General features: G+C 28.4%; 193 protein-coding genes and 14 tRNA genes (2 of these 207 cut by a window edge). 130 read left to right on the top strand and 77 right to left on the bottom strand.

Annotated features, from left to right (window positions below):
- The 4 genes from QIA46_RS02555 to trxB form a co-directional block, all read left to right on the top strand.
- Positions 1-4,487, top strand: partial view of a SpiroCoCo family coiled-coil protein gene (locus tag QIA46_RS02555; RefSeq protein ID WP_317268323.1) — the 3' portion only. Its footprint begins 2,014 nt before the window's first position; only the last 4,487 of its 6,501 coding nucleotides appear in the window; the start codon falls outside the window, past its left edge; it ends in the stop codon at positions 4,485-4,487.
- Between the two features lie 11 nt (positions 4,488-4,498).
- Positions 4,499-6,070 (top strand): phenylalanine--tRNA ligase subunit alpha, encoded by a 1,572-nt coding sequence (pheS, locus tag QIA46_RS02560; RefSeq protein ID WP_317268324.1) that lies wholly within the window; start codon positions 4,499-4,501, stop codon positions 6,068-6,070.
- Positions 6,048-7,742: a phenylalanine--tRNA ligase subunit beta gene (pheT, locus tag QIA46_RS02565; RefSeq protein WP_317268325.1), complete on the top strand. Its 1,695-nt coding sequence runs from the start codon at positions 6,048-6,050 to the stop codon at positions 7,740-7,742. Before pheS ends, pheT begins: the two co-directional genes overlap by 23 nt.
- 76 nt (positions 7,743-7,818) lie before the next feature.
- The gene (gene trxB, locus QIA46_RS02570) at positions 7,819-8,799 is read left to right on the top strand and encodes a thioredoxin-disulfide reductase (RefSeq protein WP_317268326.1); all 981 of its coding nucleotides are present in this window, start codon (positions 7,819-7,821) and stop codon (positions 8,797-8,799) included.
- Positions 8,800-8,856: 57 nt separating this feature from the next.
- Here the strand turns inward: trxB and rlmB are convergent, their stop codons facing one another.
- The 4 genes from rlmB to grpE are packed head-to-tail and all read right to left on the bottom strand — an operon-like array spanning position 8,857 to position 13,187.
- Positions 8,857-9,597: a 23S rRNA (guanosine(2251)-2'-O)-methyltransferase RlmB gene (gene rlmB, locus QIA46_RS02575; protein ID WP_317268327.1), complete on the bottom strand. Its 741-nt coding sequence runs from the start codon at positions 9,595-9,597 to the stop codon at positions 8,857-8,859.
- 1 nt (position 9,598) lies between these two features.
- Positions 9,599-10,693 carry a molecular chaperone DnaJ gene (gene dnaJ / locus QIA46_RS02580; RefSeq protein ID WP_317268328.1) on the bottom strand — a complete coding sequence of 365 codons (1,095 nt, stop codon included), beginning with the start codon at positions 10,691-10,693 and terminating at the stop codon, positions 9,599-9,601.
- A complete protein-coding gene (dnaK, locus tag QIA46_RS02585) occupies positions 10,693-12,600 on the bottom strand; it encodes a molecular chaperone DnaK (RefSeq protein ID WP_317268329.1) in 1,908 nt (635 codons plus the stop codon). The genes dnaJ and dnaK overlap by 1 nt, the downstream gene beginning before the upstream one ends.
- Before the next feature lie 23 nt (positions 12,601-12,623).
- Positions 12,624-13,187: a nucleotide exchange factor GrpE gene (grpE, locus tag QIA46_RS02590; protein WP_317268330.1), complete on the bottom strand. Its 564-nt coding sequence runs from the start codon at positions 13,185-13,187 to the stop codon at positions 12,624-12,626.
- A 371-nt stretch (positions 13,188-13,558) separates the two neighbouring features.
- Between grpE and nadE the strand changes: the two genes are divergently transcribed.
- Complete coding sequence (gene nadE, locus QIA46_RS02595; RefSeq protein WP_317268331.1) at positions 13,559-15,097, top strand: NAD(+) synthase; 1,539 nt, start codon at positions 13,559-13,561, stop codon at positions 15,095-15,097.
- A gap of 426 nt (positions 15,098-15,523) precedes the next feature.
- Here nadE and QIA46_RS02600 read toward each other — a convergent pair whose 3' ends face one another.
- Positions 15,524-15,946, bottom strand: coding sequence for a hypothetical protein (locus QIA46_RS02600; RefSeq protein WP_317268332.1), 423 nt, complete (start codon positions 15,944-15,946; stop codon positions 15,524-15,526).
- A 103-nt stretch (positions 15,947-16,049) separates the two neighbouring features.
- Here QIA46_RS02600 and QIA46_RS02605 point away from each other — a divergent pair, with 103 nt between their 5' ends.
- Both QIA46_RS02605 and QIA46_RS02610 read left to right on the top strand, forming a co-directional pair.
- Complete coding sequence (locus QIA46_RS02605; protein ID WP_317268333.1) at positions 16,050-17,870, top strand: hypothetical protein; 1,821 nt, start codon at positions 16,050-16,052, stop codon at positions 17,868-17,870.
- Entirely contained in the window at positions 17,863-18,651 is a 789-nt protein-coding gene (locus tag QIA46_RS02610; RefSeq protein ID WP_317268334.1) for a type III pantothenate kinase, read from the top strand. The genes QIA46_RS02605 and QIA46_RS02610 overlap by 8 nt, the downstream gene beginning before the upstream one ends.
- 19 nt (positions 18,652-18,670) lie before the next feature.
- On the opposite strand, the gene QIA46_RS02615 is transcribed toward QIA46_RS02610, so the two are convergent.
- The 4 genes from QIA46_RS02615 to QIA46_RS02630 form a co-directional block, all read right to left on the bottom strand.
- Positions 18,671-19,618 carry an aldo/keto reductase gene (locus tag QIA46_RS02615; RefSeq protein ID WP_014023745.1) on the bottom strand — a complete coding sequence of 316 codons (948 nt, stop codon included), beginning with the start codon at positions 19,616-19,618 and terminating at the stop codon, positions 18,671-18,673.
- An 88-nt stretch (positions 19,619-19,706) separates the two neighbouring features.
- Positions 19,707-20,516 carry a TIGR02757 family protein gene (locus QIA46_RS02620; RefSeq protein WP_317268335.1) on the bottom strand — a complete coding sequence of 270 codons (810 nt, stop codon included), beginning with the start codon at positions 20,514-20,516 and terminating at the stop codon, positions 19,707-19,709.
- A complete protein-coding gene (locus QIA46_RS02625; RefSeq protein ID WP_317268336.1) occupies positions 20,500-21,114 on the bottom strand; it encodes a glucosaminidase domain-containing protein in 615 nt (204 codons plus the stop codon). Before QIA46_RS02625 ends, QIA46_RS02620 begins: the two co-directional genes overlap by 17 nt.
- Positions 21,115-21,116: 2 nt before the next feature.
- On the bottom strand, positions 21,117-22,418 hold the full coding sequence (locus QIA46_RS02630) for a hypothetical protein (RefSeq protein WP_317268337.1): 1,302 nt from the start codon (positions 22,416-22,418) through the stop codon (positions 21,117-21,119).
- Positions 22,419-22,612: 194 nt separating this feature from the next.
- On the opposite strand from QIA46_RS02630, the gene QIA46_RS02635 reads away from it, so the two are divergent.
- Genes QIA46_RS02635 through QIA46_RS02650 form a run of 4 tightly spaced genes read left to right on the top strand, consistent with a single transcriptional unit; the run spans position 22,613 to position 27,730 of the window.
- Positions 22,613-23,371 carry an MBL fold metallo-hydrolase gene (locus QIA46_RS02635; protein WP_317268338.1) on the top strand — a complete coding sequence of 253 codons (759 nt, stop codon included), beginning with the start codon at positions 22,613-22,615 and terminating at the stop codon, positions 23,369-23,371.
- A 20-nt stretch (positions 23,372-23,391) separates the two neighbouring features.
- Positions 23,392-24,159 (top strand): exodeoxyribonuclease III, encoded by a 768-nt coding sequence (gene xth, locus QIA46_RS02640; protein ID WP_317268339.1) that lies wholly within the window; start codon positions 23,392-23,394, stop codon positions 24,157-24,159.
- Between the two features lie 15 nt (positions 24,160-24,174).
- A complete protein-coding gene (locus QIA46_RS02645; RefSeq protein ID WP_317268340.1) occupies positions 24,175-24,948 on the top strand; it encodes a hypothetical protein in 774 nt (257 codons plus the stop codon).
- Positions 24,929-27,730, top strand: a complete 2,802-nt coding sequence (locus QIA46_RS02650; RefSeq protein WP_317268341.1) for a M16 family metallopeptidase — start codon at positions 24,929-24,931, stop codon at positions 27,728-27,730. Before QIA46_RS02645 ends, QIA46_RS02650 begins: the two co-directional genes overlap by 20 nt.
- A gap of 163 nt (positions 27,731-27,893) precedes the next feature.
- On the opposite strand, the gene QIA46_RS02655 is transcribed toward QIA46_RS02650, so the two are convergent.
- The 6 genes from QIA46_RS02655 to fusA (QIA46_RS02680) form a co-directional block, all read right to left on the bottom strand.
- Positions 27,894-27,966, bottom strand: a tRNA-Lys gene (locus QIA46_RS02655).
- Positions 27,967-28,074: 108 nt separating this feature from the next.
- Positions 28,075-28,147, bottom strand: a tRNA-Lys gene (locus QIA46_RS02660).
- A gap of 48 nt (positions 28,148-28,195) precedes the next feature.
- Positions 28,196-28,840, bottom strand: a complete 645-nt coding sequence (locus tag QIA46_RS02665; RefSeq protein WP_317268342.1) for a tetratricopeptide repeat protein — start codon at positions 28,838-28,840, stop codon at positions 28,196-28,198.
- A complete protein-coding gene (locus tag QIA46_RS02670) occupies positions 28,837-29,193 on the bottom strand; it encodes a bactofilin family protein (protein WP_317268343.1) in 357 nt (118 codons plus the stop codon). The genes QIA46_RS02665 and QIA46_RS02670 overlap by 4 nt, the downstream gene beginning before the upstream one ends.
- Positions 29,194-29,258: 65 nt before the next feature.
- The gene (locus QIA46_RS02675; RefSeq protein ID WP_317268344.1) at positions 29,259-29,957 is read right to left on the bottom strand and encodes a Bax inhibitor-1/YccA family protein; all 699 of its coding nucleotides are present in this window, start codon (positions 29,955-29,957) and stop codon (positions 29,259-29,261) included.
- A gap of 23 nt (positions 29,958-29,980) precedes the next feature.
- On the bottom strand, positions 29,981-32,062 hold the full coding sequence (fusA, locus tag QIA46_RS02680) for an elongation factor G (RefSeq protein WP_317268345.1): 2,082 nt from the start codon (positions 32,060-32,062) through the stop codon (positions 29,981-29,983).
- 306 nt (positions 32,063-32,368) lie between these two features.
- Between fusA (QIA46_RS02680) and QIA46_RS02685 the strand changes: the two genes are divergently transcribed.
- The 5 genes from QIA46_RS02685 to QIA46_RS02705 all read left to right on the top strand — a co-directional run bounded on the left by QIA46_RS02685 (position 32,369) and on the right by QIA46_RS02705 (position 36,920).
- The gene (locus tag QIA46_RS02685) at positions 32,369-32,596 is read left to right on the top strand and encodes a KTSC domain-containing protein (RefSeq protein ID WP_014023757.1); all 228 of its coding nucleotides are present in this window, start codon (positions 32,369-32,371) and stop codon (positions 32,594-32,596) included.
- 238 nt (positions 32,597-32,834) lie between these two features.
- Entirely contained in the window at positions 32,835-33,362 is a 528-nt protein-coding gene (locus tag QIA46_RS02690) for a tetratricopeptide repeat protein (protein WP_317268346.1), read from the top strand.
- Positions 33,363-33,483: 121 nt separating this feature from the next.
- Entirely contained in the window at positions 33,484-34,134 is a 651-nt protein-coding gene (locus QIA46_RS02695) for a hypothetical protein (RefSeq protein ID WP_301341679.1), read from the top strand.
- A 197-nt stretch (positions 34,135-34,331) separates the two neighbouring features.
- On the top strand, positions 34,332-35,552 hold the full coding sequence (locus QIA46_RS02700; RefSeq protein ID WP_317268347.1) for a ribose-phosphate pyrophosphokinase: 1,221 nt from the start codon (positions 34,332-34,334) through the stop codon (positions 35,550-35,552).
- A 3-nt stretch (positions 35,553-35,555) separates the two neighbouring features.
- A complete protein-coding gene (locus QIA46_RS02705; RefSeq protein ID WP_317268348.1) occupies positions 35,556-36,920 on the top strand; it encodes an FGGY-family carbohydrate kinase in 1,365 nt (454 codons plus the stop codon).
- Here QIA46_RS02705 and QIA46_RS02710 read toward each other — a convergent pair.
- Genes QIA46_RS02710 through QIA46_RS02735 form a run of 6 tightly spaced genes read right to left on the bottom strand, consistent with a single transcriptional unit; the run spans position 36,903 to position 42,223 of the window.
- The gene (locus QIA46_RS02710; RefSeq protein WP_317268349.1) at positions 36,903-37,721 is read right to left on the bottom strand and encodes an SPOR domain-containing protein; all 819 of its coding nucleotides are present in this window, start codon (positions 37,719-37,721) and stop codon (positions 36,903-36,905) included. The genes QIA46_RS02705 and QIA46_RS02710 overlap by 18 nt on opposite strands.
- Positions 37,705-38,322 (bottom strand): dephospho-CoA kinase, encoded by a 618-nt coding sequence (gene coaE, locus QIA46_RS02715; RefSeq protein ID WP_317268350.1) that lies wholly within the window; start codon positions 38,320-38,322, stop codon positions 37,705-37,707. Before coaE ends, QIA46_RS02710 begins: the two co-directional genes overlap by 17 nt.
- Positions 38,304-41,030 carry a DNA polymerase I gene (polA, locus tag QIA46_RS02720; protein WP_317268351.1) on the bottom strand — a complete coding sequence of 909 codons (2,727 nt, stop codon included), beginning with the start codon at positions 41,028-41,030 and terminating at the stop codon, positions 38,304-38,306. The genes coaE and polA overlap by 19 nt, the downstream gene beginning before the upstream one ends.
- A complete protein-coding gene (locus QIA46_RS02725; RefSeq protein ID WP_301341685.1) occupies positions 41,027-41,425 on the bottom strand; it encodes a hypothetical protein in 399 nt (132 codons plus the stop codon). The genes polA and QIA46_RS02725 overlap by 4 nt, the downstream gene beginning before the upstream one ends.
- On the bottom strand, positions 41,415-41,834 hold the full coding sequence (locus QIA46_RS02730) for a flagellar export chaperone FliS (protein WP_301341686.1): 420 nt from the start codon (positions 41,832-41,834) through the stop codon (positions 41,415-41,417). The genes QIA46_RS02725 and QIA46_RS02730 overlap by 11 nt, the downstream gene beginning before the upstream one ends.
- An 8-nt stretch (positions 41,835-41,842) precedes the next feature.
- The gene (locus tag QIA46_RS02735) at positions 41,843-42,223 is read right to left on the bottom strand and encodes a response regulator (protein WP_014023767.1); all 381 of its coding nucleotides are present in this window, start codon (positions 42,221-42,223) and stop codon (positions 41,843-41,845) included.
- A 242-nt stretch (positions 42,224-42,465) separates the two neighbouring features.
- On the opposite strand from QIA46_RS02735, the gene ligA reads away from it, so the two are divergent.
- The gene (gene ligA, locus QIA46_RS02740; RefSeq protein WP_317268352.1) at positions 42,466-44,448 is read left to right on the top strand and encodes an NAD-dependent DNA ligase LigA; all 1,983 of its coding nucleotides are present in this window, start codon (positions 42,466-42,468) and stop codon (positions 44,446-44,448) included.
- A 19-nt stretch (positions 44,449-44,467) separates the two neighbouring features.
- Here the strand turns inward: ligA and QIA46_RS02745 are convergent, their stop codons facing one another.
- Complete coding sequence (locus tag QIA46_RS02745; protein WP_317268353.1) at positions 44,468-45,958, bottom strand: hypothetical protein; 1,491 nt, start codon at positions 45,956-45,958, stop codon at positions 44,468-44,470.
- Positions 45,959-46,242: 284 nt separating this feature from the next.
- Here QIA46_RS02745 and QIA46_RS02750 point away from each other — a divergent pair, with 284 nt between their 5' ends.
- The 6 genes from QIA46_RS02750 (at position 46,243) to crr (ending at position 52,132) form a co-directional block, all read left to right on the top strand.
- Positions 46,243-48,105 carry a hypothetical protein gene (locus QIA46_RS02750; protein WP_317268354.1) on the top strand — a complete coding sequence of 621 codons (1,863 nt, stop codon included), beginning with the start codon at positions 46,243-46,245 and terminating at the stop codon, positions 48,103-48,105.
- On the top strand, positions 48,092-48,559 hold the full coding sequence (locus QIA46_RS02755; protein WP_317268355.1) for a hypothetical protein: 468 nt from the start codon (positions 48,092-48,094) through the stop codon (positions 48,557-48,559). The genes QIA46_RS02750 and QIA46_RS02755 overlap by 14 nt, the downstream gene beginning before the upstream one ends.
- Positions 48,552-49,421, top strand: a complete 870-nt coding sequence (locus QIA46_RS02760) for a xanthine dehydrogenase family protein subunit M (protein WP_317268356.1) — start codon at positions 48,552-48,554, stop codon at positions 49,419-49,421. The genes QIA46_RS02755 and QIA46_RS02760 overlap by 8 nt, the downstream gene beginning before the upstream one ends.
- 136 nt (positions 49,422-49,557) lie before the next feature.
- Positions 49,558-49,818 (top strand): HPr family phosphocarrier protein, encoded by a 261-nt coding sequence (locus QIA46_RS02765; protein ID WP_014023773.1) that lies wholly within the window; start codon positions 49,558-49,560, stop codon positions 49,816-49,818.
- A gap of 20 nt (positions 49,819-49,838) precedes the next feature.
- Complete coding sequence (gene ptsP / locus QIA46_RS02770) at positions 49,839-51,560, top strand: phosphoenolpyruvate--protein phosphotransferase (protein WP_317268357.1); 1,722 nt, start codon at positions 49,839-49,841, stop codon at positions 51,558-51,560.
- Positions 51,561-51,562: 2 nt separating this feature from the next.
- Positions 51,563-52,132 carry a PTS glucose transporter subunit IIA gene (crr, locus tag QIA46_RS02775; protein ID WP_301341693.1) on the top strand — a complete coding sequence of 190 codons (570 nt, stop codon included), beginning with the start codon at positions 51,563-51,565 and terminating at the stop codon, positions 52,130-52,132.
- 36 nt (positions 52,133-52,168) lie between these two features.
- Here crr and htpG read toward each other — a convergent pair whose 3' ends face one another.
- Positions 52,169-54,019 carry a molecular chaperone HtpG gene (gene htpG / locus QIA46_RS02780; RefSeq protein WP_317268358.1) on the bottom strand — a complete coding sequence of 617 codons (1,851 nt, stop codon included), beginning with the start codon at positions 54,017-54,019 and terminating at the stop codon, positions 52,169-52,171.
- A 112-nt stretch (positions 54,020-54,131) separates the two neighbouring features.
- On the opposite strand from htpG, the gene gnd reads away from it, so the two are divergent.
- Entirely contained in the window at positions 54,132-55,526 is a 1,395-nt protein-coding gene (gnd, locus tag QIA46_RS02785) for a decarboxylating NADP(+)-dependent phosphogluconate dehydrogenase (protein ID WP_317268359.1), read from the top strand.
- A gap of 24 nt (positions 55,527-55,550) precedes the next feature.
- On the opposite strand, the gene QIA46_RS02790 is transcribed toward gnd, so the two are convergent.
- From QIA46_RS02790 to QIA46_RS02800, 3 genes are all read right to left on the bottom strand, one after another.
- Positions 55,551-56,093, bottom strand: a complete 543-nt coding sequence (locus QIA46_RS02790) for a DUF3996 domain-containing protein (protein WP_317268360.1) — start codon at positions 56,091-56,093, stop codon at positions 55,551-55,553.
- 155 nt (positions 56,094-56,248) lie between these two features.
- The gene (locus tag QIA46_RS02795) at positions 56,249-56,773 is read right to left on the bottom strand and encodes a DUF3996 domain-containing protein (protein WP_317268361.1); all 525 of its coding nucleotides are present in this window, start codon (positions 56,771-56,773) and stop codon (positions 56,249-56,251) included.
- An 82-nt stretch (positions 56,774-56,855) separates the two neighbouring features.
- A complete protein-coding gene (locus QIA46_RS02800) occupies positions 56,856-57,458 on the bottom strand; it encodes a BAPKO_0422 family outer member beta-barrel protein (protein WP_301341698.1) in 603 nt (200 codons plus the stop codon).
- 208 nt (positions 57,459-57,666) lie between these two features.
- On the opposite strand from QIA46_RS02800, the gene QIA46_RS02805 reads away from it, so the two are divergent.
- Genes QIA46_RS02805 through QIA46_RS02830 form a run of 6 tightly spaced genes read left to right on the top strand, consistent with a single transcriptional unit; the run spans position 57,667 to position 64,106 of the window.
- The gene (locus tag QIA46_RS02805) at positions 57,667-58,206 is read left to right on the top strand and encodes a chemotaxis protein CheW (protein ID WP_301341699.1); all 540 of its coding nucleotides are present in this window, start codon (positions 57,667-57,669) and stop codon (positions 58,204-58,206) included.
- 12 nt (positions 58,207-58,218) lie between these two features.
- Positions 58,219-58,530 (top strand): STAS domain-containing protein, encoded by a 312-nt coding sequence (locus QIA46_RS02810; protein WP_231014209.1) that lies wholly within the window; start codon positions 58,219-58,221, stop codon positions 58,528-58,530.
- Between the two features lie 15 nt (positions 58,531-58,545).
- Positions 58,546-60,699: a chemotaxis protein CheA gene (locus QIA46_RS02815; RefSeq protein WP_317268362.1), complete on the top strand. Its 2,154-nt coding sequence runs from the start codon at positions 58,546-58,548 to the stop codon at positions 60,697-60,699.
- Between the two features lie 57 nt (positions 60,700-60,756).
- Positions 60,757-61,914 (top strand): CheB methylesterase domain-containing protein, encoded by a 1,158-nt coding sequence (locus tag QIA46_RS02820; protein ID WP_317268363.1) that lies wholly within the window; start codon positions 60,757-60,759, stop codon positions 61,912-61,914.
- A 2-nt stretch (positions 61,915-61,916) separates the two neighbouring features.
- Positions 61,917-63,692 carry a BB0569 family chemotaxis protein gene (locus tag QIA46_RS02825; RefSeq protein WP_014023785.1) on the top strand — a complete coding sequence of 592 codons (1,776 nt, stop codon included), beginning with the start codon at positions 61,917-61,919 and terminating at the stop codon, positions 63,690-63,692.
- Positions 63,693-63,731: 39 nt separating this feature from the next.
- Positions 63,732-64,106, top strand: a complete 375-nt coding sequence (locus QIA46_RS02830) for a response regulator (protein WP_002557158.1) — start codon at positions 63,732-63,734, stop codon at positions 64,104-64,106.
- A gap of 196 nt (positions 64,107-64,302) precedes the next feature.
- Here QIA46_RS02830 and QIA46_RS02835 read toward each other — a convergent pair.
- Positions 64,303-64,386 (bottom strand) — tRNA-Leu (locus tag QIA46_RS02835).
- Positions 64,387-64,394: 8 nt separating this feature from the next.
- Positions 64,395-65,084: a UMP kinase gene (gene pyrH, locus QIA46_RS02840; RefSeq protein ID WP_317268364.1), complete on the bottom strand. Its 690-nt coding sequence runs from the start codon at positions 65,082-65,084 to the stop codon at positions 64,395-64,397.
- Positions 65,085-65,284: 200 nt separating this feature from the next.
- Here pyrH and QIA46_RS02845 point away from each other — a divergent pair, with 200 nt between their 5' ends.
- The 4 genes from QIA46_RS02845 to pyrG all read left to right on the top strand — a co-directional run bounded on the left by QIA46_RS02845 (position 65,285) and on the right by pyrG (position 69,878).
- Positions 65,285-66,361, top strand: a complete 1,077-nt coding sequence (locus QIA46_RS02845; RefSeq protein ID WP_301341704.1) for a glycosyltransferase family 2 protein — start codon at positions 65,285-65,287, stop codon at positions 66,359-66,361.
- 63 nt (positions 66,362-66,424) lie between these two features.
- Positions 66,425-67,231: an ATP-binding cassette domain-containing protein gene (locus tag QIA46_RS02850; protein ID WP_317268365.1), complete on the top strand. Its 807-nt coding sequence runs from the start codon at positions 66,425-66,427 to the stop codon at positions 67,229-67,231.
- A gap of 6 nt (positions 67,232-67,237) precedes the next feature.
- Positions 67,238-68,089 carry a hypothetical protein gene (locus QIA46_RS02855; RefSeq protein WP_317268366.1) on the top strand — a complete coding sequence of 284 codons (852 nt, stop codon included), beginning with the start codon at positions 67,238-67,240 and terminating at the stop codon, positions 68,087-68,089.
- A gap of 187 nt (positions 68,090-68,276) precedes the next feature.
- Positions 68,277-69,878 (top strand): glutamine hydrolyzing CTP synthase, encoded by a 1,602-nt coding sequence (pyrG, locus tag QIA46_RS02860; RefSeq protein ID WP_317268367.1) that lies wholly within the window; start codon positions 68,277-68,279, stop codon positions 69,876-69,878.
- A 16-nt stretch (positions 69,879-69,894) separates the two neighbouring features.
- Here pyrG and QIA46_RS02865 read toward each other — a convergent pair whose 3' ends face one another.
- Positions 69,895-70,419 carry a DUF1761 domain-containing protein gene (locus tag QIA46_RS02865; protein WP_317268368.1) on the bottom strand — a complete coding sequence of 175 codons (525 nt, stop codon included), beginning with the start codon at positions 70,417-70,419 and terminating at the stop codon, positions 69,895-69,897.
- Between the two features lie 140 nt (positions 70,420-70,559).
- Here QIA46_RS02865 and QIA46_RS02870 point away from each other — a divergent pair, with 140 nt between their 5' ends.
- The 5 genes from QIA46_RS02870 (at position 70,560) to recG (ending at position 78,808) form a co-directional block, all read left to right on the top strand.
- Complete coding sequence (locus tag QIA46_RS02870) at positions 70,560-71,147, top strand: hypothetical protein (protein WP_231011738.1); 588 nt, start codon at positions 70,560-70,562, stop codon at positions 71,145-71,147.
- Positions 71,148-71,389: 242 nt separating this feature from the next.
- Positions 71,390-72,559 carry a methyl-accepting chemotaxis protein gene (locus QIA46_RS02875; RefSeq protein ID WP_317268369.1) on the top strand — a complete coding sequence of 390 codons (1,170 nt, stop codon included), beginning with the start codon at positions 71,390-71,392 and terminating at the stop codon, positions 72,557-72,559.
- A gap of 103 nt (positions 72,560-72,662) precedes the next feature.
- Positions 72,663-76,148, top strand: a complete 3,486-nt coding sequence (dnaE, locus tag QIA46_RS02880) for a DNA polymerase III subunit alpha (protein ID WP_317268370.1) — start codon at positions 72,663-72,665, stop codon at positions 76,146-76,148.
- A gap of 11 nt (positions 76,149-76,159) precedes the next feature.
- Positions 76,160-76,738, top strand: coding sequence for a YggT family protein (locus tag QIA46_RS02885; protein WP_014023795.1), 579 nt, complete (start codon positions 76,160-76,162; stop codon positions 76,736-76,738).
- Positions 76,739-76,747: 9 nt separating this feature from the next.
- On the top strand, positions 76,748-78,808 hold the full coding sequence (gene recG / locus QIA46_RS02890; RefSeq protein ID WP_317268371.1) for an ATP-dependent DNA helicase RecG: 2,061 nt from the start codon (positions 76,748-76,750) through the stop codon (positions 78,806-78,808).
- Here the strand turns inward: recG and QIA46_RS02895 are convergent.
- Entirely contained in the window at positions 78,805-79,593 is a 789-nt protein-coding gene (locus QIA46_RS02895; RefSeq protein ID WP_317260340.1) for a M15 family metallopeptidase, read from the bottom strand. The genes recG and QIA46_RS02895 overlap by 4 nt on opposite strands.
- Positions 79,594-79,717: 124 nt before the next feature.
- Between QIA46_RS02895 and QIA46_RS02900 the strand changes: the two genes are divergently transcribed.
- The 3 genes from QIA46_RS02900 (at position 79,718) to murD (ending at position 83,955) form a co-directional block, all read left to right on the top strand.
- The gene (locus tag QIA46_RS02900; RefSeq protein WP_316256278.1) at positions 79,718-81,067 is read left to right on the top strand and encodes an MATE family efflux transporter; all 1,350 of its coding nucleotides are present in this window, start codon (positions 79,718-79,720) and stop codon (positions 81,065-81,067) included.
- Positions 81,068-81,234: 167 nt separating this feature from the next.
- Positions 81,235-82,581, top strand: coding sequence for an MATE family efflux transporter (locus QIA46_RS02905; RefSeq protein ID WP_316256279.1), 1,347 nt, complete (start codon positions 81,235-81,237; stop codon positions 82,579-82,581).
- An 18-nt stretch (positions 82,582-82,599) separates the two neighbouring features.
- Entirely contained in the window at positions 82,600-83,955 is a 1,356-nt protein-coding gene (murD, locus tag QIA46_RS02910; protein ID WP_317268372.1) for a UDP-N-acetylmuramoyl-L-alanine--D-glutamate ligase, read from the top strand.
- Here the strand turns inward: murD and QIA46_RS02915 are convergent.
- Complete coding sequence (locus QIA46_RS02915) at positions 83,952-84,995, bottom strand: lipid II:glycine glycyltransferase FemX (RefSeq protein WP_317268373.1); 1,044 nt, start codon at positions 84,993-84,995, stop codon at positions 83,952-83,954. The genes murD and QIA46_RS02915 overlap by 4 nt on opposite strands.
- A 9-nt stretch (positions 84,996-85,004) precedes the next feature.
- On the bottom strand, positions 85,005-87,209 hold the full coding sequence (gene metG / locus QIA46_RS02920; RefSeq protein ID WP_317268374.1) for a methionine--tRNA ligase: 2,205 nt from the start codon (positions 87,207-87,209) through the stop codon (positions 85,005-85,007).
- 157 nt (positions 87,210-87,366) lie between these two features.
- Here metG and QIA46_RS02925 point away from each other — a divergent pair, with 157 nt between their 5' ends.
- Complete coding sequence (locus QIA46_RS02925) at positions 87,367-88,161, top strand: 5'-methylthioadenosine/adenosylhomocysteine nucleosidase (protein WP_317268375.1); 795 nt, start codon at positions 87,367-87,369, stop codon at positions 88,159-88,161.
- A 106-nt stretch (positions 88,162-88,267) separates the two neighbouring features.
- Entirely contained in the window at positions 88,268-89,305 is a 1,038-nt protein-coding gene (gene pta / locus QIA46_RS02930) for a phosphate acetyltransferase (protein ID WP_317268376.1), read from the top strand.
- On the opposite strand, the gene rsmA is transcribed toward pta, so the two are convergent.
- Complete coding sequence (rsmA, locus tag QIA46_RS02935; protein ID WP_317268377.1) at positions 89,288-90,133, bottom strand: 16S rRNA (adenine(1518)-N(6)/adenine(1519)-N(6))-dimethyltransferase RsmA; 846 nt, start codon at positions 90,131-90,133, stop codon at positions 89,288-89,290. The two genes, pta and rsmA, sit on opposite strands and share 18 nt — an antisense overlap.
- Before the next feature lie 26 nt (positions 90,134-90,159).
- Complete coding sequence (locus tag QIA46_RS02940; RefSeq protein ID WP_317268378.1) at positions 90,160-91,419, bottom strand: ComEC/Rec2 family competence protein; 1,260 nt, start codon at positions 91,417-91,419, stop codon at positions 90,160-90,162.
- A 115-nt stretch (positions 91,420-91,534) separates the two neighbouring features.
- On the opposite strand from QIA46_RS02940, the gene QIA46_RS02945 reads away from it, so the two are divergent.
- Positions 91,535-92,248 (top strand): CPBP family intramembrane glutamic endopeptidase, encoded by a 714-nt coding sequence (locus QIA46_RS02945; protein ID WP_317268379.1) that lies wholly within the window; start codon positions 91,535-91,537, stop codon positions 92,246-92,248.
- Positions 92,249-92,273: 25 nt separating this feature from the next.
- Positions 92,274-94,211, top strand: coding sequence for an AMP-binding protein (locus tag QIA46_RS02950; protein WP_317268380.1), 1,938 nt, complete (start codon positions 92,274-92,276; stop codon positions 94,209-94,211).
- Between the two features lie 28 nt (positions 94,212-94,239).
- Here the strand turns inward: QIA46_RS02950 and argS are convergent, their stop codons facing one another.
- The 3 genes from argS to QIA46_RS02965 are packed head-to-tail and all read right to left on the bottom strand — an operon-like array spanning position 94,240 to position 98,785.
- Positions 94,240-95,997, bottom strand: coding sequence for an arginine--tRNA ligase (argS, locus tag QIA46_RS02955; RefSeq protein WP_317268381.1), 1,758 nt, complete (start codon positions 95,995-95,997; stop codon positions 94,240-94,242).
- The gene (locus QIA46_RS02960; RefSeq protein ID WP_301341725.1) at positions 95,990-96,616 is read right to left on the bottom strand and encodes a hypothetical protein; all 627 of its coding nucleotides are present in this window, start codon (positions 96,614-96,616) and stop codon (positions 95,990-95,992) included. Before QIA46_RS02960 ends, argS begins: the two co-directional genes overlap by 8 nt.
- A gap of 21 nt (positions 96,617-96,637) precedes the next feature.
- A complete protein-coding gene (locus tag QIA46_RS02965) occupies positions 96,638-98,785 on the bottom strand; it encodes a methyl-accepting chemotaxis protein (protein WP_317260352.1) in 2,148 nt (715 codons plus the stop codon).
- Between the two features lie 267 nt (positions 98,786-99,052).
- On the opposite strand from QIA46_RS02965, the gene QIA46_RS02970 reads away from it, so the two are divergent.
- Entirely contained in the window at positions 99,053-101,260 is a 2,208-nt protein-coding gene (locus tag QIA46_RS02970; RefSeq protein ID WP_317268382.1) for a methyl-accepting chemotaxis protein, read from the top strand.
- A 9-nt stretch (positions 101,261-101,269) separates the two neighbouring features.
- On the opposite strand, the gene murB is transcribed toward QIA46_RS02970, so the two are convergent.
- Positions 101,270-102,178, bottom strand: coding sequence for a UDP-N-acetylmuramate dehydrogenase (murB, locus tag QIA46_RS02975; protein WP_317268383.1), 909 nt, complete (start codon positions 102,176-102,178; stop codon positions 101,270-101,272).
- Between the two features lie 51 nt (positions 102,179-102,229).
- Between murB and QIA46_RS02980 the strand changes: the two genes are divergently transcribed.
- Genes QIA46_RS02980 through QIA46_RS02995 form a run of 4 tightly spaced genes read left to right on the top strand, consistent with a single transcriptional unit; the run spans position 102,230 to position 107,263 of the window.
- A complete protein-coding gene (locus QIA46_RS02980; protein ID WP_317268384.1) occupies positions 102,230-103,672 on the top strand; it encodes a cysteine--tRNA ligase in 1,443 nt (480 codons plus the stop codon).
- 3 nt (positions 103,673-103,675) lie between these two features.
- The gene (locus QIA46_RS02985) at positions 103,676-105,235 is read left to right on the top strand and encodes an IPT/TIG domain-containing protein (RefSeq protein WP_317268385.1); all 1,560 of its coding nucleotides are present in this window, start codon (positions 103,676-103,678) and stop codon (positions 105,233-105,235) included.
- Positions 105,232-106,485, top strand: a complete 1,254-nt coding sequence (gene glyA / locus QIA46_RS02990; RefSeq protein ID WP_317268386.1) for a serine hydroxymethyltransferase — start codon at positions 105,232-105,234, stop codon at positions 106,483-106,485. The genes QIA46_RS02985 and glyA overlap by 4 nt, the downstream gene beginning before the upstream one ends.
- 25 nt (positions 106,486-106,510) lie before the next feature.
- Positions 106,511-107,263, top strand: a complete 753-nt coding sequence (locus QIA46_RS02995) for a J domain-containing protein (protein WP_317268387.1) — start codon at positions 106,511-106,513, stop codon at positions 107,261-107,263.
- A gap of 58 nt (positions 107,264-107,321) precedes the next feature.
- Here the strand turns inward: QIA46_RS02995 and QIA46_RS03000 are convergent, their stop codons facing one another.
- Both QIA46_RS03000 and QIA46_RS03005 read right to left on the bottom strand, forming a co-directional pair.
- The gene (locus QIA46_RS03000) at positions 107,322-109,178 is read right to left on the bottom strand and encodes an integrin-binding adhesin P66 (protein ID WP_317268388.1); all 1,857 of its coding nucleotides are present in this window, start codon (positions 109,176-109,178) and stop codon (positions 107,322-107,324) included.
- Between the two features lie 247 nt (positions 109,179-109,425).
- Complete coding sequence (locus tag QIA46_RS03005; protein WP_317268389.1) at positions 109,426-110,928, bottom strand: lactate permease LctP family transporter; 1,503 nt, start codon at positions 110,926-110,928, stop codon at positions 109,426-109,428.
- 70 nt (positions 110,929-110,998) lie between these two features.
- Here QIA46_RS03005 and QIA46_RS03010 point away from each other — a divergent pair, with 70 nt between their 5' ends.
- The 13 genes from QIA46_RS03010 (at position 110,999) to QIA46_RS03070 (ending at position 122,668) form a co-directional block, all read left to right on the top strand.
- Positions 110,999-112,216 carry a D-alanyl-D-alanine carboxypeptidase family protein gene (locus QIA46_RS03010; RefSeq protein ID WP_317268390.1) on the top strand — a complete coding sequence of 406 codons (1,218 nt, stop codon included), beginning with the start codon at positions 110,999-111,001 and terminating at the stop codon, positions 112,214-112,216.
- Positions 112,217-112,220: 4 nt separating this feature from the next.
- Positions 112,221-112,712 carry a chemoreceptor glutamine deamidase CheD gene (gene cheD / locus QIA46_RS03015; protein ID WP_231011786.1) on the top strand — a complete coding sequence of 164 codons (492 nt, stop codon included), beginning with the start codon at positions 112,221-112,223 and terminating at the stop codon, positions 112,710-112,712.
- Between the two features lie 2 nt (positions 112,713-112,714).
- Entirely contained in the window at positions 112,715-114,691 is a 1,977-nt protein-coding gene (locus tag QIA46_RS03020; RefSeq protein ID WP_317268391.1) for an ATP-dependent helicase, read from the top strand.
- Positions 114,692-114,808: 117 nt separating this feature from the next.
- The gene (gene pepD / locus QIA46_RS03025) at positions 114,809-116,239 is read left to right on the top strand and encodes a beta-Ala-His dipeptidase (protein WP_317268392.1); all 1,431 of its coding nucleotides are present in this window, start codon (positions 114,809-114,811) and stop codon (positions 116,237-116,239) included.
- Positions 116,240-116,371: 132 nt separating this feature from the next.
- Positions 116,372-116,444 (top strand) — tRNA-His (locus tag QIA46_RS03030).
- A gap of 24 nt (positions 116,445-116,468) precedes the next feature.
- A tRNA-Arg gene (locus QIA46_RS03035) sits at positions 116,469-116,542 on the top strand.
- A gap of 79 nt (positions 116,543-116,621) precedes the next feature.
- A tRNA-Leu gene (locus QIA46_RS03040) sits at positions 116,622-116,702 on the top strand.
- A gap of 5 nt (positions 116,703-116,707) precedes the next feature.
- Positions 116,708-116,779, top strand: a tRNA-Gly gene (locus tag QIA46_RS03045).
- Positions 116,780-116,819: 40 nt separating this feature from the next.
- Positions 116,820-118,184, top strand: a complete 1,365-nt coding sequence (gene tig, locus QIA46_RS03050) for a trigger factor (protein ID WP_317268393.1) — start codon at positions 116,820-116,822, stop codon at positions 118,182-118,184.
- 14 nt (positions 118,185-118,198) lie between these two features.
- A complete protein-coding gene (gene clpP, locus QIA46_RS03055; protein ID WP_317268394.1) occupies positions 118,199-118,783 on the top strand; it encodes an ATP-dependent Clp endopeptidase proteolytic subunit ClpP in 585 nt (194 codons plus the stop codon).
- A gap of 23 nt (positions 118,784-118,806) precedes the next feature.
- The gene (gene clpX / locus QIA46_RS03060) at positions 118,807-120,099 is read left to right on the top strand and encodes an ATP-dependent protease ATP-binding subunit ClpX (RefSeq protein WP_317268395.1); all 1,293 of its coding nucleotides are present in this window, start codon (positions 118,807-118,809) and stop codon (positions 120,097-120,099) included.
- Positions 120,086-122,476: an endopeptidase La gene (lon, locus tag QIA46_RS03065; protein ID WP_317268565.1), complete on the top strand. Its 2,391-nt coding sequence runs from the start codon at positions 120,086-120,088 to the stop codon at positions 122,474-122,476. Before clpX ends, lon begins: the two co-directional genes overlap by 14 nt.
- 39 nt (positions 122,477-122,515) lie before the next feature.
- Positions 122,516-122,668 carry a hypothetical protein gene (locus QIA46_RS03070; protein WP_146626823.1) on the top strand — a complete coding sequence of 51 codons (153 nt, stop codon included), beginning with the start codon at positions 122,516-122,518 and terminating at the stop codon, positions 122,666-122,668.
- 62 nt (positions 122,669-122,730) lie between these two features.
- On the opposite strand, the gene rpsD is transcribed toward QIA46_RS03070, so the two are convergent.
- The 3 genes from rpsD to QIA46_RS03085 form a co-directional block, all read right to left on the bottom strand.
- On the bottom strand, positions 122,731-123,357 hold the full coding sequence (gene rpsD, locus QIA46_RS03075) for a 30S ribosomal protein S4 (RefSeq protein WP_231011797.1): 627 nt from the start codon (positions 123,355-123,357) through the stop codon (positions 122,731-122,733).
- A gap of 28 nt (positions 123,358-123,385) precedes the next feature.
- A tRNA-Met gene (locus QIA46_RS03080) sits at positions 123,386-123,458 on the bottom strand.
- 81 nt (positions 123,459-123,539) lie between these two features.
- On the bottom strand, positions 123,540-124,907 hold the full coding sequence (locus QIA46_RS03085; RefSeq protein WP_317268396.1) for a cation diffusion facilitator family transporter: 1,368 nt from the start codon (positions 124,905-124,907) through the stop codon (positions 123,540-123,542).
- A gap of 121 nt (positions 124,908-125,028) precedes the next feature.
- Between QIA46_RS03085 and QIA46_RS03090 the strand changes: the two genes are divergently transcribed.
- Positions 125,029-125,397, top strand: coding sequence for a hypothetical protein (locus QIA46_RS03090; protein ID WP_317260365.1), 369 nt, complete (start codon positions 125,029-125,031; stop codon positions 125,395-125,397).
- Positions 125,398-125,419: 22 nt separating this feature from the next.
- Here QIA46_RS03090 and cdd read toward each other — a convergent pair whose 3' ends face one another.
- Positions 125,420-125,857: a cytidine deaminase gene (gene cdd / locus QIA46_RS03095; RefSeq protein ID WP_014023833.1), complete on the bottom strand. Its 438-nt coding sequence runs from the start codon at positions 125,855-125,857 to the stop codon at positions 125,420-125,422.
- A gap of 116 nt (positions 125,858-125,973) precedes the next feature.
- Between cdd and QIA46_RS03100 the strand changes: the two genes are divergently transcribed.
- Positions 125,974-126,936 (top strand): DHH family phosphoesterase, encoded by a 963-nt coding sequence (locus QIA46_RS03100; RefSeq protein WP_317268397.1) that lies wholly within the window; start codon positions 125,974-125,976, stop codon positions 126,934-126,936.
- On the opposite strand, the gene QIA46_RS03105 is transcribed toward QIA46_RS03100, so the two are convergent.
- A complete protein-coding gene (locus QIA46_RS03105; protein WP_317268398.1) occupies positions 126,914-128,509 on the bottom strand; it encodes a glycoside hydrolase family 3 protein in 1,596 nt (531 codons plus the stop codon). The two genes, QIA46_RS03100 and QIA46_RS03105, sit on opposite strands and share 23 nt — an antisense overlap.
- 209 nt (positions 128,510-128,718) lie before the next feature.
- Here QIA46_RS03105 and QIA46_RS03110 point away from each other — a divergent pair.
- Together QIA46_RS03110 and QIA46_RS03115 are read left to right on the top strand one after the other, a co-directional pair.
- Positions 128,719-128,792, top strand: a tRNA-Met gene (locus QIA46_RS03110).
- Between the two features lie 13 nt (positions 128,793-128,805).
- Positions 128,806-129,354 carry a DJ-1 family glyoxalase III gene (locus tag QIA46_RS03115; protein ID WP_317268399.1) on the top strand — a complete coding sequence of 183 codons (549 nt, stop codon included), beginning with the start codon at positions 128,806-128,808 and terminating at the stop codon, positions 129,352-129,354.
- A 69-nt stretch (positions 129,355-129,423) separates the two neighbouring features.
- Here QIA46_RS03115 and QIA46_RS03120 read toward each other — a convergent pair whose 3' ends face one another.
- Both QIA46_RS03120 and mfd read right to left on the bottom strand, forming a co-directional pair.
- Positions 129,424-130,644, bottom strand: a complete 1,221-nt coding sequence (locus QIA46_RS03120; protein WP_317268400.1) for an acetate kinase — start codon at positions 130,642-130,644, stop codon at positions 129,424-129,426.
- A gap of 25 nt (positions 130,645-130,669) precedes the next feature.
- Positions 130,670-134,044, bottom strand: a complete 3,375-nt coding sequence (mfd, locus tag QIA46_RS03125; protein WP_317268401.1) for a transcription-repair coupling factor — start codon at positions 134,042-134,044, stop codon at positions 130,670-130,672.
- A gap of 96 nt (positions 134,045-134,140) precedes the next feature.
- On the opposite strand from mfd, the gene QIA46_RS03130 reads away from it, so the two are divergent.
- The 3 genes from QIA46_RS03130 (at position 134,141) to QIA46_RS03140 (ending at position 137,273) form a co-directional block, all read left to right on the top strand.
- On the top strand, positions 134,141-135,103 hold the full coding sequence (locus QIA46_RS03130) for a hypothetical protein (RefSeq protein WP_231011804.1): 963 nt from the start codon (positions 134,141-134,143) through the stop codon (positions 135,101-135,103).
- Positions 135,063-137,159, top strand: coding sequence for a LysM peptidoglycan-binding domain-containing protein (locus QIA46_RS03135; protein WP_317268402.1), 2,097 nt, complete (start codon positions 135,063-135,065; stop codon positions 137,157-137,159). The genes QIA46_RS03130 and QIA46_RS03135 overlap by 41 nt, the downstream gene beginning before the upstream one ends.
- Before the next feature lie 42 nt (positions 137,160-137,201).
- Positions 137,202-137,273 (top strand) — tRNA-Asn (locus tag QIA46_RS03140).
- Here QIA46_RS03140 and rnmV read toward each other — a convergent pair.
- Together rnmV and QIA46_RS03150 are read right to left on the bottom strand one after the other, a co-directional pair.
- The gene (gene rnmV, locus QIA46_RS03145; protein WP_317268403.1) at positions 137,255-137,800 is read right to left on the bottom strand and encodes a ribonuclease M5; all 546 of its coding nucleotides are present in this window, start codon (positions 137,798-137,800) and stop codon (positions 137,255-137,257) included. The genes QIA46_RS03140 and rnmV overlap by 19 nt on opposite strands.
- A gap of 2 nt (positions 137,801-137,802) precedes the next feature.
- Positions 137,803-139,074, bottom strand: coding sequence for a M18 family aminopeptidase (locus QIA46_RS03150; RefSeq protein WP_317268404.1), 1,272 nt, complete (start codon positions 139,072-139,074; stop codon positions 137,803-137,805).
- 80 nt (positions 139,075-139,154) lie between these two features.
- Between QIA46_RS03150 and QIA46_RS03155 the strand changes: the two genes are divergently transcribed.
- Entirely contained in the window at positions 139,155-139,880 is a 726-nt protein-coding gene (locus QIA46_RS03155; protein WP_316256318.1) for a hypothetical protein, read from the top strand.
- 20 nt (positions 139,881-139,900) lie between these two features.
- Here the strand turns inward: QIA46_RS03155 and QIA46_RS03160 are convergent, their stop codons facing one another.
- Positions 139,901-141,769, bottom strand: coding sequence for a fructose-specific PTS transporter subunit EIIC (locus QIA46_RS03160; RefSeq protein WP_317268405.1), 1,869 nt, complete (start codon positions 141,767-141,769; stop codon positions 139,901-139,903).
- A 90-nt stretch (positions 141,770-141,859) separates the two neighbouring features.
- Here QIA46_RS03160 and pfkB point away from each other — a divergent pair, with 90 nt between their 5' ends.
- Positions 141,860-142,783: a 1-phosphofructokinase gene (pfkB, locus tag QIA46_RS03165; protein ID WP_317268406.1), complete on the top strand. Its 924-nt coding sequence runs from the start codon at positions 141,860-141,862 to the stop codon at positions 142,781-142,783.
- A gap of 74 nt (positions 142,784-142,857) precedes the next feature.
- On the opposite strand, the gene QIA46_RS03170 is transcribed toward pfkB, so the two are convergent.
- The 6 genes from QIA46_RS03170 to QIA46_RS03195 form a co-directional block, all read right to left on the bottom strand.
- Positions 142,858-143,178: a hypothetical protein gene (locus tag QIA46_RS03170; RefSeq protein ID WP_301341759.1), complete on the bottom strand. Its 321-nt coding sequence runs from the start codon at positions 143,176-143,178 to the stop codon at positions 142,858-142,860.
- A gap of 152 nt (positions 143,179-143,330) precedes the next feature.
- Positions 143,331-143,404 (bottom strand) — tRNA-Asp (locus QIA46_RS03175).
- Positions 143,405-143,441: 37 nt separating this feature from the next.
- Positions 143,442-145,277: an exodeoxyribonuclease V subunit alpha gene (gene recD / locus QIA46_RS03180; RefSeq protein WP_317268407.1), complete on the bottom strand. Its 1,836-nt coding sequence runs from the start codon at positions 145,275-145,277 to the stop codon at positions 143,442-143,444.
- Positions 145,274-148,789: an exodeoxyribonuclease V subunit beta gene (gene recB / locus QIA46_RS03185; RefSeq protein WP_317268408.1), complete on the bottom strand. Its 3,516-nt coding sequence runs from the start codon at positions 148,787-148,789 to the stop codon at positions 145,274-145,276. Before recB ends, recD begins: the two co-directional genes overlap by 4 nt.
- Positions 148,790-148,794: 5 nt before the next feature.
- A complete protein-coding gene (locus tag QIA46_RS03190; RefSeq protein ID WP_317268409.1) occupies positions 148,795-152,034 on the bottom strand; it encodes a PD-(D/E)XK nuclease family protein in 3,240 nt (1,079 codons plus the stop codon).
- Positions 152,035-152,041: 7 nt separating this feature from the next.
- A complete protein-coding gene (locus QIA46_RS03195) occupies positions 152,042-153,487 on the bottom strand; it encodes a nicotinate phosphoribosyltransferase (RefSeq protein WP_317268410.1) in 1,446 nt (481 codons plus the stop codon).
- 127 nt (positions 153,488-153,614) lie between these two features.
- Here QIA46_RS03195 and zwf point away from each other — a divergent pair, with 127 nt between their 5' ends.
- From zwf to QIA46_RS03210, 3 genes are all read left to right on the top strand, one after another.
- Complete coding sequence (zwf, locus tag QIA46_RS03200) at positions 153,615-155,051, top strand: glucose-6-phosphate dehydrogenase (protein WP_316256325.1); 1,437 nt, start codon at positions 153,615-153,617, stop codon at positions 155,049-155,051.
- Positions 155,052-155,367: 316 nt separating this feature from the next.
- Entirely contained in the window at positions 155,368-156,747 is a 1,380-nt protein-coding gene (locus QIA46_RS03205) for a Na+/H+ antiporter NhaC family protein (RefSeq protein WP_317268411.1), read from the top strand.
- A gap of 67 nt (positions 156,748-156,814) precedes the next feature.
- Positions 156,815-158,170: a Na+/H+ antiporter NhaC family protein gene (locus tag QIA46_RS03210; protein WP_317268566.1), complete on the top strand. Its 1,356-nt coding sequence runs from the start codon at positions 156,815-156,817 to the stop codon at positions 158,168-158,170.
- 45 nt (positions 158,171-158,215) lie between these two features.
- Here the strand turns inward: QIA46_RS03210 and QIA46_RS03215 are convergent, their stop codons facing one another.
- The 5 genes from QIA46_RS03215 to ylqF all read right to left on the bottom strand — a co-directional run bounded on the left by QIA46_RS03215 (position 158,216) and on the right by ylqF (position 162,845).
- Entirely contained in the window at positions 158,216-159,262 is a 1,047-nt protein-coding gene (locus QIA46_RS03215) for an ABC transporter substrate-binding protein (RefSeq protein WP_317268412.1), read from the bottom strand.
- Positions 159,263-159,280: 18 nt separating this feature from the next.
- Positions 159,281-160,072, bottom strand: a complete 792-nt coding sequence (locus QIA46_RS03220; RefSeq protein WP_008882167.1) for an ABC transporter permease — start codon at positions 160,070-160,072, stop codon at positions 159,281-159,283.
- A 3-nt stretch (positions 160,073-160,075) separates the two neighbouring features.
- Positions 160,076-160,879 carry an ABC transporter permease gene (locus QIA46_RS03225; protein ID WP_317268413.1) on the bottom strand — a complete coding sequence of 268 codons (804 nt, stop codon included), beginning with the start codon at positions 160,877-160,879 and terminating at the stop codon, positions 160,076-160,078.
- A gap of 5 nt (positions 160,880-160,884) precedes the next feature.
- Complete coding sequence (locus QIA46_RS03230; RefSeq protein WP_301341769.1) at positions 160,885-161,928, bottom strand: ABC transporter ATP-binding protein; 1,044 nt, start codon at positions 161,926-161,928, stop codon at positions 160,885-160,887.
- A 77-nt stretch (positions 161,929-162,005) separates the two neighbouring features.
- A complete protein-coding gene (ylqF, locus tag QIA46_RS03235) occupies positions 162,006-162,845 on the bottom strand; it encodes a ribosome biogenesis GTPase YlqF (protein WP_301341770.1) in 840 nt (279 codons plus the stop codon).
- Between the two features lie 162 nt (positions 162,846-163,007).
- On the opposite strand from ylqF, the gene QIA46_RS03240 reads away from it, so the two are divergent.
- Both QIA46_RS03240 and QIA46_RS03245 read left to right on the top strand, forming a co-directional pair.
- Complete coding sequence (locus QIA46_RS03240) at positions 163,008-163,706, top strand: N-acetylmannosamine-6-phosphate 2-epimerase (protein WP_317268414.1); 699 nt, start codon at positions 163,008-163,010, stop codon at positions 163,704-163,706.
- Positions 163,707-163,752: 46 nt separating this feature from the next.
- A complete protein-coding gene (locus tag QIA46_RS03245; protein WP_301341772.1) occupies positions 163,753-165,297 on the top strand; it encodes a maltose/glucose-specific PTS transporter subunit IIC in 1,545 nt (514 codons plus the stop codon).
- A 28-nt stretch (positions 165,298-165,325) separates the two neighbouring features.
- On the opposite strand, the gene QIA46_RS03250 is transcribed toward QIA46_RS03245, so the two are convergent.
- From QIA46_RS03250 to QIA46_RS03260, 3 genes are all read right to left on the bottom strand, one after another.
- Complete coding sequence (locus QIA46_RS03250) at positions 165,326-166,309, bottom strand: alpha/beta hydrolase (RefSeq protein ID WP_317268415.1); 984 nt, start codon at positions 166,307-166,309, stop codon at positions 165,326-165,328.
- Positions 166,306-166,836, bottom strand: a complete 531-nt coding sequence (gene bosR / locus QIA46_RS03255) for an oxidative stress transcriptional regulator BosR (protein WP_014023862.1) — start codon at positions 166,834-166,836, stop codon at positions 166,306-166,308. The genes QIA46_RS03250 and bosR overlap by 4 nt, the downstream gene beginning before the upstream one ends.
- Before the next feature lie 109 nt (positions 166,837-166,945).
- Positions 166,946-168,634 carry a histidine kinase gene (locus QIA46_RS03260; protein ID WP_317268416.1) on the bottom strand — a complete coding sequence of 563 codons (1,689 nt, stop codon included), beginning with the start codon at positions 168,632-168,634 and terminating at the stop codon, positions 166,946-166,948.
- Between the two features lie 191 nt (positions 168,635-168,825).
- Between QIA46_RS03260 and groL the strand changes: the two genes are divergently transcribed.
- The 6 genes from groL (at position 168,826) to QIA46_RS03290 (ending at position 175,027) form a co-directional block, all read left to right on the top strand.
- Complete coding sequence (groL, locus tag QIA46_RS03265) at positions 168,826-170,463, top strand: chaperonin GroEL (protein ID WP_316256334.1); 1,638 nt, start codon at positions 168,826-168,828, stop codon at positions 170,461-170,463.
- A 63-nt stretch (positions 170,464-170,526) separates the two neighbouring features.
- Positions 170,527-170,823: a hypothetical protein gene (locus tag QIA46_RS03270; protein WP_317260389.1), complete on the top strand. Its 297-nt coding sequence runs from the start codon at positions 170,527-170,529 to the stop codon at positions 170,821-170,823.
- Positions 170,816-171,154, top strand: a complete 339-nt coding sequence (gene yajC, locus QIA46_RS03275) for a preprotein translocase subunit YajC (RefSeq protein ID WP_094248965.1) — start codon at positions 170,816-170,818, stop codon at positions 171,152-171,154. The genes QIA46_RS03270 and yajC overlap by 8 nt, the downstream gene beginning before the upstream one ends.
- Positions 171,155-171,215: 61 nt before the next feature.
- Positions 171,216-172,976 carry a protein translocase subunit SecD gene (gene secD / locus QIA46_RS03280; protein ID WP_317268417.1) on the top strand — a complete coding sequence of 587 codons (1,761 nt, stop codon included), beginning with the start codon at positions 171,216-171,218 and terminating at the stop codon, positions 172,974-172,976.
- Positions 172,960-173,859, top strand: a complete 900-nt coding sequence (gene secF, locus QIA46_RS03285; RefSeq protein ID WP_317268418.1) for a protein translocase subunit SecF — start codon at positions 172,960-172,962, stop codon at positions 173,857-173,859. The genes secD and secF overlap by 17 nt, the downstream gene beginning before the upstream one ends.
- 25 nt (positions 173,860-173,884) lie before the next feature.
- A complete protein-coding gene (locus tag QIA46_RS03290; protein ID WP_301341779.1) occupies positions 173,885-175,027 on the top strand; it encodes a hypothetical protein in 1,143 nt (380 codons plus the stop codon).
- On the opposite strand, the gene QIA46_RS03295 is transcribed toward QIA46_RS03290, so the two are convergent.
- The gene (locus QIA46_RS03295; RefSeq protein ID WP_317268419.1) at positions 175,024-175,854 is read right to left on the bottom strand and encodes a DnaJ domain-containing protein; all 831 of its coding nucleotides are present in this window, start codon (positions 175,852-175,854) and stop codon (positions 175,024-175,026) included. The genes QIA46_RS03290 and QIA46_RS03295 overlap by 4 nt on opposite strands.
- 107 nt (positions 175,855-175,961) lie before the next feature.
- Between QIA46_RS03295 and psgB the strand changes: the two genes are divergently transcribed.
- Positions 175,962-177,095, top strand: a complete 1,134-nt coding sequence (psgB, locus tag QIA46_RS03300; protein ID WP_317268420.1) for a HemN-related non-iron pseudo-SAM protein PsgB — start codon at positions 175,962-175,964, stop codon at positions 177,093-177,095.
- Here the strand turns inward: psgB and rpiA are convergent.
- Positions 177,082-177,768 (bottom strand): ribose 5-phosphate isomerase A, encoded by a 687-nt coding sequence (gene rpiA / locus QIA46_RS03305; protein WP_317260395.1) that lies wholly within the window; start codon positions 177,766-177,768, stop codon positions 177,082-177,084. The genes psgB and rpiA overlap by 14 nt on opposite strands.
- Positions 177,769-177,913: 145 nt before the next feature.
- Here rpiA and gpmA point away from each other — a divergent pair, with 145 nt between their 5' ends.
- Positions 177,914-178,660: a 2,3-diphosphoglycerate-dependent phosphoglycerate mutase gene (gpmA, locus tag QIA46_RS03310; protein WP_317268421.1), complete on the top strand. Its 747-nt coding sequence runs from the start codon at positions 177,914-177,916 to the stop codon at positions 178,658-178,660.
- Between the two features lie 68 nt (positions 178,661-178,728).
- Here gpmA and lysS read toward each other — a convergent pair whose 3' ends face one another.
- The gene (gene lysS / locus QIA46_RS03315) at positions 178,729-180,294 is read right to left on the bottom strand and encodes a lysine--tRNA ligase (RefSeq protein ID WP_317268422.1); all 1,566 of its coding nucleotides are present in this window, start codon (positions 180,292-180,294) and stop codon (positions 178,729-178,731) included.
- An 82-nt stretch (positions 180,295-180,376) separates the two neighbouring features.
- Complete coding sequence (gene era / locus QIA46_RS03320) at positions 180,377-181,249, bottom strand: GTPase Era (protein WP_301341785.1); 873 nt, start codon at positions 181,247-181,249, stop codon at positions 180,377-180,379.
- A gap of 104 nt (positions 181,250-181,353) precedes the next feature.
- Here era and QIA46_RS03325 point away from each other — a divergent pair, with 104 nt between their 5' ends.
- Genes QIA46_RS03325 through QIA46_RS03335 form a run of 3 tightly spaced genes read left to right on the top strand, consistent with a single transcriptional unit; the run spans position 181,354 to position 182,599 of the window.
- Positions 181,354-181,710: a hypothetical protein gene (locus QIA46_RS03325; protein WP_317268423.1), complete on the top strand. Its 357-nt coding sequence runs from the start codon at positions 181,354-181,356 to the stop codon at positions 181,708-181,710.
- 9 nt (positions 181,711-181,719) lie between these two features.
- Positions 181,720-182,130: a hypothetical protein gene (locus QIA46_RS03330; RefSeq protein WP_301341787.1), complete on the top strand. Its 411-nt coding sequence runs from the start codon at positions 181,720-181,722 to the stop codon at positions 182,128-182,130.
- Between the two features lie 19 nt (positions 182,131-182,149).
- A complete protein-coding gene (locus QIA46_RS03335; RefSeq protein WP_317268424.1) occupies positions 182,150-182,599 on the top strand; it encodes a DUF192 domain-containing protein in 450 nt (149 codons plus the stop codon).
- An 8-nt stretch (positions 182,600-182,607) separates the two neighbouring features.
- On the opposite strand, the gene QIA46_RS03340 is transcribed toward QIA46_RS03335, so the two are convergent.
- On the bottom strand, positions 182,608-183,279 hold the full coding sequence (locus tag QIA46_RS03340) for a hypothetical protein (RefSeq protein WP_317268567.1): 672 nt from the start codon (positions 183,277-183,279) through the stop codon (positions 182,608-182,610).
- A 57-nt stretch (positions 183,280-183,336) separates the two neighbouring features.
- On the opposite strand from QIA46_RS03340, the gene QIA46_RS03345 reads away from it, so the two are divergent.
- From QIA46_RS03345 to QIA46_RS03380, 8 genes are all read left to right on the top strand, one after another.
- Entirely contained in the window at positions 183,337-184,296 is a 960-nt protein-coding gene (locus QIA46_RS03345; RefSeq protein WP_317268425.1) for a glycosyltransferase family protein, read from the top strand.
- Positions 184,289-185,287 (top strand): N-acetylmuramoyl-L-alanine amidase, encoded by a 999-nt coding sequence (locus QIA46_RS03350; protein WP_317268568.1) that lies wholly within the window; start codon positions 184,289-184,291, stop codon positions 185,285-185,287. Before QIA46_RS03345 ends, QIA46_RS03350 begins: the two co-directional genes overlap by 8 nt.
- Positions 185,277-185,828, top strand: coding sequence for a flagellar filament outsheath protein (locus tag QIA46_RS03355; RefSeq protein WP_317260400.1), 552 nt, complete (start codon positions 185,277-185,279; stop codon positions 185,826-185,828). Before QIA46_RS03350 ends, QIA46_RS03355 begins: the two co-directional genes overlap by 11 nt.
- 78 nt (positions 185,829-185,906) lie before the next feature.
- Positions 185,907-186,932 carry a flagellar filament outer layer protein FlaA gene (gene flaA, locus QIA46_RS03360; RefSeq protein WP_317260401.1) on the top strand — a complete coding sequence of 342 codons (1,026 nt, stop codon included), beginning with the start codon at positions 185,907-185,909 and terminating at the stop codon, positions 186,930-186,932.
- Between the two features lie 74 nt (positions 186,933-187,006).
- Positions 187,007-189,601, top strand: a complete 2,595-nt coding sequence (locus QIA46_RS03365) for a chemotaxis protein CheA (protein WP_317268426.1) — start codon at positions 187,007-187,009, stop codon at positions 189,599-189,601.
- A 7-nt stretch (positions 189,602-189,608) separates the two neighbouring features.
- Positions 189,609-191,009: a CheR family methyltransferase gene (locus tag QIA46_RS03370; RefSeq protein ID WP_317268427.1), complete on the top strand. Its 1,401-nt coding sequence runs from the start codon at positions 189,609-189,611 to the stop codon at positions 191,007-191,009.
- Between the two features lie 11 nt (positions 191,010-191,020).
- Positions 191,021-191,506, top strand: a complete 486-nt coding sequence (locus QIA46_RS03375) for a chemotaxis protein CheX (RefSeq protein WP_014023886.1) — start codon at positions 191,021-191,023, stop codon at positions 191,504-191,506.
- Between the two features lie 39 nt (positions 191,507-191,545).
- Positions 191,546-191,986: a response regulator gene (locus QIA46_RS03380; protein ID WP_002557259.1), complete on the top strand. Its 441-nt coding sequence runs from the start codon at positions 191,546-191,548 to the stop codon at positions 191,984-191,986.
- A gap of 41 nt (positions 191,987-192,027) precedes the next feature.
- Here QIA46_RS03380 and QIA46_RS03385 read toward each other — a convergent pair whose 3' ends face one another.
- Genes QIA46_RS03385 through QIA46_RS03400 form a run of 4 tightly spaced genes read right to left on the bottom strand, consistent with a single transcriptional unit; the run spans position 192,028 to position 195,102 of the window.
- The gene (locus tag QIA46_RS03385) at positions 192,028-192,543 is read right to left on the bottom strand and encodes a hypothetical protein (protein WP_317268428.1); all 516 of its coding nucleotides are present in this window, start codon (positions 192,541-192,543) and stop codon (positions 192,028-192,030) included.
- On the bottom strand, positions 192,540-193,586 hold the full coding sequence (locus QIA46_RS03390) for a hypothetical protein (RefSeq protein ID WP_317268429.1): 1,047 nt from the start codon (positions 193,584-193,586) through the stop codon (positions 192,540-192,542). Before QIA46_RS03390 ends, QIA46_RS03385 begins: the two co-directional genes overlap by 4 nt.
- Positions 193,580-194,443, bottom strand: coding sequence for a hypothetical protein (locus tag QIA46_RS03395; RefSeq protein WP_317268430.1), 864 nt, complete (start codon positions 194,441-194,443; stop codon positions 193,580-193,582). The genes QIA46_RS03390 and QIA46_RS03395 overlap by 7 nt, the downstream gene beginning before the upstream one ends.
- Positions 194,440-195,102 (bottom strand): HAD family hydrolase, encoded by a 663-nt coding sequence (locus QIA46_RS03400; protein WP_316256353.1) that lies wholly within the window; start codon positions 195,100-195,102, stop codon positions 194,440-194,442. The genes QIA46_RS03395 and QIA46_RS03400 overlap by 4 nt, the downstream gene beginning before the upstream one ends.
- 256 nt (positions 195,103-195,358) lie before the next feature.
- On the opposite strand from QIA46_RS03400, the gene QIA46_RS03405 reads away from it, so the two are divergent.
- The 5 genes from QIA46_RS03405 to QIA46_RS03425 all read left to right on the top strand — a co-directional run bounded on the left by QIA46_RS03405 (position 195,359) and on the right by QIA46_RS03425 (position 203,361).
- Positions 195,359-196,969 carry an ABC transporter ATP-binding protein gene (locus tag QIA46_RS03405; protein WP_317268431.1) on the top strand — a complete coding sequence of 537 codons (1,611 nt, stop codon included), beginning with the start codon at positions 195,359-195,361 and terminating at the stop codon, positions 196,967-196,969.
- Positions 196,970-198,121 (top strand): ABC transporter permease, encoded by a 1,152-nt coding sequence (locus QIA46_RS03410; protein ID WP_317268432.1) that lies wholly within the window; start codon positions 196,970-196,972, stop codon positions 198,119-198,121. It begins immediately after the preceding gene.
- On the top strand, positions 198,093-199,019 hold the full coding sequence (locus tag QIA46_RS03415; RefSeq protein ID WP_316256356.1) for an ABC transporter permease: 927 nt from the start codon (positions 198,093-198,095) through the stop codon (positions 199,017-199,019). Before QIA46_RS03410 ends, QIA46_RS03415 begins: the two co-directional genes overlap by 29 nt.
- A 154-nt stretch (positions 199,020-199,173) precedes the next feature.
- Entirely contained in the window at positions 199,174-201,429 is a 2,256-nt protein-coding gene (locus QIA46_RS03420) for a methyl-accepting chemotaxis protein (protein WP_317268433.1), read from the top strand.
- Between the two features lie 30 nt (positions 201,430-201,459).
- Complete coding sequence (locus QIA46_RS03425) at positions 201,460-203,361, top strand: methyl-accepting chemotaxis protein (protein WP_317268434.1); 1,902 nt, start codon at positions 201,460-201,462, stop codon at positions 203,359-203,361.
- Between the two features lie 44 nt (positions 203,362-203,405).
- Here QIA46_RS03425 and mnmA read toward each other — a convergent pair whose 3' ends face one another.
- A complete protein-coding gene (gene mnmA, locus QIA46_RS03430; protein ID WP_317268435.1) occupies positions 203,406-204,473 on the bottom strand; it encodes a tRNA 2-thiouridine(34) synthase MnmA in 1,068 nt (355 codons plus the stop codon).
- Between the two features lie 92 nt (positions 204,474-204,565).
- Between mnmA and QIA46_RS03435 the strand changes: the two genes are divergently transcribed.
- The 6 genes from QIA46_RS03435 to mvk are packed head-to-tail and all read left to right on the top strand — an operon-like array spanning position 204,566 to position 210,848.
- Positions 204,566-205,789 (top strand): hydroxymethylglutaryl-CoA synthase, encoded by a 1,224-nt coding sequence (locus QIA46_RS03435; protein ID WP_317268436.1) that lies wholly within the window; start codon positions 204,566-204,568, stop codon positions 205,787-205,789.
- The gene (gene fni, locus QIA46_RS03440) at positions 205,773-206,837 is read left to right on the top strand and encodes a type 2 isopentenyl-diphosphate Delta-isomerase (RefSeq protein ID WP_317268569.1); all 1,065 of its coding nucleotides are present in this window, start codon (positions 205,773-205,775) and stop codon (positions 206,835-206,837) included. The genes QIA46_RS03435 and fni overlap by 17 nt, the downstream gene beginning before the upstream one ends.
- Entirely contained in the window at positions 206,827-208,095 is a 1,269-nt protein-coding gene (locus tag QIA46_RS03445) for a hydroxymethylglutaryl-CoA reductase, degradative (RefSeq protein WP_317268570.1), read from the top strand. The genes fni and QIA46_RS03445 overlap by 11 nt, the downstream gene beginning before the upstream one ends.
- The gene (mvaD, locus tag QIA46_RS03450; protein WP_317268437.1) at positions 208,079-209,017 is read left to right on the top strand and encodes a diphosphomevalonate decarboxylase; all 939 of its coding nucleotides are present in this window, start codon (positions 208,079-208,081) and stop codon (positions 209,015-209,017) included. Before QIA46_RS03445 ends, mvaD begins: the two co-directional genes overlap by 17 nt.
- Positions 209,008-209,961, top strand: a complete 954-nt coding sequence (locus QIA46_RS03455) for a GHMP family kinase ATP-binding protein (RefSeq protein ID WP_317268438.1) — start codon at positions 209,008-209,010, stop codon at positions 209,959-209,961. Before mvaD ends, QIA46_RS03455 begins: the two co-directional genes overlap by 10 nt.
- On the top strand, positions 209,955-210,848 hold the full coding sequence (gene mvk, locus QIA46_RS03460) for a mevalonate kinase (protein ID WP_317268439.1): 894 nt from the start codon (positions 209,955-209,957) through the stop codon (positions 210,846-210,848). Before QIA46_RS03455 ends, mvk begins: the two co-directional genes overlap by 7 nt.
- A gap of 8 nt (positions 210,849-210,856) precedes the next feature.
- Here the strand turns inward: mvk and QIA46_RS03465 are convergent.
- Together QIA46_RS03465 and QIA46_RS03470 are read right to left on the bottom strand one after the other, a co-directional pair.
- Positions 210,857-210,930, bottom strand: a tRNA-Val gene (locus QIA46_RS03465).
- 43 nt (positions 210,931-210,973) lie between these two features.
- On the bottom strand, positions 210,974-211,441 hold the full coding sequence (locus QIA46_RS03470; RefSeq protein WP_316256364.1) for a BB0689 family surface lipoprotein: 468 nt from the start codon (positions 211,439-211,441) through the stop codon (positions 210,974-210,976).
- A gap of 84 nt (positions 211,442-211,525) precedes the next feature.
- Here QIA46_RS03470 and QIA46_RS03475 point away from each other — a divergent pair, with 84 nt between their 5' ends.
- From QIA46_RS03475 to rnc, 14 genes are all read left to right on the top strand, one after another.
- Positions 211,526-212,062 (top strand): Dps family protein, encoded by a 537-nt coding sequence (locus QIA46_RS03475; RefSeq protein WP_317268440.1) that lies wholly within the window; start codon positions 211,526-211,528, stop codon positions 212,060-212,062.
- A gap of 73 nt (positions 212,063-212,135) precedes the next feature.
- Positions 212,136-214,145: an elongation factor G gene (gene fusA, locus QIA46_RS03480; RefSeq protein ID WP_317268441.1), complete on the top strand. Its 2,010-nt coding sequence runs from the start codon at positions 212,136-212,138 to the stop codon at positions 214,143-214,145.
- A gap of 277 nt (positions 214,146-214,422) precedes the next feature.
- Positions 214,423-215,631, top strand: coding sequence for a host adaptation transcriptional regulator BadR (gene badR / locus QIA46_RS03485; protein ID WP_317268442.1), 1,209 nt, complete (start codon positions 214,423-214,425; stop codon positions 215,629-215,631).
- Between the two features lie 62 nt (positions 215,632-215,693).
- Positions 215,694-217,028, top strand: coding sequence for a signal recognition particle protein (ffh, locus tag QIA46_RS03490; protein WP_317268443.1), 1,335 nt, complete (start codon positions 215,694-215,696; stop codon positions 217,026-217,028).
- 12 nt (positions 217,029-217,040) lie between these two features.
- A complete protein-coding gene (gene rpsP / locus QIA46_RS03495) occupies positions 217,041-217,301 on the top strand; it encodes a 30S ribosomal protein S16 (protein WP_317268444.1) in 261 nt (86 codons plus the stop codon).
- Positions 217,302-217,550 carry a KH domain-containing protein gene (locus tag QIA46_RS03500; RefSeq protein WP_002557283.1) on the top strand — a complete coding sequence of 83 codons (249 nt, stop codon included), beginning with the start codon at positions 217,302-217,304 and terminating at the stop codon, positions 217,548-217,550.
- A gap of 3 nt (positions 217,551-217,553) precedes the next feature.
- Positions 217,554-218,054 carry a ribosome maturation factor RimM gene (gene rimM / locus QIA46_RS03505; protein ID WP_317268445.1) on the top strand — a complete coding sequence of 167 codons (501 nt, stop codon included), beginning with the start codon at positions 217,554-217,556 and terminating at the stop codon, positions 218,052-218,054.
- Positions 218,051-218,770, top strand: coding sequence for a tRNA (guanosine(37)-N1)-methyltransferase TrmD (trmD, locus tag QIA46_RS03510; RefSeq protein ID WP_317268446.1), 720 nt, complete (start codon positions 218,051-218,053; stop codon positions 218,768-218,770). Before rimM ends, trmD begins: the two co-directional genes overlap by 4 nt.
- Positions 218,748-219,113: a 50S ribosomal protein L19 gene (gene rplS / locus QIA46_RS03515; RefSeq protein WP_317268447.1), complete on the top strand. Its 366-nt coding sequence runs from the start codon at positions 218,748-218,750 to the stop codon at positions 219,111-219,113. Before trmD ends, rplS begins: the two co-directional genes overlap by 23 nt.
- Before the next feature lie 370 nt (positions 219,114-219,483).
- The gene (locus QIA46_RS03520; protein WP_317268448.1) at positions 219,484-220,023 is read left to right on the top strand and encodes a hypothetical protein; all 540 of its coding nucleotides are present in this window, start codon (positions 219,484-219,486) and stop codon (positions 220,021-220,023) included.
- A 1-nt stretch (position 220,024) separates the two neighbouring features.
- Entirely contained in the window at positions 220,025-220,516 is a 492-nt protein-coding gene (gene coaD, locus QIA46_RS03525; protein ID WP_316256372.1) for a pantetheine-phosphate adenylyltransferase, read from the top strand.
- 63 nt (positions 220,517-220,579) lie between these two features.
- On the top strand, positions 220,580-220,762 hold the full coding sequence (gene rpmF, locus QIA46_RS03530) for a 50S ribosomal protein L32 (protein WP_002557290.1): 183 nt from the start codon (positions 220,580-220,582) through the stop codon (positions 220,760-220,762).
- 23 nt (positions 220,763-220,785) lie between these two features.
- On the top strand, positions 220,786-221,028 hold the full coding sequence (acpP, locus tag QIA46_RS03535; RefSeq protein ID WP_317268449.1) for an acyl carrier protein: 243 nt from the start codon (positions 220,786-220,788) through the stop codon (positions 221,026-221,028).
- Complete coding sequence (gene rnc, locus QIA46_RS03540; protein ID WP_317268450.1) at positions 221,028-221,765, top strand: ribonuclease III; 738 nt, start codon at positions 221,028-221,030, stop codon at positions 221,763-221,765. The genes acpP and rnc overlap by 1 nt, the downstream gene beginning before the upstream one ends.
- On the opposite strand, the gene QIA46_RS03545 is transcribed toward rnc, so the two are convergent.
- Positions 221,736-222,968 (bottom strand): CCA tRNA nucleotidyltransferase, encoded by a 1,233-nt coding sequence (locus QIA46_RS03545; protein ID WP_317268451.1) that lies wholly within the window; start codon positions 222,966-222,968, stop codon positions 221,736-221,738. The genes rnc and QIA46_RS03545 overlap by 30 nt on opposite strands.
- A gap of 113 nt (positions 222,969-223,081) precedes the next feature.
- Here QIA46_RS03545 and QIA46_RS03550 point away from each other — a divergent pair, with 113 nt between their 5' ends.
- The 8 genes from QIA46_RS03550 to QIA46_RS03585 all read left to right on the top strand — a co-directional run.
- On the top strand, positions 223,082-224,851 hold the full coding sequence (locus QIA46_RS03550) for a hypothetical protein (RefSeq protein WP_317268452.1): 1,770 nt from the start codon (positions 223,082-223,084) through the stop codon (positions 224,849-224,851).
- Positions 224,852-224,856: 5 nt separating this feature from the next.
- Positions 224,857-225,180, top strand: a complete 324-nt coding sequence (locus QIA46_RS03555; protein ID WP_317268453.1) for a hypothetical protein — start codon at positions 224,857-224,859, stop codon at positions 225,178-225,180.
- Positions 225,181-225,267: 87 nt separating this feature from the next.
- Positions 225,268-225,341 (top strand) — tRNA-Thr (locus tag QIA46_RS03560).
- A gap of 4 nt (positions 225,342-225,345) precedes the next feature.
- A tRNA-Tyr gene (locus tag QIA46_RS03565) sits at positions 225,346-225,427 on the top strand.
- Positions 225,428-225,634: 207 nt separating this feature from the next.
- Positions 225,635-226,666 carry an endolytic transglycosylase MltG gene (gene mltG, locus QIA46_RS03570; RefSeq protein WP_317268454.1) on the top strand — a complete coding sequence of 344 codons (1,032 nt, stop codon included), beginning with the start codon at positions 225,635-225,637 and terminating at the stop codon, positions 226,664-226,666.
- Between the two features lie 5 nt (positions 226,667-226,671).
- Complete coding sequence (gene dnaG / locus QIA46_RS03575) at positions 226,672-228,453, top strand: DNA primase (protein ID WP_317268455.1); 1,782 nt, start codon at positions 226,672-226,674, stop codon at positions 228,451-228,453.
- A gap of 3 nt (positions 228,454-228,456) precedes the next feature.
- Complete coding sequence (gene rpoD, locus QIA46_RS03580) at positions 228,457-230,352, top strand: RNA polymerase sigma factor RpoD (RefSeq protein WP_317268456.1); 1,896 nt, start codon at positions 228,457-228,459, stop codon at positions 230,350-230,352.
- Between the two features lie 11 nt (positions 230,353-230,363).
- Positions 230,364-230,686 carry the 5' portion of a zinc ribbon domain-containing protein gene (locus QIA46_RS03585; protein ID WP_317268457.1) on the top strand. It continues 436 nt past the right edge of the window, so only the first 323 of its 759 coding nucleotides appear in the window; the start codon lies at positions 230,364-230,366; its stop codon lies beyond the right edge, outside the window.

The following is a 230,686-nucleotide window of genomic DNA, read 5'->3' on the forward strand; positions in this document are numbered from 1 at the left end:
TTTCGGATCATATTCAAAAAAAAGCTATTGATATGCATGGCAGTTGGAAAGATGAGCTTATTGCTTTAAATAAATCTTTGCTTGATATTAAGATTTCTAGTGAAGAGCTACTTTCATCTGCTACTTTAAAAATAGAAAATTTAGAAAAAGATGTTAACGATAGAATGGAATATGTTTTATTAAAAACAGGCGATATTGAGAGTTTGGTAATAGAAAAATACAAAGAATTAAAAGATATGTCATATTCACAAAGTGATGAGGCTATATTGGGAATTAAAGAATTTATTGATAGGCAAACAGAAATAATTAAAGATAAAAGTGTATTTATGCTTGAAGATTTGAGCAAAAAATTTGATGATAAGAATAATTTTGTTATAAGCAAGATTGAAGAATGTGATTATAAATTAAAAGATTTCAAAATTGAATCAGAAGATATTTTAAATAATTTTAAATCTGATCTTAATGAATTTGTTGAGTCAAAACTACAAATTGTCTCTAATATAAAATCGGACAATCAAAAGCAAATTGATGATTTTTTAGATAGAATTTCTAAGGATATTTTAAACAAGAAGGATTCAATTAACAATGAAGTAGATAGCAAGCTTAGTGATTGGCAAAGTAAATTAAACGAAATAACTGTTAAAATTGAAAATTTGTTGTCTTCAGGTAAAGTTGATCTGGATTTAATAGACTCTGAGGTGACTACAAAAATTAAAGAGCTTAAATTTTCTATAGAAAGTCTTGAGAGTTATTATCTTGAGAAAATAGATGAGTTTAGAAATCAAGGAGCTATATATTCTGATGAGCTTTTGCAAGACATAATGAACCATTTTAATAAAGAGACTAGAGAACTTGAAGAGAATTTATCAAAGAAATTTGCCTCAGTTTTAAATAATTCAGAAGAATTTGTTAAAGAGGTTGACAGTTTGTTGCAGGATAAAAGAACCGATATTGCTTCTTTTCAGGCCAATATAGATATTACTCTTGATTCTCTTAGTGTGAAGTTTAATGATATAAACAAAGAAATTAATGGAAAATATAATGAGGTGATATCTAATTATAGGGGGTATTCAGAAAATATTTCTAGTAAACTTGAAAATGAAATAATGCATGAGATTGAAAATCTAAATAGAAGATTGACAGATAGAATAGATAGTCTTGGCAAAGGCATGGATGAAAATCTTCAAAAACTTAAGGAATCTTTTGATGTATCAAAATATCAAGTTGAAAAATTTGAATTGAAAGTTAAAGATTTAACGGATGATGGAGAGGCAAAAATTAACGATCTTGTTAAAGAGATTGAACAGTATTATAAATCTAGATTAGAAGAAGCAATTGATTATAGAAGAACGATTGATAGTGATATTATGCAAGCAAAAGAGAGATTTGGAGAGATAACAAATGAGCTTAAAAATAATATTGAGAGTAAAGCCGAGTTTTTAAACGATCTTTATAAGGAAAGGTTTAAACTTATTGAGAGTAATTTTGAAGAGAGATATTCTACATTTTTAATTGAAAGCGAGGGGGCTATTTCAAAAATTAGAGATGAAATCTATAAAACACTTACAAGCAATGATGAAAATTTGCAAATTAAGATTTCTGAAATGGATCATAATTTTGAGATAATAGAGCAAAGATCAAAAGATATTTTAGATTTTGAAAAAGAATTGCAAGATAAAATTAAAGATTGTTACGGTGTTATAAATTCTCAATTTGGAGATATTAAGGCAAGCTTTGAAGAGAATATAAAGAATCATTTTGAGGTTTGTATGAAAAAGGTAAACACTTTAATTGATGATGACATTGTAAAGTATGAAAATGAAATTCACAAGAGAATTGATTCTTTAAAATCGATTGAAAATACTTTTGATAGCATAGAGAAGAATTTGAATGATAAAGTGAGTGGATGTATTGATAAAATAGCCAATGATTTTAATCTTAAGTATATTGAACTTGAAGAAAGGTGTAATGAAGGGCAATTAAATTTAGAGGATAAAATTGACAACAAAATTAAAGCCATTGATAATTTAGCTTTAAGTCAATATGATGGACTTGAGAAAAAGTATGCTGATATGTACGATGAGTTTTCAGAGAAATTAAATTCTTATATTGCAACTTTAAGTGAAGACTTTAAGAGTTCAAATAAAGAGATGATCTATGAACTAGAATCTCAACTGAAAAATCTTAAAAACCTTGAATCTGATTTAAATAATGTTGAAAAGGATGTTATTAGATTAAAAGAAGAGTCTTATCACAATGTTTCATCGCACCTTAAACTATTAGAAGAAGACTTTTTTAAAGATTTGAAAATTAGAGGCGAAGAGCTTAAATATTCTTTGGAAAACTTTATTGCCTCATATAATGATAAAATTCAAAATTTGGAATATGATTTGTCTAAAAATTTGGAAAACAAAACAGAACTTATTCAAAATTTCCACTTAGATATTGAACAAAAAATGAAAGATGATAAAGAAAATTTTTATTTGGATTTTACCAAAGAATTTTCTTCTAAGAAAAAAGATATGCAGAGTGAGATAGCTTTAATGGAAACCAATATTACCGGGAAAGTAGATGAATTTGTTGATTTTGTAAACAATAAGCAAAGTATTATTGATTCTTGGTTTTTAAATATTAAAGATGATGTAAAAAATTGGCAAGAAAAATCTTATAGCACAATAGAGAAGAGAATAAATCTTGCTGAACTTGGAATTAAATCATTTGAGAATGATATTTTTAATGTAAAGATTGGTTTAGAATCTTTTAAAGATGGTTTTGAAACTAAGGCCGAAGAGATTTTTAGCAGTTTGCAAAACGAGGCTAAAAAAATTGAACAATCAGTTCAAATTGATTTTAAAAATATTGGTGAGTCATTAAATCTTAAAGTTTTAGATCTTGAAAAATTTGTTGATTTTAAAGTAGAAAAGATAGACGAAAAGGTTAATAAGAAAACCGAAGATATCTTAATTCAAGCAGAAGTGAAATTTTTAACTCAGCAAAAGGATCTTGAAGATAAAATTTTTGAGCTTAATCAGAAATTAGAGCATGAATTTACAACTTTGTCTTCTAATCTTGATAAATCAAGGCGTGAAATGGTTGATGTAATTTCTAGTGATAAAGAAAGCTTTGAAGGACAAATTGAATTAATTAATAAAAATATTTCAGAATTTTCTGAAAAAATTAGTTTATATAGAAGTAATATTGAGACATCAATTGAGAATGAATATAATTCCTTTTCTAAATCTATAAAATCAGAATTCGGTTTACTTGAGGATGAACTTAAAAAAAGTTTAAAACATTCAACATTAGAGATTGAAACCATAAAAAATGGCTTACAGGAACAAATTGATAAATTTGAGGTTGAATTTAAGAAAAATCATAAAGAATTGTTGAAAGGAGTTGATACCAATATTTTAGAACTTGAATCTAAAATATTAAATTATGATATTCAATTTAACAAATTTGTTAGTGAGATTAAAGACAATTTAGTTGAATATAAATCTGATTTAAGAGCAGAATTTGAAGATAGTTATGATAAAATAAATTTTCAAATTGAAAATCAAATTGAGAATTTTAAAAAATTGGATGCCGAGCTTGAAAAAAATAACTTGATATTTTTGGAGGCTTATTCTCTTAAGGACAAGTTGGAAAAATTATGGGAAACTTTAAAAAATGAGATAAATCTTGCTCAGGAGTATAAAAATAATTTTGAAAACGTTAATAAAGAATTTTATAATATTCAAAAAGAAACATTGGGTATTATTGAAACTTTTAATGAGTTAAAGTTAGAACAAGAATCAATTAAATCTATTAAGAATGATTTTAATAAATTTTTTGAATTTTACTCTTCATTTGATAGTAGATATAAGAGTTTAATTGAATCTTATGATGAAGTGCAAATTTATAAAGCTAAAATAAAAGAGATTGCGGAGGAGCAGAGAACTATTCTTGATAATTATGAAAGAATTAGCAATAAAGAGAGTATATTAAAGAGTACTATAGAATCTGTTGATAAAAATTTTGATTTGATAAATGAAGTGGAAAAAAGATTTAATACTTTAAGCAAAGAAAGTGCTAAGTTTCAAGACAATCTCAAGGATATGGAAAATATTGTTTCAAATCTCTTATTAAACAAAGGGTTGTCTGAAGAAGTGTTGATTAATGCTCAAAATTTAAAGGAAATGTTGTTAGATATTGAAAATAGGTTAAAAAATACTTTGACTATGAGAGAGAAGGTGGTGAAATCTGAGACAAGGTTGGAGAATTTAAATACTGCAGCAGAAGAGAGAATAAAAACCCTTGGTATTCTTGTCAAAACCGATTCTAAATATCAAGATAATGTTGGTCTTAATAATGAAACTGTTAGAAATTCTGTAATAAAATTAATGAGGCAGGGATGGAGTGCTGAAGAAATTTCTAGAGCTACCAAATTGTCTATTGGGGAAGTTGAGCTTATTTTAGAGCTTGGTATAAGCAATAAAGGTGATTAAAGGTTATATTTATGAAGGCGGATTTAAATTTAATAAAAACATTGCATCCTCTTGAGATGAAAGTAATTGCAAACAATAAAGAAGGGGATGATATTTCTGCTTCAATTATTATTGAAAAGTTGGGGTTTAATGAAGGTCAGGCAAATAAAACAATTGAATGGTTAAATTCTAAAGGAATTATTGAAGAGATTTATAGAAAATTAAATGTATTTTATAAAGCAACAGAAAAGGGTCTTTGCGCTTTAAGAGATGGATTTGTTGAGGAAAAAATAATAAATCTAGTATCTCAAAAGGAAGTTTTGGCTTCAAATTTAGCCTTAGAGCTTGATATTGATATTAAAGAAGTGAGAAAAGCTTTTGGTAATTTATTAAAAGAGGGTATTCTTTCTCTTAATTTAAACAAACAGATTGTTATAAATTGTTTAGACGGAATAGAGGCCAATTATCAAAAAATACGTGTTTTATTGGAAAGAGCAAAAAGTAGCGATCTTCTTAGAGAAAGTTTGACAACCGAAGATCTTTTATTAATATCAAATTTTGCTAAGAAAAAAGGAGCAGATTCTGTATTTTTTAAAATAATAGAAAAACTCGATTTAAAATTTAGATTATCTAGTTTTGGATTGGAAGTTAAAAATTTTTTAATGAAAAGTAAATTAATTGGGGATGAAATTACAAAGCTTACTCCTGAAATTTTAAAAAATAAAACATATGAGAATAAAAAATTTAGAGCTTACAATATTCATGTTCCATCAGCTAAAACTTTTATTGGGCGTGCTAATTCTTATTTAGATTATATTTCTAAAATTAAAGACAAATTAGTAGGGCTTGGTTTTCAAGAGTTTGATGGGCCTTTAGTAGAAACAGAATTTTTTAACAACGATGCTCTTTTTATGCCCCAATTTCATCCTTCTCGTGATATTAAGGATGTTTATTACATTTCAGATCCTAGTATGCAAGAATCTTTACCCGAACCTTATTTTTCTAATGTAAAATTAGCCCACGAAACAGGATATGCAACAGGTTCAAGGGGTTGGAGGTATAGTTTTAGCGAAGATCTTTCTAAGAGATTGGTTTTAAGAACCCATGGTACTGTTCTTTCTGCAAAACAATTAATTAATGCCAAAAGTCCAAGTAGATATTTTGGAGTTATTAGATGTTTTAGGTATGATCAGGTAGATGCAACTCACGGAGTAGATTTTTATCAAACTGAGGGGATTGTTATTGAAGATGGTGTTAACATTAAAACTTTGCTGGGCCTTCTTGAAATTTTTGCCAAAGAGCTTGCGGGTGCTACAGAAGTTAAATATGTTCCCGCATATTTTCCCTTTACTGAACCTTCTATTGAAATACATGTAAAACATCCTGTTCTTGGTTGGTTTGAACTTGGAGGAAGTGGAATTTTTAGGCCAGAAGTTACAAGACCTTTGGGCATTGATATACCTGTTATTGCTTGGGGGATTGGAATAGATAGAATGGCTTTAATGCACTTAGGTCTAAATGATTTGAGAGATCTATTTACTTATGATATTGGTGATGTTATTTTAAGACGAGGAAAGATAGATGCCAAAGGTAGAAATTTATAAAAATCTTTTTTTAGATAAAATAGGAAAAAATTTTACAAATTTAGAGATTTCAGAATTACTTGAACCGTTTAAAGCGGAATTTGATGGGTTTGATGAAAGTTCGGGGAAAATCAAAATAGAATTTAATGATACAAATAGGCCAGATTTGTGGTCTTATTTAGGGCTTGCTCGTCAGATAAGAACGTATTTTTTTGAAGAAATGCCCTATTATGATTTTTTTTCAAAAAGGGAAGACTTTAAAAAGTTTTATGGTGAAATTTTGGTGGATGGCGAAATATCTCAAATCAGGCCTTTTATTTTTGGATTTTTAGCAAAAGGCTTGATTGTTGATGATAGAATGCTTGAGACATTAATTCAATTTCAAGAAAAACTTTGTCAAAATTATGGACAAAAGAGAAGAAGAATTGCAATGGGGATGTATAATTCTAATTTTATTAAATTCCCAATAAGTTATGTTGCTTCATCTCCTAATCATAAATTTGTTCCTTTAGGAATGGATTGTGAGCTATCTCTTTTAGAAATAAATGAAAAGCATCCCAAAGGATTGGAATATTCACATATTATTAAAAATTTTGATAAATATCCGTTATTATTAGATGATGATAATAATGTAGTCTCTTATCCTCCAATAATTAATTCTAACAATATTGGATCTTTAAAGGTTGGTGATACTGATTTATTTGTTGAGGTTACGGGAATTGATTTTGAAGCAACTTTGTTAGCGTTATCCATAGCAGCCTGTGATTTTTATGATATGGGTTTTGAAATTTTGCCAGTAAAAACTGTGTTTAGAGAGCCTTTTGTTTTAGATTTTAAAGAATTAGTATGTCCTTATTATTTTCAAGAAGAAGTGGAGTTTGATGTTAAAAACATTAATAGACTGCTTGGAAGTAATTTAACATTAGAGCGTATTTGCCTTAATTTAAAAAAAATGGGAGTAAATTCTTATTCTAGAGATTTGAAAAACTATATTATTCCACCTTTTTATAGAAATGACTTTCTTCATGAGGTTGATGTAATTGAAGATGTAATGATAGGGGAAGGTCTTTTAAGTTTTAATCCAGAGCTTCCTAAGGCTTTTGCAGTGGGAAGGCTTAGTCCTTTGGAAGAGTTTTCAAGAAATGTTAGAAATTTAATGGTGGGTATGGGATTTCAAGAGATGATTTATAATTATATGGGCTCTAAGAAAGATTTTATTGACAGAATGAATATTAATGATCAAAATTTTTTAAAAGTATCTAATCCAATCACAGAAAATTATGAATATGTTAGAGCATCAATAATTCCCAATTTATTAAAATCAGAAAGCGTTAGTTCTAATTTTCCTTATCCACATAAAATTTTTGAAATTGGCAAGGTAGCTTTAAAGAATTTGGATACTATTGAAGGAACAAGTACTTTTACGAATTTAGCTTTTTTAATGTCTGGCAAGGAAATTTCTTTTAATGAAATTAATTCAATTGTTGCAACGCTTTTTTATTATTTAAATATTGAGATTAATTTAATAGAATCAAAAACCGCTTTTTATATTAATGGTAGGGGAGCAGATATTTTGATTGGAGGCTTTAATATAGGTAATTTTGGCGAAATTTCACCTTATGTTTTAAATAATTTTGGCATTTTTATTCCATGTTCTGTTTTTGAGGTTAATATTAGTAAACTTATGAGTTGATCTTAAGTGTTGAATATTAGTTTTAGCAACGTTAAGATTAATATTCAAATTTTTAAGAGAGGCTTGAATTTTAGATATGTTAGAATTTGAAACTATTGATGTAAATCTGCCCAAAAAGGAGAATTTATCTCAAAAAGAGGTAGAAACTATTGAAGATGTAATAATTGTAGGATCTGGCCCGGCTGGACTAACGGCTGGGATTTATTCTGTTATGAGCAATTATAAGACTGCTATTTTAGAAGGTCCTGAACCTGGGGGACAGCTTACCACAACCACAGAAGTTTATAATTATCCTGGCTTTAAAAATGGAATAAGTGGTAGAGATTTGATGTTAAATATGAGAGAGCAAGCAGTAAATCTTGGAGCTAAAGCTTTTCTTGAAACTGTTTTTTCTATAAAAAGGGAGAATAATATTTTCTATCTTTATACAGAAAATTATATTTATAAAAGTAAGGCTGTTATTATTGCCGTGGGATCAAAACCCAAAAAACTTGAAACTCTTAAAAATTCGGATGTATTTTGGAATAAGGGTATTTCGGTTTGTGCTATTTGTGATGGACATCTTTTTAAAGGGAAAAGGGTTGCAGTAATTGGTGGAGGTAACACCGCCCTTTCAGAATCAATTTATTTAAGCAAATTGGTGGACAAGGTGTATCTTATTGTAAGAAAAGACAATCTTAGAGCTATTGCTATGTTAAGAGATAGTGTTGCGAAGTTGCCTAATATTGAGATTTTGTATAATTCAGAGGCCATAGAAGTAGATGGTAAATCTTCTGTTTCTTCAGTTAAGATTTTTGATAAAAAAAGTAATGTTTTTTATGAATTGGAAGTTAGTGCTGTATTTATGGCTGTTGGTTATAAGCCAAATACAGAATTTTTAAAGGGATTTTTGAATTTGGATGAAGAAGGATTTATTGTTACTAAAGATGTTGTTAAAACAAGTGTTGATGGTGTTTTTTCTTGTGGAGACGTTAGTAATAAAGTTTATGCTCAAGCCATTACCGCTGCTGCTGAAGGGTTTATTGCATCTGTTGAGTTGGGAAATTTTTTAAAATAGTTTTTATTAAGATGTTTTTGAGGTTTTTTAAGTGAAGTTTTTATTTAGTTTAATGCTTTAGAGCAGATTTAATTGCCTTTTAATTTCAAAGATTAAAATTCCTGTAGATACAGAAACATTAAGTGAGTCTATTTTTCCGCTAGTTGGGATTCTTATTAAAAAATCTGAATTTTCTTTTATTAGTTTGTGTACACCCTTTCCTTCATTTCCTAAAATAAGTGCAATTTTTTTGTCGTTTATTTTGATTTTGTTTATATCTTGTCCTTTAATATCACCGGTGTATATCCAAAAGCCAGAGTTTTTTAAAAGATTTATTGTGTTGTTTATGTTTGTCACTGTTATTTTTTTTACATATTGACTTGCACCAGAGCTGGTGCGCAAAACTGTCGAATTGTCTTTTGCGCTACGTTTTTGAGTAGTAATTACAAGATCTATACTAAACTGTTCTGCTGTTCTAAGGATTGCTCCAAAGTTTTGGGGATCTTCTACCTCATCTAGAAGTAAAATGAAAGCATTTTCTTTTTTTTTAAATGTTTCTAGTAAGTTTTCGAAATTTTTGGTTTGTGTTTTTGCATTTTTATTTTTTTCAGGTTTTAATTTTAATGCAAATCCCCTGTGGTATTTGTTTTTAAGAATTTTTTCAAGTTCATTTATACTTATTCTTATTATTTTTATATTTTGTCTTTTAGCCAGCTTTTCAATTTCCATAGTTTTTGAACTTTTTTTTGATATATAAAGTTCAAATCCTTTATTATTTTTTATGCTTTCAATTATTGAATTGGCATGAGTTATATACATATTATACTTTGAGTAAATTTATTTCATCACCATCTTTTAATTCTTTACTTAAGTTTTCAAAAAGTTTAATAGCATTAGAATTTAAATTTTTAGGTGTTTTTATTTTAGTGATTAATATTAAATTTCCAAATTTTTCTGTTTGAAGAATTGGCATTCCTGCGTTTTTAATTAAAATTTGTTCTTCATTGTCTATTCCTTTTGGAATTTGTATTTTAATCTCTTTTGAAGCGATTGTTTTTATTTTTACTTCTTTTCCAAGGGCTGCTTGAGTAAAGCTTATTGGAAGCATTGCATAAAGATCTTTACCATTTCTTTTAAATATTTTATGAGATCTTATCAATATTTTTACATAAAGATCGCCGTATTCTTGATTGTCCGGATTAACATTTCCCTTGCCTTTCATTTTTATTTGTTGGTTATTATCAATGCCTGGGGGAATGTTTAATTGAATAGTTTCTTGTTTTGCAAGGCCCCCTTTTCCCTTACAAGATTTACAAGGGTTTGATATTATTTTGCCCTCTCCGTAACATTTAGAACATGTTGTTGTAACTCTGAAAAATCCTCCGCCTTGTACCACTCTTCCGCTGCCGTTACACATGTTGCATATTGAAGGACTTGTGCCTTTTTCGGATTTTTTCCCTAAACAAGAATCGCAAAGCATTTGTCTTGTTATGTTTATATTATTTTTGTACCCAAAGTATGCATTTTCAAGAGATATTTCTATATTATATCCTAAGTCTTCACCTTTTGCATGTTTTCTATTTCTTTCTTGCCCTTTGTTTCCAGTGAAAAATGAATCAAAAATATCGCCAAAATCTTCAAAGATGTCTGAAAATCCACTAAATCCTCCTGAAAATCCTTCAAATCCTCCTCCTTCAAAAGCAGAATGTCCAAATCTGTCGTATTTAGCTTTTTTATTGTCATCTATTAAAACTTCGTAAGCTTGAGTGGCTTCTTTAAAGATAGAGGCAGCCTCTTCATTCCCTTGATTTCTGTCTGGGTGATATTTAATTGCTATTTTTCTATATGCTTTTTTTATCTCATCTTTTGAGGCTCCTTTTGAGAGCCCCAAAATTTCATAATAATCTTTTTTCACTATTTTTTATCCTCGTCAACAACTTCGTAATCAGCCTCTTTACCCTCTTCGCTTGTATTACTTTGGTGGTCATTTTCTTGTTGGCTGCTTGCATTTTGCTGGGAAGAATCTTTATACATCATCTCAGCTATTTTGTAAGAAGCTTTTTGAAGTTCTTCTGTTCTAGATTTTATAAGTGAAATGTCTTCTTTTTCAAGACTTTCTTTTAATTCTTTTATTTTACTTTCAATAGCTTCTTTGTCTTCGCTTGAAATTTTTTCAGAATATTCTTTTAATGATTTTTCTGTTTGATAAATTAAAGAATTAGCTTTATTTTTTGCTTCAATATTTTCTTTTAATTTTTTATCTTCTTCCGCATGAGCTTCTGCATCTTTTACCATTCGATCTATTTCTGATTCAGATAGCCCTGATGATGATTCAATTCTAATTTTTTGTTCTTTTCCTGTTCCCATATCTTTTGCAGACACATGCACTATTCCATTAGCATCAATGTCAAAGCTAACTTCAATTTGAGGCACCCCTCTTGGCGCTGCTGGTATTCCATCAAGTATAAAATTACCAAGTATTCTGTTTTGTGCTGCCATTTCACGCTCACCTTGAAGGACTTTAATATCAACAGAGGTTTGATTGTCTGCAGCTGTTGAGAATACTTGACTTTTTTTTGTAGGAATTGTGGTGTTTCTTTCAATAAGTTTAGTCATAACACCACCTAGTGTTTCTATTCCTAGTGAGAGTGGAGTAACGTCAAGGAGTACCATGTCTTTAGTTTCTCCTGTTAAAATACCACCCTGAATAGCAGCCCCAATTGCTACAGCTTCATCTGGATTTACTCCTTTGTTAGGGTCTTGTCCAAATATATCTTTTACAATTTTTTGAATAGCAGGAATTCTTGTTGATCCCCCTACAAGTATTACTTCATTGATATCAGAAGCTTTAAGCCCCGCATCTTTAATAGCTTTAAGGCATGGTTCTTTTGTTTTTTGAACTAAATGGTCTACCATTTGTTCGAATTTTGCTCTTGTTAGAGTATGTTGCAAGTGTTTTGGACCATTTGCATCTGCTGTAATAAATGGAAGATTTATTGAAGCTTCTTGAGCGCCTGAGAGTTCTATTTTGGCCTTTTCGGCTGCCTCTTTGAGTCTTTGAAGAGCCATTTTGTCGTTTGACAAATCAATAGCGCTTTCTTTTTTGAATTCTGAAATTAAATGTTTTATTATCTCATCGTCGAAATTGTCACCACCAAGATGTGTGTCTCCGTTGGTTGACTTTACTTCAAAAACACCATCTCCGAGTTCCAATATTGAAATGTCAAATGTTCCTCCACCAAGATCGTAAACAGCAACGATTTCTTCGTGTTTTTTTTCAATTCCATAAGCAAGAGCAGCAGCAGTTGGCTCGTTAACAATTCTTTTTACTTCAAGACCCGCTATTTTACCAGCATCTTTTGTAGCTTGTCTTTGAGCATCATTAAAGTAAGCAGGAACTGTAATAACAGCCTCTGTAACTTTTTCACCTAAGTAAGCCTCTGCTGTTTCTTTCATTTTTGTAAGAGTTGCTGCTGAGATCTCAGGTGGAGACATTTGCTTTTTTATATTGGAAATGTTTACTCGCGCATCGCCATTTAGTCCTTTTTCTATTTTATAAGGAACCATTTTTATTTCGCTTGTAACCTCTTCAAATCTTCTTCCCATAAATCTTTTAATAGAATAAATTGTGTTTTCAGGGTTTGTAACCATTTGATTTTTTGCAACTTGCCCCACAAGTCTTTCGCCTTTATTTGTGTAAGCAACAATAGATGGAGTAGTTCTTCCCCCTTCTGAATTTTGTATTACAACTGGTTTTCCATGCTCCATTATAGCTACGCATGAGTTTGTTGTTCCTAGGTCAATACCTATTATTTTGCCCATATTATAAACCTCCTTTTTTCTAATTAATTTTTACTTTGAGCAACTTTAACTTTTGCTGTTCTTAATATTCTGTCGTTGTAGCAATATCCTTTTTGGTATACTTCTACTATTTCTGGATTTTTAAGGCCTTCTTTCTCTTCAATGCTTATTGCTTCATGACGACTTGGATCAAAATTTTCGCCATTTTCTCCAAATTTTTTTAAATTATATTTTTTATCAAAGATTGACAGTATTTCATTTTCAATCATACTGATTCCTGTTAATAAGTTATCAAAATCTTTGGATTTTTTTGAAGAGTTAATAGCTCGTTCTAAGTTATCAAGAAAATTAACCACATCTTTCATTATGGTTTCATTTGCAAATTTAACAAAATTGTCTTTTTCTTTTTCTAATCTTTTTCTGAAGTTTTCAAATTCTGCTTGTTTTCTTAAATACAAATCTTTAAGATTGGAGATTTCATTTTCAAGCTCAGTAATTTTTTTATCAGAATTTACTAAATTTAAGTTTTCTTTTTTTTGAGATTTTGTATTTTTGTTATCTTGTTTGTTGGGTTTTTCAGATTCGCTTTTATTTTCTTTTTTTTCCATTTTTCCTCCTTTGATAAAGCATTTTATCTTTAAAAAAAATATTTTACAAATTTTTTTATTTCTTAAAATTTAATAAAATTGATTCATTTTGATCATTTGCAAGATGTATATTTTTCTTAAGCTTTCAGTAATAGTGTTGTATTGATACATATTGTTATTTGATTAAATGATCGTGTGTATTTTTTTGTCAAAATAAAAAATTTTATTTATAAAAATATTTTTGGTAACATTTTTTTGATTTTTGTTTGTTTTTAGTACTTATATAGGCATCCTTAATATTAAGGCATTGTTAAAATGTGGGTGAGTATTGGTTTTTAGAGGTTATTAATTTTTTTATTGTAATTTAATTTATTATTGCTTATCATTTACCTATGAAAATAAGTATTGCTCAAACAAAATACAGAGCTTTAGATTTTAATAAATGTATTACTGATTTTAAAGCTAATTATGATGAAGCCTTGCTAAAAGGATCAGACGTTTTAGTTTTTCCTTCTATGTTTTTAGGCAAGACTAATTATGGTGATTTGTTTGTGCATTCTAAATATTCTCAAAATATATATAAGTTTATTGAATTTATGAAAGAACAGGTTAATGATAACACTTTAATTGTTTTTGGTCATAGTGTTTATAAGGGTGGCAAATTTGTAGATATTGTTTCTGTCATTAGCAATCATAAAGTTATTCTAACTGTGTCGCAAGGTAATTCGCCTGAGTTTTTTAGTTATAAGGACAATTTATTTGCTGTATTAAATTTTGAGGATGATTTGTTGTTTGAAGAATTAATTCCCAAATTTGGAGAGGATTTAAAAAAGGCTCAGTATTTAATAATACCGTCCAAATCTTATTTCACTAAGGAAAAGAATAATTTTAGGTTAAAATTCTTTGAAAGAGTTGCTATTGAGAATAATCTGGATGTTGTTTATTCAAATTTTTATGGGGTTGAAGATTCTGCAGTTTATGATGGGCGTAGCTTTTTTATTAATAGTTTTGGCAAGATAAAACAAGCCAAAGGATTTGAATTTGATTTTATATCTAATGATACATTTCAAAATTTAAAATTTGATACATGTAATGAGCTATTTGAAAAAATTATTTTGGCAATATCTCTTGTTTTAAGAGAATATGTTTCTTTTTCGGGATTTTTTAAAGTTCATTTGGGAGTATCTGGAGGGATTGATTCTGCTCTTGTTGCTTGTCTTGCATGTTTTGCTTTGGGCGCTGAGAATGTTGTTGGAATTTCTATGCCTAGTAAATTTTCATCAGCAAATTCTATTTCTGATGCTAAAGAGCTTTCTAGAAAATTAGGTTTTAAATTGATTGAAATGCCAATAAAAGATTTATTTGAGGTAAGCAGTAAATTTTTTGAAGGGTATTTTAATGTTAAAGGTGTTACGGGAGAAAATTTACAAGCTCGCTTAAGGGGGCTTTTATTAATGTCTTATAGTAATTCTCAAAATTCTTTGCTTTTAAATACCGGTAACAAAAGCGAGATTGCAGTTGGTTATTGTACTCTTTATGGGGATACTTGCGGAGGACTTGCTTTGATTGGAGATCTTTTTAAGACGGAGGTTTATGATCTTGTAAAGTACATCAATGCAAAGCTTGATCAATGTATTATTCCTGTTAATATTATTTTAAAGGAACCTTCGGCTGAGTTAAGGTTTGATCAAAAAGATAGTGATTCTCTTCCAAAATATGAAGTTCTTGATGTTATTTTAAATAGATATTTGATTGACAATGAATCTGTGGATTCAATTTATCTTAATTTTGAAAAAGATATAGTTGATAAAGTCTTAAATCTTTATTTTAAAAATGAATACAAAAGAAGGCAGGGAGCCCCTATAGTTAAAATTTCTAAAAAAACTTTTGGTTTTGAGCTTTCAATGCCTATTTTAAATAATATGATTTGAAATTGTGATTGGGGCTTGATTTTTTCAATTTTTGTTTTTTTAAATTTTATTAATAATATTTTTTACTGGGAAAAATTGGAAAATGGCTTTTTAAGTTTAAATTGAATTTTTGTACCTTTAAATCTATTTAATAGGCATAGCTTGCCATAGTACAGATCTGTTTTTTTATTGCTTGCTTAGTGTACTAATATTATTAATTTTTATGTTATTATAGCCCAAATAACCCAAATTCTTTTTAAGTATTAAAGGCAATAAAGTGACCATTGGATACCTTAGATTCAATGTATAGCTAGAACCTGGCAATTATAAAAGATGATACTTGAAAGATTTTTTATTTATTATGACAACAAATCAGCAATAGACATTTTAAGAAAAGACGCAAATAAAAAAATTAATAAGCAAGATATAGAAAGAATTTGAAAATTATTATTTATGTTTTGCGGTTTTGTTATTATTAGATTCAATGTCGAGTGTTTTGATTAGCTTGTTTAAGGTCCAGCTTGAAAATTTTATGTAAAGCATTTTAATTGGATTTTTTGTATTTTTTTTTAGCACTTTTAACGATTCTATATTCATTAAAGCTATTATTTCTTTTAGTGTTTTTGGCAAATTATTGAAAATTTTGGAACCGACTTTATGTCCTTCTAGAATAAAATTTTGAAGAGTTATTTGATCTTTTTTTTGTAGGCGTCTCATATATAGCTTCAAAATACGCTCTTGAGATTTCATAATTTCTGAATTAATTTGTTCTTGTTTTTTAGTAATTTTTTTATTGTTTTCAATAATAGGTTTTTTAGGTAAAGATTTGTAAGGGTTTGTTCCTGGAATATAATTTTTAGGAATTTTCATATATTTTACTCCTATTTAACTAGCTAACCTATAATTTTATTATTTTTTTTGTTTTTATGCAATCAATATTGATATTTTGATTTTTTATGATTAGAATCATCATATGAAGGAGTTTTTAAGGGCAGGAGCTTTTAATTTATTGCTTGGTGCTTTAATATTGTTTGTTGTTATTTTTTTACAATTTAGGAATTTAAACTTAAATATATCTTTTTTAAAAGATATAAAATTAGAAGTAAATAATAAGGTTGAAAATAGTGAATATATTTTAAATGATATTGTTGTTAATGTTAGGGGACTTAGGATATTTTTGTCTAAGCTTAATCCACTTGTTGTTTTAGAAACAGGTTTGAATCTTTTGCCCATCTCTTATAAGGTGCAAGACACGGGTATTTATGTTTATTTTGAGAATAATATTTTTCTCGGATTTTTGCTTGACTCAGAAAATAATTTTAGCATTGAATCAAATCTCTCTAAGAGCTTTCTGTTAAGTTATGAAGTTGAAGATCATTATGAAGTTTTATTAGACAAATCTAATATTTCAATAAGACAAGGGGATAATTTTGAATATAAAATCTTTTTAGGAGAAAATGTAAAAATAAGAGAAAAAGATATTTTGATTTCTCCTCAAGCAGCATTTAGAATTGGCAATGCTGTTTATATTGATTCATCAAATAAAAATATTCCAAATTCCACTGTGGAGAGCAATCGAAGCAATAAAATTAATGTATTAGATTATTCTATTATGCAGTCAAAAATTAAAGAGGTGGATAATAAAATTTTTAATGATGCTTTAAACAATTTTAGACAAAGTGCTTATGATTCTTGGAACAATCCTGTTAATTTTAATGTTTCAAAGGGAGGATGGCTTAAATACGGTGATTATAGCTTTGATGAAAATTTAATGGTTTGTTTTTTGGCAGAATCTTTAATCAGAGGGGATCACGAATCAATATTTGTAAAATTAGATTCTTTATTAGCTAAAAATGAAAATAAGTTAACCTATTTAAGTTTAAATTATTTTGCTAATTCGGATCAATTTGATAAATTTTTTTCTTATTTATCAAGAAATAAAACTTTTATTGACTCTCTTGAAGAAGGCAGGCTTATGGTTTATTTAAAGGAGGATCCTCGTCTTTTGGAAAAAATTTTTTTATCAGAAAACGGTTCCAAATTAAATCGTGCTTTAAATCTTCTCAAAGATCCTAAAAAAATATTAAGTTCTAATTTTAATTTTAGCCAAGCCTACAACATTCTCTCTAATTATCTTACTTTTCTTAAGATTAGAAGTGACGATTCGTTTTATTTAAGTTTTAAAAAGGAACTTTATAAATTTGTATTTACTTTATTTGGTGTTACAGATGAAGGAAAGGTATATATATTAAATAATATTAATTCGGCTGATGTTGTTGAGTATGCATTAAAGATTTCCGGGGTTCTTAAAAGAATAGCATCTTATTTAAAAGATAATTTAATATTAAAGCTTTCATTTAATGCGATTTATTATTCTTTAATAAGTGATTATGCCAAAGCAATTCCTTATGAAAGCTGTTATTCAGATATTATTAATAATCAATATATGCCCCAATTTATCTTTATTTTTGATCATGGATTTATCAGGTGGATATATGTTGCTTCTAGGATTTTAAATAGTGAAATTACTGATGCCAAGGTTGCAATTGATTTTGATCAAGAACTTAATTATTCGAGTTATATATTTTTTGGAAATATTTTAAATCCGACTTTGGTTAGATTTAGAGAAATTGATTGGTTTACAGATTATAAGTTTTACGTATATTCTGATGGCTGGAAGTATTATCCTTTGAGCAAAGTTTTGGTTATTAAAGCAACACCTAAGAAAAAGAAGACTTTTAGTCTTTTATTAAGATTTGACAAAATTGTAAAAAGAATAAATATTTATGAATAAGTCTTTATTATCAGAATTGATAATTGATATTGGAAATACTAGCATTGCTTTTGCCTTATTTAAAGATAATCAAGTTAATTTATTTATTAAAATGAAAACAAATCTTATGTTAAGGTATGATGAGGCTTATAGCTTTTTTGAAGAAAATTTTGATTTTAATGTAAATCAAGTTTTTATAAGCAGTGTTGTACCTATTCTTAACGGAATATTTGAAAACGTCATTTTTTCTTTTTTTAAGATAAAGCCCTTGTTTATTAATTTTGATTTAAATTATGATTTGACATTTAATCCTTACAAAAGCGATAAATTTTTGCTAGGTTCAGATGTTTTTGCCAATCTTGTTGCAGCCATTGAAAATTATTCATTTGAAAATGTTTTGGTAGCAGATCTTGGAACAGCTTGTACCATTTTTGCTGTTAGTAGGCAAGATGGAATACTTGGTGGTCTTATAAATTCTGGCCCTTTGGTAAATTTAAATTCTTTAATAGACAATGCCTATCTTCTCAAGAAATTTCCCATTAGCACCCCAAATAATCTTTTAGAGAGAGCTACATCTGGGAGTGTAAACAGCGGTTTGTTTTATCAATATAAGTATTTAATAGAAGGTGTTTATCATGATATTAAAAAGATGTATAAAAAAGAATTTAAGTTAATAATTACTGGGGGTAATGCTAACTTAATTTTGCAATTAATTGAGATAGAGTTTATTTTTAATATTTATTTAACCGTAGAAGGTGTTAGAATTTTAGGAAATTCTATTGACTTTAAGTTTGTTAATTGAATTATTTGTTTTTAAAGTTTTAAATTTTTTTGTTAAATAAATTTGGGAAGTTTTTTGTTTGGTGATTAAAATTATCTAGAATTGATGTAATCTCTTCATATACTTTATCATTAATTTCTGCTTTAAATGAATTTAAGTTTGATTCTACATGATTTTCCTTGCTGAAACCCACTATAAATCCACTTAATTTTGTTTTTTTAAGCCATGAATATGTTAATTCTAAAATTGTTAAGTTATTTATCTTTGCTATCTCTTCAAGTTTATTTATGGTTTTTAAAGTAAAGGGCCAAATTTCTTTTTTGAAAAGTATAAGTTTTTCTGTTCTAATATCATTAAATTTGTTTTTGTCTTTTATATTAGCTTTAGATAAAAGTCCTTGAGCAATTGTTGAATATGATATGGTTGCAATATTGTTGTTTTCACAGTAAGGAATTACATCTTTTTCTTTATTTCTAAATAAGGGGTTGTATCCTATTTGGTTTACGTCAATTTTGCAAACTTTTTTTATGCTTTCCATGTGTGATATTTCAAAATTACTTACACCCACATATTTTATTTTTTCTTTTGCTCTCATTTCTTCAAGAAATGATGCGATTGGTCTTAGGTCAAAATCGGTTTTAGGCCAGTGTATATAGTAAATATCTATATAATCAGTTTTTAAATTTTCAAGACTTTCATTAAAGTTCTTTATATATTCTGAAATTTCCATTGGATAGCATTTACTTGCAATTAAAATATTTTCTCTTATTGTTGGATCTTTTTCTATTATTTCACCAATTATTTTTTCTGAAATTCCATTTCCATAAGCTCTTGCGGTATCAATATTTCTGAGTCCGTGTTTATATGCTTTTTTTAATATATTTTTAGCGGTTTCTTTTTCGACTTGTTTAAAATATCCTCCTCCAAATTGCCAAGATCCCAAAATTAGCTTACTATAAGTATTTATCTTTTCCTTAAGATTATTCATAGATTCTCCTTTTTATTTTATGATAAATTGATATTTTTATTTTAATGACTTAAGTATGTCTTATTTTAAATGTTTTATAAATAAAATTTTATAGTTTGTTAATATTTTTTAGTAATTTGTCTTTATTAAAATCTCTATTTATTCCAAATCTGGTTAAAGAGAAGTCGTATTTTACAGGATCTTCTTTATTTTCTTTTGAAAAATAACTTGTAATTTTTATTGCTTTTTTAAGATTTACGTTTTTTATTTCTTTGATTTTAAATAGTTTTGAGGCAATATTTGTCATATGGGTGTCCATTGGCACTATAAGATCATTAGGATTGAATTTATTCCAAATGCCCAAATCAACGTCATCTTTACGTATCATCCATCTTAAGAATAAAAAAAGTCTTTTACAAGAACTTCCCTTTGAAGGCTTTGGAAGCAGCATCCCGAATTCTCTTCCATTTATTTTTTCCATATGCTTTATTAATTCATCTATGCTGAGTAGAAAATTTTGGGTTTTATAATAAATACTGTAAAGAAGATTTTCAACTGTGTGGTGCTGCTCTTTTATTATCTTAAGGGTGCACAACAGCCTTACAATGTCTTCTCCTTTGAAAAATCTATAAACAAATCCTTTAAATATTTCTTTTAAGTCTTTTTCATTTGCCAACCTAAGGGCATTAGAAGGTGATTTGCCAAGTGGTTTGAGTATTGTCTCGATTGCTTCTAAAATTTTTTCTACTCTTCCAAGTGACAATGAGGAGCTAATTAGGCCTACAAGTTCAATGTCTTCTTTTTCTTTATACCTATATAAAAATTCTAAAGGATCAGGATGTATAAATTTTTTTTTATTATATTTTGAATATATTTTTTCTAGAAAATCATATAATGAGCTTTTAGCTTTTATTTGCATTATTATATTCTAAAAGTTCTAATAATATTTTTTTAAGTTTTTTATCGTAAAATTGGTCTTTTGCCCATTTGCCAGTCAAATCATATATTGTTGGAGCAGATCCTCTTTTAACAAGGTAAAATCTAGGATCAACCATATTTGATTTGATATTTTGTTTTGATGCATAAGCTTTTAAATGTTGAATATGAGCTTTAATTCCTTCTGTAATATTGGAAAAGGAGTTTCCTTTTGTAAGGTTATTAGTAGCGCCTATTCCTGAAAAATTGTGTTGCTCTTTTGAAACTATTCCATTAAATTTTAGGGCTCCTGTTTCTAGTAGCATTTGAGCATATGCAATATCATAATTAACCCCTTCAATCAAAGATTCGTCTATATAGGTTTTAGCAATAGTATTTACATAGTTTTTGTCAAGGTCTGGATTCATTTCTAGAGTATATTTTACAAGATCTTCCAGTTGAGTTTTTCCTCTACTTATTAAAAAGGGAATATATTTTTCTGTTTGTATTTCAGTACTTATTTCGATTACTTCTTCATTACTATGAGCTTTATTTGCTAAAAAGATGCTGAGCATTGCAAATAGCAAGAATTTTTTTATCATTATTATTTTTCCTCTTCAATAAATTTATTAATTTCATTGACAATAGAATTAAATCTTGATAACATTGATTTTTTGTTTTTTAAAAAATTAAAACTTTTTAAATAGTTTCTGCTAAAAATAAGATCAGAAATTTCTGCAATATTGCTTATGTCTGTTAGCTTTATAGAGTTTGTATTAGCAATTTTTGTGTGGAGGTTCTTTTCATTTTCTTTTTCTTTTAAAATTAGTTGTAAGTTTTTTAAATTTCTTATTGTTTGCGGTTTTCCTCCTATATTGATATATTTTGTTACGTTTGTGTTTTTTGCAAGGATAAAATTGGCAATATTTGCTTGATTTCCTAGTGTAATTAACGTTAGTTTATTAAGGTTGATTTTTGAATTTAAAAATTTTAAATTTTGACTTGATTTTACTAGTTCAATAATGTTTTGAATATCATTTTCAGTAGATGCAATATCAGCTTTTTCATTAAGGACATTGGCAGGTTCAATTAAATAACTAATGCTTTTATTGACTACATAGCTAAATATACTTTTATGGCTATTTTTAATAAAATCGTAGCTTTTCATGTGTTTATATTTTGGTGAATATAAATAAACAATTTTTCCTTTCTTGACAAGTCCACTAACTAGGGATTTGAACATTGAATCGTGAGAATAATAAGGAAGTATAAGCAAAACAGAATCGTATAGTTTTTGGTTATTACTAATAAATGCTTTTTTATATATGTTGTTCTGTTTTGGTAAATAATTCATTTCATTTATGAAAAAAGGATTAAATTCGTACAAAAGAAATGGATTTTGCTTTTTAAGACCCAATGTTGAGCTTACAGGGTACCAAATCGATAAGTTTAAATTATTTTTGTGATCTTTAATTCTTGCAAATCCGATTTGATAGCTATTGTTTTCATCTTTGGGATAATTTATAAAAAGTGCTAAGTATGAAAAAATAGTTGCAATAATAACAGTTAAAATAGCAGGCATTACAAGTATTGTTTTTAGCAAAATTGAAAGAAAGATTCCTTTTGATTGTTTTATAGACCTGTTGTCTCTATTTCTTCTTCTGCTATTTACTATTGTTTTTATGTTTTTAAAGAAGGTGATTAGCATAAAGATTAAGAATATACTGCCAATATATAACATTAACGGTCTGATTTCTGTAAAGTATAAAGTTATTACAAAAAATGTGCCTGGGAATATTATGAAATAGTCTTCATAAGTAAATTCTTTTTTAAAATTGAATAAATTTACTATTAAAAATATGCTAAAACTGGTTAAGAAAATGAGTTCATAAATTTGCGTATCCATAAAAATAATTTTTCCTTAAATAATTATAAGCATAAAAGCAATTTTTCCAAAATAGTTTACAGAATTGATTATTACATAGTGTTAATCTAATTTTAAATTTAAGAAGGGGTATTTAATTAATAGAATTTATTTTTGTTTAATATAAAATGTTGTGTTAAAATAGATTATGTTTTACAGGCGAAAGGTAGTAACATATGGTTGGAACCTTTTTGGGAACTGGTGCTTCAAGTGGCGTTCCTATGTTAAATTGTAACTGTAGAGTCTGTACTTCGAGTTTTAGCAAAAATAAAAGATTGAGAAGTTCTTTTTTTCTTGAGGCTTCTGGCATCAAATTGTTGATTGATACAGGTCCTGATATTAGACAACAACTTTTAAGAGAGAATATAGATAAGCTTGATTTAGTGCTTTACACCCACGAACATTATGATCATGTTATGGGTTTTGATGATATTAAGTTTTATACACGAACTGCCCCTTTAAACATTTATGCCAGAGATACTGCCATGATCCACATAATGAATGCTTTCCCACACAATTTTACATCCAAGCCTTCTTTAAGCGGGAAAGCCGACATTATTCCTAATGTAGTTAAGGATTTTAAGCCTATTGTTTTTAAAGGTCTAAAGATAGTACCAATTCCTTTGATTCATGGAGAAATAATTAGTTTAGGTTATAGGATAGACAATTTGGCGTATCTTACTGATGTTAAATTTATTCCTGAAGTGTCTTATGATTATTTAAAAAATTTAGATCTACTTATAATAGATGCTATGAGGATTAAGCCTCATCCGGCTCATTTAAATTTTTCAGAGGCCATTCGTGAGATTAAAAAAATCAATCCCAAAATTTCTTATTTTACGCATATTTCACACGATATAATGCATGAAGAATTTGATTATTTAGAAAAAGACAATATTTATTTAGCTTATGATGGATTAAAGATTTTTATTTGATTTAAATTTAAAGAGGATTTATGAAATTAATTTCATGGAATGTAAATGGAATTAGAGCTGTTTTAAAGAAAGGTTTTCTTGAGTTTGTCAAGGAATATACTCCAGATATTTTGTGTGTTCAAGAAACTAAAGCCTTAAGAGAACAGCTGCCAAAGGATTTAATTCTTGAAAATTATTATTCTTATTTTTCAAAGTCAAAAATTAAAGGTTATAGTGGTGTTTGTATTTACTCTAAAGTTAAGCCTATTGCTGTAAATTTACTTGGAAAAGAAATTTTTGATAATGAAGGTAGGGGGCTTGTAGCATACTATGATGATTTTGTGTTAATCAATGGTTATTTCCCCAATTCTCAAGCTTTAAGAAGAAGACTTGTTTATAAACTTGATTTTTTATCTTATGTTGAAAATCTTATAGATTCTCTTGTGGATGGTGGAAAAAATGTAGTAATTTGTGGTGATTTTAATATTGCTCACACTCAGATTGACCTTGTAAGTCCTGATTCTAATAGAGACTCTCCCGGATATTATATTGAAGAAACTACTTGGCTAGATAGCTTTTTAAACAAAGGATATGTGGATACATTTAGGATATTTAATAAGGAGCCCGGTTATTATACTTGGTGGAGCTATAGAACAAGAGCTAGGGAGAGAAATATGGGTTGGAGAATTGATTATTTTGTTGTTAATGAATTTTTTAAGAGAAATGTTAAAAAATCTCTAATTTTAGACGAAGTAATGGGAAGCGATCATTGTCCTGTTTTTTTAGAGTTGTCTGATGTAGTTAGCTAAAGGGAGGAAACTAGATTGAAAAAAAACATTGCAATTTTTTATTTAATATTTAGTGTTAATTTTAGTTTTGGCATTGATTTAAATGATTTTGATTTTTATCGCAGCCTTGAAAAGGAAGAATTAATATTTTTAATTAATTTATTAAAGAGAGAGCAACTTGTTTTAGCAAATAGTTGTGCTTTAGAGTATATTGACTTAGCTTATAAGGCGCTAAAAGAAAAAAACATAAATTTGTTATTAAAAAATGACAAAAAATTAGCAGTAGATAGCAACAAGCATTTAAGACAATCTAAGAAATATAATAATGCAAGGCTTATCTTTAAGGCCGCAAAAGATTTAAATACTTTGGTTCATATTAGTAGGGATGGGCTTTTAAAAACTTTAGATGGTAGAAGCGTAAGTGTTAATAAGGATAATAAATTTATTATTTTAGATTCTTTTTTGAATAACGATTTTTATGATGATGTTCCAAGCGAATATACCACTATTGAAATTTATAATAAAAGCATTTTAATGCCTAATTTAAATAAATTTCTTCTAGATAAGCGCTTAAATCCTTTTATTTATCTTGAAGATTTTAATAAAAACGTTTACTTAAATGATATTCCAAAATTAAGCAAAGAAGAGTTGTTGTTTTTATTTTATGAACTATTTCCAGTTTCTAAGCTAAAGAGCTTAAAAGATTGGAATGATTTTGGATTTTCATCTATTTTAAAAGTATTGAATAAAATTTATTCTGAAAAAATAAATTCGATAAGGGGAAGTGCAAATGAATTATCAAAAAATTAAAAGTTATTGTAAATTTACAAGTGCTTTTCTATTTTTTTTGTTTTCTTGTGTTTCTAATGACATAAAGTTAGATCAAAGCTTAGTAAAAGGAAAGCTTGTTAATGGGTTAAGGTATTATATTTATAAAAATCAAACCCCAAAGAGTGCCGTTAATATAGGGATTGTTTTTAATGTGGGTTCTCTTAATGAAGAAGATAATGAGCGAGGAATAGCACACTATCTTGAGCATATGGCTTTTAATGGTACAAAAGATTATCCAGGGAATTCAATAGTTGATGTTCTTAAAAAATTTGGAATGCAATTTGGTGCTGACATTAATGCTGCTACTAGTTTTGATTTCACTTATTATAGACTTGATTTGTCAGATGGTAATAATAAAGATGAAATTGATGAATCTATAAATATTTTGAGAAACTGGGCTTTTCAAATCAGTTTCATGGAAGAAGAAATAGATTTGGAACGAAATATTATTATTGAGGAAAAAAAGCTTGGCGAGACTTATCCTAGTAGAATTTATGAAAAAATGTATAAGTTTTTGACAAGCGGGAGTCTTTATGAATTTAGAAATCCTATTGGACTTGAAGAGCAAATTTTGTCTTTTAAGTCAGAGGATTTTAAAAAATTTTATGGAAAATGGTATAGGCCAGAACTTGCAAGTGTTATTGTGGTGGGAGATATTGATCCTATAGAAATTGAAGAGAAAATAAAGAAGCAATTTATTTCTTGGGAAAATCCAACCGATAAAATTAAAAAAGTAAAAATAAATTTAGATGTAGAGCTTAAAGATAAGTTTTTACTTTTAGAAGATTTGGAAGTAGGAGAGCCCAATTTAATGTTCTTTAAAAAGGAAATTATTAACTTTATAAAGACCAAAGATGACGTTTTAAATGATATTAAAAGGTCTTTATTGTCTGCTCTTTTCGAAAATAGATTTTCTGAATTAAAGGCTGCTGGGGTAAAGCATTATAAAAATGTTTCAAATAAAGAGTTTTTTTCATTTAAGTCAGATAACAATACTATTATTGCAAGATCGATTTCTTTAAACTTTAATCCAGATCATTTGAACGAAGGAATACAAGACTTTTTTTATGAGCTTGAAAGGATAAAAAAATTTGGATTTACCCAAGGTGAGTTTGAAAAAGTTAGATCTCAATTTTTAAAATCTTTAGAATTAAGGAAAAAGAATATAAATAAAACAAATTCATGGTCTATTTTTCAAGATTTGATAGAAATTGCTATTAATGGTTCTAGTAAATTTGATATGAATGAATATTGCGATCTTTCTGTTCAATATCTGGAAAAAATTGATTTAAAGACAATAAATAATCTTGTAGAAAGAGAGTTTGATGTAAAAAATTGTGCAATTTTTTATTCTTACCGTGGAGGAGTACATCCCGTTTTGACTTTTGAAGATATTGACAATCTTCAAAAGATAGCTTTAAAAGGAGAATTAAAGTCTTATGAGAATTCTTCAATTGAAGGTAAATTTTTTGAGAAGTCTTTAGATGATAAAGATATTATTAGAGAAAATGAGTTTGAAAATGAAGTTTCATCATTTGTTCTTGAAAATGGGGTTGAAGTTTATTTTAAATATAATGATCAAAAAAAGGGTGTAATTGATTTTAGTGCAAGTTCTTGGGGAGGTTTGCTCAATGAGGATTTAAAACTTATTCCCGTTTTAGCTTTTGTGCCTAAAATAGTATCTGGTTCGGGATACGGCGATTATTCTGCATTACAGATTGAAAAATATTTATCAGATAAAGCTGTTTCTTTAAATGTTGGTGTTCGAGCCCAAGAATCATATATTGCTGGAAGTTCAGATAAAAAAGATCTTGAAACTCTTTTTCAGCTTATATATTTTACTTTCAAGGAACCCAAAATAGATGATGTTTTTTTGCAAAATGCTATTAATAACATAAAAGCATTAATAAAGAGCAATGAAAATAGCTCTAATTATCATTTTAAAAAAGCTATTGGTAAATTTTTAAACAATAATGATCCTAGATTTGAAGATATAAAAGATAGTGATTTACAGTATCTTACAAAAGAAAATATTTTATCTTTTTATAAGAAAAGGTTTACCTATGCAAATAATTTTAAGTTTGTATTTGCTGGAGACTCAGATATTCAGACAATAAAGGCTTATTCAAGGAAATATTTAGGTAATCTTAACTTTAAAGAAATAAACGAGTATAAAGATTTAGAGTACTCTTACAGTAAAAATTTCAATAAAATAGTTGTAAGGAAAGGAAAAAATACAACTGGATTTGCTTATGTGGTTTATCCTTTTAAATTTAATTATTTGGCAGAAACCTCGTTAAATTTAAATGCTTTAGCAGATCTTTTAACAGATGGCCTTATAAAAAATATTAGAGAAAAAATGTCTAGTGTTTATGCAATTCAAGCCTCTTTTGATTCCAATTTAAGGAAAAATATGGATTCCGATGGTATTTTATCTATTTTTTTTACTACCGAGCCTAAGGAGCTTGACAATGTTTTAAATTCTATTAATCGCTATATGATCGAAAGGCAAAAAATAGATTTTAATGATAAAGATTTTTCTTATGTTAAGAGGAATTATATTAAAAATACAAAAATAAATTCAGAGAAAAATGATTATTGGATTTCAAATATATTGTCGTCATTATCCTGGTATGGAGTATTTAAAAATAATTTTGGTGTTAAGTTTATAGAGGCAAACTTAAACAAAGATTTAATAAATGAATTTTTTAAGAAAATTAATCTTGATGAAAGAGCAGAGATATTATTAATACCTGAATAGTTTGTGTTTGATTAAAAAACATTCTTGTTTTCTGGGGTTTATTAGAAAGCGAGAATGTTTTTTTAATCCATTATTTATTAGTAAGACATCCTCTAGGGGAATCGAACCCCTCTTGCCAGGATGAAAACCTGGAGTCCTAACCGATAGACGAAGAGGACAAAAGTGAGCTCAGTAGGACTCGAACCTACGACAAACGCCTTAAAAGGGCGCTGCTCTACCACCTGAGCTATGAGCCCAAAAGTCATTTTATGACCATTGAAAGTAATAATATATTTATTTTCCAATAATGTCAAGTTAAATTGGCATAAAATTAATAATTTATACCAAAAATGTATTTAACAATTTGAGCTGCACAGGACTTGAACCTGTAACCAGCGGATTAAGAGTCCGATGCTCTACCACTTGAGCTAGCAGCCCAGTTTATTAATTTGCTAACAATAAGAATAAGTTTTTATAAATTGAATGTCAAGGTTTGTTGTTGCTTTTTTTTAATTCTTCTAGTAAATTTTTTGCTTCTAGGTTATTAGGAGAGATTGTAAGAAGTTTAATTAGCGCTTCTTCTGCTAATATTTTATTTTTTGCATTTATTCTTGATCTTGCTAATTTAATCAATATATTTTGGTTATTGGGAAAAAATCGCAATGCATGTTCGTATGCAAAATCGGCTTCATTGTATCTTTTTAGCTCATAGAAAGAATCTGCAATCAAATTATAAACTTTTATTATTCTTGCTCCCTTAGAATCAAGGCTAATGTATTCTTGAAAATATTTTAATGCATTTTCATAATTTTTTTGAAAAAAATAAGCTTCTCCTAGTGCTTGAATAATTCTTATGTCATATTTTTTAATACCAAGCCCAATAATTGCCTCTTTTTCAGCTCTTTTGTATTCTCCTATGGCTATTAAGCTCCATATTAATATTGTTCTAGCATCTAAGTTGTTAGGATTTAATCGAATTTCTTCTAACGTGTTTAAAATAGCATCTTTAAATTTTCCTTCTTTATATAGAAGAAGAGAGTCTTCTTTTTCTTTAGACTGCGATTGTCCAAATAATAAGCTTGAATTGGATAACAGAATTAAAGTTATTTGCAATAGAAAAAAAAATTTCATTCTTCTAAATCCTCCATTTCACAATTCCCTTTAAATATTGCTCCAGAATCAATAAAAAGTTCTTTGGTTTTAATGTTTCCTATTAACTTGCCGGTTTTGTAAATTTTAATTGTTTTTAAAGCCTCAATATTTCCTTTTATTTTGCCATGATTTAGTAAATGTTGGCATTTTATGTCAGCTTCAACATCAGCTTTTTCTCTTAGATAGATTGAGTTTGATGAATTTATTAAGCCTTTGAGTTTTCCTTCTATTATTATTGGCTTATTGCTTTCAATATATCCCTCAAACTCAAAATTTTTTTTAATTACATTTTTAGTACTACTTTCTTCGAATTCTAAGCTATCTATGCTCATTGAACCCTCTAAAAATGAATGCTTTTACCTTAAAGCATTCATTTTTGATTGAATTTTTTATGATTTTAGTCGTTTCTTCTTTGTCCCAAAAATCTTAAAAGATATAAGAATAAATTTATAAAATCCAAATAAAGTTTAAGTGAGGCCACAACTGCCAATCTGTTTTTTATTTCGGTGTCGTCTTGCAGCATGTTATCCATTTTAGAAATATTTTGAACATCATAAGCTGTTAGACCCGTAAATATGATTACACCCAAAATAGATATAAGGAAATTAAGTCCTGAGCTTCTAAAAAACATATTAACAAGAGATGCAATAATGATTCCCCATAAGCCCATTATTAGATAGCTTCCCATTTTTGTTAAATCTGTTGTTGTAGTGTATCCGTAAACAGACATTCCAAGAAATGTTCCAGCAGTAATTCCGAATGTGAATACTATTGATCCTTGTGTATAAATCATAAATATAGAAGATAATGTTACTCCTGTTAGTGCTGAGTAGAGCAAGAAAAGAGCTGTTGCAGTATTGCTTGATATTTTATTAAGAGCACCACTTATTGTATATACAAGTCCAAATTGTATAAGTATTATAGCCATAAATGACATTGGATTTAATAATATTATTGCTTTGATTGTTTGATTTTCTGAGGTTGCATATGCAAACATTGCTGAGATTAAAAGTCCAATTGCCATAAGCCCGAAAACTTTGGCTAAAAACTTGTTTTTTATTAGTATTTCTTGTTTTTCTTGTGTTAAATCGATCATAATAAAGCCTCCTTATTATTTTATTAAGATTTGTTTTGATCGTTAAATTTTTTGCGAAGTTCATCAAATATGGTGCTAGGAACTTTTCCATACTTTAAGAATTCCATTGAGAATTCTGCTTTTCCTTGGGTAGAGGATCTAAGGACTGTTGAAAATCCAAACATTTCGCTTAAAGGCACTTCGGCCTCAACTTTTGAAAAATTTCCATCTTCTAGCGAACCTGTTATTATTCCTCTTCTTTGGTTTAAAAGTCCAAACATATTGCCTTGGAATTCGGTGGGTCCTTCAAGGGTAACTTTCATTATTGGTTCAAGGATTGTGGGCTTTGCTTTTTCATAAGCCTCTCTAAAAGCACCAATTGCTGCTAATTGGAATGCAATATCAGATGAATCAACAATGTGATATTGGCCATCATTGATTGTAATTTTTATGTCAACTATTGGAAAGCCAATGAGTGTTCCCTTTTCCATTGCTTTTTGGAATCCTTTGTCACATGATGGGATATATTCTGTTGGAATTACTCCCCCTTTTATTAGATTAACAAATTCGTATGTTTCTCCTTCTTTGTTAAGAGGTTCCATAAACCCCGCAACTCGTCCAAATTGTCCAGCTCCTCCAGATTGCTTTTTGTGAGTATAGTTAAATTCAGCTTTTCTTGTAATCGTTTCTCTATAGGCTACTTGTGGCATTCCGGTTTCAACTTCTGCCTTGAACTCTCTTTTCATTCTTTCAATGTAAACTTCTAGATGTAGTTCTCCCATGCCTTGAATTATTGTTTCGTTTGATTCAATGTCAACATAAGTTTTAAATGTTGGATCTTCTTTTGTGAATCTTCCAAGGGCTTTAGCCATATTATCAGCAGATTTTTTGTCCTTCGGTTTTACAGAAAGAGAAATTACTGGATCTGGAATAAACATTGATGTCATTGAATAGTTGATAGATGGATCACAAAACGTATCGCCTGATGCACATTCTATTCCAAATAAAGCAACAATGTCACCACTTCCTCCAAATTCAATGTCTTCTGTATTATTAGCGTGCATTCTGATAAGTCTTCCGACTTTGAATTTTTTAGAAGTTCTTGAGTTGATAAGTTCTTGTCCTTTTTTTAAAATTCCTTGATAGATTCTTACATAGGTTAACTGTCCGTATTGTCCGTCTTCAAGTTTAAATGCAAGAGCAACAGTTGGGAGGTCGTTATCAATTTTAAGATCGATTTCTTTTTCATTATTATTAAGGTCAAGAGCGGTGTTTTTTATATCATGAGGGGATGGCAAAAATCTGGTTACAGCATCCAAGAGCAATTGTACTCCTTTGTTTTTATAGGCAGATCCCATAAATACAGGGCACAATTTTAAAGCCAATGTTCCTGTTCTAGTTGCATTGTATATTATTTCGGTAGGAACATCTTTTCCTTCCATGTGCAATTCCATAAGTTCATCATTAAAGTCGGCAAGAGTGTCAAGCATTATTTCTCGTTTACTTTTTGCTTCTTCTAAGAGATCTAAGGGTATTTCTTTTTCTATTATTTCTGTTCCATCTTTTCCTTCAAAATAGTAGGCTTTCATTAATATAAGGTCTATAACTCCAATATGTTTGTCTTCTAATCCAATTGGGATTTGCATTAAAACGGAGTTTAAGTCAAGTTTTGACTTAAGTTGATCTTTTACATTGTAGGGATTTGCTCCGGTTTTATCACACTTGTTTACAAATGCAAGGCGCGGCACGCTATATCTTTTAAGTTGTCGATCAACAGTTATTGATTGTGATTGAACTCCTGCAACAGAATCAAGAACTAATATTGCTCCGTCAAGCACTCTAAGAGATCTTTCAACTTCAATTGTAAAATCTACGTGTCCGGGTGTATCAATAATATTTATTGGAAAATCTTTCCATTCAACGTGAGTTGCAGCTGATGCTATTGTGATTCCTCTTTCTCTTTCAAGTTCCATTGAGTCCATTGTTGCACCAACTCCATCTTTGCCCTTTACTTCGTGAATTGCATGAATTTTATTACAATAAAAAAGAATGCGTTCTGTAAGAGTAGTTTTCCCTGAGTCGATGTGTGCGCTGATACCTATGTTTCGTAATTTATTGTAGTCCATTAGACTTTGTTCCTCCTGATGATATGTGAATAGAAGATTAACTATCTTAGTAATTTTACAAAATTTTTTTTTAAAAATCTATCTTATATCGTTTTATATTATTAGATTCTTTGGAAGTTTAAACTATTTTGCATGATATTTGGCAGTTTGCTTGATTAAATTTGTATTAATGTATATCCTTATATTAGGGAATATATCATTTAGTAGATTTTGATTTTATTGATTAAAACTTTTTATTTTTTATTTAGTGAATTAACTCTTACTTTATTATTATACTCCTAAGATAATTATTTGGAGGAATTTGAGTTGGAAACTTTAACAATATCTAATGAATTGAGTAAAATATCACAGGTAGGTTATGATTCTTCTGTGTCTGAGCTTTCTGTGTTTTTTAAGGATGGAAGAGCTTATAAGTATTTTAAGATTGAACCAAGACATTTTAGTGCAATATCTAAACTTGTTGAGGACAGAAGATCAGTTGGTAAATATTTAACAGAAAATGTATTTAACAAATATGACCAAGAAAAGCTTTAATTTGTTTTTTAGATAGTATTAAAAGCCCTTTTGCTTTTAAAGCAAGAGGGCTTATTTATGTTTATGACTAGCTGTTAGAGTGATAAATTTTGTTTTATAATCATCAAGACGGCTTATTTAATTTTAAGATTCAACAGCATTTAAGTTTTATATTTTGATGATTATTAGATTTAATGTTTTTGCTGCTTTGAATAATTTAAATGGTATAAATAGTATTAAGGATTCAAGTAAGTTTTTTATGTATAAATTATTGTTTATTAGTGCTTTTGTTTTGTCTTGTAGCTCTATTTTTAAGGAATATCAAAACATATCAGATGAATATTATAAGCTTGCTAAATTAAATGAAGAGCTTGGTAATGATGAGACTTCCGTTTTGCTTTATGAAAAATCTATTAAATTTAATATTAATTCTGGTGATGATTCAAGTTACAATTTTATTTTAGCTTGCATTAATTTGAAAAAATATGCAGAGGCTGAGCTGAAACTTAATTCTATTATAAAAGAAGATCCAGAGAATATTTTGTTAATTAATCTTAAGGGATATTTGCTATTTAAGAAAAATGATTTGGACAATGCTTTGATTAATTATTTGAAAACTTTAGAATTTGCACCCGCAAATAAAGAGGCCCTATTTAATATTTTTTACATTTATCATTTAAAGAGCGACAAAAAAAATGCAAAAAAATATATCTCGAAATATAAAGAGCTAAATCATCCTATACCAAGTGGTGTGGAAGAAATAGTGTCTTCTGTTCTTAAGAGTTAATTTTTTAGTTTTTATGTTTACTTTTTACTTTGTGGTAATCTTTATGGTAATTATTATATAATAAGGTATGTAATATAAACCCTGTTTTATTTTTCATAAATTTTTGTAGGAGAGTTTGTATATGATTAGGCTTAAAGTTTTAATTTTGTGTTTTTTTGGGATTATTGTGGTAAATGGTTTTACAGAAACTAATTTTGAATTCAATTTTGGTGGTGGGGTTGCTTTTCCCGTTAGTCCCTTTTCAAGCTTTTACAATGAGGCTTTAGAGATTAATGCAAAACTTAAGCAAAATTTGCCTTCAAATTTATCCCCAATTGAAAAAGAAGAGATAGTTCAAAATTTTTCCGATTTAGCTAATATTGCTAAAGCTGGAATAAAATATGGAACTTACGCGCAATTTGGTGCTAAATTTGATGATTTTGTTTCTATTGGATTTGAACTTTTGTTTGACATGAATCTTCTTAAAGCAATAAAGCGTTCAGATGGAACTGCAAATGAAAATTTCTCGTTTATTATGGCGATAACACCGAGATTTTATACAAAATTAGATTTTTTTGTTTTAGCTTTAGCGTTTTTCACAGGTCCTAAGATTAATATAGCAACTTCTTCTGCAGATTCTGTTTTGGCAGAACTGGGAACAATGGGTTGGGATATTGGTGCTAGACTTTCATTCTCTTTTTTAATTCTTGAAGGTTACTATGTTTGGAATATTAAAAATCCTAAATTTTCTGATTTCAAGTTTGGAATAGGTTTTGAATTTGGAATTGTGTAGTTTATTTAATTTTGTTTTTAGGATTATGTATAATATTTGGGTTTCTTATTAATAAGATTTTTCGATTTTTTTATTATTAAGGCTAAAATATTTAAATAACCTTGCTTTAAAAAATTTTAGTTGTTTTTGTGTGTGTAAGTTTTATTAATTGTCAAATTAAGATTGTTGAGATTTTAAAAAAAAGAACGAGGAGCTTGGTGAATTTACTTAAAAAAAAATCAATAGGAATTATTGCTTGTCCTGGGGGTAGGGTTTTTGCTAGTAAAATAATAGAAGAGCTTGACAGAATATTTATAAATATTGAAAATGAGATTGTAGATAGTATATGCCAAGATTCTAAAGCCTTAAAGGAAGAAATTTTTAAGATTGAAAAAGTTTTATCTCCTTTTTTAGAGGGGCTAAGTTTATCTACTCTTAAAAGCAAAGAGCCTTTAGAAATTCCTGTAAAATTTGTTAAATTTGCTAATGGTGAATTTAAAACTGAAATTTTAAAGACAATCAGAAATAAGGATATTTTTATTATTCAAGATGTTGCTAATGCTTATGAAGTTGAGATAAGCAGTAATGAAAAAATAATTATGACAGTTAATGATCATATAATGAATTTAATGACAACAATAGATGCTTGTATGCAGGCTAAAGCCAATTCTGTTAGTGTTATTATTCCGTCTTATCCCTATTCAAGGCAAGATAAAAAGCATTCAAGAGAATGTTTAACAGCAAGTCTTATTGGAAGATTTTTAGAAGAGTTGGGCATTAGACATATTTTAACCTTGGATATTCACTCAAAGGCCATTGAAAATGTATTTAGGAAAGTTTATTTTGAAAATTTAAATGTTTCTTATGAAATCTTTAATTCTCTTAAGGATTTAATAGACATTAGAGATTCTAATTTAGTCATTGTTTCCCCCGATACAGGTGCTGTAAGTAGAAATAAATTTTTTGCATCAAGTCTTAAGAGTCCTCTTGCTTTACTTTATAAGGAGAGAGATTATTCAAGAGTTTCAAATGATGTTGTTGATTCAAATATTTCTGTAACTAAGCTTTTAGGAGATGTTGAAGGTAAGAATGTTTTTATGAGCGATGATATGTTAGCTACTGGGGGTACTCTCATTAAGGCAATGAAATTGCTTAAAAGCATGGGTGCTAAAAAGATTATATGTGGGATTAGTTTGCCGTTTTTCAATGGAGATGCTATTAAATATTTTGATAAAGCTTATGAGGAAGGATATTTTTATAAAATAATTGGAACGAATGCCGTTTGCCATAATGATGAATTAATAAATAAACCTTGGTATCATGAGGCTAATGTTGCGCCTCTTTTTGCAGAGGCAATATTTGCAATTTATAATAAAGTTGGTTTGCAAAAAATTCTTGATAGAAAGGATGATATTCAGAAATTGATTACCAAGGGTTAATTTATGAATGCTCTTAGTATTGATATTGGTACTAGTGTTTTAAAGGCAGCGTTAGTTAGTTCTGAAAGTGGAGTTTTAAGTTATATTGATATTAGTTATTCAGATTATTTTGAGGTTGATTTCGAAAATTTTGACTTTAATATATGGCTTTTTTCTTTTAAGAAAGCCATATCCAATTTTCAGCCTAATAAAATAGATTGCATTTCTGTTAGTGGTATTTCACCATGTTTGATTGCTTTGAATTCAAATTTAATTCCTTTAGAAGTTTTGCATTGGAATTCTCTTAAAATTAAGCCTTATTTTAAGGGAAAATCTGTATTTTTGCCCTACGTACTTAGTACGGTTGAAAGAGGAACATATCCTAAAATAAGCTATTTTGTTTCTTGTTTTGAGTATTTTATTTATTTGCTTACAGGAAAGCTTTTTACAAGTTTTCCAAGCATAGAGTATATTCCTTTTATTTGGGATGATATAGAGATAAAAAAATATGGGCTTGATAAGAACAAATTTCCTCCATTCATAAAAATGGGAGAAAATGTTGGTGTTGTAACCTACAAAGCAGGAATTGAATTTGGGCTAAATAGAGGAATTAGTGTAATTAATGCTGGAGCAGATTATTTGAATGTTTTGGTGGGAAGCGGTGCTTTTAAGGAAGGAATTGTGTCAAATAGAATGGGTACAAGCGAGGGGTTTAATTTTGTTTCAAGCACATATTTACCAGAATTTTCTTTAGAATATCCTTATTTTTTAGAAGGGTTTTTTATTATTGGGAGAATTGTTCCTTTTGGATATTTGATTCAATTGTTAAAAGACAGTTTTTATAAGAAAAGCTTAACTTTTGAGTCTCTCTTAAAAAAGATTGTTAAAAGTGCCACTTTAAATAATGTATACTTTTATCCAAGCAAAATTAAACTTTTTAATGATTTGTTTATTTTAGATCCTTGTCTTTGCAAAGATTTAGGTAAAGGAATTTTTGGTAGTATTAAAAATCCGCTGGAGATTGGTTTATCAATGCTTGAATTTGTATGTTTTGCTTTTTATAATAGATTGGTAGAGCTAAAAGACCGTAAAAAAGAAATTTTGAGTATTTTTGTTAGTGGATCTAATTCTGATAATTTGCTTTTAAATCAAATAAAAGCAAATATTCTTGGCAAAGATTTAAAGATTTTTGATTTTAAGCATTCAGAGATTATTGGGGGAGCAATTCAAGCATTCTATTCTTTAAGAGAATTTAGCAGCTTAAATGATTCTTTTTTAAAGCTTACAAAGATTAAGCATGTTGTTTCGCCTATTATTGAGGTTCATGAAGAATATTTAGAAAAATATCAAAAATATATTAATAATTATAGTCTATTTGTTAACGGGTAATATATAAGTTTCTTTAAATTCGCCTATTCCCGCTATTTTTTTAAAGTCTGCTTTTGCTTCTGATTTTGTTTTATAAGGACCAGATCTTACTCTGTAAATATCTTTATTATCTACTGTTGCAGAATATATTTTAGCAACTATATTATATTTGAGTAATTTTTGAATATAGTTGTCTGCATTGATTGGATCTGAGAGTGATACAAATTGTATGTAATATTCTGTATTAGGATCATATATGTTATCAATATTTAAAGTTTTTTGGGCTATGGATTGAGATTTTTCAATAGGTTTTGATTTCTGAGGAGTATTAGGTGTTTTTTGAGTTGTTGTGGGTTGAAGTTTTTCAATAATTTTTGATTTCTGAGGAGTATTAGGTATTTTTTGAGTTGTTGTGGGTTGAGATTTTTCAATAATTTTTGATTTTTGAGAAGCATTAGGCATTTTTTGAGTTGTTGTGGGTTGAGGTTTTTCAATAGTTTTTGACTTCTGAAAAGTGTTAGGTATTTGGTTTTTGTTTGTAGGTTTTTTTTCTTTATTTAGATCTTGTGTTAAATCTATGATTATTTCATTTTGAGTTTCAGATACCTTTAAAGATTTTTCATTTTGGTCAACGTTTTCTAAGATGTTTTGATCTTTATCTTCTTCTAAAACAATATTTTTTTCTGCAATGTCTGAGGCCAAATTTTTGTTTGGAAAGAAAATAATTGTCCCAAGAAATATTATGATACAAACTGTTGCAATCGAGGTTAATGCTACAAAAAATCCTTTATTATTATCATTGTTTTCATTCAAATCTTTCATAGTTAATTATCTCCTGCATTTTTTTTTCAATTTCTTTTTCTAGATATGCATAATTCTTGTTATTAATTATATTGATTATTTTTAAGTTTATAATATTTTTTTTAAAAAAAATATCTTTTTGGATTTTGAGTATTTTATTGATTATATTTGAGTCAATGTTTGGCATAGAATATGATAATCTGTTTTTTATTATAGAATTCTTTGTCTTAAGCACAATTATATAGTTGCAAAGTTTTTCTAAATTTATTTTAAAAAGTAAAGCAGCATTAATTATTATTTTTTTAGATTGATTTTGGATTAGGATTTTTTTTATTTTACTGAGTATGATTGGGTGGGATATGCTTTCAAGTTTTTTTAATTCTTTATTGTCATTAAATACAAGATTTCTTAGTAAGAGTTTGTCTATTTCATTTTTAGTATTTAATATTTTTTGACCAAATATTTCAACTATTTTTTCTTTTTTCTCATGTAATACTGAATGCCCAAGCTTGTCTGCATTTATTTCGTAAAATCCATATTTATTGCTAATTATTTTTGAAGCAGTGTCTTTGCCAGATGCAATTTTTCCTGTCACTCCAATTATTAATGGATTTCTCCCCACGATTTACCCGTTTCAATATTTGCTTTTAAAGGCAGATTTAATGTGTAAGCAGTTTCCATCATAATTTTTAAGATTTTCCTTACCTCATTTTCTTCTTCAATAGGAGATTCGATGAGCATTTCATCGTGTACTTGTAGCAATATTTTTGATTTCATTTTGTTACTTTTAAATTCATTAAATACTTTGACCATTGCAATTTTCATGATGTCGGCGGCACTTCCTTGAATTGTGCTATTTATTGCTATTCTTTCAGCGGCAGATCTTTCTAGATAATTATTGCTATTAATTTCTTTTATATATCTTCTTCTTTTTAAGATGGTTTCGCTATATCCAGCATTTTTTACGAAATTTATTTGATTTATTATAAATTCTTTGATTTTTGGATAAGAGTCAAAGTAAGAGTTTATAAATCCTTTTGCCTCTTCTTTTGTAATTCCTAGTTCTTTTGCAAGTCTAAAATCTGACATTCTATAAATTATTCCAAAATTAATAGATTTTGCTATTCTTCTCAAGTTAGGAGTAATTTCTTTTTCCTCTATTTTGAAAAGCTTAGAAGCAGTTTCTGTATGAATGTCTTTATTGCTTTCAAATGCTTTAATAAGGGCTTCATCTTGTGATAAATGAGCAAGTATAGCAAGCTCAATTTGAGAATAATCAGCTGAAATAAAAATATTTCCATTTTCTGGTTTAAATGCTTTTCTTATTTTTCGCCCTTTTTCGTCTTTTATTGGTATGTTTTGCAAGTTGGGGTTTATGCTTGTGATTCTACCAGTTGCTGTTTTTGTTTGTATGAAGCTTGTGTGTAGTCTGTTTGTTTTATAGTTTATTAGTTCTATCAAATTATCTGTGTAAGTGCTTTTCAATTTTGCAAGTTGTCTGTATTTTATTAGATTTTCAATTGATTCATGCTGTCCTCTAAGAGATTCAAGCACTTTTATATCAGTTGAGTCTTTTTTCATTTTTTCTGGTAATTTTAGATTTAATTTTTCAAATAAAATTTCATGCATTTGTTTTGGAGAATTTAGATTAAAATCAATTCCTATGCTTTTTATTATTTCTTTTTCGATTAGTTCTAATTCTTTTCCAAGTTCTTTTCCATAGTCTTTTAAATATTCTTTATCAAGGTAAATGCCATTTTCTTCCATTTCTATAATTACCTTGTTAAAAGGCATTTCTATTTCGTGCATTAAATTGTCAAGTTTGTCTTCTTTTAATTTTTTGGTAAATATGTTAAATAATCTAAATGTAATGTCAGCATCTTCAGATGAATAGCTTGTTGCCATTTCTAAAGATATATTTGCGAAGTTATCATTTTTTTGAATCACATCTTCATATTTAATATTTTTATGCATTAAATATTTTTCTGCAAGAAAATCAAGTGATACTTTTGAGTTTGTGTCGATAAGGTATGCGGCAATCATTGTATCAAAATAAGGTGGTATGGGGCTAAATCCATTATTTTTAAGTATTTTATAGTCAAATTTATAATTTTGACCAATTATTTTTGGATTTGACTTAAAGAGATTGTCAAATTTTTGTATTATATAATTTTTTTCTATGTAAGTTTTTCCTTTGGCTTCGATTGGAATATAGTAACCTTCAAATTCTTTAAATGAAATGGAAATTCCAATTAATTTTGCTGTGTAAGTGTCAAGCGAGGATGTTTCTGTGTCTATTGATATGTATTTAGCCTTTTTAAGGTTTTCTATTAAATCGTCAAGCTCTATTTTGGTTGTTATTGCGCGGTATTTAACATTTTCTGTGTCAATTGTATTTATGTCATCTAAGCTGTTAGTAATAGGGTCTTGTTTAAATAGGCTTTTTTGGTTTGCATTTTCTTTTTCTTGTTTTAGGATATCTTTTTTATAAGTTTTTATTAGAGCAATTGCTGAATGCTTTTCAAACAAAGGTATTAACTTTTCACTAAAATTTTTTAATGCGAAATTTTCAATTTCTGGAATTTTTAAATTTTCTTCAAGGCTTACAAGTTCGTAGCTTAAAAAGGCATTTTCTTTTTCTTTGATTAAAAGTTCTCGGTGATTTTTATTTATTAGTTCTAAATTTGAATATATTCCCTCTAAGGTTTTAAATTCTCTTAATAAATTTGCTGCTCCTTTTGGGCCAATACCTTTTATTCCGGGGATATTATCAGATCTGTCTCCAACAATAGCCAAATAATCTTTTATTTGGAAGCTATTTACTCCAAATTTTTTTATTACGTAATCATTATCCATTTCAATAAAGCTGTTGTTTTCAATTTTAAGTATTTTTATGTAATCTGACATTGTTTGCAGTAAGTCTTTATCAGGAGAAATAATGTAAGTTAAATAGTTATTCTTTGCAGCCTTTTTAGCAAAACTAGCTAAAAGATCGTCAGCTTCGTAGCCTTCAATTTCAAAGATTGGTATTTTTGCCTTTAAAAGGCCTTCTTTTATCCATCCGATTTGAGGTATTAAATCATCTGGAGGTGCATCTCTTGTTGCTTTGTAGCTTGGATATTTTTGTTTTCTAAAGGTTGGCACCTCTGAGTCAAAGGTAATAATCAAATGCTCAGGGGTTTTTTCTTTTATTATGAAAAATAATGTTTTAAAAAAGCCAATAAATGCGTTTACATTTTCTCCTTGTGTGTTTAAAAGTGGATAATTTTTCATTACGTGATAATTTCTAAATATTATGTTTAGTGCGTCAATTAGGTAAAGTTCTTTCATATTTTAATATCTAACATTATAGGGAAATTGTTTGCTGCAAGGTTTTGATGTTTTTTAATTTTTGGAATTTTTCTTTTTGCATTTGCAATTTGTTGTAAAATTTCACAACAAATTTGATATTTAATGTATATTTCTTCTTTTAGTAGATTAATTTCTTTTATCAAGTATTCGAAATTATCCAATTTTTGGTTTTTAGATTTCAACCATGCATTTATTGTTTTATAATAATTTTTGATTGATTCTAAGATCAAATCTTTTTTAGGATTGGTTATATTTAATATTCTTATTTCTTCTTTTTGCAATTCATCACTTTCTATTGTTAGTATTAATTTCAATTCTTTTAATTCTAATAACAAATTGCTAAAATATTTCTTTAAAATTTCATTAGCCGACAATATTGATTCCTAATTTGTTGTGAGTAACATTATTTTCTTTTTTTCTTAACTCTTTCCAGGTAAAGTTTAATATTTGCAATTGTTTTATAACATTGTCAATTTTATGTATTTCTTTTTTTAAAAGAACATTTTCTAGCTCTTTATTTAGAAATAAATATATTGAGAGTAGGTTTGTAGAGATGTTTCCACCTTGTTCAAAATTTAAAGTTGACATTAATTCAGTAATGATTTCTTGTGCATGAAAGATTTTTTCATTGGCTTTAACTGCATTTTTCCAATTTCCATCTTTTATAAGCTCTTTTGCAACGTTTAAATCCTGTATTGCTTTCTCATAAAGCATTATCAATATTGAGAGGGGATTTGATGTGTTTATTTGTGTTTGTTTATATATTTTTTCTTTTGCTATCAAAATTTCCTCTAATCCAAAAGTTTAATTTGTTCTATTATTTGATCTTTTTTAAAGGGTTTTGTAATATATCCTCTAGCCCCAAGAGATAAAGCTTTTTGTATTAATTCTTGCTTTCCAATAGCTGTAACCATTAATATATTAACCTTTTTAAGCAATTTTTTATTAATTTCATACATTCTCTCAAGAGCTGTGATTCCATCCATTCCCATCATTGTTATATCGAGTGTTATTAAATCAATATTGCTTTGTTTTTCAAATTCTTTAACAGCCTGAATGCCATCTTCGGCTTCTAAAAATTCTTTAAATCCCAATTGACTTAAGATTTTTATTAGGTTTTTTCTCATAAAAAGCGAATCATCAGCTATTAAAGCTTTTTTGCTTTCTTCCAAACTAGCACTCCTTTTATCCATTTTAACATATTAAAATATCTTTAACGACAATTAAAATATAATTCACATTTTTATAATATTGTCTTTTTGATTGATATTTTTCTTTAAAGATCATTTTAATTTGAACATAAGTAAAATAAGTATGTATTTTGAGGGATATTTTATGGTTTGTATAGTAAGGTCCGTTTTTGCTTGTTAGAATTGTTTGATAAAATAATAAAAGATATGTTAAATTTTACCCTATGAGCAACAAAGTACAGCAAGAAATTGCAAACCTTAAGAAGTTGATTAGAAAGTGGAATAAAGAGTATTATGTTGACTCTTTGCCCAGTGTTGAAGATTTTGTGTATGATAAGCATATTTTAAGGCTTAAAGAGCTAGAAAGTAAGTACCCCGAATATAAGACCTTAGATTCTCCTACTCTTAAATTTGGCAGTGATCTTTTAAATGACTTTAAAGAGGTTGAACATTCTGCTCCTATATTAAGTCTTGATAAGGTTTATGATCTTAATTTGCTAAAATCATGGATAGATAAGATTGATTTTAGCAATTCTTTTAATATTTCTGTTGAACCAAAGATTGATGGATGTTCTATTGTTCTTTATTATAAAGATGGGATTCTTGAAAAAGCTCTTACTAGGGGTAATGGAAAATTTGGTAATGACGTTACTAAAAACATTAGAACCATTAGGTATATCCCTTTATTTCTTGATGAAAAGGTTGATTTAGTATTAAGGGGTGAGGTTTATATTACTAAAGAAAATTTTTTAGAAATAAATAAATTTTTAGAAAAGCCTTATACTAATTCTAGAAATTTGGCTTCGGGAATACTTAGAAGGGTTGATAGTAGAGAAGTTGCTAATTTCCCTTTAAATATTTTCATTTATGATTTTTTAAATGCTGGATTGGAGTTTAAAACCAATGATTTAGCTACTGAAAGACTTAAGAAATTGGGGTTTAAAGTAAATCCTCTGATTAGGTTTTTTGATCAAAAAAGTTCAATTGGCGAAGTTTTAGATTATATAGCAGATATAGCAAAAAAAAGAGATTCTTTTGAATATGAAATAGATGGCGTTGTTCTTAAGGTTAGTGATTTTGCTTTAAGAGAAAGATTGGGGTATACTGCGCATCATCCTAAATGGGCAATGGCTTACAAATTTGAAGCGCTTTCCGGTGTTAGTAGGGTAAATAGCATTGTTGTTCAGGTTGGACGTAGTGGTAAAATTACTCCTGTTGCAAATATTGATAAAGTTTTTGTTTCTGGGGCTTTTATTACTAGCGCAACATTACATAATCAAGATTATATAACATCTATTGATTTGAATGTTGGTGATGTTGTTAAAGTTTCAAGAAGAGGAGATGTAATTCCTGCTGTTGAAATGGTGATAACTAAATTTTCAACAGGATTTTTCAAAGTTCCTAACAATTGTCCATCTTGTAAAAACGTTGTAGTAAAAGAGGGGGCACATTTTTTTTGTACAAATAATAATTGTCCCTCAGTAGCAGTCGAGAGAATAAAATATTTTTGTAGTAAAAATTGTATGGATATTGAGGGGTTTTCCGACAAGATAATTTCTTTTCTTTTTGAGAAAAAATTTATTTCTTCAGAAATTGATCTTTATACATTTGATTTTTATAAACTTCTTAAATTTAAAGGGTTTAAAGATAGAAAGATAAATAATTTGATAAATTCAATTGAATCTAGCAAAAAAAAGCCATTTAGCAAATTACTTCTTAGCATGGGAATTAAAGATTTAGGAGAAAACACAATAAGGTTGTTATTTCTTAATAATTTAAATTCGTTTTCAAAACTTTTTAAGCTTTGCCAAGATAAAGATTTTGCTTTTTCAACATTGTTGAAAATTAAAGGCATAGGGGAAAAAATTGCTTTAAATATTATTGGAGCTTTTAATGATTCGATAATGCTTAATAAGTTTAAATTTTTTGAAAACTTGAAATTTAAAATGGAAGAGTTTATTACGATTGATGATGAAAATAAGTCGTTAGTTGGTAAAAAGTTTTGCATTACTGGAACTTTTAATGGTTATTCCAGGTCTATTGTTATTGACAAGTTAAAAAATAAAGGAGCAATTTTTAACACTTGCGTGACTAGTAGTTTAGATTTTCTTATTGTGGGAGAAAAAGCCGGATCGAAGCTTAAAAAAGCTTTGAGTTTAAATATAAAAATTATGTCTTTTAAAGACATAAAAAGTTATTTAGATTAATTGGATAAAGTGTTTGTTTTTATTTAATTATTTTTATTTGCTTAAATTCAGGTTTTAGATTTTTATACATAATTCCTAGTTCGTGAATATTTTTGACTTCTATTAAGTTTCTAAAAAATTCTTCTTTATTTTTTAGAGCAGGGTTAATGAAATATTTTTCAAATTTATATTTTGAGATTATTTCATGATTTTTTAAAGCCTCATTTAAATTAGTAGTTGGATTTATTTCAATATAGTATGTGTTTTCTTTTTTAAATGCAAATTGATCTCCTTTTTCTTTAAATTTATAGTTATTAAGATATATGTCGGGGTAGATTTGAAAATCTGCTGTTTTGATCATAGTTGTTTTTGGGGTGCTTTTAGTATTTTCTTCTAGATCTTGGCTTTCATTTTTTTCTTTGGGCTTTAAATATTCCTTTTCTAATTTCTTATTTTCTTCTAAGTCATCATTTTTGTTTGTAATACTTGGAATGAAAGTTTCTTCGTGTAAAGGTTTTTGAAAAATTTCTTTTTTTTTAAAATTGTTTAATTCTTTTTGAAGTTTTAAAATAGTCTCTTCATTCTCTTTTATTTTATCTTCTAATTCTTTGAATTTGTGTTTATCAGTTCTTATTTTTTTTTGATTTTCTTTGTTTATTGCTTCATTTGCACTGATTTTTCTTTTTAGATCATTTATTATTCTTCCTATTGAAGATAAGTTTTCTTCAATTTCTTCTAAGTTTTTATCTGAGCTATCTTTTTTTTTAAAATTTCTTAATTCTCTTTGTAAATCCAAAATAGTATTTTCATTATCGTTGATTCTGTCTTCAAGTTCTTCGATTTTTTTTTCATTAATAGCGTAATATTTTTCGTTCTCATTAAGATTTTCTTTTAGATTGTTTATTATTCCTTCATTAGAAGGGTAATTGTCTTCATTTACTTCTTCTATTTCATCATTATATTCATAATTTTCTTCAAAATCATCATCAGCTTCTTCTTCAATGTTTTCAATATTTATTTTTTCGTAATTTTCATTTTTTTTGGGTCTGGTGTTTTTGCTAAGGAGCTTTTTTATTTCTTCTATTTCGTTTTTTAATTTATTGGTTAAAATTTCATATTTTTTTGCTTTTTTTTCGATTGATTCTATTTTTTTATTTTCATTTTCCGACGCTTTTTGATTTTTGTTTTTTAAAAGCTTTTCTATATTTTTAATCTTATTTTCATAATTTTCAATTACAGATTTTAGATCATTTTCGTCCATTCTTTTTTTGGGCAGATTTTTATCTCTTATGTTTTCTGGCAATTTCAGATCTTTACCCTTTTTGGGGTCTTTATAAGAAACTATGTTTTTGTTTAAATGTTTTGAGGTATTTATTTGATCGCTTTTGTTTTCAGCACTTTTAAATTCTTCACTTAAGTCTTCTAGAGGAATTTCAATGCTAGAGTAGCTTATTGTATTATTAGCTCCAAATAATGATATACATAGAAGTATTAAAAAATATTTAAAGCTTTGATTTTTTGTTTTATTCATAAGGTCCTTGTTTTTATTTAGAAAACATCTATAATTTATAATGTTAGCATAATTTGTTTATATATCAAAAGTGATAAATAAACGTCGAGGCTATTTTTATTGACAAATAGTGCTGATTTCAAATTAGTTTTAATTGAATTTTTTATTAAGTTGCTTTTAAGCTTGTTGTATATGTTGGTAAGATCAGCTGTTTCTGAAATTTTATTTTTTAATCCTTTTTTATTTATGCAATGTTAAGTTTTTACTAATTTAATTAATTTTTTTGTTTAGTGGGGTTTGCGAGTTTGACAAATGTGGATGCGCATGAATTTTGGGCTTTGCCAGTTTGCTGCAATGTTAAAGATTCTTTTATTGAAGATTTTAGTTTTGTAGATGAACATGTAAGTTCAATTTTTAGCATCAGTTATAAAGATAATATAACTTTAAAGTTTAGAGATTTTGTTGATTCTAATGAATTTAATTTAAAACTTTTTGATAATAAAATAAGCTTTAAAGGTCAAATCCCTTTGGTTTTATATTCAGACAATTTGGATTATTTGCTAAAAGCGGAAAAAAGTGTTCTTTTTAATCTAAGAGTTGGTGATGTGAGCAATAGTTATTCTTCTGGATTTACAAAGAAAGAATCTCAAACTTGCAATGTTTTGAATGCTTGTTATGAATTTAGTGATTACAATAGTTTTTCAGACGACTTTATTTTAGTTAAAATATTTTTTGATTCTGAAAATTTAATTATTGATGCTAATGTAGACAATCTTTCTTTTTTAAAATTTTTTATTAGTGAAAATTTTGGCGTAAGTAAAGACAAAATAAAAATCAATTCTCTTAATAATTACTGGTCTAGCTCTATTTTTCCTATTTCTTTTAATGCAATTTTACAAGGCATTGTAATTTCAAAAAAGATTAATAAAAGGGTTAATGTTGTTTACTACAAAAGACATTTTGGAATTTTAGACAATTTAAATTTAACTTTTTCAGTTTCTAATTGTTTATTGGCAGATAATAAGCTTTCAAAGATTGTTTTAGAAATCATAATAAATAGACCTTTAAATTTTTTATATAAATTTTATTTTAAGTTTATTAATAATGTTTTCAAAAATTTGTTTTTTGATGGGTTTTTAGAAATTTTTTTTGTTGATAATAAAAGTGATTTCATTTTTTTTTATGACAATCTTTTGGCATTTGAGACTTCTGTTTATAATTTTATTTATTCCAATTTTTATAATCTTGCTTTGTCGATTTCTTGTGAACCAATAGGTTATTTGCTTACTCAGATTAAAGGCGATTATAGTAGTTTTTTAAAAATTTTTAAAAAACTAGATATAAAAAATTCTTTAATAAAGAAATCTTCTGTTTTAAGTGTTAATAAGGATTATAATATTTTTGATACTAGTCGAAGGGGAATTGGTTTTGCTTATTTGAATTCAAACACTTATTTTTTAAATGAAGAGCAATATGTTGTTGCTTTCTTGTATAAGGATGAATTAAATGTATTTTTGCCCTACAGCATTATTGACAACAATTTAAGCAACTATTTGAAAAATAGTTTGGCTAAAACATTGGGTTTGACCTATAGCAGTATAAACTTTTTGATAGACGAGAGCGTATTAGATTCTGCTAATTTTTATAATCTTCTTTTTAAAGATCCTTATTTGATTGAAAAAGCAATTTTAAGCATTAAGGATAATTTTTCTTCTTTAATAGATGCAGATTTTTCAAATGAATATCCTGTTATTGTTAAAGAAAAAATAGCTATTAGCGATGTTAATGATTGTGTGCTTGGGTGTTCTGTTGAACTTAAATTTGAATTTTATTCTCTTAGTGCTGTTTTTAGTAATGCAAGTTTTTTTGTAGAGCAGGGCAAATTTTCCAAGCTTAAGTTAAATAACAAAAGGATTCGTACAATATTTGGGTTAGCGGTTGATTATGTATTTTGTCGTGCTAATGTAAGTTGTGATATTAAAGATTGTTTAAGCTTAGAGTTTATTGAAGATGGGGAGTTTGTTTTTTCTTTTAGAAGTGTTTTTATTGTTTCTGTTTCTGCAATTCGAACTGCTTTGATTCAAGTATTTGATTTTAATGCAAGCAGAACCCCTCTTGATTTTGAAGAAATTTTAAATAGTTGGAGCATAAAAATTGACATTAATTAATTTCAATTTAAATGGAGAGAGTATTTCAAAAAAGATCAGTCTTTCTTTGGGGACTAGAAATCTTTTGGATTCTATTTTTTTTGCCAAGAGTGATAGTTTGGAATACATTGTTAATAACAGATTTTTTTTAGTTTTATTGGATTTCAAACTTGTTTATTCAGATTTAATTCCTGCTTTTATTTTAAATGGTCGGAGTATAGTTACCCTTGAAGGACTTAAGAAAAAAAGTTTTTATAAGCATATGCAAAAGATTTTGTTAGAAGACGATTTTAATTTTTGTAGCAATTGTTTTGAATCTAATGTTTTACTGTTTTATTATTTTTTGGAAAACGAGATTGTAAGCAAATCAGATATTTTAGGCTATAGAAATTCGTTAAAATGTAATTGTATGGATGTTAATACTTTTTTATCTCTTTATTTGAAAGCTGAAGAATTGTATAGAAAAAATGGCTAATGTTAAGGTTTATTACCCTGAAAGTTTTAATATACTATCTAATTTATTTAACAAAAATTTAAATAATTATATCATTTATAATGAGCTAGATTTTAAAAAAAATCCCAGTTTGTTTAACAGAGAAACTCTGGTTGATAATTTTTTTATTGTTGGTAATTTTGAAAAATTTAACAAGGTGTCTTTAAGGGGTAATTTTCTTGAGATGGGGCCGTGTGTTACTTATAATGAGATACTTCAGATTGGTAAGAAAAATATTCCAAGTTTGTTTTATGAATTTATTTCAAAATTTAATGATAAAATATATTTAAATAGCATTAACCTTGCAAATGGGTTTTATTATAAAAACACCGTTTTTGATATTTATCCTTTACTGTTAAGCCTTGATGCTCAAATTGAGTTTAAAAATATTTTAACCAAAAAAACTTATGTTTTTAGTGCTTATAATTTAAATAGAGCTGAGTATATTGCAAATCGAAGCACTATTCTTGTTACTAAATTTAAATTTCCAATGATGAATTTATGGAACAGAAGTTTTTATCATAAAATATTTTTCAATACCCTGTCTTTTGATATTTTAGAAGAAGCGGATATTATTTTTATATGCATTCTTTTAAACATAAAAAGAGACATTATAAGTGATTTTTTGTTAAAAATATTTTATGATGACAAGGTGATAGTCATAAAAGATTTTCAGGTTTTGCTTTTAAACAAATCTTTGCCGCTTTCATTTTCTGAGATAGAAAATTCTCTTAAAATGTTGGATAAAAATATAAGAGATTTTAAAAATTTTAATATAGGAGAAAGAAATTTAAAGTTAATAAAGAATTTTTATTTAGACATATTAATGAGTTTCAATTTTTAATTATTTGAATAAGTTTAATTACTATCTTTAGTATGCTATATTTCTTATATAAAGGGAATATATAATTTATTTTTATGTATTATAATGTAAAAAGTTAATCAAAAAATAATATACATAATGAGGGGTTTCTGTACTTATGGTAAAAAAAGAAGCAATTATTAAGGCTGTAAACGGTTTACATGTTAGGCCTGCATCGACTTTTGTAAAAAAAGCTAAAGAATATTCTAGTGAGATAACAATAGAATCTGATGGAAAATCCGTTAGCGGAAAAAGTTTGTTCAGACTTCAAACTTTAGAATTATCAGCAGGTAAAAGGCTTTTGATATGTGCTGAGGGTGAGGATGAGGAGATCGCTGCTTCAGAGCTTGCAGAGCTTATCGAATCTTTTAAGGAATGAATTTTAAAAGGATTTAAGTTATGACTTTATCGGGCAAAAGAATATCCAAGGGGATAGGCATTGGAGAAGTTCTTTGTATTAGGAAAAATTTTGATAAAATTATAAGCAAAGAAAAAATAGACTTTTCTCAAGTTGATAGCGAGATATCAAAATTCAATAAAGCGAAGTCAAAAGCAATTGAAGCTCTTAAGGATCTTGAGAAAAAAGCTATGCTTCAATTTGGAGATGATAAAAAAGGTATTTTTGAAGGTCAAGTGTTGATCGTTGAAGACGATGAGCTTTCCGAACTTGTTATTGAGCTTATTACAAAGGAAAATTATAGCGCCGCATATTCTATTTATTTAGCGTTTGAAAATTTAGTTAAAAGCGTAGAAGACTATAAAGATCCTTATTTAAAAGAAAGAGCGTCTGATTATAAAGACATTAGAAATAGATTAATTTCTATAATTTTGGGCCAAGTAACCGATTTTTCTGAGATTAATAAAGATATTATTCTTGTTACCGAGGAATTAACCCCATCTGATACTATGCAATTTGACTTAAATTATGTTAAAGGGTTTTTAACTGCGGTTGGAGGAGAAACTTCTCATGCTGCTATTTTGGCAAGAACAATGGGGCTTCCAGCGCTTGTTATGACTTTGTTAGATATTGATGAGTTAAAGGATGGTGATAAAATAGTAATTGATGCAATGTCTTCTATTGTTATTAAAAATCCGTCTGCTGTTGAGCTTGATCTTTATGAGAGCAAGATTTTGCGTCAAGTAGAGATGGAAAAAGAGCTTTTTTCTTTAAAAGATAAAGATGCTGAGACAAAAGATGGCGTAAAGGTGTTTTTAAAGGCAAATATTGGAACACCTATTGATATTACTTATGTTAATAAATATGGTGTTGAAGGAATAGGTCTTTTTAGAACAGAATTTTTATATATGAAATCTTTACAACCTCCAACAGAGGATGAGCAGTTTGAAACTTATAAAAGAGTTATAGAAACAATGGAAAAAAAAGGGGTTGTTACGATTCGTACCCTTGATGTTGGTGGGGATAAAGAAATTCCCTATCTTAATTTTAAGAAAGAGGAAAATCCCTTTTTAGGATTTAGGGCGCTTAGGATGTACAAGGAATATGAGGAATTGATCCAGGCGCAGTTTAATGCTATTTTTAGGGCCAGCCATTATGGGAAGATAAGGGTAATGGTGCCTATGCTTACCAGATATGAAGAGATTGAAACAATAGAATATTTTGTGAATAATGCAAAAATTAACTTAAAGTCCAGAGGCTTGCCTTTTGATGAAAATTTGGAAGTGGGTTGCATGATAGAAGTTCCTTCTGCAGCTTTAATTTCTTTTAAACTTGCCAATAAATTGAAATTTTTTAGTATAGGGACTAACGATTTAACCCAATATGTTTTAGCTGTTGATCGTGGTAATCAAAAAATATCAAATTTATATGACAAGTATAATCCTGCTGTGTTGAAATTAATCAAAAAGGTTCTTGATGATGGTGTTAGTTCTGGAATTGATGTGTCTGTTTGTGGTGAGCTTGGAGGAGATGATGCTGGAGCACTGCTTCTTGTAGGCCTTGGATTTAGATCTTTGAGCATGATTCCTGGTGCTACACTTAGAATTAAATATTTGCTTAAAAAGTACACAATAATGGAATTAGAAGAATTGGCAAATAAGGTTTTAAATAGTGATTCCGAGCGAGAAACTTTAAGTTATTTTGATAAATTTATAGGAGATTAGTTATGGGGTTTTTAGATTTTTTTAAAAAAACCGCTACATTGGATTTGATTGCTCCGATTAGTGGAAAAGTTATGTCAATTGATAAGGTTCCCGATGAAGCTTTTGCTGAAAAAATAGTTGGTGATGGAATTGCAATTCTTCCAACAAGTAATGAGTTGTTAGCGCCTTGTGATGGGAAAATAGGTAAAATTTTTAAAACCAATCATGCCTTTAGTCTTGAAACTAAAGAGGGCGTTGAAATTTTTGTCCATTTTGGAATTAATACTCTTAATTTAAATGGCAAGGGTTTTACAAGAGTTGCTGAAGAAGGCACCAATGTTAAACAGGGTGAAGTTATTATTAGACTTGATCTTGAATATTTAAAAGAACATTCAGAATCCGTTATTACTCCAGTTGTTATTGCAAATTCTGATGAAGTTTCAAGCATAGAATATTCTTTTGGAAGGCTTGAAAATGGTTCTGAATATATTTTGTTATCTTCAACCGCTTTGACAGAAGAAATTAGGCATAAAATATCTCAGGCAAAGCCTGTTACAGCAGGCAAAGATTTGGTATTGCGAGTTAAAAAGTAAAAAGAGAGAGTTTTAGGCTCTCTCTTTTTACTTTAATTATAAGAAGTCTTTTTCTATAAATTCGTTTATTATATTTATAAATTTTCCTGGATTTTTGCTAGGCATTCCTGAAGTTAGCATTGCTTCCTCAAAAAGGAGAATGCTTATTTTTTCTAATTTATCAGGCTCTAGATTTTTTAAATTTTGGACTATTTTATTATTGGGGTTTAATTCAAGTATTGGTTTAATTTCTTTTACTTCTTGTCCCATTGACAGCATGATTTTTTGCATTTGGTAAGTTGGATCGTTGCTATCAATTATTATTGCTGAAGGTTCTTTTATTAATGTTGCTGATAGGTTGACCTCTTTTATATGGTCCTTAAGGATTTCTTTTACTTTTGTAAGGGTATCTTTGAATTCTTCTTCAATTTTTTTGAAATTTTCATCTTTTAATTCATTACTGGTTTCGTTTTTATTTATTGCTTTTAGCTTTAATCCTTCGTATTCTGGAATTAGATTTAAGATAGCTTCATCAAGTTCATCGTCCATGATTAGGATTTCAAATCCTTTTTCCTTATAGGCAGCTACTATTGGGTTTTCTTTTAATATATTTTCTTTGCCGCCTGTTATGTAGTAAATGCTTTTTTGGCTTTCATTCATTCTTTCCTTATACTCTTTAAAAGACACAAACCCATCTACACTTGAAGATTTAAATCTTATTAATGAGATAAGCTTTTCTCTGTTTTCAAAGTCAGAATAAACACCTTCTTTAATGCATCTTCCAAATTCTTTAGAAAACTCAGAATATTTTTCAGGATTTTTTTTGCTGAGCTTTTCAAGCTCGCTTAGTATTTTTTTTACAGAAGATGATTTTATTTTAGACAAAATTTTATTTTGCTGTAAAATTTCTCTACTTACATTGAGCGGTAAATCTTGGCAATCTATAATTCCTTTTATAAATCTTAGATAGTTTGGAAGCAAGCTGCCTTCAGAATCTGTAATAAAGATTCTGTTTATAAATAGCTTTACCCCAGGTTTAGTGTTTGGGTAATATAAATCATAAGGAGCTTTACTTGGGACGTAAAATAAACTAGTATACTCCAAATTTCCTTCGGCTTTTGTATGAATATGTATCAATGGATTTTCATAATCAAAGGTTGTATTTTTATAAAATTCATTATATTCTTCTGCTTCAATTTCGCTTTTATTTTTTGTCCAAAGAGCGGTAGTTTCATTTAATTTTTCTTCTTTTTCTTCTACTCCCTCTTGTTTTCCGTCCTTCATTATAGGTTCGCTGTATTTAATATAAATCGGATAATTTATGTGATTTGAATATTTTTTGATAATTTCTTGAATTTTCCATTTATTGGCATACTCAAGACCTTCTTTATTAAGATAAAGCTTTATTTCTGTGCCTGACTCTTCCTTTTTTGTTTTTTCTATTTCATATCCTGTTTTACCGTCGCTAGACCAAATATAAGCTTCGCTTTCTAGTGCTTTTTTTGATGTAACTTCTACTTTTTCTGATACTATAAATGCGCTGTAAAATCCAACCCCAAACTGGCCAATTAGGTTTGCAGATTTTTTTTCATCTTGTTTTAAATTATTAATAAATTCTTTAGTTCCTGATTTTGCAATTACGCCAAGATGATTAGTTAAATCTTGTTCATCCATTCCGATTCCATTATCTTTAATTAGGATGCTTTTATCATCAAATGATATTTCTATTTTTGGTTCTAGGGCAATGTTTTTGAATTTTTCGTTTGTCAAGCTTAAAAACTTGAGCTTATCAATTGCGTCAGACGCATTTGATATCAATTCTCTTAAGAATATTTCTTTATGTGAGTAAAGAGAGTGGATGATTAAATAAAGCAAATCATTTACTTCTGTATCAAATTGTTTTTTCATGTAGCTTTTCCTTTTTAATTTAATCTTTACTTTTTTTATGATATAACATAATCTAAAAATAATAAATAAAGCAATTTGTTTAAAATAGAAAATTAGAATCAAGGAGAATGCAATGGATGTAGGAATTTATGGACTTGGTGTTATGGGCGGCAATTTAGCTCTAAATATTGCTGATAACGGTTTTAATGTTTCTGTTTACAATAGAGATAGTGAAAAAACTGAAATTTTTGTTAAACAAAATTCTCATAAAAAGATAAATGGTTTTAAAGATATTGAATCTTTTATTAAAAGCTTGAAAACTCCAAAAAAAATCATTTTAATGGTGACAAGTTCGGCTGTAGAAAAGGTTATTGAGCAAATTTTGCCCTTTATGAATAAATCAGACATAATTATTGATGGTGGGAATTCTCATTATAAGAGCACAATGAGATTAGAAAAAGAATTGTTTGCTAAAGACATTTATTTTGTGGGACTTGGAATTTCTGGAGGGGAGAAAGGAGCAAGATTTGGCCCTGCACTAATGTATGGAGGAAGTAAATCGGCTTATGAAATTCTTGAGCCCATGTTAAATAAAATTGCAGCTAAAACCAAAAGCAATGATATTTGTTCGACTTATATTGGAGAGAACGGCTCTGGGCACTATGTTAAAATGATACATAATGGCGTGGAATACGCTGATATGCAGCTTATCAGCGAGGTTTATTTTTTCATGAAAAAAGCTTTCAATTTAGATAATTTGAAAATTTCTGAAGTTTTTGAAAAATGGAATGAAGGCGATCTTTCAGGGTATTTACTAGAAATAACTTCTAAGATTCTTAGATATAAAGAAAATAATGAATATTTAGTTGATAAGATTTTAGATATTGCAAATCAAAAAGGCACCGGTGTTTGGACATCTATTGATGCCCTTGAATCCGGTATGCCTGTAAATTTAATTGTTGAATCTGTTTTTTCAAGATTTATGTCGAGTTTAAAACACGAAAGGATTATTGCTAGCGATTTGCTTAAGATGGATACTGCTTCTTTTGAATTTGAGCTTAGTGATTGGATTTTAGATCTTTATTATGCTCTTTTAGTTTCAAAAATAGTAGCCTATGCTCAGGGTTTTATGATGCTTAAAACTGCGTCTTTGAATTATGGTTGGGATTTGAATTTAGGTAAAATTTCTTTGGTTTGGAGAGAGGGCTGTATTATTCGTAGCAGTTTTTTAGATAAAATTAAATTAGCTTATGATAAAAATCCGCATCTTATTAATTTGCTTTTTGATGATTATTTTTTAGATTTGCTAAAAAATAATCACAAGTCCTTAAGAAGGATAATTTCAAAGGCTAGTGAAATTGGGATTCCTTTGCCGGCATTTTATGCCAGTCTTTCGTTTTTAGATTCTTATTCCACTAATTACCTCCCTTCTAACCTAATTCAAGCACAAAGAGATTTTTTTGGTGCTCATTCTTTTGAAAGATTAGACTCAAAACGAGGTGAATTTTTTCATAGCGATTGGCAATAAATTAAATGAATTAGAACATTAGTATCAGAAGATATAATATTTAGCAAAGATTCCCCCGGCAAAGTTTGATTTTATTCCCGAGTAGGTTTTGTGTTGTGCAAGAGATCTTGTATTTGAGATAAATTCTATTGAAGGTGCTATTTTCATACCTATTTCTAAATTTTCTGTAATGTCGTAAAAAATAACCAACGGAATTCTCATTCCAAATCCCAATTCTACGTTTATTAATTTAGATGTTTGAGACGATATGCTTATGTTTCCCCCTATTCCAATTCCTAAATTTAAATTTTTTATCAAAGATATTGTAAAAATTAAATCAAGTGCTGCTATTGCTAATAAATTAAAATCATAAAATTTTGATTCAAGTTTGGGGCCCGATAGATTTATTCCATTGCTACCACCATAGCCTATTTCAAAATCAATGAAAGGAAATGACATTATTAAGTTAATAATTGGATTTCCAATGCTTGCTCCAAAGCCAATTCCTCTATTTAAATATGAATCTTTTGCAAAACTGTTTGTAGATATATTTGCAATCATGATAAATAATATAAAGATTTTTTTCACCGTTGTCTCCCAAATTTTGTCTTATTATTATATTTTATTTTTAAATTTTAAAACAATAAAAACAAGACCCTTTATCTTAAATCTTATGTTTAAGTTTTTGGGAGCGAGCGGTTTGATTTTTTAACAATTTTTCTTTTTAAAAAAGAATTTTATTATTAAGTAAACCAGAATCTTAGTCCTAATCCTGCGAATACTTCCCATCTAAATCCAATGCCATTACTCCAAATGTTCATTCCAAGTCCTGGTGCTATTCGTAGAAATATGTCGAATTTTTTTCTAGATACTGCAACATTTAAAGCCAAGGGCAATCTTGCTCCAATGCTCATTGGTCCTGAGCCCGACTTGCTGCCTCCAAATCTTGAAAACCATATTGTTCCATATCCTCCTGCGCCAACTGAAAAATCCAAAATATTAGCGGTCCCTGAGAATGTATATATGTAGAAAATATAGTCCAGTGCTATAAACAATGTTTTCCAGTCTGAAAATAAATTATTTACTCCGCTGTAAAGACCAATGTCAAGATCAAAGCTTCCTATATTAATCTGTAAAGCAATTGGTAATGGAAGTATAATTCCTGCTCCAAATTTACCCCTTGCAGAGTTTTTTGAATTAGCAAATCCTGATATTGGTGCCAATAAAAGTAAAATAATAATTGACATAATAATTATTTTTGTTTTCATTGTGTTATTGTCTCCTAAGTACAACATTCTAGTTTTTAAAAAAATTTTAGTTCAATAATTTTTTTTATCTAAAAAGTGAAAGCTATATTTTAAGAGAGCCTTTTATTCCAATAGAAAAGTTACCTTTTATTGGAAATATTAAATTCCCAGTAGGCATTTGGCCAATGAAAATTGATGGTGTTGTTTTTATTATAATTTCAATAATGTCATAATAAGCCTCATATATTATTCCCAAGGGTAAGCCTACTCCGATTTTATAGGTAATCCCAGAAGAAACATTTGTTAAATTTGGGTTTGCAATTTTGCCTATTTCAAAAAATAGGCCAGATCCCAAGAAAAAGATAAAATTTGAATTTTTAATTCTTGAATTTAAAAATATATAGTCACAATATGTTTTAAATAGCAATGTTATTGGTGATTTTGGAAAAAATTCTGAGACGCTCAATATTGTTACTCCTACCCCAATATCAAAGTTATTGATACTGAATTCTATTGCAGTAGGGTAAGGCAAAATAAAGCCCAATTTTATTTTAGTTTTTGTTTTTAAGCTTTCTATTTTTGTAATAGTTGCACTGTTTTGACCAGTTATGTTGTTTTTAGATTTTTCGTTTGTGAAAATATTCCCAACATTGAAAAATAGCGTAATAATTATTAATAATTTGATTAATTTGTTTTTACTTTGCATTGTTAACTTTTTTTATGTGAAATTTAATTTAAAGCACAACTTTCTACCTTAAATTATAAGATAGAATTCTTTTAAAACTATATTTTTTATTGTTTTTGGAAAATTAAATTTTATTAACTTCTAATTTGTATTTATGAATATATGAAGTAATATTAATCTTGATATTAGCATTCTATTTGCGATTTAAATTACATTTAAAGGGGCGTTTATGGGCACAGATTCAGATGTGCAAGATTCTTTAAGTCAATATCTTTTATTTAGTTTGGACGAACTTTATGCTATTGAGATTAAATATGTTGTTGAGGTTTTAGAATATACCAAGATATCAAAAATTCCAAGAACTCCCAACTACATGGCAGGAATAATAAATAATAGGGGTAAAATCGTTCCAATAATTGATATTCGGAAACAATTTGGAATGAGTGATCGAACTGTTGATGAGGATGATAAAAAGAGAAATAAGGGAGTTAACATTTCAAATATTATTATATTGAATTTAGTTTACGAGGGAGATGAATTTAATCTTGGAATTTTAGTAGATTATGTAAATGAAGTTCTTGAATTAGATCCATTTAGTATTGATGATGCTCCTAAGATTGGATCAGGGTTTAATTCAAAATTTATTTCAGGAATTGGCAAGAGTAATGATAAGTTTATTATTATTTTAAATGTAGAAAATTTATTTGACGTTAGAGAGCTTTCTAAATTTAGAAATACAACAATATATGATCCTGAATATCAGCAATAGGAGTTTTTAGTCATGATTTATAGGCCGGAAGGAGAGCTTGTAATAAATAGTATTTTTAAGGTAAAAGAAGATTTGTTGCATATTTTTAAAAAAATGAAAGAGGGAGATACTCTTACTATTGATCTTTCAAATGTTGAAAAAATAGATATTACTTTTATACAAATTTTGTATGCATCTAATAAATATGCCAAGAATAGAAATTTGTTTGTAAAAATTGAATATCCGTCAGATGAGGTTTTAAGTTCATTAATATATGGCGGGTTTTTAGTGGATATTGAAGATGTTGATAGCTTTGATTTGGGACTTAATTTAGTTGGATTTTAGATTTAAGGAAAGCTTATGGATAGTAGTGATGTGATTGATAAATTTAAGAATTCCTTTAAGGAAGAATCAATAGAAAATATTTCAGATATTGAGCAGGCACTTCTTAATCTTGAGGTGAGCTCAGATCAAGATATTATTAATTCTATTTTTAGAAATTTACATACCATAAAGGGAAGTTCTGGTATGTTTGGCTTTAATTTTACAGCATCTCTTGTCCACGAAATAGAAACGGTTCTTGATGTTGTAAAAAATGGTAAGACCACTTTTAATCAAGCTGCCATTGATGCTACCTTAATGTCTGTTGATTTTATTAGAGAGCTTATTGAAGGCGATGAAGCAATTTCTGAGATCGACTTTGATAAGCGTAAACAGTTTTTGGTAAATGAAATTAAAAAGGTTCTTGGGGTTTTTAATGATGCCAAGGGTGCTTTTCAAGAAGCTTTGGAAAATGATTTTTCAAAGTCTAATAACAACTCGGGTTTAGAAGAGTTAGAAGAATCTGTTAAAGTAAATTCAGAGAATAAATTTGATGATGAGGCTTTGCAATCTGAATTTAAGAGTTACAAAATTCTTTTTTCTCCGGCTAAGGGTATTTTGTTTCATGGGCACAAGCCTATAAATTTATTGAGCAAGTTGATTAATTTGGGTAGTGGCTATGTTAGAGCCAAGGTAGATAACATTCCTGATTTAGAGCTTATTTCTCCTGATAATGTTTATGTTGATTGGGAGATAAGACTAAACACAGAAGAGAGTAGAGAGAGCATAGAAGATATTTTTACATTTTTAGATTCTCAATCAAAAATTGATATTCAAGAATTGGATAAATGTTTAGAGGCAGATGAGGATGATGATGAAGAGCCTAAAAATTTTAATTTATTGCGTCTAGACAGAAGCAGCAAAGATTCTGCTAATTCTTCATTTGAAAAATCGGAATTTGTTGAAAAGTCCTTTTTAAATGGAGATAAAAATAGATCTAATGTTCAATATGACACTGCTAGAAGCAAAGTTAATATTGCTAGCATTAAGGTAGATTCTAAAAAGCTTGATCATTTGGTAAATCTTGTTGGAGAACTTGTTACAATACAGTCAAAACTTTCAAAAGAAGCTGAAAATAGGAATAGCAATATTTTAAATTCAATATCAGCAGAATTTTCTTTACTTATTAATGAGCTTAGAGATTATACGACAGGGCTTAGAACAGTTCCTATTGAAATTTTGTTTGTGAAATTTCAAAGAATAGTAAAAGATCTATCTACTAGTCTTGGCAAGTCAATTATTTATCATGCTTATGGAGGCGACACTGTTCTTGACAAAAGCATTATTGAAAAGCTAAATGAGCCTTTGGTTCATTTAGTTCGCAACTCAATAGATCATGGAATTGAATCGTCTAAAGAAAGAGAAAGTTTGGGTAAAGATCCCAAAGGTGTTATTAAGCTTTCAGCTTGTCAATCTGGAGATTCTGTTATTGTTATTATTGAGGATGATGGAAGAGGGCTTGATAAGAATAAAATACTTAAAAAAGCTATAGAGCGTAATATAATTTCTGACACAGTTGCCAAAACGTTATCAGATATTGATGTTTATAATTTGATTTTTGAACCTGGATTTTCAACTGCAAGTTCTGTTACTGATATTTCAGGCCGTGGAGTTGGCATGGATGTTGTTAAAAAACAGGTTGAATCCTTAAGGGGGCATGTTGTACTTGAAAGTGAATTTGGAAAGTATACTAGAACTAAGTTAATTTTCCCATTGACTTTGGCTATTATTGAAGGTTGGCTTGTCAGAGTAAAAGATGAGCACTTTATTGTTCCTCTTTCTAATGTTGAGTCTTGTTTAGAATCTAGTAAGTTAATTTCTCAAATAGATGGGATTGAAACTAAAAGCAATGTAATGAATTATAGGGGCAGCATGATTAGTTATATTAGGCTTAGAGAGTTTTTTCAGGTTTCTAGTGAAAAGAGTTTAAATGAGCAAGTTGTTGTTGTAAATACAAATAGCGGGAAAATGGGCATTGTGGTTGATGAGGTTTTGGGGCAACATCAAACTGTTATAAAAACTTTGGGTAAAATTTATTCTCGAGTAGAAGGGGTTTCTGGGGCCACTATACTTGGTGATGGAAGTTTGGCCTTGGTTGTTGATATTGATGCAATAACTAAACTTATAAAATAAAGAAAATCGAAAATACAGATTTTTGGTTTTAAAGGTTAAAAATATTAAAATATAACAATGAAGATATTAGTAATTGATATTCAAGGTCTTATAAAGCAGGTTTTTGTTAGAGCTTTTTCTAAAGATAATGATGTTGAGATATTAAATGCTGGTTTTAATTCTTTAAATCTTATTAATGTATTTTTACAAAAATTCCCAGATTTAGTTATTATTGATGAGAATACAGCAAGATCTAATTTTGGAAATTCTTTAAACAATGTTCTTAATAAGATATCTCTTCCGGTTGTATTTATTGCGCAAAATGAAATGTTTCCAAATTTTGGACATCTTGAGCAAAGCAAGGAAAAGGTTAGATTAATAATAAATAAGCTTAATTTTAAGCTTACAGTTGATTTATTTCGCAGTAAATATTTAGCTTTAATAAAGCTGGAGTTGAAAAATCTAGGCAAAAATAAATTAATATCTTCTTTTGAAGTTAAAAGGATTCATGCACCCGATTTTTCTAGTAATTCTAAAGTAGAATTGAGAGAAAATAGTTTAGATGATTCAAGTATAAGGAAAAGCTATAAAGTTTCTGATGTTATTAATTTTGCTCCCAAAAATGATCCGGATGTTATTATTAAGTATCAAGGTCTTATCAATAAGCACAAAACTGGCAAAATTATTGTTGTGGGTTCTTCAACAGGCGGCACAGAGGCTTTAAGAATTTTTTTAAGGTCTTTTAAAAAAGATTCTCCTCCAATTATTATTGTTCAGCATATGCCTGGAGGATTTACAAAATCTTTTGCAAAAAACTTAAACAATGAGTTTAATGTTGATATTAAAGAGGCTGAAGATGGAGACATTCTTCGTCCGGGTCTTGTAATAATTGCTAATGGGAGTTATCATTTGATTGTAAAATATAGTAGCGGAAATTATTTTGTAAACTTATTAGATGGACCTCTTGTTAGTAGACACAAACCTTCTGTGAATGTACTTTTTAGGTCTGCTGCAATGTATGCAGGCTCTAATGCTATTGGAGTTATCCTTACAGGCATGGGAGATGATGGTGCTGTTTGTATGCTTGAAATGAAAAAAAATGGCGCTTATACTATTGCCCAAGATCAAGAAACCTCTGTTGTTTTTGGTATGCCAATGGAAGCTATAAAAATAGGAGCCGTAGACAAAATCCTTCCTTTAAGCGAAATAGCTGATCATGTTTTGAGGAGATCTTAGTAATGGATAATGACAATAATGGTTTTTTTGATGTCAATGATTGTTTGGCAACCTTATTTCATAAACTTGAAGCTTTTGATGAGAGTACAAGGCATATTTATTCAAATTTAAGCAAATCAATTCCTAAATTAATAGAAAAAATTTCCAAAGATTCTAAGGATTTATCTTTTAGTATTGATTTGATTTCCAATCTTGATCTTGATAATGATGCTTCTTTGAATAATTTTATAGCTAAAATTATAGGAGCATTAGATGATTTTGTTGCTTATTTTAATTCTTCAACAACTTCTCTTGAATCTCAATTTAGCATAATACGGAGTAAGGTTAAAGATATAGAAATACTTGAAGATGTTATTGAAAGAATGAAGAAAAGCTCTCTTGATATGGAAATAATGTCTATTAATACGTTAACAGTTGCTATGAGAGCGGGTAAGGCTGGGGGAGCTTTTTCTTATATTACAAGTGAAATTAAGGTTTTAACCCAATCTATGATCAAACAGGCAGATCAACTTACAAGCAAGGGGCGCGAAGTTAAAATTGGTTTAGATAGGGCTAAAAATCAAGTATATGAAAGCAATACGGCTGAAAATAAAATTCTTGAAGAATTTAGAGATAATTTAATGAAAAAAATAGATGCTTTTTCAGATGGAATAGGAAGCGTTATTGCTCTTTATGATGATATTTTAAAAGTTTTATCACAATTTAAGTTTAAACTTGTAAATTCTATTTCTTATCTTCAGTTCCAAGACAGGTTAACTCAATCTTTGCAGCATTTAAATATTATGTATTCTAATATTGATGTTTTTAAATTTAGAGATATAAGCGAGATCCAAAAATTAAAAATTTTATCAGTTTTTACTGATACATCAAAAGCTATAGTAAGGGATGTTCTTGAAAAGCTTGAAAAAAATTATACTGTTTTTGAGAAATTTATTGACTCTTCTCTTAGTTCTATTCAAACCATTAACGATTTAAGGTCTGATAATTCTTTATACATAGATATTCCTAAAATAATAGAACAATTTTCGAGCATTTTGTCTGATCTGCTTAGAAGAATTGATGATGTTGAGAAGAATAATTCTAATTTTTTAAATTTATATTATGAACAGGTTAAACTTATAAAGTCATTAGAATTAATGTTTTCAAATATTTCAGCTATTTCTGCTAGGTTTCAAAATATTAATATAGCCTCAAAGATAGAAGTTGTCAAAAGATCAGAGCTTAAAGCTATGGAAGGTAATATTTCAGAAATGTCTAAGATTATCAAAGAAATTGACTCTAATATCACCAAGGGAATAGAATTTTTAGATCAAATAATCTTTTTTCTTGAAAAAGTTGTTAAGGATTATGACAATAGATTTTATCTTGAAAAAAATTATTTTAATAAGTTTAAAAAATTATTTATGGAAATTAAAAATGATATTCTTGATATTAAGAATATAGCTATTGATAATATTTTGTCTTATGAAGTTTTTTCAATTGAATTTATGGAAATATTTGAAGAAATGAAGTTAGAAGTCTACAATGTTAGAAATTTAAAAAATTCTCTTTTGGATATAGACAACTTTTTAAGCAATATGGAAAGCAAAATAAATTTCAATCTTAATCTAGAATTATCTAAGGTTGGAATTCAATCTATTGAGATTGAAGATAAAGAATTTGTTAATAGAATTGCTAATCGATTTACTTTATTTGTTCATAAAAAACACTTATTATCTTTGATAGAGGAAGCCAAGGATGTTCATTCCTTTGATGAGGGTAGTGTAATTTTATTTTAATTTTTATATACTTTTGGGAGGGTTTTAGGAGAAAATTAGATGAAAAAAAGAATTTTGGTTATTGACGACAATAGAGCAATAAGGCAAAGCGTTGCTTATATTTTAGAACAAAACGGTTTTGGTGTCTCAGAAGCAAAGGATGGTTTAGAAGGGGTTTTAAAGTTTAAAGAAGCAGTTGGGCAAGGAGATAAAGATTTTGACCTTGTTATTACAGATATCAACATGCCTAATTTAGACGGCATTGGCGTTATTAAGCAGATAAGGGAATTTGGCAGCTTTGTCCCTATACTTGTTCTTACCACTGAATCTGAGCAATCTAAGGTTGATGAGGGCCGTAAAGCGGGTGCTACTGGTTGGCTTGTTAAACCCTTTAATCCTGAAGCTTTAATGAAAACAATTTCAAAGATATTTTAAGTTTATATTTTCAATTAATTTGTAGACTTTGAAGTTTTATTACAATTAATATTTTAGAATAAAGATAACATATTAAAAGGGGATGTTTTATCTTTATTGTAATAATAAAATTTAATTTTATTAATCATAAGGTTTATATGTAAATTTTTATTAGTAATGCTTGGTAATTTTGAAGTTTCTAAAAGAGTAATTAAAATACCGGTAGTCGGAGTCGAACCGACACGAAGTTGCCCTCACCAGATTTTGAGTCTGGCGCGTCTACCAATTCCGCCATACCGGCATTAACTTTTATTTTACTATAACAGTGCCAAAAAAATCATTATTTTTGTTAAAAACTTTTTCTAAGTTTTCAATATTATTCCCGTTTACTATGTAAAGGGTAAGTCCAAGTTTTGAAGAGAGCTTTGTTGCTATTGGGTCAAAAGGTAAATTTAAGCCTGGATTCCATTTTTGGCCAACAATATTTTGCAATTGTTCCCAAGTTAATTTGTTAAAAGCGGTTGCGTTTTTAAATTTTTTTGGATCCTTATCATAAACTTGATTTACGTTTGTTATATTTATAATATCTTTTTTATTAAATTTTTCTGCAAATTTTACGGCAATGTAATCTGTTGAAAATCCCGATTTCCATCCGGAAGCAATTAGTATTTTCCCTTTAAAAGAAAAATTTTTTAAGGGATTGGTGACAATTTTGTCTTTACAAAGCGGATTCATTACTTTACACAGAAATTCTGCGTTTAACTTTGTTGACATTATTCCAATCTCATCAAGCTCATGAACTTTAAAATCAGGGTTGATTTTTTTATAGGCGTCTTGGTATTCTCTTGCAACTCTTCCTCCACCAACTATTAAAATGATTTTTCTTTTTTGATTTTCTAGTAGCCATTTAAAAACAAAGTTTTTAAAGTTTTTGATGAATTCTATGTTGATTTGATTTGAATTTATTACTCCTCCTCCAAGACTTATTATTTCAAGCATCCAAGCTCCTTATTTGGGTTAATGGTTTTTAAATTTTTTACTTTTAATAATATAGCAATTTCTGCTAAACTTTTCATTAAAAATAAGTTTGAAAAAATATAAACTTGTTAATTATATATTACAATTTAATTGTTATGCAAAAAATTAAAAGAATTTGTTGTTAAGTGTTTTAGCTTTGATTTTGCTTAGCAGTTTTTATTTTGGAGGATATTGTGCATAAGTATAAAGTTTCTGTTATTATTTGTTTTTTTAATTCGGCTGAAACTCTTGATGCAATGATAAAGGATGCTGTTAATCAAACATTAAAAGATAAAGAAATTATATTAATTAATGATGGTTCTTATGATGGTAGTTTAGAAATAGCAGAAAAATATGCTAATAAGTACAGCTTTATTAAAATTTTTAGTCAAAAAAATATGGGACTTTCTGCTTCTAGAGACAGGGGACTTTCTGAGGCTCAAGGGGAATATGTTATTTATTGGGATGGTGATGATTCTGTAGAGAGCACCATGCTTGAGGTTCTATATAATAGAGCAAAAGCAGATAATTCTGATATTGTTTGTTCGCAATTTTACATTTATTTTCTTGCAATAAATGTAAAAAGAAAATCTCTGCTTCCTTTCCCCAATTATCCATTAACAGGCAAAGAAGCTTTTAAAAATTTGCTTTTTACTGTTTATGCGACTTTTGGAAGGAAAAATTTTGTTGTTGGAACGTTATGGGATAAATTGATTAGACGGGAATTGATTTTAAAGAATAATATACGTCAGCAAAATGTTGTATTTGAAGACATAGTTTTTGTTATGCAAATTTTTTTAAAAGCCTCTAAAGTTTCTTTTGTAAATAATTACTTTTATACTAATTTCCAAAGAATGGGAAGCATGAGCTCTTCTATTAGTGTTTTACATAAATCTAAATTATCTCTTAATACAATGGAAACTTTATTAAAAAAAGAAGGTATTTTTAACGAATGTCAAAATTTGTATAAAAGATTTTTATTGCAATTTTATTATTTTATTTCTTTTAAGCAAATTTATATTATTAGTTGGAGTATTTCAGATAAGCTTGTTTATAGGGCTTATAAAGAAAAGCTTATTTCTGTTCTTGATGAGATTAAAGGATTGTCTGAATTTCAAGATTGTTATGAATATGCAAAAAATTTTGGATTTAATGAAATTCAAATTTTGCCTAGAATTATGCTAAAAATTTGGAATTTTAGCTCAAGACTTTATGTAAATTTTTCTATATTTATTTATAAGTTTTTCATAAAAAATTAAATTTATATTTTTAATTTAATTAGTTTTTAACTTTTAACATATTAAGGATATTAAGGAGTGTTTATGGCTATTGAGGCTGTTAATGTAAAATTTTCTTATAGGAGAAAAGAAGTTTACTCAGATTTAAATTTAAACATTGAGACGCCTCAGGTCTATTTGCTTCTTGGCAAAAATGGAGTTGGAAAAACAACCTTGCTTAAACTTATAAGTGGACTTTTGGAGCCCCTAAAAGGGAAAGTTTTATTTAACTCTTTAGCAGCTTTTCCAAGAGATCCTTTGAATTTAGTGAATTTATTTTTTATTCCTGAAGAATTTTCACTTCCTAGATTGTCTTTAGCTGAATACAGCAAAGCTTTATCTATATTTTATCCAAATTTCAATAAGGCAGATTTTAAAAAATATTTATTGGATTTTGATCTTGATATTTCTCTTGATTTATCTTCAGCGTCTTTTGGGCAGAAGAAAAAAAGTATTATTGCGTTCTCTTTGGCTACAAATGTTTCTTGTTTGTTGTTCGACGAGCCAACAAATAGTCTTGATATTGTTTCAAAAAATGTTTTTAGAAATATGCTTTCTAATTTAAAGGATAGGATCATTTTTATTACAGGTCACAATGTAAGGGATTTGACAGGAGTTGTGGACTATTTAATTATTGTTGGGGAAAAGTCAATTCTTTTCTCTAATTCAGTATCTTATATTAATAAAAATTATAAGATTAAAATCATCAGCGAATTGAATGGAAATGAATTATATTATGAAAAAAATAAGGATGGGTTTAAGGCGCTTTATTTTGAAAGTAGTAATGGAGATGAAGCTGTTGATATTGAGTTTTTCTTTTTATATGTTACTGAAAATAAAAAGGAGGGGTAATAAAAGATGTTTAGCTTAAAAAGATTTTTGAATTTATTTTATTTTGATTTTGTTTACAATAGAAAATTTTATACTTTATTAATAATTCAAATTTTAGCAATGATATTTATATCTTATTTGCTTGTTAGATTTTATTTTAATTTTTCAGCAACTGATTTTTTAAAATTTTTTGCTCCTAAAATTTTTATTTTAACCCTGATTATATCGATTTTTACCATGTGTGATTATTACAAAGTAATTCACGATCCGTTTAGAAATATTCTTTATTTATCTTTGCCCGTTTCAACTTTTGAGCATTATTTTTTCAATTTAATTAAATATTTATTTACTCTACCTTTGATTTTAATAATTATTTATTATTTAGGGGTTAATATTTTTCTATTTCTAGATAGCGCATTCTTTTTAAGAGGTGAAGGTACTTCATTCTTAGAATTAAGATATCTTTCTGATTTTATATTTTTTCGCTATTTTAATTTTTTATCTATTTTCCCAATCTTTATGTTTTTTAGAATAGCTTTTAAAACTCATCCTTTTGTTAAGGTTTTGATATTCTTTTTAGGGGTCATTGTATTATTGTTTTTTTTCACATCTTTTCTTTATTGGGGTTTTAAATATGTGCCATGTTCTTCAGATTTAATTTTTTCTTTTGATAGATTTTTAGGTGACCTATTTTTTAAAATAGTTTATAGTTTGGGATTTTTTTTATATTTAGCTTCATATTTCAAGATGGTAGAGTTTGGCAGTATTAGAAAAAAAAGCAATTTGTTTGCGATTCTTGGATTTTTAATTTTTTTGGCAATGTTTAATTATTACTATTTAATCAAAGGGTCATTATATTGTTTTGTTAATTATAATTAAAATAGTTTGAAAGATTTAAAACAATGGCTTAGAAATAGCTTTGTAGCTAAGCATTAATAATTTTTAGTTTAGTTTAATATTTTTGTTTGTTTTAATGCAATTAAGTATGTTTTATTATAACTTGTGAGTTTTTCTTAAGAGTGAACTTAATTGGATTGAAATTTAAAGGTTTAATTTTGGGGTATACATGAAAAAAAACTTAAAGATTTTAGTAATAACAGGGGGAGTGATCTCTGGAATTGGCAAAGGAGTTACATCGGCAAGTATTGCAAGGTTGTTTAGATATGATTTTAGAGTTACTCCAATTAAATGTGATGGATATTTAAATACTGATCCTGGGACTATTAATCCTGTTGAGCACGGAGAAGTTTTTGTGCTTGATGATGGAGGAGAGGTTGACATGGACTTTGGTCATTACGAGAGATTTTTAAATCTTAATGCTAAGTCTAGTTGGAACATTACAATGGGCAAAATATACAAAAAGATACTTGAAAATGAGCGAAAGGGCAAATATTTGGGAAGAACAGTTCAGCTTATTCCTCATGTTACTGATGAGATCAAGTCTACAATTTTTCAGATTGCAAGTTCTGAGAATAGCGATATGTTAATAATTGAAATTGGTGGAACCGTAGGAGATATGGAAAATATTTTATTTATTGAAACAGTAAGGCAAATAAGACAAGAGATTGGAAGTGGCAATATTTCTTTTATTCACTTAACCTATGTGCCAAGCCCGGCCGGAATTAATGAACAAAAATCTAAGCCTACTCAACAGAGTGTTAAAACCCTAAATAAAGCAGGTATTTTCCCCGATTTAATTATTGCTAGAAGCTCTCAAGTACTAACAGATCAAATCAGAAAAAAAGTGGCAATGTTTTGTAATGTTGAGAGCACTTCTATTATTGACAATGTTGATGTTTCTACTATTTATGAAATTCCTATATCTTTTTACAGACAAGGTGTACATAAGATTTTAAGCTCTAAGTTAAATATTAAGGTTGATCCAAAAATAGAAGAGCTTTCAAAGCTTGTGGGAGTTATAAAATCTAATTTTTTTGCGCCTAAAAAAATTATTAATATCGCTGTTTGTGGTAAATATGCTGAACTTGATGATTCTTATGCATCAATTAGAGAATCCTTGGTTCATGTTGCAGCTAATTTAGATTTGCTTATTAAAAGCACCATAATTGATTCTAATGATTTAAATGAAAACCGTCTAAAGGAGTTTGACGGCATTATTGTTCCTGGTGGTTTTGGAGGCAAAGGATATGAGGGGAAAATTATGGCTATTAAATATGCTCGTGAGAATAATATTCCCTTTCTTGGAATTTGTCTTGGCTTGCAGCTTGCTGTAATAGAATTTGCTCGTAATGTTTGTGGAATACTTGATGCTGATACGGAAGAAAATTTAGCAAAAGACAAACCTTTAAAAAGTCCTGTTATTCATTTACTTCCTGAGCAAAAGGGAATTAAAGATAAGGGCGCCACAATGAGGCTTGGGGGATATCCTGTAATTCTTAAAAAGAATACAATAGCTTTTAAGCTTTATGGCCAAGACCGGATAATTGAAAGATTTAGACATAGATATGAAGTTAATAATGATTATATAGATTTATTTGAAAAAAATGGACTTATAGTATCTGGATTTTCAAGTGATTTTAAAATGGCAAAATTAATAGAAATTCCTGAAAATAAATTTTTTGTGGCTTGCCAGTTTCATCCAGAACTTATTACAAGAATAGAAAATCCAGCCAAGCTTTTTATGGGGTTAATTAAAGCTTGTATTTGAGTGCCTATTTGGCTATCTAATGAGTGGTCAGGTTTTCAAAATTAATGTTTGTAATGTTCTCAAATTGCAAAATTTTGTAGCTTAAAAATAATTTAGAGAATGTGGTTAGCAATATTATTATTAAAAGGTCAAAAAAAGCATTAGCTATTGTTAAATTAAGCGGTCTTTTTTCATAGATTATATCGTTTATTACTTTGGGCAAGCTAAATGCAAGCCAAGTTATGCTAGATATTAGTATTGCAGATAATATATTGTAATTTAAGTCTGTTAAGTTTCCAAGAGAGTTGTTAGTAAGAGTTATTAAATTGTTGAATAAATTGATAAGAGCATTTACTAAAAAACTTTGCAATAAATGATTTAAAGTTAAAATAAAGATAACAATTATTTTATATTGTTTTTTTTGAGTATTTAATGTGTTGGTGCTGTAAATTATTTTTTTTAATAATATTTTTCGGTATATTATTTCTAATAATATTTTAAATAAAGTCATACTGATTATTAATATTAGATTGATATTTGAGAACATAAATTTGATTAACATAATTTCCTCTTTTATTTTAGGTAGTGATTTAATTATAATTAGTATAATAATAAAATTTTTTTATTTCTTTAATAAGATTCAGATTTTATTATATTTATATAATAGCTTTAATTTTTGGCAATTTTTATTAGGAGGATTGAATGAAGGAAGAAGACATTAGAAAAACAATTTTAATGAAAAGACTAGTTAAATATTTTTTTGATGAGCTTAAGTATAGAATGAAGATTCCTTGTCTGAGAATAAGCAATAAAGAGATGAGCACCAAGTATATACTTCTTAATCTTTTCAGAAAAATTGCAAATCTTCCTTTTAATAAGCAATATGAGATAGAAGAGCAGTTTGCTCTTGAAGTTGGTGAGAGAGTTGTGCTTACAGATGCTGTTTTGATTAAAAGAATTGATCATGAAAAATGTGTTATTGTTGGGATTGTTGAAGCAAAAACGGATCAAGTTGATCTTGATTATGAATTTAATAGATTTTTTCTTCAGGACAAAAAAACCAACGTTCTTTTTTGGCAGCCCAAAAAAGTTATTCTCAAACAAGATGATAAATTATTTAAAGCAGAATCAGACGATATTTTTAATTTTGACAATGATTTTAACTTGCCAAAAGTTAAAGCCAAATTAGAAGAGTTTATAGATATTTTTTTATGTTTTTTTTCTTACAGAGATGTTCTTTTTGAGTATAATGAGGTTAGTGGACGTTATTCTTGGGTAAAGAGAAAGTAAATTTAATTTAAAATTAGCTTTAAATTTTATTAAATGAGGAGAATGATTTGTATCTTTAGATGGTTTTATGGTTTAAGATGAAATCTTAAATTTATTTCAAAGTGGTTAATTTTTACCATTTAAATGTAAAAATATTTTTTTGTTTATTGATGTATTTGATTTGATATTGGAGTTTTAATAATATGTCAAATTAAGTACGTGTGGCTCTATTCAAAAAAAAGTTTTTATGGTAGAATCCCTTTATGAAAAAATTTTCGTTTTTAAAAAAAAAGAAACAAATTGTTGATTTAAATCTTTTAAATGATGTTAATAATGACAAAAAAGATTTAAGTACTTATGAATATAAAGTTCCTGTTAAGGAAATGCTAAAGGGATTTTATCATACCAAAGCTTCCATTTCTACTCTAAAAGTAGGATTTGAGTCATTACAAAGAATTTTGTTTTCTGGAATAGAAGATTTTGATCAGATATTTTCCGCTCTTGTTGGGATGACAAATAATGCTCGTGATCAAATAAGCGTTATTTTTAGTGATCTTGGTAAAAATAATAAGGAAAAATTAAATCAAATATCTTCTGTTATTGTTGGAATTCAGGGCAGTTTGGAAACAATAAGTAATTTCTTGGGTGCTACCAATATGATTTCTCTTAATGCAAAGCTTGAGGCTGCAAGAGCTAAAGAATATGGTAAAGGATTTTCTGTTGTTGCAGATGAGATTAAGCGGCTTTCTGATCAGGCAAAAGGTGTTATGAATATGATTTCTGTAAAGGAAATTGAAGAGGTTTCTAAAGATTTAATTTCTCATAACCTTAAAGATTTGCAGATTGATATTGATAAGTTCTTTGCTGAGATTCTTGAACAGCTTAATTATCTTGAGAACATATTCAAGCGTTTTTCAAGAAGTCAAGAGGAATTTTCTTCTTTGATTGAAAATCTTGAGAGTATAGATGCTAATATGGCTTATTATACAAGAAACTGTGATTCTTTGATTAGCTCTGATACTTTTATGCTGTCTAATGATGAATTTATAAAGGAGCTAGAATTTATTCTCTCAGAACAATTTTCTTGGATTAATAATTTGAGATTACTTGTTGAGGGACAAAGGTCAATATTCATTCAAACAGATGCTTCCAAACATGGGTTTGGATTGTTTTATAAAGGATTGTCTCCTAAGAATGATTCTATCAGGCAGTTGTGGGAAGAAGTATACATTCCCTATTTAAACATTAATAAGTTTGCAGCTGAAATTTTGATTATATTTAGGGTGAAAAATCGCAATGACAGCGGTTTAAGGCAAGCCAAAGATTTTTTGTCTCAAGCTGAAAGTTTATCTGAAGAAATTGTTAGAAAACTTGAGCACATTAAAAAGATGGTAATTGAATTGGATAATCAAGGTATTAGTATTTTTTCTTGATTATTTATTTCTTGATTATTTTGATAAGATTTGTTGCAATAATTTAAATTAGAGATTTAAAAATTATTATGGCTTTTTAAATTTTTATTTATTTGACTAAGGTTTGTTAAAAATCAAGTTTTATTTTGATAAAATAATTTTAGGTATGAGTTTTAGGGCTAGATTTATTCATCTTCATGTTCATTCAGATTATTCTCTTTTGGACGGAGCTGCAAAAATATCAGATATTATTTCAAAAGCAAAAAAATGCAATATGTCTCATATTGCATTAACTGATCATGGTAATCTTTTTGGAGCTATTAAATTTTATAAAGAAGCTAAAAAAGCAGGAATTAAGCCAATAATTGGAATTGAAGCTTATATGGCAAAAACTTCTAAGTTTTTAAAAAAACAGGATGATCTTGGAAAAATGTCTTACCATTTAATTTTGCTTGCCAAAAATGAGCTGGGTTATAAAAACTTATTAAAGCTAACAAGTATTTCTTATCTTGAGGGGTTTTATTATCGTCCAAGGATAGATAAAGAAGATCTTGAAAAATATTCAGAAGGCTTGATTTGTACTTCAGCTTGCATTGGGGGGCTTATTCCAAGACTTATTTTGGCCAATAGATTTGAAGATGCTAAGAATGAAATTCTTTGGTTTAAAAAGGTTTTTGGTAATGATTTTTATCTTGAGCTTCAAAGGCATGGCATTAAAGATCAAGACATTGTAAATGAAAGGTTGGTTGAGTATTCTAGGGAGCTTGGAGTTCCTTTAACAGTAGCCAATGATTCTCATTATGTGAACAGAGAAGATGCAGCTGCTCAAGACATCATTGTTTGTATTGGTACTGGTGCTAAGAAAAGTGATGAGAATAGATTAAAAATGGAAACCAATGAATTTTATATTAAATCTCAAGAGGAAATGTGTGAACTTTTTAATGATTTGCCTGAAGCTTTAGAAAATACTGTAAGGATTGCAGAAAAGTGTGATGATTTTAAAATAACTTTTCCAGGCCCTATTTTGCCTGATTATCAAATTCCTGTTGAATTTAATACCCTTGGTGAATATTTGGAACATCTCACTCTTGAAGGGTTGAAATTTAGATACAAAACTTTGACAAACAAAATAAAAGATAGAGCTTTTTATGAATTGAGCGTAATAATTGGAATGGGTTTTGAAGGTTATTTTTTGATTGTTTGGGATTTTATTAAATTTGCTCATGATCACGATATTCCTGTTGGAGCTGGGCGCGGTTCTGGTGCTGGTTCAATTGTAGCTTATGCTCTTAGAATTACTGATATTGATCCTTTAAAGTATAATTTACTTTTTGAGAGATTTTTAAATCCCGAGCGTATTTCTATGCCCGATTTTGATATTGATTTTTGCTTTGAAGGAAGAGATGAGATTATAAAATATGTTACCAATAAATATGGAGAAGATAAGGTAGCTCAAATAATTACTTTTGGAACTTTAAAGCCTAAGGCCGTAGTTAAGGATGTGGCTAGAGTTTTAGATATTCCATTTGCTGAATCAAATGAACTTACTAAGCTTATTCCTGATGGGCCTAAAGTTTCTTTAAAAGAGGTTTTAGATGACAATTCTTTGAAAGAATATTTTACTAGCAAATCTGTTTATAAAGAGTTAATGGATGCTGCGTTGATTCTTGAGGGAATGAATAGACATGCTTCAACTCATGCTGCAGGAATTGTAATTTCTAAAACCCCTTTAACTGACTATGTGCCCCTTTATAAGGATTATAAGCAAGGTTCTGTTTCTACTCAATACACAATGGATTTGCTTGAAGAATGTGGACTTGTTAAGATGGATTTTCTTGGTTTGAAAACATTGACGTTAATAAAAAATGCAGAAAATCTTATTAGAAGTGTAAATCCAGATTTTAAAATAAAAAATATTCCAGATAATGATGTTAAGACTTTTAAGATGCTAGGAGAAGGAAGAAGTGCATCTGTTTTTCAGTTTGAATCTGAAGGAATGCAGCAAATTCTAAAAGATGCAAAGCCCGATAGCATTGAAGATTTAATAGCCCTAAATGCTCTTTATAGGCCAGGTCCTATGCAATTTATTCCTCAATTTATTGCTGCTAAAAAAGGTGTTAAGAGAATTAAATATCCTCATCCAGATTTAAAGGAAGTTTTAAGGCCAACTTATGGGGTTATTGTTTATCAAGAACAAGTAATGGAAGTTGCAAAAATAATTGGGGGCTTTTCTCTTGGCAAAGCTGATATTTTAAGACGTGCTATGGGTAAAAAGAAAGAAGATGAGATGAATGAAATGAAAGTCGACTTTTTAAGAGGGGCTATTGAGAAAGGATATGACAAAGAAATTGCTAGTGAAATTTTTGAACTTTTAAAGCCTTTTTCGGGATATGGATTTAACAAGTCGCATGCAGCGGCGTATTCTTTAATAGCATATCAAACTGCTTATCTTAAGGCTAATTACCCTGAATATTTTATGGCTGCCAATTTGACTAATGAAATTAATAATAATGATAAACTTTCTTATTACATTGAAGAGTCAAAAGCTATAGGTATAAACGTGCTCAAACCCGATATAAATCGATCATTTAGGGAATTTCGTGTAACTGATTCTGGAATTTCTTATGGGCTTAATGGGATTAAAAATCTTGGAGGAATTGTTGTTGATTTAATAATTGATGAGAGAGAAAAAAACGGCAGATATAGTTCTTTTGAAGATTTTGTAAGACGTGTGGATGATAAAGTAATTAATAAGAAATTTTTAGAATCTGCAATAAAATCTGGGCTTTTTGATAGTTTGGATCAAAATAGAAAAACCTTGTTTGAAAATCTTGATCGTTTGATTGAAGTTGTTTCAGAAGATAAAAATAATAAAAAACTAGGTCAAAATAGCTTATTTGGTGCCCTTGAAAGTCAAGATCCAATTCGGCAAAGTTTTAATTATCAAACTTTTGAAGAATATTCTTATTCTGAGCTTTTAGGATTTGAAAAAGAGCTTTTAGGATTTTATGTGTCGGGGCATCCTTTGGATCCTTATAAAAAGGCAATTGATAGTTTTTCCAATTTAAATGTTTTAAAAGATCTTGCTGTCAAAAAAGATAGCATTGTCCAATTTTCTGGCATTTTAAATTCAGTAAAAGTTATTCAAACTAAAAGAAATAATGCCAAAATGGCTTTTGGGGTTATAGAAGATTTTAAAGGAGCAATAGATATTGTAATTTTTACCGAAAGCTATGAAAAGTATAAAAATTTTTTGCTTGAAGGTAATGTTATTGGAGTTATGGGCAGGCTTACGTTTAACAGAGATAAATTTTCAATTGTAGTTGAAAAAGTTGTAAATATTGAAAGACTTTCCGAAGATAAAATAAATAATATTCATATTAAATTTTTAAATAATAAATTAAATGACCTACAGTTACTTAATTCTTTAAAGGAAAGTATAAGTAATTTTGAAGACAATTCTGGATTTTCAAATGTTTATTTTTATTTAAGGGAAAATGGCAAAGATTTAAAATTAAAAATGAATTCGATTTTGAATTTTGTGCCAGATGAGGATAAGCTTGATAAGTTAAGAAAGTGTGTGATAGTTGAAGATGTTTGGGTTGATTAGGAGGTGCTGTATTGATTGTTTTAATAGAAATTTTAATGGTATTTTTGCAGATTTATAGGATTTTAATTTTAATTAGGATCCTTCTTAGCTGGCTTGTGTCTTCAGGGATTAATACCAATGTATTTTTCAGATTTATACATATTGTCACAGAACCATTTTTATCTTTTTTCAGAAAAATCCCTTTTTTTACATTTGGTATGTTTGATTTTTCTCCAATTGCAGCTTTAATAACTTTAACTATTTTTGAAAGAATGTTAGCTTATGGGAATTATAAGCTTTCTACATTTATTATTTTATTCATTGTTGAAGTTTGGGGGATATTTAGAAGCATTTTTATTGCTATAGTTTTCTTTTTATTGTTGAGATTGGCATTGTTGCTTTTGAATTTGTTCCAAGGCTCAGACTTTTTAAAAACAGTCGATTCATTTTTACTTCCTTTATCCACTAGGATAAGTGGTGTAATTACTGATAAGCATATGTCTTACGCTTTACGTTTGATTGTTGGGAGTGCTTTAATGGTAGCATTTATAATTATTATTGAACAAGTTGTATTTGCTATTAGAGTTTTAGGAACATATTTGCCTTTTTAGGAGATTAAAATGTTTTTACATGAGTTTGAATATGAGCTTAAAGATATAAGTGGTCTTGGTGAGAAAGGGGTTGAAAGGTTAAATAATCTGCAAATTTTTAATGTTAAAGATCTTATTGAGTTTTTTCCTGTAAAATATGAAGATCGTCAAAATATGCAAACTTTTCCGGATTTTTCTAAGATGAAAAGTTGTGATATGATGACGGTGTTTACTGTTGTGGGGCATAAAAAATTTGGGGATAGTTCTAAAAAAAATTTAAAGTTAACGGCTAGGAGTGTAAATGATGAGCCTTTTGAAATTCTGCTTTTTAATAGGGCTTTTTTAGAAAATGTCTTTAAAATAGATAAAAAATTCTATATTTATTCTAAATTTACTTATAACGATTATAGTGGTTTATGGAGTTGTTCTAATTTTGACAGTGAAGTTTACAGTGACAAGCCTGAAAGGTTTAAGAAAATTCTTCCAGTTTACTCTTTGACAGAGGGATTAACATCAAAGAAAATTTCATTATATGTAAGGGAAGCTCTTGAATATTTTTTAAAGTTTGGCCAAACAGATATTCCTAAATTTTTAATAGAAAAATATTCTTTATTGTCGTTAAGCGATGCTTTAAAAGAGATTCACTTTCCAAGTTCATTAGAAATGCTTGAAAGGGCAAAAAAAACTTTAATTTACAGAGAAATTTTCTTGCTTCAGTTTTTTTCAAGGTATAGATCTTCTAAGGTTCTTTTTCGAGAAAAAAGGAATTTATCAAAAGATTTGCTTGAAAGGGTTGTTTCAAGTTTGCCCTTTGAACTTACAGAAGATCAAAAAATTTCTGTTGATGAGATATTCTTTGACCTTAACTCTTCTAAGCCAATGAATAGATTGCTTCAAGGTGATGTTGGGAGCGGTAAAACCCTTGTTGCCCTGCTTTCGGGGCTTCCTTTAATTGAAGCGGGATATCAGGTAGCGTTTATGGCGCCCACCGATCTTTTGGCTCGTCAACATTATGATAATTTATCCAACATATTGTCGTCTTTTAACATTTCAGTAACTCTTTTGACTGGTAGTTTAAAAAAGAAAGATAAGGAACAAGCATTAGAAAATATTAGAAATGGAACTTCCGGCTTAATAGTTGGAACACATGCTATTTTTTATGAAAGTACAGAATTTAAAAGATTAGCATATGTTATTATTGACGAGCAGCATAAGTTTGGAGTTGTTCAAAGAGAAGAGCTTAAAAACAAAGGAGAAGGTGTAGATATGCTTTTAATGTCTGCAACGCCTATTCCTAGGAGTTTTGCGTTAACGCTTTTTGGTGATCTTGAAATTTCTTTTATTAAAACCTTGCCTGAAGGTCGTTTGCCTATTACTACTTATCTAGCAAAGCATGGCAATGAAGATAAAGTTTATGAGTTTTTAAGAAAAGAGCTCTTAAAAGGTCATCAGGTTTATTTTATTTATCCATTAATTTCATCTTCAGAGAAATTTGAATTAAAAGATGTTAATAATATGTGTTTAAAATTGAAGGAAGTATTTGGCGAATATGTTGTAGACATGCTTCATTCTAAGTTATCGTCCGATTTAAAAGAAGAAATTATGAAAAATTTTTATTTAAAAAAAGTAGATATTTTGGTGGCTACTAGTGTTATTGAGGTTGGAATTGATTGTCCAAATGCAACTTGTATGGTTGTAGAGCATGCTGAGCGTTTTGGACTTTCTACTTTGCACCAAATTAGAGGTCGTGTTGGTAGAAGTAATTTAAAATCTTTTTTCTTTTTACTTTATAAAGAGCCTTTGACAAGTGCTGGAAAATTTAGATTAAAAACTATAAAAGAAAATTTGGATGGATTTAAAATAGCAGAGGAAGATTTAAGATTAAGAGGGCCCGGCAATTTATTTGGACTTGAGCAAGCAGGATATTTAAAATTAAAAATAGCCAATTTTGTTGATGATAGAGATGTCATAGTATTGATCAGGGAAGAACTTGACTTATTTTTTTATGATAATTCTGTTTACGACAAGCTTGATATTGATTTGCTAGACAATCTTTTTTGTTCTTATTTGAATGTCGGAAGAAGTATTTAGCTTGTGTATTTTTCAATTAGCTCAATAAGAATTGTTTTGTTATGGTTCCAGAATTCAAGAAGCTTATGTTGTAAATTATTAAAATATTTTTTCTGAATAGAGCACGGTTTAGGTCCTATGTATAAATAGTGCCAAGGCTCTGCTTTATATCCAGTTTCTATTTCATATCCTTTTGGGTATGAAATAGAAAATCCATATTTTAGAGAATTTTCGTAAAGCCATTTTCCTTCTTTTGTGTTTAGTAAATTATCATCTATATTTATAAAATCTATTGCTGTTCCCATATGATGTTGAGAATGGCCTGGAATTGCTGATTGAGCTTCTGCAACTTTTCTTCCATAAGTTTTTACATTGTAATCAAATAAAAATTTTTGGTATTCTTGTGTTCTGTAGGCAGATTTGATTTTAATTTCAATTCCAAATTTTTTTGCATCTTTTATTAGCTGAATTAAATCTTTAATTAATATTCTTCTTACTTTAATATTTTTTGCTCCAAGATTCTCAAGATCTTTAAAATCATTAACATATACCAGATCAGGTATTTTATAATCTACAGGAATTGATATTTTTTTATTTATTAGAGTTAAGAGGTTATTTTTTTCTGCATCTACTAAAGGTTTTATTTCTTTTAAGAACTGAATAGGATTTTTTTCAATAAAATTTTTGCACTCTTTATTCATTGTCTTAGTAATATTTAGCAGTATTTTTAAATCTTTTTTTGAAATGTTGTTGGCCAACAAAGATAGGTTAATGAATAGAAATAATAAAACATAAATAGATTTCATGTTATTTAATTATAATATATTTTAGTATAATTAATAGTTAATTCTAAATATATATATCTATATATTATAGATTAGATTAAATTTAGTTAAAAGCAATAAATAAAGGAGATTTTATACAAGAGATATGATCAGAAAGTTTAAAAATTATGATCAGATAATAAAAGAGCTCTTTATTATAGCTATTCCCACAGCTTTTGAATCACTTTTATTTCAAATGGTAACTTTTTTTGATAATTTCATGATCTCCTATTTGGGCTCTTTTCACGTTACAGGAGTTTCTTTAGCAAATAGAGTAACTTTTCTTTTTTTTATTATTGTGTTTGGACTTGGTACAGCTTTAAGCGCTTACGTGTCCCAAGCAATTGCAAAAAAGAAGTTTCTTCAAATAAGACAATCTTTTGCTTATATATTATCAATTGGAACTACAATAGGAATAATTTTTTTTATATTTTCATTTCTTTTCCCCAAAAACATTATCAAACTATTTACAGCTAATCAGGATTCTTTAAATTTTGGATCAGAGTATTTAAAAATTATTTCATTGTCTTATGTTTTAATGTCATATTCTTTTTTATCGGCTATGGGGTTTAAAAGTGCTAAAGAAGTAAAAATACCTTTATATGTTACTTCTATTGTTGTTTTAATAAATATTATTTTTAATTATATTTTTATTTTTGGTTTTAGCATGGGAATAAAAGGTGCTGCATATGCTACTGTGCTTGCTAGAAGTGTTGAGTTTGTTTTTTATTTTTTGTATAGTCTGATAAACAGTAATTCATATTATAGGATTAAGTTTAGCGATTTTTTTACTTCAAAGGTAGTTACTAGAGCTAATTTAAAACTGATTATACCCGTTTTGTCTCACGAGATTTTTTGGGTTTTGAGTATAACTATTTTACATGCATTTTATGCCCGTGTTGGGAGCATTGAATACGCTTCATTTGCTATTGCATCAAATCTTTTTGACATTTGCTTTGTGTTGCTTCATGGCATGGGGCTAGCAACAGGGGTTGTTATTGGGCATTTAATGATTTATGATAAGAAACATGTCAGGTCGGTTGGATTTTTTTTATCTTTTTTGGGATTTCTTTTAGGTGTTTTTGTAGTTATTTTACTTATTGGAATATCGAGCTTTGCACCTTATATTTTTAGTAATTTAGATTCTCCCGAACTTGTTAGCGTGTTTATCTACGTTTTTGCAAGTATTGTGGTTTTTAAAGCTTTTACAGCACAAGTTCTTGTTGGGGTTTTTAGGGCTAGTGGCATACCAAATGTTTGTTTTTTTATTGAATCGGGGGTAATTGTTTTTTATACGCTTCCAATTGCTTATTTATTAGTGTTTTATACAAATTTAAGTTTGCCAATAGTGGTTTTTATTGTAAATCTGGAAGAGATCATTAAGAATATGTTTATAATAATTGAATTTTTTCACGATGATTGGATACGCGAAATTGAATATGAAGAGCTTGTTTGAGTGTGTGTGGTGGACAGCGTGATATATTTAGTGTTAATAAAAATTTTAATGATTTTAGTGAATCCAAAATTCATTCCGAATGCTGATTTAAAAGCGATTTTTTTGTTTTATTGTAGGTTCCGGTATTTGTCTTTGAAAAAATCTTGATTTTTTATTTGGAGAAGTTTATGTATTCATTAAGTGCATCAAAAAAGAATAAAATTTATAAAGATCTTTTAAAAATTGCAATTCCAACTGCTATTGAGTTTTTTTTATTTAATTTTATTTCCCTTACAGATAATGCTATGGTTGCATATCTTGGTGATTATCCTGTCGCAGGAGTTTCTCTTGCAAATAAATTTTTTGAGCTGTTTGTTACTATTGGGTTTGCTATGGTAGGGGCTTACAATATAATAGCCACAAGGCAATACAATCAGGGAGATTTTAAGAGTTTTAGGAATACATTTTTTATTAGTATATTTACTATTATTTTATTTTCTTTTCCGTTTGTATTTATTTCCAGAGTGAAGCCCCTTTTTTTACTTAGATTGATTTCTGATGATGCGCAGGCAGTTTATTATGGAGCTATATATTTAAACATAGCTATTTTTTCTTTCGTATTTGCAATTATAAAAGGGCTTGTTGCCAATGCTCTTAAGGTTGTTGAAATTGTTAAATTTCAAGTTTACATTTCTGTTTTTTCAGTTTTTTTGAATTTTATATTAAATTACATTTTTATTTTTGTTTTTAATATGGGTGTCGTTGGTGCTGCTATTGCAACAACAGTTGTTCGTGCCTTTGAGCTTATTGTTTATCTTGTTTATACAGTGTTTAACAAGAAATCAATTTTAAACCTTAAGCTTAATGATTTAAATATTAACATTAAGCTGTTTGTTCAGTTAATTAAATTTTTTATTCCAATCCTTTTAAATGATTTTATTTGGTTTTTTGGATATCTTGTTTTGACGTCAATTTTTATAGGAATTGATATTCATAGATATGCTGCTTACAGCATATCTTTTTCTGTTTATTTTATTATCTTTAATATAATTAATTCCTTTTGTATTTCTTTAAATATTATGATGGGCTATGAAATGCATAATAGTAAAAAAGAAGTCATGAAAGTTGCAATGTATTTAGGTAAAATCGGCTTAAAACTTGCTTTTTTAACATCTTTTGCATTATTTGTGTTTTCATTTTTTGCTCCTTATATTTTTTATACATTAAAATATTCGCAACTTATAGGAACTATTTTAAGGTATTCTTCTGTTTCTGCCTTTTTTATGGCTCTTGCTTTTCAGTATCTTTTTGGATTTTTTCGTGCGGGAGCATCTCCAAGTTTTGGTGCTATTATGGAAGGTTCTGTAACTTTTGTTTATACCATTCCTATTGCTTTTGTTTTAGCAAATTATACAAATTTGCCTTTTGAAATTATTGTTTTTATTCCAGCTCTTGAGGATGCAATCAAACTTGCTATTTCACTTCCTTATTTTTATAGTGAAAGGTGGATTAAATCTATTAAAACAGGCTGGTAGGTTTGATATAATCTTATTGTGCGCTTAGACGAAATTAAAAATTTAAAATTTTTAGTCATGGGGTTGGGTATTAATGGGGGAGGAGTAGCTCTTTCTAGATTTTTATTAAAGCATGGGGCAAAGTTAGTAATTACTGATCTTAAAAGTGAGGCAGAATTAGCTTTAAGTATTGATTCTTTAAGAGATTTAGATAATCAAATTAGGTATGTTTTAGGTAAGCACGATATAAACGATTTTAAAAATGCTGATATTGTTGTGAAAAATCCCAGTGTGAAACCCAATAACAAATATTTAAAGTTTGCAAAACGAGTTGAAACAGATATTAGCTTGTTTTTAATATTTAACAAGAACCCTATAATAGCAGTAACAGGTACTAAAGGTAAATCGACGCTTGTGTCTCTTTTGTATCAGGTTTTGAAAAAAAAATATCCAAGGGCAAAACTTGGAGGAAATATTGGCGTGTCTCCTTTGAGTTTTTTTGATCAACTTGATGGAAGATCCCCTGTGATTTTAGAGCTTTCTTCTTGGCAATTGCAATCTTTAGACAATTTTAATCCTATTCTTAGCATTATTACAAATGTTTATAACGATCACCAAAACTATTATTTAAATTTTGATGACTATATTATCGATAAGTCAAAAATTTTTGTAAATCAAACTTCAGGAATTGTGATTATTCAAGATAAGGCTTATTACAAATATTTTTCAAAATTTAAATCAAAAGCCAAAGTTATTTTATTTTCCGAATCCAATCCTTGTGATTTTGATCAAGATATTTTTTATTGCAGTAAAGGCAAAGTATATTTTAATGACAACTTGATTGGAAGTTTTTCTGAGTCTCAAGTTGTTTTTATGATTCCCAAGTTTATTGCTTTTTTTGCCTCGCATTATTTAAATATAGACCTTAATCATGCGTCTCAAATTTTAAATAATTTTAAAGGCATTGAGCATAGATTAGAGTTTGTTAGATTAGTTCAAGATGTAATGTTTTATAACGATACAGCTTCAACTATTCCTGAGTCTACGGTTTTATCTGTTAAAAGTTTAAAAACACATGATAACCACATTAATTTAATTGTTGGGGGAACCGATAAAGAGCTTGATTTTTCAAATTTTAGCAAGATAATAAATATTGTGAAAACTTGGATCTTAATAAAAGGTAGTGCAACTGTAAAAATTATTAAGATTTTAGAAAAAAGTAGCATACAATATTTTGTATTTGATTCTTTAAAAGATGCAGTAAATTATTCTTTCAAAATTTCAATTCCAGGTGACATTGTATTATTTTCCCCCGCTAGTGCTTCTTTTGAGCTTTTTAATAATGAGTTTGATAGGGGCTTGCAATTCAAAAATTTGGTTAATATGCTTGATTAAATTTTTTTCCTTATTACTTTGTAATAAAAGTATCTGAGCTTTTCAAGATTTGCATAAATCTTATAAATAAAATTTTTGTAAGTAAAATCATAACAGCCAATTCTGTGAATAATATTTCCTCCAAATCCCGTTTTAAATCCATAAAGACCATATAAGGGGTGTTTTTTATTTGCAATTGGGGGGATTCCTAATAAATCATATTCTTTTATTTCTAATTTTTTTAAGATTTGTATTGCTTTAAATTGCACTGCGTAATTGGGCATTAAATTTCTATATTCGTTGCTTGAAGCCCCGTAAAGATAGACTGCTTTTTCTTTGTAAATTCCAACTATTATGCCAGAAATAATTATATTGTTGTAAAATGCAATTATCAATTTTATTTGTGCATTTTTGTCTTGTTTGAATATTTTAATGAGGTTTTGTATATATTCTTCTGAATGAATAGTAAATTTATCTCTTTTACTAGTTTCTTTGTAAAGTTTGTAAAATTCATTTAAATGTTTAAATTCATCGTCCATTATTATATTTAGATTTTTTTTTGTACTGAGCTTTATGTTGTATCTTGTTTTTTTTTTCATGTTAATCAAAATATTCTCAAGGGAATTATTTAGGTTTAATATTGTTGTATTTGAAGGCTGTATGTCATCAAATGATTTTTTTAGGCATTTGATTTTAATTTTTAGTGGAAAGTATTTTTCATTTAGTGTTCTTTGATAGTAATACATTAAATCGAATCTTAAAAAGATTGTATTTTTATGTAGGTAGGGTTTTATTTTAATGCTAAATTCTTTAATGCTTTTACTGATTTTATCAATATTAATGTTTTCAAGAGTTTTGTTTGAGAATTCTGGATGTGGAATATATGCTAAATAAAAATTTTTAAACAGTCTTCTTTGCATTACAACAATTTTGCCAAGAACATCGCTCTCAAATGCTAAGGTTTTCCAATTGTTGTTTTTTGTTGTTTTTATTAATGCCCACAGCTCGCTTTGAAGATAATTTTCTTCCATTTCTTTTGTTTTTATTTTTTTAATAGTCATTAATAGCTCTTAGCAAACTGTTCCGTTTGGAATATCTTTAGACAAAATTTTGTGCTTAGAATTTTCTAATATTAAATTTATTCCGTTTATTTTAAGCTCTCCGTTTTCTGTTACTATATTGGTTTTTAAAAATTTATTTATGTCAATTTTCGGTGGGTAGGCAAGATCTTTATTTTGATCGTTTTCAAGTATTATTCTCTCTCCAGCAATAGGATTTTGAATTGAATTTTCTACAATTAGAACTTTAAAATTTTTATTTTTGTCCTCAGCAGCTATTAGCATTCCTTCTGATTTTATTCCCCTAAACTTTGCAGGCTTTAAATTATCTACTATTATTATATGTTTTCCCAAAAGCTCTTCTTCTGTATAATGCCCCTCAAGGCTGCTTACTATTTGTTTGTCCTTGTTAGTTCCGTCATCTAGTTTTAATATGAATAAGTTTTTAGCTTCGGGATTTCTTTCTATTTTATTTATTTTTACAACTCTTAATAGCACTTTTTCTCTAAATAAGTTTTCTGGCTGTTCTTTTTCTATAAGCAAATTTTCTGCTTGTTCTTTTTCTTTCATGTTTTTCTCTCCTGAATATTTTAGCTTTAAATTGTCAATTTTTTTTTGCTCTAGTTTATTGAATAATATTTCTGTGAATTCAATTTTTTTAATTCCTGATTTGGTTCCAAGAATTTTGGTTGAAAATTGATAACTGTTGCCAAAGAATTGTTGTATCTTTTTGCTTGTTTCGGGAATGAATGGCATCATTAAAATAGATAAGTCTCTGATTAGATATATTAAGTTTGAGATTAGTTCTTTTGTTTCTTGTGGAGAGCTGTCTTTTTTTTTCCATGGTTCGTTATCTTGAAATATTTTGTTTCCAAGGGATGAAATTTTAAGTATTTCTTTGAGTGCGGATTTTAGTTCTGTCTTTTTAAAAAGACTTAGTATTTTACTATATTTTGGTGTTATTTGCCTCCAAAATTTATTTTGAATTTCTATTGGCTCTATTACATCTCCAAAGAATTTTCTTTGAAATGTTAATACTCTGTTTACAAGGTTTGAAAAATTATCAATAAGCTCTGTATTTACTCTTTCCATGAGATCTTGCCACATAAATTGAAAATCAGATTTTTCAGGTCTGTTATAATAAATATAAAATCTCCAAACATCAGAAGGGATTCCTGTGGTAATAGCATCGTTTCCGAAAATTCCTGTTCCTTCTGATTTTGAAAATTTAAGATTTTCGTAATTTAAGTATTCGCTTGATGCGAGTTGATTTAATGTTGTCCAATTTTCTTCACTTCCAATTTCTATGCAAGGGAATATAATTGTATGAAACAATATATTGTCTTTCCCAATAAATTGTACAAGATTTACTTGATCATTGTTTTTCCACCAAGATTTCCAATTTTTGACAATGTTTTTGGTGATTGAAATGTATCCTATTGGAGCATCAAACCACACATAAAACACTTTATTTTCATAACCCTTTTTAGGCACAGGAATTCCCCATTTCAGGTCTCTTGTAATTGCTCTTTCTTTAAGGCCATCTCTTAAAAAAGCTTTTGTCATTTTAAGGGCATTGGTATTCCAATTCTTGCTAATATCTGGATTTTTTATCCATTTTTCAAGTTTTGTTTTTATTTTAGGAAGGTCTAAATAAAGATGATTGGTTTTTTTCAAAATAGGTGTATTTTTGCAAATTATGCATTTTGGATTTATTAGATCTATTGGATTTAAAAGCTTAGAACAGTTGTCGCACTGATCTCCTTTAGCCGTGCTTTGGCATTCTGGGCATTCTCCTATTACATATCTATCAGCTAAGAACATTGAATCTTTATTGCAAAAAAACTGTTCAGTTTCTCGCTCTTTAATATAACCGTTTTTTTCTAATTGTAGGAAAAAATTTTGTACAATGTCTTGATGGTGCTTGTTAGTCGTACGACCGAAGATATCAAATTCAATATTGAACCATTTATAAATTGATTTATGTATTTCATAATATTTATTGCAAAGTTCTAAAGGGGTAGTTTTTTCAATTAAGGCTTTGGTTTCTGTGGCCGTTCCATATTCATCTGTTCCGCAGATATAAAGAGTTTCAATCCCTGACATTTTCGAATATCTTGCAAAAGCATCAGCTGATAGTACTTGAACTAAATTTCCAAGATGAGGTATGTTATTAACATAGGGCAGAGCAGCTGTAATTAAATTCATTTTTTTCATTCAGTTTCCCCCTTTTTTAAACTATTAATATTGTAATACGGATAGGATATTTTTTTTCAATTTCTTTTATAAAATTCTCTCAAAAGTAATCCAGTTTTAACTTTTTTTTTGTAAAATTATGATATAAGTATTTTTTTGTTATAAGGAGCTGGTGTTTATGAATAATTTTTTAATAAAATTTTTTATTTTTTTATTAGTTTTTTCAAACGGTTATGTTGCTTTTTCTAAAAATGTTAATGTTTTAATAATAACCGCTATGGATTCTGAATTTGAGCAGATAAGTAAGCTTATGTCTAATAAGGAAGAAATAGTTCTTAAGGAGTATAATCTTAATAAAAAGATTTTAAAGGGAAAGTTGTCTAATCGCAATGTTATGGCTGTTATTTGTGGGGTTGGCAAGGTTAATGCGGGTGTATGGACTGGCTATATTTTGTCAAAATACAATATAAGTCATGTAATTAATTCTGGAGTTGCTGGTGGTGTTGTTAGTTCTAAATACAAAGATATTAAAGTTGGGGATGTGGTAGTGTCTTCAGAGGTTGCATATCATGATGTTGATTTGATTAAATTTGGACATAAGGTGGGACAGCTTATGGGATTGCCTCAAAAATTTATTGCCAATAAGAATTTAGTCAAGAAAGCTACAGATGCTGTTAAATCAAAGGTTGGAGACTCTAATGCATATTCAGGATTAATAGTTTCAGGAGATCAGTTTATTGATCCAAATTATATTAACAAAATTATAGGAAACTTTAAAGATGTAATAGCTGTTGAGATGGAAGGAGCAGCAATAGGGCATGTTGCTCATATGTTTAATGTACCTTTTATAGTTATTAGGTCAATATCTGACATTGTAAATAGAGAAGGGAATGAAGTTGAATATAGTAAATTTGTTAAATTAGCAGCTTTTAATTCAGCTAAAGTTGTACAAGAAATTTTAAGAATTCTTTAAGAAATATTAAATTTTATAATTGACAAATACATAAAAAAAGACATTTTTATTTGAAAATGTCTTTTTTTATGTATTTGTCAATTTATATTGTATTCTTTTTGATAAGGTGTTTTGTTTAAAAGATTATGTTTTTAAGAAGGCAAGAATATTCGCAAAAGAGAATAAGCTTAAGGCTAATATAGTTTTCCCTGAAAGTAGTGATTCTAGAATTTTAAAGGCAGCTGTTGTTGTTTTGCAAAAAAATCTTGCAGATTCTATTATTTTGATAGGCAAAAAAGATCCTGTTATTAATTCTTTAAAAGAATTTTCTGATTGTAATGATATTTTAGAAAGAATAGAAGTTGTTGATCCAAATTCTTTTTCAGATATTGAAATGTATTTGGATGAATATTGGAGTTTGCTAAAGTCAAAAGGAGCTACTAAGCAAAGTTTAAAGGCTCAAGTTTTAGATGAAATTACTTTTGCAATGCTTATGGTAAGGCTTGGTTATGCCAAATCTTGTGTTTGTGGAGCGATTTCAACATCCGCTAAGGTTTTGTCTAATGCTTTAAGAATAATCCCCAAGTTGGAAGGTGTTAAGATTATATCATCTTTTATGATTATGGATACTTTAAGTATTGCTCGTAATGTTGATTTTTGTTTTGGACATAATGGAATCTTATTTTTTGCAGATTGTTCTGTAGTAGTTAATCCCGATTCTTTAGAGCTTGCAGAAATTGCATTGCAAAGTGCTAAATCTTTTAAAGATATTTTAAATGCAAAACCCAAGGTTGCTCTTTTAAGCTTTTCAACAAAAGGGTCTTCTAGTGCTAAAGAAACTGAAAAAGTAAAAAATGCTTTAAATATTGTTAAGAATAAAGAGAGTGATTTGCTTATTGATGGAGAGCTTCAACTTGATTCAGCCATAATAAAAGATGTTGCAGAGAAAAAATGTAGAGAATCTTTAGTAGCGGGTTCTGCTAATGTTTTAATATTCCCCAATTTAGATGCAGGCAATATTGGTTATAAATTAGTAGAGAGATTTGCTTTTGCTAAAGCTTATGGCCCCTTTTTACAAGGCTTTTCCAAGCCCATTAGCGATCTTTCAAGGGGCTGCTCTGTTGATGAGATTGTATTTGCAAGCGCTTTAATGATAAGCAGTTAAAGTGTTGGAAATTTGTATAAATTCTTCAACAGAAATGTTTTCAGGCCTTTTGTCTAAATATTCTTTTAAAAAATTTTCTCTCAAAGTAGCTTTATTTTCTACGAAATTAATGATAGTGTTTTTTAATTTCTTTCTTCTGCTTGAAAATACAGTTCTAATCAATTTGTTGAATTCTTTGAAGTCTTTTATGTTGTTTTTTTTAGGAATTAATTTTAGTGTTGTAGACTTAACTTTAGGGGCAGGATAAAAATTGTTTTCTCCTATATCTAATATTTTAATTGCTTTGAAGTGTGATTGTACTAAGACTGTAAATGAAGAATAGTTTTTGCTATTTATTTTTGCAGTTATTCTGTCGGCTAATTCTTTTTGCACTGTGAATACCATTTCTTTTAAAAAGTTTTCTTCAATTAATTTAGATATTACTTTTGATGCAATATTGTATGGCAAATTTGAAAATATTTTATCAATGTTTTGATTTTCGTTTTTGTATTTTTTTAAAAAATCCCCTTTTATCAATTTAAAGTTTTTTAATTTTCCAAATTTTTCATTTAATATTTCTGAATATTTTAAGTCAATTTCAAATACGGTTAAAAGATTAGTTTTTTTTAATAAAATTTCAGTCATTGCGCCAAGTCCTGGACCAATTTCCCAGATTTTTTCATTTTCTTTTATATCTAAGCTTTCTATTATTTTTTGCCTTATGCTTTCGTTTATTAGATAGTTTTGTCCCCACAATTTTCTTGGAGCGATTTTTCTTTCTTTTAATGTTTGTTTTATGCTAGCTATACTGTTATAGTTGATGTTCATAGATAAAAGAGATAGTACCATATTATTCTTAATAATGGCAGTTATTTTTAAATTATTTTAATTTTTTTAGTTTCGTTATTATAAATAATGTAAGTTATAAGAAGAATACTTAAGATTAAAAATATAGGTATTTGGTGATGCTTGACTACAAAGAATTTGCTAAAAAATGTTGCTGTAATTTTTATTGTTTGAAATATGTAGGCATTGATAAGGTCAAGGGGAAAAAACAAATTTAAGCTTGAAAAGTAAGTTATTAAGCTTAATATTGTTATTGTTAAGAAAATTAATATTAATGGAATAATTATTAAATTTGACAATATTGAGATTGGTGCTAGATCAAAATTATTAACATAAATTACTGGCGAGGTGAATATTTGAATAAAAAATGTTGTAAGCATTGATGATGCTAGTCTGTTAAGATCGTATTTATTTTTTAGATGAACCGATGCTGATATCCCTATTGTTGCAAGATAGGAGATTTTAAATCCTATTGAATTTAATGTTTCGGGGAATAAAAAAGCATTTATTATAAAACTAATGGATGTGCAGCTTATTAAATTAATTTTGCCGTAAATCAGTTTGTATATTATAAGAGATTCTGTCATTAGAAATGCTCTTAGCGTTGAAGGTGCAAATCCAGTTAATATTAGATAATTTAATAAAATTATGCTTAATATTAAGTATTTTAATTTTTCATTTGTGATTATTAAAAGCAAATAGTAACTTATTAAACTTATTAGATAAAAGTGCAGTCCAGATACTACTAAAATGTGGGCAATTCCTGCATTTTGAAATAATGTTTTTTCATATTTTGTTATTTCTGATTTTATATTCAAAACTATTGCTTTTGAAAAATGGGAATAACTAGGATTTAATGAAGTAAAAAAATTGTTTAATGTGTTTGTGTATTTTTCTCGAAGCTTGGCAAAAAAAGTCCTTTTAATAAGTTTTATTTTTTGATTTTCAATTTTAATGATATCCCCTATTTTGTAAATATTTTCAATATTTTTGAAGCTAAATTTGTATATATTTGATTCATTGTCAATTGCTTCTATAATGGTTTTTGAATGTTTTTTAAAATTTTTAATATTTGTTATTTGGTAAATATTTTTTTTGAATGTTTTAAAATTTAATCTGGCTTGAAAGCCCAATAGAAATATTGTGCAAAAAATAAAACTAAGTGCTAAGTGTTTGTTATTTTTTAATATGAAAAAAAATGCTAGTATTGTGTTAAAACAAATTAAATTGAGTTTTAAATAGTATTGAATTGATAAATTAAGTGAAATAAGGACAAATATTAAAATCATTTATAATATTCTTATTTTTATTTAGATATAATTATATTTTGAATTTTAATTTGTTTTTATTAATCAATCAATAATCATTCGTTGACAATTAATAATTATTTAATTAAAATACTTTATGCAATTGTTAAAAAATAGATATTCATTCAAGCGAGCTTTGCTTGATCTTTTTTTGGCCTACATTATTGTTTATTTGGCATCTCCTTTTGAAAATGTTAATTCAGAATTTTGGAATGTTGATAAAAATCATTTTTATTTTTGGATTTCAAGATCTTTTTTAATTATTTTTATAATTTATTTTTTTAAACTTACCAGTTCTTATAATGATTTTAGAGTAGAGTTTTTTATTCCTAAATTTAAATTTATTTTTATTTGGGAGTCTGTTTTAATTTTTATTAAAACAATATTGACCGCAATGATAGTCATTTTTTTAATAGCTTTTTTACTTGAATATCTATTACCAGAATCAGTACTTGTCTATTATTTTCAAAACAATGCTGGATTTAATTGGAAGATTAGCAGTAAAAAAGCATTTTTTTTAATGACTTTTACCTCTTTTTTTACAGGAGCTTTTGAAGAGCTTTTTTACAGGGCTTTTGTTATTACCAAGTTTACACAAATGGGATTTTCTGTTGTAGTTGCCGCTATTCTTAGTAGTATGTTTTTTGCTTATGGGCATTTATATTATGGAATTTTGGGATTTTTGGTTACCTTTATATTAGGGATATTTTTTGCTTTTATCTATTTAAGGTATAAAAATGTATATTATGTGATTTTTATACATAGTTTTTATAATATTATTGTTAGCAGCCTGTTGCTTTTTTTAAATTAATTTTAAATTGCTATGAGGGGGATTTATGAGTGATACTGTGCCTAAGCGTTTTAAAGAGGCGGTGGCTCTTTATAGTGAGCTTGATATTTTTATATATAAGGAAGGGGAATCGAAAACCTTTAAGAAGCAAATATACGCTGATTTTTGGAATGAGACAAAAAGAGTGGCTTCTGGGCTTTTGCATTGTGGCATTAAAAGGGGAGAAAAGGTTGTAATTATTTCTGATTCTAGAAAAGAATGGATAATAATCGACGTTGCTACTTTGGGGTTAGGCTGCATTGATGTTCCTAGGGGAAATGATTCTTCTGAGGATGAATTAACTTATATTATTAACCATTCTGAATCTACTTTTATTTTTGTCGAAAACAATAAGCAACTTCACAAAGTTTTATCCAAAAAGCAAGATCTTAGATTGGTGAGATGTATTGTTGTTATTGATGATGATAAATCTTATGAAGAAAAAATGGGCAATATTACTGTATTTTCTTATAAAAAATTATTAGAACTTGGATCTGAGTATTTAAGAGCTAATCCAAAAGCATTTGATATGGAGATTGAAAAAGGTTCTTCAAAAGACATTGCAACTATAATATATACTTCTGGTACAACAGGTATGCCAAAAGGAGTAATGTTGAGACATGAATCTTTTATTTTTCAATTAGATAGACTTTATGATTATCTTCCAACGCTTAAACCTGGCAAGATAATGATTTCAATTCTTCCCCTTTGGCATTCTTTTGAGCGAGCTTGTGAATATATAGTTGCTTTAAGGGGCATAGCAATTGCATATTCAAAGCCCATAGGTCCTGTTTTATTAAAAGATTTTTTACTTTTGAATCCCCAAATGATTATTTCTGTGCCTAGAATTTGGGAAGGTATAAGAATAGGTATTATTAAAAAGGTATCGGAATCTTTTATTAAAAAGCTTGTGTTTGGGAGCTTTTTAAAAATTGGAATTGTTTATGCAAAGCTTAAGGAGAGATTTTTGGGGCTTTATCCTATTTATAAAAAAACCAATTTGTTTATTTCATTTTTTTCAAAATTATTTTTATTTGTTGGGATTGTTTTAATTTTCCCTATTAAATTATTAGGCGATATTTTAGTATTTAAAAAAATAAAAAATGCCCTTGGACAAAATTTTGAATTTGGAGTTTCTGGTGGTGGAGCGTTGGTTGATTATGTTGATTATTTCTTTAAGGCTGTAGGAATTAAAGTTCTTGAAGGTTATGGCCTTACTGAAACGGGCCCTATTTTGAGCGTTAGGCGTCTTAAGGGCCCCGTAGCAAAAACTGTAGGGCCTATTTTGCCAGATGTTGAATACAAAGTAGTTGGATTTGATGGCAATGTTTTGCCTTATGGAGAAAAAGGTGAACTTTGGGTAAGGTCGCCACAGATAATGAATGGTTACTTTAAGGATAAGGCTAAGACAAATGAAGTTTTAACAGAAGATGGTTGGTTTAACACTGGGGACTTGGTTAGATTGACAATTAATAATGAAATTTCAATTGTTGGTAGAAGCAAAGATACAATTGTTCTAAGAGGTGGGGAAAATATTGAGCCTGAGCCTCTTGAGAGAGTTTTGGGCAAATCTTTGTTTATTGAAAATATTATGATTGTTGGCCAGGATCAAAAATTTTTGGGGGCCGTTATTGTGCCTAATTTTGATAATCTTGAAAAGTGGGCAAATTCCAGTGGAGTGTCTTTTTCTTCCAGAAGTGATTTATTAGCCAATGAGGACGTTAATAAGCTTTATTCTAAGCATATCTCAGACACTATTAATACCAAGGTAGGTTTTAAAAATTTTGAAAAAATAGCAGGCTTTGTTTTACTTCAAGATCCTTTTTCAATTGGAGAAGAGCTTACCAATACTCTTAAGTTAAAAAGATATTATATATCCCAAAAGTATGAAGATAAAATAAAATTAATTTTTAGCAAAAGCGACTTAGATTTAAACGGATATTAGGCAAGAAAATATTACAATATTTTCTTGCCTACATTTTTAACATATAAGGGATATTGAGTAGGTACATGCAATTTTTTATTGTTTGTAATATGGCTTTTAAAAATTCGATTCTTGCGGCTGTTAAATCAGTATTTTTTATGTCTATTACTTTAACTTCTTGATAGTACGTACTAAAATGCTTTGCAAGCGAGTATGAATAGCTAGTAAGTATTGAAGGGTTCGAATCTTTTGCTGCCTTGATTATATTTTCTTCTAATTCTGATATAATTTTAATAATTTCCCACTCTTTTTCATGTTTTAAAAGTTCAAAATCAATTTTTTCTATTAAAGGAATAGAAAGTGCATTGTATTTTTCAAGAATGCTATTAATTCTTGCTCCAACATATTGAATATATGGCCCAGAATTTCCTGTAAAAGATAGGCTTTCTTTTTTATTAAATACAATGTCTTTATGTATAGCTGATTTTAGCAGATAATAGTGAATTGCTCCTAGTGCAATATTTAAAGCATTTTTTCTAGCACTCTCTTTATTCTCAATTTTTTGTGTAATTTCAGGCATTATTGATTCCATTAGCTCTAAGATTAAATTATCTGCGTCAATTACATTGCCTTCTCTTGATTTCATTTTGCCATCAATAAGATTAACCATTCCGTGTGACAAATGAATAAGCTTTTTGTTTTTAGAAATCCCTAATTTTTCTGATACAAAAAATAAGCTTTTGAAGTGCTGAATTTGTTCACTTCCAACTACATAAATCATTTCTTCAAAATTAAATTCTTTTGTTCTAACTGTTATATTTCCTAAATCTTGGGTAAGATAAATAGATGTTCCGTTTGGCCTTATGAGTACTTTTTGTTTTACGTTGGTGTCTTCTTTTTCGCTTGAGTCTGAGGGTAAATCAATGCATATTGCGCCATCTTCTCGTTTGTAACAAAATCCTTTTTCAAGCCCTTCTAACACTACATTTTTTCCAATTTCAAAAATTTCACTTTCAAGGTAAATTTTATCAAATGAGGTGTTTGTAATTTTGTAAGTTTCTTTTATTCCTTCAATTGCCCAGTTATTTAGTTTTTTCCAAAGTTCAATTGTGCTTGTATCTTTTTGTTCCCATTTTAAAAGCAGATCTTGAATTTCTTTTTCAGCATTTTCATTTTCTTGTGAGTATTCGTTGTATTTAACATAAAAATCACCAATTAAATGATCTCCTTTTTTAGAAGCTTTTTCAGGGGTAATGTCATTTCCAAATTTTTTGTATGCAAGCATTGATTTGCAGATATGAACTCCCCGGTCATTTATTAGGTTTATTTTTGTAATTTTTGCACCTACAGCCTTTAATATTCTTGACAGACTTTCTCCTATTACGTCATTCCTAAGATGTCCTACATGCAGTGGTTTGTTTGTATTTGGCGATGAAAACTCCAATATTATTTTTTTATTGTCTAGATATTTACTTGCCCCATAGTTATCTTTTTGGGCATTTACCATTTGTATTGTATTTTTTATATATTCTTTTCTGGGAATTTTGATGTTTAGGTAAGGTCCCATAGCTTTAATTTCATATTTATCCTTAAGGATTTTTATTATTTCTTTAGAGATGGTTTCAATAGGAAGTTTCAAGGTTTTGCTAAGCTCAAATATTAATATAGAAATATCTCCCAGATCACTTTTTGGAGGTTTTTGAATATTTATATTGATATTATCTAGCTTTATGTTATTTGATAATGCTAGATCGGCAACTATAATGCTAATTTCGTCTTTAATCTTTTTTTTAACATTTTTATTCATTTTTTTCCTCTTTAACGCTTTTATTATTTTTTTTTTCTTTAACACTTGTTAGTATATTAATTAATAGTAAAATTAAAGACGCTACAATAAAAATGTTTGAGCTATGAGCTGACATTTTTGTATTTGTAAGCTCCTTTATTATAGTTATTTCGTTATTAAAAAGCTTTAAATTCCCTGTGTTTAATATTTCTCTAATTAGTGAGATTGCTGAGCTTAGGGCAATGAAAATTAAAATTGGGATTTTAGAATATTTGATTATCATTGATGAATTTCTTAAGATTTTAAAAGGTTCGTTTTTATGAAATGATATTATTATGGCTATTAAAATGGGTATTGAAAATTTAAATTCTTTGTATAGTGTTGGCGTTAAATAGAACATGAATAAGTAAGTTAGACTGGTAAAAATTCCTATTATTAATAGATATATCCCTAATATGTGGTTTTTATATTTTTTCAGTTCTATTTGATTGATTATTAGGGCAGGAAGTATAATGCATATTGAAATCCAAACAGATGCAATACTAGCATCTAAAAAGTTTTTTGTATAAGCAAAAATAGGAAATAACATTAAATGACTTTTAAGATATTTTTCAGTATTATAAAATGTCTTTTTTTGCATATTATTCCCTTTTAATTTAGTTTATTTGGTTTTAAATTGATCCGTGCTCTCACTAATTCCAGAAATGTGACTTGAATTTGTAGTTCCTAAAACCTTAATGCGCTCAATTGCTTCTACTAGTTTGTTAATCTCTTCTTTTAAACCTTTCATTGAGTTTGAGACCGTAATATTAATCTCTCCCAACAGTTTAATGGTGCTAATGATTTCTTTGTTGCCTCTAAACATGTCATTTGAACCGATTTTTACTTCATATGTTATTTCCCGCATTGTGTTTAAAGCCTTTAAAATTTCTTGGCTACCTATTGATTGTTCTTGCATTGTATGATTTATTTCTTCTATTACTTGAACAACTAAGTTGATTGAATCAAATATTTGGTTGAAAGCTTTATTTGTTAATTCAGAGGTATTTACGGTTTTGGTTATTGAATCCATTATTTCATTAATTGATGAGGCAACAGATTCTGATTGTGATGTTACTTGTTCTGCTAGGTCTTTTATTTCTTCTGCGACAATGGCAAATCCTTTTCCAGCTTCACCAGCATGAGATGCTTCAATTGCAGCGTTCATCGAGAGCAGGTTGGTTTGGCTTGCTATAGATGAAATTAAAGAGTTTGCTTCTTGTAATCTTGTTGAGTTTTTGAAAATCTCTTTGATTTGAGTAATAACTTCTTCTTGTTTTTTTCGCCCATCATCAGAGAATCTTTTTAGTTCTTCTGTGCTTTTTGCAGCTTTTTGAGTTATTTCTGTTATTGATTGGATTCCCCCTATCATTTCTTCGATAGCTGATGAGGATTGTTCAACGCTTGCGGCTTGAGTTTCAATTGAATTATCAAGAGATGAAATATTTTTTGAAAGACTTTCAATTATATTTGTTGTATTAGAGATGAATTCTACCTGTTTTTCTACTTCTTCTTGTGTTTTTTCTATGTATTGATTTGAATTTTTAATTGTATTATGGGTTTTGTTTATTTCGCTAAATAAATGGTCTCCGTTTTCTTTAAGCAATTTTACTCGTTCTTGTAGTGAATTAATTACGTGTTTTAGATTTTCAATAAAATGCCCAAAAAGATTGATTGTTGAACTTATTGAATCTTTGCCTTTTGATTCGATTTTAAATGTTAAGTCGCCGGTTTTAACCTTTGGAATGACAACATTGAGTTTATCTATTTTTGATATTATTAAAGTTTTTATGGTTGATATCATTATTAATATAAAAATTATTACCAAAATAAATATAATAGAAAGTGAAACTAATCTCATATTTTTAAATTCTTTTGAAAATATGTTATTATAATCTATTTTTATTCCTAAGTACCAATGGGATGTTGTGATTCTTGCTAATGAAATTATTTCATTTGAATTGCTTGTATTGTAATTTGTTTTTCCTTGGGATAATGCACTTAATATTTGAGTTAATGTTTTTGCGTTAAAGCCAAATATGTGTTTTATGTTTTTTAAAACTTCGTCTTTTCCGCCAAATGTATCTCCACTGCTGTTTATTAAGTACACGTTAAAGTATTTTGATGAGTTTTGGCTGCTTGCATTTTGCTCTAGCAAGGAGTTTTCCAAAAGCAGCAAAAGATATTCTTTTAGTTCGGCAATTTTTTCTGAAATGTCAGCATATAAAATAATATATCCAATATTAGATTTTTTTGAATCTGTTATTTTATATGCTATTGGAATATAAAAATTGTTATTTATTTTTACTAAGCTGTTGTGCAGAATTGAAATTTGCAATGTAGTTATAGCTTTGCCCAGAAGCAATTCTTTTAAGCTTATATATTGGCCGCTTCTTTTTTTTTCGCTTGATGCGATTATGTATCCATCTTTGTTTGCGTACTCTATTATTTTAATAAAAGGCGGGAGTGTAATTAAAATTTTGTCAGATACTAAGTGCTCTTCGTTTTTGTTATTCAGAATTGCAGATCTATAATCATATCTGGCTGTTAGTATGTTTAAAGCCTTTATTACTTCTTTAGATTCATCAGAAAAACTTTTGATCATTGCTTGGTTAATAAATTTTGTGAAATCTTGAAGTTCTTTTGTTATGATTTTTTTATAGCCTTGATCTAGTAGCAAAAAGGTTGTTGCAATAATGATTATTGTATATGCCAGGATTATAAAATTGAATTTATAAAAAAGGCTAGAGTTAATTTTCTTTCTTTTCACTAAGTCCCCTCAAAATTTTGTTTTTTCATAAAATTTTTAAAACATTAAATTTTTAGTATTCTATATGTTTTATTATATAATTATATATGCATGTAGCTAAATAATAAAATAATTATTTGCAAATATTTGAAGGATTTAATCTTTAAGATTCAGAAAGAAAGGTTTAATTTGCCAATTGTTATTAGTAATTATTTGTATGTGATTTATGAAGGTGAAAAGTTTGTTTTAAGATTTTAATCATACTAATGTTATGTTTGGAGAGCTTTTATGACAGGTGAGAATTTAATAGATGTTAATCTGAAAAATACTAAACGATTTCTTTGTCTAGTTTTATTTGGATTTCTTTTTTTAAATTTTTTATTCATAGGCTATGCTTATATGAATTATAAAAATGAGTATTTGGATCGCTTTAAATTTGATTCTAAGTTGTTTTTAAACAGTGTTTCTGCTGTTATTAAAGCTAAATATTCGGAATCTTCTAGGTTTCTTGAAGAGCTTGTAAAAGATAGCTATAGGTTTGGGATATTGGTTAATTCTTCAAAAAGCTTTCTTTTGTCTTCAAGTTTAAAATTGGGTGACAGCTTAGATGAAAATAGTGATTTGTTTTTAAAGTCAAGAGAATTTAGCTCTATAGATAAAATTTTTAAAACTATTCCTTTAGCAGAAGATTCACTTGAAGGCGTATTTTATATTCCTATAGGGAAAAATGTTTTAATATCAAATTCAAATTTTTCATCTTTAGGTTTAAAAGATGTTAGGTTGGATCCAATTTATTCTGTTCCTGTAGAAAAAAATTCTAAATATTATTCAAGATATATGATAATAGATGGAAAAATTTATTCTATAATAAGTTTTCCAGTTAGAGATTCTGTTGCAACATTGGGTGTAATAGGGATTTTAGTATGCTTTGATGAGTCGTTAGATATTATTGAAAATCAGTTGTATTCTTCTCTTAAATTTAGCAGTAAGAATTATAATTTTTTTATGCTTGACAGAAATCATATGCCCATTTTTTTAAACTTTAATAATCTTCACGCCAAATCTTTTTCTCCATCTTATAATGAGAATTTTTTAAAAAAAGTTATAGCTTATGCTAAAAAAGATTCTTTTAGCTCTAAGTACACTTTTAATTATGAAAGAGATTTGTATTCTTTAAACTTTGTAAAAACTGAGGATTTTTTGACTCAAGGGTTAATTTTAAATATCAATTCCATTCCTATTATGTTTAAATCAAATTGGATTATATTTTTTGTATTTTTATTATTATCTTTTGCAATTATCTTTTATTTGTGCAAAACTTTTGTTTTTTCATTAATTAATGATTTTAACAGAATTGTTGATTATCAAAAATCAAAAAGCGATCCTTTTAGTCTTGAACCCCCTTTAGAGGTTAAGTATTCTTCGTCTATTATTTCTTATATTAGTTCAAAGCTAGATAATCTGTCCTCTAAGAGTAATGAATCTTTTGAGAAGATAAAATTTTATTCTGAAGATTTAAATGAATATTTGGAACAAATAGAGACTGCTATATCAAATACTGAGAGTATAGACTCTAGCATTTTAGCTTACGAACAACTAAAGGATACTTTTTCTAGATTTGAAAAGTCAATTGTTGATATTTTAAAAGGCTTTGAATCTATTGCTGATCCGATTAATGATCACAATAAGTATATATCAGAAATCTCTTCAAATTTTGAAGAGAATGTTAGTTTTTTCTATAGTATAGATAAAAATTTGGAAATTTTTAATAAGGTTGCTGCTATAAATTCTACTGATATTGAAAATATTAAAAGTAAGGTTTTTGATTTAAATATTGTTTTTGAAAATGTGAATAAAAATTTTGCAGATCTTTTGTCTCAAACAAATAGTTTGCAAAGTGTAAATAAACTTTTAGTTTCAATCTCAGCTCAGACCAATATGCTTGCTATGAATGCAGCAATTGAAGCAGCAAAAGCAGGTGATGCAGGGAAAAGTTTTGCAGTTGTTGCTGAGGAGATTAGAAAGCTTGCTATTAATTCTGGAAAATATTCTAAAACCATTAAAGATGAACTTAAAATGGTCGATAGCATTATTGCAGCAATCAATTCAGAGATTGATACAATTTATAAAAATTTCATAGACATTCAAGATAATGTGGATAACAATTTTTCAAGACACGAGAAAGTAGATCTTACTCTTGCTAAGCATTTTAAAGAAATTGGTGAGTTTAAAGAAAGGTATTTATCTCACGATACTAAGATCAGAGATGCCAAGAATATGTATAAAGAAATATTTAATAACCATTATTTTGTTAGTAGCAAGTTTAACAATTTTAACCAAGATTTAAAAGAGTTTAAAGTTTCTAAGATTAATTTGGATGCTGTAAATTCTCTTCAAGAATATTCATCTTTGGTGAAATCTTCTAAGGATAAGATATTAAAGACAAAGGAATTGATTAAAAAGATTAATGACGAGATTAAAGATATTCTTTTTTAGTTTTTTTGATTAATTAAATCCTATGTAAAGGACTTCTTCTTCAAGCAAAAGCCCAGTTTTCAAGTAGACTTCAGTTTTTACTTTTTCAATTAAGCTTTTTATGTCTTTGGAAGTGGCGTTATTAATATTGATAATAAAGTTTCCATGATATTTAGATACTGTAGCGCCCCCAATGCTTAATCCTTTGAGCTTGCACTCTTCAATTATTTGTCCACTAGGCTTGAGAAATGCTTTATTGTTTTTAAAAGTGCTTCCGCTACTTGGAAATAAATAGTGGCCTTTATTTATTCTTGCTTGTTTATTTTTAGTCATTTTTTCTTCAATAATTTTCTTATTGTCTTTTTTTAAATTCAATTCAATTTTTAATATGAGAAAGTTTTTATTTTGAAAAGGCGATTTTTTATACTTAAAGTCTTCTTTTTTAAATTCTTTGCAGATAGTTTTTCCTTTATCATTTATAAATGTAATTTTTTTTAGTATCTCAGAGATCTCATTTCCAAAGCATCTTGCATTCATCCATACAGCGCCTCCCAGTGTCCCGGGTAGTCCATAGATAAATTCTAGGCCACTTAAGCTGTTATCAAGTGCAATTTTACATAAATTTTCAAAATTTGCACCACATTCGCCGATAATTTTATTTTCGTGAATTTCTATTTTGTTTAGATACCCAGTGTATATTATTGGAAAATCAAGCTCTTTGTCATCATTGACTAAAATATTTGATCCCCCCCCAAGAATAAATAGTTTAATTTTTTCTTCTATTGCTGCTTTAAAAATATTTTCAGCTTCTTTAATGTTTTTAGGGATGAGAAACAATTTCGAAATGTTTCCAATTTTATATGTTGTATAGTTAGCTAGATTTTTTGTTTGAGGCTTAATATTGATTTTTTTAAAAAAATTATTTAGGCTTTTAGGCATACGTACTTAATAATAAATTAGATTTTTTATTTTTTCAATTTTGAGAAATGTATGATTTTGAAGTTATATAATACTAGAACAAAGGATTTTTCAGAATTAACAAATTTTGAAAATGTTAAATTGTATGCTTGCGGGCCTACTGTTTATAATTATGCGCACATCGGAAATTTTAGAACTTATATTTTTGGAGATTTATTAATTAAAACTTTAAGATTTTTAGGGTATAAAGTTAATTATGCTATGAATATTACAGATATTGGGCATTTAACAGGTGATCTTGATGATGGAGAAGATAAAGTTGCCAAGACAGCAAGAGAAAAGGGCCTTACAGCTTATGAGATTAGTGAATTTTTTACAAAAGCTTTTTTTAACGATTGTAGAAAATTAAACATTGTATATCCCGACAAAGTTCTTGTTGCAAGTAAACATATTCCCATCATGATAGAGGTTGTTAAAATTCTTGAAGAAAAAAAAATTACTTATTTTTCTAATGGCAATGTGTATTTTGATACTTCTTGTTTTAAAAGCTATGGCGAGATGGCCGGCATTGATCTTATTGATAAAGATATGACTTTGCCCAGAGTTGATATTGATAAATTTAAAAGGAATAAAACCGATTTTGTTTTGTGGTTTACTAATTCTAAGTTTAAAGATCAGGAGATGAGATGGGATTCTCCTTGGGGATTTGGTTATCCAAGTTGGCATTTGGAGTGTGCTGCTATGAATTTGGAGTATTTCAAAGATACGCTTGATATTCATTTGGGAGGAGTTGATCATATTGGAGTTCACCACATAAATGAAATAGCAATAGCAGAGTGTTTTTTGAATAAGAAATGGTGTGATATCTTTGTTCATGGAGAATTTTTGATTATGGATTATAATAAGATGTCAAAGTCGCATGGAAATTTTATTACAGTTGAAGACTTGGAAGATCAAAATTTTTCTCCTCTTGATTTTAGATATTTGTGTTTGACATCACACTACAGGAACCAATTAAAATTTTCATTGGATAATCTTAAATCAAGCAAGATTGCTAGAGAAAATTTGATAAACAGGCTAAGTTATTTTTATGAATCCTTAGATCTAGATGATTTAAATATACTTAATAAGGATTTAAAAAATTTTGGTTTTAGTGTAGAAAAAGAATATTATGATTCTTTTGTAGAAAAAGTTTCTTTTGATTTGAATATTTCTCAAGGATTGGCTTTACTTTGGGAAATAATTAAATCTGAAAATCTAGGATTTGTTTCAAAACTCAGATTGGCTTTTATTTTTGATGAGATTATATCACTTAATCTGAGAGAAGAAATTTTAAAAAATTTAGAAAATTACGATGTAGTTATTGATGAGAATATGAAAACTTTGATTGAAGAGAGAAGAATAGCTAAATGTGAAAAAAATTTTAAGCGTGCCGATGAAATTAGGGGCTTTTTTGCCAAAAAAGGTTTTGTTTTGGTTGATACTAAGGAAGGAACTAAGGTTAAAAGAGGCTAATATTTGGCTATTTTTTTAAAAAACAAATATTTTTATTTAAGCTTAATTTTTATTATTTTTTTGGTTTTATTTGTTTTTTCTGGATTTTTATTTTATTCAAAGCCAATTATTTATGATATATCTCCAATTCCCACTTCACACAAAGATATTATTGTTATTAAAGGAAATAATTTGGGCTACAGCACAGGAGAGATTAATATCAACAATAATTATTTGGTTAAAAGTAGCATTATTAGTTGGAATAACACCGAAATAGTTTTTAAAATTACAGATGAAGTAAATTCTGGGCTTATTTTTGTAAAAGGCGAAAGGGGTACTAGCAACGAACTTTTTCTTGTTATTAGTAGGCAAGTTCCTGTTAAGCTTAATAGGGGGAATATACCTTTTATTTTTTCAGAGGATAAAATAACTTTAAATGCAAATTCTTCAACTTTATTACAAGGCATGAATTTGTTTTCACATTCTAGTAGTATTAAAATTTTTCTCGAAACTAAGGACAAGCTTTATACAATATTACCCCAAAATATTTTAGATGTTTCTGAGAATAGATTAGAATTTATTTCTCCTAAAACTTTAAATTCTGGTGGGAAGCTTTATGTTTTATTGGACAATGTTCAAAGCAATAAAATTTCGTTTTCTGTTAAAGATGATTTTTTAAAGTGGACTTTGAGTGATTCGAAAGAGTTTGCAATAATTGAAGAGATTTATTTTAATCAAGATGTTAGTAGTAATTTTGATTCAAATCCCGAAGATATTAATTTTAATATCTTCTATTTAAGACCAATTGAGAATGAGCGTCAAAAAATTGCAGACCACAGCAATGAACATCTTGATTTTAATATTGGTAATTTATTTTTTGAAAACCTAAAGACAAATAAATTTATTTTTAAGACTAGGGTAAAGACTTCTAAACTTAATTTGGAATTTTTAGATGCAAAATATTTAGAAAGCATTAAGGTTAATAGAGATATTGATAATCAAGAGTACAAAAAACATGTTCAAGACAAAAAAAAAGATTATTTATCTTACAACTCTGTTGATTTAATGCCTTTAGATTCTCTAATTTTATCTAAGACGGCTGGTAGTAATTCAGTTTATAAGTTGGCTAAGGCAATTATGGATGTTTTGACTTCAAATTTTAAGATTATTGAGAATAATTTAAGTTTAAAGGATTCTATTAAAGAGGGAAAAATTTCATCTAGCAATTTAATAGTTCTTACGAATTTGTTATTTTTAAAGTACGAGATTCCGCTGAGAAATATAGTTGGGCTTTACTATGATTCTAATTCTCTTAAATTAAATGAGCATTTTTGGTTTGAATTTTTTTTAGCTGGGGTTGGTTTTATATATTTTGATATAATAAATGCAGTATTATTTAAGGATAGCTCTAAGTATTTTTTAAATATGTCTGAAAACTATATTCAATACGGATGCAAAGAGGACTATGATAAAAATGAATTTTTTGATGGATATTTAGATTCTGGGTTTTTAAAATATAAAAGCTTGACAAACGGATCGTATTCTTTAATGCATAGGTTTGTTTTGGAGGATAATTTTAAATGAGGGATGATCAAATATTTGATTTAATTGAGAAAGAAAAATTAAGAGAAAAAGAACATATTGAGCTTATTGCTTCTGAAAATTTTACGTCTTTGGAAATAAGGCAGGCTGCTGGGAGTATTTTAACCAATAAGTATGCTGAAGGATATCCTTTGAATCGATATTATGGTGGTTGTTCTTTTATTGATGAGATTGAAACTTTGGCAATTTCAAGAGCAAAAGAGCTTTTTGGTGCAAAGTATGCCAATGTTCAACCACATAGCGGATCTCAGGCCAATATGGCTGCCATAATGGCCCTTATTAGCCCAGGTGACAGAATTCTTGGCATGCAATTGTCTCATGGGGGACATTTAACTCATGGCAGCAGGGTAAATTTTTCTGGTATATTTTTTAATACTTATTTTTATGGTGTTTCTAGAGATTCTGAGCTAATTGATTATGATGAAGTTCTTAAGATAGCTAGAGATTGCAGACCAAATTTAATAATAGCCGGTGCTTCTTCTTATTCAAGAGAAATTGATTTTAAAAAATTTAGAGAAATAGCAGATGATGTTTCTGCTTATCTTTTGTGTGATATTGCGCATATTGCAGGCCTTATTGTTGCCGGTTTTCATAATTCCTCAATTGATGTGGCGCATCTTACTACAAGCACTACGCATAAAACTTTAAGAGGGCCAAGAGGTGGAATAATACTTTCTGGAAAGGATTTTGACAAATCAGTAAACTTTAATGGAAAAGAGAGGCCTTTGTTTAATGCTGTAAATTCTACAGTTTTTCCTGGAACTCAAGGGGGCCCTTTAGTTCATATTATTGCGGGTAAAGCTATTGCATTTAAAGAGGCTCTTCAGGAAAATTTTAAAGAATACATTGCTAACGTAATAAAAAATACTAAAGTTATGGCTGAATATTTCAAATCGGAAGGATTTCGGATTGTTAGTGGAGGTACAGACAATCATTTGTTTTTGGTTGATCTGAGTAGTTCGGGTCTCACGGGTGCTGATGCTGAGAAATTGCTTGAGAGTGTAAATATTACTTTAAATAAAAATGCTATTCCTTTTGATAAAAAAAGTCCTTCTTTGGCTTCTGGTATTAGAATTGGGGGTGCTGCTATTACTTCTAGGGGTTTAAATGAAAGCGATTCTTTAAACGTTGCTAAATTTGTTGTTAGAGCTTTAAAGGCAAAGTCTGATATTGAATTAAAACAAATAAAAAAGGAAATTGTAAAATTTATTAGAGATTTTGACATGCCTTGATTGCGTTGGAGGTTGTGATCAATAAATGCCAAGCCTAATTAGAATGTTTTTTTTAGTGTTGTTGTTTATTTTTATTTTTAATCCTGTTTTAATAGCAATGCTTTTTATATTATTTCCGTTTGTGTTGATACTATTTAGTTTTTTGGGTGTTTTTAGAATCTACTTTACAAGAGATTACTCATATTCTAGATCTAGAGAGTTTGAATTTTATAAACTTTCTTTTTTATTAATGGCCAAATTGCTATCTATTTTGGGAACTATAACTGGAGAGCAATTAAATTATGTCAATTTTATTATTAATTCTTTGAATTTGTCTGAACGTGGTAAATCAGAGTTGTATACTATCTTTCATTCTGCTATTACTAAGAATAATAATGCTGATAAAATTTTGTATACCCTTAAGCTTGGCTATTTTCAGCACAAAGATCTTTTTATATGGCTTTTTGCCTCTCTTAAAGAAATTAACAGACTTTCTAGGTATAAAAATTTAGAAGCTGAAAAGTTTATCTCTTATGTTGGTGTTTTTTTAGAACTTGAATCTGATGGTTATGAAGCTTATAAAGATATTAATATTAGAATTGTAAATCCTTACAGTATTTTGGGTTTAGCATATAGTGCTAGTGATGATGAGATTAAAAAGGCGTATAAAGGCCTTGTTATAAAATATCATCCCGATAAGTTTGCAAATGATCCTGTAAGGCAAAAAGATGCAAATGATAAATTTATTAAAATTCAAGATGCTTATGAAAAAATTTGCAAGGAAAGAAATATAAGGTAACAATTTATTATTAATTTTTAAAAGATAAAAAAGAAGGGCCAAAGCCCTTCTTTTGCTGTTAGCTTCCGCTGTAGGCTATTTTGAATTGTAAGAAAGCACTGCCAATAGCGGCGTTATTTGTGTTTTTATTAGCAAGTTCTATAATGTTATTTGAATCCCATCCAAGAGAAATTGTTGTAAATCTTATTAGTTTTTCAAGGCTAAGCCCTGTTTTTAAATAAATTTTTGTAGCATCGCTTGAAAGTTTATTAGAAGGCCCTAAAATGTATGCCCCGATATAGGGTACCACATATGCTTCTGTTGAAATGGATGTTATTGGAATTGCATAATCAAGATATAAAGCCAAACCGAGCTTCATTGCATCTTCAAATGTCAGATTAGGGGTTGTAGCTTGTGTTGTTGAACTTTGTCCGGCTTGATTGTTTGAATTAGCGCTTGGGCTTGCTGTAGGATAGTTTTCTACAGATTTTTGTCTTAAAATATCGTAAAGACCGATAGATGTTATCCACCCTAGTCCATTTATAATGCCCTTTTTGTTGTCTTCATAGCTTGAAATTTCAACATTTAAGCTTTGAAATGAATTTTCGGATATGGTTTTTAATTTTTTTTCTGCATCTTTAGATCTGTAAAGGTTTTGTCCATAACTTATTCCCAGTGCAACCCCAGATTTTTTGTCTTGTTCTCCAAATAGTCTTGTACTGTAAGAATCAGATCCTTTAACTGCCCAGGATTCTTTTTCTCCAGTGTCTTTGTTCCAGGCAAGTCCTATGCTTGCTCCTGTTGAGAATGCAATTCCCAATTCTGTATTTTTACTGAAATTAAGAGCATTACCATTTGGATCAAATATATTTTCAGCTTTTTTATTAGGATCTGAGGATGCGTCTTTTTTGAAATTTGCTGCTTTTGAGATGTGTCCAAATACAGAAAAATCGCTTGCAAAAGGATCTATTCCAAAATCAGTTCCCATTTGTAAAATAAGATAGGTATTTTTATCATTGATTTTTGTTAATCCAAGCTTATATTGAGCTCCAAAAGATGCTAAAATTGCAGAATTTGATAAAGTTGGGCTCAATAAATCGTTACCAATTACGGATTTGTCTTTTAAAGAGTATGTTATTGATGAATTATTGAATGTTTGATTTCCATAGGCTCCTGACAAGCCAAAATTTAATTCAAGGGGTGTTTCTGCAATTACAGATTTAGTATCTTCGTTTTGATCAAGTATATTTTTTATTGGCTTCCATTTTGCTTGAATTCCATAAAGGATTCCTTGATATGTTTTGTTGTATGGGGTGTCTTTGTCATTTTCTTGATTTCTGTTGCCTGTGCCTGTTCCCCCTATTGCAAATGTAAGATCGAGTTTTGGGAGTTTGTATCCCAGCTGAATTGTTCCTATGTTTTTAGAGGTGCCTCTTGCAAGAATTGTTCCTCTTACTATTCTATCATTGCTTGGAAATCCATAGTAAGTGCTTTTAAATCCAGTCATAGGTGCGAAACTAAATAAAGACTCTTTATTAAAGTCAAAATCTGTCATGGTGCTTATTTTAATAAAAAAATCGTACATATTGATTTGGGCTGTTATGTCTCCCACGTCAATTTTAAATTGATCACCTTTTTTGCCTTCGGCTTTTAATGCAAGATCTTCCACCTTAATGTAAGCTGAGAATGGATCGTCTTTGCCTAATTCGGGATTAGTTTCAAACGGTTTAAGCTTAATGGTAATTTTACTTTTGTTTTCAAATCCAGGAACAAGTTCGTCCATATCTAATCTGAATTCACTTGTGTTTTCAAATCCGAATGTCGGCATCCATGGGTTTATTTTAAATATATCTTTTTCCTTTAATTCGTCTGCTGCAAATATTGCTGCAGATGTGGTTAAAAATATAATTAATTTATATAAAATATGGTTTTTCATAATTATACCTTCCTGTTGTAACTATAAACTTTTATTAGTTCTAGTTATTAATTAAACGTATTAATAAATATATTATAGACATGCTATTATGTACAATATATTAACATATATATAACATGTATATAATATTAAAATATCAGATAAAAATTCAAGGCCATATTATTATTTTGTGATTTTTACATTATTCAAATTTATAAATAAGATTAATTTTAGTATAAATTAATCTTATTTATTTTAAATGATTAATTTATACTAAATAAACTAGCAATCCTGTTGCTAAAATGTAGCATAAAGCATAAATTATTGTTTTTGATAAAAGCTTGCCTTCTTGTCCAATTAATCCAGCAGTTGTTGTTGCTATTGTGATGTTTTGGGGAGAAATCATTTTTCCTCCAGTTGCTCCTGTTGTATTTGCTGCTGCAAGCCAGTAAGGATTTGCCCCAATATTTTCTGCCATTTGTGTTTGCAAAGGTCCAAAAAGAACATTTGAAACTGTGTCACTTCCTGTTAAAAATGTCCCAATAGCTCCAATTAGCGGGCTAAATAATGGTCCAAATGTACCTGTTATTATTGAGATTCCATTAGCAAGATCTCTTATCATTCCGCTATGTGTCATTAACCTTGATATTGCAACAATGCAAATGATTATAAATGAAGATAATGCCATTTTTTTCAAGGTTAGCATAAATATTTTTAGCTGTTTTGATATTGGAACTCCTCGTATTGAATAGGATATTATTGTTGCAAGTACTATCAAGAATCCCGGAGAGATAATCCATTTAAAGTGTAGGGGATTTGCTTCTGGATAAATGCTAATAGTGCTTTGAAAAGTTTTTAGGTATTCGTGAATTTGATTAAAAAGAGGAGATACAAGCACTATAAATGTTACTATTAAAATGTAGGGTGAGCATGCAATAATTCCTTTTGATAAAGATATTGTGCTTTTGCTTTGGTGCTCAGCAGTTTTTTTATTTTCAAAAAACTTTGCATAAACTATTGTTATTGTCATGGAAAGAATACTTCCAAGGATTGCAGGAAGTTCTGGACCCAAAGTTTTTGATATAAATATTTGAGATATTGCCATTGACATTCCTGAGAGTAGGGTAAGAAGGAATATCCCTTTTAATCCTTTAATGCCTCCCCCTGTAAGAATTACCAGCACAAAAGGTATTGTTAGGGTTGGAAGTATTAGTTGGAATGCAATCTCAGATGAAACAATGTTAACATCTAGGTTAGTTGCTTGAGCTAAAGATGTTATAGGGATCCCCACAGATCCATAAGCTGTTGATGCGGTATTCATTATTAAGCAGATTAAGCAAGCAAAAAATGGTTCAAATCCCATTGCTATTAATATTGACACAGGGATTGCAACAGCAGTTCCATATCCAGCAACTCCTTCTAAAAAGTTTCCAAATCCCCATGCTACTAGCAAGACTATAATTCTTCTATCAGAAGATACGTTTGATAAAATATTTTTAATAGTTTCTATGTCTTTTTGATCTTCTGACATTTTGTATGTAAATATGGCAGCAATAATCACGGTTGCTATTGGCCATATCCCCATTAAGGCACCTTCAAGCATTGCAAGACTTGTGTTTACTATTCCCAAGTTTTTATAAAATATAACTATAGCAACAGTGGCTATTAATGATATGGGTATTACATAGTAAGCTGGCTTTTTTATTATGCCAAGTCCAATAATTATTAGGATTATTGGGACCAAAGCTGTTATAAAATCATAAGAATTCATAAAAATGGCTCCTTTTTAATTGTATTGTAATTAACAATTAATAAATAATATATAATTTTAATATTACAACATGAATAGTATCTGTGTTATTGGGAAATTTTTATTAACTTTATTTTTAATTTTTTCTCCGCTTTATTATGATCTTTTTGCGGTTAATTTGGCTGAGATTAATAAATTATCAAAGTATGCAAAATCAATAGTTTTAATGGATTTTGATACTAAGCGAATACTTTATTCTAAGAAGCCCAATTTGGTTTTTCCTCCAGCATCACTTACAAAGATTGTTACAATTTATACAGCTTTAATTGAAGCTGAAAAGCGAAATATAAAATTAAAAAGCATAGTTCCTATTAGCGATTCTGCTTCATATTATAATGCGCCTCCCAATTCTTCTTTAATGTTTTTAGAAAAAGGTCAAATTGTTGATTTTGAAGAGATTTTAAAGGGACTTTCAATTTCTTCAGGCAATGATGCTTCTATTGCGATTGCTGAGTTTGTAGTAGGCAATTTAAATAGCTTTGTTAATTTAATGAATATTAATGTTTTAAATTTAGGACTTTTAAATATGCATTTTGTTGAACCTTCTGGATATAGCAGTGAGAATAAAATTACAGCATTAGATATGGCTTTTTTTGTAAAATCTTATGTAGAAAAATTTAAATTTATGCTTAATATTCATTCTTTAAAGTATTTTGTTTATCCAAAGAGTAAAAATTTAGGAGCTGCTTTATCATCAAAATTTTTAAACTTAAAACAAAGAAATGCCAATTTATTAATACATGATTATCCTTATTCAGATGGTATTAAAACGGGATATATTAAGGAATCAGGCTTAAATCTTATTGCTACTGCTAAAAAGGGCGAAATAAGATTGATAGCAGTTGTGTTGGGGGTTGAAAAAGGAATTAATGGATTTGGGGAGAAGATGAGAGCTTCTATTGCAAAAAATTTATTTGAATATGGATTTAATCAATATTCAAAATTTCCTTTAATAGTAAAATTAAAAGAAAAAGTCTATAATGGTACAGTAGATACAGTTGCTCTTTTTTCTAAAGAGCCTTTTTATTATATTTTAACTAAAGATGAATTTGATAAAATTAATATAAGTTATACTGTTGATAAGTTGGTTGCTCCACTTAGTGGAGATATGCCTGTTGGGAGGGCTATGATTTTTTTAGAAAATGAAAAATTAGGAGATGTTGCTTTGTTTAGCGATAAAGTGAATAAATTAGGGTTTTGGCAAGGTCTTTATAAAAGTTTTATAAATTTTTTTTCAAGAGAGTATTAATTTTATGTTAAACCATTTTAATTTTAAATTAAAACGCGATGTTACGATAATAGTTCCTGGTGAAGCTTTTGTTTCAAATAAAAGAGTTATTTCTACAATTCTTGGTTCTTGTGTTGCTGTTGTGCTTTGTGATGAATCAAATAATTTAATTGGAATGAATCATTATGTTCTAGTTAAGTCAGATCTTGAAATATCTCCTGACCAAAGGGGAAGATATGGGGTTTATGCTATTCCTATGTTAATAAATGCAATGTTAGAAAATGGGGCTAGCAAAAGCAATCTTAAGGCCAAGCTTTTTGGGGGAACTAATTTTATGGCAAAAGGATCGGTTAAGGTAGGGCTTGAAAATTCAGAGTTTGCCGTTAATACATTAAATAAGTATCGTATTCCAATTTTAGCTAAAGATTTTGATCAATCTAAGTCGCGAAAGATTTTTGCTTTTCCTGAAAATTTTAAAGTTATTGTTGAATATCCAGACGGAACAAAGGTTTTTTAATTTTGTCTAATGATGATTTTTTTAAAAATTCTCTCAATCAATTTCAATATGAAGCAGTTACTACTATTGAAGGTGCTCTTTTAATTATTGCTGGTGCTGGTAGTGGAAAAACAAGGGTTGTTACTCACAGAATAGCGTATTTACTTTTAAAAGGTATTGCTCAGAAGGAAATTTTAGCCTTGACTTTTACCAACAAGGCTGCTAATGAAATGAAAGACAGAATTAAAAAAATTTTAAAAAGTCCTCTTAGCAATCTGATGGTTTCAACTTTTCACTCTTTTGGGCTTTTCTTTTTAAAAGAAAATTATAAATTACTAGGATATAGAAAAAACTTCAGCATTTACGATGAAAATGATAGAATCTCTCTTCTTAAAGAGATTTTGCTTGATGAAGGTCTTTTTAATAAAAAAGTTTCTTTAAATTCACTCAGTAATGTTATTTCGCTTTTTAAAAACGGTATTCTTACCCTTAATGATTTAAAAGAAGAAGATATAAACATTTTTAAACTTTATGAAGAGCGATTAAGGCTTTATAATTCTTTTGATTTTGACGATTTGATTTTAAAACCAAAAGAATTATTAAGTAATAATTCTGATATTAGAAATAAATATTCTAAAAGATATAAATATGTTTTGATTGACGAGTTTCAAGATACTTCTTTTATTCAATATAATTTTATTCGTCTTTTAATAAATCATAGTAATTTGTGTTGTGTTGGGGATGATGATCAATCGATATATTCTTGGCGTGGGGCTAATTATAACAATATGTTGCAATTTGAAAAAGATTACAGTGTTAAAGAAATAAAGCTTGAACAAAACTATCGTTCTGCAAAAAATATTTTAGATGTTGCCAATTCTGTGATTTTAAATAATAAAAATAGAAAAGAAAAGACTTTGTGGTCTTCAAAGATGTGTAACAAAGTTATAGATTTTTTCATATTTGAGGATGAAATTCAAGAATCTGAGTTTGTTGCAAGTCAAATCATACAGCTTTCAAGGTTGGAAGGTTTTAAGTCTAAAAAGATAGGAGTTCTTATGAGAACCAATGCTCTTTTTAAAAACGTTGAGATGATTTTTAGAAGACAAGGCATAAAATATAAAGTTTCGGGGGGAACATCTTTTTTCCAGAGAAAAGAAATAAAAGATATTATTTCTTATTTAAATGTAATAATAAATCCTAAAAGTGATTATGATTTGCTTAGAATCATTAATGTTCCAAGAAGAGGGATTGGCAAGGAATATTTGAAAAAAATTAGAGATATAGCAGACAAGAAAGGTTGTTGCATTTATGAGGCTCTTTGTGACATTACTTTTTCTTTTACAAACATTTCTGGTTATGACAAAGCCTTAAATAAGCAGGTCATTGAAAGCATAGAAGATTTTGTATCTTTTATTGAAGAGTATCAATATAAATTTAGTATAACAAAAAACACTTATTCTAGTATAATCAAAGAAATGATAGAAAGCATTGAATATTGGGGATTTTTAGTTAATGAGAATCCCAATTCAATCAAAGTAGCTGAATATAAATATCAAAATATAGAAGGGTTTTTAAGCATAATTAAAAATTGGGAATCCAAACAACTTGGTGAATTGGGAGATTTAAGCAGTTTTTTAAATTACATAGTTCTTCAATCTAACGAAGCAAATGAGGAGTCTGAAAATATTAATATTAATTTAATGACAGTGCATTCTGCTAAAGGGTTAGAATTTGATTATGTATTTTTTATTGCCGTTGAAGACAATATTATTCCTCATCATAGAATCATTGAAGATAGTGAGTTTGACTTGGAAGAAGAGAGACGAGTTTTTTATGTTGCATTAACTCGTGCAAAAGATTCTCTTGTTATTACCATGGCTAATAAGCGTAAAAAAGATAGGCAAATTTTTGATCAGGTGCCTTCAAGATTTATTTCGGAAATTCCTAAAGAATTTTTAAATTTTAATTATTGTGCAGATTTTGTTGAAAAAGCTTAACTATCATTATTAAATTCATTGAATGAATTTAAAGATTAATTTAGTATATTATTATGATTAATTATAAATTAAATCTAAGTATATTTATGTGTTTAATATAATCAAAGGAAAGTTATTATGAGTATTGTAATTGATTTTTTTAAAGAGATATCAAAAATTCCAAGATGTTCAAAAAATGTTAAAGGAATTATTAATTTTATTAAGCAGAGGGCCAAAAAATTTGGTTATCCTTTTAAGGAAGACAGTGTTGGGAATATTGTGGTGCAGATAAAGTCAAATAATAAAATTGATATGTCCCCTGTTATTTTACAATCTCATGTTGATATGGTTTGTGAAAAAAATGAATCCAGTTTGCATGATTTTGAAACAGACCCAATTGAAATTGTTGAAGAGGATGGATATCTTAAGGGAGTAGGGACTACTCTTGGAGCTGACAATGGGATTGGAGTCGCTATGATGCTGGGGATTATGAGTGAAGCCAATAGTTTTCCTCATCCCGATTTGGAACTTCTATTTACGGTTGATGAAGAAATAGGGTTAATAGGCGCTCTTGGCCTTGATCCTAATTTATGTAGTGGTAAAAGCCTTATTAATCTTGATGGAGAGGAAGAAGGTTATTTTTTAGTTGGTTGTGCGGGATCAAGACTTGTTGAGATTGTTTTTTCTCCTAAATATAGCCTTGTAACGAAAAAAACAAAGGTAGAGATTTTGTTTAAAGGGCTTAAAGGTGGCCATTCTGGAGCAGATATTCATTTAGATTTGGCAAATTCTTTAAAATTAATGTTTTTTGCTCTTTTTGAAATTAAAGCAAATATTAATTTTGAAATCGAAGGTATTTTTGGTGGAAACAGTAGTAATGCAATTCCAAATGAAGCCAGGGCTTTAATCTTTATAGATGATATTGATTATGATTTATTAAATAAAGAGCTTAAACTTTTCGTACTTAAAGTTAAAAGTGTATATTCTCTTGAAGATGAATTTGATATTATTGTTAATAAAAGAGAATTTTCATCAGTTAAAGTTCTTGATGAAGATAGCAAAAATAAGCTTTTGAATATGGGAATGGGATTTTTACATGGAGTTCAAAAAGTAGAAAATTATGAAAATAAGCTTATAAAGACCTCTTTAAATTTTTCAAGTCTTTTAAAAATGCAAGACGATTATATTTTCACTTTTTTAATAAGATCTTTATTAGATTCAGACAAAGATTATGTTTGCAATCATTTACAATCAATAAGCGATTTATCAGGATCTAATTTGCGTGTAATTTATGACGATCCTTCTTGGAAGCCTGATAAGAATAGCAATCTTTTAAAGCATCTTCAAGACGTGTACAAAGAGATGTATCTTGAATCCGCTAATGTTTCCTTAATACATGCAGGGCTTGAAACAGGCATAATATCTTCTAGATTGGGGGGCATAGAATCTGTTACTCTTGGACCTTGGATTGAATGGCCTCATACTACTAGAGAAAGAGTAAATATTTCTTCAACCATTAGAGTTTATGATTTTTTGAAAAAAAGCTTAGAAAGATTTCAAAAATTTTAGTTTTAGAAAATTTAGTGTTTTATTATAAATTTTTTAATAAAAGACCTATGGTTTTTTATTATTTTTATCTTTTGTTGACTTAAAGATTAAATATTTATAAAATATTATAATAATCATAGTCACTAGTTATTGGTGGTTGTAGCTCAGTTGGTAGAGCGTCGGGTTGTGGTTCCGAATGTCGCGGGTTCAAGCCCCGTCAATCACCCTTTAATCAATTTTATTTTCAACTGCATTCATAGCTCAACTGGATAGAGCGGCGGACTTCGAATCCGAAGGTTGCAGGTTCGACTCCTGCTGAGTGCGAAATTATTATTTACTTAGTAGATTGAGCATACTTGCAAAAGCTTTTAAGTTTTTGTATACTAGTTTGAGTATGAAGTATGCAGGAGTGGTGGAATTGGCAGACACGCTAGACTTAGGATCTAGTGCCTTTGGCGTGTGGGTTCGACTCCCACCTTCTGTAAAATTGCGAAAGTAACTCAGGGGTAGAGTGTCACCTTGCCAAGGTGGAAGTCGCGGGTTCAAATCCCGTCTTTCGCTTTTTAATAATTATCAATAAGGTTTAATTGAGGCATTAACAGTGATTTTGAGTAAAGATATTAAGCTTCTTCCAGGTTCAAAAGTTGAGGTTGTCATTAAAGTTTCAAAAAGTGTTGTTCAGGAAAAATATAATTCATTATTGCAAGATTATTCTTCCCGACTTAAGATTCAAGGTTTTAGAATTGGAAAAGTTCCCATTAATATTATTGAAAATAAATATTCTGAGGGATTAAGAGCTACTGTTTTAGAAGAAGTGATTAACAATTCTCTTAAAGAATTTTTCAAAGAAGAAACAAAAATCCCTTTAAGCTATGCTACTCCTACTATAAAGGAAAAAAATTTAAGATTAAATCTTGATAAAGATCTTGAATTTACTTTTGTATATGAGACTTATCCTGAATTTAAAATTCCAAGTTTTGATGAGATTGATGTTAAAGTGGAAGTTCCAGAAGTTTTTATTGAAGATTCTGATATTGATAATGAGATTAAGAATCTTCAAATAGAAAATGCAATTATCATTGAAGATGAGCAAGGCGTTGTCAAGAAAGATAGTATTGTTAAAGTGGATTTTGTTGAGCTTGATGACCTTTCAAATGAAATAGTATCAACAAAAAGACAAGACTTTGTTTTTACGGTTGGAAAATCTGAAACCTATTATGATTTTGACAAAGATGTAATTGGTATGAGAATAAATGAAGAGAGAGTTATAGAAAAGTCTTATATTGCAGATTACAAATTTGAAGAACTTGCAGGTTCTTCAAGAAAATTGAAGATTAAGATTAAGAGCATTAAAAAAAGAGATCTCCCTTTAATCGATGATGAATTTGCACAGGATATTAGTGATAGATATAATACACTAGATGATCTTAAAAATTTTATAAGATCTAGTCTTTTAAACATTGTTGAAGAAAAAAAAGAAACTTTAAAGCTAAATAAATTTTTTTCTGCTGTTTCTGAAAAATTAGAAATAGATATTCCGCATTCAATGATTGAGGCCGAAATTGAAATTGCTTTTAGGGATTCCAAAAGGCAAAATAAAAATAATATGAGCCTTGAAGACTTTAAAAGTATGTTCTATTCTTCAGGATATGTTGGTAGTGATAATTTAAAAGATGAGATTCTTAAAAATTTGAAATCTAAGTTGATAATTCAGAAAATGGTGGATTTAGATCCAATTAAAGTTACTGAGAGCGATGTTGAGGATGAAATGGTTAGACAGTCTGAGAATTCAGACGTAAGTTATGAGGAGATTAAAAAATTTTATGAAGATCAAAATCTGATTTCTTATTTAAAGGATGATATCAAAAGGAAAAGAGCTAAGAAAAAAATTTTGGAAAATCTTAAAGAGTTAAGGGGCAGAAAAATTTCTTTTAAAGATTTTGTTAATTATAAAATTTGTGAGTAAGAAAAATGGAGTTTATGCATAATTTAATACCTACTGTAATAGAGAGTACGGGAAATTATGAGAGGGTATTTGATATATATTCAAGATTGCTTAGAGAGCGCATAATATTTTTGAGTGGTGAGATTAATGATCCTAAGGCAGATACTGTTATTGCTCAACTTTTGTTTTTAGAATCAGAAGATTCAAACAAAGACATTTATCTTTATTTGAATTCTCCAGGAGGAAGTATTACTGCAGGTCTTGCGATTTATGATACTATGCAATATATAAAGCCTGATGTAAGGACAATTTGTATTGGGCAGGCTGCTTCAATGGGAGCTTTTTTGCTTGCTGGTGGTGCTAAGGGCAAAAGAGAATCTTTAGCTTATTCTAGAATAATGATTCACCAGCCTTGGGGCGGAATAAGTGGTCAGACTAGTGATATTAATATACAGGCTAATGAAATTTTAAGACTTAAAAAATTAATAATAGATATTATGTCTAATCAGATAGGTGTTGATAAGGAAAAACTGGCCCTTGATATGGAAAGAGATTATTTTATGACTTCAAACGATGCTCTTAAATATGGTCTTATAGATAGTATCTTAGCAAGGGAGTAATTTTATTTTCGGTAGAAGTTTTTATGGCAAGAGTAAAAGGTCAAAAAGTAAAAGAGTGTTCTTTTTGTGGACTTAGTGTCGCTGAGCTTGGCGGCAATGTTGTTATATCTAATGGAGTAGCGATTTGTCCGGAATGTTCTAAAATATGTCACAATCTTTTTAAAGAAAAGTTGTGTAAGCCGTTAAATTCGAAGTCCAACAGTTTGCCAACTCCTAAACAGCTTAAAGATCATTTAGACATGCATGTTGTTGGGCAAGAAGATGCAAAAAAAGTCTTATCTGTGGCTGTTTATAATCATTATAAGAGAATATTGAAAAATAATAAATATGATGATGGTATTGAGATTGAAAAATCTAACATACTTTTGGTTGGTCCTACGGGCAGCGGTAAAACTTTGCTTGCAAAAACGCTGGCTGCAGAGATGAATGTACCATTTGCAATAGCAGATGCTACAACTTTAACGGAAGCCGGATATGTTGGTGAAGATGTAGAAAATATTTTGCTTAAATTGATACATGCTGCTCATGGGGATGTTAGCTTAGCTGAGAAAGGGATTATTTATATAGATGAGATAGATAAAATTGCTAAAAAAAATGAAAATGTCTCAATAACAAGAGATGTTTCTGGAGAAGGGGTTCAACAGGCTTTGTTAAAGATAATTGAAGGCACCATTGCCAATGTTCCCCCAAGGGGTGGCAGAAAGCATCCTTATGAAGATACTATTGAAATTAATACTCAAAATATACTCTTTATATGTGGTGGTGCTTTTGTTGGGCTTGAAAATATTGTTAAGAACCGAATAAATAAAAGTTCTATTGGGTTTTCAGCAATTGAAAAAAAGAATATAAGAGAAGATACTTCATTAAAGTATTTGGAAATGGAAGATTTGATTAAATTTGGCTTAATACCAGAGTTTGTTGGCAGACTTCCTGTGCATTCGTATCTTGAAAAGTTAAATAAAGAAGATTTGTTGAGAATATTGGTTGATCCCCAAAATTCTATTGTTAAGCAGTATTATCATATGTTTAAAATGGACAATGTTGAATTGGTATTTGAAAAAGATGCTTTGGAATCGATTGTAGATGAAGCCATTTTGAAAAATACTGGAGCAAGAGGTCTTAGATCTATTTTAGAGGGTCTTCTTAAAGATGTAATGTTTGAGGTTCCTTCGATTAGTAAGGCTAAGAAGGTTGTTGTTACAAAAGAATCTGTTTTAAATGCAGATATTAATCCATTAATTTTGGTGGGAAATGCAATTAAAAAACCTTGGGCAAAAGAGTTATATGAAATCAATCTTAAATATGATAAAAAATAAAAAAGAAGATCTTCCGATTGTTATTTTGAAAGAAAATGTTCTTTTCCCCAATATGACATTGTGGGTAACTTTTGATAATGAATATGTAATTAATTCCATAGCTCAATCCATGTTAGAGGAAAGATTGATTTTATTTGCTTATCCAAATGAGTCTAATTATGATGAATCTGATAAGGGAGGAGTTAAAAACTTATGTTCTGTGGGCACTTATTCTAAACTTATCCAAGTTATAAAGGTCAGTAAAGACGTAGTAAAAGTTTTGGTTGAGTGTCAAAGTAGGGTTATTATAGGCAGTGTTTCAAAAAAAAATGATTATTTGAGGGCTAAAGTTACTTTTGTACCTGATTCTGGTGAATTAAATAGAGAACTTTTTACCTACTCTAAATTTTTAAAAGAAACTTATGAAGCTTACAGAAATTCCTTATCTTTAAAATCTTATGATACTGACAATGAGCCAATTAATTATTTTGAGAATCCAAGCAAACTTGTCGATATTATAGCCTCTAATTCAAGCTTAGAAAATAGCATAAAATTAGAGCTTTTGCAAGAGCTAAATGTTAAAACCAGAATAGAAAAGTTAATTGTTAATTTAAACATTGAAATTGACCTTTTAGATCTTAAAAAAGATATTAATTCTAAAGTTAGAGCCAAGTTGGATAAGGGACAAAGGGATTATTTTCTTTCTGAACAAGTTAAAGAGATACAAAAAAGATTAGGTAAAGATGAAAACGATTATATTGACAGATTAAATTCTAAAGACATTCCAGAAGATGTTAAATCTAAGATTGAAAAAGAAATTTCTAGATTGTCTAAAATGCAGATGAATTCTCCCGATGCTAATATTATTAGAAGTTATATAGAATTAATATTAGATCTTCCGTGGAATGAAAATACTGTTATGAAAAATCATTTAAGCGAGATTGAGTTTATTTTAAGAAATTCTCATTATGGTATGGATGAAGCAAAAGAAAAGATAATAAATTTTTTAGCTGTTTATCAAATTAATTCTAAGGTTAAAGCTCCTATTTTATGTCTTGTAGGGCCTCCTGGTATTGGCAAAACGTCTCTTGTGGAATCTGTTGCAAGATCACTGTCTAGGGAATTTGTTAAGATATCTCTTGGTGGCTTAAGAGATGAGGCAGAAATTAGGGGACACAGAAGAACTTATGTTGGCTCTCTTCCTGGTGTTTTTATTAGTGCAATGAAAAGGGCGGGAAAATCAAATCCCGTTATTCTTCTTGATGAAATAGATAAAATTAATAGTAGTTATAAGGGAAATCCCGAATCTGCCCTTTTGGAAGTTTTAGATCCCGAGCAAAACTATAAGTTTATAGATCATTATTTAGAAATTCCTTATGATCTTTCTAATGTTTTATTTGTTACAACGGCCAATTCCCTTAATGGCATGTCAAAGCCGCTTTTGGATAGAATGGAAATAATTAAAGTTGAGGGGTATTCTTATATTGAAAAATTAGAGATTGCTAAGATTTTTCTGATTCCAAGCATAATTAAAGAGAGTTTTTTAGACAAAGTTTATATAAGAATAGAAGATGATGTTATTTTTAATTTAATTAGAAACTACACTATGGAATCTGGTGTAAGGGGATTAAAGAGAGTTTTAACTAATTTGATTAGAAAACTTGTAAGGGAGTTGCTTTATAAGTATTCTAAAGATCAAATCATCAAAGGCAATTTTTATTCACCAAGTTCTTTGATACATGGAAATAATTCGCTTTTTACTCATGATCCTGATATTCCAGGTATTTATAAGATAATCAATATTAATAATTATTATAATTATGTTGATACCGAGTATAATTTGGATTTAATTAAGATTGATTCTTCAGGCTTTGTTTATGGGCTTGCTTGGACAAATTATGGTGGTACGGTTCTTCCTGTTGAGGCAACTAAGTTTGAGAAAAAAGGAGACATTATTTTAACAGGCAGTCTTGGTGCTATCATGAAAGAGAGTGCACAGCTTGCATATTCTATAGTTAAAACCTATTCTTCTAAGCTTAATTTTGATGTAAAGGAAAGTCCTGAAATTCATTTGCACTTTCCAGAAGGAGCAACGCCAAAAGATGGGCCTTCTGCAGGTATTACCATTGCAACAGCAATTGCTTCAATACTCTCTGATAAGAAAGTTCCTTTGGATCTTGCAATGACCGGCGAGGTGACTTTAAAGGGCTTTGTTCTTCCTGTGGGAGGTATTAAAGAAAAGGTTTTAGCAGCCTATAGAAATGGTATAAGTAAGGTTATTTTGCCCAAAGACAATAAAAAAGATTATTCTAAGCTCCCAGAAGAAGTTAAGGACAATATAGATGTTAAGTTTGTTTCCAGTTTGGAAGAAGTTTTTGATTATTTAAATATTATTTAAAAATTTACATATTTAAATTTATATTTTAGGAGTAGATATATGAAAGATGGAGTTAGAAAGCCTTCAGGCAACAGAGTGTCTTTTAATGCTCAGCCTAATGTTAAGGGTTTGAGAAAGAATAGTAGTTTTTCTTGTTTTGCTAAGAGTAATTTGGGAAAGAATTTTTCAAAGGGTAAAAAAAGGGGTAAATAAAAAAAGTGGCTGATTAAAGCCACTTTTTTTGTTCCTTTAATAATGCAGAAATAAAAGATATGTTATGCTCTTTTAGAATAATATTCTACAACCATTTGTTCATTAGCAAGTGTAGGTATCTCGTCTCTTGACGGAGCATGCTTTACTTTTATATTTAAATCATCAGCATTTACTTCTATCCAAGTTGGTAAATTTCTAAGAGACGAAGTTTTTTCTATATTTGATCTTATTAATTTTTTTAGGCTGTCTTTTTCTTTTATTTGAATTTGATCATTTGCTCTTAGTATTATTGAAGGGATTGTAACTCTTCTTCCATTTAATATAATAATACCATGAGAAACTATTTGTCTTGCGTGTGCTCTTGAGATGGCAAATCCGGCCCTATATACAACATTGTCAATTCTTCTCTCAAGTATTGAGAGTAAGTTGTCTCCAGTAACACCGTGATGTTTTTTTGCTTCTTTAAAAGTGTTGGTTAGCTGCCTTTCGCTTACGCCATAAGTAAACTTTATCTTTTGCTTTTCTATCAATTGTTTTCCATATTCTGTGATCTTAGCTTTTCTGGCTTTTCCATGCATTCCGGGAGGATGCGGCTTTTTTTTAAGGAGTTTGTCATATTTTGGCTGCTCAAAAATGTTGATACCAAATCTCCTTACCAGCTTGCCTTTAGCTATTTGTTTTCTATTCATCAATTCCTCACATATTAAAAATAAAGTATAGCAGGGATAGGACTCGAACCTATGACCTTCGGGTTATGAGCCCGACGAGCTACCAACTGCTCTACCCTGCGTCTTACAGTTTAAAATGTTAACATAACTTTATTATGAGTGTCAATTATTTGTTTATTATTAATTTAATTAAACTAAAATAATTAGATTAAGAAATATATATCATTTATTTCTTTATATTCTTGTTTTATGATTTTTTTAATATTTTGTGTTTTATTTATAAAATTTTTAAAGTCATTTTCTGAATTCAAATTTATTTTGATATAAAGTATAAGTTTGTTGCCGTGATTATGAAAATTGAGTGTTTTAAAGTTTATATGTGAATTTTTTAACGTGTCTTTTACGCTTCTTTTAAGATCTATATTTTGTTTTGAGAGCAAATTGTTTGCGTTATTTATTATTACGTTAAGTCCTTCTTTTATTATGATAAAGCCAATAAATATAGACATAATTTTGTCAAAGCCACTCCACATGTAAGTTGCAAGTAGCAAGCTTAGTGTAATCCCGCCATGTGAGAATATACAGTTTTTATCAGCTGAAGCTAGTGCTAAGAGAAGTTGATTGTTGTATCTTTTTCCTATTTGGAATTTTGTTAAATATTCTATTATTTTCACTATAAAAAAAATGAAGGGAGTTAGTGGTATCCATAAGCTCTTTTTAAGAGATTTATTTGAAAATATTTCTAGTACGTTTTTTTTATCTTCTTCGCTGTGGTTGTGGCCATGGCCATGGCCATGGATATGGTCATGGTCGTGTGAGTGACTGTGGTCGTGTTCATATATATCGTCATTTTTATTTTTGTTTTGGTGTATGTGTAGATTAAATCCAGATTCTCCCCCAAGAGTGATAAATTTATTTAATCCGGTTGTATTTAAAAATAGTGTAAATCCTGCCGCAAGTATTATTATTCCCATGATAAAAGCTATTAAGCTTTCCATTAGTTTGTGTCCATGAGGATAATGGATGGTTTCAGGCTTGCTTGTAATTTTTAGACTAAAGTAAGTTATTGTAGATAAGACAAAGTCGGCCATGACGTGGAAAGCATCGGCAATAAGTGCAAATGAATTAAACAGTATTCCAACAGTAAGCTTGGAAGATATTGATGCTACTTCGGTAAATATAGAGATTATTCCTATTCCCATCACAAATTTATCTTCTTCTATTTCAGATGCTAATTCTTTTTTATATTGAGAATCTTTATGTTCAAATCCCAAGCTTAAAAGCTCTTCTTGTATTTCAGCAATTTGGCATGAAATTGTTTTAAATTTATTTTTTTTGCCGTAGTAAATTAAATTACTAATCATTATTCTTTCTATGTTTTCTGATTTAAAATCATCATCAATATAAAAATGAGTTATTTTAATTTGATCATCTTTTGCTTTTGCTTTAAGATTTGCAATTAATTTTGAATTATTTTCAATATAAACAATGCAGATATCTTCTTTTTTTAAAGGATCCAGTTTTAAATAAGCAAATTTATGAATGTTTTTTAAGTTTATTACCTTGACCATAATTGTAACATTCTCCTAGTTATTGCATAATTTTACTAATGTAACATTAACGCTACATTCTATCATTTATTAAATTTAAGCTCAATCTTGGTTTGTTGGGGCAAAAGCGAGGGATTATTTTATGCGGCAAGCAGATTTTTTCACAAAGAAATGTAAAAAAATTATTTTAAATAATAATGATTTGCAAAGTTTAATTGATAATATTAAAAATATTTTTTACGAGGTTTTAAAAGAGTTTGACAGAAAGTCATTAGAAGATGTATTCAATTATTATTATGAAACTTATGATCTTAATAATAGTTTATATAGCTTTATAGAAAAATTTGTTCCAATTATTAATTTTTTATTATTTGAAGATTTGGAATATAATTTTAATTCTGATGAGAAAAAACTTATTTTAAATGTATTTGATTTATCTGCCAATACTCTTGCAAGCAACAAATTAAATAAGCTTGCAAGCGCTTTGGTTTCTCTAAAGATATTAAATTGATTTAAGCTTTTGCAAGCTGCTATTACGTAACTCTTCTTAGTTCCTTTTTGTCAAAAGGAGCTTTAAGCAAATCTTTTAATGTATAAATTTTTATTGGCATTTTGTTTTCATTAAATGATTTAGATTCTGTTATTATTATTTTTGTATCTTGATCAAAAAACTCTGACATTACTTGCAGGCATATAGCGCACGGAATAGATTCAGGACTTGTGTTGAGCAATAAAAAATCTATTGTTTGTACACCAATTTTTGCAATCATATTTAAAATCGCGCTTCTTTCTGCGCAACAAGTTGCTCCAAAGCTTGCATTCTCAACATTTGTTCCAATAAAAAATTCGTTTGCTTTAGTCTTGATGCAGGCACCTACTTTGAATTTTGAATATGGAGAATAGGAATTGTTTCTTGCTTTTTCTGCCATATAAAATGCTTTATCTATATCTTCTTGTTTTAGTTTTTCCACAATTTTCCACCTGTTGTATTTTTTAGTGATTGTGGTTTATTTTATTGAAATATTGTAATATAGTCAATGTAAAATAAGTTAAGAACTTGTTTTATGGAAGGTTTGCGAACTTTATTATGAGAGATGTTATTAATTTTATTAAAAAGTATAATAATTTTATTATTATTGGGCACAAAGATCCTGATTTTGATTGCATAGGTTCGTCTTTAGCTTTATCTTCTTTTCTCTCAAGAATTGGTAAAAATTCTGTTTTGTTAAATGAAGGCCCTTTTAATAGAAAAGAAATAATTCCTTTTAAGGATAAGTTTTTATCTGAATGGCCTAATATTGAGCTTTCAGAGTATTCGGTTATTATTTTAGATTGTTCAATTTTAGATAGGATAGGTGATGAATTTGTATTTTATGTAAAGGATATGCCCATTTTAGTAATCGATCATCATATGTCTGGTGAAAGATTGGAATGTATAAACTATATTGATCCCTTTGCCCCTTCTACCACTTTTTTAATTGAAAAATTGATCAGAGAGTTTGGATATGATCTTACAAAAGAAGAGGCTTGGTATATTTTAGTAGGATTTTGCACTGATACTGGGTTTTTTAAATTTATCTCAAGAAGTGATCCAGAGCCTTTTGAAATGGTTGCAAGACTGGTTTCAAAAGGAATAAGTCTTAAAGAAGTTTATAGCTACATAGAAGTTACCAAAAGCCTAAAATCAATAGAAACTCTTAAGTTAATGCTTAATAGTCTTGAATCTTATTGGAATGGTAAGGTTTTGTTTACATTTTTATCTTCTTCTAGTTCTGGCAAAGATGGCGGTGTTAGTGGGGTTAATGAGCTTTTTTATATGATTTTAAGTAATGTTGAGAATAATGAAATTTTAGGCATTTTAAAGGAAATGGATGATGGTTCTATTATAGTTGGGCTAAGATCTAAAGATTCTTTTAATGTTGGTAAATTGGCAGAAGATTTTGGAGGCGGGGGGCATAAAAATGCTAGTGGGTTTAGAATCAAACAAGGTTCTCTAGAGATCGTAAAAAATAGAATGCTAGCATACATTAAGGATAATATTTATTTATAATATTTCTTAAAGGAATGGTTCCTTTTGGATCAAAATCTTTAGTGAGTGTTAAAAATCCAGATCTAAATGCCAAGGGTGTTGTTCCATAAATGATTACTATGTTTTTTATCCAATTTAATTTTTTAATATATTGAGGTGTAAGAGATACAATTACACTTATTTTATCTTTATATTCTTTCAAATTTTCTAAATATTTTAAGCTTCCGGGTGTTGATAAACTAAAGATAACTTGCTCAAATTTTTTAATTAATTTTTTAATTTCGTCGAGTTTTTCGGGATTAATCCTGTTTAGGGGATAATAGTTGTAATAATAAGCATGTGTATTTTGAAATATTTTTTTGCCTTCTGCAATCATTTTATAGTAAGGAGATATTATGAGAGTTTTTTTAGTTTTAGATATTTCTTTTTCTATTCTTACCTTTGTAATACCCCTTAATGTGCTTTGTTCAAAAAATTTTTCACCTTCTTTTGAATATATTTTCTCATTTTTATTGAAATTAGGATAAATATCAGATTTATTTTTATTTTCTTTTAAGTATGCCAATTTTATTCTTAATATTCTTTTATTAGATTCAACAATATTATTTTTGATTTCCGAATCTTTTTTCATTAAGTTTAGCAGCATGTTGTAAGCATTTTTTTGTATATTTTCATTTAAAGATATTAAAAAAATATCACTTTTGGTTCTAACTATTCTTTCAATTGTATTGTAAATACTCTCATTATTGTATTTTGCTGCGTTCATTAATAGATCATCAGTAATTATTATATTATTGTATTTTAATTTCTTTCTTAGTATATCTTTAATTATTTTTGTTGAGGATGATGCAGGAATATTTTCTCCATTTGTAATCTTTGGATATGCTATATGTCCTGTCATTATTACTGGGATATTTTCTTGGATTAATATTTTATATGGCAAAAGTTCATTTAAGTTTATTTCTAATAAATTAGAATTTATTATTGGAATATCTATATGTGAGTCAAGAGTGGTGTTGCCGTGTCCTGGGAAATGTTTTGCAGTAGAAATTATTCCTCCTTGCTTTTGTCCTTTGTAGAAGGCCAGGGAAAGAAGTGATACTATTTTAGGATTATCTGAATATGTTCTTGGGCCTATTGTGAAATTATTTTCATCACTATATATATCTACTATGGGCGCAAAGTTTAAATTTATTCCAATTCGACTTAGCTCTTGTGCTATGTAATACCCTGTATTATAAGAATCTTTTGGAGAAAGAGACGCTGTAATTCCAAGATTACCAATTGTTTCTGATGTATTTGATTTTATGTGCTGTGTCCATCCACCTTCTTGATCTGTTGCTACAAATAAAGGAATTTTAAATTTATTATTTTGAGATGCTTTTTGAGCTTTATTAATACTTTTTGTTAAGTTTTCTAAATTTTTTGCGTTCCATCCAAAAATTTTAATTCCACCAAGGTTTTTTTTACTTATAAAATCAAGAACAAAATTTGTTATTGATTGATTTGGATAACTTATCATGAACATTTGTCCCAGCAGCTCATGATCTTGCATTTTGCTTACTATTTCATTTATTAGTTTTTCTCTTTCCATCGTATCCCAAAAATCAATGGAGAAGCAGTTGTTAGTTATAAAAAGGATAATAAGATAAAAATTTCTTTTCATTTAACCATAAAATAATAAATGCTAATATATTGACTGTATTTATTAGCAAATCATTTTGTATTATACTTTATAATAATGCTTTTTAATAATAGCATTGACAAAGCATTATTGAATTTATACACTTAATAAAGGTTTAGGCTGATGTAGCTCAGTTGGTTAGAGCACTCGGCTCATATCCGAGTTGTCGTGGGTTCAAGTCCCTCCATCAGCATTAGGGGTTGTAAATGGTAGTGGGGATTATTCTTGCAAATGGCTTTGAAGATATTGAGGCCATAGTCCCGATTGATATTTTAAGACGGGGAAATGTTAATATTCAAGTTATCAGTGCAAATGATGACAATGTTGTGATAAGTTCAAAAGGGGTTTCTTTTTTAACAGATGATGTGATATCAAACTGCAAGGAAAATTTTTTTGATTTAATAATCCTTCCAGGAGGCATGCCTGGAGCTACTAATCTTTTTAATTCAAAAAAATTAGACTTAATTTTAAAAGATATGAATGCTAGAGGTAAATATATCGCGGCTATTTGTGCTTCTCCAGTAGTAGTGCTTGCTGCTAAAGGTCTTCTGGGGCTTAATAAGTTTACGTGTTATCCGGGTTTAGAAAAAAATGTGCTTGATGGTAAGTTTGTAGATAAAAATATTGTTATAAGCAATAATTTTATTACTTCTAAAGGCGTTGGAACTTCATTTGAATTTGCTTTTACTCTTCTTGAAATTGTAAAAGGTAGGCAAGTAATGGAAAGTGTTAAAAAAGCAACTTTACTTTGCTAGAATTGAATATAAAACTATTTAAGATTATTATTAATAAATAAACCAGATTTTAGGTTTTAAAATTAAAAATCATAAATTTTTTGGAATTAAATTATAAATGTTCTCAAGAATGGTTAATTCCTCGTTTGTTTTTATTACCAGTATTTTTACTTTACTATTAGTGGTTGATATTTCTTTAGATTCTAAATTCTTGTTTTGGGCCATTTCATTTTTTTCAAAGTCCAGCTCTATTCCAATTTTTTCAAACCCTTTTAGTGCAAGATCTCTTATTTTATAATCAACAATTCCAATTCCACCTGTAAAAACTATTGCATCAACATTAAAATCAAGAGCAGCAATGTAAGATCCGATATATTTTTTTATTCTATATGTCATTATATCTATTGCAAGTTTTGATTGATATTCTCCTTCTTCAATTTTGTTCCAAATATCTCTCATGTCGTTTGATTTTTCAGAAATTCCTAGTATGCCGCTTTCTTTATTTAGTATTTCTTCAATTTGTTTGGTGGTTTTATTTAAAATAGTGCTCATCAAATTAATAATTGATGGGTCTATATCACCGCTTCTTGTTCCCATTGCAAGCCCTTCAAGCGGAGTAATTCCCATGCTTGTGTCATAAGATTTTCCATTTTTAACAGCATTAATGCTTGCTCCATTCCCAAGATGTAATATTATTAAATTTAGATTATCTATTTTTTTATTTAAAATTTCTGAAGATCTTTTTGTTATGAACGAATAAGAAAGGCCATGAAAGCCATATTTTCTAATATTGTATTTTTTATACCAAGAATATGGAATTGCATAAAGAAAAGCATGTTCTTTTATAGTTTGATGCCATGAAGTATCAAAGCATAAAACTTGTTTTGCGTGTGGTAAAATTTTAAGCACTGCTTCTATTGCGATGATTGCATTGGGGTTGTGAAGTGGAGCAAGTTCAGAAATTTGTTTTAATGTATTTAAAATACTGTTTGTAAGAATTACTGAATTTTTAAGGCTTAAACCTCCATGTACAACTCTGTGTCCTATTATTTCGATTTCATTAATAGTTTTAAGGATGTTTAAATTGCTGCTTAATAGCAATTCAAACATTTTCTCTATTGCTTTTTGGTGATTTTCAATTCCTTTTTCAAATCTTTCTGTTATTGATCCATCAGTATTTATAATTTTTATGATTGATTTTTGTGATTTTATTTTTTCAACAATTCCAGATATTATTTTTTTTGAATTTTCATATTGATAAATAGCAAATTTCAATGAAGAACTTCCTGTGTTTATTATTAATATTTTCATTTTTTTTCCTTTTGTATTTGACAAGCTACGTGTTTGTTTTTAGTAAGTTAATATTTTTATATATGTAATTTATTTTCTCAGATTTTTCAATATTTTTAAAGCTTAAAAATATTGATTTTTGATATGAGGGATTTAACATTAATAAATTAGGATGTTTTTGAAGTATTTCTATTATTTTTCCCATAGGGATACTTTCTATATTTTTATATTCTATTTCCAAAGTTTTGTTTGTTTCTTTTAATTTTATTATGTTTAAATCTTTTGCTAAAATCTTAAGTTCAGCCAACATTAATAGACTATTTATTTCTTTGGGTATTGGCCCAAATTTGTCTTGCAGCTCCGATCTTATTTTTTTATTTTCTTCTTCAGTTTGAATTTCAAAGATTTTTTTGTAGATTAGGATTTTATCCTGTTCGTTTTTTGCATAATTATCGGGAATAAAGCCACTATAGTTAATTTCAATGTCAATCTTTTTTTCTAATGAGATTTTTCCCATTTTCTTTTCAATTGCTTTATTTAGCATTGTTAGATAGTAATCTAATCCAATTGACTCAATCTCTCCGTGTTGTTCTTTGCCAAGTAAATTTCCAACACCCCTTATTTCCATATCTTTCATTGCTATTTTAAAACCTGCTCCTAGATCTGAAAATTCGGTTATTGCTCTTAGCCTTTCAATAGAGCGTTCGTTTAGTTTTTCGCTATCTTGGTATAAAAAATAAGCATAAGCTTTTTTAGATCCCCTTCCAACTCTTCCTTTTAGTTGATATAGCTGCGCAAGTCCAAACTTGTTTGCATTATTTATTATTATTGTATTTGCATTTGGAATGTCTATTCCATTTTCAATTATTGTTGTTGCCAATAAAATTTGATATGCTTTTTTAATAAAATTGTGCATTATGTTTTCAATCTCGTCTCCTGTAAGTTTTCCATGAATTATTGCAATTCTTGCATAAGGAGTTAATTTTTCAATAAGCGTTTTTAAATAATGCAGTTCTTCAATATTGTGATTTACTAAAAAAACTTGACCATCTCGAGATAGTTCGCTTTCAATTGCATGTTTTATTAAAAGTTCGCTAAACGATTCTAAATAAGTTTCTATTTTTACTCTGTTTTTAGGTGGAATTTTTAAAACGGAAATATCTCTGAGCTTAATTAGTGACATGTGAAGAGATCTAGGAATTGGTGTTGCAGAAAGAGCAAGGCAATCAACAGAAATTTTTATTTCTTTAAGCTTTTCTTTTTCTTTTACGCCAAATCTTTGTTCTTCATCAATTATTATTAATCCTAAATTTTTGCAAGTGAATTTTTTTGAAAGAATTTTGTGTGTTCCTATGATTATATCAATTTTCCCACTTTTCATTTCTTTTAAAATCCGGGTTTCTGTGTTATTTTTGACAAATCTGCTTAATACTTCTATTTTGATTGGAAAATTTTTAAATCTTTTTTTGAATGTATTAAAATGCTGTTCTGCTAAGATAGTTGTTGGTGAGAGTACAATTACCTGTTTGTTTCCCATTACGGCTTTAAAAGCAGCTCTCATAGCAACTTCAGTTTTTCCAAATCCAACATCTCCACAAAGAAGGCGATCCATCACCTTAAAGCTCATCATATCTTCTTTTATTTCTTTTATTGCTCTTATTTGATCTTGAGTTTCATCGTATGGAAATTCAGATTCAAATAACAATTGTAATTCGTTATCTTCTGGATATTTAATGCCCCTAATGCTTTCTCTTTTTGAATAAAGTTCTATTAATTTGTCTGCAATCTCTTCGATTCTTTTTTTTGCGTTTGCTTTGTTTTTTATCCATGTTTTAGAACTGATTTTGTCTAATTTAATATTTTTAGGATCACTTCCAATGTATTTTTGGATTAAATTTGTTTGTTCAATTGGAATGAAAAGTTTTTCTCCTTCAGCGTATTCAATTTCAATATAATCCTTTTCAAGAGAGCTTGTTTTTATTCTCTTTATTTGCCTAAATATACCAATTCCATGGTTTATGTGAACTACATGACTATTCTTCTCAATCTCAACAAAAGAGTCAATAGCTTTCGTTTTTGAAGATTCAAAGGTTTTGTTTATTTTTTGCCCTGTATTGAAAATGTTTGATTCAAGAATAATGGCAATTTTTTCTGTTTCTATTATTAAAGAGCTAGATATTTTTAACACCTCAATTGATACTTTTGGCAATTCTTTGAAAATATATTTAAGTTTTTCTTTTTGTGATTCAGATTCTGCTGCAATAATGATTTTAAATCCATTTTTTAGCCAATTTTCAAATTCTTCTTTTGTAAGTGCTATATTTGAAAAAAAGTTTCTCTCACTTTCGATTTTAAATTCTATAATTTCTTTTGATTTAGGACTTTTAATCTTTGAAAATAAAACATTACTTTTTAGATTAAAGGTTTTAGAATTTAAGAGAATTCTTTTTGGATTAATTATATTTTTACCAGCTTCTTTTGCTTCTTTGTAAAGCTTTTCATATTCTTGGTGTATTTTTTCAATTTCTTTTTCGAAATCGTTAATTTCAAAGTTTACAATAGGTGTATGTTTTTCAATCTCATCAATTAAGTAAGTATTTGCTACTAGTGGATAAAACATTTCTTCTGTTTTTGTTTCTTTTTTAAAATCTAACTCTTCAAAAATCTTTTTATATTCAGCAGATTTAATTTTCATTTTCAGGGTGTTAACAGTTTCTTCGTCCCAAATAATTTCTTTTTTTGGAAGAATTTGGAATTCTAAAATTTCATTATCGTGTTTTAATTGGGTTAAGGGATTAAATTTCCTTATTTCTTCTATTTTGTCAAAGTTTAGTATAATTCTTATTGGATTTTGCTCTCCAAAGGGATATAGATCTATAATTTCTCCTTTTATTGTAAATTCTCCCGGAATTGTTACTCTGAATGTTTTTTCATATCCCAATGTTATAAGAGTTTTTTCAATGTTTACTGTATTAATATTGGTATTTTTTTCAATTTTATATATATTTTTTAGCAATGTATTTTTATCAGGTATTTTGCTAAGCAATGATTTTAATACCGCAATATATATTCCAGGATTTTTTTTATAAAAATTGATTAAAAATTTGACTCTTTCGTTAAAGATAGTATTTTTTGAACCAATACCCTTGTATACAAGGGGGCTAAAATAGTTTAGTTCAAAGATTTGATTTGTAATTACTTGTAAATCGTTTTTGATTTTATCTAATGTGTGCTCGTCTTTAACTATTAATATTATTTTTTCAATTTTACTATATTCTTTGATTTTTTTTATTAAAAAAGCCTTGAAAAATCCTTCGTATCCTGTTAATGAAAAAAATGTATTTTGTTCTAAAAATTCTTTCATTTTTTTTAAATTGGAGTTATTTTTTAATATTGTTGTTAATTCTTCATCTATATTCATTTTTTACCTTTTTGTTTAATTAATTTAGTATAATAATATACTATAGGTATTATTACTTTCTTTATATATAATGTGGTTAGGTTTTGAGGGGAGCTTATGAATATTAGAAAATTGCTTTTTTATATCTTTTTTATGAATATTTCTTTTGTTTTGTTTGCTGGAGATTACAAGGGCCTTGATTTTAAAATCAAATTTTTCAATCAATCTATTTATCGTGTCAATAGTAATGTTTTTATTGAAGTTTCTCTTAGCAATGCATCTGAGAGCGTTTTAACTTTAGAAATAGGCGATATTAATTCTTTTGGCTTTGATTTTGATGTTACTGATACCACCAATATTAAAGTTAAAAGACCTATTGAATATGTTAAAAAGAGATCTAAAAATGTTGCAATTCCTGTTAGAAATATGAGCCTGAGACCTAATGAAAAATTTTCTGTAGTTATTAACTTAAATCAATTTGTTAAGTTTAGTAAAGATGGAGTTTATTTTGTTAAGGGTATTTTTTTCCCAGACATTTCAGATCCATCTAAGAAAAAAGAATCCAATATTATTACGCTTTTTTTAAATGATGGTTTTGATGAAGATCGGGGGAATATAGATCTTGTTAATTTATCTGAAAATAATGATATTCAAGATATCTTGAAAAAGAAAAAATTGTCACCCGATGAGATTGTTAAATATTTGCTAAAGGCGTTGCAGCTTGGGAAAAAAGAAAAGTTCTTTTTATATCTTGATATTGAAGGTTTGTTATTAAATGACAAAGGCAAGGCATACCTTTATAAGCAAAAGTTATCACCTATCCCTAATAAAAATGTAGTTGAAGAGTATAAAGAATATTTGTGGAATTCTAATAATTCAGATATTTCAAAAGCACCAAATAAATTTTCTATTATTGAGACGACTTATTCTGATACTTCGGGCAAGGTGATTGCTGATTTATATTTTGACGATGGGCAATTTTATATTTCCAAAAGATATACTTTCTTCTTCAAAAAATATGATTATTATTGGATAATTTATGACTACATTGTTCAAAATACTGGTATTAAGGAAAAGTAAAGCTTTTTGTGTTTTGCAAATTATAGAGCTTATTATATTATTTTATTTTTTGATAATAAGCCCTGTAAATCTTAATGCAGATTTTGAGTATAAGGTTGTCAAAGGAGACACTCTTTTTTCAATTGCAATTAAGTATAAAGCCAAAGTAAGCGATCTTAAAAGGATTAATAAACTTAGTGTTGACAATATTAAAGCAGGTCAAATATTAATTATTCCAAGCGATTCTAATTTAGATCGAAATATTACCCATAAAGTCAATCATTCTTTTAGTTCGCTAGAATCTGTTAATAAAGGGGTAATTTTTTACACCGTAAAAGAGGGCGACACTGTTGAGGGCGTCTCAAAGCTTGTTGGACTAAGTCAAGAAGAGATAGTAGCTTGGAATGATTTGCGCTCTAAAGATCTTAAGGCCGGAATGAAACTTGTATTAACCGAGCCTGATTTTTTAAAGCCTTATGTGGTTAAGAAAGGTGACTCACTTTCAAAACTTTCTCAAGATTTTGATATTAGTTCTAAGGATATTTTAAAATTTAATTTTCTTAATGATGATAAATTAAGGATTGGTCAACAGCTTTTTTTAAAGAAAGCCACCAATAATGTTAATTTTCATTATGTTAAAAGAGGGGAAACTCTTGGTAGAATAGCTTATATTTATGGTATTACTGCTAAGGATCTTGTAGCTCTTAATGGTAATCGAGCTGTTAATCTTAAAGCGGGTTCATTGTTAAATGTTTTAAAGATTGTAAATAACGATTTGGAAAAACCTGTTAAGGGAGATTTAAAAATTGAAAAAAAAATAGATAATAAGTTTATCTATCATTCAGTTGCTGTAGGGGAGACTTTGTATAGCATAGCCAGACATTACGGGGTGTTAATTGAAGATCTTAAAAATTGGAATAATTTAAGCAGCAATAATATTATGCATGATCAAAAATTGAAAATTTTTGATAAAAAACTTTCAAATAATTCTTCTATAATTAAAAGTAAAAACGATTTATTTGTTAAAAACAAGGTTGATTTTAGCGCTAATTCTTCTAATAAAGTACAAACAATAGCCAATCTTCCCTCAAGTAAAAACAAAAAGCTAAATTTAAATACTTTTGGAATTGCTGCCAATCAAGATCTTTTTGATATTAGCTCTTTGGTTATTTTAGACTCCAAAATACCAATATTTGAGGTTGTTGGTGATTTCTATTATTGGTATAAGCCAAAAAAGATAAGTCAGCCAAGTGAGTTTTATTCAGAAGATTGGCATTCTCCTTTGAATTCTTATAAAAAGGCAACGCAACTTTTCAAAAGTTTTGAAAAGTTGGTAAATTCTAGGTTTAATAAAGGATCAAGACTTAAAGATAAGTTAATAATTCTTGATCCGGGTCACGGCGGTCTTGATCCTGGAGCTATTGTTAAATCTAGAGATGGTCTTGGAAATGAAGTTTTTGTTGTTGAAGATGAATATGTGTATGATATTGCCTTAAGGCTTTATGTATATCTTAAAGAAGAGGGAGCTAATGTTGAATTTACTATTTTAGCCCCTGACCATTTAATTAGGAATAGTGTTTTTGCTAACAATACTTTTGTTAATGTTAAAAACGAAGTTTACAATGATTATGATTTAAATAAAAATGATACTGTTGATTCCTGGATAAGTGGCACTCCAGCAGGCCTTAAAAAAAGATTGGTCGTTGTTAAAAACATTGTTAATAAATATAAACATATTAAAGATAAGGATATGGCTTTTTTTAGTTTGCATGCGGATAATAGTGTTGGAGCACCTAAGAGTATGGGGTTTTATTATCAAAAAGATGACGAGAAAAAATATGATATTCATTCAAAGTCTGCAGCAGAAAAAATTACAGAAGGAATGAAAAGAAGTTTTTATATTAAGGGTCAAAATCTTCATGTTTTAAGAAACAATATAGTAATGACTAAGCTTTTAGTAGAAGTTAGAAATTTAGCATTTCCAGAGGAAGCTTGGTCTATTAGATCTTCTAAGCTTAGAGATCAAGATTCCAAAATTCTTGCTAATGGGATTTTAAAAATATTGGAAAATAATTGACAAAAATTTTTAAATTTAAGATAATATTTTTAGTGTTCAATTTCCCCTATAGCTCAGTGGTAGAGCGGGTGGCTGTTAACCACTAGGTCGGAGGTTCAAGTCCTTCTGGGGGAGTTAATTAACGCCAATTGTTTTTTTAGATCTGTTTTTGTTATTTTGAAGTAATTAAGTCTTTCTAAGAGTTTTTTACTATTTCCATGTCCTAAACAAAGGTGTTTTTGTATTTTTTGTCTATTTTCTTTTGAGTTTTCTCCTATTATACCAAGTTCTAGCAAATCACTTAATGTTAATAAATCTTTTTGACTATCTTTAGATAAAGTTCCAACCCCTTTAAGTATTTTTATTATTTCTGCTTTATTTACGGATTCAACTTCAGTGTCTTTACTATTAAGATACGCATGTTTGATTTTATTATTTTCTCCCAGATGTTTGACTATTTTTTGTCTAATAATATTTCCAGATTTATCGCTGTCTGTTAAGATTATTATTCCTTTGTATTTTAATGCTTTTTTTAATAATTCAATAGTTTCAATTTTTAAAGCAAATCCTTCTGTTTCTATTACTGTGCAGTCAAAAGCTTCTTTGATTCTTTTAAGATCATCTTTTCCCTCAACTACAATTATTTCTTTTATTTTTTCCAATTTTAAATTCCTTTTTCAAAGAAAACCCTTAGCAATTTAATTGCCTCTATGTGGTCAGCTATTGATACTGTTTCACGCAGAGAATGCATTGCCCACATTGGTGTTCCAATGTCAATAGTTTCTATTCCTGTTCTTGCATTTGAGATTGGACCAATTGTTGTGCCTGAAGGAACATTTGCTTTCATTATTATTTCTTGAATCTTAATATTATTTTTAATAGCCAAATTTTTTAATTTTGCAAATCCTGTTGAAGTTGTTGCATATCTGAAATTGGCGCTATTTTTTACAACCACACCCCTTCCCAGAGTTGCTTGGTAGTTTGGATCATGTTTGGATGTATATCCCGGATGAATGCCGTGAACGCTATCAATTGAGATATTAAATGATTTGTTTGTTTTTATTAAATGCTCTTCTCTGGTTAAATTAAGAGCAAGATCGATTCTTTCTAAAACTTCTGATAAAAAATTTGAATCAGCGCCTCTTGAGGTTAAAGATCCTATCTCTTCGTTGTCGAAAAATGCAGCTATTTTATTTTTATCATTGCTTGTATGAACATAAGAATTCATGATCGCATGGCATCCCGATTTGTTATCAAGATTTTTAGAAGCTAAAAATTCCCCTTCAGTTCCTATTATTTTAGAAGGTTGTGATTCTGTAAATATTAGATCACAAGATAGAAAATTTTTATGTTCTATTCCAAGTTGTTCTAAGATAGCATTTTTTAGTGGTTTTTTTGTGCTGCTTATTACTGTTAAATTGTCATGAGTATTATATTTAAATCCTTCGTTAATTTGTCGGTTTAAATGTATTGCAAGGTTTGGAATAATTCCTATGTTTTCAATATTTATTAATTTTGAATCAATATTCTCATTTTTTTTGAAATATACAATTCCTGCTAGGTTTAAGTCTCTGTCAATCCAAGTAGAAATTATTGGACTACCATAAACTTCAATACGGTTGTAAAACACCCCACTTGTTTTTTCTGTTGCGTCTATTTTTAATTTTAATCCCGGACTGTCTGTGTGTGCTGTTGCTATTAGAAACGGCTCATATTTTTTTTCAACATCAATATTAAAGGCAATAAGGCTAGTTCCTTCTTTTTTTATGTAATATGATCCTGTTTCGATTTTCCATTTTTCTTCAAGTTTTAATTGTTGTGCATTAAAATAATTTATTAATTTCTCTTCAATATAGTTTACTAGGTGATAAGGGGTAGGGCTATTGTCTAGCAGGCTTTGAAAAAATTTTGGTTCTAGTGTTTCATCGTGCACCATAGGCGGTCTCCTTTAATTTTATTGCTTTATAGCTATATATTTTATTATAATAGTTTTTAACTGTTAGTTAGGAGTTTGTTATGAGAAAATGTTTTATTAGTCTGAGTTTATCGATTATTTTTTTTGCTTGTAGCTCTAATGTTGAAATTGAGTTAAATGATGATATTAGTGGCATTGTTTCAATATTTGTTAATGTTAATAGAGAATTTGAGAAAATTAGAAAAGAACTCTTAACAACTTTAGTTGGAGAAGAAATTGCAAATATGCCTCTTTTCCCTGTAGATGAAATAAAAAAATACTTTAAAAATGGAGGGGAAAAGCTTGGACTTAAGCTTTTGAGCATTAAAACCCAAGGAGATTCTATTAATTTGGTTGTTAAGTTTGATAATTTAATTAAAATTTTAGGCGATTATATGAAAAAAACTGATATATCTGTGTTTAAGATAGAAAAAAAAGATGGTAAAAATATTATTGAACTTGATATTAATTTGGAAAACGCTACTAAGAATATTAATGAAAATAAAGAATATATTAGCGATGCACTTGCTGCTCTTTTGCCATCGGATGAGATTCCAATGTCTGCTAAAGAATATAAAGATGTTTTGGTTTATTTTTTATCGGATTTTACTTCTAAAGCAAGTGAACTTATTGACAATTCAAAACTTAATCTTACAGTGAAGACTTCTAGAAATGTTCAAGAACAATTTGGATTTAAACAAATTAACTCAAACACACTAAGGTTTGAGATAGACATGGTTAAAGGATTAAGTCTTGAAACACCAATAAAACTTAGATTAGTTTATTGACTAGGTTCAAGAATATAAACTTAATCGTTTATATTCTTATATTCTTTTTTTAAAATTCCCATTAAAACAGCTGTTATAATAGATCCTACTAAAATAGATATTATCCATATTAATGGGTTTACTACTATTGGTAGAATAAATATTCCGCCGTGTGGCGCTATAACTTCTACTTTGAAAAGTGCAGAAACAAATCCTCCCACAGATGAGCCTAGTATGCATGCGGGTATTACCCTTAAAGGATCTGATGCTGCAAATGGAATTACTCCTTCTGTAATAAAGCATGCTCCTAGAAAATAACAAACTTTTCCGGATTCTCTTTCTTCTTTTGAAAATCTGTTTTTAAATAAACTTGTGGCAAGAGCAATTCCTATAGGAGGTATCATTCCTCCTGCCATTATGCTTGCATGAGGAATATAATTTTTTGCAGTTATCATTGCAATTCCAAATGCATATGCAGCTTTGTTTACAGGTCCTCCCATATCTATTGCCATCATTCCTCCTAGCAAAGCTCCAAGTATTGCCATATTAGTTCCGCTAAGTTGATTTAGCATATCTGTTATTGATTTATTAATAGTAGATATTGGACTAAGCATTGCATATATCAAAATTCCTGAAATTATGACTGATAAAAAAGGATAAGTTAATACCGGATTTATTCCCCTTAAATTGCTAGGAATTATTTTGTCAGATATTTTTTTTACAGTTAGTGTAACGTAGCCTGAAATAAATCCTGCTAAGATACCCCCCAGAAATCCCGCATTTCCATTGCTCATCATTAATCCTGTAATCATTCCGGGCGCAAGTCCTGGTCTTTCTGCTATGCTAAATGAAATATAGCCAGCAAGTATTGGAATCATTAAAGCAAATGCGCTTCCACCGCCGATTTGCATCAGAATATCTGCTATTTTATTGTAGCTTGGATCGTTTATGTCAAATGCTTTGATTCCAAACATGAATGATATTGCTATTATTATTCCTCCTGAAACTACAAATGGAAGCATAAATGAGACCCCATTCATTAGGTGTTTATAAATCCCAGTTCTTTTGTTTTGCTTTTGGAGAGTTTCAGCGGATGTGTTTGTGTTACCTTTGTAGATTTGAGCTTCGTTTTTAAGAATTGTTTGGATAAGCTCTTTTGCTTTATGTATGCCGTCTTTTACTCCCACTTCGATTAAAGGTTTTCCCTTAAATCTTTCTTTGTCGATAGTTTTGCCAGATGCAATAATGATTCCCTTTGCTTTTTTTATTTCTTCTTCTGTTATTGGATTTTCGGTTCCACTAGATCCATTTGTTTCTACTTTTATGTTTATATTTAATTCCAAAGCCGCTTTTTTAAGGCTTTCTGCTGCCATATAGGTATGAGCTATCCCCACAGGGCATGCTGTTACGGCAAGAATGAAATCTTTTTTTGTATTTAAATTATTAGATTCATTTATATTGCCATTGTTCATAATTATTTCTAAAAATCTATCTTCATTATTTGTGCTCATAAGTTCATATCTTAGCAAGTTGTTGCTAAAAGTATTACTTAGGTATGATATAGCTTTTATATGTGTATTGCTTGAAGTTTTTTCAGGTAGAGCCATCATGAAAAACAGTTTTGAAAGCTTTTGATCAGAAGAATTGAAATCAAAACCATCCCCAGTAATTCTTAAAATAGCAATTCCGTGTTTTTTAATGAAATCACCTTTTGCATGAGGCATCGCTATATGTTCTTCAATGCCTGTTCCGTTAATTTCTTCTCTTTTTTTAATTTCTTTTATAAATGCTTCCATGTCATTTAAGTATCCATTTTCATTAAACATGCTAGCCATTTTTCTAATTACATCTTCTTTGCTAGTTGCATTATAATTTAAAACAATTAAGTTTTTTGAAAATAAATTTTGCATAATAATCACCTTTATATATTATATAGTGTATATACATTTATTAAATTTTACTATTTATTTAATTGATTTTATCAATCAAAGGAGATTGTCTTGATATATACTTTAACGCTCAATCCTTCTGTGGATTATAAAATAGTTTTAAAAGAATTTCAGGAAGAAAGTCTTAATTATGCTTTAAATAACAATTTTTTTGCTGGCGGTAAGGGAATAAATGTAAGCATTGTTCTTAAAAACTTGGGAAAACCCTGCATGGCTTTAGGATTTTTGGGGGGTTTTACGGGTGATTATATAAGATTTTCTCTTGATTCTAAGGGCATAAAAAACGATTTTATTAAAATAAAATATGATACAAGATTAAATATTAAAATGATAGCAAATGGCAGAGAAACAGAAATTAATGCCAATTCTCCAGATATTTCTGAGAATGAATTTGAACTTTTGAAAGATAGACTTAAAAGCTTGACAAGTAATAGTGTATTAGTGATGTCAGGAAGTGTTCCCACAGCTCTTGGTGAGAATGCATACAATGAAATAGCTAATGGCATTTTTAATAATGTTAAGCTTATCATTGATACTAGTGGCAAGCCTTTGCGAAAAATTCTTAAATTAAATCCCTTTTTAATAAAACCCAATATTTATGAACTTGAGGATCTTTTTAATGTTAAATTTAATTCTACAAAAGAATTGATTAAAATCGGGAGAAATCTTGTAGAAAGCGGGATTCAAAACATTATAATTTCCATGGGAAGTGACGGGGCTATTTTTATTGGTGGTAAAAATGTTGCTTTTAGGGCCTTTGTTCCAAAGATTAATTCTGTTAGCACTATTGGAGCAGGAGACTCTGTGATTGCAGGATTTGTGTATGCTTTTGATAATGGAAGTACTTTAAAAGATGCATTTAAATTTGGTGTTGCAGCTGGTACAGCTACTGCATTAAAAGGCAATCTTTGCGAATTTCAAGATGTCAAAAAGATGCTTTGTGAGATCAGAGTTGAGGATATTTGCACTTCTTAATTTTTTAAATAGAGTTGAAGAATTGATTTTGAAACTTTACTGTAGCTTTTAAAAAGCTACAGTATTTAGTTTACTTAAATTTTTAATTTTGATTTATATAATTTCTTTTTTGCTAGGGCTAATCCTGTAGTAACTACTGCTAGCAATGCAAGTATAGCCATGCTTGTAAAAAAGCCTGTTGTATTTGATTGAGAGATTTTTGCAGCGATTTCTGTAGTTTGCTCATCGCAAATACAATTAACATATCCGCATATTGGGCAGATCTCTTCTACTCCAAATTGGCTTAAGTTCCTATTTGGAATTACATTTTCTTTTGTTGTTGTGTTGGTTTGTGCGAAAACAGATGTTGAAATCAATAATAAAGTAGTCAAAAATAGACACTTTTGTAGATTCATTTTACATTCTCCTTATAGATTTTCTTTTTTAATTACTTAAATTATAACTTTTAAATTAAAGATTTGTAATTTTTTTTATTAAAAATTTGTTAGAGTATCAATATATATTCCCTAAGAAAAGCCGTTGACACTATAAAATATAAAGTTATCATCGGGAGCGACGGGTCTCGAACCCGCGACCTCCTGCGTGACAGGCAGGCGTTCTAACCATCTGAACTACGCCCCCAAAGCCATTCTTTTAAAAGATTATAGTAGTTTTTAATTTATTTGTCAATTTCTTTAAATGAGTTTACATGTTCTAGTATTTTTGAATCTCTTTTGCTAGATTTTTTGCTTAGCTTAATAATAGTCTCTTTGTTAGAAATTATTTCTAAGCTGTCCTTGGCTCTTGTTATTGCAGTATACATAAGCTCTTTTGTTAAAAAAGGGTTATTTTCTAATATTACTTTTATATGTTTGTATTCTGATCCTTGGCTTTTATGTATTGTTGTGGCAAAACTGAATTCATAATTTGTTAGTAAATCTAAATTTATTTTTTTATATTTTTCATCTTTTCTTTGGAATAAAGCATAAAATTTAGAATTTTCATTAAAAATAACACCCCGTTCTCCATTAAATAATTTGTTTTTATAGTCAGTTTTAGTTATCATTATTATTTGGCCAATAAAGCTTCCATAGGTCTTTTTTAGGTAATTTTTTATTATTTCATTTAGTGTCTTAGTTCCAAATTTGCCAAAATTTTTTGAACTTAAAATTATATTTTCAAGTAAAGTTTCAAGTATTAGTTCAATTTTTGATTCTTTTAGCAATTTAAGATTAAAAGTGGGCATTTTTTTATATAAATTGTTTGTATATTCTATTAGATCTTTTTTTAAATTTATTTTTTCTATTTCTTTCAGTTGAATATTTTTATTGTCATTAATGTATTTGCAAATCAAAGTACTATCTTCTTTGTATATTGCTTTTGAGAGCAAATTTATTTCTTTGTTGCTTCTGAAATTTTCTTTAAGTTCTTCTACATTATCGTTATTTATTTGTTTTATTCCTAAAAGACTTGAATATACATTTCCTTCGTTTACTGATGGGAGTTGATTTTTATCTCCCACCATTATTAACTTAGTGGTTATTGGAGTTGCTTTTAGTAGTTTTAAAAAAGTATATGCGTCTACCATTGAAGCTTCATCAATTATTATTACGTCAAAATTTAATTGATTTTCTTCATCATATAAATTTTTTTTATTTATAAATTTGATTCTCAATAGTTTTTGGATTGTACTGCATTCTATTTCTAAATTTTTGAATGAATAGTCTATACTTGTTTGCAGCCTTAGGCTAGCTTTTCCTGTGGGGGCTGCAATTGCTACTAATCCTTTTTTTTTGTTGTTTAATGTTTTGTTAATTGCTTTTAAGATATAGTTAATAGTTGTAGTTTTGCCTGTTCCTGGGCCTCCGCTTAATAGAAAGAAGTTGCTTTTTAATGCCTTTCTCACTGATGTAATTTGCTCTTTATTTAAATTATTGGTATTTAAAGTTGATATTATATTTTGTATTTTATTGTCATTTAATTCATTTTTATGGTTTTCTAATCTTTTTATAATTTGTTTTATTAACTCTTCTTCTTCTCTGTAGTTTTTTTGAGTATAAATGTAGATATTGTTTTCCAAAATTAGGGGAGTTGTAATTTTAAGCTTGTTATTAAATTCCATTAGTATGTTGTGTTTTTTTAAAAGCAAAACCATATTCTTAATGGTTTCTGAATTTCCAAATATTTCTAACTCTTTTAGCATTTTTATTAATTTGTTGTAACTTTTATTGGTTTTTTCTAGGTTGTCTTTTGTAAATATTATTGTATTTTGAATATCTTTTGCTAATAGATTTATATCAGCTCTTAGGTGACCTTTATCAAAATAGTTAAATAAAAATATTAAAAATATTGCAATATTTTCATTGTTTGTGAACTTTGCAAGTGTTTGTGCTTTATAACAATTTTTTTTATTGATATTTAAAAGTTCAATTATTTCATAAAGCTTAAGCTCAGGAGTTAGGAATTTTTTGTTTTTATCTTTTAAAAATTCTCTTAATACTAAAAAATCTCTCATAAGTGTCTTTTAATGCTTAATTCTAAGATGATTTTATCTAAATCCACGTCGTTAAATTTTGGAAGATTAAAATAAATTCCATTTTCAAATTTTGAATTTAAGCATTCAATATTGTCTTTAAATGCTCTTGTAAAAAGATATATTATTCCACCAAATTTTTGATTATATTCTCTTTTGTTTTTAAATAATATTTTTTTTATTCCAAGAGCATATATTTTATATTGCAAATCATAATATTCCTTTTTTATTGTATTTTCTAAATTTGTTATATTGTAATCATCCTTATCTTTTCCAAGATAATTTGTTTTGTAATCTAGGATATATATTTTATTATTAGCTTTAAATATGAGATCTACTATTCCTTTTAAATATCCATCACTTAGTTTTATGTGAAGATCTTCAAAGTGTTTGTCAAAAAGATGTTTTTGGTTTTGAAATTCAGGATTTATTTTTATTAAAAATTCCATTTCTTTTTGCAATTCTTCAATATCACACAGTCGAGTATTAATTGCTCTTATATTATAGGTCAGTATGTTATAAATCATTTTAGTTAATGAATTTTGTATTTCTATTGTATTGAGATTTGAGTTAATTTTTTGTATTTGTTTTTCAATAATTTCAATGTTATTTTTTTTAAAATTATCAAATGTATCTTTTGCTGTGCTAAAGACTATTTCTTCCATAGCAGCATGTAAAATGTTTCCGCTGTCTTTTCCTTTGGGTAAAGTCTCTTCTAACCCAGGCTCAGGCTCGTAATCAAGATCCGTTTCTTTTTCGTAGTTAATATTTTTAAAATCATAGTTTTCATAAAATGCCTTATGATGGGCTTGTGCTGTTAAGCTTGAAAAACTAGATGTATATTCTTTTTTAAACATGGTTTTAATTATTGGTTTTGGCGGAATTAATTTTGTATTTACATTTGTAATGTCTTTTCTTTTATTAAATCTCTTTTGGTCAATAAATTCATATATGTTAAAATCTTGTTTAATATCATCGATAGTAAAGATTTTTGCTATTTCTAATAATTTGCTAGTTATGCTATTTGTTTTTGTAATAAAAAGAGCAAATTTAGCTCTTGTTGCTCCCACATAAAATATATTTTTTTCTTCGCTTAGTATTTTTAGTCTTGCATATTTTTTATTTTCTTCCAATTTAAAAAAATCATATTCAATGTTTCCGTTTTTATAAAATTTGTAAAATTGATTTTTTTTTGAAAGAAAATTGCTATTTTCTATTGGAGTTGTATTGATTAAAAATACAATATTCATGCTAAGCCCTTTTGATTTGTGAATTGTCATGAGTTCTATAGATTCATTATCATTGTTTATACTGTTGGGTTTTTCTTCTATTTCTTCAGGTTCTTCGTTTATTATTAAGCTTTCTAAAGTAGAGATTAGAGATTGTATGTTTTGTTCTTTATGATATATTTTAGAGATTGTCTCAAGTGTTGTTTCATAGGTTTTTAAATTTTCAAGCTTACCTTCTTTAATAAGAAGACCTTTGTAATTTATTTTATTTTTTGCCCATTCAATAATTTTTTGATCTTTGGTGATATTTGCAATTTTTATCCACAAGTTTTTTTCGAATGCGATTTTGTTAATTGCATTTATTAATGTTATTTCATTTTTTTCAAGCAAAGCTGTTATATTTTCAATAAATTCTTCTATAAGGTGAATTTTGTCTTGTTTGATTAAAATTCTTTGCAAATTCCACGGCACATTTAGTATTTTACTGCTTAGAATATAGTTTAGGGTTGTAAAACTTTGTTTTCGGTCTAAGCATTTAATAATATAGAAAATTTCGCTAAATTCTTTGGTTTTTAAAAAGTTTTCTTGAGTCTTGTTTGTTTGGATTTGCTCTTTTTTTAATGCTTTATCTATTAAATTGATTTCATTTTTTCCTCTGCAAAGTACTTTAATGTCTTGCATTTCAATATTTCTAATTTTATCATCCTGAGCAATTTTTCCATATGCGAGCAAATATTTTATTGTTAATGCTGTTTTTTGGTAAATGTCTTCTTCGAGTTCTGTATTTGTGGTTATTATATTGATTCCTTCTATTTCTTGTCCGTTGATGAAAATTTTATTATTGTTGTTTTTTTGATTTGGAATTGAATTAGTAAATTCAATTTTTTCAATCTCATCAGCTATTGCATTGTTGTATATATTATTAAAAATTTTATTTAAAGGCTCTATGAGTTTTTTGCTTGATCTGTGATTTATTTTTAGTACAATTCTAGTGTCTGCGTTGATTTTATTTTTTATTTCTTTATTATAAAATGAAATGTCTGCTTTTCTAAAGGAATATATTATCTGTTTTGGATCGGCTATGAATATTAATTTTATTCCTGCTTTTTTTAATATTTTAAATATCTCAATTTGTATTAAGCTTAAATCTTGTGCCTCATCAATTAAAATGATTTTGTATCGATTTTTGATTGCATTTAGAAGCTTTTTGTCTGCTGATTTTAAGTGATTTTTTAAATTTGAAATTATGTAATTTTGATCTATTGTGTTTGTTGATTTAATAGTTTTTTCTAGTTCTTCTTCTATATACTTTAGTATTTTGTATTCAACTTTTAAAATAACATATTGCTTTAAATTGTTTCTATTTTTATTTCTATTGTCTTCTGATTTATATTTTTCGTGTTTAATATTAATTCCTAAGCAGATTAAATCATTTTTAATCTTAAGTTCTTTAGGTGATAATTTAGAATTTTTTTTAGTTTCTTTTTCTAGTAAAGTTGAAAAAAATTTATTTTTCATTAATATTTCTGCTATTTTGAATATGTCGTTTTCTTTAGAGTATTCTATTTCAAGTTTGCCAGTTTGAATATGTTTATTATAAAAGCTTAATATTTCATCTTTTGTCATTTTATCCAAATCTTCTATTATTTTGTTGTAATCTTTGATCAGCTCTTCCTTTTTAAGAAGAATGCTTTCAAATGCCGTTTGGGTTTTAAGCCAATCCCCAAGCTCTTGAGTTGTATCTCTTTCGTAAGCTTTTTTTATTTTTAAAACAATCTCTTCTGTTTTTTTAGCATCAGATTTAAATACTTTAAGTTCGTAGTCTTTAATATCAAGAGTTTGAATCAAGCTATCTGATTTTCTTAAAAAGTCGTAAACTATTTCATCTATTTCTTTTGAAAATTTTTCTTTAGGTTTATACTTGGAGTAATTTTCTGTTTCAATTTGAAAATTATTTAAGGCATGTAATGCAAATTTATTGATTGTTGATATAAAGAGTTTTTTTGATTGCTCATAAGCTTCTTTTAAAATTTCATTTGTTTTTGAGTTAAGATAAGTATTTTCTATTACTTTTAGTATTCTTGTGTGCATTTCTTCTGTGGCTTTTTTTGTAAAAGTTAATACCAAGATTTCATTTATGGAGTATAGTTTGGTTTTTATTAAATTTATAACCACATTTTCAAGTATGTGGGTTTTGCCAGTGCCTGCCGATGCTTCTATTAATATTGTTGTGTTATTTTTAATTTTTTCTAGGATTTTGTCCATGGATTTTAATTTTTTGTCCTTACAAATTTAATGTAAAATTTTTCTATCAATGTTAGTAAATTTTCGTCTAACTTGAAATCATGAGTGTCTTTAAATCTGTTATAGTAATCGCAGAGTGTTATTTCGCTAGTTTTTAAGAATCTCTCGTGTGCTTTGCTTGTGAAATAAACTTTGGAAGGATTTTTTATCTGCATTTTTATGAAATTCTTAAAACAATTTGAAAAATTATTTTGATTTATTTTTGTTAAAATTTTAATTATCAAGCTTTGGTAAATTGGAGTTGGATAGCTTGATATGTATGCAAATTGCATAAGCATATTTTCAATGTCTTCAATTAATATTTCTTTGTGATGATAACAAATAGTTGTTTTTGCTGTTAAGCTTTCAAGATCAATTTTTACTTCCGTTAATGAATTGAAATTTTGTATTTCTTTTTTTATTAGTAATCCTGTTATATATAAATCTATTTCATTTTTTATTTTATCCGGGATACTACAACAGTCTTTTTTTACAAAATTTAAATAAAAATAATCGTTTTCGACTTTATATACATTCTCAATATCTTTTTTTAATTCAAATTCTATATTTTTTTTTTGAAAATTTAGTTTTATTTTTTTAGAAAATTTAATTTTGCTTTTTGTCATTGTTGAAAGCTTTTTTAAGCTTTCAGTAGCATTATATTTTAATTTATTTATTCTTTTTAAGATTTCATTTACAGTCGTTTTTTGATCTATGTTGAAAGGAATGATTCCTTGTTGTATTTCATATCTAATGTGGTTTTTAATAATTTCTATTGCTATTTTTATATCATCTTTTTTCCCCATTATGTATTCATGAAGTAGTGTTGAATTTTTTATAAGTCTGTAAATAATTTCAATAACATTGAAAATTTGTTCTTCTTGTTTTTCTTTGATTTCATTTTCTAATCTTATGTCTTGTATTTTAACGTTTAAAGTTTTTTCGTAAAAATGTTTGTAAGGGTTAGAAAGGGCGTTTTTTAATTCGTATAAATTTAGCTTAATTGGGCTTTCTAGTTTGATTTTATTTTGCTTGAACTTAATCGATTTAGAATTTTGTAGTATTTTTGCAATATTAAAGGCTTCTGGATCATAGTTTATTAAATAATTTTCTTTTGCATCTTTAAAATATGCTAGGTCGTGACTTTCATTTGGATGTTTTTCTATTTGAAAATTTTTTTCATACTTTTGTATGTGTTCAAGTATTTTGTTGATTGTTTTTGATGTATTAATTTCTGGGCTTAAGGTGTCTTGAAATGAGCAGTAAAGGTGAAATTTTTCTGATGTTGCGAAAATCAAATTAAAAAGAGCTGTTATTGTCTCTTTTTCGGTGTTTTCATGTTCATAGTATTCATTTAATAAATTCATATTATCATAATTTATATTGGAGTTGAATTTTTGAAATCCCAAAAAATGAATTTCTTTTTTTTGAAGATATTCTATTTCTTTGTAATTGGCAATCAATATTCCATTTTTTTTATACATTGCTCCGTATTTTTCTTTTTCAATATTTTCTTCAAGCATAATCTTAAAAAGGTAAAATTCAATTTTTATTTCATTAATTTCTTGTAAATAGTTTTTGTAAAGATTGTCATTTAAATCTCTGGGAAAATTTTTAAAGGATTTTATCTTATTTTGCAAATATTCATCGGTTGTATTAAATTCTTCAAGATCAATATATTTTTGAATAAAAATTTCTATGATTTCTGCCCATTCATATACTTTATATGCCTTATTTTTAAAATAGTTTATATCTTCGTACAAACTTTTTACTATTGTTATAAGTTTCATTATTGATTCTTGATCTTGAAATCTTGTGCTTTCTTTTTGAGTTTTTTCTTCGTATTTTTCGTCAAATATTTCAGACATTAAAAATCGATTAAATCCATCTTCCCAAGAGTTTAAAAAGTTTTGATCATAGTTTAAATTTTCTTTGTGGATGTTGTTTGCGCCAAAACTAATGTTCATTGCTTCGCTAAATTCTATTAAATAGTTTAATTCAGATGTTGATATATTAAATTTTTTCATTACTTTGTTGTTGCTTAGCAAATCAAATACTTCTTTTCTGCTGAAATTGCTAATTGTTCCGTTTTTTGATATGAAAAGATCCATTAGCCTTTTTAAGGCTATTATGCTTTCTCCTCTTGACAAATTGTTATAACATAGAACGCTGTATTCGATTTCATATTTATTGAGGCACTCTTCTATATATGGCAAATATTCATTAAATTTTTCTTGCAAACAAGTTATTGCTATGTCGCTTAATTTCAGGTTATTTTGTTGCATTGAGTGTATTATTTGATTTGTCAAAATTTCTACTTCGCGTTTTTGATTTTTAGCTTCTATTATTTTAAAGCTATCGTCTAATTTTGAAATTGGAGTTTTTGCTATGATATTATTTTTAATGCTTGTTAAAAAATTTTTACCTTTAAATAATTCAATGTCTACTTTTTCTAAAGCTTGATATTTTATTGGGTTGATTTTTGTTTTTGTTAACAACAATTCTTCAACAAGGGTAGATTCATAGTTGAGCAAATCTTCAAAAATTAACACGTGCACTTCAAGATCAAAAATTTTTTCTAAAGAGTTGAGAATTTTTTTCTCAATTTCTCTGTTATTGCCAATAAATATTATTTTTTTAATTTCAATTTTTATATTTTTTGTTGGGTTTTCCTGAATTATTTTTTTATGTAAGTTTAAAATATTTTTTTGCTTTTCAAAGAGTTTTTTAAACAATTCTTTTTGCATATTCTCGTAGGGCTTTAAATTTTCTTCTTGGAATAAAAATCCATTGTCTTCCCAGGTTTCAATTAATTTTGAAAATTTTGAGTAATAATGGTGGAATAAATCTATTATTTTTGATGCAAAAAAGTATCTATTCTTTATTGATTTGAAATCTTTTATGTATTTTAATTTTTCAGTTTTCAATATGTTATATAAAATGAATTTTTCTGTTTCCAAGTAAAATGAGAAAGTGTTCTCTTCTATGTATTTTTTTATATTAGGATTTTTTAAAGAAATTTCATATATGCTTTTTATAGCATTTTTTTTAATATTTAAATTATAAGAAATCCCATTTAGTTTTGCGATAGTTTTTTTAATTTCTTCTCTTAAGAGATCATTTTTTACTATGATGAGTGTTTCTTTTTTAAAAATATTGTCGTTTTGAGTTAGTTCTTTGATTTTATTATAAATTTTATTTACTTCGTTAGTTTTGTATATATGCATATATATGTTAATTGTTTTTGATATCTTTTATGAGCTTGTTTTTCAACTTTCTTAAGTTTTTACTGATACTTACTTTATATATGTGAGGATTAATTATTCTTCTGTACGTATGTTCAAGTTTGCTTAAGTCAAGCTTGGTTTTATTTCTAATATTGTTTAAGCTAGGCTCATAGCCTTTACAAAGTTTTCCATTTTCTAAGACAGTATGAACTAGGAATTCAAAATCGTCATATTGTTTGATGATTTTAAAAATGTTGTCTTGTATTGGATGAAAAACGGTAAATTCTTTTCTTAAATCTAGATGGTCTTTGATTTTATCTTTTTCTTCTTTTAGAAAGATAAAATCAAGGATCATCTGGCCATTTAAATAGATTCTTGCAACTTCTTTTTGCTCAGGCAATGTGGATTTTTCTGCGTTATTTGATATTTTTATTTTTGGTATAAATTTCCCATTTTTTTCTATAGAGATCATTTTGTATACTCCTGAAAGGTTTGGATCTCCTTTTGCTGTAACTAAATTTGTTCCAACGCCCCAAATATCAATTGGGGCATTTATTGAATTTAAGTACATGATAATATTTTCGTCAAGCTCATTAGATGCAATAATTTTTACATGATTTAATCCATTTTGGTTTAATTCTTTTCTTGCGGCTTTACTTAAATATTCAAGATCTCCACTGTCAATTCTTATTGAAAAATTATTTTCCTCTTCTTGTTTTAATTCTTTAAATATTTTGATGGCATTTTTTAATCCGCTGTTAAGCGTGTCATAAGTATCGATTAGTAAACTTACTTTGTTTGGATATGTTTTTGCATATTCTCTGAATGCTTGTTCTTCGGTTTCAAAGCTCATTACCCAACTATGAGCCATTGTTCCTGTGACTGGTATATTGTATTTATATCCAGCAAGCATATTACTTGTGAAGTCTGCTCCCCCTATGTAGGCGGCCTTGCTGGCAGAAAGTGCTCCATTTATTCCTTGTGCCCTTCTTAGCCCAAGTTCTGCTAAAATTTTTGCACCAGATTCTTTTATTCTAGCGGTTTTTGTTGCTATCAAACTTTCAAAGTTTATTATATTTAAAACTAGTCCTTCTATTAATAATAATTCTATTAAGCGCCCTTCAATCACAACTACTGGGGTATAGGGGAAAACCAGGCGACCTTCTTCTATTGAGTTTATTTTTACGTTTAGTTTGAATTCTTTTAGAAAGTTTAAAAATCGTTTATCTAACATATTAAAGCTTTTTAAATATTCAAGCTCATTTTCTCCAAAACGAATATTTTTTAATTCATTAATTAATGTGTGCATTCCAGCTAAAACAATGTATCCATTTTTAAACGGTGTTTTTCTGAAAAATACTTCAAATTTTGCTTTAGGATTAATGCCTTTTGTAAAATAAGCATTCATCATTGAAATTTCATAAAAATCTGTAAATAGTGATAGATTTTTCATTCTCCTTATTATATACTAGTTTTGTTTATAAAAAAATGATATTTAATTTGAGCTTAGCTTTTATTGTTGATATTTGTATATATGGTTTTTCAAAATATAATAAATTGATCAGATTGGACTAAATTCTATGAAAGAAAAAAGTGTTTCTAATTTTGATATTGTAATTTTTGGAGTTACCGGGAATTTGTCTAGAAAAAAGCTTATTCCTTCGCTGTTTAATTTATTTAAAAATAAATGTATTAGCAATTTTAGGGTTATTGGTTTTTCTCGTAAAGTTTTTACAGATAAAGAATTTAGATTGTATATTAAAGATTCTTTATGGCAGGAAGAGACCGATTCGCTGATTGAGGTTTTTTTAAATTTTTTTGTTTATGTATTTGGTGATTTTAATGAAAGGGAGCCCTATAAAAATTTATTTAAATTTTTAGATAAAAATCGAGAAACAATATATTATCTTTCGACGTCTCCTACATTTTATGGACCTATAATTAATCATTTGAAAAGGTGTTTTTTAAACGAAGGATTGACTTTATCAAAAATAGTTCTTGAGAAACCTTTTGGTTCTAGTCTTGAAACAGCAAAAAAATTAAATAGCTTGCTTTATTCTGCTTTTAAAGAAGATCAAATCTACAGAATAGATCACTATTTAGGCAAAGAGACGGTTCAAAATATTTTTACATTTAGATTCGGCAATTCTATTTTTGAAAATATTTGGAATAATCGTTATGTGGATTTTGTTCAGATTACGGTAGCAGAAGAATTAGGGCTTGATGGAAGAGTAGAGTATTACGATTCTGTTGGAGCTTTGAAAGATATGGTTCAAAATCATATTTTACAATTGTTAAGCCTTGTTGCAATGGAGTCTCCTATTAAATTTGATTCTCAGTTTATTCATGATGAAAAAGTAAAAGTTTTAAAAAGCTTGAGGAAAATTAGCAAAGAGGATATTAAGAATTGCATTGTTAAGGGTCAATATATAGGTTCAAAAGTTCAAGGGGTTTTTAAAAAAGGCTATAAAGATGAAACAGAATTTTTGGGAAATTCAAATACTGAAACTTATTTAGCTATGAAAGTGTTTATTAATAATTGGCGTTGGTCCGGTGTTCCTTTTTATCTTAGAACTGGTAAAGGTCTTGCTAGGAAATTTTCAGAAATATATATTCAATTTAAAAAACCAAGCTTTACCCTTTTTAACAATAGTTCTGTTGATTTTTCCAATGCTTTAATATTTAGAATTCAGCCAAGGGATGGAATTGAGATTAAATTCAATACCAAGAAACCCGGATATAATTATGAAATTCAAACTGCTAATATGGAATTTTCATATCATGGAACATTCAAAAGATTGTTTGATGAGGCTTATGAGCGTTTATTGTTAGACGCTTTTTTAGGGGATGGCACTTTGTATGCAACAAGTGATGAGATTGAAAGCTCTTGGGAATTTGTTTCAGATATTTCAAATAAATGGGCAGATATTGAAATTTGTAATTATTTTTATGGCTCTGAAGGGCCAAAAGAGATAGACTCTATTTTAGAAAAAGATCATTTTTGGCGTAAAATTTAATTTTCTAGTTTTTTAAAAGATATTTTATAAATGAGATAAATGAGATAAATGAGATAAAATTTTTTATATAATTTATTCCTATTCCTTTTTAGCACTTGCTTTATTTATAATGAGTTTTCTTAAGTTTTTATTTCTTGCAACTTAGCAGTAAAGTTTTTGATAAATTTTATTTTTCTTTTTAAATATTTTAAGAAAATTGGGGATTTTTATTCTTGATTTGATTACAAATTTATGCATCGATTAATAATTTGCGGTATCATTTAAAAATATAGGTAATCTTTTTTATAAAAACGGTGCTTATATTTAAAGGATGTATATGGAAAATATTGAAGTAAGAGGGCAGCCAAATTTTTTTGGGCTTATTCCTTTTTTTGTTTTTATTATTATCTATTTAGGTACGGGGATTTATTTAGGGGTTGTTGGTGTAGAAATGGCCTTTTACCAGCTGCCGGCTAGTGTTGCAATGTTTTTAGCTTCCATTGTTTGTTTTTTGGTGTTTAAAGGAAAATTCTCGGATAAAATTCACATATTTATTAAAGGGGCTGCTCAGTACGATATTATACTAATGTGTCTTATTTTTATGCTTTCGGGAGCTTTCTCTTCTCTTTGCAAAGAAATGGGCTGCGTTGAAACTGTAGCAAATTTGGGAATTAAATATATTAATCCCAATTGGATTGTTTCTGGTATATTTTTTGTAACCTGCTTTCTCTCTTTTTCTGCTGGCACTTCTGTTGGATCTATTGTTGCAATTGCCCCTATTGCTTTTAATATTGCTATTAAAAGTGGCATTAATCCGAATTTAATAGCAGCATCTGTAATGTGTGGGGCTATGTTTGGAGATAATCTTTCTTTAATATCAGATACAACAATTGTTTCTAGTCGGACTCAAGGTAGCAGTATCTTAGATGTTTTTATTAGTAGCAGTTTTTATGCTTTTCCATCCGCTATACTAACTTTTTTTTCTTTTTTCTTTCTTTCTGAGAATTTGCCCAATACTACAAATTTTTTACATGAAAGTTCAATAGATTTGGTGAAAACTGTGCCTTATTTAATGATTATATTTTTTTCTTTGGCCGGAATGAATGTTTTTATAGTTCTTTTTTTAGGTATTTTTTCTATATGTCTTATTAGCATTTTGTATGGTAATTTATATTTTCTAGATGTAATGAAAAACATTAATAAAGGATTTTTAAATATGGCAGATTTAATTTTTCTCTCAATTTTAACAGGGGGAGTTTCTTTTGCTGTGATTCATAATGGAGGCTTTAAATGGCTACTTATTAAATTAAAATCTTTGATTAGAGGAAAAAGTTCAGCGGAATTTTCTATTGGGGCTTTTGTTTCAATAGTGGATGTTTTTCTTGCTAATAACACAATTGCCATACTTATTTGCGGCAAAGTGGCAAAAAAGATAGCTTTTGAAAATAACATCAGTGTTCAAAGAAGTGCTTCTATTTTAGATATGTTCTCTTGTATTTTCCAAGGCATTATTCCTTATGGTGCTCAAATGATTATTTTAGTAAACTTTTCAAATGGACTTGTATCGCCAATTAGTGTTTTGCCATTTTTGGTTTATTTTGGATTTTTATTGTTTTTTGTTATTTTATCTATTTTGGGGCTTGATATAAAAAAAGTTTTTTTATTTTTAAAAAAAAAAATAAAAATTTTAAGATTTGAATTGTTCAAATTTTTTTGATTTTATTTAGAATAAATTGTTCTTAATTATGTGATTTAGGAGGTTAAAATTGGAAAGAGATTTGAAATTGAAAAGTGAAACTAATGTGGTTCCAAATTTTTGGGGACTTATGCCTTTTTTTCTTTTTATAGGGATTTATATCGGCACAGGACTTGTACTTTATTTTAATGATGTAGAAAAAGCATTTTATCAAATGCCCCCTGTAGTTGCTATGTTTATTGCTATTGTTTTGACATTTATTATTTTTAGGGGATCTTTTTTAGCAAAAATGAATAAATTCATTGAAGGGTGTGCTCAACAAGATGTTATTTTTATATCTTTAATATTTATGTTATCCGGTGCTTTTTCCGCTGTTTGTAAAGAAATAGGAAGCGTTGATGCTGTAGTAAATATTGGCCTTAAATATGTCCCATTGAATTTACTAGTGTGCGGCATTTTTTTAATTACCCTTTTTTTATCTTTTTCTACTGGAAGTTTTATGGGGACTATTGTTGCTGTTGCTCCTATTGCCTTGGAACTTGCAGATAAGGTGGATATTCCTCTTCCATTGATTGCTGGTACTATTCTTAGCGCTGGTGCATTTGGAGATAATATGTCTTTAATATCAGATACCCCGATTATTTCAAGTCATACTCAAAAAGTTAATATTGTTGATGTTTTTAAAAATGGAGCTTTTTATACGTTTCCAGCAGCAATTTTAGCAAGTATTACTTTTGCATTTTTAGGTTCTTATTATTGCAAGGTCGATAGTTTTATTATTGAACCTGGTGAGATAAATTTTTTTAAAATTATTCCATATATTTTTGTTATGGTTGTTGCAATTTCAGGCTTTGATGTATTTTTAGCCTTGTTTTTAGGTATTGTTGTTGCTGGTATTATTGGAATTTATTACGCAGATGTTACTTTTTTGTTGCTGGCTAAAAAAATTAATGAAGGATTTTTAGGCCTAGGAGAAATGTTTATTCTTGTTATTTCTACAGGTGGAATTTCTTATATGACAATTAAGTATGGGGGGTTTGATTGGTTGCTCTTAAAATTGCAAAAAATGTCAAAGTCTAAGAGAACTTCTGAATTTGTCATTGTTGTTTTGGTTGGTATTTTGACCATGTTTCTTGCAAATAATGGGCTTGCTATTTTAATGAGTGGTTCTGTTGTAAGATCAATAACTAAGGAGAATAATTTAAACTCAAATCGTATTGCGGCTTTACTTTGTATGTCTTCGTGCTTTTTTTTAAGTATTTTACCTCATAGTATGCATGTTATAGCTCTTATAGATTTTACAAAAGGCAAGCTTTCTCCTTTTGACATTTTTCCATTTTTAATTTATCAAGGATTTTTGGTATTATTGATTGCTTTGTCTATAATTGGACTTGATATAAAATTAGTATTTAAACCTTTTTTAAAAAATAGTCACGAAACTTAAAAGCTTTAAATTTTAAAGCTTTTAAGTTTTTTTGAATTTAAATATTCAAGAAGATAGATTTAAATATATTTTAAGGATTTCTTCTTTTATTTTTTTAGGTATTTTTTTAAAAATTTCAAATTTGGAAAAATCTTTTGGTATAAATTTTTCTTCTAAATATAATTTCATTTCGGGGTTATTTTTTGCTTCTTCTTCTATTCTTTTTATTACGTTTTTGTTTGGAGAATTATATCTAGTTTCTTTGAAATTTTTGTAAGATGGCTCATTCTCGTATAAAAAGTTTATAAACTTGTAAGCAAAGTTTTTATTTGGAGCATCAATAGGAATTACAAATGCATCTATCCATAAATTGGTGTTTTCCGGGGCATAAAAATCTAAATTTTTGTCTTTTAGCATAGCGCTTTGTGCTTCGCCGCTCCATGTGAGTTGAATAGATGCTTCTCCATTTAGCATTAATGATTTTGCAGGTACATCTGAGAAATATCCGATTAATAGTGGATTTTGGATTTTTAAAAGTTCTCCAGCTTCTTTAATTTTATCTGTATCATATTCATTTATTGAGTATCCAAGTTTTTTTAAAGCAACCCCAATATTGTCTTTAGGGGAATCTAGCATTGTAATTTCTTTTTTATATTTTTTATTAAATAATATGTCAAAACCTTGCATGTCATTTAAATCTATTTTAGTTTTATTGTAAAGTATGCCCATTAATCCCCAGTAGGCTGGCACTGAATAAAGATTGCCAGGATCATGTTCTAAGTTTGTAAGATTTTGAGTAATATTTTTTGTTACATTTGGCAATTTTGAATAATCTAATTTTTCAATTTTGCCTTCATCGATTAATTCTTGGATTAAATATTCTGATGGGACTATTATGTCGTAGTAATTATTTGTGTTGTTAAATTTAGCCATCATTTCTTCATTGTTGTGAAAGATTTCATAATTAATTTTTATATTGTTTTCCTTTTCAAATTGATCTAATAAAGTCTCGTCAATATATTCTGCCCAATTAAATACGTTTAAAGTTATTGTTTCTTTGTTAGTACAAGCAAAAGTTGTAAGAATTGCTATTAATATAAAAATTTTTTTCATAAGTACTCCTTTTTCATTTTAAAGCTCAGCATCTGTTGTTAATTTTTTAATTCCTATAAATTTATTAATAATAAACAAAAGGCTCAATATTGTAAAAAACAATATTGCAGAAATAGCATTTATTACTGGTTTGATGCCTCTTTTTGTTAGCGAGTTTATTAGGATAGATAAATTATTAAATCCTTGTCCAGTAGTGAAAAATGATATCAAAAAATCATCTATTGATAATGTGAAGGCAATAAGAGCTCCGGTTGCTATGCTCCCGACTATTTCTGGATAAATTATATTGAAGAATATCTGAATTTCTGAGGCCCCAAGATCTTTGGCAGCATCAATAATATTGTTGGGAAGAGAATATAATTTGGGCAAAATTATTATTACTACGTATGGTGTTGAAAAAATTATATGTGATATTAGCATTGTGGAAAATCCCAATTGCATTTTTATTGCAGAATAAAATGTCATTAAGCTTATTCCTGTTACGATGTCGGGATTAATTATTGTTATTTTATTTGCCGATAATAATATTGTTTTCAATTTTTTGTTTTCTGATTTATAAATTGCATAAGCACCAATAATTCCAATAACAACAGAGGTCAAAGATGAGATTGTAGCTATTAAGATGGTGTTAAATATTGCGGATTTGATTTGACTTGAGGCAAAAATTTCTTTATACCATTTTAGACTAAATCCTTGCCATATAAATCCACTGTCACCAGAGTTAAAAGAATAAATTATTAAGATTATTATTGGAAGGTAAATAAAGCTGAGTATTAGAAATAAGAAAATGTTTTTAAAGGCCCTAAACATATTTTACTCCCCATTATTTTTTCGCATTAATTTTATTATTATTAAATTAAAAATTAATATTACTAACATTAAAATAAATGAAATTGCAGATCCAGTATTCCAGTCTTCTATAAAGAGAAACTGTTTGCTTATTAGATTTCCTATTAAAATTTGTTTAGAGCCTCCTAGCAAATCTGAAATGATAAATACTGTAATTGAAGGAATAAATACCATAATTATTCCTGTTGCCAGATAAGAGAGCGTTAGAGGTATTTTTATATAAAGTAATATTTGCCACATTCTTGCTCCAAGATCTTGAGCTGCTTCAATGCATTCTGGTTTAATTTTTAAAAGTCCTGTGTATATTGGTAAGATCATGAAAGGCAAAAAATTGTATACCATACCTATTGTAACAGCCTGTTCATTATAAAGAAGATCTAAAGCCCCAAATCCTATCTTTTCAAATAAGTTGTTGATGAATCCGTTTTTTCCAAGTATTCTCATCCAGGCATAAGTTCTAAGCAATGTATTTATCCACATGGGAAGTATTATCATGATTATTAATTTGTTTTGAGCGCTTTTTTTTGATAATGAAATTAGCCAGGCGGCAGGATAGCCTATTAAAATGCAAAAAATTGTTGCTATTGTTGCGAGTTTTAGACTTCTTGAAAAGATACTAAGATAACTTGGATTTAAAAGCCCAATAAAATTATGGATTGTAAATTCGTGTTTTTCATTTAAAAATCCAAGCAGTATTATTATTAGTAAGGGGAAAATACTAAATGTTAATAGGAATATAGAATATATGATTAATATCAATTTTTTCACAACCATTATTCCTTGTGCATAACATGAATGTCATCAGGTTCTAAGAATATGTCAACCTCTTCTCCAACTTTTGTAAGTCTTGTGCTTTGAACTATCCAATTTGTTTTTTGAATTTCTAGAGTCATTTCGTAATGAACCCCTTGAAAAATTGCTGATGTTATGGTTCCACTTAAATGACCTTTTCCTTTTGGAAGTAGTTTTACATCTTCTGGGCGTATTACAAGGTCAACTGCTTCTTCAGCTTCAAACCCTTTGTCAAGGCATTCAAATTCATGACCTAGCAAACTTACAACCAGTTCTTTTTTGTATGTTCCATCAAAAATATTACTTTCTCCGATAAAATCGGCTACAAATTTTGTTTTAGGCTCATTGTAAATTTCCTCGGGCGTTCCTACTTGTAAAATTACTCCTTCATTCATTACGACAATTCTATCGCTCATTGTTAATGCTTCTTCTTGATCATGAGTAACGTATATGAATGTGATTCCAAGTTGGCGCTGTATTTTTTTTAATTCTTTTTGCATTTCTTGTCGCATTTTTAAATCAAGCGCAGAAAGTGGTTCATCTAGCAATAAAAGCTTAGGTTCCATTACTATTGCTCTTGCTATTGCAACTCTTTGTTTTTGCCCTCCTGATAGTTCGTTAATATTTCTGTATGCATATTTTGGCATTCCTATCAATGAAAGAGATGTTTTTACTTTTTCTTTGATTATATCTTTTGGTGTTTTTTTCATTCTAAGTCCAAATGAAATATTGTCAAAAACATTCATATGGGGGAAAAGTGCATAATTTTGAAATACGGTATTAATTTCTCTTTTGTTTGGATTGGTTTTAGATATTTCTTTAGAAAAGAAATAAATCTCGCCATTTTGTTGATTTAAAAAACCACCCAATATTTTTATTAATGTTGTTTTTCCACATCCGGATGGGCCTAGTAATGTGATAAACTCATTTTTTTTAATTTTTAAATTTATGTTATCTAAAGTTTTGTTTCCATTGTTATCATAATAATGACTTAGATTTTCAATCTCTAGGATATAATTATCCAACTAATTTCAACCTCCTTATGGCGGTATTAATACAAATCAAGATTATACTTAATATTATTATTTATGTAAATGCTTTTTTAAAAGGTATTATAATTCTTGTCAAGAATTATTTTGCCAAATTTGCCTTCTCTGAATTCTTTGATTAATATTTTTGATGCTTTCTCAAGGTTAAGCTCATTTTTTTTACCGATTAATTTTCTTGCTTTTGCAAAATTTTGTAGAATATCAAGTGAATTTTTATGATATATTTCGTATTTTTTTAGTAAAATGTTTTTATTATTTTGGTCCATTATTTCAAGTAAATACAATGCAAGATCTATATTATCTACTATTTCATTTTTGATCATATCCAATATTGCAAGTTTTTTTGCAATCGATTGGTCTACTAGATTATGCCATAAAACCCCTGGCATATCAAAAAGATTGATTTCTTCATTTATTTTTACTATTTGTATATTTTTGGTATATCCAGGTTTATTAGCAACTTTTGCGCTCTTTTTGCCGGATAATAGATTTATTATTGAAGATTTTCCAACATTTGGAACTCCAATAATCAAAACCTTTATTTTTTCTTTATAATTTTTTATCTTTTTAACAATGGCTAATTTTTTAATAATATCTATTATTTGCTTGCGCATTCCTTTTTTGTAAATATTGCTTATTATTACAGTATTGCCAAGATTTTCAAAATATTTTTTCCATTTTATAATTTCTGATATTTGAGCAATATCAGATTTGTGTAAAAGAATTATTTTAGCTTGATTTTTAATAATTTTTTCAGTTAATGGATTTTTACTGCTAAATGGAGCTCTAGCATCAAGTATTTCTAGCACAATATTAGCTTTTTGCAAATTATTCTTTATTAGATCTAAGGCCCTTTTCATGTGTCCAGGAAACCAGTTGATTTTATTTGTCATGCCTAAATTATAACCTAATGTTTATTGGATAATAAATTATTTTTGTTTTTATGTTGCGAATTTATGTTAATTTTCTTTAAAAGAATTGTTTTTTTTAAAGAAAAAATATAATCTGTATTTGAGTTTTTATATTTTTTTAAAAAAATAAATTTTATAGGAGGTATGATTATTATTGCAAAAATCAAAAGAGGGTTAATAGTATCTTGCCAAGCTCTTGAGAACGAGCCTTTACACAGCAGTTTTATTATGTCTAAGATGGCTTTGGCAGCTAAAATAGGTGGAGCTATTGGAATAAGAGCCAACGGAGTTAATGATATTAGCCAGATTAAATTAGAAGTTGATTTGCCAATCATAGGTATTATTAAAAAAAAGTATAATAATTGCGATGTATTTATTACTCCTACCATGAAAGAGATTGATGAACTTTGTAATGAGAGGGTAGATATAATTGCCCTTGATGCTACTTTTAGGAATAGGCCTGATGGCGTACTACTTGATGATTTTTTTGAAAATATTAAAAAAAAATATCCAAAGCAGCTTTTGATGGCAGATATTTCTTCTTTAGATGAAGCTATTAATGCCGATAAATTGGGATTTGATTTTATTGGAACAACTTTGTATGGCTATACAAAAAGTACTAATGGCTTGAACATTGCAGACAATGATTTTGATTTTTTAAAAACTTTACTTAATTCTAATTTAAAAGCTACTTTAATAGTGGAGGGGAAAATAGATACCCCCCTGAAAGCTCAAAAATGCTTTGAAATGGGGGTTGATTTAGTAGTTGTGGGGGCTGCTATTACAAGGCCCGCTGAGATTACTAAAAAATTTGTAGAAAAAATAAATCAGATTAAAAAATAATTTTTAAACTTAGGGGTTAATTTATTTTTTATTTTAGGAGGGTTTTATGTTAAGGGGCTTTGAACAAGCTCAAAAATTTGGGCGTTCTTTTATGCTTCCTATTGCTATTTTGCCAGCAGCGGGGCTGCTTTTAGGAATTGGAGGCTCTCTTTCTAATCCAGAAACCGTTAGGACGTATTCTTTTTTGAATATATTTTTCTTACAATCAATTTTCAAAGTAATGAGCGCTTCAGGTTCTATTATTTTTTCAAATTTAGCACCAATATTTTCTATTGGAATTGCTGTTGGACTTGCTAAATCAGATAAAGGTACATCCGGAATTGCGGCATTTATTGGCTATCTTGTGATGAATGCTACTATTGGAGTTTTAATTGATGTATCAGGCAAAGCGGAGTCTTTTTCTAGTGGTGCTGTGGGTTTTGTTCTTGGGATTAAAACTTTAGAAACGGGAGTTTTTGGGGGGATTGTAGTTGGTATTTTGACTTATTATCTTCATTCTAGGTTTAACAAGGTGGATTTGCCCAAGGTCCTTGGATTTTTTTCTGGATCTAGATTTGTGCCGATTGTTGTTTCTTTTTCTAGTATTTTTCTTGCTGTTATTATGTTTCTTTTTTGGCCATTTGTACAAAGTGGAATTAATAAAGTAGGAGGCTTGGTAGATTCAACCGGTTATATTGGAACACTTATTTATGGAATTTTTTTAAGAATGCTTGGACCTTTTGGTCTTCATCATATATTTTATTTGCCATTTTGGACAACAGGCCTTGGGGGATCTGTTATTATTGATGGAAAGTTGATCGAAGGGACTCAGAATATCTTTTTTGCAGAACTTGCTGCTCAAGGTACAAATAGATTTTTTATTGGAACTAGTCGTTTTATGAGTGGGCGACATATTACCATGATGTTTGGTTTGCCTGGAGCTGCACTTGCTCTATATCATACCGCAAATCGTGGAGAGAGAGCAAAAGTTTTTGGTCTTTTGATGTCTTCGGCTCTAACATCATTTTTAACGGGTATAACAGAACCTCTTGAATTTTCTTTTCTTTTTGTAGCCCCTATTCTTTATGTTATTCATGCTACATTTGATGGATTTGCTTTTATGCTAGCGCATATTCTTCAAATTACAATAGGTCAGACGTTTTCTGGAGGGTTTATTGATTTTATTCTTTTTGGTGTTTTGCAGGGAAATTCAAGAACTAATTGGCTTTTGGTGCCAGTTGTAGGCATTGTTTGGTTTTTCCTTTACTACTTTACTTTTTTATTCTTAATAAAAAAATTTGATTTTAAAACTCCTGGTAGAACGCAAGATGCAAGTTCTGAAGAGCCTTCAAGCACTAAGAGTGGTGAATTTGAGGAAAATTATGCTACTAAGGTTATTCTCGGGCTTGGTGGTGCTTCAAATATTGTTGAGCTTGATTGTTGTGCAACTAGGCTAAGAATTACAGTAAGAGATGTTCTTAAAGTTTCTGAAAAAATTTTAAAAAAAACGGGTTCTAAAGGAGTAATTATTAAAGGCAATGGGGTTCAGGTAGTTTACGGACCAGGTGTTAGTGTGCTTAAGAATGAAATAGAAGAATTACTAGAAGATTGATTTTTGAATAAGTATAGCCTTAAGGCTATTACTTATTAATCTTGTTTATGAAATCAACTGCATACTTTGTGAAGTATGATGTATTTTGGGCGCTTTTGTAGCTTTGGTTTCCAATAGGTACGTGTGCGTGTGAATTTTCAAGAAGTATAATAGGAATATCCTTTTTTTCACCCCCATAATTTTTTATAAATTCGTTTATTTTTATTGGGTCTACTGTATGATCATTGGGTGTGTGGGCTACTATTAAAGGTATTTTGATTTCATCGAAATTATATGAATTTAATAATGTGACAAGGCCCATCATTGCAATAACTGCGTCCACATGTTGTACTTTTGAAGAGTGGCTATTTATAGTCATATGTTCTTTTCGTTTATACTCTTTTGTTTCAAATTTATTGTAACCACCTGTTATAAGATATGCAATTTGTCTTCCCCAGGGATAGTAAACGATATTTGTTCTTTTGTCATAAGGGAATATGTTAGGAGAAATTAATACCACCGAGTTTATTTCATTTGGATAGTTTGCTAAGGCCCAAATGCTGGCAGCGCCCCCATTAGAGGTCCCAATTAATATTAATTTATCACCTATTAATTTGCCAATGTTAATAGCCTCATCAATGTCTTTCAGCCAATCTTGGGTAGTTATTCCCCGAAATGCATTTTTATTGTTAATTCCGTGCCCTTTAAGTCTTGTAAAAAAAATATTTGCATTAAGAGCTTTTGCAATATTATTTGGAACCGGATAAATTTCATTTTTAGATGCTCCAAATCCATGAATATAGACCACAGAATATGAAGTTTTTTGTGCTTTTCCTTTATGCCAGATTATTTCTTTTTTTGTATTGTTTTCTAAATTAAATTGCAATTCTTCTTTTAATAAGTAGCTGTCAATTTCTTCTATGTTTTTAGGAATTGTTTTTTTAAAAAATTCATTTTTAAATTTTATTCTAGGGCTAACTAGTATTAAGAGCAATAAGAATATAAGTATAAAAATGATATTTTTTATATTCATAAAGTGATTCCCTTGTTCTCTGGTGGGATATTGTTGTTGTTGTGGATATCTTTTTTGTAACAATTATTGCAATGCCCTGAGTAAATTATTTCAATAGATTTTGTTTCCCAGTTTTCTCCAAGCTTGTCTTTCAAAATATCTTTAATATCGTCAAGTTGAATAGGGTGGACTTGATTGCATTTGTTGCATTTAAAGTGAGCTATTGTGGAAGCCAAGCTTAGATAAAATTTTGTTTCTTTTTGATCAGTAGTTTTTATGTCTTTTAGTATATTTCTTTCTTTTAGAATATTTAATGTGTTATATACTGTTGCTTTTGATAGGCTTGGAATTTCTTTTATAAGTTTATTATAAACTTCTTTTGCTGTAAAGTATTCTTTTGGGTTTGATGCTATGTAGAGAATGATTCTGTTTCTCGAATGAGATGCTTTCATTCCTAATTCTGATGTTAAATTTTTCAATAATACAGGATCGTTTGTAATACCGACTTTTTCCAATGCGGAATGGACGTCTATTATGTTATCGTTCATATTATTATACCTTTTTGTTTAAATTAAAGATTAAATACTTTTTAAATACTTTTTATGTTTTTCTTAAGATAATTTTATACCCAGTTATTAATATTTTACTACTTATTATTTATTTATTTTCATATTTTTTTATATTAGTATAAAAAATTAAATTTTTTATTTTTGAATTCAGTTTTATTTTGTTATCAAAATTATTATTTAATGGCAGTATCATTAAATTTAGCGTTTGAGAGTAATTTATTATATCTTGGATCTTGACTGTGTTGTAAGAACCCCCTATATTTAAAATTAACCATTTTCTAGAATTTATTTTTTCAATTTTATAATTAATTGTATGAATAATATGTTTTTCAACATTTAAAAAGCTTATAAAAAAATTGCTGTTTTTATCATTTCCTTTAGATATCAAAAATTCTGTACCATTAATGTAGCCTTTAGAATTGTTTTTAGTTATTATTATTTTTTCATAAGTATCAAGATCGCTGTATTTTGCTGTTATTTTTAAATTAGTGCCTTTTGCAATTTCAAATACAGGGATTTCAAGAGCTGAATATTCAAGAAGATAATCAGGATTGCATTTTTTTAATGTTTTTTTATCTAGATCTATTTTAGAGGGCCATTTTATTTTGATCGATATAAAGAAGCTAGGAATAGTCTCATCTATAAAAAAATCAATTGTTGATTTTTTAGCAGAGTTAAAAGCCAAATATTGTTTTATTCCTAAAATTTTTTCATTTGAGAAAGAAAATGAGCTTTGAATGGATGCTTCTTTTATTAATTCTTTTTTTGATGAAACCTTAAAATAGGTTCTAGATGTATTTAGAAATTCAACTTTTTTATCTTTAAATTTTATTTTATTTAATTTTCCATTTTCGAATTTGATATTGTATTGATCGTGAGATAGTGTGAAATTTCCTTCCATATTGTATTCCAAATTCTTAGGCACAATTGATTCTGAATTTTTTACAATTTCATCTTGGTGCTTATGTATTAAAAATTCTCTTAAGCTTTTTTCGTTAATTTGATAATCTTTAAGTCTTTTGTTTTGAAAATTTATTATTGGTTCTTGCTCTTTAAGAGAGTTAAATTTTGGAATCTCTAGTAGTTCAGTAGTAAGCTTTGATCCTTCTAGATTTTGTATCTTAATGCTGTGCAAGCTGTTTTCTAGGGCTTTTAAATAAAGCAAAAAATTTTTTAATTCTTGATTATCATAAGTTTCTTTGATTTCATAAAAATAAATAAGAGTTTCTACGTTGCTTTTTGGAGAATCTATTTTTTGCACTTCATATAAATATTGGCAGTTATTTTTATAAAAAATTAAGTAATTTTTATTATTTTTGCTCTTTCTTATTCCTTCTGTATAATTGAAATTAAGCTTTCTGTAAAGCTCAGTTACCTTTTTTCTAAACTTTTCTATGTTGTATATATAAAACATAATAGGTTTATTTTGAAATATGTCTTTATATCCACTTTTGAATGGATTTTTTAGTGCCCAATATAAATCTAAATGTATCTCATCGTGCAGCATGTATTCATGGGGGCTTCCACTGTAAGTTCCAGGCATATATATATCTGTATTGGTTTTGAATCTTTCAAAAAGCCAGTTATTTAATTCTTCGTGTTCTCTTAAAATTTCAAAAAAGTATGTTGGGAATGTCCAATGTATTTTGTAAGCTAGCTTTTTGTGTTCAATCAAATATTTTATATTTGATATTATTGATAACAGGTTATCTTCTGAAAATTTAGTTATTGAAATAATAATAATATAGGTTTTCAATTTTTTTAGCTTTCTAAACATAAATTCTTTGTCTTTATAATATAAAGATTAGTTAATATTTACATTATATAATAAAAATTTGTGCTGGTTTTGTATATTTTATATTTTTTAATGCATGGAAGTAATACTCTATAGCGAATGTATTAAGTTTATGTTAATCTTATATTGTTATATATAAATTATTTTTATTTATAGAAAGGGGTAAAATTTTTATGGCTAAAGACATATATTTTAATGAGGATGCTAGAAAAAGCTTACTTAGTGGCGTTGAAAAATTATCCAATGCTGTAAAAGTAACTCTTGGTCCAAAAGGGAGAAATGTTCTTATTGATAAAAAGTTCGGTTCTCCAACGGTTACAAAGGATGGGGTTAGCGTTGCTCGTGAGATTGAGCTTGAAAATCCGTTTGAAAACATGGGGGCACAGCTTTTAAAAGAAGTTGCTATTAAAACAAATGATGTTGCTGGTGATGGAACAACAACAGCTACTGTTCTTGCTTATGCTATTGCAAGAGAAGGCCTTAAAAATGTGTCTTCAGGAATTAATCCTATTGGAATAAAAAAAGGAATAGATCACGCTGTAAATTTGGCTGCTGAGAAAATTCGTCAGTCTGCAAAAAAGATTACAACAAAAGAAGAGATAGCACAAGTAGCTTCAATTTCTGCTAATAATGACAGTTATATAGGTGAAAAAATTGCTGAGGCAATGGATAAAGTTGGAAAAGACGGGGTTATAACAGTTGAAGAGTCAAAAACTTTTGATACTACGATTTCTTATGTTGAGGGCATGCAATTTGACAGAGGATATCTTTCTCCTTATTTTTCTACCAATAAAGAGAATATGAGTGTTAATTTTGATGATGCTTTCATATTGATATATGAGAAAAAGATTAGCTCTATTAAAGAGCTTTTACCAGTTCTTGAGAAAGTTTTAGGGACAAATAAACCTTTGTTAATTATTGCTGAGGACATCGAAGGGGATGCTCTTGCTGCTCTTGTTTTAAACAGCGTTAGAGGAGCTTTAAAGGTATGTGCAATTAAATCTCCTGGTTTTGGTGATAGACGAAAAGCAATGCTTGAGGATATTGCAGTGCTTACCGGCGGTGTTTTAATCAGCGAGGAGCTAGGTCTTACTCTTGAGACAGTTGAGATTGAGCAACTTGGACAGGCTAAAACTATTAAGGTTGATAAAGACAATACTACTATTATTAATACCGGTAATAAAGAACAAATAAAGGAGCGTTCAGAGCTTATTAAAAAGCAAATTGAAGATTCAACATCTGAGTATGATAAAGAAAAACTTCAAGAGCGTCTTGCAAAGCTTGTTGGTGGAGTTGCTGTTATTAATGTTGGAGCTGTTACTGAGGTAGAGCTTAAGGAGAAAAAGCATAGAGTTGAAGATGCTCTTTCTGCAACTCGTGCTGCTGTTGAAGAGGGTGTTGTGCCTGGTGGTGGAGCAACTCTTATTGAAGTTGCTATGTATTTAGATACAATAGATACAAGCAAATTAAGCTATGAGGAAAAGCAAGGTTTTGAGATTGTAAAAAGAAGTCTTGAAGAACCAATGAGACAGATTATTTCAAATGCTGGTTTTGAGGGATCTATTTATATTCATCAAATCAAAACCGAGAAAAAAGGGCTTGGGTTTGATGCTTCTAGCTTTAAGTGGGTAAATATGATTGAGAGTGGAATAATTGATCCTGCTAAGGTTACAAGAAGTGCGCTTCAAAATGCTGCTTCGATTGCTGGGCTTTTATTAACAACAGAATGTGCAATCACCGATATTAAAGAAGAGAAAAATACTTCTGGTGGTAGTGGTTATCCTATGGATCCAGGAATGGGAATGATGTAAAAAAGCTTCACCGGCAAACTTGTGTTTTTGCCGGTGAATATTTTATTATTCAAAGGAATTATTTTGAGTGAGGATGAATTTGTTTTTTGTATAGGCTTTGATGGTTCAAAAGCAATAGTAGATAGGCAACTTTTAAGAGAAAATAAAGGTAAAAGCGTTAAAGAACTTTTTGAGCTTGGTCTTTACAGAAGTGCCTTTAGCAAGGCTCTTTATAGAAACGACGACGATCTTATTAATTATTTAATTGAAGAGTATAATAAAATAAGTAACTCTAATTATACCAAAAAAGATGATTTTAAGCTTTTATTTGGAGTAGTTTATCCCGATGACATTAATAAGATAAAAGTGACATATATATAGTGTAGGAGGTTTTGTGTTTTTATTGCAAGAATTTAGCGGCAATAGTAGCTTTTTGCGAAGTTTGTTAGTTTTTGTGCCTGTTATTGCTATATTTTGGTTTTTAGTGATATCTCCCCAGCGTAAGGAGGAGAAGAATAAGAAAGAAATGATAAAAAATCTGAAAAAAGGCGATAAGGTATTAACAGTAGGTGGAATTTTTGGAGTTGTGAAAAAATTAGGCGATACGGATGTTATTTTAGAGTTAAGTCCAAATAACGAAGCAGTATTTATAAAAAACTCTATTGAGAAAGTTTTGTCTGAAAAAAATGAAGTTAAAAAAGGTGTTGTTTAAAGGTAAAATTAGAACTGTTAGCTAATAATGGTATTTTTTAAAAATTTTAAGGATTTGTATAATGAAAAAAGGATCTAAGCTTATATTGATATTGTTGGTGACGTTTTTTGCATGTCTTTTAATATTTCCGACTTTAAAGTGGTATTTTTTAATGAGCATTGAGGATAAAAAAATAAGCTCATATTCGCAAGAGGCTTTAAGAGATTATTCTAAGAAAAAAGCTTTTGATGATCTTGTTAAGCTTAAGGAGCTATATAACAAAGATCCCAACAGCAGCATTCCAACTAGTCTTTCTTATTTAATTCCAATAGCAAAAAATAATTATAAGTCTTCAATGAAAATTCCGCCTAATATTTTTACTGCTAAAACCTTACGAGAAGGATTTTTGACCGATTCTGATATGGGAGAAGTAAGCTTAGAGATTTATAGATATTATGAGAACATAAAGAAGAGCAAAAGTAGAATAATACATCTTGGACTTGATTTGTCTGGGGGGATGAGTGTTACTATTTCCCTTGATTATTCAAGTGTTGAGAAAAAATTAGGTCGTTCTTTGACTTTTACTGAGCGAGAGGATGCTATTTATCGAATAATGCAAATTCTTAAGGATAGGGTAGATAGATTTGGACTTACAGAGCCTAAAATTGTAAGAGAGGCTGGGGGAAATAAAATTTTCTTAGATATTCCTGGAGAAAAAGATGAGAGTAGAGTAGGCACTCTTTTGAGCGGAAAAGGCAATTTGACTTTTTATGTGGTTGATGACGAGTCTACATCTCTTTTGCATAGAAAAATATTAGAATCGGGCTCTCTTTTTTCTATTCCCGAAATTCAGGCAAGCATGAACCTTTCAGATAGTAAACAAATTTTTCCTTGGTATGTTAAAGATTCTTATGGTGTGGATGATGAATCATCAGTTCGTTATTATGTAGTTGATACTAGTCCTGAAAATTCATTTGATGGTGCTCACATTAAAGATGCTGGGGTTTCTAATGATCCCAGAACAGGTCGAGATACTGTTGCTTTTAGTCTTGATGTTGATGGAAGTGAAAAATTTTTTAAATTTACTCAAAAAAATGTTGGAAAGTCTTTGGCTGTTGTTATGGAAGGCAAAATTAAGTCTGTAGCAGGAATTAGCTATGCTATTACTGGGGGCAATGTTTCAATTCAAGGTGATTCTTTTGATAAAAAAGAGGCCTTAGATCTTGCTTTAGTGTTTAAAACCGCAGCTTTTCCAGTTGATATTAAAATAGATGATTTGAGAATAATAGGGCCTACTCTTGGTGCTAGAACTATTGATCTTGGTATTAAAGCTTCTGCGCTTGCTCTTTGTTTAGTTTTTTTGTTTATGTGTGTTTATTATGGTTTGAGTGGCGTTGTAGCTGGATTTTCACTCGTTATTTATAATGTATTTTTAATTTTAGCAATATTGTCGGCCTTTAATTTTACTTTAACTTTAACAAGTATTGCGGGTCTTATTTTGACAATGGGTATGGCCGTTGATATAAATATAGTTATTTATGAGAGAATTAAAGAAGAAATTAGAGAGGGCAGAAAATTTGAAAATGCTTTTGAAGATGGCTTTAAAAAAGCCTTTTTATCAATTATGGACGCAAATATAACGACATTTATTGCGGTGCTTTTTTTAACTCTTCTTGGGACAGGGGTTATTCAAGGTTTTGCGTGGTCTCTTTCTGTTGGAATTGTGGCATCCCTTTTTAGTAGTTTGATTTTTTCAAGATTTATTTTGGAATTTATCATATCTACTAGAAAAAGCAAATTTATAAGTATATCTTGGAGTTCAAAATATGCAAAGAGTAATTAATTTTTCAAAATATGGGGGCAATGTTTTAATTGTCAGTGTTGTTTTGATTTTGGTTGGGCTTATTTATACTTTTTTTTATCATGGTGGATACAATTGGGGAATAGATTTTTCTTCTAGAGTTAATATTAATCTTTCAATAGAAAAATCAAATATTAAAGAAAATGAAATTAAAGAAATATTCTCTCCGATTTATAAGGCTTTAGATGTTAATAGCATTTTTTCACCAAATGAGAATAAAAGCGAATTCTCTATTATGGTAAAGTCAGATATTATTGATTATGCTTTTAAAACAGAAGTTCAAAAAACAATACTAAATGAACTTAAAAAAAAATTTGATGCTAATATTGAAATTTTGGATTCTTATTTTATTGATTCAAGTTTTTCTTCTACTTTGAGAATTAGGTCAATATTTTTGGTATTAGGAACATTTATTCTGATTTTGATTTATATAACTTTAAGATTTAAACTAAGTTATGCCATTGCTTCCATACTTTCAATATTTCATGATATATTTTTTATAGTTGCTTTTTTGGGGGCATTTAGAATAGAGATTAATAGCTATATTATTGTGGCAATATTAACTATTATTGGATATTCTTTAAACGACACAATAATTATTTTTGATAGAATTAGAGACAATGTTAAGCGATTAACCAACAACACATTTTTAAATGTATTAAATATAAGCATTAGTCAAACTTTGTCAAGAACTATTTTGACGTCAGTTACAACATTTGTTGCAGTGTTTTCTATTTATGTGTTTACTGAAGGATCTATAAAAGATTTTTCTTTAGTATTTATGGTAGGGGTAATTGTTGGAACTTATTCTTCTGTATTCATAGCGTCTCCAATACTTTTAAATCTATATAAAAAGATAAAGTAGAACTTAAATAAGATGATATTGCGACATGAAGTTTTTTGATTTTGGGTCATTAGGATTTTATAGATTTTTTGATTTTCAAAAGTATCTTAATTTTAGTATTTTTAGGTATAGTTTAATAAATTATTATTCTTATCGAGAACAGTCAAGCCTTATTAACGATGCTAATTTGCTAAAAGATAAACTTGTATTTTTGGATAAAATTTATAGGGATTTTAATCCCAATATCAATAAATCTTGGGATGCCAATAAGGCTATTTTTTTGGATACTTTACTTATTATTAAAAATTTGATAAGAAAATATCATCCTAATTCCCAATTTTTAGACATTCATGAAGATGAATTGTTAGAAGATGTTTCCTGTTTTAATAAATTTTTAGACAAACTTAAATATTTAAATTTTAGAGTAGATCTTAAACAAAAAATTGAAAATTTTGAAAAAAAGAGCAAAGCACCATTTTCTTGCATAAGAATTGCCACATTTTTTATTCAAGAAGAATTTTTAGGTCGACTTAGTAATTCATTGGATTTTTTCTCCAATGAGGCTAATAGCAATAATTTAGATGTAATTAATAAAGAAATTAATGATTACTATGAAAAAGTAGAGCAAATTAAAAAAAGTAGCAATATTAAAGAAACTCATAAAAAATTCATTATAGATCACACAAAAGAGAGAATTGATAAAATTATGAAAGATCATAGTCTTGACATTTCTAAGCTGCTTATAAAAATTGCTTTGCTTGAAATTACAATTCAATGTTTTGATAGCTATTATTTGAATTTAATAGAAATTTTACAAATTCTTTTATCTATTAATAATATAATTGAGATTGGTTTAAATGAATTACCAGATGCCATTTTTAATGAGTGGAATGAGCTTATTTATTTGCGAAGAAAAGAGTTCCAAAAATTTGTTTTAATCTCTGATTATGTTTTCCAAAAAAGGATTGTATCTACCATAAATTCTGGAAATTGGAAATTTGCCTTTTTTACTCTTGCTCCCAGACAAGGGGATGTTTTTCAGTTTTCAGTGGATATTGCTAAGAATTTTGATAATATTGAGGATGGAATCAAAGAATATGAATCTAAAATAAATAAATTTAATGAATATAGGTCGGGTTGGGAGGCAAATTTAAAAAATTTTGGTCATTTATTTTCAGAAACACTTTAGCTGTATATCTCTTTTAATCTTTCGTAAATAGCTTTTACCTCATTATTTATTATTTTTGGAATTTTTACTATCAAAGTCACTTTAAGATCCCTTTTTGAGCTGCTTCCAATTATGGGCATTCCTAATCCTTTTAAGTTCAGAATTTCTCCATTTTTTGCATCCGAAGGGATTTTAAGTTTTATTTTTTTACCTTCAATTGTTTCGAATAACTTTTCACAACCCAAGGCTATTTCCCATGGGTAAACCTCTATTGCTGTTTCTAAGGTTTTTCCATTTAGTTTAAAATTTTTATAACTTGATATATTAAATTTGACTATTAAGCTTCCTTTTGCTCCAGAAATGGGATTAATAGGGCCTTTGTTATTTATTTTTATTTTAGTTGTTTCTAATGTTCCTTTTGGTATTATTATTTCTATTTTTTTGTTGTTTATAAGTATTATTTTTTTACTTCCCATATAAGCATCATAAAGTGAAATATTTACAGTTATTTCTCTATCCGTTGTTTTTCTTGAAGATCCTCCAAAGATTTTGGAAAAAAAATCTAAATCTTCAAAATTGCCAAATCTTGTGTTGCTGAATTCTCTTTCAAAATGGTCGTTGTTGCCATTAAAATTGGTGCTACCCAAAGAGTCGTAATTTCTTTTTTTATCAGGAGAAGATAAAATTTCATAAGCCTCGTTTATTTCTTTAAACTTTTCTTCAGCTATTTTGTTTCCCTTGTTTTTGTCCGGGTGATATTTTATTGCCAATTTTTTGTAAGCCTTTTTGATTTCTTCATTACTAGCATTTTTTTCTATTCCAAGTATATTGTAGTAGTCTTTGGTCATTAAAAATCTCCTTCAAATCTCCCTTATTTATTATGTTTTTTAAATATATTTTAATATTTGTACTTTATATATGTTATAATTAAACCCAAATTTTTAAAAGACCAATTATGAGAGCAGATCTTTTACCTCTTGTCGAGTTAAGTCTTTATATTAATGTGTCATTTTGTTGTAAAGATTTTAGCATTTTTAATAGAATTTTAGAGGAATTAAAATGTCATTTAACCTTGTTAGGTTATCCAATTATAAAAACACTTTACATTAAGCATGTAGATTTTTGTTTATGTAATCAAGATAATTTAAAATGTATTTTTACTTCCTTGTCTAAATATATTAATTTAGCCTTATTAGAAGAGTTTACTTTAGAAATTATTCCAGGTTATGTTGATTTTGAAAAATTCAAACTTTTGGATGAATTTTGTATTAGTAGAATTAATCTTAGTGTTCAAAGTTTTTCTTTAGAGCTTAGAAAGATTTTGGGGATGCCCAAGATTTCTTATGAAAAATTGAATATTTTGATTAACAATATTAGAAAGTTTCCTTTTGATTTAAATATTGATATGACTATTAATATTCCTTTGCAAAAAAAATCTCATCTCAAGCGAGATTTGAAAGAATTGCTTTCATATATGCCCGAGCATATTTGTTTTAACGATTTTATATGTGAAGAGGAAGACTTTGTCTTGAAAGATTTTGATAACGGGATTGATTCTGAAAAGCTGTGGTTTTATGCCCTAAATTGCTTAGAATCTAATGGTTATATTAATTATGAAATTACTAATTTTGCATTAAAGGGGCATGAGAGCAAGCACAATAAGCTAAATTGGAAATTAAAACCGTATTTAGGATTAGGGGAGCATGCTGTAAGCCTGCTTTTTTGTAATGATAAGAATAATAATGTAAAAGCTTTGATTAGAAAAACAGGTGGTTTTGTTAAAGCAAATAATCGCTTAGTAACGTTTGAATTGTTAGATGATTTACAGTTTTTTATTTATCATTTTATTCAGGGGCTTGGAAGTATTCAGGGAGTCAGCTTGAGGGATCTTAGACTTAGATTTGAATATGATGAAGAACAATTTTTTAAGTTTATTAATTACTGCGCAACTTTAAGTAGAAAATTTATTTTTGATAATAATATTATGCTATTAAAAGGGTGTGAAAGGTTTAAGTTAGATTTTTATTTAGTAAAGATTATAAACTATTTTAATGATAACTTTTTTAAAGTTAAGTTTAGGCTTCCTTGATTTGTTTGTCTTGGTAATAAACTATTTTTGTGTTTTTATGGTTGAATATTCCAATCTCAAGTATGCCTGGAAATAGTTTGAAGTATTTTTCTGTTCCTTCGGGATTTTCCACATTCATTTTTACATCTAAGATATAATTATTGTTATCAGTTATAGTGGGTCCTTTTTTTTCTTTACAAATTCTTAAGATTGGCTCTAAATTCATTTCTTCAAGTCTAGTCATAATAAATCCAACAGCATTTTGGGCAACTTCTATTGGAATAGGCATTTTGGTTCCTAATTTTTTTACAATTTTTGTTTCATCTGCTATTATTAGCAATGTTTCTGAATTGTAAGCTATTACTTTCTCCATTAGATGTGCGCCACCCATTCCTTTTATTAAGCTTTTTTTTTCTAATAAAATCTCATCAGCACCATCAATTGCAATGTCTAGATTTTTGTTAAGTTTTGAAAAATTTGATTCATAAGGAATTTGTTCTTTTGAGAGTAAATATTTTGTATCATTGCTTGTTGTATAGAATTTTAAATTTTTTAAGCTACCCGATTTTATCTTTTCGCTTAAATATTTTATTGCATGATAAATAGTTGTGCCTGTTCCAATTCCAAGATTCATATTGCTTTTGATGTAGTGATCAACCGCATATTTTGCTACTAAAATTTTTTGATTTTCCATAAATTCTTTTCCCTGCTTGATAAGCTTAAAGCTTAATGTATTTTAAAGTATATCATTATTTAATTAAGGTTGAAATCTTGACTAGATTTTGTGCTAATTTATAATTATTAGTATTAGTAAATAAAATAATATACTAGGAGATTTTATGTATAAATTAGTTTTAGTAAGACACGGAGAGAGTGAGTGGAATAAAGAAAATCTTTTTACTGGCTGGACAGATGTTAAACTTTCTGATAAAGGTATCGATGAGGCTATAGAGGCAGGTTTACTTCTCAAGCAAGAAGGTTATTCTTTTGATATTGCTTTTAGTTCTTCGTTGTCAAGGGCTAATGACACTTTAAATATTATTTTGCGAGAGCTAGGTCAATCTTATATTAGTGTAAAAAAAACCTGGAGATTAAATGAAAGGCACTATGGTGCTTTGCAAGGTTTAAATAAGTCAGAAACAGCTGCAAAATATGGGGAAGATAAAGTTTTAATTTGGAGACGCAGTTATGACGTTCCCCCAATGTCTTTAGATGAATCTGATGATCGTCACCCCATAAAAGATCCAAGATATAAACATATTCCTAAAAGGGAACTTCCTTCAACAGAGTGTCTTAAAGATACTGTTGCAAGAGTTATTCCTTATTGGACTGATGAGATTGCAAAAGAAGTTCTTGAAGGTAAAAAAGTCATTGTTGCTGCTCACGGTAATTCTTTAAGAGCACTTGTTAAATATCTTGATAATTTAAGTGAAGAAGATGTTTTAAAGCTTAACATTCCCACAGGCATTCCCTTGGTTTATGAATTAGATAAAGATTTAAACCCCATTAAACATTACTATTTAGGTGATGAAAGCAAAATTAAAAAGGCAATGAAATCTGTTGCTAGTCAAGGAAAGTTGAAATAACGGATTATTTACATTAAAGTCTTAATAAGTCATATAGCTATGACTTATTTTTTTATTAATTTCAAGGCTTAAATATATTTACTTATAATCTTTTCAAAGCGATCAATACCAATTATTTTGATAAATCCAGCTAATTTGGGCCCTTTTTCTTTGTCGATTAAAATTTTATAAATTTGTTTAAAAAACAAAGCGGGTTCTATATTATTTTCTCTTGAAATTTTATATATTTCGTTTTGAATGTCTTGTTCTCTAGCAACTTCAAAATTTTTCTTTAAAAAATCCAAAAGTTCATTAATTGCTTTTTTGCTATTTTCTTCTAGTATTTCTATATTATCAAATTTAGATCTTAATGAAAATTTGAAATCTTCGGGTGCAAAATCTCTTATCCAATTAATTGCACAGTTTATTTTATTTATTAGTTTGTTTTTTTGGTCTTCTTGAACGTTTTTCAAGTAATTTAAAATTTTATTTATATTATTTTCAAATATTTGACAGATTACACTTAAATGTCTAAATCCGATTTGATAAGGGATTCTTTTGCTTGGCATGTATGGTTGAGATAGTTCGTAAATTCTTTTAAATGCTCTTTTTTTTTCTTCTTTTATATCTTCTACTCCGTAGTAGATTCTCTCAAACTTGTCGTAATCTTCGTATATTTTAATTACGTCAAGATCAAATGAGATCGAAAATTCAGTATTTGGTTTTGTCGCTGCAAATAAAAATCTAGTGACCTCGGGTGTGTAGACCTCAAGAACATCTTTGAGCGATATAACATCTCCTGATGAGGAGGATATTTTTCCCCCACGTCCTTTTATTGAAATAAAGTCATATTGAAATGTTACAGGAGGGCTGCCTTGAAAAATTTTTACAATATTTTTAGATGTATCAAAACTGCCGCCACTGCTGTGATGGTCTTTTCCTGCAGGTTCAAAGTCAACTTTTTCATATTTCCATCTCATAGGCCAATCTATTCTCCAAGGAAGTTTAATGGCCCATGTGGTTCTTATATCTAGAGATTCTTGATTCCCACATTCACATGAGTACTCAACAGAGTAATGGTTGTCATAATTATTTACAGTTGTTGTGTCCTTATTGCATTTTGTGCAAAATATACTGATTGGATACCAATTTGCTTCAAGCTTTGAAGTTCTGTATTCGTTTAATGCTTCAGAGAGTTCTTTTTTATGATCAAGTGCAAATTTTATTTGGCTTGCATAAGCGTTGTTGGTATATTGTTTACTTTGGTCAATGAATTCGGGATTGATCCCCACTATAGGCAGATATTTTTCAAATTCAATTTCATTAGCTCTTGCATAACTTGTTTTGTGACTTCTTGTGTCAGGGACTCTTGTTATTGCTTGTCTTAAATAAGTTGCAAGAAGTTCCTGTTCTGGCATATTTTTAGGAACTTTCCGAAATACGTCGTAATTATCCCAAGAATAAATAAATCTTACTTTTGATCCAGAGTCCCTCAGAGCTCTTGCCACAAGGTCTACTGAGATAACTTCTCTAAAATTGCCAATGTGCACAGTTCCAGACGGAGTAATTCCTGATGCTACTGTATACAAAGTTTTTGGACCTTTTTCTTTTTTTATTTTTTCTGCGTAAAAATCCGCCCAGTGCGCTGTTTTCACATTTTATTCCTAATTTAAATTTATGTAAATTTTAACATTTTGTTTTTCAAGTTTCAAGAATTTAGAAAATTGTAGTTGAATTTTAGTTTATAAGTCTTTTTATTAACTTGTCTTCTTTGTTCCAATTTTTTTTAAGTTTTACCTGGAGAAATAGGTTGCATTTTGTTTCAAAAATTTTTGCAATTGTTTTTCTTGCTCTTTCTCCTATTGATTTTATTTCTTTTCCGTTTTTCCCTACAATTATTCCTTTTTGACTTTCATTTGCTACAAAAATATTTGCCCTGATAAAAAGACTTCCTTTTTTATTTTCTAAGGTATCAATATCTACATACAAAGAATAGGGAAGTTCTTCTTTTAGGTTTTCAATAGCTTTTTCCCTTATTATTTCGCTAATTCTAAAATTTATTTCTTGATCGGTGTAGTATTCTTGTGGATAATAAAGCGGGCCTTCTGAAAAATTTTCATAAATTTTATTTTTTAGTTCTTCTGTGTTAATTTTTTTTTCAGCAGATATTTTAATTATATTGCTATCTTCTATTTCTTTTTCTTTTAGAAATTGTGTTATTTCGTTTATTTTTGTATTTTTAAGGTCAATTTTATTAAGTATTACTAAAAATTTAATTTTAGAGTTTTTTATTATTTCCAACATTTTGTTCTCTTCCTCTCCAGGTTTATCTTGAATATCTATTATGTATAAAATAAGTTCAACTTCTCCTATTGAAGAGTGTATGTTTTTCATCATTGCAATATTAAACTTTTTTTTACTCAGATGAAATCCCGGTGTGTCTATAAAAATAATTTGTCCTCTGTCGTCCGTAAAGATTCCTTTTATTTTATTTCTAGTTGTTTGCGGAATAGGGGATATTATTGATATTTTATGTCCGCATATTGAATTTAAAAGGGTAGATTTTCCAGTTGATGGTCTACCAAGTATTGCTGCAAATCCCGATTTCATGTTTTAGCATTCCTTAAATATGTAATATTTATACAATTTTTATTATAATTAATTATATAGTATTTTAAATACTTATTTTTAAGTAAAATTTGAGGAATTTTCGTTTGGCAAAGGTAAATTTTGAAGTTTTTTGCGAGCAATGTGGTGAAAAAGTTGGACTTAATCGGTCTGTTTGCCCTAACTGTGCTGCTAAGCTTGGTGATATCGAATGTCCAAATTGTAGGCACGTAGGTCCAGTTTCTACTTTTGGAGAAGGTTGTCCTAATTGTCACTACAGTCCTTTTCAAGAGCTTAAAGAAAAACCCTTTAAAAGAAAAGAAAGAGCAAGAATGGTAAACAATAGAGCAGCTTCTAAAGTCTTAGTAAGACTTTTCCATTTTGGGATTAATGCTGATATTTTGCTTTATTTATTTTCAAGTTTTTTATTTGTTATACTTTTTCTTTATATTGTTTATGGCTAAAGGCTTTGTATGGGTATTACAGTTTTTTATTTATTTTCTATTTTCACATCTTTTGTTATGGGTTCTAGCATGGAGTCTGTTAAAGAGAATATTCTTAAAAGTACTATTTTTTATTATGATATTGAAGAAGTTGAATTTCCTTACGCTAAGAAGCAGACTTTACAATTTATTGCTAAAACCCATTTAAAATATGCTGTTTTTAATTTTGACAAAAATAAAATGTTTTCATACACTTTTGTTTTTGATAAAAAATTAATATCTCAGTATTCAATTTTTATTGAGGTAAAGAAAAAGTTTGGCGAGGCTACACTGGTAACGCCTTTGAATTATTTATGGGATCTTGGTGATTGTATTATTGTTTTAAATAAAAATATTTTAAGAATGACTTTAAAATCTTATATTTCAAATTATAATAAATAATTTTTAATAAGGCTTATAATTGAAAAAAATTTTAAAACGATTTTTATTTTTAGTTTTATTGATGTCTTTTTTATCTTTTACTGATCATTTTTATGATAAAGAAGTTGTGATAAATGGGGTTAAGTTTTTTGTAAAAATAGCATCTAATGAGTTTGATAGGGCAAAAGGCTATATGGGTACTCAAAAAGTTGAATATGGTAATGGAATGCTTTTTGTTTTTAAAAAAGAGCAAAATTTATCTTTTTGGATGGAAAATACATCTTTGCCGCTTGAAATAGCTTATATTGATTCAAATGGAATTATTAAAGAGATTTATGATTTAGAGCCGTACTCTAGGGCAAATGTTAATTCTCTTTATAAGGTAAAGTATGCTCTTGAGCTTCCAAGAGGCTCATTTTCTAAATTTAAAATAAAAATAGGCTACAAGGTGCATTTTTGCTTTGATATTAATTCTTTATTAGTAGAATAATTTTGAAATTATTGGGCTTTAATTTCTTGAAGTTCTTCTTCGATTTGATCTTCTTTAAGTTCATTTTTATCAGATTCTTTTATTGAATTTGTTTCTTCTTGTTTTAAGGTAGACTGTTTATTTGATTCATTTGCATTGTTATTTACTTCATTATTGTCAATGTTTTCGTTGTTTGTTGTTATTATTTTTTTAAAAATATTTATTGTTGACGCAATCTCGTCAATTGCATCAAGCAAAAATGTATCGCTTGCAAATTCTTCTGCTTTTACAATATATGCTAAAGAGTTGATTCCTTTTTCTGCATTATGAATGATCTCCCATGATCCAAATACTCTGTTATTATAGCTATCGCTCATAAGGGAGTCGGATATTTCTTTTATTTTTTGTGTGTTTATATCAAATACTTTGACAATTCCAAATATTTCTCTTATCTTTGAATTTTTATATGAGTTTAGTCTTGACCGGATGATTACCTCTTCTCTTTCATTATTGTTTATATCTTTAAATGCTATAAAATCATTTTCTGAGTCTATTTTATATTCAATTTTGTTTTTATCTAAAAATTTTTTAATTCTCTTGTCGTAATGTATATTCTTGTGATTGCAAGAAATGAGTGCAAAAATGATAATAATCATGCTGTAGAATAATGTATTAATATTCATTATTCTTGCAATTAACATTGTATTATTTGACATATGATTATTATAATTTAATTGTAAGGATTTTAAAAGTAATTTATGCGTCTTCCAAGTAGTGGCTATTCATATACTGTTATTCAATCTAAAAATAATTATTCACAAAAATCTTCTTTTGGAATTTCTTTTGTAATATTAAGCAGAGGAACAAAAATTTTTAGAGAAGATTTGTTTGAATTTTTATCAAATTTTGATTTTATAAGAGAAATAATTTCAATTGAAAAACAGAGCAATAGAAGTTCTTTGCAGTTCATCTCAGAAAGTTACGGTAAGTTAAAATTTATTTTACTTTCTGATGATTTAAATTCAGGAGAAAAGGTTAATTTAGCAATGAAAGAATCCAGCTGTGATTTTGTTTTTGTTTTGCAAAGTGATATGTACTTGTTAAATCCTTTTTGGATTCCAAATATATTCGATGAAATAGTTAAAAAAAATGTTCTTCTTGTTGGGGGGGAGTTTTTTGATAAAGAAGAGGAAATGATTCCTTCAATTTTTCTTCCAAGCATAGATAAAAAGCAAAAGTTTAAGGTAATTTTAGTAAATTCTGAGAAAGACTATGAAAAAACTTTGATTACCATGGATTATTGCGGACTTTATTCTAAAGAGAAATTTTTACAACTTGGAGGTTTTGACGGAAGGATTCAAAATGAATATTTTCAAAGAATAGATTTTGGACTAAGAGCTGTTTATTTTGGCGAACATGTTTATATTTATAGGAAGCTGAGAATCCAGTATACTGCATTAAATTCGCCAGAAAATTTGACCAAAAGCAAAAGTTTTTTAATTTTTTTACTTAAGAATTATGTCCCAATTTTTGTTGGAAATGGTGTTGTTTTTTCTTTTTTAAGGTTTTGTAAAATTTGTTTAAAATACAAAATTAATCCCTTTCTTTTCCAAAAAGAGTTTAAAGAGATAAAAGGTGAGATTGCTAAAAATAGCTTAAGATTCAAAGGAGACTTAAAGAGTGCCATTGAGCTTTGGGAAAATGATATTATTGATTGATTTGATTTTGTTTTCATATTTAAACTTGTATTCTAAGACCTCCGATTATTTAAATGTTCTTGATTTTTTTGATACTAATGCTTTCAGGTTCGATTTTAACATTGAAAATGATGTTTTTACAATTGAAAATGACAAAGGATATTTAAAGTTTAGGGTAGGCTTTGAATATGCGCTTACATCTTCTGGTTATTATATGTTTGTAGATCCAATTATTGACATTCGTGGAGAAATTTTAATAAGTCGAAAGGTGTTAAAGCAAATTGAAAATTATTTCAGTTCTCTTAAAGGTTATAATAAACCCAGAATTACTTCGATAATCATTGATCCTGGACATGGTGGACATGATACTGGTGCGATTGTAACTTTAAAGATAAATGGTTATGATGTTGTGCTTAAGGAAAAAGATTTTGCATTAACCTATTCTATATATTTGTCTAAAATTTTAAGTAATTATTTTGTAAATAAAAATATTTTATTAACTCGTGTAAATGACGTTTATTTAACTTTGAAAGAACGGTCGGAATTTGCAAATGCAATAAAGCCAAATTTTCCAAATAATGTTATATTTTTATCCATGCATGCTAATGATGCTCCAAATAGTGAGGCCAGGGGAGTTGAGTTTTGGTATCTTCCTAAGAATTCAAAAAGAGAAGTTATTAAAGATTTTAAAGGATATGATATTAAGGGTAATAGATACTTAAGCGAGCTTAATGATATACTAGATATTAAATATAAATATGAATCAAAAAGATTGGCTGAAATTTTGTATAAAGTTTTTAAAAATGAGTTAAGCGAAACTAATGTTAGGCCAATCAGAGAAGAGCAATGGTTTGTAATAAAAAACAGCAGTATGCCTGCTGTGTTGATTGAAATGGGGTTTTTGTCCAACATTTTAGATGCTAAATTAATTTTGGATTATAATTACATGAGCAAATTTAATATTCTAATACTTAAAGCTTTAATGGAATTTATAAATTTTTATGAAAAATAATATTTCGGATGTATTTTTTAAGTATAATGCAGTAATTTATGAATTTTTAAATTCGAAAAAAGAGTATATGGTTAAAGTGCTTTTTGGGGTTTTAGCAGCAAGCTTTTTGTTTTCTATTTGTATGGTTTTTTTAAATTATGATAATCTTTTTTCAAAAAAGGTTTTTTATTTTCATTCTAGCAAGGGATTTGTTGCTAATTTAAGATATTTAAAAGATAAAAAAAAATTAAAAGATAATTTAGATCTTTTAGTAAAAGATTTCCTTTTAGGAAGCAATGAGGGGTTTTCTTTTGGATTTTTATTAAGTGATGCAAGATTTTTATATTCTTTTTTAGAAAATGGAGTTTATTATATAAATCTTTCAAGAGAATTTTATGATTCTTTTAATAGTGGTGATTATAATGAGCCTTATGAATCTTTTGATGTTAAGGTTAATCTGTTTGCTATGTCTTTAATAAAAACAATGCGCTTTAACTATCCTGGCAAAATAAAAAAGCTTGTTATTCTTATTGAAGGGTGTATCTTAAAGGAGCAAAGTTGATAAATTTAATTTTACTAATAAAATAATTAAAAAACGAAAATTTTATAAAAGATTTATATATATAAGGAGTTGGTTTAAATGAAAAGGAAAGTTAAAAGTATTTTATTTTTTTTATTATCCACCGTTCTTTTTGCTCAAGAGACTGATGGATTAACAGATGGTTCTAAAAGATCAGAACCCGGAGAATTGGTTTTAGATTTTGCTGAGCTTGCAAGAGATCCAAGTTCAACTAGACTTGATCTTACAAATTATGTTGATTATGTATATTCGGGCGCTTCTGGTATTGTTAAGCCGGAAGATATGGTTGTAGATCTTGGGATAAATAATTGGAGCGTTTTGCTTACTCCTTCTGCAAGGTTGCAGGCCTACGTTAAAAATTCAGTTGTTGCGCCTGCTGTTGTTAAGAGTGAGTCAAAAAGGTATGCAGGCGATACTATTTTAGGAGTAAGAGTTTTATTTCCAAGCTATTCTCAATCATCTGCTATGATTATGCCACCATTTAAAATTCCTTTTTATTCAGGAGAAAGTGGAAATCAGTTTTTAGGTAAAGGTCTTATCGATAACATTAAAACCATGAAAGAGATTAAGGTATCAGTTTATAGCTTAGGATATGAGATAGATCTTGAAGTTTTATTTGAAGATATGAATGGTATGGAATATGCTTATTCTATGGGTACTTTAAAGTTTAAAGGGTGGGCTGATTTAATTTGGTCAAATCCCAACTATATTCCTAATATATCATCTAGAATAATTAAAGACGATGTTCCAAATTATCCTCTTGCTTCAAGTAAAATGAGATTTAAGGCTTTTAGAGTTTCAAAATCGCATAGTTCAAAAGAGCAAAATTTTATCTTTTATGTTAAAGATTTAAGAGTTCTTTACGATAAGTTGAGTGTTTCAATAGATTCTGATATTGATAGTGAGTCTGTATTTAAAGTTTATGAAACTAGTGGAACTGAATCTCTTCGTAAATTAAAGGCACACGAAACTTTTAAAAGAGTTTTAAAGCTTAGAGAAAAAATTTCTATGCCTGAAGGCTCTTTCCAAAACTTTATAGAAAAGGTTGAGAGCGAGAAGCCTGAAGAATCATCTCCAAAAAATTAGGTTTAAATTAATATGTTAATATGTAAAGCTGCCTAAAAGGTTAGCTTTACATATATAAAATAATAGGAAATAGTATGGAAATATTAGATTTGGAAAATGAAGAGCTTTTAGGGGTTTTTTTTGAAGAGGCTCAAAATCTTGTAGATATCCTTGAAGAGAATATTATGTCGCTAGAGGATGATCCTAATAATTCTGATACTATTGATGAAATATTCAGAGCAGCTCATACTTTAAAAGGAAGCTCTGCTTCTCTTGACATGATGGAGCTATCTGATTTTACCCATATTGTTGAAGATGTTTTTGATGCCATTAGAGACGGTAGGGCAAATATAAACAATGATCTTGTTGATCTGCTTTTAAGCTCATTAGATGTTATTAAGGAAATGCTTTCGCTTCGTCTTGACGGCAAGGTTTATTTGAATGATATAAGTGATCTTAAAAGCAAATTAAAGCAATTTTTAGTAGTTAATGAGCAGACTCGTATTAAGAGAGCTGACGAAAATCCAGCTAAAAACAATTTTTGTCTTTCAAAGTCAGATCTTGAAGAAATAAGAGAAGGTCTAGGAGTTGGGCAAAAGGTTTTAAGGATCAGCGTTGTTTTTAATGCGAATAAAGATTCTAATGCGGAAAATGGTGGACTAAAAATATTTAATATTTTGAAAAATTTAGGATCTGTGCTTCATACAATTCCTAAATATGAGCAAATCATAGAGAATGAATTTTTAACAAGAGTAGATTATTATCTGATATATTCAGATATAAAGGATGTGAAAAAAAGTTTAGATTCTTCAAATTTAATTGAAAGCTATTTGGTTGATGAATTTAACGTAAAAGAAGAATTAAAAAAGCTTGCAGATAAAGAGATTAAAGATATTGATTCAGATTCCAATCTTGTTTTAAATGATGGTTTTGATTTTACAGAGGATGAGATTTCTGATTTATTGCTTGAGGTTGAAAATCAAAAGTTATTTAGAGTTAGATTAGATTTTGTAAAAGACAATCCTATGTCTACTATTAGTGGGCTTCAAATGCTTCAAGCATTAAAAAGTCTTGGAAAAGTTTTCAAGTCTCTTCCAGATTCTAGCGAATTATTGGCAGATAAGTTTTTTGATTTTGTAATATATTACTTAATATCAAATACCGGTGCAGACAGCATTGCTAAAAAAATTAATTTACCAGATGTTGTTAGTCATTTTGAAATCGAAAATGTTAATTTAGAATCTTTAGGGAATGTGAGCCTAAAAAACAAAGATGAAGCACCTCTTAAGGAAAATAAAAGTATTAAGAAAAATAGTCCAATTAGTGTTAATTTAATTAGAATAGATAGTAAAAAAATAGATTACATATTAAATCTTGTTAGTGAGGCTGTAATAAGTAAGTCATCGTATAATCAAATAAATTCAGAAATGATTACATTATTTTATAATTTTAATTATTTTTATGATTATCAAGAAAGTTTTCAGAGAAACTTTTTAATTGATTTAAAGATAGTTTTCAAAGATGCTGGCTTAACATTAGAAGATGAGGTTGAATCACATATTAATTCTTTGATGAATCTTAAAATGGAAAAGACCCTTAATGATATATCTGAATTGAGAAATTCTTTTTTCAGGCTTCTTCAGAATTTTAAAATGACTTCTGGGCGACTGTCAAGAATAATTACGGATTTGCATGAGAGTGTTTTAAAAACCAGAATGTTGCCAATATCCAATATCTTTTCAAGGTTTACAAGAGTTGTCAGAGATCTTTCAAAGAAATTAAATAAGATTGTAAATCTTAAAATGGAAGGAGAAGAAACTGAGCTTGATAAGTCTGTTATAGATGACCTTGTAGATCCTTTGATGCATTGTGTTAGAAATTCAATGGATCATGGCCTTGAAACAGCTGAAGAGAGAGTTAAAAGGGGAAAGAGCAAAGAAGGTACTATAATTTTGCGCGCCAAGAATGAGGGCAATGTAATATCAATTGAGATTGAAGATGATGGGATTGGTATAGATCCAAAGGTTATTAGGCGAAAATTAATTGAAAAGGGAACAATCAAGGAGGGTGCAATTTACTCTGATTTTGAACTTATTAACTTAATTTTTGCTCCTGGTTTTTCAACAGCAGCCCAAGTAACAGATCTTTCAGGTAGAGGAGTTGGTCTTGATGTTGTGAAAAAAAGTATTGAAAAGCTTAATGGAACTATTTTGGTAGAATCAGAAATTGGCCTTGGAACAATTTTTAAAATTAAACTACCATTGACGTTAGTGATTATACAAGGCCTTTTAGTAAAGTCGGGGACTGAGACTTATGTTATTCCTTTGAATAATGTTCTTGAAACTCATAGAATAACCGAGCATGATATAAAATTGCTTGAAAATTATCATGAAGTTTATAATTTAAGAGATGAAGTCGTTTCTGTGCTTAGACTTGATAAACTTTTTAACATAACAAGAGATGATTCATTAATAGAAAAATTTTTAATAGTTGTTAATACTAGTAACATGAAAACAGCAATTGTTGTAGACTCTATTCTTGGTGAGGAAGATTTTGTAGTAAAGCCTATTAAAGATAAATTTTCATCAAGCGCGGGTATAGTTGGGGCTACTACGCTTGGCAATGGTAAGGTTGTATTGATAATTGATGTTTTTAAGCTTTTTGATTTACAAAAAGATACTAAGGAGTGAATTTCTTGTGCAGATAAAAGAAATTTATTTTGGACCCAAAATCTCAGATGATAAAAATTGCAATTCTAAATTAACCAATTTTGATTTTAAAGTTGTTTCTTTTGAACTTGGATCGGATCATTATTTAGTAGACATTATGCAGGTTAAAGAAATTAGAAAATCTAGTAATTTTACCTATGTTCCAAATGCCAAAAAGTATGTAGCCGGGCTTGATAATTTAAGGGGCGAAATAATTCCTATTATAGATCTTAGAATAATGTTTAATTTAGAATTTAATAAAAAAGATATTGAAGATATTATGGTTTTAAAAAACGAAGATCTTCTTATAGGGGTAATTGTTGATAAAATTAATAATGTTTTTTCAATAGATTCTAGTCTTATTCAAGATCCACATCCAGTTTTATCTCAGGATTCTTTAATAAACTATATAAAAGGTGTTGTAGATTATAACGAAAAGCTTTATATACTTCTTAATGTTTTTAAAATTTTTAATTATGGCGAGGAAGAAAAGTTATTAAAATCTGATCAAAATCTTGTTGAAAAAAGCGACCTTGTAAGCGATTGTGACAATTTAGATATACTAGAGAATGATAAGAATGATGTTTCTAGTAATGTTTCTTCAAAAAATGATAATAACAATGAAAATTCAACTCTAAACAATCTTGCAACTTTTAATTTGGAAAGTATTAAAAAAAATCTTTTTAAATACTCTTTTAATGCTTCTTTGGTAAGTGATGTGTTTTTGGAAAAAGTTGGAGTAAAATTTAATATGGTTGATGCTGATTACTTGCCTTACGATAGTTTTTTAAATGAATTTTATTCAAAATCATCAGGGAATTTATGGAGAGCTGATTGTTTGGAAGAATTTAAAAATGAGATTGTTGAGAGTCACTTAAATTTTATGGATAACTTAAATTCTATTTTCAATGTATTGGAAATTGGTTGTGGCAGTGGAAAAGAGACTATGGCTTTAGCTAATGCCTTGTTTGAATATTATGTAAAACCGTTTAAGCTGACAGCTATTGATAATGATTTATCAAAAGTTGTTGAAACTTCTAGGTTAATGTTTTCAGAGTCAGAAATTGGTATTAGTGAAATTTATCGTAGAAACTCTTTTGAACAAAGCCCTGGAGTTTATAAATTTAAGTCAGAAATTCTAAGTAATGTTTTGTTTGAATATTCCGATGCTCTTTTTTCAGATTTGCCTGATAATTTGGGAATGGTTTTTTTAAAAGATGTTTTATGTTTCTTGGATAGTGAAAATCAGATTTTGATTTTAAATATCATTGCTTCCAAAGCTATTAAAGGGGCTCTTTTGGTTTTGGGAGATAACGAAGAGCTTAAAAATAATGATGTTTTTATAAAAGAGAAATCCACAAAGTATTTTAACTTGTACAGGAAAGTCTAAAGGAGAAATTAATGAGAATAGATTATATAGAGCCATTTTTGGATGCTGCTTCTTCGGTTTTAAGAGATATGTTGCTTGTTGAAAATATAGAAATGGGTAAACCCGGGCTTAAGTCAATAAATCAAAAGATAAAAGGTGTTTCTGTGATAGTGGGGCTTGCTGGGTCTGTTGAGGGTAGTATAATTATTGATATGGATATAGACACAGCTCTTTTTGTTGCTTCTAAGTTAAATTTTGAAGAGTATGATGATTTTGATGATGAGGAAACAAAAGAGATGGTTGCTGCAACTCTAACTGAGGTTGGCAACATTATTGCTGGAAATTTTGTTACTACTTTGCATGCCAAAGGTTTTGTATTTGATATAACTCCCCCAGCTTTTATTTATGGAGAAAATATGAAAATAAGTAATAAAGGTTCTGAGGCCTTAATTGTTCCTTTTTCTTTGCCTGATGGTAAAATTATAGAAGTTAATATTGCAATAAGAGAGAGGGTTTGATATGAAAAAAATTCTTTTTATTAGAAAAGAGAGGTTAATATGATCCAAAAGACTACAATTGCTGCAGATTCTTCATCTAAACCTAGAGGAATTAATTATGATACAGGTATCCCTTTTAATGTTTTAATTGTTGATGACTCTGTGTTTACCGTAAAGCAACTTACTCAAATTTTTACATCAGAGGGTTTTAATATTATTGATACGGCAGCCGATGGAGAGGAGGCTGTGATAAAGTACAAGAATCATTACCCCAATATTGATATTGTCACGCTTGATATTACCATGCCCAAAATGGATGGAATAACTTGTCTTTCTAATATTATGGAATTTGATAAAAATGCTAGAGTGATAATGATATCTGCTTTAGGCAAAGAACAATTAGTTAAGGATTGCTTAATAAAAGGAGCAAAAACATTTATTGTTAAACCCTTAGATAGGGCAAAGGTTCTTCAAAGAGTTATGTCTGTATTTGTTAAATAAATTATTTATAAAAAAAAGTTCAATCTTTAATTTTATTATTTTCATTCCTTTGGGAAAAAAATCATTTCATTACTTATTTTATCTAAATTCTTTAAAAAATAAGTAATGTTAAGGTTGAATATTTTTAGAGGTTCTGTATTATTTTCTATGTAAAGCTCTAATTTGTAAAATCCTTTTTTTGTGTATAATAATGAATAACTTTTAAAAATTCCATTTATATTTTTAATTTTAAATATTTTATATTTTAAAAATTTTTTATCAATAAGTTCGCTTTGAATTAGATATTTATTTGTTTCTTTGTAGGTTGAATTTAATAAGCCGTAGTTAGTTTTATTGAGCATTATGCTTTGTACAAAATGTTCTGTTAGTTTATAAATGTTTTTTTCTATTTCACTTGTTGGAAGATTGGTATAGTATTCTTTTCCTAAAATTAAATTGTAAGATGAATATTTTTTTATTTCTTCGTTGGCTCTTTTTTCAATTGAGATATCCAAAAGCCTAGCATTAATTGAAAAATTCAACAATGTAAGTAGTGCTGTGATTATTTGGATTTTCATTTTATTTCCTGGTTTTTATTAATTATTTTTTTTACTTTTTCAATTTCTAAAGGTATTTTGCTTTTTCGCTTTGAGTTTAGTTTTTCTTTTAGTAAAAGATTGTTAAATGATTTTGCAAGTTTATATACTTTTTCTTCGCTTAAAGTAAAAGGAATTTGAATTTTTCGATATTCTAATGGGTCTTGTAAAATTTTTGTCATTAAAATAATAGGATTTAAAAAGCTTGCTTTAAAAAATTTATAAAAATTCATTAAAAAAATAGTAAATGATGCAAACAATGTAAATAGAAAAATTCCAAGAATAGAATCGCTTTTTCTTTGCAAATATTTATCTATATAAAATTTTGTTTTTTCTATTTCTATTACCCTGTATTCACTAGGACTGTAGTAAACAAATATTTCGTCTGATTTTGAGTATATTATGTCATCTTTTTCCTTGATTATTAAGATGAAGGGATATTTTTCTTTAATGTAAGCTTTTTCATTTATTATTGATATATTTTTAATAATATTAAATTCTTGTTTTTCTGGTATTGAATTTACAATTTTTGAGCTTGATATTATTATAAAAAATGTAAATGGTATTAATAAGCTCATTGAAAACGTCCTAGCAAATGCTATTAGTATTAGGTTCTTTTCTTTTGAATTGTAATATATTTCTATTATTAGGTCGTTAAACCTAAGAAGTCTTAAAAATCTTAATTTGAAAAGTGATAGCATTATTGGGTTTAATATTGTTTCATGAGCGGCAATTATGTTTTTAAGTTGATATGAACTGTAAAATGCTAAAGGGATAAGGCAGTGAATTATATCAAAGAATAGATTGTTTCTGACGTAGATTTCTAATCTTTGGGAAAGATAGGCTTTGGTTATTTTGTATAAAAAAATAAAAATAAAAATTGTGTCAAATAGAAAACCAAGAAATATTAGTGCAAATCGTATTTTGTATGGTAAAAAAAGAATTATTGAGAGTTCTTCGATTAAAAGTTCAAATATTGAAAAAATTATTATTGCTTTTAAGAAAATTGAAAATTTTTTTACCATTTATTCCCCTTAGCTATTTCTAATAATTCTTTAATTATTCTTGAATCATATTCTCTAGAGCCTGACTGTTTTATTGAAAACCAACTCTCATCATATCCAATAAAACCTTTGACTGGGTTGTTTTTGTATTTTGGAGTTCTTGCTCTGGCTGAAAAAATAGCAATTAATGTTGAAATTGGAGACATTGTTTGTAAAGTTTCATATTTAAAAAAGCTTTCAATTATAAGCTTAGCCGTTTTTTCGTCTAGAAAATCGGTATCGTTGCTTATTGCTTTTGAAGTGGATTCAATGTTTTTAGTAGTAAGCTCTATTCCTTTCTCAAAGCAATATTTGATTACCAATACTTTTAAGAGAAGTAATATCTTTATATAATTTTTTATGATGTCTGATGAATAAAGTGCTTTATTTTCCTTTTGTATTAAATATATTGTATAAGAGTTTTTTCCTTCAAATAGTTTGTTTATATAAAAAGTAATGTATCCATTGCTTATAGTATTAAAATTATAAAAGAATTCTTTTCTTAAAGATGAATTGACTTTGACAAAGTTAAATATTAAATTTAAGTCGTTTTTTGTCAATTCTTTGCTAAAAAGAGGTTTTACAATGTTAAAATCAATAGCTTCAATGCCAGATAAAACAAATGGTGTAATCATTATATCTGTTTTATCTTTGACGTATTGAATCAGGTCTTTTAGTTCTGATTCAAAATCATTTTTGATGAATGTGGCAATAGTTTTTTTATTTTCTTTTAAATAGCTAAGCATTTCAATTTCTTTTTCTATAGCAGATAAACTTTTTATGCTTTCATGATTGAATAGATAATGATATAGATAGGGGAAATATGGCTTTACATTCATTTTATTAGGTCCAATAGTTCAAGTGGATTATGTATTATGTGTTTTGCTCCACTTTCTTTTAATTCTTGAACACTTCTAAATCCCCAAGAAACCCCTATTGGCACAAATCCAGCGTTTAGTGCAGTTAGCATGTCTACATCGCTGTCTCCAATATATGCAATTTCTTCTTTTCGGACATTTAATTCTAATATCATATCAAGGGCATTCTCAGGATCTGGCTTTGGTGGAAATTTTTTTGAATAACCCCTGATTTCAAAAAAAAATATATTTCCAAAAACATTTTTTACCAAATTTATTAATTCTTCGTGATTTTTATTGCTTAAAATTCCAATTGGAATATTAAGTTTATTCATAGTTTCTAGAAGGGTTTTTATATTTTCGTATGGTTGCGTTTGGGATGAAAGATTTTTATTGTATTCTTTTACAAATTCTTTGTAAAGTTTGTCTTGTAGATTGGTATTATTATATTCAAGAGATAATAGCTTTAGAGTGTCTATTACAAACATGTTAAATCCTCTACCAACAAGAGCATTAAATTTGCTTAATTCTATTTGATTGTATCCTAAGTTTGAAAGAGCAGAATTCATTGAGAATGCAATATCCATAATGCTATTTACCAGGGTTCCATCCATATCAAAAATGCAGGTTTTGATTTTCATAGTACTCTCTTTTATAATGGTTTATTTATTATATTATTTTAGCATTAATTTACTCTCTTTATTAAGGTTTTTATATTTTAAGCATTTTTTATTTACTAGCAGTTAATTTTTATAAATAATTAACTTTTATAAATAATTTATTTTGTTTTTTAAAATTTAAAATGCTATTGAAAATATAAACTTTAAGTTTTATTATATTTCATTAGAATAGAATATTGTAAGTCAGTTGTTTGATATTTATTAGGGTTAAAGCTTAATGAAAGAAGATGTACTAGTATTAGAAAATATTACAAAGAGTTATGGTGATTTTGTTGCCAATGATAATGTTTCTATTAAATTTAAGGTCGGAGAAGTTCACGCTATTCTTGGAGAAAATGGTGCTGGAAAGACCACTTTAATGAAAACCATTTATGGGATTCATCAAGTAAATAGTGGTCGAATTATTTTAAAAGGTCAAGAAATAAGCTTTAAAGATTCAAGCGAGGCTATTCGAAATGGGATTGGAATGGTTTTCCAACATTTTATGTTAATTCCGCAATTTACTGCTGTTCAGAACATTATTCTAGGATATGAAAATTCAAAATTTGGTTTTCTTGATTACAAGCAAGCCAAAAAAAAGATAAGTTATCTTTCGGAAAAGTATGGTTTAAAGATAGATTTAGAAAAAAAGGTTGAAGACTTGAGTGTTGGAATGGAGCAAAAAATAGAGATATTGAAAGTTCTTTATCGAAATGCAGATATTATTATTTTTGATGAACCTACAGCAGTGCTTGCTCCAAGTGAAGTTGATGATTTTATGAATATTTTAAAAGTACTCACTCAAGAGGGTCATACTGTAATACTTATTACTCATAAAATAAAAGAAATTAGGTCTATTGCAAAGAAATGTACAATTATGCGTCTTGGGAAGGTTGTTAAAACTGTTAATATTGCTGAGATTGATGACAGAGATCTTACAAAATTAATGATAGGGAAAGAAGTTGCACTTCGCGCATCTAAAATTAAATTTGAAAATCATTTTAATGTTCTTGAAATAAAAAATTTAAGTGTTAAAGATGAGAGAGGAGTTTTAAAAGTTAAAGACGTTAATCTTGATCTGAGAAATGGAGAAATTCTTGGAATATCAGGTATTGAGGGAAGTGGGCAGGAAGATTTAGTTGATGCAATTTTGGGTTTGAAAAGCATATTTAAAGGCGATATTTTGAAAAAAAATTCTTCGGGGAGTTTGGAATCTTTAAAAGGTTTAACAATTAAACAAAGAATAGATAAAAAAATTGGAAGTATTCCTTCAGACAGGCAAAAACACGGTCTTATTTTAGAATTCAATGTTATGCAAAATATTGGGCTTAAGAGTTTTGATTGTCCTAATTATTTGAAATTAAAAAAAATTCATTCAAAAAGTAATTTTGATTTAAAATTCAATTTTTTCAATTTTATTAAAAGACAATTTGATAAAGTTAAAAGACAATTTGTGGGGTTTGATCTTAATATTTTAAAAAAATTGAGCAATCAACTTGTAAGTTATTTTGATATTAGGCCAAGAGATATTTTAAGCAAGGTAAAGTATTTATCTGGAGGCAATCAGCAAAAAGTTATTGTTGCTCGTGAGATTAGTTTAGAGCCAGATATTCTTTTAGCTATTCAGCCTACAAGAGGCCTTGATGTTGGGGCTGTTGAGAATATTTACAAAAGAATAATAGAGCAAAGAGATGCCGGCAGATCTGTTTTATTAGTTTCTCTTGAGCTTGATGAGCTTGTTAATGTTTGTGACAGGATAGCTGTAATGCATAGTGGAAGGATAGTGGGTATTTTAGAGGACAATTTTGATGTTGATGTTATTGGTAAAATGATGATAGGTTTAAGCTAAATGAAAATTAGTAAAAACGTATTTAGTAAATTTATGTTGAAATTTTTAAATTCTTCAGCATTTGTTAGTGTATTTGCGCTATTTGTGGGATTTTTAATTGTTGGGCTAGTGGTGATGGGGCTTGGTCATTCTCCTTTTAGAATGTATTTTATAATATTAGATATTATATTTTCTTCTCCCAAGCATTTAGGTTATGTTTTAAGTTATGCAGCCCCTTTGATTTTTACAGGTCTTTCTATTGGCATTTCTTTAAAAGCGGGTCTTTTTAATATTGGAGTTGAAGGTCAGTTTATACTAGGATCTATTGTTGCTTTAATAGCATCAATTTTACTTGATTTGCCCCCAATTTTACATGTAGTTGTTATTTTTATTATTACTTTTATAGCGTCAGGTAGTTTAGGGATTTTAATTGGATATTTAAAAGCTAAATTTAATATTAGCGAAGTGATTTCAGGAATAATGTTTAATTGGATATTATTCCATTTGAACAATATAATTTTAGATTTTAGTTTTATCAAAAGAGATAATAGTGATTTTTCAAAACCCATTAAAGAAAGTGCGTATATTGATTTTTTAGGTTCTTGGAAGCTCTCTCCAGAAGGGCTTGCTTATAGGTCTTCTCATCCTTTTGTTAATGAACTTTTAAAAGCGCCTCTTCATTTTGGAATAATTTTAGGCATATTTTTTGCTATTTTAATATGGTTTTTGCTTAATAAAACTATTATTGGATTTAAAATAAATGCCACAGGAAGTAATATTGAAGCCTCAAGATGTATGGGTATTAATGTAAAAGCTGTGCTCATTTTTTCAATGTTTCTCTCAGCAGCTGTTGCAGGTCTTGCTGGGGCTATTCAAATTATGGGTGTTAATAAAGCCATATTTAAGCTTTCTTATATGGAGGGAATTGGTTTTAATGGGATAGCTGCTTCTCTTATGGGAAACAATTCTCCAATTGGCATAATATTTTCCAGCATTCTTTTTTCTATATTGCTTTATGGAAGCAGTAGGGTTCAAAGTTTAATGGGGCTTCCATCTTCAATTGTATCTTTGATGATGGGAATAATTGTTCTTGTAATTTCTGCTAGCTATTTTTTAAATAAAATTGTTTTAAAAGGTGTTAAGCGTGTCAAATATAATAATATTCTTGATTAGTGAAACTTTAATAAATTCTCAAACTTTAATTTTAGCTGGTCTTGGGGGTCTTATAAGTGAAAAAAGTGGAATTATTAATATTGGACTTGAAGGAATAATGACAATAGGAGCATTTTCGGGAGCTACAGTTGCATATTTTACAAATGATCCATTGTTTTCAATTTTTGTTGGTGGGCTAGCAGGGCTTTTGCTTGCTGTTTTGCATGCTGTTTTTACAATTTTTTTAAAATCAGATCAAATTATAACCGGAATGGCACTTAATTTTTTAGGACCCGCTATTGCTGTTTTTATAAGTACTTTGATTTTTTCTTCTATTTCAACTCCGCCTATAGAAATAAAGTTGCCTATACTTTTTGATGGAATTTTAAGCAAAACATTTTTTATCTTCCAGATTTTTGGTAAAAGATACTCCGTATACATAGCAATCCTAAGTGTGGTTTTATTTCATATTGTTTTCAAATACACTAAAATTGGGCTTAGAATTAATGCTAGTGGTGAAAATCCAGAGGTATTAGAGTCTGTTGGAGTTAGTGTGAATAAAATTAGATTTTTTTGTGTTCTTTTGAGTGGGTTTTTAGCGGGGGTTTCAGGCGCTGTTCTTACAACAGTGGTTGCATCAAGTTATGTGCAAGGGGTTACGGGCGGACAAGGTTTTATTGCTATTGTAATGTTAATTTTTGGAAAATGGACACCTTTGGGAGTTTTAATTGGTAGCTTTTTATTTTCATTTGTGAAAACTTTGACAATTGTTTTGGCTCAATCTCCTTTTTTGTCTTTAATAATGCCTCCCAAAGTATTGGTTATTACTCCATATTTAATTATTATTTTAAGTCTTATCTTTTTTTCAAAAAGAAATTATGCACCTAAGTTCTTAGGAATCCCCTATAAAAAACATTAGCAATTAATAATAGCTTATAATTTGGTTTTCATATTGTGAAAATTCTTTTAATTTTTTAAGAGTTTTTGATTTTTTGCTGTAAAATTTTTTTTGATACCCTTTGGTCTTGAGTTTATTTGATTAAATAAGTAGATGATTTGTGAGGTAGTTTATTATGTTGTTGAAGCTTAAATACAGGTTTGTTGGATTTTTATTATTGTTTTTAATTTTTATACTGTTACTTTTTTCCATGATTTTTAATTTTGTTTTATGCGGTTATTTAGAAGATTATTATAAGCAGCTTACAAGGGCGCAAGTAAGAAGGGCAGCTTTTTCTACGCAATCTTTTTTAGATACCTTGTATGTCATAATCAATGGTGCAGCTTCAAATTTGGCACTTGAAACCATATCAGAATTTGCAATTTCTGAGAATAAAGGAAAAGATTTCTCTGAGTCTGAATTGATAGATTTAAGAAAAAATTCAAAATTTGTTATTGATTCTGTAAAGGTGAACAAAAAATATCGACAATACTTATACAATTTTATGTCCAATCTTAAAAATGATACCTGTTTTGAAGAGTTCGCTTTTTTTGATTTTGAAGGGAGAATAATTGTTAGCACAAGGCATGAGAATAATATGGATTTTGGTCATTCTGAGGCCAATACTAATTATTTTAAAAGAGCTGTTGAGGATTATAGGCAAAACCAATTAAAATTTATAGGCTGGTATTCGAATCTTTCTGAAGGAATATCCGCAGAAGTTGCTATTAGGTCTAGACAAAGCGAAAAAAAGGCTTTTGCAATAATTGTACCTGTATACTCTCCAGAAGACAAACTTGTTTGTGGGTATTTGGCTGGATATCTGCTTAATGATATTTTAGCAGATAGTTTTGATAGATTTAGATTCGGTTTTTATAAGAGAGGCAATTTTATTTATGTGGATCCCAATAATATAGCAGTCAATCCTTTTGAAGAATACAATGAAACTAGTAGAGTTAGTTCTAAATTTTTAAATACTCTTAAAGATGTTTTTTCTAAACCACCTCTTTTGTCAAATATTCCTACCGAAGTTTCGGTTTACACCATTGATAAAATATTTTTATCCGAAATGGGAGAAGAGTGCTACTATGCACTGCTGCCCATAAGCAGTAAGTTAGGAGAGAAGAGCGGAGTACTTATTGCTCGGCTTCCTTATAAAGATATTTACGGAGTAATATCTAGTCTAAAATTTCAGTATCTTTTATATTCTGTTTTAGGTATTGTTGTGTTAAGCCTTGTTCTTTTAATGAGAATAGATAAGATTATTAGTTTTCGTTTAAATTCAATTAGAGTTTTAGTTCAAGATATGGTTAAGGGTAATTTAGATAAAGATTATGCCCTTGATGATGATAGTTTTTTTGACGAGCTTGGAATGTTGAGTCTTCAGGTTGTGAAAATGAAAAAAGCTATTTCTGTAGCGATTGCAAGTGTTTTAAGAAATATTAGTTATGTAAATAAGGCAAGTTTAGAAGTTGCCAGTTCGAGCCAAAATTTAAGTTCTAGTGCGTTACAGCAGGCATCTGCTCTTGAAGAAATGTCAGCTAATGTTGAGCAAATAGCCTCAGGCGTAAATATGAGCGCTAATAATTCCTATGAAACAGAACAAATAGCTTTAAAGACAAATGAAAATTCTCAAATAGGTGGTAGGGCTGTAGAAGAATCTGTTATTGCTATGCAAGATATTGTAGAGAAAGTTAGTGTTATTGAAGAAATAGCCAGAAAGACTAATTTGCTTGCTTTGAATGCGGCTATTGAAGCTGCAAGAGCCGGTGATGAAGGAAAGGGATTTGCTGTTGTGGCTAGTGAGATTAGAAAGTTAGCTGATTTGAGTAAAATTTCGGCTCTTGAGATTGGAGAGTTGGTTGAAGATAACTCTAAGGTAGCAACCGAAGCAGGAGTGATTTTTAAAGAAATGTTACCTGAAATTGAAGAAACGGCTAATCTTGTTAAGAAGATTTCAGAAGGTAGCTCTAAGCAGAGTGATCAGATTGCTCAATTTAAAATGGCCTTAGATCAGGTTGGAGAAGTTGTTCAGTCTTCAGCTTCAAGCAGCGAGCAACTTTCTAGCATGTCCGATAAAATGTTAGAAAAGTCTAAAGAGCTTAGAAAATCTGTATTATTTTTCAAAATTAAAGATTCTACGATTGAGAATCTAGAAGATGATGAATATGATTTTAGATTAATGGATTGTCTTGATAATTCTTTTAAAGATGAAAATCAAAATTTGAAAAGTAATGAGGTTTCAACTTTAAATGGCAATAGAAATAATAATTCTTTAGATATTGAGAGCGAGTCCTCTGTAAGAACTATTAATAAGCGAGTTGATCCTAAAAAAGCTATCGATATTGCTGATAAGGATTTAAATTTTGATGATGATTTTTCAGAGTTTTAGAATTTATTTTTTGTGAAAGAGGTGGTTAGTATGAAGCTGAAAGCTAGGATGTTGCTACTTGTTCTTATTCTTATAGCATTCTTTATATCAATTCTGTTTTTTATTTTTGGAATGTTGATTAATAGTAAATTGGTAGATCAGCAGTTTGATCTTATGATGAATCTTATTGGAAACATTAAAAATTCTTTCAACCTTTATATTTCTTCAATGGAAGAGAAAGTTAGGGTTAGTTCCATGTATTTCAACTCTGCTGAAAAATTTAATGAAGCTAGTAAAATTAAATCCAAAAGGTTGAGTTTTATTTCAGATCAATCTGAAATGCTTATTCAAACCGGTAGTAATATGATGGTAATAAACAAAGAAGGTAAAATAATTTTTACTTCGGCTGTTAAGGATAATAGTGATTTTGGCAAATCTATTGGAGATAGAGAATATTTTACAAAACTTAAAGAGTCTCAAAGTATTGTTTACAATTCTTTTGTTATGTTAACAGATCCTGGGTCTATTGAGGAGTCTTTGGTTAAAGATATTTCTAAGATAAAAAATAAAAAAGGTCAGATTCCTTACATATTAATAGGCATACCATTAAGAGATTTTGAAACAGGCGATATTTTTGGTTATTTTATGTTTTTCTATTCAATGGATTATATATATAGGTCTTTTAGAGGAATTAATTTTGGAATACTCTCTAGTGGCCGTGCGCTAGCTTATGATACTAAGGGTAGATTATTGGTTCATCATACAGTACTGCCCGGTGATGTTTTGACTGATATTAGTGCTTCTTATTCTAATATTATTAAGAAAACATCTGAAGATTTATTGCAAAAAAATAAAGAAATTTCAACTATTTATTATTATGATCCTAATAGCAGTAAGAAATATGTGGGAATTAGTCAAAAGGTGTTATTAAAATTGTCTAATAATAGATTTATTCTTTTAATGAGAATTTCGGAAGATGATTTTTATTACATGTCACGAGCCACATCTATAATCTTGAGTATTAGTTTCGCATTTACATTGTTTATTCTTGCTATTGCAACTCTTTATCTTGTGAAAAAGTTAAGTTCTTCTTTGAATAAGATACTGGAATATTCTGAACGACTTGCTTCTGGAAATTTTACTGCTGATGTTAATTTTGGCAAATGGGATAGCATAGAGCTTTATAGCTTGTACGAAGGTCTTGAGCAATTGAGAACCAATTTTTCTTCAGTTGCAAAAGGAGTCATTGAAAATCTAGATTACCTTTATGAAAATGCGATTCAAATAGCAAATGCAAGCCAGAATTTAAGCTCTGGTGCTGTTGAGCAGGCTTCTACTTTAGAGCAAATGACAGCAAATATTGAGCAAATATCACAAGGTGTTTCTGAGAATACTGAAAATGCATCTACTACTGAAAAAATTGCTGTTAATACTAATGAAAGGACTAAAGAGGGGCATAAATCTGTTGTTAAAGCTATTGAGGCAATGACTGTAATTACTGAAAAAATTGGAATTATTGATGAAATAACAAGACAAACTAATTTGCTTGCTTTAAATGCCTCGATTGAAGCTGCACGAGTGGGAGAGAAGGGTAAGGGTTTTGAAGTGGTGGCTGCTGAGGTTAGAAAGCTTGCGGATCAAAGCAAAGAATCAGCAAGAGAGATTATTGATATTGCAAACAGAAGCTTAACTGTTGCAAGTCGTGCTGGGGAAAATTTTGAACAAATAGTTCCTGGTATGGAACAAACGGCCAGACTTGTGAAAAATATTTCTAATGAAAGTTCTAAGCAGAGTGTTCAAATAGAGCAATTTAAAAATGCAATAGAGCAAGTTAGTCAACTAGTTCAGACTACAGCTTCAAGCAGTGAAGAGCTTTCTGCAATGTCTGAAAAAATGTTAGAGAGTGTAAAAGATTTAAAAGAATCTGTTGATTACTTTAAGATCGAAAAGTAAGTAGAAGCTTTAAAACTTCTACTTACCTACTTTTTGTCTGATTATTATTCTATAATTTTAAAAATTTTAGCACCCCCTAGGCATTTAGTATTTTTATAAAAAATTGCAAATTGCCCCGGAGAGAGTCCATTATCTTTTTTATTTAAAGAAATTTCCATTAAGTTATTTGTAATAAGTTTTAATTTGCATGAATATTTCTTCTCTCCATGTCTTATCTTAATTTTAAAATTTTCAAAATTTGAAGGTGTGTTGTTTATCCAATGTATTTCATGAACTAAAAATTTGCGTTTTGCTTGTTTTAAATAATTTTCGTTATGGGATATATATATAATATTTTTTTTTAGGTCTTTTTCTATAACGAACCATGGTCCGTTGCTAAGCTTTAGTCCTCTTCTTTGTCCAACTGTAAAAAACCAATATCCGTTGTGAATTCCTATTATTTTTCCCGTTTCTTTTTCAATTATATTTCCCTTTCTCTCGCCAAGATGATATTTGATAAATTCGTTATATTTAATTTTTCCTAAAAAGCAAATGCCCTGACTATCTTTTCTGTCTTTGTTGGGTAAATTTATGTTTTTAGCTATTTGTCTTACTTCGCTTTTAAGTAATGTGCCTAAGGGGAAGTATAGTTTTGACATTTGGGTTTGAGAGAGATGAGATAAAAAGTAGCTTTGGTCTTTAATTTTATCTTTTGCCTGTTTTAAAAAAAATTTGCCTTCTTTTATTTGTATTTTGGCGTAATGTCCTGTTACAACCAAATCATATTGGCTATTTATTTTTTCAAAAAATGCTCCAAACTTAATTCTTTGATTACAAAAAATATCTGGACTTGGGGTATTGCCATTTTTAAGTTCTTCAATAGTATAGCTTACTACTTTGTTATAGTATTCTTCTTGAAAGTTTATTATTTCATACGGTACATTAAATTTGTTGCATATAGCTTCAACATAATTTAAGTCTTCTTGCCAAGGGCAGTTTCCAATATAAGACAGTTCATCTTCAAGCCAAATTTTTAAATAGTAGCATTTTATATTTGAATATCCTTTATTTATAATTTTATAAAGGGCAACAGAGCTGTCAACCCCCCCAGATAAAAGTACGGCTATTTTCATAAACTTCCATTTTTAGGTTTTATTATATAAGATTTTGCTAATTTTTGTAAATTATAATATAATATTTAAGTTAATAATGCATTGAGGAATATATGAAAATAGGTATTAGTGATATTAGAATTTTTTTACCTTTAAATTATTTAGATTTTTCTATTCTTTTGAAAAATCCTTTATATTCTTCTAATGAAGTTTTTTTTAAAAAAATCAATAGAGCAATAGACTCAACCTTGCAAAAAGGTTTTAGGTTTACTAGTCCTAATGAGGATAGTGTAACTATGGCAAGTTCGGCTGTTAAGCTTATTTTTGACAACAATAATCTTGATTTAAGCAAAATTAGAATGCTTTTGGGTGGAACTGAGACCGGTGTTGATCATTCAAAGGCCATTTCTTCTTATGTTTTTGGAGTTTTAAGGCAATCTGGTATTTATCTAGGAAATAATTTTCTAACTTTCCAGATTCAACATGCGTGTGCTGGGGCTGCTATGTCTTTGCACACTGTGGCAAGTGTTTTAAGTTATTCTAATGATTCCGAATATGGCATAGTTTTTTCTTCAGATATTGCGCATTATAGCAATCTTACTACGGCTGAGATTACCCAAGGAGCTGGTGCAACTGCAATTTTGATTGAAAAAAATCCAAAGATACTTTCGATCAATTTATCTGAATTTGGAGTTTATACCGATGATGTTGACGATTTTTTTAGGCCTTTTGGAAGTGTTGAAGCTAAGGTGCGAGGTCAGTATTCAGTTGAATGTTACAATAATGCAAATGAGAATGCTTTAAGAGATTTTGCTTTCAAGAAGCAACTTAGCATGAAAGATTTATTTTCTAATTATAGGTTTGTTTTGCATGTTCCTTTTGCTAAAATGCCAATAGATTCAATGCATTATATTTTGAAAAAATATTATAGTGATGACGAATCTGTTAGAAATGCTTATTTAGAGTCAATAGATTTTTACGATGGTGTTGAAGCTGCTATGGAAGTAGGGAATTTGTATACGGGTTCAATTTTTCTATCTTTAGCATTTTATTTAAAAAGAGTATTTTCTAAGAAAGACATTACAGGGGAAAAGATATTGTTTTGTTCTTATGGATCTGGCAATATTATGATTATTTATGAACTTACCATTGAAGAGGGCGCTTTTGATGTTGTTAAATTATGGGATCTTGATGAGCTTATAAAAACTAGAAATAATGCAAATTTTGAAGAATATAAAGATTTTTTTCAAAATAAAATAGTTCCTGGTGAATCCAGAGGATTTTATTTGAAAGAATTAAGGAATGATGGATACCGAGTTTATGGGTATCGAGCCTAATATATTGGAAAATAAAAAAAGGCATATTGAGATTTGTTTAAATAAAAACGATGTTAAAAGTAGCTGCAATTTCTTAAAGTTTATTAAGCTAAAACATAATGCTCTTAGTGATTTTAATTTTTCCGAGATAAACACAAAAGAAGAGATGTTTGGATACAATATTAGCATGCCTGTTTTTATTTCTTCCATGACAGGAGGCAGTAAAGAGGGTAATAACTTTAATAAATCTTTAGTTAGAATTGCAAATTATTTAAAAATTCCTATGGGCTTAGGTTCTTTTAAGCTTTTGTTTAAGTATCCTGAGTACATAAGAGACTTTACTCTTAAAAGGTATGCTCATAATATTCCTTTATTTGCCAATATTGGTGCTGTTCAGATTGTTGAATTTGGTATTTCTAAAATAGCTGAAATGATCAAAAGATTGGAAGTTGATGCAATTATTGTTCATCTTAATGCAGGACAAGAATTGATGAATGTTAATGGAGATAGAAATTTTAAAGGAATAAGAGAGTCAATAGCCAAATTATCTGACTTTTTAAGTATTCCATTGATTGTAAAAGAGACAGGTTTTGGGATTTCACCAAAAGATGTTAGGGAATTATTCAGTCTTGGCGTTTCTTATATTGATCTTGCGGGGAGTGGTGGAACCAATTGGATTTTAGTAGAAGGCATTAAGGGCGATAATCTAAACATTGCGTCTTGTTTTTCTGATTGGGGAATTCCTTCGATTTTTACTTTACTTAGTGTTGATGATTCTCTAAGGGCCAATATTTTTGCATCTGGTGGATATGAAACAGGTATGGATATTGCTAAAGGCATTGCCCTTGGAGCTAGACTTATAGGCGTTGCAGCAGCTGTTCTTAGGGCTTTTTATAATTCAGGAGAAGATGCTGTATTTAATCTTTTTTCTGATTATGAGCATGTTTTGAAAATGTCTATGTTTTTAAGTGGAAGCAAAACTTTATCAGAGCTTAGAAATAATAAGTATTTTTTGAGTAGTTATTTACTTGATGAGCTTGAGGTCTTTAAACAGTTTTATGGAACTTAGTGAAAATTTTAGACATAAAAGTGTTTTAGAAAAAAGGCAAGAGATAAAAAGTTTTTTGGGATTATCTTTTAAAGATTTTTTTTATAATAATGCCAATGAAGATTTTCTTTTTAATATGATAGAAAATTATATTGGATATTTATCTTTTCCTATTGGAATTGTAAAAAATTTGAAAATAAATGGCAAATACTATTCTTTGCCAATTGCAACAGAAGAGCCTTCTGTTGTTGCTGCCTTAAATTTTGCGGCAAAGATTCTTGAAAATGCTGATTTAAGTTATTCTTTGGGCGAAGTGCTGGGAATTTCTCAAATTTATATAAAATCGGAAAAAGATTTAAGTAAAATTTTTGCTGACCTTGGTGATAAAATCAAAACTTGGGTTGAACCCCTTTTAACCAATATGAATCAAAGGGGAGGTGGGTTTAGAAGGTTGTCAACCAGGTACATTAAAGAGCTTGGTATTCAAAAATTAAATCTTTATGTGGATACTTGCGATGCTATGGGCGCTAATTTGCTAAACTCAATTTCAGAGCGCGTAGCAGAGTTTATTTTTTTAGAATTAGGATATGAGTGTGTTTTAAAAGTTTTAAGCAATGATATTAGTGAATTTACAGCCAAAGCTCGCTTTGTTTTAGATTTTAAACATTTGCTACTAGGCAAAGAGGATTCTTGGAATTTGGCTAAAAAAATTGAACTTATTTCTAGTATAGGTTTTTACGAGGAAGAGCGAGCTGTTACTAATAATAAAGGTATTATGAATGGAATTACAGGGGTATGTCTTGCAACTTTTAATGATACAAGAGCTCTTGAGGCTTCTGTTCATAGATTTGCTTCAAAAAGCGGTAAATATCTTCCCCTTAGTAAATTTTATACGACTGACAATTCTTTGGTTGGAGAAATTGAAATTCCTTTGCAAGTTGGAACTAAGGGCGGGGTTATATCTTTTAGTGAAGCTTCGATTTTAAGTTTTAGAATTATGAATGTAAATAGTAAGAGCGAATTTATTGGTATTCTCTCATGTGTTGGACTTGCTAGCAATTTTGCAGCATTAAGGGCTCTTGCATTTAATGGAATTCAAAAAGGTCACATGAGATTGCATGTTAATAAAATACTCTACCTTTTAAAAACAAAATATAATATTTCTGATTTGGAGAAAGACAAATTATTATTAGAAATGGAAAGAATGAATATTTATTCTTTTGATTTTGCTTTTGAAATTTTAAAAAAAATAAGGTTAGAGAATGAAAATAAAGTGTAAGGTTCATTCAAGCTTGGCTTTAATTAAATATTGGGGCAAGAAGGATGCTTTTTTAAACATTCCAGCCACTTCTAGTCTTGCTGTTAGTGTTGATAAGTTTTATTCAATAAGTGAGCTTGAACTTTCAGATCGAGATGAAATAATTTTAAATTCAAAGCCAGTTATATTAAAAAATAGAGAAAAGGTGTTTTTTGATTATGCAAGAAAAATTCTAAATGAACCGAATGTTAGATTTAAAATTAAAAGTAAAAACAATTTTCCAACAGCAGCAGGTCTTGCAAGTTCAAGTTCAGGTTTTGCCTCTATTGCTGCTTGTATTTTGAAATATTTTAATAAATATTCTTGTAATAGCGCATCTAATCTTGCAAGAGTAGGATCAGCTTCTGCTTCAAGAGCTATTTACGGGGGGTTTACTATTTTAAAAGAGGGTTCAAAAGAATCTTTTCAATTAAGAGATCAATCTTATTTTAATGATTTACGAATAATATTTGCCATAATTGATAGTAATGAAAAAGAATTGTCTTCAAGAGTTGCAATGAATATTTGCAAGCGTCATGAATTTTATTATGATGCTTGGATTGCTTCTAGTAAAAAGATTTTTAAAGATGCTTTATATTTTTTTTTAAAAAAAGATTTTATACGTTTTGGAGCAACCATTGTAAAAAGTTATCAGAATATGTTTGCCTTAATGTTTGCATCTTCTATTTTTTATTTTAAAAATAGTACAATAGATTTAATTAGGTATGCTGCTGATTTGAGAAATGAAGGTATTTTTGTATTTGAGACAATGGATGCGGGCCCCCAAGTAAAGTTTATTTGTTTGGAGGAAAATTTAAATATCATTTTAAAAGGACTTAAGCAAAATTTTACTGGCATTGATTTTATTGTTTCAAAGGTTGGGCGTGGCTTAGAATGGATTTGATTAGTTTTTCTGTACCCGGAAATTTGCTTTTAATGGGGGAGTATACTATTTTAGAGGAAAAGGGATTGGGGTTGGCAATTGCCATCAACAAGAGAGCATTTTTTTCTTTTAAAAAGAGCGATTCTTGGCGGTTTTTTAGCAAAAAGAGAAAGATAGACGATTTTTCTTTAATAGAAAATAGAAACGACTTTGTTTTTAAAATGTTTTCTTACTTAAGTCAAAAATGTTTTTTTAATCTAGACAGCTTTGCATATGATATATATATTGATACAAGTAATTTTTTCTTTAATGATGGAATTAAAAGGGGATTTGGTTCAAGTGCTGTTGTTGCTATTGGTATAGTTTGTGGGCTTTTTTTAATTTATAATGCGGCCAATGTTGTTGATAAGGTTGAAATTTTTAAATATTGTTTAGAAGCTTACAGGCATTCTCAAGGAGGAATAGGCAGCGGATATGATATTGCTACTAGTATTTTTGGGGGTGTTATTGAGTTTGAAGGTGGTTTTAATCCTAAATGTAGGCAGTTAGGCGCTTTAGAGTTTAATGATTTTTATTTGATGCGGGGTTTGCAAGCTGTTAAAACCACTACTTCTATTTACAAATACAATAAACATAGAGATTCTATTTTAGACTTTATATTGAAATGCAATTTGGAGATGAAAAAACTTGTTTTAAATGTTAGCAATTCTAATTCTGCATTAATTTCTAGCTTAAGAAGGGCTAAAGAATTGGGATTGGCAATAGGAGAGGCAATAGGAGTTTCGGCAGCTTTGCCTTCAGATTTTGATCACCTTTTGGGTCAATGTGATCTGATTAAAGCTTTGGGAGCCGGAAATGAGACTTTTTTAGTTTACAGGCCCAATATTAAAGCTTTTGATTTGTCAAAAATTATTCCAATTGTTTTAGAGCATGAAGGCATTAAGTTTGAAAGCGATGAATGTTAAGAATAAGAAAGCCTGCTAAAATATTGTTCTTAGGAGAACATAGTGCTGTTTATGGGTTTCCAGTTATTGGAGCTACAGTTCCAATTTATATGGAACTGGTTTATAATGTGTCTAAAAATTGGAGATATTTAGGAAAGCCCAGCGAGAGATTAAATAGCCTTATAAATTTTATTGTTTCAAATTATAGTAAAGTTAATCCGATTAAGTTTGCTATAATTTCTGAAATTCCTATTGGAGTTGGTCTTGGTTCTTCTGCCAGTCTTAGTTTATGCTTTGCAGAATATATTACAAGTCATTTTGAATATAAAGATTGTAATAAAATTTTGTTGGCAAATCAAATTGAAAACATTTTTCACGGCAAATCTTCTGGAATGGATATTAGGCTAATTGATCTTGGTGGAACTTTTTATTTAGAGAAAAAAGCAAATGTTTTGCATTCAAAAAGAATAAAAGATTCTGGTTTTTATTTTTTAATAGGAGCAATAAAAAGAGATTTAACAACTAAAGAGATAGTTCTCAATTTGAAAAAACATCTATTATCCAATCCGGGGGTATTTGTTTTTATTGAAAAACTTGGTCTTACCGTAAGCAACTCTTATGTTTCTTTCCAGAATAAAGATGTGTATTCTTTAGCTAATGAAATGAATGTTGCACAATATTGTTTAAAGCGATTGGGTTTGTCTAATGATACTCTCGATTGGCTGATAAGTAGGGGAATCAAATTGGGCGCTCTTTCTGGTAAGTTGAGTGGAGCTGGTAAAGGGGGAGCGTTTATTTTTCTTTTTGAAAGTCTAAGAAAAGCTAACACAGTGCAAAAAGAATTAAATAATATGCTTAAAAATTCTAAAATAAATCTAATTTTAGAGCTAAAAGTAATTGAGGTTTAGATTGTTTTTGGGCCCAGAGAGATTCGAACTCCCGACATCCTGCTTGTAAGGCAGGCGCTCTGACCAACTGAGCTATGAGCCCTTTTACTACTAATAAGTAGTATACAGTATAAGCTTTAGTGGTGTCAATTCTTATATTTTCTTTTTCCAAAAAGAACTACAAATATATCTATATTGTCAGCTGTTTTTAATCTATAGCCACCTATTTTGTCGGTATCTGTATTGATAAGAGCTTCTTTGTGGCTTGGACTATTAAGCCATGCATTAACTACTCTGTTAAGTTCAATTCCTGATGCCAGTATTTCTCTTGTTAAATTAAAGGAGTTGTCGTATTTATGTATTCTTTGCATTGGGGTTGTGCCAAAAAGGGTATGAGTTAGCGTTTTGTTTTCTCCTAGTTTAATAGCATATTCTTTTGCAACTTTTTCTAGGGTATCGTCTATTTCTAGATGGTTTAGATTTAGCTTTTTTCTCAATTCAGCAATTTCTGAATATAGAATTTTCATATCTTCTTTTGTATTTATTTGGTGCATTGTGTTTAAATTGCACGCTTGAGATAAAAACAATGTAAAAATTAAAAACAATTTTTTCATTAAATATCCTTTTAATTTATTATAGTGTTAAAATCATAATTATATCTCATTATGTATTATAATAATTATATAAAGGAGATAGTTATGGAAAAGTATTTAAGCTATATAAAAAAGGATGATTTAGAAGCAATACAATTAAAATTACAAGAGTTGTTAGCAAGTTTGCATATTTTTTATTCTAATTTAAGAGGTATTCATTGGAATATGAAAGATACCAATTTCTTTGTTATTCACGAAAAAACACAAAATCTTTATGAATATATTGAAAAAATTATTGATGTTATTGCAGAGCGCTCAAGAATGCTTGGATATGATTCTGAATTTAGATATTCTGAGTTTATGAAAAAATCCTTTATTAAGGAGCTTGATATTGAATCAACTTCAAATTTTTTGCCTTCAATGCAAAACATTGTTTGCAGTATTGATGAGATTTTGAAAAATATTTTTGGAATGAGAAAATTGCTTGATACTGCTGGTGATTATGGTACGGCTAATATTATGGATGATATCATGAGTGATCTTGAGAAGCATTTATGGATGCATAAGGCAATACTTGAAAATTGTAATTGTTTTTGTCATGATGAGCATGAAAGCAAGTATTGTGGGTGCGACACAAAATAACAATTTTATTAAAAGGGGCAACTTCTACTAATGAGTTTATCTGCATTAAGGCTGTAGTTGGTGTTGGAGATTTATGAGTATTAGAAATATTGGAATTATGGCCCATATTGATGCTGGTAAAACTACTACCACAGAAAGAATTATTTATTATACTGGCAAAAGCCATAAAATGGGGGATGTAGATTCAGGAAACACTATTACTGACTGGATGCCTCAAGAGCAAGAAAGAGGAATTACTATTAGTTCAGCTGCTATTACTTGCCATTGGAAGGATTGCCAAATAAACATTATTGATACTCCTGGACATGTTGATTTTACGGCAGAAGTTGAAAGATCTCTTAGAGTTCTTGATGGGGGTGTTGTTATTTTTAGTGCTGTTGATGGGATTCAAGCCCAAACAGAAACTGTATGGAAACAGGCAGAAAAATATGAAATCCCACGACTTGCTTATGTTAATAAGATGGATAGAATAGGTGCTGATTTTTTTAAAGTTGTGGGAGATATTGAAAATAAATTTCAAACCATTCCTTTAGTTTTGCAAATTCCAATTGGAAATGAAAGCAATTTTGAAGGAGTGGTTGATATTCTTTTAAATAAAGAGCTTCATTTTTCAATGGAAAATGGAATTCCAAAATTAACTTATAGTCAAATTAGAGAAGAATTTGTTGAAAAAGTGATTCTTTTTAAAAAAAAAATAATAGACATTCTTAGCCAATTTAGTGAAGAAATTACTCAATTGTTTCTTGAAGATAAAGAGATTGGCTTAGATATTATTAAAAGAGAGATTAGAAGAGGCACTATTTCTAGATTTATTATTCCTGTTTTAATGGGAACTAGTTTAAAAAATATTGGAATAGAGCCTTTGATTGATTCTATTGTAGATTACTTGCCAAGTCCTTTTGAAAAAAGTTTTAGTGCTTTTTCTTTAGATGCAAATAAAAAAATTTTAGTTGATCCTAATGAAAATAAAAAATTGTCAGCTCTTGTTTTTAAAGTTCAATATTCAAGTGTAATTGCTGCTCATCTTTATTTTGTTAGAGTTTATTCTGGTGAAATTAATTCTAATAAAAGAATTATCAATGCTTCAAATGGTAAGCGTGAAAAGTTTACAAAAATTTTTAGAGTTTTCTCAAACAAAAATGAACAAATAGATTTTGTAAAAACAGGCGATATTGGCGCTGTTTTAGGATTAAAGTTTTCTGTTACAGGAGATACTCTTGTTGAAGAAAACAATAATGTTTTGCTTGAATCTGTTATGTTTCCAGAGCCGGTTGTTTTAATGTCTGTTGAGCCTGAAAGATCATCAGATGAGGTTAGGTTAAAGGAAGTTTTTGAAATAATATCCAAAGAAGATCCTACCTTTAGTTATTCTGAGAGTAAAGAAACAGGGCAATTGATTATATCTGGAATGGGCGAATTACATCTTGAGATTATTTTGACAAGAATTAAAGATGAATTTAAGCTTAATGTTTATACAGGAAAACCTCAAGTAAGTTACAGAGAAAGTGCTGGTAAAATTGTAAAAGAAGTTTTTGAGTTTAACAATATTTTTGGTGGCAAAAATATTGATTTTAAAATTGGAATGATCATTAAGCCTTTGTCACGGGGCGAGGGAAATAAAATTGATTTTGAATGCAATATTGATTCCGCGATTAAGTCTGCAATATTGAGGGGAATTACAGCCACATTTGTAAGTGGAATTTTTGGATACCCTATTGTTGATATTAATGTTAGCATTTTTTCTATTATTTGTGGTGCTAATAAGATTAGTGAGAGTGCTTTTGAGTCAATTTCAGGATTTGCTTTTCATAGTATTTTCCAAAAATCAGATCCTATTAGACTTGAGCCAATTATGTTATTAGAAATTAGAACACCTATTGAGCATACAGGAGAAATTATTTCTACACTAAATGTTATAGGGGGCGTTGTTCATTCGGTTAGCAATATTGGAGAGTATGATTTGATAAAATCAGAGGCGGCGTTTGAGAAACTTTTTGGGTATGCTTCTATTTTAAGAAGCTCTACTAAAGGAAGAGGTAGTTTTACTATGGAATTTTCTTATTTTAAGGAAAAAATAAGTTAAAGTTATTAGTTTTTAAGGTAAAATGGCTTTTTTTGTGTTTATTATTTTTAAACCCAATTAATTTTTATTGATGAGTTTTTATGTAAAAATGATTTTATTCCTTTTTTTGTCAAGCTTTAAGTTTTTGATAGTTTATGAATGTGATTTTATGATGTAAAATATTTTTTAGCCCTATAAAGGCATTTTTGTCTTTTAAGAATAGATAAAATATTGTATTGGTTTTTTTAATATGATATTTTATAATATTTTTTTATTTTAAAAATAAAGGAGGTGTATTATGCAGGGTGAAAATATGGTCTCAATTAGAGGCGGAAATAGAAGAAAAATTCTTCTTAGCTTGAAAAATATGCAATATTCAAGAACAGACCTGGCTCGTAAGTTGACCTTAACAAATGCTGCAGTTACTATTTTGACTAATCAAATGATAAAAGAAAATCTTTTGATCGAAGTTGGTTCTAGGGTGTCTGATGTTAAAAAACATGGACGAAAAGAAATACTTCTTGATATTAATAAAGATTATGCGTACTCAATGGGAGTTATTATTTCTAGCAATTATTTTCAAATAGGTATTGCTAATCTTAAATGCGAGGTTTTAATAAGCGAGACTCATTCTTTTGAGCCCCCAGTTAGTGCTTATGATATTTTAGAAAAAATAAAAGATCATATGATAGAAATTATTTGGAAGCATAATTTCTCAAGAGATAAGTTTATTGGCTTAGGCTTTAGTATTACAGGATTAATAAAGGATAAAGAATTGGGCATTGTTAATGATAGTTATGGGGCATGGGTTGAAAAAGATGTTCCTGTTAAGAGAATACTTGAAGAATACTTTTCGCTTACAGTTTACCTTGAAAGTTATGTTAAAAATTTATCCCTTGCTGAATTTATGGGCAAAAATATAGATAATATTATGTTTTTTGACTACACAGATACCGCTGAACTTTCGATTTGGTCAGGTGGCAATGTTTATCCTGGTTTTAATAATAAATCAGGCATGGTTAGTCATATGATAATTGATTATGAAGGAGAAAAAAATTGTCCAACTTGTGGTAATAAGGGTTGTGTTAATATGCTAATATCTAATTTTGCTTTGCAGAGATTGATTTCAAAAGAGTTTATGAATGGGGAGATTCCTGAGCTTTATGAAAAGTATGAAGGCAGGTTGAAAAAGGTTACAATATATGACATTTTTTCTCTTTATGAAAAATATGATTTTATAAATAAAATTATGCAAGATACTGTTAAGTATTTGGCAATAATTATTATTAATATTCAAAGAATGCTTGATTTTAATTATTTAGTACTGTATGGTCAAAGTTTTAAATTAAAAGCCTTTTTTGATTTGTTAAAAGAAGAGATTAAAAAGCTTAATAAAGAAAATATAGTATTAAAGATTAGTTCATTAGACACCGAAGTTTCTGTTGTTGGGCCTGCTTCTAGTGTTATTTTTAATAAATTTTATTTGACAGGGGGAGATATTGATTAATATTGCCTTTTTTTGTATCTTATATTTGACAAGATTATTTTTGAGAATAAGGGTTATTTTTAATGCTTGAAAGTTTGGGGTCAAATTTTAGAAATTTTATAAACTATCTTTCTGGAAAATCTACAATAAATGATAAAAACATTGCAGAGGCTATTGAGATTATTAAAAATTCTTTAGTTGATGCCGATGTTAACTTAAGAGTTATAAGGCGTTTTTTAAATTCTATAATTGAAGAATCCAAGGGAGTAAAAGTTTTAAGGGGTATTGATCCAAAATCTCAGTTTATTAAAATTGTCAATGATAATCTTGTTAAATTTTTGGGAGGCAAGAGTTATGAGCTTAGTTTACATCCTGTCAATAAACAATCTTATATTCTTATGTTGGGACTTCAAGGATCTGGCAAGACCACAACATGTGCCAAGCTTTCTTTAAAGCTTAAAAAGGAAAATAGAAAAGTGCTTCTTGTAGCTGCTGATACATTTAGAGCAGCAGCCGTAGATCAGTTAAAAATATTGGGTGGCCAAATAGGTGTTCCAGTATTTTCAATTGAGGGGGAAAAAGATCCTATTAAAATTGTTAAAGCATCTATGAAGTTCGCCGAGTCTAATTTTTTTGATTCTGTAATAGTTGATACTAGAGGACGACTTGAGGTTGAATCTTTGTTAGTTGAAGAGATAAAAAAAATCAAGGGGATTTTGCAACCCGCAGAAACCATTTTAGTGGTAGACTCTATGATGGGTCAAGTTGCTGTAAATGTTGCTAAGGAATTTAATGAAAATGTTGGACTTACTGGTGCAATATTTTCTAAGTTTGATTCAGATACTAGAGGGGGCGCTGTATTATCGTTTAAAAGTATTTGTGCAGTTCCTATTAAATTTATTGGTGTTGGAGAGAAAATCGAGGATCTTGATTCCTTTTACCCAGAAAGAATTGCTTCTAGAATTCTTGGCATGGGAGATGTTGTTAGTCTTGTAGAGAAGGTTCAAAGTGTTGTTGATAAAGAAGAGGCTATTAAGCTTGAGGAAAAAATCAATAAAGCCAGTTTTAATTTTGAAGACTATTTGAGTCAATTTAGGCGAATTAAACAAGTAGGAGGGTTTTCTAATTTTGTAAGTTTTTTACCGGGCGTTTCAAAATCAATGCTGAATAGCAATAATTTAAATGAAGAGAGTTTTAATAAAGAAGAAGCTATTATTCTTTCTATGACAAAAAAAGAAAGAATAAATCCAGTGATTTTGAATAATCCTTCAAGAAAAAAAAGAATAGCCTTAGGAAGTGGAACAACTGTTTTTGATGTTAATAAGCTCATAAAAAAGTTTAGTCAAACAAATTTGATTATGAAAAAAATGAAAAATAAAGATTTTCAAAGTAAGATTGCATCCCTTTTGGGAAAATAAGGAGGAATAAATTTGAGCGTTAGGATAAGATTGAAGAGAATGGGAGCTAAAAAAAGGCCTTATTATAGAATTGTAGTTATGAATTCTACATCTCCTAGAGATGGTAGAGCAATTGAAGAGCTTGGTTATTATCATCCTGTTGAAAAGCAAAACCAAATAAAAATTAAAGAAGATAGAATGAAAGATTGGATAAGCAAGGGAGCAATTTTAAGTGATACGGTGAAAATGCTTTTAAATAAAAACAGCTTGAATGCGAAAAATCAGGAGGTTTAGATGAAAGAGTATGGGAATGAGATTGAGCTCATAGAGTTTATAGTAAAGTCTCTTGTAGATAAAGAAGATGAAGTGAAACTAAATGTAATTGAGGGAGAAAAATCAACTATTTTGGAATTAAGGGTTTCTCAAAGCGATGTAGGTAAGATAATAGGAAGACGAGGACGTATTGCACGAGCTATTAGAACTTTACTTGGAGCGTGTGCTGCTAAAACTAATAGGCGAGTGCAACTCGAAATTTTAGATTAATTTATGTTTATTAAAGGCGTTATATTATCGTCTTATGGAGTTAATGGGTATGCTAAGGTTAAAAGCATATCCAATAATTTTTGTGATTTTATTAATCTGAAAAACAATAAAGTGCTTTTAAAAAAAAACAATGCTTCTGATATTGAAGTTAAAGTTGTGGATGTTAATGTAAGAGGCAATTCATTATTTTTAAAGTTTGAAGGAATTAACACTCCAGAGGCAGTTAAGCCGGTGATTGGTTTTGAATTGTGGGTTGATGATTCTCTTGCGTCGAGCTTAAAAGAAGACGAATATTATTTAGGAAAACTGATTGGCTATTCTATTGTTAATAGCAATAAAAAACTAGGAGAGGTTGTAGCTTTCTTTGAATATTTAAATAATGTATTTCTTGAGGTTAAAGTGGGTATTAAATTTTTCTTTATTCCCTTTTTAAGCATTTATATTGGAGATATAAATGCTCAAGAAAAAACAATTGAGCTTAAGGTTTTAGATCTTTTAAAATGAAATTTACAGTTTTATCTCTTTTCCCAGCAATAATTAAACCATTTTTTGAAAATTCAATAATGAAAAAGGCTATTGACAGGGGAATAGTAAGTTTTGAGCTTGTTGATGTTAGGGATTTTTCAAAAGATAAGCATAAAAGATGTGATGATTTGCCTTACGGAGGCGGAGCTGGGATGGTATTGAAGGCTGAACCTATTTCTTTTGCTCTTGAGCATGTAGAAGCTGTCAAGAAAACAACAATATTCTTAAGTCCTTCTGGAATAAAGTATACCCAAGAGTTGGCGTATTCCTTGTCAAAAAAAGAAGAAATTGTTATAATTTGTGGAAGATATGAAGGAATTGATCAGCGTATTGTAGATTTGTATGTTGATCTTGAGATTTCTATTGGAGATTATGTTTTATCTTCAGGAGAGATTGCAGCTCTTGTTTTAATAGATAGTGTATATAGACTTTTAGATGGAGTAATAAATCCTAATTCTTTATTAGAAGAATCATTTGGTGTAAAAAATGGATTGCTTGAATATCCTCATTATACCAGGCCCTATGATTTTAAGGGGGTAAAGGTTCCAGAAGTTCTTGTTTCAGGACATCATGAAAATATAAAGAAGTGGAGACTTGTTAAAGCTAGAGAAAAAACTAAGAAAAATAGATATGATTTATACCTTAAATATTTAGAGATAATAGGAGAAGATAATGGATTTGATAAGAAAAATTGAAGCTCAGAATAAGAAAAATGAGGCTTTTGTTTTTAATGTGGGAGATACTGTGAGGGTTTTTTATAAAATTATTGAGGGTAGTAATGAAAGGTTACAGAGTTTTGAAGGGATTGTTATTGCTTTTCAAAACAAGGGAATTAGCAAAACATTTTTGATTAGAAAAATTTCCTCAGGAATAGGTGTTGAAAAAATTTTTCCAGTATATTCTCCTATTATAGAAAAGGTTGAAGTTTTAAGAAAAGGAAAGGTTAGAAGGGCAAAGCTTTATTATATGAGGAATAGAATTGGTAAAGCTGCTATGAAGATAAAGGAGCGTCTTAATATTAAAAAAGTTAAGCATTAAGTTTTTGATTATTTTAAATTTTTTAGCAAATTAAGTCATAAGATGAATCAAATTAGATTGATATTAAGAATTATTTTTGATTGATTTTTTGTTTTGTAAATTTTTATTCAAGATTTAGTAAGATTTTTACTGCTTTAAGAAATAACTTGGGTAAGTTTGGTTGTGTATTAATTCTAATTAAGAACATTGATTAACCATTCTTATTAAATTTCAATATGGATTTAATTGTGCTTTTGTCTTTAAAAAGCTAAAGATTTAAAATTTCGATCTTTTGAAAAACTTTTAAGCTATGTGAGTGATTTTGTTCTTAAATATTTGTTTTTGGTTTTATGCAGAGTCAATATTTATTCTGTAGTTAAGGGGGTTGATTTTGAAATATACTCAAAGTAAGTTTAAGAGTAGTAATTTTCAGAAACACAATAAACGTTTTTATAGTTTTAAGAATAAAAGATTAAATTCTGAGAGTAAAAGTCAAAATGTTGCCCCGCTAAATAGTTTTAATAATAAATCGACTGTTTTGAATACAGATAAACAAAATGTTTTTAAAGGTAAGTTTAGAAGAAAAAGTATAAAATTTAGAACAAGGATAAATCTTGATATTGCTTGTGCTATTTGTGAAAAAAAAATAAATGATATTGTTTGTAGTATGTCTTTAAAGGTTGAAAATGAAGATAAACCCGTTCATTTTGATTGTGTTATCAATAAATTAACAGTTGAGAATAATCTTTCAAGTAATGAAAAATTGGTTTATAGGGGTGCTGGTAAATTTTTTGTTGTGGATACATCTTCTAGAGGGGAATATTTATATTTCAAAATTATTAAAGAAATTGAATTTGAAAATTTAGAAGAGCAGCCAATATGGCGTAAAAAAATTCTTAAAGATATTAATAGAGGGTTTAGGCTTTCTTGATATGAAGGTGGCGGTTTTTCCAGGATCTTTTGATCCAATTACTTGGGGCCATATTGATTTAATTAAAAGATCTTTGGCTATTTTTGATAAAGTTGTTGTTTTAGTAGCTAAAAATAAATCAAAAAAATATTTGCTAAGTGATGTTGAGAGGTTTAATCTTACAAAAGAAGTTGTCTCATCTTTAAATTTTTCAAATGTACTTGTAGATAGGTATAGCGGGTTTATTGTTGATTATGCATTAATTAATTCTATTAAATTTATTGTTAGGGGAATTAGGGCTTTTAATGATTTTGATATAGAGTTTGAAAGATATCTTGTTAATAATAAGTTAAATTTTAAAATTGATACTATATTTTTACCAAGTAGTGCAGAGCATTTATATGTAAGGTCAGATTTTGTAAAGGAATTAATGAACAAAAAGGATGTTGATCTTTCTAATTTTGTTCCAGAATTGGTGTTTAATGTATTAAAATCTAAGTTTATTGACAAATGACTTGGTTAATATATATATTATTAAGATAATTTAATGTAGTTTAAAAGTAGTTAGGAGAAAGTAATGGCTGTTCCAAAATTTAAGCCTTCAAAATCTAGAAGTAGAACAAGGCGTAGCATAAATATGAGAAAGAAAATTCCGCAATTTCAAGAATGTTCTAATTGTGGGAATCTTGGAGTGAGACATAGGATTTGTTTAAAATGTGGATATTATAGGAATAACCAATATCTAGAAATAGGTTTGTAGCTTGTAGCAAGGAAGGTGTATTCATGGATAATGATGAAATTTTTAGCAAGGTTAGGTCTATTATATCTGAGCAACTTGATAAAAAAGAAGATGAAATTAATATAGACTCTAGATTTGTTGAGGATCTTAATGCAGATAGTTTAGATATTTATGAGCTTTTGTATTTGCTTGAAGAGGCCTTTGATGATAAGATTCCAGAGAACGAAGCCAATGAATTTGAGACGGTAGGCGATGTTGTTAATTTTATTAAAAAGAGAAAAGGTTGATGAAAAAAAATTCTTCCGATTTTTGTTTGAGTAGTGAAAGAAAAGCTCAATTAAATGAATTTTTGGAAAATTTGAGCATTAATTTTAATGATTTTGATTTGTTAAATACAGCATTGAGCCATTCGTCTTATTCTAATGAGTTGGATCAAAAATCTAGCAATAATGAGAGATTAGAGTTTTTGGGAGATTCTGTGCTTAATTTAATTATTACAGATCATCTTTATAAAACTTATCCAAATAAAAGTGAAGGAGAGCTCAGTAAGGCTAGATCTTATATTGTTAGTGAAGATTCTTTGTCTAATATTGCTAGAGAGATTAATCTTGGTTCTTACATTTTACTTGGCAGAGGAGAGGAGAGTAATGATGGCCGAAACAAGAAAGGTATTCTTGCAGATGCTATTGAAGCCTTTGTGGGCGCTATTTATCTTGATAGTGGATTTTCAAGAGCAACAGAATTTGTGGTGGGGCTTTTTGATATGTATATAAGATTGATGTTTAATAGGGGTGATTTTAAAGATTATAAGAGTTTGTTGCAAGAATATGTTCAAAAGAAATACAAAATCTCACCAAGTTATAAGCTAGACAAGGAAATAGGCCCAGACCACGATAAAGTTTTTTGTGTTGAACTTTATGTTGGGGAAAATTTTATATCAAACGGGAAGGGCAAATCTAAAAAAGAAGCCGAAATGAGAGCGGCCGAAGTAGCTTTAAAAGCTATGGAAAATATTAACCTTTAAAGTTTTAATTTTTTTCATAAGATAATTTTTAGTATTAAGCTTGGGATTTTCAATTACGCAGCTTAGTAGTATGTTTAAAATTTTACCTATATTTTTATTGTCTATTTGTTTTAGATTTTGTATATCTTTTCCATTTATTTTTAAATCTTTTAAAGAGAGAGGATTTTTCAGCAATTTTTTTCTTTTTATGTTTTTTGTTATGAATAAATATTTTTTCTTTTTTCCTTTGAGCGCTTTGTATATATCAATTATTTCTTTATAATGTTCTCTTGTGCTCTTGCTAAGTAAATATCTAATATCGCTTAATTTTTTGACATTAAAAATATTGTTATTATCGATTATGCTTCTATAAAATAAAATTAGCTTAATTTCTTTATTTGAGAATTTAAGTAAAGTTAATTTATCTTTTAGTTCTTTTATAGGTTTTTTAATTGTCAATATTGTGATTGCCTTTAAATAAAATTTGTCTTTATCAAGTAGGGCAATTTTTTTGATTAATTTTGTTTTTATTTCTAGATTGAAAAAATTCTTAAAAAAATTGACTTTTTTAAGATAATAAATTCCTTTTTGTATGTTTGTGCCTTCTAGCAATTTGTGAAATTCATTTTTTATTCTTTCTTTTGAAATCATTAAAATATTTTCTTTTTTATATTTCATTGAAATTAAAGTATTTTTTTCAATGTTAAAATTAAGGGTGGATGAAAATCTTGCTGCTCTAAGTATTCTAAGAGCGTCTTCTTCAAATCTTTTATTTGGATTTCCTATGCATCTTATTATTCTCTTATTAAGGTCTTTCCCTCCGCTATAGCAATCTATTATGTTGAAGCTGAAAATATCCATTGCAATTGCGTTAATTGTAAAATCTCTTCTTTCAAGATCTTTAATTAAATTTTTAGTGTATTCTACTTGTTTAGGGGCTCTGTTGTTTTCATATTCTTTTTCTATTCTGTATGTTGTTATTTCAAAGACTTTTTTATTAAAAATAATACCAATTGTTCCATGTTTTATTCCTGTTTTAATGTTGTTTGGAAATAATGTTATTATTTCTTCAGGAGTTGCATTTGTTGCAAAATCAAAATCGTAAGGTTGCTTATTAAGCAGCAAGTCTCTTAAAGCGCCTCCAACCAGATAAAATTCATAGTTGTTTTTTTTAAATATTTTGCCAATTTTAATTATATTTTGAGTATCTTTGCCTAGATTCATATAAAATTATATTATAGTGTAAATATTTTTTTTCTAAAATTGATTTACAATTTTAATTTATTTGAAGTATGTTATAAGTAATGCTTTATTTTAAATGGTTTTATTGGGGTTTTATGAGTGATAATAACAATAGTGTATACAATTCTATAGGTCAACTTTCAAAAGAGACTAAAAATAGGTTGATGAATGATATAAAAAAAAGCTTAGGTTTGAATTCTTCCGATTTTGTTTTACCCAATAGTAGCAATGAGCCTTATGTTGATTCTCAGCTTGAAAAATTTCTTTCGGGGCGTTTAATGGAAGAATCATTTCTTATTAGAATGTGGTTAACTATTTTAAATTTTTTTCAGAAAGATAAAAGTAAAGAAGATATTTATAAAGCTTATGTTATAAAAAACCTGGAAAATCAAGTTAATGAAATGTGTAAAAATCCAGTAATAGATTTTAAGAGAGAATGCTTGCATATTGGTTTTGTAGAAATGTTTTTTAGTGTTTACCGATATTCAATGGAATTGAAAGAATTTTTTAAGAAATTAGAAAAAGGTGGCATTATTGTTGAGCAAACCATTTTAGAAATTATTCAAGGCAAAATTCTTAATTCTAAAAAAAATTTGGAAGATTTTTTAGATGAAGGCGAATATGAGCTTTTTTTGAAAAAAGAAAAAACTCAAAACGATTTAGAAGCATCTCTTAAAATCAAGATAAATGAGTATATTAATTCTATTTCATCTAATACTTACAAAATTGTCTCTGATATGTTTGAGTTTTATTATGTTTTTAATAGTTTAGCGTTTTTCCCTTATAAATCTTTTTTTTCATTTTTCAATGTAGATCTGTTAGATAATGCTGAAAATATTAGCATTGTTGACCTTGAGGTTGGATTTGGAACTAGCTTTTCAAGTGTTAGTAAGTATTTGAATTCTTTTTTTGACATTTTGTATACATTAAAAGATATTGAGATAGATGAGGATATCATTAAAAGCATTATATCGAATTATTTTTCAATATCTGATGATATTAGTAATTCAGAGATAATTTCAAGAGAAGATCATATATCTCGAGTAGAATACGTATTGAAAAATGTGTTATCGATTGTATCTAAAATTGTTGGCTTGTCAAGAACTTTGCCCTATTTAGATGTTTTTAAAGTATATTGCAAAAACCCTGCTGCATCTCCTAAAAAATATGTACCCTTTTTTGATGTAAAAAATTTTTATGAGAACATTTTATTTTTAAATGTTATGGGTCAGGCTATTAAAAAGCATGAAAGTTCTTTAAAAATTCTTGTGATCAAAGAAATAAAAAATCTTGTCAGAGATCCTGGGGTAGTTTTAAATTTAAAGGGTGAGATTTTTAATGAATTAAATGGCAGGTATAGTTTTAAAAAGTTATATTTTCTTAATGATTTTTTTAAAAACATATATGATATTAGAATGATGGAAGTTTTAAGAACTATAAATAATGTCGTATTAATTAATAATCATGATTTGAGAAATACATATGTTGACATTGAAAATAATATTACTGTTTTGAAAAAAGAAATTTATAATATTTACTTTGAAATTGATTATAAAAATGAAGAGTTTGAAAGGTATAAAAGAGAGAGTAAAATTGATGACCCTTATAGGGAAAGGATTTTGAAGTGGTGCTCAAATGAATCGGCTTCTATTGATAAGGTTTCAAATAGATTTGTAGATTATTTTATTGAGCTTAAAAAGAGATGTTTAGCTCTATTGGAAAATCAGAATGTTTTTATTCGAAAATCTTTAACGGTTTCTTACAAATCAATGGTAAATGAAAATAAAACAATTACATTAGCCGATGTTATTGGCAATCTTTTGGAAATCATAAATCAGGCACTTTTTATAATAAAAAATTTATAAATTTTATGAAGGTTTTTAAAGTAAAAAATCTAAGACGTTTTTCAAATTTTATTAGAATCTTGGTTATTGTATTGTTTTTAAATTCTTTATTGAGTTTATTTGTGTTTTTGGCTGGTTCTTACAATATTTTTGTTTACAATTTTCAGAAATTCTATCTTGATTTTACTATTATTTTAAGCTCTGTTTCTTTTGGTCTTGAATCTACTAGGTTGATATTTTTTTATTTATTGAGAAATAAAAAAATTAATTACTATTTAATTTTAATGTTTAGTTTTGTGATTTTTTTTTGTGCTCTTGTTTTTAAAATTTTTCTTTCTGGCAACAAATAGATCAAAAAGGATATTGTATTAATTATTTATCATTATTCTATTGACTAATGAATTTTATTTTTATAAACTAACTATTAGTTTATATTTGCCGACTTAGCTCAGCTGGCCAGAGCAGCGGTCTTGTAAACCGCAGGTCGTCGGTTCGAATCCGACAGTCGGCTTTTAGGGGCGGTACCGAAGTGGTTAACCGGGGCAGACTGTAAATCTGTTGGCTTTGCCTACGTGGGTTCGAATCCCACCCTCCCCAATTTAGTGGGATTGTAAGTGATTGTCTTTTTATAATTTTGATTATGATCTTTTAAATGTGTAATGTCGTTTCATTTTGGTGCTTGTATTTTTGTCTATTTATAAAGTTGTTATTGGTTATAAAATATGATGTTAGCTACCAATTAAAATTTTTAATTGGTAGCTAAAGTGTAATTAGTAAAAACTTTTGCTTAGCTAGGAGATTCTTGTGCTTATTAAAATTGGGAAAGTATTTATTCTTTTCTTCTTTTTAGGATCTATTTTGTCAATTTTTATATATTTCTTAAATTTATCTTCTTTAGCAAATGGCTTAGTTTATGAATTTAATATTGAGAAAGGTTGGGGAGTCAAAAAAATAGCTAAGGAATTGAAAAATCAAAAGTTAATTAAATCTGAACTGCTTCTTGTTTTTATTTCGTATATTTTAGGCAGTGATAAACAATTTAAAGAAGGAAGATATTCAATCAACGGAGATCTTTCTACGTTTGAAATATATAAAGAGTTTTTAAAGGGATCTTCTAATGTAAATATTGATGTCACAATACCTGAAGGGTATACTAGCAGAAGAATCGCTTTAAAGCTTAAAGAATTTTCTGTCATTGATAATATTCAAGATTTTATTTTTTTAATCAATAATAAATCATTTATTTATGAACTTGGATTTGATTACGATTCTCTTGAAGGATTTTTATTTCCAGATACTTATAAATTTTATAAGGGCATAGAAATAAAGAATGTAGTTCGTATGTTTGTTGATAATTTTTTAAGTAAGCTTAAATCTATAGGCGTTGTTTTTAGTAATTATTCAAGTAAGGAGCTTTACAATAGGGTAATAATAGCATCTATTGTTGAACGCGAGTATAGGGTTAAAAGCGAAGCCCCAATAATGTCTTCAGTTTTTTATAATAGAATAAAATCTGGTATGGCATTACAATCCTGTGCCACTATTGAATATGTTATTACAGAGGAGCTAGGACGAAGCCATCCTAAGAGAATTTATTTTTCAGATTTAGAGATAGATTCTCCTTATAACACATATATTAATAAAGGATATCCTCCCGCTCCAATTTCAAATGCCGGTATTATTTCGCTGCAAGCAGCTTTTTTCCCCAAAAATACGCAATATTTATTTTTTGTGGTAAAAGACTCTAAGTTGGGCACCCATCAATTTTCATCAGATTATTCTTCACATCTTTTAGGGGCAAAAGATTATATTAAGAATTTTATTACTAAGGATTGAGAATTATGAAGTATTTACAAACGGCGGCCTCAATTAAAAGCAAATTTGATATTGTAACTATTGTGGAGCAGTATATTAAGCTTGTTAAATCGGGATCTGCCTATAAAGGACTTTGCCCTTTTCATGCTGAGAAAACTCCCTCTTTTTTTGTAAATCCTTTGCAAGGATATTTTTATTGTTTTGGATGCAAAAAGGGTGGGGATGTTATTGGATTTTTAATGGATATGGAAAAAATCAATTACAATGACGCTCTTAAGATTTTATGTGAAAAATTCGGTATTCATTATGATGATTTAAAAATAAGTAGAGAAAGTGAAAATAAAAATGAAAATAAAGACATAGTTTCAAAAATTTACTCTTTGAATTCTAGGCTAATTAATACAATTAAATTTTTTTTGAATAAAAACAAAAAAGCTTTAGATTATGTTTTAAAGAGTAGAGCAATATCTAAGGAAATCGTTGATTTATTTGAACTTGGATATTTGCCATTTAACATTAAAAATGGGTTAGAGCTTCATGATTTTTTGATTTCAAAAGGATACTCTTTTGAAATACTTAGAAAAAGTGGTTTGTTTTCAAAAACTAATCCAAAAGCCTCTATTCTATCTCAAAGATTAATTTTTCCAATTAAAGATTTTAAAGGAAATGTTGTTGGTTTTGGGGGTCGAGATTTAGATGGGAAAAGTTCTAAGTATATTAATTTAAGTGAAACTGAAGTTTTTAAAAAAAGGGAACTTCTTTATGGATTTTATGAGGGTTTTGAGGAGATTAAATCTACAAAATCAGTTATATTGGTAGAAGGATATATAGATGTTCTTGCTTTTTTTGCATCTGGGATTAAGAGAGCTGTGTCTACTCTTGGCACTGCTTTTTCAAAAGAACATCTAGCTTTGATTCAAAGATATGCTGATGAGATAATATTGTCTTTTGACGGGGATGATGCTGGGCTTTCTGCAACTTTAAAAGCTTATCAAATTTGTTTGCCATTTAATATCAATGTTAGTGTTGTTAGAATGGATTTTGGTCTTGATCCCGCAGATGTTTTTAAAAGTGAGGGTGCACACGCTTTGCAAAAAATTTTAAATAATAGATGTGATGCTTTTGAATATCTCTTAGATATTTATTCTAATAAATATGATTTAAATAAAACTGTAGATTTAAATGCCATGATTAATTTATTTTTAAATTTGATAAATTTATCAAAAGTAGATACTCAGAAAAAAATTTTTTTAGACAAGCTAAGCAATAAGCTTGGTATTGGTGTGACAACTTTATTAAAAGATTATTATAGAATAAAAGAAAGATTTGTAGTTGACAATAATAAAAGAAATTTGTATGCTCATAATGATGATTCTTATGAGAGGTATCTAATAGTAGCTTTGTTGAAAAATTTTAATTATTTTAGTACAGTAAGGCGCAATATTATTGATAGTGATTTAGTTAATATTGATGCCAGAAAAATTTTTATGTGCTTTGAAAATTTATTTGAAAATAATAAAGATTTTTCATTAATGGATTTAAAAAAAGATTTAAAGGATACCTATAAAGTTAGTGAATTTTTTTTTGAAGAAATTTTAAATTCTGAGTTTGAAGTAGATGATGAGATGCTCATTCATATTTTACTTGCAATCAAGAGAAGAAAATTAGATTCTCGTGTTTTGCTTTGCAAAAAAAGATATGATGGGGACTCTTTGGTAAATGCTAAGATTCAAATAAATGAGTTAATGTTTTTAAATATGCAGAGAAAAAATTTAAAAATCTACATAGATGATGTTCCAGGGAGTTAGGTTTTGTCGGATTTGGAAAAGAAGTATTCGAAACTGATAGAGGGTATTATTACTCATTTAGGGGATAGAAAATCTCTTAGTTTTAGTGAATTATCAAATTTACTTCCCGATGACATATTAGAACCAGAGATTCTTGATTTTATTTGCTCTGTTCTTGAAGATAGGGGCATAAGGTTAGTTAATAAAATTTCGGAATTAGATCTGGTTGTCAGCGAAGATGGAAATGATGAAGAGGAAGAAGTTGAAATTGAATCTGATAGAAATTTTATGATTTTAGATGATGGGTTTCAAAGTGATGAGGAAGATATTGGCATTGATGATAAGCTGGATGATTGTGATGAAGAAGATATTTCTGTCAAGGATGATTTAGGTTCAGGGTATATTAAAAACAATGCCTTGAAAGATAGCCACTCAGAAGATCCAATCAAACTTTATTTAAAGGAAATAGGAAAAGAGTTTTTATTAACGGGAAATCAAGAAGTTGAACTTGCAAAACAAATGGATTCTGGGGAGAGTATCATTGAGAATATTCTTAAGAATGAAGGACTTGTTATAGAAAATTATTATAATCTTGTGAATACTATTTATTCAAGAATGGAAAGGGAAGAGTTTTTTAAAAGAGAAAAAGATAAGGATAAAGAGAATAGTCCGGATTATTATAATAAAAAAAAAAGAATTGCCTCTTTTTACAAAATTCCTTTAAAACCAATTCAAGATCGTTTAATAAGTTATGTAGATAATAAGCATAGGGTGTATGATCTTGGGGGGGATATTTTTGAAAAGAATTTAAAAAAAGAAAGATTAGCTCTAAAGGAGCTTTTAAGAGACATTCCTTTGTATCAAGAGGAACTAAGGATTTTTTCAGATGATTATATTGACTCTGCTAATAAAATAAAGGATTTGCAAAGACAGCAAAAAATAATTCTAAGCAGATTGAAAATTGAAAAAATAAGAGATTTGAGAGTTCTTGGAAGAGATTTGACTATTGCTGAAAAAAAAATAGAGATAGAAAAATCTCTCAAACTTAAAGAAGATGCTATTAAAGAGCAGATCACAGAGGCTCAGCTTGCTCAAAAAGAACTTGAAAGAATTGAGATGTATTATGAATATCCAACGGATAAAATAATAAGCATGTCAGAAGAAATTGCTAAAGGCAAGCAAATGATGCAGCACGCTAAAGATCAATTAATTAAGGCTAATTTAAGGCTTGTTGTAAGTATTGCTAAAAAATATGCAAACAGAGGTCTTCATTTTTTTGACCTTGTTCAAGAAGGCAATATTGGATTGATTAAGGCTGTTGAAAAGTTTGAATATAAGAGAGGTTTTAAATTTTCAACTTATGCTACTTGGTGGATTAGACAAGCTATAACAAGATCTATTTCTGATCAAGCTCGCACAATTAGGGTTCCTGTGCATATGATTGAACAAATAAATAGGCTTAATAGAGAAACTAGATATTTAATTCAAGTTTTAGGCAAAGATCCCACAGATGAAGAGCTTTCAGACAGACTTGGATGGGAGCTTAAAAAGGTAAAAACGGTAAAGAGTGTTTCAAGAGAGCCCGTTTCTCTTGAAACACCAATTGGAGAAGAGGAGGATTCTGTTCTTAGCGATTTTATTGAGGATAAGGCAATAAAAAATCCCGCAAATCACACATCTTTTGTAGTTTTGCAAGATCAAATAAGAGCAATTCTTGGAACTCTTCCTGAAAGAGAACAAGAAGTTGTAAAAATGAGATTTGGGCTTGAAGATGGCTATTCTTTAACTCTTGAAGAGGTTGGACTTCATTTTAATGTTACAAGAGAAAGAATTAGACAAATTGAATCTAAGGCATTAAGGCGGCTTAAAAACCCCAAAAAAACTCAAAAGTTAAAAGATTATCTTGAAGATTTAAATTGAACGGAGGATTGATGGAAAATAATATTGATACGTTAAAAAAACTTGAAGTTATATATAAGTCTAAGTTTGAGCTTGAAGAAAGACGAAAAAGTATTCCCAAGTATTTGGAGGCGAAAAAAAATCAGATTGAAGAATTATCGAAAGTTCTTGTTGATTTGCAACAAAAGTTTAAGGAATATCAAAAAGAAGATTCTGCTTTAAAGTTAGATATTCAAGATATTAATTCAAGAAAGAGCAAGGCTGAAGAAAAAATTGATAGCATTAAAACGCAAAGAGAATATGAAGCTCTTGAAAAAGAACTTCAAGTGATTATTGACGATGAAGTTACGATTAG

The organism is Borreliella carolinensis, from assembly GCF_032595855.2.
In the GTDB taxonomy this organism is placed as follows: domain Bacteria; phylum Spirochaetota; class Spirochaetia; order Borreliales; family Borreliaceae; genus Borreliella; species Borreliella carolinensis.

Bases quoted from the DNA above. Each gene is read 5' to 3' on its own strand.
- pheS (WP_317268324.1), top strand. From the start codon at position 4,499: ATGAAGGCGGATTTAAATTTAATAAAAACATTGCATCCTCTTGAGATG.
- pheT (WP_317268325.1), top strand. From the start codon at position 6,048: ATGCCAAAGGTAGAAATTTATAAAAATCTTTTTTTAGATAAAATAGGA.
- trxB (WP_317268326.1), top strand. From the start codon at position 7,819: ATGTTAGAATTTGAAACTATTGATGTAAATCTGCCCAAAAAGGAGAAT.
- rlmB (WP_317268327.1), bottom strand. From the start codon at position 9,597: ATGTATATAACTCATGCCAATTCAATAATTGAAAGCATAAAAAATAAT.
- dnaK (WP_317268329.1), bottom strand. From the start codon at position 12,600: ATGGGCAAAATAATAGGTATTGACCTAGGAACAACAAACTCATGCGTA.
- grpE (WP_317268330.1), bottom strand. From the start codon at position 13,187: ATGGAAAAAAAAGAAAATAAAAGCGAATCTGAAAAACCCAACAAACAA.
- nadE (WP_317268331.1), top strand. From the start codon at position 13,559: ATGAAAATAAGTATTGCTCAAACAAAATACAGAGCTTTAGATTTTAAT.
- QIA46_RS02600 (WP_317268332.1), bottom strand. From the start codon at position 15,946: ATGAAAATTCCTAAAAATTATATTCCAGGAACAAACCCTTACAAATCT.
- QIA46_RS02605 (WP_317268333.1), top strand. From the start codon at position 16,050: ATGAAGGAGTTTTTAAGGGCAGGAGCTTTTAATTTATTGCTTGGTGCT.
- QIA46_RS02610 (WP_317268334.1), top strand. From the start codon at position 17,863: ATGAATAAGTCTTTATTATCAGAATTGATAATTGATATTGGAAATACT.
- QIA46_RS02615 (WP_014023745.1), bottom strand. From the start codon at position 19,618: ATGAATAATCTTAAGGAAAAGATAAATACTTATAGTAAGCTAATTTTG.
- QIA46_RS02620 (WP_317268335.1), bottom strand. From the start codon at position 20,516: ATGCAAATAAAAGCTAAAAGCTCATTATATGATTTTCTAGAAAAAATA.
- QIA46_RS02625 (WP_317268336.1), bottom strand. From the start codon at position 21,114: ATGATAAAAAAATTCTTGCTATTTGCAATGCTCAGCATCTTTTTAGCA.
- QIA46_RS02630 (WP_317268337.1), bottom strand. From the start codon at position 22,418: ATGGATACGCAAATTTATGAACTCATTTTCTTAACCAGTTTTAGCATA.
- QIA46_RS02635 (WP_317268338.1), top strand. From the start codon at position 22,613: ATGGTTGGAACCTTTTTGGGAACTGGTGCTTCAAGTGGCGTTCCTATG.
- xth (WP_317268339.1), top strand. From the start codon at position 23,392: ATGAAATTAATTTCATGGAATGTAAATGGAATTAGAGCTGTTTTAAAG.
- QIA46_RS02650 (WP_317268341.1), top strand. From the start codon at position 24,929: ATGAATTATCAAAAAATTAAAAGTTATTGTAAATTTACAAGTGCTTTT.
- QIA46_RS02665 (WP_317268342.1), bottom strand. From the start codon at position 28,840: ATGAAATTTTTTTTTCTATTGCAAATAACTTTAATTCTGTTATCCAAT.
- QIA46_RS02670 (WP_317268343.1), bottom strand. From the start codon at position 29,193: ATGAGCATAGATAGCTTAGAATTCGAAGAAAGTAGTACTAAAAATGTA.
- QIA46_RS02675 (WP_317268344.1), bottom strand. From the start codon at position 29,957: ATGATCGATTTAACACAAGAAAAACAAGAAATACTAATAAAAAACAAG.
- fusA (WP_317268345.1), bottom strand. From the start codon at position 32,062: ATGGACTACAATAAATTACGAAACATAGGTATCAGCGCACACATCGAC.
- QIA46_RS02690 (WP_317268346.1), top strand. From the start codon at position 32,835: ATGTATAAATTATTGTTTATTAGTGCTTTTGTTTTGTCTTGTAGCTCT.
- QIA46_RS02695 (WP_301341679.1), top strand. From the start codon at position 33,484: ATGATTAGGCTTAAAGTTTTAATTTTGTGTTTTTTTGGGATTATTGTG.
- QIA46_RS02705 (WP_317268348.1), top strand. From the start codon at position 35,556: ATGAATGCTCTTAGTATTGATATTGGTACTAGTGTTTTAAAGGCAGCG.
- QIA46_RS02710 (WP_317268349.1), bottom strand. From the start codon at position 37,721: ATGAAAGATTTGAATGAAAACAATGATAATAATAAAGGATTTTTTGTA.
- polA (WP_317268351.1), bottom strand. From the start codon at position 41,030: ATGAAAGAACTTTACCTAATTGACGCACTAAACATAATATTTAGAAAT.
- ligA (WP_317268352.1), top strand. From the start codon at position 42,466: ATGAGCAACAAAGTACAGCAAGAAATTGCAAACCTTAAGAAGTTGATT.
- QIA46_RS02745 (WP_317268353.1), bottom strand. From the start codon at position 45,958: ATGAATAAAACAAAAAATCAAAGCTTTAAATATTTTTTAATACTTCTA.
- QIA46_RS02760 (WP_317268356.1), top strand. From the start codon at position 48,552: ATGGCTAATGTTAAGGTTTATTACCCTGAAAGTTTTAATATACTATCT.
- QIA46_RS02765 (WP_014023773.1), top strand. From the start codon at position 49,558: ATGGTAAAAAAAGAAGCAATTATTAAGGCTGTAAACGGTTTACATGTT.
- ptsP (WP_317268357.1), top strand. From the start codon at position 49,839: ATGACTTTATCGGGCAAAAGAATATCCAAGGGGATAGGCATTGGAGAA.
- crr (WP_301341693.1), top strand. From the start codon at position 51,563: ATGGGGTTTTTAGATTTTTTTAAAAAAACCGCTACATTGGATTTGATT.
- htpG (WP_317268358.1), bottom strand. From the start codon at position 54,019: ATGAAAAAACAATTTGATACAGAAGTAAATGATTTGCTTTATTTAATC.
- gnd (WP_317268359.1), top strand. From the start codon at position 54,132: ATGGATGTAGGAATTTATGGACTTGGTGTTATGGGCGGCAATTTAGCT.
- QIA46_RS02795 (WP_317268361.1), bottom strand. From the start codon at position 56,773: ATGAAAACAAAAATAATTATTATGTCAATTATTATTTTACTTTTATTG.
- QIA46_RS02800 (WP_301341698.1), bottom strand. From the start codon at position 57,458: ATGCAAAGTAAAAACAAATTAATCAAATTATTAATAATTATTACGCTA.
- QIA46_RS02805 (WP_301341699.1), top strand. From the start codon at position 57,667: ATGGGCACAGATTCAGATGTGCAAGATTCTTTAAGTCAATATCTTTTA.
- QIA46_RS02810 (WP_231014209.1), top strand. From the start codon at position 58,219: ATGATTTATAGGCCGGAAGGAGAGCTTGTAATAAATAGTATTTTTAAG.
- QIA46_RS02815 (WP_317268362.1), top strand. From the start codon at position 58,546: ATGGATAGTAGTGATGTGATTGATAAATTTAAGAATTCCTTTAAGGAA.
- QIA46_RS02820 (WP_317268363.1), top strand. From the start codon at position 60,757: ATGAAGATATTAGTAATTGATATTCAAGGTCTTATAAAGCAGGTTTTT.
- QIA46_RS02825 (WP_014023785.1), top strand. From the start codon at position 61,917: ATGGATAATGACAATAATGGTTTTTTTGATGTCAATGATTGTTTGGCA.
- QIA46_RS02830 (WP_002557158.1), top strand. From the start codon at position 63,732: ATGAAAAAAAGAATTTTGGTTATTGACGACAATAGAGCAATAAGGCAA.
- pyrH (WP_317268364.1), bottom strand. From the start codon at position 65,084: ATGCTTGAAATAATAAGTCTTGGAGGAGGAGTAATAAATTCAAATCAA.
- QIA46_RS02850 (WP_317268365.1), top strand. From the start codon at position 66,425: ATGGCTATTGAGGCTGTTAATGTAAAATTTTCTTATAGGAGAAAAGAA.
- QIA46_RS02855 (WP_317268366.1), top strand. From the start codon at position 67,238: ATGTTTAGCTTAAAAAGATTTTTGAATTTATTTTATTTTGATTTTGTT.
- pyrG (WP_317268367.1), top strand. From the start codon at position 68,277: ATGAAAAAAAACTTAAAGATTTTAGTAATAACAGGGGGAGTGATCTCT.
- QIA46_RS02865 (WP_317268368.1), bottom strand. From the start codon at position 70,419: ATGTTAATCAAATTTATGTTCTCAAATATCAATCTAATATTAATAATC.
- QIA46_RS02870 (WP_231011738.1), top strand. From the start codon at position 70,560: ATGAAGGAAGAAGACATTAGAAAAACAATTTTAATGAAAAGACTAGTT.
- QIA46_RS02875 (WP_317268369.1), top strand. From the start codon at position 71,390: ATGAAAAAATTTTCGTTTTTAAAAAAAAAGAAACAAATTGTTGATTTA.
- recG (WP_317268371.1), top strand. From the start codon at position 76,748: ATGTTTTTACATGAGTTTGAATATGAGCTTAAAGATATAAGTGGTCTT.
- QIA46_RS02895 (WP_317260340.1), bottom strand. From the start codon at position 79,593: ATGAAATCTATTTATGTTTTATTATTTCTATTCATTAACCTATCTTTG.
- QIA46_RS02900 (WP_316256278.1), top strand. From the start codon at position 79,718: ATGATCAGAAAGTTTAAAAATTATGATCAGATAATAAAAGAGCTCTTT.
- QIA46_RS02905 (WP_316256279.1), top strand. From the start codon at position 81,235: ATGTATTCATTAAGTGCATCAAAAAAGAATAAAATTTATAAAGATCTT.
- QIA46_RS02915 (WP_317268373.1), bottom strand. From the start codon at position 84,995: ATGACTATTAAAAAAATAAAAACAAAAGAAATGGAAGAAAATTATCTT.
- metG (WP_317268374.1), bottom strand. From the start codon at position 87,209: ATGAAAAAAATGAATTTAATTACAGCTGCTCTGCCCTATGTTAATAAC.
- QIA46_RS02925 (WP_317268375.1), top strand. From the start codon at position 87,367: ATGAATAATTTTTTAATAAAATTTTTTATTTTTTTATTAGTTTTTTCA.
- rsmA (WP_317268377.1), bottom strand. From the start codon at position 90,133: ATGGTACTATCTCTTTTATCTATGAACATCAACTATAACAGTATAGCT.
- QIA46_RS02940 (WP_317268378.1), bottom strand. From the start codon at position 91,419: ATGATTTTAATATTTGTCCTTATTTCACTTAATTTATCAATTCAATAC.
- QIA46_RS02945 (WP_317268379.1), top strand. From the start codon at position 91,535: ATGCAATTGTTAAAAAATAGATATTCATTCAAGCGAGCTTTGCTTGAT.
- QIA46_RS02950 (WP_317268380.1), top strand. From the start codon at position 92,274: ATGAGTGATACTGTGCCTAAGCGTTTTAAAGAGGCGGTGGCTCTTTAT.
- argS (WP_317268381.1), bottom strand. From the start codon at position 95,997: ATGAATAAAAATGTTAAAAAAAAGATTAAAGACGAAATTAGCATTATA.
- QIA46_RS02960 (WP_301341725.1), bottom strand. From the start codon at position 96,616: ATGCAAAAAAAGACATTTTATAATACTGAAAAATATCTTAAAAGTCAT.
- QIA46_RS02970 (WP_317268382.1), top strand. From the start codon at position 99,053: ATGACAGGTGAGAATTTAATAGATGTTAATCTGAAAAATACTAAACGA.
- murB (WP_317268383.1), bottom strand. From the start codon at position 102,178: ATGCCTAAAAGCCTAAATAATTTTTTTAAAAAAATCAATATTAAGCCT.
- QIA46_RS02980 (WP_317268384.1), top strand. From the start codon at position 102,230: ATGATTTTGAAGTTATATAATACTAGAACAAAGGATTTTTCAGAATTA.
- glyA (WP_317268386.1), top strand. From the start codon at position 105,232: ATGAGGGATGATCAAATATTTGATTTAATTGAGAAAGAAAAATTAAGA.
- QIA46_RS02995 (WP_317268387.1), top strand. From the start codon at position 106,511: ATGCCAAGCCTAATTAGAATGTTTTTTTTAGTGTTGTTGTTTATTTTT.
- QIA46_RS03000 (WP_317268388.1), bottom strand. From the start codon at position 109,178: ATGAAAAACCATATTTTATATAAATTAATTATATTTTTAACCACATCT.
- QIA46_RS03005 (WP_317268389.1), bottom strand. From the start codon at position 110,928: ATGAATTCTTATGATTTTATAACAGCTTTGGTCCCAATAATCCTAATA.
- QIA46_RS03010 (WP_317268390.1), top strand. From the start codon at position 110,999: ATGAATAGTATCTGTGTTATTGGGAAATTTTTATTAACTTTATTTTTA.
- cheD (WP_231011786.1), top strand. From the start codon at position 112,221: ATGTTAAACCATTTTAATTTTAAATTAAAACGCGATGTTACGATAATA.
- pepD (WP_317268392.1), top strand. From the start codon at position 114,809: ATGAGTATTGTAATTGATTTTTTTAAAGAGATATCAAAAATTCCAAGA.
- clpP (WP_317268394.1), top strand. From the start codon at position 118,199: ATGCATAATTTAATACCTACTGTAATAGAGAGTACGGGAAATTATGAG.
- clpX (WP_317268395.1), top strand. From the start codon at position 118,807: ATGGCAAGAGTAAAAGGTCAAAAAGTAAAAGAGTGTTCTTTTTGTGGA.
- lon (WP_317268565.1), top strand. From the start codon at position 120,086: ATGATAAAAAATAAAAAAGAAGATCTTCCGATTGTTATTTTGAAAGAA.
- QIA46_RS03070 (WP_146626823.1), top strand. From the start codon at position 122,516: ATGAAAGATGGAGTTAGAAAGCCTTCAGGCAACAGAGTGTCTTTTAAT.
- rpsD (WP_231011797.1), bottom strand. From the start codon at position 123,357: ATGAATAGAAAACAAATAGCTAAAGGCAAGCTGGTAAGGAGATTTGGT.
- QIA46_RS03085 (WP_317268396.1), bottom strand. From the start codon at position 124,907: ATGGTCAAGGTAATAAACTTAAAAAACATTCATAAATTTGCTTATTTA.
- QIA46_RS03090 (WP_317260365.1), top strand. From the start codon at position 125,029: ATGCGGCAAGCAGATTTTTTCACAAAGAAATGTAAAAAAATTATTTTA.
- QIA46_RS03100 (WP_317268397.1), top strand. From the start codon at position 125,974: ATGAGAGATGTTATTAATTTTATTAAAAAGTATAATAATTTTATTATT.
- QIA46_RS03105 (WP_317268398.1), bottom strand. From the start codon at position 128,509: ATGGAAAGAGAAAAACTAATAAATGAAATAGTAAGCAAAATGCAAGAT.
- QIA46_RS03115 (WP_317268399.1), top strand. From the start codon at position 128,806: ATGGTAGTGGGGATTATTCTTGCAAATGGCTTTGAAGATATTGAGGCC.
- QIA46_RS03120 (WP_317268400.1), bottom strand. From the start codon at position 130,644: ATGAAAATATTAATAATAAACACAGGAAGTTCTTCATTGAAATTTGCT.
- mfd (WP_317268401.1), bottom strand. From the start codon at position 134,044: ATGAATATAGATGAAGAATTAACAACAATATTAAAAAATAACTCCAAT.
- QIA46_RS03130 (WP_231011804.1), top strand. From the start codon at position 134,141: ATGAATATTAGAAAATTGCTTTTTTATATCTTTTTTATGAATATTTCT.
- QIA46_RS03135 (WP_317268402.1), top strand. From the start codon at position 135,063: ATGACTACATTGTTCAAAATACTGGTATTAAGGAAAAGTAAAGCTTTT.
- QIA46_RS03150 (WP_317268404.1), bottom strand. From the start codon at position 139,074: ATGGTGCACGATGAAACACTAGAACCAAAATTTTTTCAAAGCCTGCTA.
- QIA46_RS03155 (WP_316256318.1), top strand. From the start codon at position 139,155: ATGAGAAAATGTTTTATTAGTCTGAGTTTATCGATTATTTTTTTTGCT.
- QIA46_RS03160 (WP_317268405.1), bottom strand. From the start codon at position 141,769: ATGCAAAATTTATTTTCAAAAAACTTAATTGTTTTAAATTATAATGCA.
- QIA46_RS03170 (WP_301341759.1), bottom strand. From the start codon at position 143,178: ATGAATCTACAAAAGTGTCTATTTTTGACTACTTTATTATTGATTTCA.
- recD (WP_317268407.1), bottom strand. From the start codon at position 145,277: ATGAGAGATTTTTTAGTATTAAGAGAATTTTTAAAAGATAAAAACAAA.
- recB (WP_317268408.1), bottom strand. From the start codon at position 148,789: ATGGACAAAATCCTAGAAAAAATTAAAAATAACACAACAATATTAATA.
- QIA46_RS03190 (WP_317268409.1), bottom strand. From the start codon at position 152,034: ATGCATATATACAAAACTAACGAAGTAAATAAAATTTATAATAAAATC.
- QIA46_RS03195 (WP_317268410.1), bottom strand. From the start codon at position 153,487: ATGAAAAATCTATCACTATTTACAGATTTTTATGAAATTTCAATGATG.
- zwf (WP_316256325.1), top strand. From the start codon at position 153,615: ATGAAAGAAAAAAGTGTTTCTAATTTTGATATTGTAATTTTTGGAGTT.
- QIA46_RS03205 (WP_317268411.1), top strand. From the start codon at position 155,368: ATGGAAAATATTGAAGTAAGAGGGCAGCCAAATTTTTTTGGGCTTATT.
- QIA46_RS03215 (WP_317268412.1), bottom strand. From the start codon at position 159,262: ATGAAAAAAATTTTTATATTAATAGCAATTCTTACAACTTTTGCTTGT.
- QIA46_RS03220 (WP_008882167.1), bottom strand. From the start codon at position 160,072: ATGTTTAGGGCCTTTAAAAACATTTTCTTATTTCTAATACTCAGCTTT.
- ylqF (WP_301341770.1), bottom strand. From the start codon at position 162,845: ATGACAAATAAAATCAACTGGTTTCCTGGACACATGAAAAGGGCCTTA.
- QIA46_RS03240 (WP_317268414.1), top strand. From the start codon at position 163,008: ATGATTATTATTGCAAAAATCAAAAGAGGGTTAATAGTATCTTGCCAA.
- QIA46_RS03245 (WP_301341772.1), top strand. From the start codon at position 163,753: ATGTTAAGGGGCTTTGAACAAGCTCAAAAATTTGGGCGTTCTTTTATG.
- QIA46_RS03250 (WP_317268415.1), bottom strand. From the start codon at position 166,309: ATGAATATAAAAAATATCATTTTTATACTTATATTCTTATTGCTCTTA.
- bosR (WP_014023862.1), bottom strand. From the start codon at position 166,836: ATGAACGATAACATAATAGACGTCCATTCCGCATTGGAAAAAGTCGGT.
- QIA46_RS03260 (WP_317268416.1), bottom strand. From the start codon at position 168,634: ATGTTTAGAAAGCTAAAAAAATTGAAAACCTATATTATTATTATTTCA.
- groL (WP_316256334.1), top strand. From the start codon at position 168,826: ATGGCTAAAGACATATATTTTAATGAGGATGCTAGAAAAAGCTTACTT.
- secD (WP_317268417.1), top strand. From the start codon at position 171,216: ATGAAAAAAGGATCTAAGCTTATATTGATATTGTTGGTGACGTTTTTT.
- secF (WP_317268418.1), top strand. From the start codon at position 172,960: ATGCAAAGAGTAATTAATTTTTCAAAATATGGGGGCAATGTTTTAATT.
- QIA46_RS03290 (WP_301341779.1), top strand. From the start codon at position 173,885: ATGAAGTTTTTTGATTTTGGGTCATTAGGATTTTATAGATTTTTTGAT.
- QIA46_RS03295 (WP_317268419.1), bottom strand. From the start codon at position 175,854: ATGACCAAAGACTACTACAATATACTTGGAATAGAAAAAAATGCTAGT.
- psgB (WP_317268420.1), top strand. From the start codon at position 175,962: ATGAGAGCAGATCTTTTACCTCTTGTCGAGTTAAGTCTTTATATTAAT.
- rpiA (WP_317260395.1), bottom strand. From the start codon at position 177,768: ATGGAAAATCAAAAAATTTTAGTAGCAAAATATGCGGTTGATCACTAC.
- gpmA (WP_317268421.1), top strand. From the start codon at position 177,914: ATGTATAAATTAGTTTTAGTAAGACACGGAGAGAGTGAGTGGAATAAA.
- era (WP_301341785.1), bottom strand. From the start codon at position 181,249: ATGAAATCGGGATTTGCAGCAATACTTGGTAGACCATCAACTGGAAAA.
- QIA46_RS03330 (WP_301341787.1), top strand. From the start codon at position 181,720: ATGGGTATTACAGTTTTTTATTTATTTTCTATTTTCACATCTTTTGTT.
- QIA46_RS03340 (WP_317268567.1), bottom strand. From the start codon at position 183,279: ATGTTAATTGCAAGAATAATGAATATTAATACATTATTCTACAGCATG.
- QIA46_RS03345 (WP_317268425.1), top strand. From the start codon at position 183,337: ATGCGTCTTCCAAGTAGTGGCTATTCATATACTGTTATTCAATCTAAA.
- QIA46_RS03355 (WP_317260400.1), top strand. From the start codon at position 185,277: ATGAAAAATAATATTTCGGATGTATTTTTTAAGTATAATGCAGTAATT.
- flaA (WP_317260401.1), top strand. From the start codon at position 185,907: ATGAAAAGGAAAGTTAAAAGTATTTTATTTTTTTTATTATCCACCGTT.
- QIA46_RS03365 (WP_317268426.1), top strand. From the start codon at position 187,007: ATGGAAATATTAGATTTGGAAAATGAAGAGCTTTTAGGGGTTTTTTTT.
- QIA46_RS03375 (WP_014023886.1), top strand. From the start codon at position 191,021: ATGAGAATAGATTATATAGAGCCATTTTTGGATGCTGCTTCTTCGGTT.
- QIA46_RS03380 (WP_002557259.1), top strand. From the start codon at position 191,546: ATGATCCAAAAGACTACAATTGCTGCAGATTCTTCATCTAAACCTAGA.
- QIA46_RS03385 (WP_317268428.1), bottom strand. From the start codon at position 192,543: ATGAAAATCCAAATAATCACAGCACTACTTACATTGTTGAATTTTTCA.
- QIA46_RS03390 (WP_317268429.1), bottom strand. From the start codon at position 193,586: ATGGTAAAAAAATTTTCAATTTTCTTAAAAGCAATAATAATTTTTTCA.
- QIA46_RS03395 (WP_317268430.1), bottom strand. From the start codon at position 194,443: ATGAATGTAAAGCCATATTTCCCCTATCTATATCATTATCTATTCAAT.
- QIA46_RS03400 (WP_316256353.1), bottom strand. From the start codon at position 195,102: ATGAAAATCAAAACCTGCATTTTTGATATGGATGGAACCCTGGTAAAT.
- QIA46_RS03405 (WP_317268431.1), top strand. From the start codon at position 195,359: ATGAAAGAAGATGTACTAGTATTAGAAAATATTACAAAGAGTTATGGT.
- QIA46_RS03410 (WP_317268432.1), top strand. From the start codon at position 196,970: ATGAAAATTAGTAAAAACGTATTTAGTAAATTTATGTTGAAATTTTTA.
- QIA46_RS03420 (WP_317268433.1), top strand. From the start codon at position 199,174: ATGTTGTTGAAGCTTAAATACAGGTTTGTTGGATTTTTATTATTGTTT.
- QIA46_RS03425 (WP_317268434.1), top strand. From the start codon at position 201,460: ATGAAGCTGAAAGCTAGGATGTTGCTACTTGTTCTTATTCTTATAGCA.
- mnmA (WP_317268435.1), bottom strand. From the start codon at position 204,473: ATGAAAATAGCCGTACTTTTATCTGGGGGGGTTGACAGCTCTGTTGCC.
- QIA46_RS03435 (WP_317268436.1), top strand. From the start codon at position 204,566: ATGAAAATAGGTATTAGTGATATTAGAATTTTTTTACCTTTAAATTAT.
- fni (WP_317268569.1), top strand. From the start codon at position 205,773: ATGGGTATCGAGCCTAATATATTGGAAAATAAAAAAAGGCATATTGAG.
- QIA46_RS03445 (WP_317268570.1), top strand. From the start codon at position 206,827: ATGGAACTTAGTGAAAATTTTAGACATAAAAGTGTTTTAGAAAAAAGG.
- mvaD (WP_317268437.1), top strand. From the start codon at position 208,079: ATGAAAATAAAGTGTAAGGTTCATTCAAGCTTGGCTTTAATTAAATAT.
- QIA46_RS03455 (WP_317268438.1), top strand. From the start codon at position 209,008: ATGGATTTGATTAGTTTTTCTGTACCCGGAAATTTGCTTTTAATGGGG.
- mvk (WP_317268439.1), top strand. From the start codon at position 209,955: ATGTTAAGAATAAGAAAGCCTGCTAAAATATTGTTCTTAGGAGAACAT.
- QIA46_RS03470 (WP_316256364.1), bottom strand. From the start codon at position 211,441: ATGAAAAAATTGTTTTTAATTTTTACATTGTTTTTATCTCAAGCGTGC.
- QIA46_RS03475 (WP_317268440.1), top strand. From the start codon at position 211,526: ATGGAAAAGTATTTAAGCTATATAAAAAAGGATGATTTAGAAGCAATA.
- fusA (WP_317268441.1), top strand. From the start codon at position 212,136: ATGAGTATTAGAAATATTGGAATTATGGCCCATATTGATGCTGGTAAA.
- badR (WP_317268442.1), top strand. From the start codon at position 214,423: ATGCAGGGTGAAAATATGGTCTCAATTAGAGGCGGAAATAGAAGAAAA.
- ffh (WP_317268443.1), top strand. From the start codon at position 215,694: ATGCTTGAAAGTTTGGGGTCAAATTTTAGAAATTTTATAAACTATCTT.
- QIA46_RS03500 (WP_002557283.1), top strand. From the start codon at position 217,302: ATGAAAGAGTATGGGAATGAGATTGAGCTCATAGAGTTTATAGTAAAG.
- rimM (WP_317268445.1), top strand. From the start codon at position 217,554: ATGTTTATTAAAGGCGTTATATTATCGTCTTATGGAGTTAATGGGTAT.
- trmD (WP_317268446.1), top strand. From the start codon at position 218,051: ATGAAATTTACAGTTTTATCTCTTTTCCCAGCAATAATTAAACCATTT.
- rplS (WP_317268447.1), top strand. From the start codon at position 218,748: ATGGATTTGATAAGAAAAATTGAAGCTCAGAATAAGAAAAATGAGGCT.
- coaD (WP_316256372.1), top strand. From the start codon at position 220,025: ATGAAGGTGGCGGTTTTTCCAGGATCTTTTGATCCAATTACTTGGGGC.
- rpmF (WP_002557290.1), top strand. From the start codon at position 220,580: ATGGCTGTTCCAAAATTTAAGCCTTCAAAATCTAGAAGTAGAACAAGG.
- acpP (WP_317268449.1), top strand. From the start codon at position 220,786: ATGGATAATGATGAAATTTTTAGCAAGGTTAGGTCTATTATATCTGAG.
- rnc (WP_317268450.1), top strand. From the start codon at position 221,028: ATGAAAAAAAATTCTTCCGATTTTTGTTTGAGTAGTGAAAGAAAAGCT.
- QIA46_RS03545 (WP_317268451.1), bottom strand. From the start codon at position 222,968: ATGAATCTAGGCAAAGATACTCAAAATATAATTAAAATTGGCAAAATA.
- QIA46_RS03550 (WP_317268452.1), top strand. From the start codon at position 223,082: ATGAGTGATAATAACAATAGTGTATACAATTCTATAGGTCAACTTTCA.
- QIA46_RS03555 (WP_317268453.1), top strand. From the start codon at position 224,857: ATGAAGGTTTTTAAAGTAAAAAATCTAAGACGTTTTTCAAATTTTATT.
- dnaG (WP_317268455.1), top strand. From the start codon at position 226,672: ATGAAGTATTTACAAACGGCGGCCTCAATTAAAAGCAAATTTGATATT.